The organism is Gemmatimonadota bacterium (assembly GCA_021295815.1).
Taxonomy (GTDB): domain Bacteria; phylum Gemmatimonadota; class Gemmatimonadetes; order Longimicrobiales; family Gaopeijiaceae; genus JAGWBQ01.
The window spans coordinates 1-230,686 of record JAGWBQ010000007.1 but is presented as its reverse complement, the minus strand read 5'-3'; the positions used below and the strand labels follow the sequence as shown (position 1 = coordinate 230,686).

Annotated in this window: 181 protein-coding genes, 2 tRNA genes and 2 pseudogenes (1 of these 185 cut by a window edge); 53 read left to right on the top strand and 132 right to left on the bottom strand. The window is 66.7% G+C overall.

The features are described 5' to 3' along the window. From J4G12_04500 to J4G12_04445, 12 genes are all read left to right on the top strand, one after another. On the top strand, positions 1-51 hold the end of the coding sequence (locus J4G12_04500; protein ID MCE2455066.1) for a hypothetical protein. It extends 519 nt beyond the left edge of the window; 51 of the gene's 570 nt are visible here — the last part of the coding sequence; its start codon lies off the left edge, out of view; it ends in the stop codon at positions 49-51. A 432-nt stretch (positions 52-483) separates the two neighbouring features. Next, positions 484-3,609, top strand: coding sequence for a transcription-repair coupling factor (gene mfd / locus J4G12_04495; protein ID MCE2455065.1), 3,126 nt, complete (start codon positions 484-486; stop codon positions 3,607-3,609). Between the two features lie 107 nt (positions 3,610-3,716). Further along, complete coding sequence (locus J4G12_04490) at positions 3,717-5,141, top strand: peptidylprolyl isomerase (protein ID MCE2455064.1); 1,425 nt, start codon at positions 3,717-3,719, stop codon at positions 5,139-5,141. 46 nt (positions 5,142-5,187) lie between these two features. After that, the gene (locus J4G12_04485; protein ID MCE2455063.1) at positions 5,188-6,531 is read left to right on the top strand and encodes a peptidylprolyl isomerase; all 1,344 of its coding nucleotides are present in this window, start codon (positions 5,188-5,190) and stop codon (positions 6,529-6,531) included. 18 nt (positions 6,532-6,549) lie between these two features. Beyond that, complete coding sequence (pdxA, locus tag J4G12_04480; GenBank protein ID MCE2455062.1) at positions 6,550-7,548, top strand: 4-hydroxythreonine-4-phosphate dehydrogenase PdxA; 999 nt, start codon at positions 6,550-6,552, stop codon at positions 7,546-7,548. After that, on the top strand, positions 7,545-8,207 hold the full coding sequence (locus J4G12_04475) for an ATP-binding cassette domain-containing protein (protein MCE2455061.1): 663 nt from the start codon (positions 7,545-7,547) through the stop codon (positions 8,205-8,207). The genes pdxA and J4G12_04475 overlap by 4 nt, the downstream gene beginning before the upstream one ends. Next, positions 8,204-9,070, top strand: coding sequence for a permease-like cell division protein FtsX (locus J4G12_04470; protein ID MCE2455060.1), 867 nt, complete (start codon positions 8,204-8,206; stop codon positions 9,068-9,070). The genes J4G12_04475 and J4G12_04470 overlap by 4 nt, the downstream gene beginning before the upstream one ends. Further along, a complete protein-coding gene (locus tag J4G12_04465) occupies positions 9,067-10,437 on the top strand; it encodes a peptidoglycan DD-metalloendopeptidase family protein (protein ID MCE2455059.1) in 1,371 nt (456 codons plus the stop codon). The genes J4G12_04470 and J4G12_04465 overlap by 4 nt, the downstream gene beginning before the upstream one ends. 67 nt (positions 10,438-10,504) lie before the next feature. Further along, the gene (locus tag J4G12_04460) at positions 10,505-11,734 is read left to right on the top strand and encodes a hypothetical protein (protein MCE2455058.1); all 1,230 of its coding nucleotides are present in this window, start codon (positions 10,505-10,507) and stop codon (positions 11,732-11,734) included. A gap of 1 nt (position 11,735) precedes the next feature. Then, positions 11,736-12,209, top strand: a complete 474-nt coding sequence (gene moaC / locus J4G12_04455) for a cyclic pyranopterin monophosphate synthase MoaC (GenBank protein ID MCE2455057.1) — start codon at positions 11,736-11,738, stop codon at positions 12,207-12,209. 254 nt (positions 12,210-12,463) lie between these two features. Further along, complete coding sequence (locus tag J4G12_04450; GenBank protein ID MCE2455056.1) at positions 12,464-13,579, top strand: alanine--glyoxylate aminotransferase family protein; 1,116 nt, start codon at positions 12,464-12,466, stop codon at positions 13,577-13,579. Continuing rightward, positions 13,576-14,754, top strand: coding sequence for a transglycosylase SLT domain-containing protein (locus J4G12_04445; GenBank protein ID MCE2455055.1), 1,179 nt, complete (start codon positions 13,576-13,578; stop codon positions 14,752-14,754). Before J4G12_04450 ends, J4G12_04445 begins: the two co-directional genes overlap by 4 nt. A gap of 55 nt (positions 14,755-14,809) precedes the next feature. On the opposite strand, the gene J4G12_04440 is transcribed toward J4G12_04445, so the two are convergent. After that, entirely contained in the window at positions 14,810-16,852 is a 2,043-nt protein-coding gene (locus tag J4G12_04440) for a heavy metal translocating P-type ATPase (GenBank protein MCE2455054.1), read from the bottom strand. Between the two features lie 66 nt (positions 16,853-16,918). On the opposite strand from J4G12_04440, the gene acs reads away from it, so the two are divergent. The 3 genes from acs to guaB are packed head-to-tail and all read left to right on the top strand — an operon-like array spanning position 16,919 to position 20,725. Then, positions 16,919-18,868, top strand: a complete 1,950-nt coding sequence (gene acs / locus J4G12_04435) for an acetate--CoA ligase (GenBank protein MCE2455053.1) — start codon at positions 16,919-16,921, stop codon at positions 18,866-18,868. A gap of 16 nt (positions 18,869-18,884) precedes the next feature. Then, entirely contained in the window at positions 18,885-19,268 is a 384-nt protein-coding gene (locus tag J4G12_04430; GenBank protein MCE2455052.1) for a hypothetical protein, read from the top strand. 20 nt (positions 19,269-19,288) lie between these two features. Next, positions 19,289-20,725, top strand: a complete 1,437-nt coding sequence (gene guaB / locus J4G12_04425; protein MCE2455051.1) for an IMP dehydrogenase — start codon at positions 19,289-19,291, stop codon at positions 20,723-20,725. 121 nt (positions 20,726-20,846) lie between these two features. On the opposite strand, the gene J4G12_04420 is transcribed toward guaB, so the two are convergent. Genes J4G12_04420 through J4G12_04410 form a run of 3 tightly spaced genes read right to left on the bottom strand, consistent with a single transcriptional unit; the run spans position 20,847 to position 23,280 of the window. Further along, positions 20,847-21,314 carry a M23 family metallopeptidase gene (locus J4G12_04420; GenBank protein ID MCE2455050.1) on the bottom strand — a complete coding sequence of 156 codons (468 nt, stop codon included), beginning with the start codon at positions 21,312-21,314 and terminating at the stop codon, positions 20,847-20,849. Continuing rightward, on the bottom strand, positions 21,311-22,561 hold the full coding sequence (locus J4G12_04415) for a molybdopterin molybdotransferase MoeA (GenBank protein MCE2455049.1): 1,251 nt from the start codon (positions 22,559-22,561) through the stop codon (positions 21,311-21,313). Before J4G12_04415 ends, J4G12_04420 begins: the two co-directional genes overlap by 4 nt. Further along, positions 22,558-23,280, bottom strand: a complete 723-nt coding sequence (locus J4G12_04410) for a hypothetical protein (GenBank protein ID MCE2455048.1) — start codon at positions 23,278-23,280, stop codon at positions 22,558-22,560. Before J4G12_04410 ends, J4G12_04415 begins: the two co-directional genes overlap by 4 nt. A gap of 183 nt (positions 23,281-23,463) precedes the next feature. On the opposite strand from J4G12_04410, the gene J4G12_04405 reads away from it, so the two are divergent. From J4G12_04405 to J4G12_04395, 3 genes are read left to right on the top strand one after another with little or no spacing between them, the layout of a single operon-like run. Continuing rightward, the gene (locus J4G12_04405) at positions 23,464-24,270 is read left to right on the top strand and encodes a hypothetical protein (GenBank protein ID MCE2455047.1); all 807 of its coding nucleotides are present in this window, start codon (positions 23,464-23,466) and stop codon (positions 24,268-24,270) included. 9 nt (positions 24,271-24,279) lie between these two features. Further along, positions 24,280-24,798, top strand: a complete 519-nt coding sequence (locus J4G12_04400) for a hypothetical protein (GenBank protein MCE2455046.1) — start codon at positions 24,280-24,282, stop codon at positions 24,796-24,798. After that, positions 24,791-25,045 carry a hypothetical protein gene (locus tag J4G12_04395; protein MCE2455045.1) on the top strand — a complete coding sequence of 85 codons (255 nt, stop codon included), beginning with the start codon at positions 24,791-24,793 and terminating at the stop codon, positions 25,043-25,045. Before J4G12_04400 ends, J4G12_04395 begins: the two co-directional genes overlap by 8 nt. A gap of 31 nt (positions 25,046-25,076) precedes the next feature. Here the strand turns inward: J4G12_04395 and J4G12_04390 are convergent, their stop codons facing one another. The 7 genes from J4G12_04390 to J4G12_04360 form a co-directional block, all read right to left on the bottom strand. Then, positions 25,077-26,063, bottom strand: a complete 987-nt coding sequence (locus J4G12_04390) for an electron transfer flavoprotein subunit alpha/FixB family protein (GenBank protein ID MCE2455044.1) — start codon at positions 26,061-26,063, stop codon at positions 25,077-25,079. Then, a complete protein-coding gene (locus J4G12_04385) occupies positions 26,060-26,833 on the bottom strand; it encodes an electron transfer flavoprotein subunit beta/FixA family protein (GenBank protein MCE2455043.1) in 774 nt (257 codons plus the stop codon). The genes J4G12_04390 and J4G12_04385 overlap by 4 nt, the downstream gene beginning before the upstream one ends. Continuing rightward, on the bottom strand, positions 26,830-28,242 hold the full coding sequence (locus J4G12_04380; protein MCE2455042.1) for a C4-dicarboxylate ABC transporter: 1,413 nt from the start codon (positions 28,240-28,242) through the stop codon (positions 26,830-26,832). The genes J4G12_04385 and J4G12_04380 overlap by 4 nt, the downstream gene beginning before the upstream one ends. Beyond that, entirely contained in the window at positions 28,239-28,847 is a 609-nt protein-coding gene (locus tag J4G12_04375) for a DNA-3-methyladenine glycosylase (GenBank protein ID MCE2455041.1), read from the bottom strand. Before J4G12_04375 ends, J4G12_04380 begins: the two co-directional genes overlap by 4 nt. Continuing rightward, on the bottom strand, positions 28,837-30,672 hold the full coding sequence (locus tag J4G12_04370) for an NYN domain-containing protein (GenBank protein MCE2455040.1): 1,836 nt from the start codon (positions 30,670-30,672) through the stop codon (positions 28,837-28,839). Before J4G12_04370 ends, J4G12_04375 begins: the two co-directional genes overlap by 11 nt. A gap of 394 nt (positions 30,673-31,066) precedes the next feature. Next, positions 31,067-32,227, bottom strand: coding sequence for a 3-dehydroquinate synthase (gene aroB, locus J4G12_04365; protein ID MCE2455039.1), 1,161 nt, complete (start codon positions 32,225-32,227; stop codon positions 31,067-31,069). Then, the gene (locus J4G12_04360; protein ID MCE2455038.1) at positions 32,224-33,552 is read right to left on the bottom strand and encodes a hypothetical protein; all 1,329 of its coding nucleotides are present in this window, start codon (positions 33,550-33,552) and stop codon (positions 32,224-32,226) included. Before J4G12_04360 ends, aroB begins: the two co-directional genes overlap by 4 nt. A 130-nt stretch (positions 33,553-33,682) precedes the next feature. Between J4G12_04360 and J4G12_04355 the strand changes: the two genes are divergently transcribed. Both J4G12_04355 and J4G12_04350 read left to right on the top strand, forming a co-directional pair. Then, on the top strand, positions 33,683-34,441 hold the full coding sequence (locus tag J4G12_04355) for a hypothetical protein (GenBank protein ID MCE2455037.1): 759 nt from the start codon (positions 33,683-33,685) through the stop codon (positions 34,439-34,441). A gap of 31 nt (positions 34,442-34,472) precedes the next feature. Next, entirely contained in the window at positions 34,473-36,434 is a 1,962-nt protein-coding gene (locus tag J4G12_04350; GenBank protein MCE2455036.1) for a GWxTD domain-containing protein, read from the top strand. On the opposite strand, the gene J4G12_04345 is transcribed toward J4G12_04350, so the two are convergent. Further along, positions 36,435-36,968 carry a hypothetical protein gene (locus tag J4G12_04345; GenBank protein MCE2455035.1) on the bottom strand — a complete coding sequence of 178 codons (534 nt, stop codon included), beginning with the start codon at positions 36,966-36,968 and terminating at the stop codon, positions 36,435-36,437. A 283-nt stretch (positions 36,969-37,251) separates the two neighbouring features. On the opposite strand from J4G12_04345, the gene J4G12_04340 reads away from it, so the two are divergent. Genes J4G12_04340 through thiE form a run of 4 tightly spaced genes read left to right on the top strand, consistent with a single transcriptional unit; the run spans position 37,252 to position 41,783 of the window. Next, positions 37,252-39,588 (top strand): PBP1A family penicillin-binding protein, encoded by a 2,337-nt coding sequence (locus tag J4G12_04340; protein ID MCE2455034.1) that lies wholly within the window; start codon positions 37,252-37,254, stop codon positions 39,586-39,588. 32 nt (positions 39,589-39,620) lie between these two features. Then, positions 39,621-40,082: a Holliday junction resolvase RuvX gene (gene ruvX / locus J4G12_04335; protein ID MCE2455033.1), complete on the top strand. Its 462-nt coding sequence runs from the start codon at positions 39,621-39,623 to the stop codon at positions 40,080-40,082. Then, positions 40,079-41,152: an endolytic transglycosylase MltG gene (gene mltG / locus J4G12_04330; GenBank protein MCE2455032.1), complete on the top strand. Its 1,074-nt coding sequence runs from the start codon at positions 40,079-40,081 to the stop codon at positions 41,150-41,152. The genes ruvX and mltG overlap by 4 nt, the downstream gene beginning before the upstream one ends. 22 nt (positions 41,153-41,174) lie before the next feature. After that, positions 41,175-41,783, top strand: coding sequence for a thiamine phosphate synthase (gene thiE / locus J4G12_04325; GenBank protein ID MCE2455031.1), 609 nt, complete (start codon positions 41,175-41,177; stop codon positions 41,781-41,783). Positions 41,784-41,790: 7 nt separating this feature from the next. Here thiE and J4G12_04320 read toward each other — a convergent pair whose 3' ends face one another. Continuing rightward, on the bottom strand, positions 41,791-42,756 hold the full coding sequence (locus J4G12_04320; protein ID MCE2455030.1) for a hypothetical protein: 966 nt from the start codon (positions 42,754-42,756) through the stop codon (positions 41,791-41,793). A gap of 88 nt (positions 42,757-42,844) precedes the next feature. Between J4G12_04320 and J4G12_04315 the strand changes: the two genes are divergently transcribed. Beyond that, positions 42,845-46,762: a CRTAC1 family protein gene (locus J4G12_04315; protein MCE2455029.1), complete on the top strand. Its 3,918-nt coding sequence runs from the start codon at positions 42,845-42,847 to the stop codon at positions 46,760-46,762. 6 nt (positions 46,763-46,768) lie between these two features. Here J4G12_04315 and J4G12_04310 read toward each other — a convergent pair whose 3' ends face one another. Genes J4G12_04310 through hutI form a run of 3 tightly spaced genes read right to left on the bottom strand, consistent with a single transcriptional unit; the run spans position 46,769 to position 52,502 of the window. Then, on the bottom strand, positions 46,769-50,383 hold the full coding sequence (locus J4G12_04310; protein ID MCE2455028.1) for a VCBS repeat-containing protein: 3,615 nt from the start codon (positions 50,381-50,383) through the stop codon (positions 46,769-46,771). Continuing rightward, positions 50,380-51,252 (bottom strand): site-specific DNA-methyltransferase, encoded by an 873-nt coding sequence (locus tag J4G12_04305; GenBank protein ID MCE2455027.1) that lies wholly within the window; start codon positions 51,250-51,252, stop codon positions 50,380-50,382. Before J4G12_04305 ends, J4G12_04310 begins: the two co-directional genes overlap by 4 nt. Continuing rightward, a complete protein-coding gene (gene hutI / locus J4G12_04300) occupies positions 51,252-52,502 on the bottom strand; it encodes an imidazolonepropionase (GenBank protein MCE2455026.1) in 1,251 nt (416 codons plus the stop codon). The genes J4G12_04305 and hutI overlap by 1 nt, the downstream gene beginning before the upstream one ends. 271 nt (positions 52,503-52,773) lie before the next feature. Here hutI and J4G12_04295 point away from each other — a divergent pair, with 271 nt between their 5' ends. Continuing rightward, on the top strand, positions 52,774-54,258 hold the full coding sequence (locus tag J4G12_04295; GenBank protein ID MCE2455025.1) for a formimidoylglutamate deiminase: 1,485 nt from the start codon (positions 52,774-52,776) through the stop codon (positions 54,256-54,258). Between the two features lie 37 nt (positions 54,259-54,295). Here J4G12_04295 and hutU read toward each other — a convergent pair whose 3' ends face one another. The 4 genes from hutU to J4G12_04275 form a co-directional block, all read right to left on the bottom strand. After that, complete coding sequence (gene hutU / locus J4G12_04290) at positions 54,296-55,981, bottom strand: urocanate hydratase (protein MCE2455024.1); 1,686 nt, start codon at positions 55,979-55,981, stop codon at positions 54,296-54,298. A gap of 72 nt (positions 55,982-56,053) precedes the next feature. Beyond that, entirely contained in the window at positions 56,054-57,661 is a 1,608-nt protein-coding gene (gene hutH / locus J4G12_04285; protein MCE2455023.1) for a histidine ammonia-lyase, read from the bottom strand. Continuing rightward, positions 57,658-59,610, bottom strand: a complete 1,953-nt coding sequence (locus tag J4G12_04280; protein MCE2455022.1) for a CRTAC1 family protein — start codon at positions 59,608-59,610, stop codon at positions 57,658-57,660. Before J4G12_04280 ends, hutH begins: the two co-directional genes overlap by 4 nt. Beyond that, positions 59,607-62,579, bottom strand: coding sequence for a tetratricopeptide repeat protein (locus tag J4G12_04275; GenBank protein ID MCE2455021.1), 2,973 nt, complete (start codon positions 62,577-62,579; stop codon positions 59,607-59,609). Before J4G12_04275 ends, J4G12_04280 begins: the two co-directional genes overlap by 4 nt. 191 nt (positions 62,580-62,770) lie before the next feature. On the opposite strand from J4G12_04275, the gene J4G12_04270 reads away from it, so the two are divergent. Next, positions 62,771-66,046, top strand: coding sequence for a TonB-dependent receptor (locus J4G12_04270; protein MCE2455020.1), 3,276 nt, complete (start codon positions 62,771-62,773; stop codon positions 66,044-66,046). A gap of 104 nt (positions 66,047-66,150) precedes the next feature. Here the strand turns inward: J4G12_04270 and J4G12_04265 are convergent, their stop codons facing one another. From J4G12_04265 to J4G12_04205, 13 genes are all read right to left on the bottom strand, one after another. Beyond that, positions 66,151-66,732 (bottom strand): hypothetical protein, encoded by a 582-nt coding sequence (locus J4G12_04265; protein ID MCE2455019.1) that lies wholly within the window; start codon positions 66,730-66,732, stop codon positions 66,151-66,153. 13 nt (positions 66,733-66,745) lie between these two features. Continuing rightward, positions 66,746-68,656, bottom strand: coding sequence for a hypothetical protein (locus J4G12_04260; GenBank protein MCE2455018.1), 1,911 nt, complete (start codon positions 68,654-68,656; stop codon positions 66,746-66,748). 39 nt (positions 68,657-68,695) lie between these two features. Then, a complete protein-coding gene (locus J4G12_04255) occupies positions 68,696-69,514 on the bottom strand; it encodes a PHP domain-containing protein (GenBank protein MCE2455017.1) in 819 nt (272 codons plus the stop codon). Further along, positions 69,514-69,783, bottom strand: coding sequence for a F0F1 ATP synthase subunit epsilon (locus J4G12_04250; protein ID MCE2455016.1), 270 nt, complete (start codon positions 69,781-69,783; stop codon positions 69,514-69,516). Before J4G12_04250 ends, J4G12_04255 begins: the two co-directional genes overlap by 1 nt. A gap of 1 nt (position 69,784) precedes the next feature. Beyond that, complete coding sequence (atpD, locus tag J4G12_04245) at positions 69,785-71,302, bottom strand: F0F1 ATP synthase subunit beta (protein ID MCE2455015.1); 1,518 nt, start codon at positions 71,300-71,302, stop codon at positions 69,785-69,787. A 22-nt stretch (positions 71,303-71,324) separates the two neighbouring features. Beyond that, positions 71,325-72,158, bottom strand: a complete 834-nt coding sequence (gene atpG, locus J4G12_04240; protein MCE2455014.1) for an ATP synthase F1 subunit gamma — start codon at positions 72,156-72,158, stop codon at positions 71,325-71,327. Between the two features lie 43 nt (positions 72,159-72,201). Continuing rightward, complete coding sequence (gene atpA, locus J4G12_04235; GenBank protein MCE2455013.1) at positions 72,202-73,794, bottom strand: F0F1 ATP synthase subunit alpha; 1,593 nt, start codon at positions 73,792-73,794, stop codon at positions 72,202-72,204. A gap of 29 nt (positions 73,795-73,823) precedes the next feature. Next, positions 73,824-74,375 (bottom strand): ATP synthase F1 subunit delta, encoded by a 552-nt coding sequence (gene atpH / locus J4G12_04230; GenBank protein MCE2455012.1) that lies wholly within the window; start codon positions 74,373-74,375, stop codon positions 73,824-73,826. Beyond that, the gene (atpF, locus tag J4G12_04225) at positions 74,372-75,001 is read right to left on the bottom strand and encodes a F0F1 ATP synthase subunit B (GenBank protein MCE2455011.1); all 630 of its coding nucleotides are present in this window, start codon (positions 74,999-75,001) and stop codon (positions 74,372-74,374) included. The genes atpH and atpF overlap by 4 nt, the downstream gene beginning before the upstream one ends. A gap of 4 nt (positions 75,002-75,005) precedes the next feature. Continuing rightward, positions 75,006-75,281, bottom strand: a complete 276-nt coding sequence (locus J4G12_04220; protein ID MCE2455010.1) for an ATP synthase F0 subunit C — start codon at positions 75,279-75,281, stop codon at positions 75,006-75,008. Positions 75,282-75,369: 88 nt separating this feature from the next. Further along, positions 75,370-76,410 (bottom strand): F0F1 ATP synthase subunit A, encoded by a 1,041-nt coding sequence (atpB, locus tag J4G12_04215; GenBank protein ID MCE2455009.1) that lies wholly within the window; start codon positions 76,408-76,410, stop codon positions 75,370-75,372. Further along, the gene (locus J4G12_04210; protein ID MCE2455008.1) at positions 76,410-76,805 is read right to left on the bottom strand and encodes a hypothetical protein; all 396 of its coding nucleotides are present in this window, start codon (positions 76,803-76,805) and stop codon (positions 76,410-76,412) included. The genes atpB and J4G12_04210 overlap by 1 nt, the downstream gene beginning before the upstream one ends. Beyond that, entirely contained in the window at positions 76,802-77,062 is a 261-nt protein-coding gene (locus tag J4G12_04205; GenBank protein MCE2455007.1) for an AtpZ/AtpI family protein, read from the bottom strand. Before J4G12_04205 ends, J4G12_04210 begins: the two co-directional genes overlap by 4 nt. Before the next feature lie 466 nt (positions 77,063-77,528). Between J4G12_04205 and J4G12_04200 the strand changes: the two genes are divergently transcribed. From J4G12_04200 to J4G12_04190, 3 genes are read left to right on the top strand one after another with little or no spacing between them, the layout of a single operon-like run. Further along, a complete protein-coding gene (locus tag J4G12_04200) occupies positions 77,529-78,467 on the top strand; it encodes an AAA family ATPase (protein MCE2455006.1) in 939 nt (312 codons plus the stop codon). Between the two features lie 49 nt (positions 78,468-78,516). Beyond that, positions 78,517-79,758 carry an HlyC/CorC family transporter gene (locus J4G12_04195; GenBank protein MCE2455005.1) on the top strand — a complete coding sequence of 414 codons (1,242 nt, stop codon included), beginning with the start codon at positions 78,517-78,519 and terminating at the stop codon, positions 79,756-79,758. Between the two features lie 44 nt (positions 79,759-79,802). Next, positions 79,803-80,324 carry a gamma carbonic anhydrase family protein gene (locus J4G12_04190; protein ID MCE2455004.1) on the top strand — a complete coding sequence of 174 codons (522 nt, stop codon included), beginning with the start codon at positions 79,803-79,805 and terminating at the stop codon, positions 80,322-80,324. A gap of 43 nt (positions 80,325-80,367) precedes the next feature. On the opposite strand, the gene J4G12_04185 is transcribed toward J4G12_04190, so the two are convergent. From J4G12_04185 to J4G12_04155, 7 genes and pseudogenes are all read right to left on the bottom strand, one after another. Continuing rightward, positions 80,368-81,171, bottom strand: a complete 804-nt coding sequence (locus J4G12_04185; protein MCE2455003.1) for a sulfite exporter TauE/SafE family protein — start codon at positions 81,169-81,171, stop codon at positions 80,368-80,370. A gap of 94 nt (positions 81,172-81,265) precedes the next feature. Next, positions 81,266-84,091: a TonB-dependent receptor gene (locus J4G12_04180; protein MCE2455002.1), complete on the bottom strand. Its 2,826-nt coding sequence runs from the start codon at positions 84,089-84,091 to the stop codon at positions 81,266-81,268. 139 nt (positions 84,092-84,230) lie between these two features. Next, positions 84,231-85,298: a type II secretion system F family protein gene (locus tag J4G12_04175; protein ID MCE2455001.1), complete on the bottom strand. Its 1,068-nt coding sequence runs from the start codon at positions 85,296-85,298 to the stop codon at positions 84,231-84,233. Further along, entirely contained in the window at positions 85,289-86,425 is a 1,137-nt protein-coding gene (locus J4G12_04170; protein MCE2455000.1) for a PilT/PilU family type 4a pilus ATPase, read from the bottom strand. Before J4G12_04170 ends, J4G12_04175 begins: the two co-directional genes overlap by 10 nt. After that, on the bottom strand, positions 86,422-86,730 hold the full coding sequence (locus J4G12_04165) for a helix-hairpin-helix domain-containing protein (protein MCE2454999.1): 309 nt from the start codon (positions 86,728-86,730) through the stop codon (positions 86,422-86,424). The genes J4G12_04170 and J4G12_04165 overlap by 4 nt, the downstream gene beginning before the upstream one ends. A 6-nt stretch (positions 86,731-86,736) precedes the next feature. After that, positions 86,737-87,090 (bottom strand): annotated as a pseudogene (locus J4G12_04160) (helix-hairpin-helix domain-containing protein). Between the two features lie 97 nt (positions 87,091-87,187). Further along, positions 87,188-93,391, bottom strand: a complete 6,204-nt coding sequence (locus J4G12_04155) for a hypothetical protein (GenBank protein MCE2454998.1) — start codon at positions 93,389-93,391, stop codon at positions 87,188-87,190. Between J4G12_04155 and J4G12_04150 the strand changes: the two genes are divergently transcribed. Further along, positions 93,324-94,829, top strand: a complete 1,506-nt coding sequence (locus tag J4G12_04150; GenBank protein ID MCE2454997.1) for an LptF/LptG family permease — start codon at positions 93,324-93,326, stop codon at positions 94,827-94,829. The genes J4G12_04155 and J4G12_04150 overlap by 68 nt on opposite strands. Position 94,830: 1 nt before the next feature. Then, positions 94,831-95,898: an LptF/LptG family permease gene (locus J4G12_04145; protein MCE2454996.1), complete on the top strand. Its 1,068-nt coding sequence runs from the start codon at positions 94,831-94,833 to the stop codon at positions 95,896-95,898. Between the two features lie 54 nt (positions 95,899-95,952). Here the strand turns inward: J4G12_04145 and dapF are convergent, their stop codons facing one another. Next, positions 95,953-96,948 (bottom strand): diaminopimelate epimerase, encoded by a 996-nt coding sequence (dapF, locus tag J4G12_04140; protein MCE2454995.1) that lies wholly within the window; start codon positions 96,946-96,948, stop codon positions 95,953-95,955. Positions 96,949-97,390: 442 nt separating this feature from the next. Here dapF and J4G12_04135 point away from each other — a divergent pair, with 442 nt between their 5' ends. From J4G12_04135 to J4G12_04115, 5 genes are all read left to right on the top strand, one after another. Beyond that, entirely contained in the window at positions 97,391-100,057 is a 2,667-nt protein-coding gene (locus tag J4G12_04135) for a carbohydrate binding family 9 domain-containing protein (GenBank protein MCE2454994.1), read from the top strand. 256 nt (positions 100,058-100,313) lie between these two features. Beyond that, positions 100,314-104,111, top strand: coding sequence for a methionine synthase (gene metH, locus J4G12_04130; GenBank protein ID MCE2454993.1), 3,798 nt, complete (start codon positions 100,314-100,316; stop codon positions 104,109-104,111). Continuing rightward, a complete protein-coding gene (locus J4G12_04125) occupies positions 104,108-104,980 on the top strand; it encodes a homocysteine S-methyltransferase family protein (GenBank protein ID MCE2454992.1) in 873 nt (290 codons plus the stop codon). Before metH ends, J4G12_04125 begins: the two co-directional genes overlap by 4 nt. A 176-nt stretch (positions 104,981-105,156) precedes the next feature. Then, a complete protein-coding gene (locus tag J4G12_04120) occupies positions 105,157-106,104 on the top strand; it encodes an SDR family NAD(P)-dependent oxidoreductase (GenBank protein MCE2454991.1) in 948 nt (315 codons plus the stop codon). Between the two features lie 144 nt (positions 106,105-106,248). Then, complete coding sequence (locus tag J4G12_04115) at positions 106,249-107,202, top strand: aldo/keto reductase (protein MCE2454990.1); 954 nt, start codon at positions 106,249-106,251, stop codon at positions 107,200-107,202. A 70-nt stretch (positions 107,203-107,272) separates the two neighbouring features. On the opposite strand, the pseudogene J4G12_04110 reads toward J4G12_04115, so the two are convergent. From J4G12_04110 to J4G12_04100, 3 genes and pseudogenes are all read right to left on the bottom strand, one after another. Next, positions 107,273-109,110: pseudogene (locus tag J4G12_04110) on the bottom strand (von Willebrand factor type A domain-containing protein). A gap of 288 nt (positions 109,111-109,398) precedes the next feature. Further along, a complete protein-coding gene (locus tag J4G12_04105) occupies positions 109,399-110,847 on the bottom strand; it encodes a hypothetical protein (GenBank protein ID MCE2454989.1) in 1,449 nt (482 codons plus the stop codon). A 21-nt stretch (positions 110,848-110,868) separates the two neighbouring features. Next, on the bottom strand, positions 110,869-113,775 hold the full coding sequence (locus J4G12_04100) for a TonB-dependent receptor plug domain-containing protein (protein MCE2454988.1): 2,907 nt from the start codon (positions 113,773-113,775) through the stop codon (positions 110,869-110,871). A 261-nt stretch (positions 113,776-114,036) separates the two neighbouring features. On the opposite strand from J4G12_04100, the gene J4G12_04095 reads away from it, so the two are divergent. Together J4G12_04095 and J4G12_04090 are read left to right on the top strand one after the other, a co-directional pair. Then, complete coding sequence (locus tag J4G12_04095) at positions 114,037-114,516, top strand: hypothetical protein (protein ID MCE2454987.1); 480 nt, start codon at positions 114,037-114,039, stop codon at positions 114,514-114,516. A gap of 6 nt (positions 114,517-114,522) precedes the next feature. Then, positions 114,523-115,749: a hypothetical protein gene (locus tag J4G12_04090; GenBank protein ID MCE2454986.1), complete on the top strand. Its 1,227-nt coding sequence runs from the start codon at positions 114,523-114,525 to the stop codon at positions 115,747-115,749. A 48-nt stretch (positions 115,750-115,797) separates the two neighbouring features. Here J4G12_04090 and J4G12_04085 read toward each other — a convergent pair whose 3' ends face one another. The 15 genes from J4G12_04085 to J4G12_04015 form a co-directional block, all read right to left on the bottom strand. Next, on the bottom strand, positions 115,798-116,577 hold the full coding sequence (locus J4G12_04085) for a carboxypeptidase regulatory-like domain-containing protein (GenBank protein ID MCE2454985.1): 780 nt from the start codon (positions 116,575-116,577) through the stop codon (positions 115,798-115,800). Between the two features lie 95 nt (positions 116,578-116,672). Then, positions 116,673-117,974: a hypothetical protein gene (locus J4G12_04080; GenBank protein MCE2454984.1), complete on the bottom strand. Its 1,302-nt coding sequence runs from the start codon at positions 117,972-117,974 to the stop codon at positions 116,673-116,675. 12 nt (positions 117,975-117,986) lie between these two features. Beyond that, positions 117,987-120,950: a TonB-dependent receptor gene (locus J4G12_04075; GenBank protein ID MCE2454983.1), complete on the bottom strand. Its 2,964-nt coding sequence runs from the start codon at positions 120,948-120,950 to the stop codon at positions 117,987-117,989. A gap of 220 nt (positions 120,951-121,170) precedes the next feature. After that, positions 121,171-122,094: a DUF4340 domain-containing protein gene (locus tag J4G12_04070; protein MCE2454982.1), complete on the bottom strand. Its 924-nt coding sequence runs from the start codon at positions 122,092-122,094 to the stop codon at positions 121,171-121,173. A 135-nt stretch (positions 122,095-122,229) separates the two neighbouring features. Continuing rightward, on the bottom strand, positions 122,230-124,152 hold the full coding sequence (locus tag J4G12_04065) for a Gldg family protein (protein ID MCE2454981.1): 1,923 nt from the start codon (positions 124,150-124,152) through the stop codon (positions 122,230-122,232). Further along, positions 124,143-124,874, bottom strand: coding sequence for an ABC transporter permease subunit (locus tag J4G12_04060; GenBank protein ID MCE2454980.1), 732 nt, complete (start codon positions 124,872-124,874; stop codon positions 124,143-124,145). The genes J4G12_04065 and J4G12_04060 overlap by 10 nt, the downstream gene beginning before the upstream one ends. Then, positions 124,871-125,611, bottom strand: a complete 741-nt coding sequence (locus tag J4G12_04055) for an ABC transporter ATP-binding protein (protein MCE2454979.1) — start codon at positions 125,609-125,611, stop codon at positions 124,871-124,873. The genes J4G12_04060 and J4G12_04055 overlap by 4 nt, the downstream gene beginning before the upstream one ends. Continuing rightward, on the bottom strand, positions 125,608-128,070 hold the full coding sequence (locus tag J4G12_04050) for a peptidylprolyl isomerase (protein ID MCE2454978.1): 2,463 nt from the start codon (positions 128,068-128,070) through the stop codon (positions 125,608-125,610). The genes J4G12_04055 and J4G12_04050 overlap by 4 nt, the downstream gene beginning before the upstream one ends. A 10-nt stretch (positions 128,071-128,080) precedes the next feature. After that, complete coding sequence (locus tag J4G12_04045) at positions 128,081-130,264, bottom strand: M28 family peptidase (GenBank protein ID MCE2454977.1); 2,184 nt, start codon at positions 130,262-130,264, stop codon at positions 128,081-128,083. A gap of 6 nt (positions 130,265-130,270) precedes the next feature. Further along, positions 130,271-131,560: an aminotransferase class V-fold PLP-dependent enzyme gene (locus J4G12_04040; GenBank protein ID MCE2454976.1), complete on the bottom strand. Its 1,290-nt coding sequence runs from the start codon at positions 131,558-131,560 to the stop codon at positions 130,271-130,273. A gap of 150 nt (positions 131,561-131,710) precedes the next feature. Then, positions 131,711-132,274 (bottom strand): hypothetical protein, encoded by a 564-nt coding sequence (locus J4G12_04035; protein ID MCE2454975.1) that lies wholly within the window; start codon positions 132,272-132,274, stop codon positions 131,711-131,713. A 56-nt stretch (positions 132,275-132,330) separates the two neighbouring features. Then, positions 132,331-133,224, bottom strand: a complete 894-nt coding sequence (locus J4G12_04030; GenBank protein MCE2454974.1) for a hypothetical protein — start codon at positions 133,222-133,224, stop codon at positions 132,331-132,333. Between the two features lie 619 nt (positions 133,225-133,843). Next, the gene (locus J4G12_04025; protein ID MCE2454973.1) at positions 133,844-134,374 is read right to left on the bottom strand and encodes a hypothetical protein; all 531 of its coding nucleotides are present in this window, start codon (positions 134,372-134,374) and stop codon (positions 133,844-133,846) included. Positions 134,375-134,444: 70 nt separating this feature from the next. Then, positions 134,445-136,592, bottom strand: a complete 2,148-nt coding sequence (locus J4G12_04020; GenBank protein ID MCE2454972.1) for a carbohydrate binding family 9 domain-containing protein — start codon at positions 136,590-136,592, stop codon at positions 134,445-134,447. A 164-nt stretch (positions 136,593-136,756) separates the two neighbouring features. Further along, a complete protein-coding gene (locus J4G12_04015; protein MCE2454971.1) occupies positions 136,757-137,629 on the bottom strand; it encodes a deoxyribonuclease IV in 873 nt (290 codons plus the stop codon). Positions 137,630-137,803: 174 nt separating this feature from the next. On the opposite strand from J4G12_04015, the gene J4G12_04010 reads away from it, so the two are divergent. Next, on the top strand, positions 137,804-138,607 hold the full coding sequence (locus J4G12_04010; protein MCE2454970.1) for a carboxypeptidase-like regulatory domain-containing protein: 804 nt from the start codon (positions 137,804-137,806) through the stop codon (positions 138,605-138,607). A 211-nt stretch (positions 138,608-138,818) separates the two neighbouring features. Here the strand turns inward: J4G12_04010 and J4G12_04005 are convergent, their stop codons facing one another. The 8 genes from J4G12_04005 to J4G12_03970 form a co-directional block, all read right to left on the bottom strand. Beyond that, on the bottom strand, positions 138,819-139,694 hold the full coding sequence (locus J4G12_04005) for a hypothetical protein (protein MCE2454969.1): 876 nt from the start codon (positions 139,692-139,694) through the stop codon (positions 138,819-138,821). Positions 139,695-140,092: 398 nt separating this feature from the next. Further along, positions 140,093-141,505 carry a class II fumarate hydratase gene (locus J4G12_04000; GenBank protein ID MCE2454968.1) on the bottom strand — a complete coding sequence of 471 codons (1,413 nt, stop codon included), beginning with the start codon at positions 141,503-141,505 and terminating at the stop codon, positions 140,093-140,095. A gap of 253 nt (positions 141,506-141,758) precedes the next feature. After that, positions 141,759-142,478, bottom strand: coding sequence for an SDR family oxidoreductase (locus tag J4G12_03995; protein MCE2454967.1), 720 nt, complete (start codon positions 142,476-142,478; stop codon positions 141,759-141,761). After that, positions 142,475-143,269, bottom strand: coding sequence for a DUF1028 domain-containing protein (locus J4G12_03990; protein ID MCE2454966.1), 795 nt, complete (start codon positions 143,267-143,269; stop codon positions 142,475-142,477). Before J4G12_03990 ends, J4G12_03995 begins: the two co-directional genes overlap by 4 nt. Continuing rightward, positions 143,266-144,255 (bottom strand): thioredoxin-disulfide reductase, encoded by a 990-nt coding sequence (gene trxB / locus J4G12_03985; protein MCE2454965.1) that lies wholly within the window; start codon positions 144,253-144,255, stop codon positions 143,266-143,268. Before trxB ends, J4G12_03990 begins: the two co-directional genes overlap by 4 nt. A gap of 80 nt (positions 144,256-144,335) precedes the next feature. Next, on the bottom strand, positions 144,336-145,370 hold the full coding sequence (locus tag J4G12_03980; protein MCE2454964.1) for an NAD(P)/FAD-dependent oxidoreductase: 1,035 nt from the start codon (positions 145,368-145,370) through the stop codon (positions 144,336-144,338). Continuing rightward, positions 145,358-146,608, bottom strand: coding sequence for an AI-2E family transporter (locus tag J4G12_03975; GenBank protein MCE2454963.1), 1,251 nt, complete (start codon positions 146,606-146,608; stop codon positions 145,358-145,360). Before J4G12_03975 ends, J4G12_03980 begins: the two co-directional genes overlap by 13 nt. After that, entirely contained in the window at positions 146,605-146,949 is a 345-nt protein-coding gene (locus J4G12_03970) for a hypothetical protein (GenBank protein ID MCE2454962.1), read from the bottom strand. Before J4G12_03970 ends, J4G12_03975 begins: the two co-directional genes overlap by 4 nt. Before the next feature lie 114 nt (positions 146,950-147,063). Between J4G12_03970 and rho the strand changes: the two genes are divergently transcribed. Further along, complete coding sequence (gene rho / locus J4G12_03965; protein MCE2454961.1) at positions 147,064-148,335, top strand: transcription termination factor Rho; 1,272 nt, start codon at positions 147,064-147,066, stop codon at positions 148,333-148,335. A gap of 31 nt (positions 148,336-148,366) precedes the next feature. Continuing rightward, positions 148,367-148,831: a hypothetical protein gene (locus J4G12_03960; GenBank protein MCE2454960.1), complete on the top strand. Its 465-nt coding sequence runs from the start codon at positions 148,367-148,369 to the stop codon at positions 148,829-148,831. Between the two features lie 54 nt (positions 148,832-148,885). Here the strand turns inward: J4G12_03960 and J4G12_03955 are convergent, their stop codons facing one another. After that, positions 148,886-150,778, bottom strand: a complete 1,893-nt coding sequence (locus tag J4G12_03955; GenBank protein ID MCE2454959.1) for a DegV family EDD domain-containing protein — start codon at positions 150,776-150,778, stop codon at positions 148,886-148,888. Between the two features lie 196 nt (positions 150,779-150,974). On the opposite strand from J4G12_03955, the gene J4G12_03950 reads away from it, so the two are divergent. Beyond that, complete coding sequence (locus tag J4G12_03950; GenBank protein ID MCE2454958.1) at positions 150,975-153,065, top strand: hypothetical protein; 2,091 nt, start codon at positions 150,975-150,977, stop codon at positions 153,063-153,065. Then, positions 153,031-154,443, top strand: coding sequence for an NAD-dependent succinate-semialdehyde dehydrogenase (locus J4G12_03945; protein ID MCE2454957.1), 1,413 nt, complete (start codon positions 153,031-153,033; stop codon positions 154,441-154,443). Before J4G12_03950 ends, J4G12_03945 begins: the two co-directional genes overlap by 35 nt. Before the next feature lie 73 nt (positions 154,444-154,516). Here the strand turns inward: J4G12_03945 and J4G12_03940 are convergent, their stop codons facing one another. Next, positions 154,517-156,019, bottom strand: coding sequence for an adenosylhomocysteinase (locus tag J4G12_03940; protein MCE2454956.1), 1,503 nt, complete (start codon positions 156,017-156,019; stop codon positions 154,517-154,519). Positions 156,020-156,646: 627 nt separating this feature from the next. Here J4G12_03940 and J4G12_03935 point away from each other — a divergent pair. Further along, entirely contained in the window at positions 156,647-158,302 is a 1,656-nt protein-coding gene (locus tag J4G12_03935) for a sodium:alanine symporter family protein (GenBank protein MCE2454955.1), read from the top strand. A 936-nt stretch (positions 158,303-159,238) separates the two neighbouring features. On the opposite strand, the gene J4G12_03930 is transcribed toward J4G12_03935, so the two are convergent. The 48 genes from J4G12_03930 to J4G12_03695 form a co-directional block, all read right to left on the bottom strand. Next, the gene (locus J4G12_03930) at positions 159,239-160,819 is read right to left on the bottom strand and encodes an Ig-like domain-containing protein (protein ID MCE2454954.1); all 1,581 of its coding nucleotides are present in this window, start codon (positions 160,817-160,819) and stop codon (positions 159,239-159,241) included. A 98-nt stretch (positions 160,820-160,917) separates the two neighbouring features. Further along, entirely contained in the window at positions 160,918-161,697 is a 780-nt protein-coding gene (locus J4G12_03925) for a carbonic anhydrase family protein (protein ID MCE2454953.1), read from the bottom strand. A gap of 295 nt (positions 161,698-161,992) precedes the next feature. Next, entirely contained in the window at positions 161,993-163,282 is a 1,290-nt protein-coding gene (locus tag J4G12_03920; protein ID MCE2454952.1) for a hypothetical protein, read from the bottom strand. Positions 163,283-163,350: 68 nt separating this feature from the next. Continuing rightward, on the bottom strand, positions 163,351-164,604 hold the full coding sequence (locus tag J4G12_03915) for a hypothetical protein (GenBank protein ID MCE2454951.1): 1,254 nt from the start codon (positions 164,602-164,604) through the stop codon (positions 163,351-163,353). Between the two features lie 105 nt (positions 164,605-164,709). Next, positions 164,710-164,982 carry a hypothetical protein gene (locus J4G12_03910; protein ID MCE2454950.1) on the bottom strand — a complete coding sequence of 91 codons (273 nt, stop codon included), beginning with the start codon at positions 164,980-164,982 and terminating at the stop codon, positions 164,710-164,712. A 29-nt stretch (positions 164,983-165,011) separates the two neighbouring features. Next, positions 165,012-166,211 carry an aminotransferase class I/II-fold pyridoxal phosphate-dependent enzyme gene (locus J4G12_03905; GenBank protein MCE2454949.1) on the bottom strand — a complete coding sequence of 400 codons (1,200 nt, stop codon included), beginning with the start codon at positions 166,209-166,211 and terminating at the stop codon, positions 165,012-165,014. Between the two features lie 190 nt (positions 166,212-166,401). Next, positions 166,402-167,622: a hypothetical protein gene (locus tag J4G12_03900; protein MCE2454948.1), complete on the bottom strand. Its 1,221-nt coding sequence runs from the start codon at positions 167,620-167,622 to the stop codon at positions 166,402-166,404. Positions 167,623-168,013: 391 nt separating this feature from the next. Continuing rightward, positions 168,014-168,088 (bottom strand) — tRNA-Val (locus J4G12_03895). 95 nt (positions 168,089-168,183) lie between these two features. After that, positions 168,184-168,468: a hypothetical protein gene (locus J4G12_03890; GenBank protein MCE2454947.1), complete on the bottom strand. Its 285-nt coding sequence runs from the start codon at positions 168,466-168,468 to the stop codon at positions 168,184-168,186. Between the two features lie 30 nt (positions 168,469-168,498). Further along, entirely contained in the window at positions 168,499-169,446 is a 948-nt protein-coding gene (locus J4G12_03885) for an RluA family pseudouridine synthase (protein ID MCE2454946.1), read from the bottom strand. Continuing rightward, positions 169,428-172,622 carry an isoleucine--tRNA ligase gene (locus J4G12_03880; GenBank protein ID MCE2454945.1) on the bottom strand — a complete coding sequence of 1,065 codons (3,195 nt, stop codon included), beginning with the start codon at positions 172,620-172,622 and terminating at the stop codon, positions 169,428-169,430. Before J4G12_03880 ends, J4G12_03885 begins: the two co-directional genes overlap by 19 nt. Then, on the bottom strand, positions 172,619-173,233 hold the full coding sequence (locus tag J4G12_03875; GenBank protein MCE2454944.1) for a DivIVA domain-containing protein: 615 nt from the start codon (positions 173,231-173,233) through the stop codon (positions 172,619-172,621). The genes J4G12_03880 and J4G12_03875 overlap by 4 nt, the downstream gene beginning before the upstream one ends. Positions 173,234-173,235: 2 nt before the next feature. Next, positions 173,236-174,003, bottom strand: a complete 768-nt coding sequence (locus J4G12_03870) for a YggS family pyridoxal phosphate-dependent enzyme (GenBank protein ID MCE2454943.1) — start codon at positions 174,001-174,003, stop codon at positions 173,236-173,238. Between the two features lie 68 nt (positions 174,004-174,071). Further along, positions 174,072-174,755 (bottom strand): energy transducer TonB, encoded by a 684-nt coding sequence (locus J4G12_03865; protein MCE2454942.1) that lies wholly within the window; start codon positions 174,753-174,755, stop codon positions 174,072-174,074. Positions 174,756-174,978: 223 nt separating this feature from the next. Next, positions 174,979-175,662 (bottom strand): TonB family protein, encoded by a 684-nt coding sequence (locus J4G12_03860; GenBank protein ID MCE2454941.1) that lies wholly within the window; start codon positions 175,660-175,662, stop codon positions 174,979-174,981. Continuing rightward, positions 175,659-176,108 (bottom strand): biopolymer transporter ExbD, encoded by a 450-nt coding sequence (locus J4G12_03855; GenBank protein MCE2454940.1) that lies wholly within the window; start codon positions 176,106-176,108, stop codon positions 175,659-175,661. Before J4G12_03855 ends, J4G12_03860 begins: the two co-directional genes overlap by 4 nt. A gap of 1 nt (position 176,109) precedes the next feature. Continuing rightward, the gene (locus J4G12_03850) at positions 176,110-176,535 is read right to left on the bottom strand and encodes a biopolymer transporter ExbD (protein MCE2454939.1); all 426 of its coding nucleotides are present in this window, start codon (positions 176,533-176,535) and stop codon (positions 176,110-176,112) included. Between the two features lie 194 nt (positions 176,536-176,729). Beyond that, the gene (locus J4G12_03845) at positions 176,730-177,410 is read right to left on the bottom strand and encodes a MotA/TolQ/ExbB proton channel family protein (protein MCE2454938.1); all 681 of its coding nucleotides are present in this window, start codon (positions 177,408-177,410) and stop codon (positions 176,730-176,732) included. A 146-nt stretch (positions 177,411-177,556) separates the two neighbouring features. Further along, positions 177,557-178,312 carry a diadenylate cyclase gene (locus J4G12_03840; protein MCE2454937.1) on the bottom strand — a complete coding sequence of 252 codons (756 nt, stop codon included), beginning with the start codon at positions 178,310-178,312 and terminating at the stop codon, positions 177,557-177,559. A gap of 53 nt (positions 178,313-178,365) precedes the next feature. Next, positions 178,366-180,336, bottom strand: a complete 1,971-nt coding sequence (ftsH, locus tag J4G12_03835; protein MCE2454936.1) for an ATP-dependent zinc metalloprotease FtsH — start codon at positions 180,334-180,336, stop codon at positions 178,366-178,368. A gap of 44 nt (positions 180,337-180,380) precedes the next feature. Next, complete coding sequence (hpt, locus tag J4G12_03830) at positions 180,381-180,920, bottom strand: hypoxanthine phosphoribosyltransferase (protein MCE2454935.1); 540 nt, start codon at positions 180,918-180,920, stop codon at positions 180,381-180,383. Then, a complete protein-coding gene (gene tilS, locus J4G12_03825; protein MCE2454934.1) occupies positions 180,913-181,944 on the bottom strand; it encodes a tRNA lysidine(34) synthetase TilS in 1,032 nt (343 codons plus the stop codon). The genes hpt and tilS overlap by 8 nt, the downstream gene beginning before the upstream one ends. A gap of 6 nt (positions 181,945-181,950) precedes the next feature. Then, complete coding sequence (locus J4G12_03820; GenBank protein ID MCE2454933.1) at positions 181,951-182,736, bottom strand: glycerophosphodiester phosphodiesterase; 786 nt, start codon at positions 182,734-182,736, stop codon at positions 181,951-181,953. 77 nt (positions 182,737-182,813) lie between these two features. Further along, positions 182,814-182,887: transfer RNA gene (locus J4G12_03815), tRNA-Met, on the bottom strand. A 34-nt stretch (positions 182,888-182,921) separates the two neighbouring features. Continuing rightward, positions 182,922-183,293, bottom strand: coding sequence for a septum formation initiator family protein (locus tag J4G12_03810; protein MCE2454932.1), 372 nt, complete (start codon positions 183,291-183,293; stop codon positions 182,922-182,924). Then, positions 183,290-184,777, bottom strand: a complete 1,488-nt coding sequence (eno, locus tag J4G12_03805; protein MCE2454931.1) for a phosphopyruvate hydratase — start codon at positions 184,775-184,777, stop codon at positions 183,290-183,292. The genes J4G12_03810 and eno overlap by 4 nt, the downstream gene beginning before the upstream one ends. Beyond that, a complete protein-coding gene (locus J4G12_03800) occupies positions 184,774-185,340 on the bottom strand; it encodes a TM2 domain-containing protein (GenBank protein MCE2454930.1) in 567 nt (188 codons plus the stop codon). Before J4G12_03800 ends, eno begins: the two co-directional genes overlap by 4 nt. 128 nt (positions 185,341-185,468) lie before the next feature. Then, a complete protein-coding gene (locus tag J4G12_03795) occupies positions 185,469-186,191 on the bottom strand; it encodes a 1-acyl-sn-glycerol-3-phosphate acyltransferase (GenBank protein ID MCE2454929.1) in 723 nt (240 codons plus the stop codon). Continuing rightward, the gene (gene thiL / locus J4G12_03790) at positions 186,188-187,210 is read right to left on the bottom strand and encodes a thiamine-phosphate kinase (GenBank protein ID MCE2454928.1); all 1,023 of its coding nucleotides are present in this window, start codon (positions 187,208-187,210) and stop codon (positions 186,188-186,190) included. Before thiL ends, J4G12_03795 begins: the two co-directional genes overlap by 4 nt. Then, positions 187,207-188,787: an NAD(P)H-hydrate dehydratase gene (locus tag J4G12_03785; GenBank protein MCE2454927.1), complete on the bottom strand. Its 1,581-nt coding sequence runs from the start codon at positions 188,785-188,787 to the stop codon at positions 187,207-187,209. The genes thiL and J4G12_03785 overlap by 4 nt, the downstream gene beginning before the upstream one ends. A 17-nt stretch (positions 188,788-188,804) precedes the next feature. Then, entirely contained in the window at positions 188,805-188,999 is a 195-nt protein-coding gene (locus J4G12_03780; protein ID MCE2454926.1) for a hypothetical protein, read from the bottom strand. After that, entirely contained in the window at positions 188,962-189,393 is a 432-nt protein-coding gene (locus tag J4G12_03775; protein ID MCE2454925.1) for a hypothetical protein, read from the bottom strand. Before J4G12_03775 ends, J4G12_03780 begins: the two co-directional genes overlap by 38 nt. A 31-nt stretch (positions 189,394-189,424) precedes the next feature. Continuing rightward, positions 189,425-190,678 (bottom strand): serine hydroxymethyltransferase, encoded by a 1,254-nt coding sequence (locus J4G12_03770; GenBank protein ID MCE2454924.1) that lies wholly within the window; start codon positions 190,676-190,678, stop codon positions 189,425-189,427. Positions 190,679-190,734: 56 nt separating this feature from the next. Then, positions 190,735-191,796 (bottom strand): Glu/Leu/Phe/Val dehydrogenase, encoded by a 1,062-nt coding sequence (locus J4G12_03765; protein ID MCE2454923.1) that lies wholly within the window; start codon positions 191,794-191,796, stop codon positions 190,735-190,737. Further along, the gene (locus tag J4G12_03760) at positions 191,793-193,022 is read right to left on the bottom strand and encodes an acyl-CoA dehydrogenase family protein (GenBank protein ID MCE2454922.1); all 1,230 of its coding nucleotides are present in this window, start codon (positions 193,020-193,022) and stop codon (positions 191,793-191,795) included. The genes J4G12_03765 and J4G12_03760 overlap by 4 nt, the downstream gene beginning before the upstream one ends. Further along, entirely contained in the window at positions 193,019-193,846 is an 828-nt protein-coding gene (locus tag J4G12_03755; protein MCE2454921.1) for a 3-hydroxybutyryl-CoA dehydrogenase, read from the bottom strand. Before J4G12_03755 ends, J4G12_03760 begins: the two co-directional genes overlap by 4 nt. Before the next feature lie 45 nt (positions 193,847-193,891). After that, entirely contained in the window at positions 193,892-194,512 is a 621-nt protein-coding gene (locus J4G12_03750) for a biotin transporter BioY (protein ID MCE2454920.1), read from the bottom strand. 32 nt (positions 194,513-194,544) lie between these two features. Continuing rightward, positions 194,545-195,759, bottom strand: coding sequence for an acetyl-CoA C-acyltransferase (locus tag J4G12_03745; GenBank protein MCE2454919.1), 1,215 nt, complete (start codon positions 195,757-195,759; stop codon positions 194,545-194,547). Between the two features lie 184 nt (positions 195,760-195,943). Next, positions 195,944-196,864, bottom strand: coding sequence for a 3'-5' exonuclease (locus tag J4G12_03740; protein ID MCE2454918.1), 921 nt, complete (start codon positions 196,862-196,864; stop codon positions 195,944-195,946). Continuing rightward, positions 196,861-197,820, bottom strand: coding sequence for a ribosomal RNA small subunit methyltransferase A (gene rsmA / locus J4G12_03735; GenBank protein MCE2454917.1), 960 nt, complete (start codon positions 197,818-197,820; stop codon positions 196,861-196,863). Before rsmA ends, J4G12_03740 begins: the two co-directional genes overlap by 4 nt. Continuing rightward, complete coding sequence (locus J4G12_03730; protein MCE2454916.1) at positions 197,765-198,169, bottom strand: ATP-binding protein; 405 nt, start codon at positions 198,167-198,169, stop codon at positions 197,765-197,767. The genes rsmA and J4G12_03730 overlap by 56 nt, the downstream gene beginning before the upstream one ends. 69 nt (positions 198,170-198,238) lie before the next feature. Continuing rightward, entirely contained in the window at positions 198,239-198,571 is a 333-nt protein-coding gene (locus J4G12_03725; GenBank protein MCE2454915.1) for an STAS domain-containing protein, read from the bottom strand. Positions 198,572-198,738: 167 nt separating this feature from the next. Further along, positions 198,739-199,245: a pantetheine-phosphate adenylyltransferase gene (coaD, locus tag J4G12_03720; GenBank protein MCE2454914.1), complete on the bottom strand. Its 507-nt coding sequence runs from the start codon at positions 199,243-199,245 to the stop codon at positions 198,739-198,741. After that, the gene (locus J4G12_03715) at positions 199,245-199,808 is read right to left on the bottom strand and encodes an RsmD family RNA methyltransferase (protein ID MCE2454913.1); all 564 of its coding nucleotides are present in this window, start codon (positions 199,806-199,808) and stop codon (positions 199,245-199,247) included. Before J4G12_03715 ends, coaD begins: the two co-directional genes overlap by 1 nt. Before the next feature lie 8 nt (positions 199,809-199,816). Further along, positions 199,817-200,641 (bottom strand): hypothetical protein, encoded by an 825-nt coding sequence (locus tag J4G12_03710; GenBank protein ID MCE2454912.1) that lies wholly within the window; start codon positions 200,639-200,641, stop codon positions 199,817-199,819. Then, positions 200,575-202,350 carry a DNA primase gene (gene dnaG / locus J4G12_03705; protein ID MCE2454911.1) on the bottom strand — a complete coding sequence of 592 codons (1,776 nt, stop codon included), beginning with the start codon at positions 202,348-202,350 and terminating at the stop codon, positions 200,575-200,577. The genes J4G12_03710 and dnaG overlap by 67 nt, the downstream gene beginning before the upstream one ends. After that, the gene (locus J4G12_03700; protein ID MCE2454910.1) at positions 202,347-204,434 is read right to left on the bottom strand and encodes a hypothetical protein; all 2,088 of its coding nucleotides are present in this window, start codon (positions 204,432-204,434) and stop codon (positions 202,347-202,349) included. Before J4G12_03700 ends, dnaG begins: the two co-directional genes overlap by 4 nt. Positions 204,435-204,489: 55 nt before the next feature. Continuing rightward, the gene (locus tag J4G12_03695) at positions 204,490-204,960 is read right to left on the bottom strand and encodes a GatB/YqeY domain-containing protein (protein MCE2454909.1); all 471 of its coding nucleotides are present in this window, start codon (positions 204,958-204,960) and stop codon (positions 204,490-204,492) included. Between the two features lie 316 nt (positions 204,961-205,276). On the opposite strand from J4G12_03695, the gene J4G12_03690 reads away from it, so the two are divergent. From J4G12_03690 to J4G12_03670, 5 genes are all read left to right on the top strand, one after another. Continuing rightward, complete coding sequence (locus J4G12_03690; GenBank protein ID MCE2454908.1) at positions 205,277-205,888, top strand: hypothetical protein; 612 nt, start codon at positions 205,277-205,279, stop codon at positions 205,886-205,888. Beyond that, complete coding sequence (locus J4G12_03685; GenBank protein MCE2454907.1) at positions 205,882-206,325, top strand: PKD domain-containing protein; 444 nt, start codon at positions 205,882-205,884, stop codon at positions 206,323-206,325. Before J4G12_03690 ends, J4G12_03685 begins: the two co-directional genes overlap by 7 nt. Before the next feature lie 104 nt (positions 206,326-206,429). Continuing rightward, positions 206,430-209,402, top strand: coding sequence for a TonB-dependent receptor (locus tag J4G12_03680; protein ID MCE2454906.1), 2,973 nt, complete (start codon positions 206,430-206,432; stop codon positions 209,400-209,402). Between the two features lie 13 nt (positions 209,403-209,415). After that, complete coding sequence (locus J4G12_03675) at positions 209,416-210,702, top strand: RagB/SusD family nutrient uptake outer membrane protein (GenBank protein ID MCE2454905.1); 1,287 nt, start codon at positions 209,416-209,418, stop codon at positions 210,700-210,702. A 9-nt stretch (positions 210,703-210,711) separates the two neighbouring features. Next, the gene (locus tag J4G12_03670; GenBank protein ID MCE2454904.1) at positions 210,712-211,146 is read left to right on the top strand and encodes a hypothetical protein; all 435 of its coding nucleotides are present in this window, start codon (positions 210,712-210,714) and stop codon (positions 211,144-211,146) included. Here J4G12_03670 and J4G12_03665 read toward each other — a convergent pair. From J4G12_03665 to rpmE, 12 genes are all read right to left on the bottom strand, one after another. Then, positions 211,121-212,293: a J domain-containing protein gene (locus J4G12_03665; protein ID MCE2454903.1), complete on the bottom strand. Its 1,173-nt coding sequence runs from the start codon at positions 212,291-212,293 to the stop codon at positions 211,121-211,123. The two genes, J4G12_03670 and J4G12_03665, sit on opposite strands and share 26 nt — an antisense overlap. Continuing rightward, positions 212,293-213,366 carry a heat-inducible transcription repressor HrcA gene (gene hrcA, locus J4G12_03660; protein ID MCE2454902.1) on the bottom strand — a complete coding sequence of 358 codons (1,074 nt, stop codon included), beginning with the start codon at positions 213,364-213,366 and terminating at the stop codon, positions 212,293-212,295. The genes J4G12_03665 and hrcA overlap by 1 nt, the downstream gene beginning before the upstream one ends. A 50-nt stretch (positions 213,367-213,416) precedes the next feature. Then, entirely contained in the window at positions 213,417-214,682 is a 1,266-nt protein-coding gene (locus tag J4G12_03655; protein ID MCE2454901.1) for a coproporphyrinogen III oxidase family protein, read from the bottom strand. After that, positions 214,679-215,785, bottom strand: a complete 1,107-nt coding sequence (gene dprA / locus J4G12_03650; GenBank protein ID MCE2454900.1) for a DNA-processing protein DprA — start codon at positions 215,783-215,785, stop codon at positions 214,679-214,681. Before dprA ends, J4G12_03655 begins: the two co-directional genes overlap by 4 nt. Next, positions 215,782-216,795: a GTPase ObgE gene (gene obgE, locus J4G12_03645; GenBank protein MCE2454899.1), complete on the bottom strand. Its 1,014-nt coding sequence runs from the start codon at positions 216,793-216,795 to the stop codon at positions 215,782-215,784. Before obgE ends, dprA begins: the two co-directional genes overlap by 4 nt. Then, on the bottom strand, positions 216,788-217,819 hold the full coding sequence (locus tag J4G12_03640) for an asparaginase (GenBank protein MCE2454898.1): 1,032 nt from the start codon (positions 217,817-217,819) through the stop codon (positions 216,788-216,790). The genes obgE and J4G12_03640 overlap by 8 nt, the downstream gene beginning before the upstream one ends. Positions 217,820-217,911: 92 nt before the next feature. Then, positions 217,912-219,582 carry a S41 family peptidase gene (locus tag J4G12_03635; protein MCE2454897.1) on the bottom strand — a complete coding sequence of 557 codons (1,671 nt, stop codon included), beginning with the start codon at positions 219,580-219,582 and terminating at the stop codon, positions 217,912-217,914. A 1-nt stretch (position 219,583) separates the two neighbouring features. Beyond that, positions 219,584-220,261, bottom strand: coding sequence for a dTMP kinase (gene tmk, locus J4G12_03630; protein ID MCE2454896.1), 678 nt, complete (start codon positions 220,259-220,261; stop codon positions 219,584-219,586). A gap of 75 nt (positions 220,262-220,336) precedes the next feature. Further along, positions 220,337-221,656 carry an inositol-3-phosphate synthase gene (locus tag J4G12_03625; protein ID MCE2454895.1) on the bottom strand — a complete coding sequence of 440 codons (1,320 nt, stop codon included), beginning with the start codon at positions 221,654-221,656 and terminating at the stop codon, positions 220,337-220,339. A 7-nt stretch (positions 221,657-221,663) separates the two neighbouring features. Continuing rightward, positions 221,664-222,647: a peptide chain release factor N(5)-glutamine methyltransferase gene (gene prmC, locus J4G12_03620; GenBank protein MCE2454894.1), complete on the bottom strand. Its 984-nt coding sequence runs from the start codon at positions 222,645-222,647 to the stop codon at positions 221,664-221,666. Next, on the bottom strand, positions 222,644-223,741 hold the full coding sequence (prfA, locus tag J4G12_03615; protein MCE2454893.1) for a peptide chain release factor 1: 1,098 nt from the start codon (positions 223,739-223,741) through the stop codon (positions 222,644-222,646). Before prfA ends, prmC begins: the two co-directional genes overlap by 4 nt. A 22-nt stretch (positions 223,742-223,763) precedes the next feature. Further along, positions 223,764-223,973, bottom strand: coding sequence for a 50S ribosomal protein L31 (gene rpmE / locus J4G12_03610; GenBank protein MCE2454892.1), 210 nt, complete (start codon positions 223,971-223,973; stop codon positions 223,764-223,766). 239 nt (positions 223,974-224,212) lie between these two features. On the opposite strand from rpmE, the gene J4G12_03605 reads away from it, so the two are divergent. Further along, positions 224,213-224,641 (top strand): hypothetical protein, encoded by a 429-nt coding sequence (locus tag J4G12_03605; protein MCE2454891.1) that lies wholly within the window; start codon positions 224,213-224,215, stop codon positions 224,639-224,641. Between the two features lie 49 nt (positions 224,642-224,690). On the opposite strand, the gene J4G12_03600 is transcribed toward J4G12_03605, so the two are convergent. Further along, the gene (locus tag J4G12_03600; protein ID MCE2454890.1) at positions 224,691-224,972 is read right to left on the bottom strand and encodes a hypothetical protein; all 282 of its coding nucleotides are present in this window, start codon (positions 224,970-224,972) and stop codon (positions 224,691-224,693) included. Between the two features lie 195 nt (positions 224,973-225,167). On the opposite strand from J4G12_03600, the gene J4G12_03595 reads away from it, so the two are divergent. Then, the gene (locus J4G12_03595; GenBank protein ID MCE2454889.1) at positions 225,168-226,157 is read left to right on the top strand and encodes an NTP transferase domain-containing protein; all 990 of its coding nucleotides are present in this window, start codon (positions 225,168-225,170) and stop codon (positions 226,155-226,157) included. Next, positions 226,157-227,962: a Na+:solute symporter gene (locus tag J4G12_03590; protein ID MCE2454888.1), complete on the top strand. Its 1,806-nt coding sequence runs from the start codon at positions 226,157-226,159 to the stop codon at positions 227,960-227,962. Before J4G12_03595 ends, J4G12_03590 begins: the two co-directional genes overlap by 1 nt. 17 nt (positions 227,963-227,979) lie before the next feature. Here the strand turns inward: J4G12_03590 and J4G12_03585 are convergent, their stop codons facing one another. Beyond that, positions 227,980-230,178, bottom strand: coding sequence for a S9 family peptidase (locus tag J4G12_03585; GenBank protein MCE2454887.1), 2,199 nt, complete (start codon positions 230,176-230,178; stop codon positions 227,980-227,982). A 195-nt stretch (positions 230,179-230,373) separates the two neighbouring features. Then, positions 230,374-230,686, bottom strand: a 313-nt coding sequence (locus tag J4G12_03580; GenBank protein ID MCE2454886.1) for a hypothetical protein, incomplete at its 5' end; no start/stop codon positions are given.

The following is a 230,686-nucleotide window of genomic DNA, read 5'->3' as shown; positions in this document are numbered from 1 at the left end:
GCCACCGGCACCCTCTGCGGGCACCAGATCAGCCTGGATTCCACGCTCTAGGATCACACGCCCAAACCACCCGTGGACAGGACCTGCCACGGCAGTGCGACGCCACATCCGCGCCGGACCCTGCGCTCGGTTTCGCTCAGCGGGCGAACAGCGATGAAAATCACACCTCATCGTACCGGGCGCAGCTGCTGCGCGGCTCTCGGCGGTCGGGAGAGTTTCGCCATGGGCTCAGCCACGGGCTTCTAAGAGCTGCGGATCGGCGGAGACAGGCTACTGCTCGACTCCATCGCGCGCGGCGAGCCGGTACGCGAGCTCTCGGGTTCGCTTCCCGACCCCGGCGAGATCACGCCCGTTCGCGGAGCGGTCGGCTCTCTCGGCTCTCTCCTGCTCTTCGCGCTCCGGCGGGCCAATCCGGATCGGATCTTCGTAGGCGTCGCTCCGTCGCCTTCCGAGATATCCGGGATCGACGCCGATCTCGAGACCGTGTCGGAGACGGTCTTAGGAGACGACCGTCCCGAGTGGCGGCTCTACCCGCAACGCGAGTCCCTGCCCTACGAGATAGGCAGGGAGCAGGCGGAGATCAGCTCGCTTCGTGTGGAGGCGGTCGAAGCCGTCCTCTCGAACGAGTGCGGCATCCTCCTCGCCACACCTCGAGCCCTTCAGGAGAAGCTTACCGTACCGGAAGCGCTTGCGTCGCTCAAGCTCAGGCTCCGCGTCGGCGACGGATACGGCCATGCGCGACTCGTCGACGATCTCTCGAGTCGCGGCTACGAGAGAGCGCCGGTGGTCGAAGAGGTTGGCCAATTCGCCGTGCGCGGCGGCATCATCGACTTCTACACGGTGGCGTCCAACGATCCCGTCCGCGTGGAGTTCTGGGACGACGAGATCAGATCGATTCGCACCTTCGATCCCACCGACCAGCTCTCGCGCACGAACACTCAGGAAGCGCAGCTCCTCCCGGTCGACTTCCGGACCGGCACCGAAGCCGGAGAGGCTGTCGCCAAGTCCTCTTTGCCGGACCTTCTGCCTCCGAACGCCGTTTTCGCCCGACTCGGAGACTTCAGCGTCGAGAAGGCGGCGGTGAAGGCGTGGGAACGGGTTACCAAGCGCTACGCCGCGCTCGGCGGCGCCGCCGAGTCCGCGCCGGAACCGGGCGAACTCTTCCTCGATCCCCTGACCTTCCGGGAAATGGGTCGCCAGTACGGCTGGGTAACGGTTTCGGAAGAGCCGCTCGGCGCGGAATCCGGCAACGGCCGCCTCCGCGGCTGCCACAGCCCGATCGACCTCGAGGGCCGCCCGCCGCCGCGCATCCGGCGCAACATGCGGGACCTGGAGGACTACCTGCGCACCGGCGAGGACACCGGGAGTCGGACGCTCATCCTCTGCGACGGGCCCGGACAGCTCGACCGCCTCGAGGAGATCTTGGGCGAGAAACGCATTCCGGCCGGGACCACGCTCAGTCTGGGCGTGCTGGGTGGCGGCTTCGAGATCGACCTGCCGGAGGGCGGTCTTCGCGTCCTCAACGACCACGAGATCTTCGAGCGTCCGCGCCGGCGGCGCAGCTCGCGTCGATTCAGGGGAAAGGTATCGGTCGAGAGCCTCGCTCAGCTCAAGCCCGGCGAATACGTGGTGCACATGGATCACGGTGTGGGCCGGTTCGTGGGGCTCGAACAGGCGGAGATCGCCGGCACGACCATCGAGTCGCTCGTGATCGAATACGCGGGCGGCGACCGGCTCCAGCTTCCGGTGGACCGCGTCGATCGGATCGAACGCTGGGTAGGAGTGAACGAGGACTCCGCACCCCCCTCGCTCCACCGCATCGGCGGCAGGCGCTGGCGCAGCCAATGCGCTCGGACCGAAGCGCGCATCGCCGAGATGACCTCCGAGCTCCTCGACCTTCAAGCTCGGCGAGAGGCCGCCGTCGCCTTCGCCTTCTCGCCCGACTCCCGCTGGCAACGCGAGATGGAGTCGTCCTTCCCCTTCAAGGACACGCCGGACCAGCGCCAAGCGACGATCGAGGTGAAGCGCGACATGGAGCGGGCCCGGCCCATGGACCGTCTGATCTGCGGCGACGCGGGCTACGGCAAGACCGAGGTGGCGGTGCGGGCCGCGTTCAAGGCGGTTCAGGACAGCAAGCAGGTGGCGTTCCTCGCCCCGACCACAGTCCTCGCCGAACAGCATCGTCGCACGCTCGAAGAGCGGCTGGCCGGATATCCTGTCGCGATCGGCACGCTCTCACGCTTCCGCTCTCCAGCCGAGCGGCGGTCCGTTCTCGCGGGGCTCGCCGGTGGAGAGGTCGATATCGTCGTCGGCACCCACAGGCTCCTCTCCGGCGACGTGATCTTCAAGGACCTCGGACTGCTGATCATCGACGAGGAACAGCGCTTCGGCGTTCGCCAGAAGGAGAAGCTCAAGGCCCTGCGGAGCTCCCTGGACGTGCTGACGCTCTCGGCGACCCCTATCCCGCGCACGCTGCACATGGCGCTCTCGGGCCTCCGCGACCTCTCGCTCATTCGCACGCCGCCCCGCGACAGGCTGCCCATCTTCACGCACGTCATGCCCTGGATCGACGACATCGTCGCCGAAGCCGTCGGGCGGGAGCTGGATCGCGGCGGGCAGACCTATCTTCTTCACAACCGCATCGACTCCATCTTCACCGTCGCCGAGCGCGTCCGCGCACTGGCGCCCGGAGCCGAGGTGGCGGTCGCTCACGGACGGATGACGGTGGCCGAGCTCGACGAGGCCATGCACGGCTTCGTGACCGGATCAGCCGACGTGCTGGTCTGCTCTTCCATCATCGAGAACGGCCTCGACGTACCCAACGCAAACACCCTGATCGTGGATCGCGCCGACCGCTTCGGCCTCGCCCAGCTCTACCAGATCCGGGGGCGGGTGGGACGGTCGGACCGACGTGCGCACTGCTATCTGTTGATCCCCGACGAGGTGGAGCTCGAGGCGGAGCGCAGGCTGAGGGTGCTGGAACGGAACATCGAGCTCGGTGCAGGCTATACCATCGCACTCAAGGATCTGGAACTGAGAGGCGCGGGCAACGTCCTCGGCGCGGAGCAGTCCGGTTTCGCGGAACGTATCGGCCTCGACGCCTACATGCGACTTCTCAAGAAGGTCGTCGCCAGGGTGCGCGGCATCGAGAAGCCCAAGCTTTGGCCGGATCCGCTGGTCACCCTCGACGGGCCTGCCTTTCTGCCGGACGCATACACCGGCGAAGCGTCCCAGAAGCTCCACTTCTACCGTCGTCTCTCCGGCGCGGGCGCACGGCGGGAGATCGTCGAACTGCGGGCGGAGCTGCGCGACCGGTGCGGAAGGCCGCCTCGAGAGGTGGAACGCCTCTTCGATTCGGCGGAGCTGCGCGTGAGCGGGAAGGAGGTCGGCGCGGAGAGCGTGACGGTGACCGGAAACCGGGCGCGCATCAACTTCCACACCCGGGCCGACCCTCGGGTCGCGGCCTTCGGACCCGTCCTCAGGAAGCGCGACGCAACGGTCGAGATCGCACGCATCGATCCGCTCTCGATAGTAATCGTGGACGGCGGTCGGCGGTCGCCGGTCGAGACCGCCTGCCTCGCCCTGGAGGCGCAGGCCGCCGACGCGTGAGATTTAGCTAGCTTGAAGGGTCGGCGCCAGCACCCGCAAGCCCGACGAGGGAAGGCCGGCCGTACGGTCGGACCTGCGTCGCACACTCCAAGAACCCCCGAACCCGAGTGAAGAGAATTTCCTTCCCGAGCGCGACCCGACTCGCCCGCCTTCCGCTGACTTGGATTCTGGTCGCCGGCGGCTGCGCCGACGCACCGCCCGAATCCGCTGTCGGCAGCATCGGCGATTTCACGCTCACCGTGGACGAAGTGGTCGATATCGTAACCGCCATCGAGAGCGTCCCGGCCGATGTGAACGCCATCGCGAGCATCACCCTGGCATGGGCGGACTACGTAGTGTTGGCCGAGGTGATGGCGGACGATCCCGAACTCGCCGGTGTCGACTTCGATCCCGCCGTGGCCCCTTTGGTCGAGCAGGAGATGATCACGTCGCTCAGAGTGCGGAGCTATCCGGTGGACACTCTGGTCACCGAGGAGGAGATGCTGCGAGCCTACCGAGAGACCGATCCCCCGGTTCGTCTGAGCGCCAGCCACATTCTCCGCGCCTTTCCGCTCAACGCTGCGGACGAGGATCGCGAGCTGGTCCGGCAGAGCGCCGAGGAGCTTGTCGCCAGGATACGCGGCGGCGAGAACTTCACCCGACTCGCCCGCGCCTTCAGCGACGACCCCGGCACCGCGCAGTACGGCGGCAGCCTGGGCGAGTTCGGCCAGGGGGAGATGCTCCCCGAGATCGAGGCCGCGCTCGCCGATCTCGACCCGGGCCAGTTGGGAGGCCCGGTGGAAACCCGACTCGGCTGGCACGTGGTCAGGCTGGATCGACGCGTCGCCCTGGGTTTCGAGCAGGTCGAGAACGAGATCAGGAACATGATTCTCGTCAAACGGCGGCTGGCGGCCGACTCGACCATGGTCGAGGACGCCGAGGCCGGGGCCGAGGTGACGGTGCTCGAAGAGGCGCCGGCGCTCGTCCGCGAGCTGGCTCGCCTCCCCGGCCAGACCCTCTCCTCCCGCGCCGCGGACCGGATCGTCGCGACGCACGGCGACGCCAAACTCACCTTGGGCGAAGTGCGACTTGCGCTGGCACAGGAGAGCGTGGCCCTGGCCGAACAGGTCGCGGAAGCGGAAGAAGAAGAGGTGGCCGACTACCTGACCGGGCTGCTGCGCCGGAAGCTCCTGCTAGAGCTAGCCCGATCCGGAGAGCTGGAGCTCACTCGGGAACGAATCGACGAAATGAGGAACGCCGCTCGCAGCGAGCTCGTCAGAGCGGGGCGCGACCTTGGGCTCCACAGGCTCGACGCGGCGCCCGGCGAACCCCGGCACCAGGCTCTCTCCCGCGTGGCGCGGGAGGCGTTGGAGAGGGTGCTTCAAGGTGGAACCAACGGCGTCGAGCTTGGCAGAATGACGGAAGAGATCCGACGCGGACGGGCGCTCGTGCTCGACGAACGGGCGTTGGGCGAGACCGTGCTCGCCATCGCCTCGGCTCGGATGAATCGGAGCGCTTCTCCGCTCGAATTGTCGGACACCGTCGGCCGGTGAGCCGACCTGCGGAACGCCGGAACGGTCCGGCGGTGTAATGGTTACCATGACTCTTTCTCTACCCGGGACACCCGCCCGACTCATGCCGGTCGTCTGGGCCCTCGCCCTTCTCGCCCCGCCCGAGGCCGCAGCTCTTCAGCTCGGCCTTGGCGGTAGCGACGTCGTGGACCGAGTGGTCGCCTTCGTAGGAGACTCCGCCATCCTCCAAAGTCAGATCGACGAGGAGGTCGAACGCCTTCGGGTGATGGGCGCCGTCGAAGTCCCGGAGCCGGGTGCCGAGCTCGACGAGCTCAGAGGGCGGATTCTCGACAACCTGGTGAATCTCACGCTGATCCTGGTCGCAGCCGACCTCGACTCTCTCGTCCGGATACCGAGCGAGGTCATCGAGGAACGCACGACGGAGGAGATCGACGCCGTCATCCAACGCTTCGGCGGCCAGGCGAGCCTCCAGCAGGCTCTTGCCCAAGAGGGAATGACCCTCGCGGAATACAGAGACATGACCCGCTCGCAGATCGCCCAACAGCAGGTGAGGCAGGCCTTCCTCGGGGTTCGCCTTCGCAACGCCTCGCAGCCGGTGTTACGGGAGGCCGATCTTCTCGAGGCTTTCGAGACCATGCGCGGCTCGCTCGATCAGAGGCCCAAGCTCATAACCTTCAGGCAGGTGGTGATCTCGCCCGCGCCTTCCGACTCGGCAGTGGTCGCGGCCCGGGCGGAAGCGGTCGATCTCCGTCTGAGGGCGCTCCAGGGCGAACCCTTCGACTCGCTGGCGGTCGCTCATTCCCAGGACCCGGGCTCGGCGGCTTCGGGCGGTGACCTGGGGTGGTTCAGACGCGGAGGGATGGTGGCGGAGTTCGACGAAGCGGTCTTCGCTATGAACGAGGACGAGATAAGCGAGGTGATCGAAACCCAGTTCGGCTTTCACGTTATCCGGCTCGACCGCATCCGACCTGGCGAGAGGCGCGCCCGGCACATACTCATCCGCCCCGAGGTCAGCGCCGACGACATGACCGGTGCCGCCGAGACGGCCGACCTGGTGGCTGCCGAAGCCCGAGCCGGGACTCCGATCAACGAGCTCTTTGCACAGTACTCCGATCCTGAAGCGCCGGACTCGCTCACCGTCCCGGTTCCGCAGCTCTCCAGCCTTCCCCCCGGCTACGATGTGCTCCGGACAGCGGTCGAGGGGGACGTATTGGGACCCGTTACCTACCGAACGGCCCAGGGCGAGAACCGGATGGCGGTCGTCAAGGTCACGGGTGTGCGCGAAGCCGGTGCGTACACCTTCGACGATCTCCGCGCCCAGATCTCCGAACAGCTTACCCAGGAACGTCAGATCGAAGCGATTCTCGAAGACCTGCGCGCCCGAACCCACATCGAGATTCTGCGCCGGTAGAGTGCGCACATGGCTCCCGTGACTTCGTCGGCTCGGGTCGCGGTCACGCTCGGGGATCCACGAGGGATCGGACCCGAGGTCTCGTTCGCCGCAGTTCGGACCGGATCGTTCGCCCGCTCGGCGATCACCTTTTACGGGCCGAAGCCGTTCGCGGTGCAAGCACCTGAAGGCTGCGGCTTCATCCCGGTCTGCAACAGGGATTTAGACTACTCCCAAGACCGGGGGGCCGGCGCGGTCGCTGTGGAGGCGATCGTACGGGCGGTCTCCGACATCCTCGCCGGCAGGCAGGACGCCGTGGTCACGGCTCCGGTCCACAAGCCCTCCCTCAGGGCTGCCGGTCTTCGTCATCCCGGCCACACCGAGTTCCTGTGCGAGCTCTCGGGAGCGGGCGAGGTCGGAATGCTGATGGCCGCTGAAGAGATTCCGGGGCGCTCACCTCTTCGGGTGCTGCTCGCCACCACTCACCATCCGCTCGCCGACGTGCCCGGACTGGTCACGAGCGAACTCCTCGTCTCGCAGAGTCTTCTTCTGAGCCGTGAGCTCGGGGAACGCTGGAAGATCGACCGACCGCGGATCGCCCTCTGCTCACTGAACCCCCACGCTTCGGACGGCGGCATCTTCGGCAACGAAGAGGAGGATGTCTACGCTCCCGCCCTCGACCGACTCCGACACCTGGGGGCCGAGGTCCGCGGTCCGATCAGCGCGGACACCGTCTTTGTCCGAGCCCTGGCGGGCGAATTCGACGCGGTGGTGGCGCCCTATCACGACGTCGGGATGGCGGCCTTCAAGACCGCAGCCTTCGGCAAGGGCGTGAACGTCACCCTCGGGATACCCTTCGTCAGGACCTCTCCCGACCACGGGACCGCCTTCGACATCGCCGGGACGGGGCAGGCCGATCCGGGTTCTATGCGTGAGGCCCTGGAGCTGGCTGCGAGACTCGCCCGACCGCGTTCGGGCGCATCGCCCTCGGTCGCCCGGCCCCACGGGTCGGCACCTTCACCTGCCCTTTCGGCATGATCGAGCTTCGGCGGGTCCGCAAGGAGTACGGGGAGCGCAAGTGTGCACTCCGCGACGTGAGCTTCACGGTCGAGAAAGGCGAGTTCGCGTTTCTAACCGGCCACTCGGGCTCGGGCAAGTCGACGGCCATGAGACTGGTGCACATGGCCGAACGCCCGACTTCCGGCGAGGTCCTTGCGGCCGGATTCCACTCCGACCGGGTCACCAGGAAAAACCTCTGGCAAGTTCGGAGACGCATCGGGTTCGTATTCCAGGACTTTCGGCTGCTCCCGAACCGAAGCGCCATCGACAACATCGTCTTCGTGCTCCGGGTCATGGACGCCCCGCGTCGCGAGATCCGCCCGCGGGCCCAGCATATTCTGACCCAGGTCGGGCTGGCGCCAAAGGCGGGCGCACTCGTCCACGAGCTCTCCGGAGGGGAACGCCAGCGGGTCTGCATCGCCCGTGCCCTGGCAGGCGAACCTCACGTCCTCCTAGCCGACGAGCCCACGGGAAATCTCGACCGACGAGCGACCGACGGCATATTGGAGATCTTCTCCGATATCAACGCGGCGGGCACCACGGTGCTGATGGCGACGCATGACCTCGACATCATGGCCCGCATCGCCGAGGCCCGTCGTTTCGTCCTCAGTCACGGCGAGCTGGTGGAGGGGGAGTGATACGCGTTCTCGTCGAGGCGGTCGGCGGCATCAGGCGAGCCCCGCTGCTCTCCGGAACCGCCGCGCTGATGATCGGACTGGCCTTCTTCGTTCTCGGGATCTTCGGTCTTGCGGTTCACAACCTGAACGTCCAGCTCGGGGCGGTCGCGGAGGAGATGGAGGTCGTGCTCTTCCTGAGCGACGATGCGAGCACGGACGAAATCGATCGGATCCGAGACGAGATCGGCGCTCGGACCGAGGTGACCGGAGTTGATTTCGTCTCCAAGGAGGACGCTCGCCGGCGAGCGCTCGAGGACTTTCCAGGCTTCGAGGACGTCTTCGGATCGCTCGACGGAGCGAACCCGCTCCCCCGGTCGCTAGAGATATCGATTCGGCCGGGCGACGGAGCGGCGGCGGCAGCCGACCGGGTCCGAGCCGTCGCCCTCGCCTACCCCCTCGTGGAGGACGCCGATCAAGGTGACGACCTGATCGCCGCGCTCTCGGAGCTCCGGAGTCTCGCCGCGGTCGCGGCTGCGGCCCTCGGGGTCGTTTTATCCGTTGTCGCGGCACTGATCACGGCTTCCGCTCTTCGCGTCGTCATCTTCTCCCGCCGCGACGAGATCTACGTCATGCGGCTCGTGGGAGCTCGCGACAGATTCGTACGCAGCCCGTTCCTGGTGGAGGGGGCTCTGGTCGGGATCACGGGCGGCGGGCTGGCGTTTCTGCTCACCTGGGGCGCCTACCAGGCCACGTTGCGCCTCCTCTTTCCTTTGGAGTGGATGGCGGTGGAGTGGGCCGCAGGCGGGCTCGCCGCCTCCGCGGTCTTTGGAGTCGCGTCGAGTCTGATCGCGATCCGGGGCAGACTGGAGGAACCCGCCTCGTGACCGCGGCGCGGCGGTCGGCGGGCCGAGCGGCGCGGACTCGGAACCTGGCAAACCGCCGCGTCCCCAGGGTTACCGTAACGTTCGGCCTCGTCCTGGCGTCGTCCGGCATTGTGGGCGGATCGCTCGTCGCCCAGACCTCGCTGGCCGACGAGGTCGCCGCGTCGCAGCGCCGCCTGGCGAGCCTGCGAGCCGAACGGACACGACTGGAGGAGGAGGCCATCGGCCTGGGGGAGTCTCTCCGGGACGCCGCGACCGAACTTGCGAACGTCGAACGTCGCATATCGGCTTCGCGGGCCGTGTTGGCCGAGCTCCAGGACCAGGAGGAAGCGGCTGCGCTCGCCGTGAGCGAGAACGAGACCGAACTCACCCGCACCCGTGACAGACTCCTGGAGGCGCGCGACATCCTCGGGAACAGGCTGCGGTCCATCTACAAGGCCGGACCGTTCACCGCGCTCCGAGCCGTTGTCGGCGCGTCGTCCCCTTCCGACCTCGTCACCCGCTACCGGTACATGCGTCATATGGCGGAGAGCGACCGAGCCCTGGTAGACCGGGTGGAGGGGCTGGAGTACCGGCTGCGCTCGGACTCGGCGATGGCGGCCGCCGAGCTCGCTCAACTGCTCGAGCTCAAGGAGGAATTGCTCGCCGAGGAGGCCCGGCTAGTCGCCGAGGAAAGGGAACGCGAGCTGGTGGTCTCCGCCTACCGCAGCCGCGAGGGTGGAGCTCGCACGCGTATTGCGGAGCTCACTGCGGACGAAGAACGCATCGTGGCGCTGGTGGAAGATCTCGAGACCCGGCATCGGGCCCGCGAGCAGGCGGCCCAGCTTGCAGCGGCACGGACAGAGGAGGAGGCGCGGACAGAGAACGGAAGCGTCGGTTCCGGACCGGATTCCGCGGAATCCGCCGACGACTCGACCGCGGCCGACGTGACCGAGGCCGGTCCCTTCGTCACTCGGCGGGACGCGGGCACCCTTCCCTGGCCGCTCGAGGGCGAGATCATCTACGGGTTCGGGAGGGAGAGTCGCGAGGACGGCACGGTGCTGCGCCGCTCCGGAGTGGGAATCGGGGCCATCCTCGGAGCTCCGGTGCGGGCGGTCGCCGACGGTCGGATCGAGCTTGCGGGCCGCTTCGAGGGATACGGTCCCACCGTGGTCGTAAACCATGGCGGCGGCGTCTACTCCCTGTACCTCTACCTCCGCGACATAGACGCCTTCCAAGGCCGGAGCGTGAGCGCGGGCGAGCGAGTCGGCACGGTCGGAGGCGCCGAGACCCAGGAAGGACCGCACCTCGAATTTCAGCTCTGGGCATCCTCCAACGGCGGTGCGCCCATAGCCGAGGATCCCCTGCAGTGGCTGCGCGGCGGAGAATGACGGTGCGACGAGGCTCGACAACGGAGGCCGAGGCCGGTCGCCGCAAGTCTGGTGTGGAGATCGCGAGTTGAGCCTGCTCCCCCTCGAAGGGCACGAGGAGACTCGCCGGGCGGTCGTTCGGGCACTCGGCGACGGCGCCTTGCCCGCAGCGCTGCTGGTAAGCGGTCCGCCGGGAGTGGGCAAGCAGCGGCTCGCTCTCTGGGTCGGTCAACTGGTCCTCTGCGAAACCCCGGGGGACGCCGGACCTTGCGGAAGCTGCCCAGGCTGCTCGATGTCGGTATCTCTCCAGCATCCCGATATGCACTGGCACTTCCCGCTGCCCAGGCCGCGCGCCACAAGACCGGACCGTCTGGCCGACGCGTTGGAAGAGGCGCGCGCGGAGGTCCTCGCCGAAAGACGGTCCAAACCGCTCTACCCCACCGCTCCTCCGGCAGGAGCCATCTATCTGGCGGCGGTTCGGCGCATCCGCTCAGCGTCGACGCAACGGCCGGCGTTGGGGGGCGAGCACGTCTTCGTCATTGGCGAAGCGGAGCGACTGGTCCCGCAGGAGGCCGGCCAGGAAGCCGGAAACGCCTTGCTCAAGGTACTCGAGGAGCCGCCGGGTCCGTGCAGGTTCATCCTCACCTCGTCAGAACCGGCCGGACTGCTCCCTACCATCCGGTCCCGCACCGTTCCCATCACCCTCGCTCCGCTGCCGATCTCTTCGGTAGCCGACTTCCTCCGCGAGCGCTCCGACAGCTCGGCGGACGAGGTCGAAAAGGCCGCCGCGCTCTCGAGAGGCTCGATCGGGCGGGCGCTCGGTTTTCTGGAGAGGGACGGCGAGCCGGGCGAGCTGGAAACCGTGCGTCAGGAAGCCTTCGGACTGGTGGGTTCCGCCCTCGCCGGAGTCGTCGAGATGCGCCGGCTCGAAGCCGACGGATCCGGACGCCGGGACGGCTGCTTCCCACGACCGAATCTGGGCCGGGTCTACAAGTCCGTCCTCGGCTTCGGCCCCAGGCAGGGCACGAACCACGACCTCCTGCTCTCCTTCGTCGAGGAGTGGCTGCGCGACCTGGGAGCGGTCGGCACCGGTGCGCCGGAGCAGATCTGGAACCGGGACTCCCTGGACCGACTCGAACGGGTGGTCGAGCGTACCGGCATCCTGCCATCCGACGTGGCCGACGCCTGCGACCACGTCTCCCAAGCGCGAGAGCTGCTGAAGGGCAACGTCAACCCGCAGCTCGCCATCTACGGACTTCTTCTCGCCCTGACCCGCAGCGCGGCACGAACTCCCGCGCGTCCCCGAGCCGGAGCATGACATGAGAAAGCTCACCCACATCGAAAGCGGCGGTCGGGCGCGCATGGTCGATGTCTCGAAGAAGAGCGAGACCCGACGTACGGCGGTAGCAACCGGACGACTCAGGATGAACCCCGCGACGCTGGAACACATCCTCTCCGGAAAGAACACCAAGGGAAGCGTGACGACCACTGCGGAAATCGCCGGAGTGATGGCCGCGAAGCGGACGGCGGATCTGATTCCTCTCTGTCACGCGCTTCCTCAGGTGAACGCGCGCGTGGTCGTCGAGGCCGATCCCGCCCTTCCCGGGCTGCAGGCCAGGGCCGAGGTCACCGTCGCGGCCGCCACCGGCGTCGAAATGGAAGCCCTCGCCGCAGTCTCGGTCGCGTTGCTCACCGCCTACGACATGGCCAAGGCCGTGGATCGCGGCATGGAGATCGAGCGCGTGAGGCTGGAGAGGAAGCAGGGAGGGCGCTCCGGAGTGTGGGAGCGATGAAGCGCCCTTTTTCGTCGCACCGCCTTCCGCTTTCCCGGACGCGGGATCTCGGAACTCGGTGCGCGGCAGCGCACCTGCCGCGCCACCGCTGAAACTCGTCGCAAGGGGAGCAGATCCGAGCACGGCGGACGACCTCGCAGTCCAATGTGAGGATCCCAGGAGCTCAGCCCTTGGAATGCGGCGCCCTTCGTTAGATTAATCCGGTTCCCGGGCGAACCTCAGGCCCCGGTCGTCTTCCCTTCCAAACTCATCCCATGCGGAGCTCCGATTTCGAGGCCCGTCTTCTTCTGGGACCCGGCCCTTCTCCGGTTTCCAGCCGCATTCGCGAGGCGCTCTCGCGTCCGACCGTGGGTCATCTCGACCCGCAGTTTCTCGCCCTCATGGACGACGTCAACGTCCGGCTGCGTAAGCTCTTCGCGGCAGGGGAAGACGCTCTGGTCTTCCCGATCTCCGGGACCGGCTCGTGCGCCCAGGAAGCCTCGCTAGCCAACCTGCTCGAACCGGGAGACACCGCCGTCATCGGCGTCAACGGGGTCTTCGGCACCCGCCTCGCCGAAATGGCGAAGCGCATGGGTGCCCGGGTCGTCCCGGTGAAAGCGCCTTGGGGATCGATCATCGACCCCGAGGCGGTCCTAAGGGCGGTGAAGGCCGAACCCGACGCGCGTCTGGTCGCGCTCGTGCACGCCGAGACCTCGACCGGCGTCCATCAGCCTCTGCGCGAAGTGGGGGATTTCCTCGCGGGCACCGACACCCTCTTCGTGGCCGACACCGTCACCTCTCTCGGCGGCGTACCTGTCGATTTCGCGGCCAATCGCATCGACGTGGCGTATTCCGGGACGCAGAAGTGCCTGGGCGTCCCGCCCGGACTCGCCCCCATCGCATTCTCGGCCAAGGCGCTCGAGCGGGTACGCGGGCGCAACCGGCCGGCCCAGAGCTGGTACATGGACGCGGCGCTGCTCGCGGACTACGTGGGCGAGGGTTCGACCCGGCGCTACCACCACACCGCTCCCATCAATATGATGTACGCTCTCCACGAGAGCTTGCTCATGGTCGATGAGGAAGGGACAGAGGCGCGCTTCGCCCGACACAGTGAGGTCGGAGGGCTGCTGCAAGAAGAACTGACCGAACGCGGCTGGAAGCTCTTCGCCCAGGAGGGAGCGCGGCTGCCCCAGCTCACCTCCGCCGAGCTCCCCGACGGGCGTGCCGAGGGCCCCCTCCGGGAAGCCCTGCTTCGTGAGCACGGCATCGAGGTCGGAGGCGGTCTCGGACCTGCCGCAGGCAAGCTATGGCGGATAGGGACGATGGGATCGGGCGCCACCCGAAGGAACGTCGAACTCCTCCTGGTCGCTATCGACTCGCTCCTCGGATGACCGACGGAGACCGCCCGCAACGGTCGGCGCTGCTGATCGCAGTCTTGTTCGCGGCGGGCGCATGCTCCTCGCTTCCGGCCTTCCCTCCCCCGGTTCCGCCCCCGGCCGTCGACGTCGAACCGGTCGGGATCGCCTATCCCGTCGGGGGCACCTTTCTCTCCGAGCCGGAACCGGCGGTCGAAGACCCCCGCGACACCATCTTTCATTCTCCGCTCCTAGGCAACCCCGAGTTCTGGGCCGAAGTGGAGACCTACATCGACTTCTGGAAGGGACCTGCCAGCGAGTGGTTTCCCAGGTGCATCGAAGGGTTTCAGTGGTTCGGGGCGATGGTCGACTCCGCACTCGTCGCCAACGGTCTCCCCAGGTCCTTGCGTTACCTTCCGGTCCTGGAGAGCTGCTACCTGCCCGACGCGGTCAGTCCGGCGAGCGCGGTGGGGCTCTGGCAGTTCATGGAGCCGACGGCCCGAGCGCTCGGTCTGGAGGTGAACCGCCTCGTCGACGAACGCCGCGACCCTTACGCCGCAACCCACGCGGCCATGCGCTTTCTCTCCGATCTCCACCGTCGCTTCGACTCCTGGGCGCTGGCTCTCGCGGCGTACAACGGCGGCCCCACCAGAGTAGCCCGCCTGCTGCGCACCCACGCTCCTTTGCACCCCCGTTCCGACGAGCTCTACTGGGTGATCCGACCTCACCTGCCCCGCGAGACCCGGTCCTTCGTCGCCAAGTTCTACTCGGGCATGATCGTCGCCGGCAGCCCGACTTCGCACGGTTATCAGCGAACGGGAAACGGGCGCTTCGAGTTCGACGAGGTCGAGGTGCCGGACGCCACCTCGTTCGACGTGATCGCCCGCGCCGCCGGCACCACGGAAGAAGAGATCGCCCGCCTCAATCCCAAGTACGTACGCGACGTGACGCCCCCGAGAAGGAACAGCTCGGTCCGAGTGCCCAAGGGAAGCGGCGCGGATTTCCGGGAGGCCTACCGGGCCATCCCTCCCGAGGAGCGCGTCACCTTCACCGAGCATGAGATCCGCCCCGGCGACACCTTGAGCGAGATAGCCGAGAAGTACGGAGTTTCGGTCACCGACCTCCAGGACGCCAACCCGGGCATCCGGGCCCGTTACCTGCGGGTGGGTGCCCGCCTCGTCGTGCCCGTCGTCTCCGGGAGGAAGCGGTAGCGGCGGTCGCCGCAGGTTGCTGGAGCCGGCCTCCGGAGTCGGCTTTCCTCTCGAATCAGCCTCGTCCCGCTCCGCGGTTTAGCAGCAGGCGCAGTCCGTTGAAGACGACGACGACGGTGCTGCCCTCGTGTCCGATGATGCCCTCGGTCAGACCGATCCGGCCCCAGAGCGCGAGCGAAACGAGCACTATCATCATCGCCACCGCGAACGCCAGATTCTGTCGCACGATGGTGCGCGCACGCCGGCTGAGGCGGACGGCATAGGCCAGGCTGTCCAAGCTCTCGCCCATCACCACCACGCCTGCGGTCTCGAGCGCCACGTCGGAGCCCACCGCACCCATCGCGATGCCTACGTCGGCTCGCGCCAGCGCGGGTGCGTCGTTGACGCCGTCACCGACCATCGCCACCGATCCGTGACGGTCCCTCATCCCCTCGATGATGCCCGATTTGTCCTCCGGGCGGAGTTCGGCGTGGATCTCGTCGACCCCCAGGGCGCCGCCCACCGCGTCCGCGGCCTCGCGAGCGTCGCCGGTGAGCAGCGCGATCCGCCCCACCCCGTTCGTCCGCAGACTTCGCAGAGCCGTCGCCGCTCCCGGACGCGGCGTGTCGGCGACCGCGATCGCTCCAACCACCCGGGAGCCGCACGCGACATAGACCGGCGTGCTGCCGGTGGGGCGCGCACCGTCGAAGGACTCCACCAGCGCCTTCGGCAGCGCGCCCACGTGCTCGGCGATCCAGACCGGCCTCCCCACGCGGACGGTCTCGCCGTCCACCTTCGCGAGCATACCCTGCCCCACCACCGCCCTGAAGCCCGTCACCTCGGCCAGATCGAGCTCCCGCTCGTTCGCCGCTCTCACTATCGCGCCGGCGACGGGGTGCTCCGAGCGCGCACCGACCGAAGCTGCCAGGGACAGGCACGACCGGAGACGGGACCCGGAACCGGCCGCAGCAGTGGTGTCAGTCTCGGTCACGAGGGTCACTCCGGGACGACCCATGGTCAGCGTGCCGGTCTTGTCGAAGGCGACCGTGGAGACATCGGCGAGCGCATCCAGATGGGCGCCGCCCTTGAAGAGAATGCCCCGCCGGGCGCCGTTGCTCACGGCCGACACTATCGTCGCCGGAATGGAGATCACCAGCGCGCACGGCGACGCCACGACGAGAAGGGTCATCGCTCGATAGAACGCGTCGTCGAAGGCCGCACCCATCAGCAGCACGGGTACCGCCACGGCCAGGCCCGCAGCACCGATCACGGTCGTCGCGTAACGGCCCTCCATCCGCTCGATCCATCCCTGGGTCGGCGCCCTGGCCTCCTGGGCATCCTCCACCAGTCGGATCACCCGAGCGAGGGTCGTCTCGTCCGAGAGCCGTTCCACGACCACGTCGAGCGAACCGCTCTCGTTCAGCGTACCCGCGAAAACCGGCACGCCCTCGTTCTTGAACGCCGGCTCGGGCTCCCCGGTCAAGGTGGACTCGTTGACGTACGACTCTCCCGAGACCACGCGCCCGTCTACCGGAACCCTTTCGCCCGGACCCACGCGCGCGATCTCTCCCCTGACCAGCAACTCGACTGCGACCGATTCCGTTCGACCGTCCGGTGCCACCCTCGTGGCCGAATCGGGCCGGAGCGCGACCAGAGCCCGGATCGAGCGCCTCGTCCTCTGGAAGGCGTAGGCCTCGAGCGAATGGCCGGCCGAAAAGAGGAAGAGCAGGACCGCCCCTTCCAGCCAGTGCCCAACGACCGCCGCGCCCACGGCCGCGAGCACCATGAGCACGTCCACGTCGACCTTCGCTCGCGCAAGCGCCTTGAACGAGTGCGTCGCCGGCTGGTATCCCCCCGCCGCGTAAGCCGCGACGAAGGCGAGGAGCGCACCGGACTCCCGCCAGCCCGGGATCTCCGCTCCCGAACCCGGAACGCCGTCCCCGCCCAGGAACGGGATCCGACCGAGCAGCGACAGTAGCGTCCGGCTCACGTCGTGCGCGTCCCCGGCCTGTTGCAGCCACCATCCCAGGAGCGCGGCCAACCCGCATCCCAGGGTCGCCAGCGCAGACCCCTTCCAGGCCTGATCGTCGGCTGAAACGTCGCAACAGTGGGAGCTCATATGGGCCCCAGTGGCCGCCCCCCCCCCCCCCGTCCAACTGCGGGTCCGCAACCAACCGACTGTCGGATGACCGAAATCGCGCTTGACTCGCTTCTGGACGAACGTCGCCTCTTCCCTCCTCCGTCCGATTTCGCCCACCGCGCCGTCGTCAACGATCCCGCCATCTACGAGCGGGCCTCGGAAGACATCGAGGCGTTCTGGGCCGATTGGGCGTCCAGGCTCGACTGGTTCCGCCCTTGGGACAGCGTGCTCGAATGGAATCCGCCGCAGGCGCGCTGGTTCCTCGGCGGCAAACTCAACGCCGCGTGGAACTGCCTCGACCGCCATCTCTCCGGCCCGGTCGCCGACCGACCCGCCATCCACTGGGAGGGCGAACCCGGAGATCGACGCGTCCTGACCTACCGGGAGCTGCACCGCGAAGTCTCCATTTTCGCGAACGTCCTGAAGAGGCTCGACGTGGGCAAGGGCGACCGCGTCACCATCTACCTGCCCATGATACCCGAGGCCGCCGTCGCCATGCTGGCCTGCGCCCGTATCGGGGCGATCCACTCTGTCGTGTTCGGCGGCTTCTCGGCCAGATCGCTCGCCGACCGGAACAACGATGCCGGGGCTCGGCTGCTCGTCACCGCCGACGGCGGCTGGCGCCGGGGCTCGATCGTCCCGCTCAAGCGAAACGCCGACGAAGCTCTGGCTCGGTCGTCCACCCTCGAAAACGTGCTGGTCGTGCGAAGAGGCGGCGAACTCTCCGAGCGGGTGAACGCCGAAATGGTAGCGGGACGGGATCACTGGTACCACGAGCTTCGCGACACTGTGTCCGACGACTGTCCCGCCGAGCCCATGGACGCGGAAGACACTCTCTTCATCCTCTACACTTCCGGCACCACTGGTAAGCCCAAGGGAGTGGTTCACACCACCGGCGGCTACATGACCCAGCTCGTCGCCACGACGACCTCGGTCTTCGGTCCCAAGGAAGAGGACGTCTACTGGTGCACGGCCGACGTGGGCTGGATCACCGGCCACTCGTACATCGTCTACGGACCGCTCGCGTGCGGAGCGCAGGTCCTGATTTACGAAGGTGCGCCCGACGCTCCCGACCGCTCTCGCTTCTGGCGCATCTGCGAGGAGTACGAGGTCACCGTCTTCTATACCGCGCCCACCGCGATCAGAGCCTTCATGCGCTGGGGCGAGTCCCATCCGGCGGCTCACGACCTTTCTCGATTGCGGCTCCTGGGAACCGTCGGAGAACCTATCAATCCGGAGGCCTGGAGCTGGTACCATAGGGTCATCGGCGGCGAGCGCTGCCCGATCGTCGACACCTGGTGGCAGACCGAGACCGGTGCGATGATGATCACGCCTCTGCCCGCGATCACGGCCGCCCGGCCCGGCTCCGCCGCCCGCGCCTTTCCCGGCATCGAGGTGAAGATCCTGGACGACGCCGGCGAGGAGTGCGACGCCGGCTATTTGGCGATCACCGCGCCTTGGCCCTCCATGCTGCGCACGGTCTGGGGCGACGACGAACGCTACCGGGACACCTACTGGTCGAAGTGGCCCGACATCTACTTCACCGGCGACGGCGCCCGCAGGGACGAGGACGGCTACCTGTGGATACTCGGGCGGGTCGACGACGTGCTCAATGTCGCCGGCCATCGCATCGGCACCATGGAGGTGGAGAGCGCGCTCGTCGATCACGAGACCGTGGCCGAAGCCGCCGTGGTCGGCAAGAGCCACGATGTCAAGGGAGAGTCGATCGCCGCCTTCGTCACGCTCAAGGAAGGCGTGCCGGCCACGCCCGATCTCAACGCCGAACTCAGGGTCCACGTTGGAGAACAGATCGGACCGATCGCCCGCCCCGAGCTCGTGGTCTTCGCGGCCGACCTGCCCAAGACCCGCTCAGGCAAGATCATGCGCCGCCTGCTCCGCGACGTGGCGGAAGGCAGAGCCTTGGGCGACACGAGCACGCTTGCCGACCCCTCGGTCGTCGCGCGCCTCAAGGAAGTCTACGAAGACGAGGAATAGCCGTTAGCTTTTCGCCATGACCCACGACATCCTGCGGCGGCGGTTGATGCGCGCCATCGACGCGCTCCCCGAGGAGAGGATATACCAGGTTCTCGACTACATCGAGTTTCTGGAAGGTAAGTACGGGAACGACGAAGCTCCCCCCGCGAGCCGGCTCCAGCAGATCGCCGAAGGCATCGAGGACCGGCTCCGCAAGAGATCGGTGAGTCCGGGCGCTCTGCGCGAGGCCTTCCAGTTCATTTCTGCGGCCGACCGCGTGCTCTCCGGGGTATCCGAGGCCGGCAAGCGCGTCCTCTCCGACATCGGACAGGTGGTCGACGAACGTGACGACCCGAGTTCGCCCACCCGCAAGGAAGGGGGCGGGTCGACCGCCGATCGCAACGCCGAATCCGAAACGTGACGACCGGCCGGAGAGCGCCCATCCGGGAAGCGCTCACCTTCGACGACGTTCTACTCACGCCGGCGCACTCGCTCGTCCATCCCGGCGACACCGACGTCTCCACCCGGCTCACTTCCGGCATCTCGCTCAACATCCCGATCGTCTCGGCGGCCATGGACACCGTCACCGAGTCAGCCATGGCGATCCAGATGGCGCGCGAGGGAGGAATGGGGGTCATACATCGGAACCTCCCACCGGGCGAACAGGCCCGGCAGGTGGACAGAGTCAAGCGCTCCGAGAGCGGCATGATTCTCGACCCGATCACGCTCGGCCCCGAGGCCACTCTGGAAAACGCGCACGAGCTCATGGCTCGCTTCTCGATATCCGGCGTGCCCATCGTGGACGAAGACCGGCGGCTGCTCGGCATCGTCACCAATCGCGACCTCCAATTCGAGTCGGACATCTCGCAGCGGGTAGGCCGGGTCATGACCTCGAGCGGTCTGGTCACCGCCCCGGTGGGCACCACTCTCGACGAAGCCCAGAAGGTGCTCCACCGCCATCGGATCGAGAAGCTGCCCGTTGTGGATGCGGAGGGTCGGCTGAGAGGGCTGATCACCGTCAAGGACATCTTCAAACGGCTCAGGTACCCGAACGCCTGCAAGGACGCCCACGGCAGGTTACGGGTCGCTGCGGCGATCGGCACGTCCGGCGGTGAGATCGAACGAGCCGAAGGGCTGGTCGACGCCAAGGTCGATCTGCTGGTGATCGATACCGCCCACGGCCATTCCCAGGGCGTGCTGAACGCAGTGGCCAAGGTGCGCAAGGCTTTCCCCAACACCCAGCTTCTCGCCGGCAACGTCGGTACCGTCGGAGGAGCGCGGGCGCTCGTGGACGCGGGCGTGGACGGAGTCAAGGTGGGCGTCGGCCCCGGCTCCATCTGCACGACCCGGGTGGTCACCGGAGTCGGGCTGCCGCAGCTCACCGCGATCATGGACGCCGTCGAGGGGGCGGGTGGAGCCCCTGTCGTCGCCGACGGCGGAGTCCGCTACTCCGGCGATCTCGTGAAAGCCCTGGCCGGCGGAGCCGGTTCGGTCATGCTCGGTTCGATGCTGGCGGGAACCGACGAATCCCCGGGCGAGAGCTTCCTCCTGGAGGGACGCCGGTTCAAGACCGTGCGGGGCATGGGATCGCTCTCGGCGATGCAGGAAGGCTCTGCGGACCGCTACTTCCAGGATACCGCCGAAAGCAAGCTGGTTCCCGAGGGTATCGAGGCGCGGGTGCCCTACAAGGGTCCGGTGTCGGACACCATCTTCCAGCTCATCGGCGGGTTGCGCAGCGGGATGGGCTACTGCGGCGCTGAGACGATAACCGCGCTGCACGAGCGGGCAAGCTTCGTGCGCGTCACCTCGGGCGGCTTGCGCGAGTCGCATCCGCACGACGTGACCATCACCCGGGAAGCGCCCAACTACCAGTTGTAGCACCTCCTCGGTCGGGCGCGACTCTGTCGCGATCCGACATGATGCGCAGGCCGAATTCCTCCAAGCCGTTCGGGAGCAGTCGAACAACTGGGCACGGGTGGGCGCCGGCTCGGGAACGAGGTCACCGACTTTCGCCGGGCGGCCCCCCGAAGAAGCGAACCGGGTCCACCGGTCGGCCTCCCATCCAAACCTCGAAGTGAAGGTGCGCTCCGTCCGCATTGCCGGAGCTGCCGCTCAGCCCGATCACCGCTCCGTCGCGGATCGACTCGCCCGTTTGCACGCGGATCTCCGACAGGTGGGCGTAAAGGCTCTCGAGGCCATCGCCGTGATCGAGCATGACCGCCAGTCCGTAACCTTGGAGAGAACCGGCGAGCTTCACCCGCCCCCGGTACATGGCTCGGACCTCCGTGCCTGCGGGAACGAGAAGATCGACTCCGCGGTGGACGTCGGCGGTTCCGCCAAGAACTCGCGCCGCGAAAGGCGACGACAGCGGCGCGTCGACGGGCCAGCGCGGGAGAGCGCAGGAGAGCATGGAGACCGTGCCGGCGGCCAGAACGAGGCGGACAGCTGCGCCACGGCGACCCGTCACAGACCGTACATGCCGCATCCGGTCGCGATCACCTCGACCCGCTCGCCACACGGCACCTCCTTCACGCCCTCGGGCAAGACCGCGAGTCCGTCTGCCGATCCCAGGGAGCGCACCAGCCCGGATCCCTGCCGGCCCGACAGCGTCGCGACCGGCTCCTCCCCGTTCAGACGCACACGCTGGAAAACGGTCATCCGCGCAGTAGAGCCGAGCTCCTCGCCGGCCACCGCTCTTATTCTGAAAGGCACGGGAGGGTCGAACCCGGCGAGCCCTCGAATAAAGGGACGCACGAGGGTCTCGAAGGTCACGAAGGCCGAAGCCGGGTTGCCGGGTAGCGAAAAGACCGGAAGATCGTCGAGGAAGCCGAATCCCACCGGGCTTCCCGGGCGCATCCGCACCCGCCAGAAGTCGAGCTCGAAGCCGAATTCGCCGAGGACGCCCTTCACCAGATCGCGGTCCCCCATGGAGGCTCCCCCGGAGACGACCAGCGCGTCCGCGCAGCGCGCCGCGTCGATCACCCGTCGGAGTTCGTCCGGGTCGTCGCCGACCAGAGCGTGTCCCTCCGCCGCGGCACCCGAGCTTCGAGCCTGTGCGACCAGCATGGGACCGTTGGAATCGGGAACCGCGATACCCTCGATAACCTCCCGGTAACGCTCGTTCGGAGCGAGTTCGTCGCCTGTCACCAGGACCCGCACATGCGGAGCGCGCACGACCTTCAAGGAGTCGTGCCCGAATGCGGTCGCGACCGCGACGGCCCCCGGCGTCACGACCGTTCCCGCCGACAGGACCGTCTCTCCGGCGCGGGCGTCTCCTCCGGCGAGCCGAATGTTGCGTCCGGCGTCGCTCCCGGCGGTCACCGACACCACTTCCCCTTCCTGCCTCCACCCGGAGGTGTGTTCGACCCGGATCACCGAGTCCGCGCCTTCGGGCACGGGAGCTCCAGTCATGATCGCCACGGCCTCGCCCGCTCCCACCCGCACGCCGGCCGCGCTCATCCCGGCTGCGATCCGACCCTTCACCTCCAGCCGCGCCGGGTTCTCAGGGGTCGCGCCGAGCACGCTATCGGACCGAGCGGCGTAGCCGTCCATCGCCGAGTTTGCGGAAGCGGGGATGGTCGCACGTGCGCTTAACGGCTCCGCGAGAACCCTTCCCAGTGCGGAGTCGATCCCGCTTTCGACCGTCTCAAGGACCGAAGCTCCGTTCAGAACTCGCTCCAGGGCCTCGTCGAACGAGAGCCAGTCGGCCTTCACCAGCGATACATGAACGACAGGGAGAGCGTGACCCCTTCGCTCCACTCGTCCTCCTCGACCGCCTCGAACCCCCTCTCGGGATCGCTGAAGCCGGGCGGCGTGTCGAGCTTCCACAGGGAAAGGACGCCGTCGATCCTGAAAGCGACGCTCTCGGTTAGAAATACGCGGGTGCCGGCTCCCACCGTGCCGAAAAATCCCGTGCCGAAATCGAAACGGTCGGCTGCGAGCAGGCTCTCGTCGATCGCGGCCGCGCCCGCCAGATCGATCGCCGCACCTCCGCCGAAAACCAGGAACGGACTGAGTCCGCGCCAGTGCCGCCGTCCGACGAGGGAGAACTTCAGTCGGGCGTCGACGGTGGAAATGAGCACGGGCGCCTGTCCGATGACGCGGTCACCCTCGTCGCGGCCGGGGTCGATCACGTCGCGCTCGCCCATCAGGAGTCCGGCCACACCTTCGAGCGACGCCGGGCCGCCCAGCTCGAAGCCCCAGCGGCCTCCCGCGTGGACGCCGCCCTTCGGGCCGTATCCGAAGCGTCCCGAGTTCGCCCACATGTACCCGGCGAACGGTCCCGATTCCTGTCTGCGCTCGAGGAAGGTGTACGGGGACGGGATGGTCTGGGCCGCAAGGGCCGGAGCCGCTCCGGTCAGCAGAACGAAGAAACCGAAGAGAGGAGCGAGCCGGGCCGCCTGGAGCGTGTGTGCCGTTGGGAGATCCGACATGCAGATCCTTATTGAGGGTGTTAGCGAACGGTGGGATGGATCGACTGCTTCGCCTGTAACCCGACACCCTCAGATCGTTTCCGGGACGCGCATAGGAACCGCAAGCGACCCCTGATCGTATTTGCACCTATGCGATGCCACACCTGCCATGCCTCGGTCGAACCCGACCACGACCGATGTCCGATGTGCGGGAGTTTCGTCCGCGCGCAGCCCGACGACGGTTTTAGTGAAGACGACCGCGCCGCCGAACCTCCGCCCCCGGATCTCGTCGAGCACGCAGCGCCGGACGTGCATTTCGTTCCGGGTCGGGGCAGCGTCTGCAGGAACTGCGGACTGCGGGAGTTTCGGCCTTATTTCCGCGATCCCCGGCGCTTGGGCGGGCTGATTGCCGCATCTTTCTTCACCTTCGGACTCGGCGGCCTCGTCTACCGGGGACTGCGGAGAACCCACGTCATCTGCTCCCAATGCGGAACCGTCGCCAAGGCGGGCGCCCCGGTCCTCGCAGCGGGAATGGACGGACGCGACCTGCCTTCCACCGGTCTGGTGCGGCGCGTGGTCGGGGGCTCGATGATGGCGATGACGCCTCTCCTCATATTCGCGGCCTTCATGGAACAGGAACCCCCCGGTCTGGTGTTCGCCCTGCTCTCCGGGACCGGCGGCATGGGGCTCTACCAGTGGGGCAAGAACAGGCTGGAGGCTCGCAAGCGCGCCGTGCGCAACAGGACGGAATCCAAGATACTCCGGCTCGCCCGTCTCGTCGGCGGCAAGGTCACGGTGACCGACATGGCGGCCCAACTCAATTGCTCGGTCGCGGAGGCCGAAGCCCTGCTCGCGACCATGGAGGACGGCATTAGAGTCCATTCGCGGATCAGTCCGGCCGGTATCGTATATTACGAGTTCTCGGAGATCGTCCACGGAGCCGATCTGACTCCCGTACCCGGCCTGGAGCCGGAGCCTGCGAGGCTGGATCTCGACATCGACCGCCCATGAGCCAATCCCATGTCTAAGACCGCAATCACTCGAACCGAAAAGAAGACCGACTGGGCGGTGACGGTGGACCGGACGGTGGGCAGGGAGTTCCGAGGCCTTCCCTCCAAGGGGCTCAAGCGCCGCATCCTGGGTGGAATCATAATGGCCTTCAACGCCGTCTCGTTGGCGGCGGGGTTTCTAACGGGAGGCGGCGTGTTCTGGTTGCTGGCCGGAGCGGGACTCTTCTGGTGGGGCCACACAAGCCTGCGCAACCGACGCGAGACCATCCGGCAGCGGGTCGTTTCCGCCATCCTCCATCTGGCCCGTGCGACCGGCGGTCGGCTCACCGTGACCGATGTCGCATCCCAGCTCAGCATTTCCTTCAAAGCCGCCGAAACCACGCTCAACGCGATGGAAGACGGGGTGAGGATCGTTTCGGAGGTGAGTACCGAAGGGGTCATCTACTACGAATTTCCGGAGATCCTGCACCGGGACCAGATGGTTCCCGCGTTTGGAAACCCCACTTCAGGAACCAACGATCGTGCATAAGAACATCACCAGCTTCAGAGACGAGGAAGGGCGCGACTGGTCGATCGGCGTCCTCCGGCGGGACGGACCCGACTACAAGGGTCGTTACTGCCTCGCCTTCCACCGCGAGGACGAAGCCGCCCGGCTCACCGACGTCCGCTGGAACAGCGTGGACTCCGCCGAACGCACCATCCTAACCATGTCCGAAGGCGAGATGCGACGCAGGCTGAAGGGCGCGCTGGGCAGGGCGGCGCCGGCTCCCGTCTGATCGAAAACCGGCGCTGGAGCCGGGGGACCCGCTAGTCGCCCGCCTTCAGCTCGGCGATAGCCCGGGAGAGCGCCGGAAGCACTTCGAATGCGTCTCCCACAATCCCGTAGTCGGCGACCTTGAAGATTGGTGCGTCGGGGTCGCGATTGACGGCGACGATGGTGGAGGCCGAGCGCATCCCGGCAAGATGCTGGATCGCCCCGGAAATACCTACGGCGATGTACAGTTTCGGGGAAACGGTCTTGCCGGTCTGTCCCACCTGTTCGGTGTGAGGACGCCAGCCGGCGTCCACCACGGCCCTCGACGCCCCCAGCGTCGCCGCGCCGCCGAGGGCGTCCCGCAGAGCCTCCAGCAGGTGCCAGTGCTCAGGCCCCTTCATCCCGCGCCCGCCCGACACGACCGTGGACGCCTCGGTAACATCGAGTTCACCCCCGCCCGCCCGTCTCTCGATCGTGCGCATCCTCGGCTGCGAAAGAGAGGGCGTCACCACGATCACCTTCGCCGGGCCGGCGCCCGTCCTTTCCGCGCTGAAGACGTTCGGGCGAAGGGTGATCACGGCCGGACGTGCGTCGATCCGCACTTCGGCCAAGGCTTTGCCAGCGAACACCGGTCTGGTGGCAATCAAGGCGCCGTTCCGGACTTCGATCCGGGTCACGTCGCCGATCAGCGGCACGCCCAAGGTAGCCGCCACCCTCGGGGCCAAGTCCTTGCCCAGGGCGGTAGCCGGGAGCAGCACCACCGATGGTTCGTCCAACCTCAGCAGTTCGACGAATCCGGCGGTCCACTGCTCGGGGTTGTAGCTCGCAAATGCGTCGTGGCTGCCGTGCAGCACCTCGGCGACGCCGTACTCTCCCAAGGTCTCCAGCCCTCCGGGGCCCTCCGGGGCCAGAACCGACGCCCGTGCTTCGCGGTCGAGCTCCCCTGCCAGCCTGACGGCGGTTGAAGCTACCTCCCCTGCCGCTCCGGTCAGCGTACCGTCCCGAGTCTCCGCGAAGGCCGCCACATGTGATCCGCTCATATGGCGTGCGCCTCCTCCCTCAGCAGGCGTACCAGTTCGGGTACCGCCTCGCTTCCGGTCCCCACCACGCGCCCCGGCGGTCGCGCGGGCGGCGCGATCAGACGCTCGACGACGGCACCGGACGGTGCGCTCTCGGCTTCACCGGTAAGGAGGGGCTTGCGCCGCGCTGCCATGATGCCGCGGAGAGAGACGAAGCGCGGCTCGTACTCCCCCTTGGTGACGGTCAGAACCGCCGGAAGCTCGACCTCGACGACCTCCACCCCGGTCTCGGTCTCACGCTCGCATCTTACCGCACCGTCGCGAAGCTCGACTTCGACGACGCCGGTCACGCAGGGTCGATCCAGGAGCACGCCCAGCATGGGGCCCACCTGCTGCTGGTCGTAATCCGCCGCCTTGACTCCCAGCAGAATCAGTCCAGAAGCGCCGCCCTGCTCTTCCAGCGACGAGAACCAACCGGCGAGGACGCGGGCAGTCGCCAGCGCGTCGACATCGGAATCGCCGGCAAGCAGGGTCGCGGAGTCGGCGCCCATTGCCAGTCCCGTACGCAACTGCTCCTGCGCCGCTGCCGCGCCGAAGGAGACCAGCGATACCCTGCCACCCCCGGCCGCGTCCCGGAGGCGCAAAGCCCCTTCGATGGCGAACTCGTCGTAGGGGCTCAGAATGTACTTCACGCCGGCGGTCTCTATGCCGGCACCTGAGCCGGCAATACGAATCCGGGTGTCCGTGGCCGGTACGCGCTTGACGCATACGGCGATGTCGAGCTCGCTCACAAGGTCGCCCCCAGAGCGGCGAAGAGAGCTGCGGCCGCAGTCCCGCCGGCGAGCGCGTAGGGAAGCTGGGTGCGGACGTGATCGATGTGATCCGTCGCGGAAGCCATTGATGAGATGATGGTGGTGTCGCTGATGGGTGAGCAGTGGTCGCCGAAGATCCCGCCGGAGAGCGACGCGGCTACGAAAGGCGCAAGAGGAAGATCGAGCGCGGCCGCCGCAGGTACCGCGATGGGAAGCATGATCGCGAAGGTTCCCCAGCTCGTGCCGGTCGAGAACGCGATCCCGCCGGCGACGATGAAGACGAGCGGGAGGTAGACGAAGTTGGGCATCGTCCCAGCCGTGACCTGAGCGACGTAGACGCCAGTCCCCAGCTCTTTCACGACGGCTCCCAGCGCGAGCGCCAACAGCAGGATGAGGGCCAGAGGAACGAGCCCGCCCGCGCCCTTGAGCGCCACCTTGACGAGGCCCTGGAGATCGAAGCCCCGTTGGACCAGCATCAGCGCCCAAGCGACGACGAGCCCCGCCAGCGACGCCCAGAGCACGCTGGTGCTGCCCGACCCTTCGGTCATGCGGCCGTCGCCGGTTATGAGGAGACCGACAGGCATCATGCCCACCATGGTCAGGATGGGCAGAACCATGTTGACGGCTCGCGGCGGTATTCGGTCGTTCGCGGCGGGCGAGAGGATCTCCTCGTCCACCATGGGCGTGCTGCCTGGCCAGAGCTGCCTTCCAGCGGCCGCACGTTCCTCGGCGCGCCTCATGGGACCGATGTCTATCCCGAACCAGACGACCGCCAGCACGAAAATGATCGCAACAATGGCGTAGAAGTTGATGAGGATGGTGTCGAGGAAAACTGCGAAGGGGTTTTCGACGCCGAGGCCGTCGAGTTGCGAGACGACGTAGGCGAACCAGGCGTTCGCCGGAACCAGGATGCAGACCGGAGCTGAGGTCGAGTCGATGATGTAGGCGAGCTTCTCGCGGGAGCTCCGGTAACGATCGAAGAGCGGGCGAGCGATGGATCCGGCGACGAGCACGGTGATGTTCGACTCGATGAAAATGACGCAACCGGTGATCCAGGCGAGAAAGTGCGAGCGTCTGGCGTTGTTGACCCAGCGCCGCCTCTCCAGGAAGCCTACGAAGCCCTTTACCCCTCCCGACGCCTCGACCGTCGCGATGAGCGCCCCCATCACAAGGGTGAACATGATGACGCTGGCGTTTCCGCTGTCGCCGAAGACCGCGACGGCGCCGTCGACGGCGCCCGAGAGCCCCGAAAGCGGATTCCAACCCGAGAGCATGGTGAAGCCGAGCCAGAGACCGGCCGCCAGGGAGACGTAGACCTGCCGAGTCCAGATCGCCAGTCCGATGGCGAGCAGCGGAGGCAGGAGCGAAGTCCAGTTCGGATCGGTCATGGTGTAACTCCGGTGGAGCCCCTGAGGTAGAAGCGATACTGCCGGTCCGTCGCCCGGCTGAGGCCGATACGGCCGGAACGTCCGACCGACCTTTCGTCCACGTCCATACCCGGGATCAGGCGCAACGGCGGCCGGGAGAGGTCGTGTCCGTCGAGCTCGCCCGTGACCCCCAGCGCCTGGGTGAGGCGGCCGGGTCCGGCGGCGAGGGGAGCACGGCCCCGGCGACGCTCCGCCATGGTCTCCGCTCCAGACACTGGCTCGATTCCGCGGATGAGGACGGCGCCCGGTTCGCCCACTCCACCGGTCACGACGTTGAGGCACCAGTGCAGGCCGTAGCTCCGGTAGACGTAGACGCGGCCCGGCGGCCCGAACATGGAGGCGTTCCGGGAGGTGATCCCGGCGTGAACCGCCGCGTGGGAGGCGGGATCTTCGGGGCCGCCGTAAGCTTCGGTCTCGACGACGGTTCCGCTGACGACGGTGTCGACCTCGGAGATCAGCAGGGCTCCCAGGAGATCGCGCGCGACCTCAGGTACGGGTCGGAGAAAAAATGCCTTGGAAAAGGAAGGCTCCTCGAGAACCGCCGAACGCACCCGCTCAGCCGGCAGCTCGGCGAGTGTCGTAATCCTTGTTCCAGGCCGTCAGCAACTGCTCTGCTCGCTTAGGCGGGATCACGCCTTTCAGCCTGCCGGGCTCCTCGGCCAGTATGCGGAAGAGTTCGGGCCCGAAGTTCTCGATGAGGGTCGCGGCCGTCTTCTCGCCGACGCCGCGGTAGCGGTTGGCGAGGTAGCGGCGGACAGCGGCCGGATCGGTGGGAAGCCTGAGCGCCTTCGGGTCGAAGTCGGCGGCGGCCCCGCCGCTGGGCTTCTCGCCGTTCGTCGGGTCCTGCCCGGAAGCCGCCGTCTTCGCAGCCGGCGTCCGCCCGGCGGCCTTGGCGTTTCTTCCAGCCGGGGTCCGCCTTCCAGCGGCAGGTCCGGGCCGGTCGGTAGGTCCCTTCTTCGCGGTCGACCGCCGTCCGCCGGTCGGTTTCCGTTCGTCGGTCGGCCTCTTCCCGACAGTCGGGCTCTTGCCGCCGTCCGGCCTCTCTTCGGGTCCCGTACCGCGACCGGAGGCGGCGGAAGCGGCGAAAATGTCGGTCAACGCGTTCCCCCCGCGCCTGCGCGTGCCACCGCCCCTGAGGCCTTTTCCGCCGTTCCGGCCGCGCGAGCGGTCGGGCCCGGCATCCGGCTCCGGTCCGATTTCATCGACGACGAGCTCGGGCTCGGCCGGTTGGTCGGACGGTTTCACCCGCTCGCTCCCGGAGGCGGCCATGGGCTCAGGCTTGCGGGGCGGCTTCCGACGCGATCTCGACGGCCGGGTGGATCCGGTGGCGGATGCGGTCGCCTGCTTGGCCGTTCCGGTCTCCCGCGACGCTGCCCCAGTGACTGCGGGCCCGGCGCTGTCCGATGAGCGATCTGACTCCGCCGGCCTGTCCGTCTGCTTCGGTTCCTCGGCCCTCGTCGGCGGTTCGGGGTCGGGACGTGCCGCCGTCGCGGGACGAGTCGTGGCCTTCTCCGGACGGGCAGCAGCCGGCTTGCCTTGAGCCTGAGGCGTTCGCCGCCTCGAAGGCCGGCTTCGCCGCCCGCCCGAGCCGCTCGGCGGCCGGGCCGCGTTGGCGTTGGGACCAGCGGAACTCCGCCCCACCGAGTGTCCGCCGGATCGGGAATGGGCGATCTCGTACTGACCGGCTTCGACCTTGCTCAGATCGACCACCCCGCGCTTCTGCGCCTCCAGCAGGAACTTGCTGAACTTCCCGAAGCCCAAATCGCTCTCGTCGAAGCCGGGGTCGATCTCGCGCATCACCTGCTTCAGCCTGTCGGAGCGCATGACGTCGCCGCGCTGCACCATCTTGTCGAGGGCGACGGTTACGAGATTCCATGGATCTCGCTTCACTCGCTGGAGCTCGGAGGTCTTCTGAAGTCCGGTGAGACTCGTGTAGGAGTAGTACTCGTCGCAGTTCTGTACCAGGATGTCGGAGCTCGACTCCTGCATCCCCACGCCGATGACGTACTTGCCGTACTCCTTGAGCTTCAGTACCAGCGAGGAGAAATCGGAATCGCCGGTCAGCAGGATGTACGTGCCGATCTCGGGGCGCACGAAGACGAGCTCGATGCCGTCGATCGCCATCCGGATGTCGGTGGCGTTCTTCTTGTTGCTCCCGTAGGCCGGGGCGAAGATGAGATCTACCGAGGCCTCGGAGAGAGGCACGATGTACTGAGGGTACCTGCGCCAGTCGGCGTAGGCGCGCCGGACGCTGACCTTCCCCTTGATGATGTCCGACTCAAGAAGGGCTTTGAGGTCCTTCGACAGGTCGCTGCGCATTCCCAGCGTGACGTTGTCGAAGTCGATGAGGAGGGCTGCGTGCGGAGACTCCACGTACGGGGAGCCGGGCACGCTCTGATGAGGTGCTCTTGTGTATGGCAGGACCATTCCGTCCCTTGGGTTCTCGCGATATGTGAGTTCCGCGGGACCTCCCCACCCTAGGCGGCCGCCTTGGGTCGCGTGCGGGCAGGGGAAGTCCGAACGGGGTGCCGGAGCGGCACCTTTGGCCGGGGAGGTGAGCGCCGCCGGGGGTGCGGTCGGCCTCTCAGCTCTCGGGCGAAAATAAAAATAACGGGTAACGAGCTCTTGAGCAAGGGCCGGGCGTCAGGCCGCGGACCACGGGTACCGGTCGTCGGCCGCGCGTACCGACGACTCGCGGTCGGTATGGGACATTCGAATGGCTCGATGGGACATCGTTCGCCGTCCGGGGGAAGGGAAAGGGAATAGGAACAAGGAATCCGCGACCTCACCCGATCGGACCGGCGACGGCCTCGAGCGCCCTCCGCACCTCCTCTTCCGGCACGGTCCGACTCCACCGACCGTCCTCGACGCGGGCCACTTCGCCGATCCGTCGAAGGAAAACGAAACGGGCGCTGCCCTTCCTCGCCTTCTTGTCGGCGTCCAGCCGTCGCACGATCTCGTCGGAGTCGACCTCCCCGCCGACAGCCGGATCGACGCCCAGCTCAACCACGCTCGTCCGGATCCGGTCCGCCGTTCCCGGCTCCGTGACGCCCAAGCGCTCGCCGAGCACTGACTCCACCATCATGCCCCACGCCACGGCCCGACCGTGGCTGACCCGATAGTCGGTCGCGGCCTCGACGGCATGCGCGATGGTGTGGCCGAAATTCAGGATCTCGCGGTAACTCCCTTCCAGCTCGTCGCGTCCGACCACGTCCGCCTTGATGGCGACCGAATCCGCCACGACGGCGGCGGCGGCCGAGGGCTCGCATTCGAGGAGCGGGGCGGCGAGCCCGCGAATCGCACCCAGGTGAGACGGTGAGAGGACGGCTCCGTGCTTGACCGCCTCCACAAGGCCGTGGGCGCGTTCTTCCGAAGGGAGCGTGGCAAGGAGCGCCGGATCGGACCACACAAGTCGCGGCGAGTGGAACGCGCCGATCAGGTTCTTCCCCCAGGGCGCATCGACGCCCACCTTCCCGCCCACCGACGCGTCGACCATGGCGAGGTAGCTCGTCGGAATCTGAACGAGGGAGATCCCGCGCATGAAAGTCGCCGCGACGAAGCCGGCGAGATCGCCGGTCACGCCACCGCCGACGCCGACCACGCAGGTGTCGCGCCCCATCCCCGCCTCCAGCATGGCATCGGTCAGGGACGCCCAGGTCTCTCGGTTCTTGTGCGCCTCTCCTGCCGGGAAGGTGAACAGCTTAGCGACGAGGCCGGAGCCCTCGAGCAGACCCGCGATCTTATCGGCATGGAGCCGGGCCACGTTGGAGTCTGAGATTACCGCGTAGCGATGGGCAGGCGCACGCTCGATCAGCGCGGCGGGAAGATCGGAGAGGCTGTCGGCCGAGACGATCACCGGGTAGGATCCGAAGCGCGACGAGACCCGTATCTCCCGGGCCGGCAGGACGGCTTCCGACCCGCCCGACTCCCGCCTGCGGTCGCTCATCGCGCCGACCCTGCCCCCGCCGCGCCGCCCTCACCTTCCTCGTTTTTCCGCACCGAGGCCCCGACTTCGATCCCGCCGAACTCGCCGATGCGAAGCTCCAGCCCCGGATGTCCGTCGATCTCCCGGACGGTAACTTCGGCCGGACCGCCCAGTTCGGACGCTCCGTCGCCGATCGCTTCGAAGATTGCGTCCCGGTCGTCGGGGGTGTCCGCGACCAGGAACCAGACCAGGCCTCGTCCCCCCTTCCCGTCCACCAGCGCGAAACGGTCGCCTCCCCAACCCGCGGCGAGTCCGTCCCATCCCTCGCCCAAGAGTTCATCGATGAGGATTGCGAGCTCCCTTCGTCCAAGTTGGCTTTCGTACAGGGTTTCGCCGCCGTCGATTTCGAGCTCGAGCTCCACCGGCCGATCCGAGAGCGGCGCTCCGAGAAGTTGATCGGTGGAGGCCGGAATCAGCCGGTCGAATTCCACGTCCCTTCCGAACTCCCGCCACATCCGCAGCACATGGATCCCTCCGTCGACATAACTCGAAACCAGAGGTTCGCGGACGACCCGGGGCGCCCGAGCCAGTTCGGGCGAGGTCGAGACAACCATCGCCTCCATCGACGAACGCATCCTGCCGAAGACGGTCTCGATCATGCCGAGGTTCGACGCCATGGCGGGCGCGCCCGAGATAACGGTGACCACCATCGCGTGTCCCTCGATCGCCGCGTGCGCGGCCGCGGCCCGATCCGTTCCGGTCTCTTCCGAGTCGATGAGCGCGGCCAGGTCGATCCGCTGGTCTTGCAGCGCGTGCACCAGTTCGTGGACGAGAACCTGTTTCATCATCGGCTCTTCCTGGTCGGCGATCAGGAAGAGGGCGGCGGAGTCGGGTTCGTAGAAACCGGCCACTTGTTCCCGGTAGACGGCCAGGAGCGTGGAGCGCAGGTCGAAATCGGCGGGGACAAGTCCGAACAATCGGTACGCTTCGGCGACCGCCGCCGCTCGCTCCGGAGGCATGTCGGTATCGAGCTTGCTCAGAAGGTAATCGGTGAGCTGCCTTCGTGATCTGGTCTCGACCCTCACCGGTGAGATCGCCTCGAGCCCGCTCCAGGCCTCGACGTCCGCGAGGATGGCCGATGCCCTGGCGGCCAGTTCCGGGTCCGAGGAGTTGACGACGGCGTCGGAAACGCTCCCGGCGGCCGCCTCCTGTCCCAGGCTTCCACCGGGGGTGAGCGATGTCAGGAACGCGGCTAGGAAGAGAGGGCGGAAAGCGCCTCTAAGAAGGGTGGGACGGACCGAAACGACCGGTAAGTCGTCGGTAGGGCCTTGCTTGGTGGGACACATTGTCGAGTTTGCTCCGTATCGGGTATGGTGCCGAGACTGCCGATTGACGCACAAAGAGTAACGCCGGGTGTACCCCGATAGGCGTATCTTGACCGGCGATCCACCTCCCAGAGAACGAGAGAGTGTCCTCATGACCGTCAATTCTATCCTCGGACTCCGCGGAGTCCGCTCACGCGGCAGCTTGCTCGCGGTCACTTTCGCCCTGGGCTTTCTCTCCCTTCCCGGCTCGGTCCGGGCCCAGTCCTGGGGCTTTCATGGATTCGCGGAGGGAGGAGCCCTCCTCGGCGTGCGCGACCTCGGCCAGGTCGTCGGATCGGTCGGCAACTTCCTTTCCATCCAGGCTGCGGCCAGTATCCAGCCGTCGGCGGCCAGCGGTTACGGTTTCCAGGCCACGATGCCCTCAGGAGACACCTGGTTCCGGCTCATGGCCCGCACCACTCACGGCGCTCGGGCCGAAGCCCTCATCGGCCTATGCACGCTGGCGAGCGGCCACATCTGCGACCCTCTGGTGGTGGACGCCAGGGTGACGTCCCTGCACGGACAGGCCGGCTTCAAGCAGGGCGATGCCGGAGATCGCGCCCGCGCGGCCTTCTTCGTCGGGCTGGGGCTGCGCAGTTACGAGTTCAGCGACCCCGACTGCTCGCCGTTCCGAGACCGCCCGGACATGCACACCGTGTGCGGCTTCATGGCGGGGGTCTACGCCAACCCGCCGTCACTGGCGCCCTCGGTGGAATTCGGTTTCGAGGTGGAGATGGACGCGGACCCGGTAACTTTCCATTTCAGAGGCAGCGACGTCACCACTCCTTATGACGGCGGAGACGATCGGACCGAAGGTATCATGCAGAACGATGTCTACCTGACATTCGGGATCGGCATCAAGGTGCGCTAGGGCTCGAAGGATGTTGGCGGCCCGGCCCTCCGTGTCAGTGATCGCGGCGCTTCTGGCAGCTCCGTGCTCGGCCGACGCCGAGCTGCTCTCGAACGCTGCGGAGCAGACTGCGGATCCCGAGCCTGCGGTCGCCGTCACGGACCTTTACGAGCGCGGAAAAGAGCTGGCCTCGGAAGAGCGATGGCAGGAGGCCCTGGATCTCTGGTCGAGCGCGACCGACTCTCTGCCTGTCGGAGTCTCGGATCCCCGAATCGGACCCGCCTTCATCGCGGCCGCGATCAGGAGCGGTGCGGAGGACCGGTTGGGAGAGGCTTCCTCTCTCTACCTCTGGTCCTTCACCGGCGACGTACCCGGGTCGCTCTCGTCCTTCATACTGGAGGAGGCCCGCCGGATCGTCCCCATCCTGCCGCGCCGGGACTCCATCTCCTGGCAGGATCATATCCCGGAGAACTCGGACGACGATCCCGAACGCTACCGTGGGCTGGCGCACAGGATCGCCCGATTCTGGATCGAGCGCGATCCCACCCCGGACACGCCCCTGAACGAGAGGCTCGTCGAGCATTGGCGGCGGATCGTGGAAGCCCGCTCGCGCTTCGTGCGCCACAACCGCAGCCCTTACCGCACCGACGACCGCGGCACCGTCTTCGTCAAGTTCGGACCTCCTGACGATGCCATCGGAGGCACTCTAGGCGGAAGCGAGGCCGAGCTGCGCATCCGGGTCACCGACCGCGAATGGATGGCAAGGATGCGGCGTCTCGATCCGCACCCGGACTTCGCACTCTGGAGATACCGGGACCTGAACCCCTTCGAGATGACCTATTTCCTCTTCGGGAACGTGCGGGGATCCGGTCCGTTCGAGCTCGTCCGCGGGCCGCTCGACCTCGTGAGCGACCAGGCAAGGGCGCGGGGCTCGCGCAACCTCACTCCCGGCGGCGTGAGAGGACAATACTATCTGGAACTTTTCTACTACCACGACCTCGCGGTCCTAGGGGGCCATTACAGCAAGCGCTTCGGAGAGCTCTCGGATCTGTGGGACGGCTACACCCTCAGGCGAAACGTCTTCGGCGCGAACGGCAGGCCCTCACCCACCGGACCGACCCTCGAAACGTATTCGATCCGTTACGAACAGGAGGATCGCTACCATCCGCCCGGGGCACCGGTCGTTCGTGCCAAGTCCGACTTCGAGGGCAGCTCGCGGGCGACGGAGCTCGTCCTACAGGCAGTTCGCGTGCTCGACGCCGAAAACCGCCCGAACGTCGTCTTCCAGTCGCTCGCCGCACCCCGCCTTGTCCTGGACGGTCACGGCGACCGCCGGAGAGCCTTCATGACGCCGATAAGGGACACCCGGCACGTGCTGTTGCTCCGCGACCGCACCCTGCGCGAAGCCGGCAGAACCTCGCGCGACGCGCCTGCGGCCTCGGGCGGGATCGCGGTCTTCCGGCTCTTCCATCCGGACCAGCCCATGCACGTGAGCGTCTACGCCGAAGCGATCGGCGAGCCGGTGGCCGCTTTCGACACTCTGTCGCTTGTCGGAGCCGACCACGTCTATCTTGAAAATCCGCTCTCGACCGATCGGTTCGAGATGAGCGACATCGCCGTCGGGAGACCCCTCGGGCTCGGAGGGCGCGACGACATCTTCGCCGAGAGTTCGACGCTCCCGTTTCCGCTTCTGCCCGCGCGGCACATGTGGCCCGGCGACCTGATGCGCGTCTACGTAGAGCTCTACGGCCTGCGGGCCGATTCGCTGGAGTCCGGTTACGAGCTTGGATTCCGCCTCACCCAACTCGACCTGGACGGCCGCCCCGTATCCGGCGATCCGGTCACCATTGGAATTCCGATGGAAGGCACCACCACTCGGGTGGCACGATGGATCGACGTGAACCTCGACGACTTCGAAGCCGGCAGCTACCTGCTGGAGGTGGAGGCGACCGATCTCCTCGGGGGGGAGTCGATCGTCCGGAGAGCCGCGATAGAAATAATGGAGCGGCGCTGACTAATTCCGGGTGATCCCGGTCCTGACCTCGAGATACATGTCGTTGTAGACGAGATCCCACAGCTCGACCACATCTTCCGGGGGCGGTACGGGACGCCACGTCTCGCCATCGATGCCCCCGATCACCTGGTACTCGCCATGGAGCGTGATCCGGTAGATTCCGCCCTCGGCATCGGACGAGACCCGGTTCGATCCGAGCTGCTCCTGCACCCGCCGCCCGCGGATGATCAGCCTCGCCCGCCCTCTTTCCGGGCCGGTCGCGGTGCCACCGCTCTCGGGCACGAGCCCTCGCCAGTCGGACTCCCAGTACAGGTTCTGGTACTCCGACTGGCGCCTGACCTGATTCCAACCGTGCCGGTTCCAGATCTTCAGCCTCGCCTCCTCCAAAGTGAGCTCGAGCTGGCGTCCGAGGTCCTTTCGGTACGAGGAAATCGAATCTCCGCCGCCCGACGACGCACACGCTCCGGCTGCGGCCAGGGCGGCCGAGAAGAGGATGACGATCAGAGGACGGATGTTCGCGAGAGTGTCTTTCATGATCCGGAGGGCAGGTGGGCGGAGAGAGGAGCCGGCGCATGGAGGCGCTACACCGGTGTTGCAACATCGACGTGGCGGCTGCGCATGGGACTGCGGGCCTTTGCGGTCGGATGGAATTTACGCAGAGATCGGGAATGTGCAAGGTGGGCTCGCGGCTCAAGTCGCCTCGACGCCGACGAGTCGATACAAGCCCTCTCATCGAACGCCCCGCGAGCGATGATGCGGTGACCTGGGGTCGCGCCTTTTTCGGGAAACCTCCCCGGCCCCCGGTGTAGGACGGTTCATGCCTCTCTCCAGATCCCGTTCGGCACCGGGCAGGCCCTCTTCCAAGAGCGAGCGCAAACCTACGGCGAAACGCTCCGACGGACCGAAGGATTCGCGGATTCGCATCCTCCTCGCCAAGCTGCCCTGGCGACAACTGGCCGCTGCGGGCGTCGTCTTGGGCTGCATGGGACTCGGGCTGGCCTACGGAGTCTGGCGCAACCTCTGCGAGGCCGAGAGCTGCCCGTCCGTCGCCCAGGTGCGCACCTTCGAACACGAACAGACCAGCAAGATCCTGGACCGCACCGGTCGCCAGTTCGCCGAAATCGGCTTCCGACCCCGCGACCCGGTTTCGCTCGGCGCCCTCCCGCCCTCGTCGGCCGGCGCCACCATCCCGGCTATCCCGGCATCCTCGACGACCCGGGAGTCCGGCTGCGCGAACGCGATGAGGTCGTACGTCACGCAGGCGGTCATCGCCGTCGAGGACAAGCGCTTCTGCAACCACGGCGGCTTCGACCTTCGGGGTATCGCGAGAGCCGCCATCGGCCAGCTCACCGGACGGAACCTGGGCGGAGGAAGCACCATCACCCAGCAGCTCGCCCGCAATCTCTTCGACGAGATCGGATTCGAGCGGATCTACATCCGCAAGCTCAAGGAGATTCAGATTTCTCTGGAGCTCGAACAGGCGTATTCCAAGGACGAGATCGTCGAGGCGTATCTCAACGAGATCTACATGGGGCGAGGCTTCGGATTCCAGAACGCGTCCAGGAGCTACTTCGGCAAGAACATCGCCGACGTGAACGTCGCCGAGGCGGCCCTACTCGCGGCAATCCTCAACCGCCCCGGTCACTACGACCCCTTCCGCTATCCGGAACGCGCGAAGAGCCGCCGCGACATGGTGCTCGACCTGATGGCCCGCCAGGGCTTTCTGTCGAGAGACGAGGCCGAGACCTGGAAGGCCTTCCCGTTGCCCGAGATCGAATCCGAGGGACCTCCGCGCTCGATGGCGCCCTACTTCGAGGAGTGGGTGCGCGACATCATTCAGGACCGCTTCGGCAGCGACATCTACCGGGTCGGAATGAGGGTCTACACCACGCTCGACTTCGACATGCAGCGCGCCGCGCGCGAGGCCTTGGACGAAGGGCTGCTGCGGGTCGAATCGGATTCTTCCGCCTTCCAGCACCCCCGGTACGCCGAATTCGACTCGGTGGAGAGCTTCACGGGCTCGTCCACGCCATACCTGCAGGGTGCTTTCGTCGCTCTCGACCCCGAGACCGGCCACGTTCTGGCGATGGTTGGCGGACGTGACTTCGAGCAGTCCAAGTTCGACCGAGTCAGGCTCGCGCGCAGACAGGCGGGCTCCTCCTTCAAACCGTTCGTATACACGGCGGCCTTGGCGAGCGGCATTCCCGCCTCGAGGATCGTGGTGGACGCGCCGGTGGTCTACCCGCAGGTGAGCGGCGAGGATTGGCGTCCTTCCAACTTCGGCGGCAAGTTCAAGGGGCCGATCACCTTACGCGAAGGACTTTACACCTCCACCAACATGATCGCCATCAAGCTGGGCTGGGAGGAGGTCGGCATCGAAACGGTCGCACAGATCACCCGCAGTATGGGGATCCGGACCGAGATCGAGCGCTTCCCGTCCACGACGATCGGGGCGGCGGAGGTCATCCCGCTCCAGATGGCCGAGGCCTACTCGGCATTCCCCAACATGGGAAGCAAGGTGCGTCCTTTCCCCATTCTGAAGGTCGAGGATTCCGAAGGCAACGTGCTCTGGCAGCCGGAACCCGAACGCACGCAGGTGCTGGATTCGCTGGTGGCCCGGGCGATGGTCTCGATGCTCGAGGACGTGGTCGCGCTTGGCACCGCCCATACCGGGATCCGGATCATCGCCGGACTTCCGGCCACGATAACCGCAGCCGGCAAGACCGGAACCACCAACGACGGCACCGACGTCTGGTTCATGGGCTTCACCCCCAATCTTCTCGCCGGGGTCTGGCTGGGTATGGACAATCCCGTTCCCATCTTCCAATTGGGGTCGGATGTGAGACAGGCGACCGGTGGAGGGCTGGCCGCGCCGATCTGGGGGTCTTTCATGAAGCGCGTCTACCAGGGTCGGCCTGCGGATCCGGATGAAGGCATCCCTGCCGTCGCACCCCTGCTCGACATTCCGGGCACCTGGCCCATGCCCGAGGGGTTGCAACCCATCAGGGTGGATCGGACGACCGGGTTGCTGGCCTCGAAGTGGTGCGATGCCGAAAATTCTTACGTGGAACTTTTCATTCCGGGCACGGAACCGACCGAGTTCTGTGATCAGACCGCGCGACGTTTCCGAGTACCAGGCAGACCGTCCCGGTAGCCGGGCAGTTTCTACCTTCTGACAGTGCGCATTTGAACAAGGAAGCCGACGGGATCAAGGGCGGTATGCGCGCGCTGGGTCTGGATTACGGTCTCAAGAGGATCGGCGTGGCCCTCTCCGACCCCACCGGCACGATCGCCACGCCCATGCCTGCCGTCAGGCGCAGAACGGGTAGGCGTCCGCCGGTTGCGAGTCTCGCCCGGATCGGCAAGGAACACGGAGTCAGCCACGTGGTCGCCGGCCTGCCGCTGACGCTCGCCGGTGAGGAAAACGATTGGTGCGCGGAGGTCAGAAGGGTCGCGGGTGCAGTGGCCGACCGCATCGGAGCCGAGGTGGCCTACGTCGACGAGCGTCTCAGCTCGGTTCGAGCTCAGGCGGCGGTTCGGGCGGTGGGGCTCCCCCGAAAGAAGCGCAAGAGCCGTGAGCGCGTGGACACCGCGGCGGCGCAGCTCATCCTTCAAGCGTGGCTGGACCGGAGGACCCTGGAGCGTTGATCCGAAATTCGCGGGGACCGTGGCCGGGCGGGTTCGTGCCAGCCAAAGGCACGGTGGCGGTCTTCGCGGCGGGTGCGTCGCTGCTCGTGCTCGGACTCCACTGGATGACCGGAGGCCCTTCGAGTTCCCGCGACGATGGAGCTTTCGCCCCGGACCTTGAAACGGAGATCGAATTCGTTATCCCGAAAGGCGCGACTCCGCGTGAAGTGGTCGATACGCTGACCGCTCGAGGTCTGGTCGGGTGGAGGTGGGGATTCCGGGCGCTGGCAAGACTCCGCGGGGACGATCTCAACATGAAGTACGGCCGCTACAGCGTCGAGAAGGGGGCGAGCTGGGGTACGATTCTCGACCGCATCACCCGCGGCGCGGTGGTCACCGTCGCCGTCACAGTCCACGAGGGAGCGACCTTGGAGGAAATGGCCGGCGCACTCTCCGCCGTGACCCCGGAAGATTCGGCCCAGGTCGCCCGAGTGCTGACGGACTCCGCGCTCGCGGTCAGCTTGGGTTCACCGATTCCGAGCTTGGAAGGCTACCTCTTTCCGGACACCTATCGATTCGCTTCGGGAACGCGGATCGAGCGGGTGATCAGCGAGCTTTGGAAGCGGCAGAACCGTGTCTGGGACGACTCCCTTCGCGCTGTCCGTCTTGATTCGCTGGAAATGTCGAAGCACGAGGTGCTGACCCTGGCTTCCATCGTTCAGGCCGAGGCAGCGAGGACCGAGGAGATGCCCCGCATCGCTTCGGTCTATCGCAACCGGCTCGAGCAGGACTGGCCCTTGGAGGCCGATCCGACCGTGCTCTACGCCCTGGGCGGCTGGCGTCCCCGGCTGCTCTACGCAGCCATGGATTCGGTCGCGGGCCACTCGTACAACACATACACCCGCAGCGGGCTCCCGCCGGGCCCGATCGGGGCTCCGGGCGAATACGCCATCGACGCCGTGCTCTGGCCGGCCGACGAGTCGTTCATGTTCTTCGTGGCCGGGAGGAACGGCTACCACGAGTTCAGTCGCACCCTCGCCGAACACAACCGGGCCATCGCCCGTATCCGCAACACCGAACGTGAGAAGTGACCTTGGGCAGGCGCTGAAGCTGATGGTGATCGTCGAGCGCACCCTCTCCGCCCATCGATCTCCGGTGGAGACGGCGGCGGCGGCGCTTCGGGGAGGCGCGACGGCGATCCAGCTCCGCAACAAGGACGATTCGGCGCGTGAACTCCTGCTAGCTGCGAAGGAACTCCTTCCGTTGCGCGAGGCGACGGGTGCGCTTCTCATAGTCAACGACAGGCTCGACGTGGCGCTGGCTTCCGGGGCCGACGGCGTGCATCTGGGCCAGTTCGACCTTCCTGTGGCGGCAGCCCGCCGGGTCGCGCCCCCAGGCTTCGCGATAGGGTACTCGACCGACGATCCCTCCGCCGCGCGCAGGTCGGTCGCCGACGGAGCTTCCTATATCGGCTGCGGAACAGTCTTTCCCACCTCGACCAAGCCGGACGCCGGGCGAGCGATCGGTCCCGAGGGCGTGCTCGCCGTTTCGGCCGGATGCGATGCGCCGGTGGTGGCGATCGGCGGGATCACGCCTGCGAACGTGGCGAAGCTTGCCGGCACCTGCACCGGCGTCGCCGCGGTCGGCGCACTCATGGCGGCCGAGGATCCCGAGGCGGTCGCGGTCAGCCTCAGAACGGGATTCGACGGCGGCGTTCGTTAGACGCGCACTACGTTCCTCCTCGATACCAGGGCTCGCGCCGCAGGCGATAATGGATCTGCCAGCTCATCTTGCCCCGGCCTTTGGGCGAGAGCGAGTAACCGTTCACCGCGTAGTCGTCCCTGAAATAGCATATCTCCTGCCCGTTCGTCACCCCGGCTCCGCAGTCCGGCGCCCACTGATACGCGCCCCAGCCGAACCAGATGCCGTTCCGTTCCGGGTTCTCGGCGATCCAGGAGTTGACGGCGTGGCCTTCTTCGTAGCTGTTGGGCTCCACGGGAGCGGACGCGGATCCGGCGGCGAATCCGCCGTAGGTGCGCGACGAGAGATAGACGGCCTGCAGGTCGGGGAAGAAGTTCGGGAGTCTGGCCGTGAAGGCGGTGAGGTGGGATTTCATCCTCCAGTATCCCGACTCGGGGTCGGGGTAGGCGGGGAGTCGGTCTCCGTCGTCGCCGGTAAGCCGCTCCAGGGCAACGTCGGCGTAGACGACCCTGACGTGGTGGGGAAGGAGGCCGAACCACTCGCGGACGAGGAGCATGCACGGCTCCCAGAGTCGGGCGTCCTTCTCCGGATCGGCCCACGACTCGATTCCGAACCCGTCCTGCCCGCAATTGACGACGACGACGTTGCGCGCCCGCTCGTTCAGCCAATGACTCGTGATGCGGGCGACGAAATCTCCGCACCCGGCGGCCGATTCCATCATGCCGAAGCAGACCACGGTCACGATGGAGTCCACCTGCGTGACCGCAACCTGCGTGACCTCAGGTTGGCCGGTGTCCGCCAGCCGGAGCCACAGACCCTTGTACTTGCCCGGCGTCCCGACACCCTCGTCTCCGCGATCGATAGGATACGGTTCCTCAACGTCCAGCCCCGGCGGCGATCCGTCATTGGGCACGGGATCGAGTCCGGACTCGCACGCCACGCTTGACGAAGCGAGTGCGAAAACCGTTCCGATAAAGAGGGGTGAACGGCGCATGGCTCCCTGAAGGCTAGATGGGCACGGGCGATGGGATCGGGGTACAATTGACGCTGCAAGCCCCAGTAACTACGCCCACAAGGTTGAAATGGGTCCGATCCTCACCCCGACACCGAGCAGCACGTCCCGCCAAGGCGACAAAGAGGCGGTCCCCGGCGGTGCCGTAAAACGAACCGCCCTCGTTGCGGCCTGGCTTCTGGCGGCAGGCTGCGGTGGCCCGCCGGAAGTCGTCTGGGTAGAGGAGGACGGCGTCCGCTGGCGTGTGCTCGAGGTGGACCGCGCACAAGGTGAAGGCTTCACGGCGCTGACGGCGCGGGCGAGCGGACTCGACTTCCGAAACGACCCGGAGCCGGACCTGCTGGTGGCGAATCAGCACCTCGCCAACGGGGCGGGAACGGCGCTGGGCGACGTGGACGGTGACGGCTTAACGGACATCTTCCTGACCCACACCGGCGGCGCCAACGCCCTCTACCTCAATCGCGGGGGTCTTCGCTTCGAGCGGGCCGACGAATCCGCCGGAACGTCGATGCCCGGGCTTCACCCGAGCGGAGCGGCGTTCGCCGACGTGGACGGCGACGGCGATCAGGACCTGCTCGTCTCGTCCATGGGTTCGCACGTGCGTCTTCTGGTGAACGACGGCACGGGTCACTTCTCCGACGGTTCGGCGGAGGCCGGTTTCGACATCGCCCGCGCCGGAAGCACGCTCGCGCTCGCGGACATCGACCTGGACGGCGACCTCGATCTGTACGCGACCAACTACAAGCTGTGGAGGGCGGCGGACGTTTTCCCGCCCGAAGTGCGACGCGAGCATCCGGTGCTGATCGACATGCCCGACGGGTCGGTCGAGGTCGCCGAACGGTATCGGGACCACTACGAGATCGTCCGCGGCTCCAACGGCGAGGTCATGTCGTGGGAGTTCGGCGAGGAGGACGACCTCTGGCTGAACGACGGCACGGGTCACTTCGACCGCACAGGAGTGACGGCGCCGAGGTTCGGACTTCTCGGTGCCGAGGCCGGTTCGTCGGAAGGGGTCGGGAGAGATGCCGATCGGGAACCGAGGGACTGGGGGCTGAGCGCCCGTTTTCACGACGTGGACGGCGACGGCGATCCCGATCTCTACGTCGCCAACGACTTCGAAAGCCCGGACCGCTTCTGGTTGAACGACGGCACGGGACACTTCGCCGAGGTCGGTGCGCCCGCGCTGCCCAAGACGAGCCACGCCTCCATGTCGATCGCGTTCGGTGACGTGGACGCGGACGGTCTGACGGATATCTTCGTCGCCGACATGCTACCGCTCTCGACGCGCCGCCGGAAGACGCAGGTCCCCATGCTGATCGAGCGCAGGCCGCCGGCCGGAGACACCCTTTCGATCATGCAGGTGAACCGGAACACACTTCAGCTCCGCCGACCCGACGGCAGTTTCGCCGAGGCGGCGCGCTGGGCCGAGGTGGACGCCTCCGACTGGACCTGGGGCAGCGAACTCTTCGACGGCGATCTCGACGGCGATCTCGATCTCGTCGCCGTCAACGGCCATCGCTGGGATCCGCTCGACGGCGACACCGGAGTCCGAATGCGTGAGACGGCCGCGCCGGCCGGCACCGGCGAGGACTGGCGCAAAGTCATCGACGCCTTCCCGGAACTCAGGGTCTCGAACGTCGCATTTCGGAACCACGGACGCGGTCAGTTCGATCTCGCCGACGACTGGGGTCTCGATCTTGGACCCGACATCTCACATGGCCTGGCGACCGGCGATCTGGACGGCGACGGCGACCTCGACCTGGTGATCAACCGGCTGGGGGACGTGGCGGTCGTCCTTCGCAACGACGCCTCGGCCCACCGGGTGGCGGTGAGACTCGTCGGCTTGCCGCCCAATACCGACGCCGTAGGAGCGCGCGTGCGTATCGAGAAGGGACGGAACGCCGACGGAGAGGTGGTGGATCTCGCTCCGAATCCGACTGCAAACGGCATAGGAGGGCCGGGGGACGGACGAGAGGGACGACCGAGCCTCGAAGCCGAGGTGGGTGCCGGGGGGCTTTACCTCTCTCACGCGGACGGCCAGCTCGTTTTCGCCACCCTGGACGCTGATTCCTTCGTCATCGCGGTTCGCTGGCCCGACGGCCGCAAGAGTCGCACGCCGGCCCGGACCGGCCGACTCTACGAGATCACGGAGGCTTCGGCAGACTCGCAGGCGCCCCAGGAGGGAACGCAGGAGACCGACCCGCCCGCCCCTTCACGGCAGGAGTCCGCCGCCGACCCGGGTCCCGCCTCCGGGTCCCCTTCGCCGCTCTTCGCGGACGTCTCCGCCCGGGTCACCCATCTCCACCGCGACGACCCATACGACGCGCAGGCGCAGCCCCTCCTCCCCCGCAGCCTCGACCGCCTGGGACCGGGGATCGCTTGGGTGGACATCGATGACGACGGCGACCCGGATCTCGTCTCGGGAGGCGGAGCCGGAGGCAGGCTGACGGTCGCGGAAAACCGCTCGGGCTTCGTCGCCGCCAAGGTGCGCGTCTCTTCCGTCCTCGAATGGGACGTGAGCGGGTTGGTGCCCGAACCCGACGGATCGGTCCTCGCAGGCGTGGCGAACTGGGAGGCGCGAAACGCGGAGACGGCCCGTTCGCTGCCACCGGTATGGCAGGTCGCCACCGCCGCCGACCCTCCCTCGCTACGGCCCGCCCTGGAGTCCGACGGCGCGTCCACGGGACCGCTGGCTTCGGCCGACATCGACGGCGACGGCGACCTGGATCTGTTCATCGGGGGACGAGCCTACCAGCACGCGTATCCCCTTACTCCCCGCTCGAGAATATTTCTGCGTCGGGAAGGTCGGCTCGAACACGATCCCGAGGCGTCGAAACCGGTGGACCAGGCGGGGCTGGTTTCGGGAGCCACCTTCTCCGACCTGGACGGCGACGGCGACCCGGATCTCGCGCTCGCGCTGGACTGGGGCTCGCCTCGGGTCTACATCAACGAATCGGGCCGGCTCACGGACCGAAGCGCGGCACTCGGTCTGGGCTCGCATCTCGGTTGGTGGAACGGAGTCGCCGCAGGAGACGTGAACGGCGACGGCCTGATGGATCTCGTTCTCACCTCCTGGGGGACGAACACCGGCCTGCGACCGACTCCGACCGCACCCGTGTTCGGGCACTGGGGGGATTTCGACCGGGGCGGCTCGCTCGACCTTCTCCTCGCCCAGCACGACCCGCGCATCGGCGACATCGCACCGCGAATCTCCTATCCGGAGCTCCGCCGTGCGCTGCCCTATGTACGCTCCCGCACGGTTCCCTCCTTCTCCGCATACGCCGACGCGTCGCTCGAAGAGGTCCTCGGACCTTCGGCCCAGACCGCTCAGGTAGTGAGGATCACGACCTTGGAGCACACCGTCTTCCTGAATCGGGGTGATCGCTTCGAGGCCGCACCCTTGCCGCAGGCCGCGCAGCTCGCTCCGGCGCACGGCGTCACAGTAGCGGACTTCAACCACGACGGCGCAGAGGACATTGCCCTCGCCCAGAACTTCTTTCCCGATCGCACCGGAGCCGAGCGCCACGACTCGGGCCGAGGCCTGATCCTGCTGGGGAACGGTCGGGGCGATTTCGCGGCGCTCAGCACCCTGGAGTCGGGAGTGTCGATAGCGGGAGACCAGCGCGGCCTAGCCGCCGCCGACTTCGACGGCGACGCCCGCACCGATCTCGCCTTCGGCGTCAACGCCGGTCCGCCGGCGCTCTACCGCAACGCAGGCGGCGATCCCGGCATACGGGTCCGGCTCGTCGGGCGTCCGGGGAACCCGTCGGGCGTAGGAGCCCGGGTCCGCCTTCGCTACCGGGACGGCGAGGGTCCCGTGCGGGAGGTCCGGGCCGGATCCGGCTTCTGGTCGAGCGACGGAGCCGTGCAGGTGCTGGGAGTCGACAGGCTGCGTTCCGGCTCGGTGGCGGTCGAGGTCAGGTGGCCGGACGGTCGCACGGAGCGGACGACCTGGCGGGGCGAGCGGGAGATCGTCTTCAGACGCTGACGACCGTCACCGCCTCTCCGAAGCCAATGCCGGATAGTCGGCGGGCGGCCGGGTGTGGAGGGTGTCGGCCAACGCGGGATAGGGGTAGCTCTCGTCAGCTCCGTAGGGGTACGAGCTCATCCCGTGGAAGGGCAGCGGACCCACCTGCCACCCGGCGGCGGTGGAGAGGTCGGCGTCCTTCAGCCAGCCCGTCGTGTAGATCAGGAAATCCCGGGTCCAGCCCCCCGGCAGCTCGGGAAGCTCGTCGGCGTCGAAGCTCAGGACGATCTCGTCGCCGGGTCCCATGACGGGATAGCGGGAGTCGTCGTGGAGAAGCAGTTCGCGAACATCGCCGTACCGGGTCCGATTTCCCAGAATCGGTCGCCAGGGCGCCACCTCCTGCGCTTCATAGTAAGAGGCCCAGTGAGGTCCGTCGGGTCCGCCTCTCCGGAAGCGGTCGGCCACGCCGTGGTAGCGGAGTTCCGCGCCGACGGGCTCCAGACGAGCGATCTCCGTCGGTCCCGCACCCGCGCCGATCGAGACGAAGGCCTCGTCCCAGTAGATGTTCATCGTGGTCGAGATGCGCACCCGAGGATCCCCCGGCGCGAGGAGACCGGTGAGATCCTGGATGACCGTCTTGTCCTTCCCTGCGGGAAACGAGAAGTCGGTCACCACCGTGCGCCAGCCGCCTCCGTCGGGCACCTCCACATAAGGCATGATCGCGGCGAGTTCGTCGGACTGCGAGAGGGCCATGTTGATCGATGCGTCGGTCGGGAAGATCCAGCCGCGCATGAAAAGCTTGACCTGTTCGCCTTCGGCCGCCGGTCCCAGGTCGAGCTCCAGAGAGTGAAGTCGGCTCACGCCCTGGTAACGTTCGGGGACGAATCCCGCGACGTAGCGGTCGTCGGCCCGCTCGAGCAGGTCCCGTACGTCCCTACCCCGGTGGTCGACGGCGGCGGCTAAGGGGCGGCGCTCCCTCACCCGGTGCAGCTCGAGCGGCACCTCCCCGGTCACGAAAGCGAAGCGTTCGTCCACGTACACGTCGAAGGAATCGGGATGGTCGACGGCAATGAGTTCGACCTCGTCCATATAGATGATCTCCCAGAGCTCGCCGGTCACCCTGAGCTCGTAGGTGCCGTCGCGCTCCTCGAGCGCCCCGCTCGGCAGACGAAGGTATTCCTGCGAAGCTCCCGGCGGCGCGAACTCGGCGTGCCCCTGCGCCATCAGCCCCAGCGGCATACCCAAGGCGCTCTTCCACATGAGGTCGGTGACCATGGCGAAGCGCTCGCCGTCCCAGGCGTAGAGGAACGGACACGACCCCTTGAGGATCTGCTCCTCCACCACCGACTGGTTGGCGCGCGGGTAGAAAAGGTTCTGCGGCACCCCGTTCGTCCACCGCACCCTGACCACGTCCGCCGCGGAGTGACCGCCTAGGCCGACATGGAGCTCGGGTTCGGTCACGGTCCGGGTCTGGTAGAGCCCGCCCGCGCGGATCTCCACCTTGGCGCCGATGCCGTGGTGATTGTTCTTGCCGCTTCCGGTCGAGAGGCCGACGAGCGCGATCTTCAGGTAGTGGTTCGCGTTGCCGCCTTCGTTGCGGAGAAGACGGACGGAGTTGTCGGCGAGCGACACGAAGAGGTCCAGGTCGCCGTCGGCTTCGAAATCCCGCGCGGCTATGCGACGTACCGGAGCGGGCAGATCGGGAACGATCCCGATCATGGGGTCGAAGCGCCCTGCGGCCGCGTTGCGGAAGAGCAGCGCCCTGCCCGTCGATGCGCCGTCGGCCTCGCCGCCCAGGACGATGTCGAGCCAGCCGTCGTTGTCGAAGTCCACAAACGAGAGGTCGGTTACCGAGATGGCTTCGGCGCCTTCCCGGAGGGCGGTTGGACGGGTGTCCTCGGTGAACGTGCCGTCTCCCCGGTTGCGGAGGAGAACCACGCCCGGTCCGCCGCTCCGGCCTCCCAGAAGGTCGGGCCGACCGTCGTTGTCGTAGTCGCCGGCAGCCACCAGGTCGAGTCCTGCGGTCCCCTCCCCCGCCTCCGCCAGGCCGCGCTCGGCGGCCACTTCGGCGAACAGTCCCAGCCTGCGGTTGTCGTGCAGCCTCAGGCCGCCGGCAGGATCGGGGAGCACGAAGTCGAGGTCGTCGTCGTCGTCAAGGTCGGCAAACGCGGCGCGTATCGTCCGCGCCCCATCCGCGGCCGGGACGTCCGGGGCGGTCGTCGTCGTGAAACCCGCCCGTTCTCCCAGATCGGTGAAGGTGCCGTCGAGGTCGTTTCTGAACAGCGTTCCGCCACCGGCCCAGGCCACGACCAGGTCGAGGTCGCCGTCGTGGTCGAAGTCGCCGAAAAGGGGTTCCCCGGCCGGGAGTTCGACCTCGAGCGACTCCGTGACGTCGGTGAAGGAGCCGATCCCTTCGTTGCGAAACAGGTGTCCTCCGTCGGCTGTCGCCACGTAGAGGTCGAGATGGCCGTCGTTGTCCCAGTCGGCGAAGCGCACACCGGTCGGATCTTCGAAGCTCGGGAGCCCCGCCTCGGCCGTGACGTCGACATAGCCGGTCGGCCGGTCTTCGAGCAGCCGTCCGCCCACATGGATGTCCGTGTCGCCGTCGCCGTCGAAATCACCTAGGGCGAGAGCCCCGTTCCCGCCGCCGTTCGCACTCTCCTCTCCACCGACACTCCCGCCGTCGTCCTCCGTGTCGAGTCCCAAGGCCGCACTCGCGTCGGTGAAGCGGAGGGCGGCCAGGATCGCCTCCTGCGAGCGGACCTCGCCCAGGTTCTCGCTGAAGGTGAGGACGGGAAATCCCACCAGTACTCCGCCGGGCCCCGTCAGCTCGGTGAGCCCGCGCTGATACGCCGGGGTGGTGCGCATGGCGTTCCCGAAGCTTAGGGCGGCGTTCAGGGCGGAGCCGGCATCGCCTTCTTCGGCCGCCAGCAGCGCCTCGTCGAACGGGTCGAGCGCCTCCACCGGAAACTCCGGTACCAGTTGCCGAACCGCTTCCAGTTCCGCGCCGCCCTCCTCCACCCGTCCTGCGGCGAAGAGCGCCGAGACGAACTCGATCCGCACGGCGGCGTTGCCGGGCGCGACCGCTCCCAACCGGCTCAGGCGTTCGGCCCGCCGTGCGGAGGCGGCCGGGTCGCCGGACTCGGCGTCGAGGTTGGCGAGGGCGTAGAGGACGCGCAGGTGGAGCGAATCCGCGTCGAGAGCGTCGGTCAGCGTCGCCCTGGCGTCGTCCGGACGCTCGTCCGCCAGCAGCACCTCCGCCAGGATCATCGACACCTCGGCGTCGGCCTCCAGTTCGAGCGCCCTGCTCACGTGCTCCTCGGCGTCCGCGAGCCTGCCCAGGCGCAGGTAGGCCAGCCCCAGGTTCGCGTGACCGAGCGGTTCGGAAGGCGCCATCTCGATCAGACGCTGGAACTCGACGACGGCCTCCTCGAGCCGGTTCTCCTCGAGATAGGCGAGACCCAGGGCGCGGGCGGACTGGAGCTCGGCCGGATCGGCTGGCGGCTCGGAGCAGGCGGTGGCGACGAGCGCCGGAAGAGAGGTGAGGATCAGTGAAGAGACGATGCGGACGAGCCGAGTCATGTTCGGGGAGTGGAAGCGCGGATGCAGCGGCGGTTGAATGCCGTGGGAGGCGTTGTTCATGGGCTGCAATCTGTTACCGAAGAAGAGTGGACGGGGGCTTCGACGAGCTCAGGGCCGTACCGGCTCAAGCGCTCGGCCATGACGCGCGCGGCCTCCGGATTCGAGTCGACCAGCACGTAACGCCGCCCGTGGCGCGCCGCCGCCTCTCCCGTGGTCCCGCTCCCGGCGAAGAAGTCGAGCACGGTGTCGCCCGGATTCGAGTGGACCTTGACGATGCGTTCCAGGACGCCGAGCGGCTTCTGGGTCGGGTAACCGGTTTTTTCTGCGCCCGTGGGGCTGACGATGGTGTGCCACCACACGTCGGTCGGCGTTTTGCCTCGGGCGGCCTTCTCCTTGCCGACGAGCCCGGGGGCCATGTACGGTATGCGGTCCATCTCGTCGTAGTTGAAGGTGTACGAACGGGGATCCTTGGTGTACCAAAAGATAGTGTCGTGCTTGGTCGGCCACTTCTTCTTCGAACGCGCTCCGTAGTCGTAGGCCCAGATGATCTCGTTGATGAACGAGGCCCGCCCGAAGATCTGGTCGAGCAGAACCTTGCAGTAGTGGGCTTCGCGGTAGTCGATATGAAGGAAGAAGGACCCGGTCGGAGCCAGGACGCGGTGCGCCTCTCCGAGTCGCGGCGCCAGGAAGCCGAGATAGTCGTCGACCTGATCGGGGTAGCTGCTTCGACGGACGACCGAGGTGCGATAGCGTCGGCCTTGAAAACCGCGGCGGTCGCCGTCACGATCCCGTTCCACTCTGACGTTGGTCCGGGTCTGGGGCCGGCCGGTGTTGAAAGGCGGGTCGATGTAAACGAGCTCGGCAGAGCCGTTCTCCATGCGCTTCAGCACGGGAAGGTTGTCCGAAAGGATGATCCGCCCGCCAGGCATCAGAGCGGATCGCCGTCCTTGACCAGCGCCGAGAGCGGCCGTCCGCCCACCCAGTAGCAGAGCTCGGCCGGATCGTCCACGTCCCAGATTGCCAGATCGGCCCGTTTGCCCGGTTCGAGGGTGCCGCGATCCGCCTCGAGACCGAGCACCCGAGCCGCGACTTCCGTGTAGCCGCGCAGAGCCTCCTCCGGGGTGAGTCCGAAGAGTACGCAGGCGAGGTTGAGGATCACGCCGACGTTGGTGATGGGAGACGACCCCGGGTTGGCGTCGCTGGCAACCGCGATGGGGACGCCCGCACGTCTGAGGGCTCCTACGGGCGGACGGGCGGTCTCACCGAGGAAATGAGCGGCGCCGGGGAGCAGGACGGCGGCGACCCCGGCCCCGGCCATGGAACGCGCGCCTTCCGGCGAGAGCTGCTCCAGGTGGTCGGCGGAACGCGCCCCGACCGCTGCCGCCAGCTCGGCTCCGCCCGACGCTGAAAGCTGGTCCGCATGCACCCGTCCGGCGAGCCCTCCATCCATCCCCGCCTCCAGGACCCGCCTAGCCTCGTCCGGGCTGAAGGCGATCTCCTCGCAGAACACGTCCACCGCCCGAGCAAGTCCCTGGTCGAGCGCGGCGGGTACGATTTCCTCCACCACGAGATCGACGTACGACTTGCGTCGGCCGCGGTACTCCGGCGGAAACGCATGAGCCGCCAGCAGCGTGGGCGAGACGTCCGCGGCTGCGATCACGGAGAGCGAGCTCGCCACCTCGAGCATGCGCAATTCGGTCTCGAGGTCCAGGCCGTAGCCGGATTTGACCTCGACGGTCGTGACTCCCCACTCCTGGAGCTCTCGAACTCGTCGCAGCCCACTGCGGGTCAGCTCCTCCGCCGAAGCCCCCCGGGTCGCTCGCACCGTCGAAGCTATCCCGCCTCCGCCTCTCGCAATTTCGACATAGGATTCGCCGGCGAGGCGTCTGCGAAAGTCGTCGAGTCGATCTCCGCCGAACACGATGTGGGTGTGGCAGTCGATCAGCCCCGGCGTCATCCACGCCCCGTCGCAGGGAACGACCTGGCGAGCGTCGTTCTTCTCGGGAGCGGGCAGGTCGGCCTCGCGTCCCACCCAGGCGATCCGACCCCTGGACGAGGCGAGAGCGCCGTCGCGAACGACGCCGATACCGGACGCGGGCCCGGTCATGGTCGCCAGGTGAATTCCCGTCCAGAGGCGATCCCAAGGATGGGCGCGTACTGCACCGGACGTGTCGATCATCGAGTCAGCCTAGCGGTTCGTGGCAACACTCGCGCGAGCGCCGAGAGCGAACGTCGAGGCGGCAAGGCGCGATGAGGGGCGAATGGCGACGCCATTCGCCCGAAGAGCAACACCGAGCGCGCAGCCTCCGGCGCGGATGCAGCGGGGCTCGAACGCCGTGGGAGGCTTCGTCCACGGGCTGCCGGGGGCAAGATATGTGAAGAGGGCGGACTAGGCAATCCGAGCGGAAGGGCCAAGGTTGACGAATGGCGGCACGCCCCGAGATTACGGGATGACGGCCACCGCTCCTATTCGCCGGCCACCGGCTCCCGCTTCCGACAGAAGGCGCCTTCGGTTCGAGCGTCTCCTGATCGACGGTGATTGGGCGGATGACGTCCGAGTCGGGATCACGGCTTCGGGCGAAATCGACGCCATCGAACCGGAGAGCGCCGACACCTCCGTGCAGCAGGTCCGGGGTCGGACGGTGCCCGGTGCCGTCAACCTGCACAGCCACGCCTTCCAGCGCGCTCTCGCCGGAACGGCGGAGTCCGCCGGGCCCGAGTTCTGGGGCTGGCGTCGCGCCATGTACCGCCTCGCCGATCGCCTCACGCCGGAACTCGCGGGCGCGGTGGCTCTCCAACTCTACCTGGAACTGCTCAAATCGGGCTTCACCTGCGTGGGGGAGTTCCACTACCTCCACCACCAGTCCGGTGGCGAGCCCTACGAAGATCCGGCGGAGATGAGCGGAAGGGTCGTCGATGCCGCGGAAGCGGCGGGCATCGGACTCGTGCACATGCCGGCGGTCTACGAGACCGGCGGCTTCGACGACGAACCTCTGGCCGGCGCTCAACTGCGCTTCCGGCTCGGACTCGAAGAAGCGATGGAGATCGCGGCTTCCCTTCCGAGGGGGCCGAACCTCTCGACCGGTCTGGCGCTCCACAGCCTCCGCGCCGTGCACCCGTCGACTCTGACGGCTCTGGAGCAGCTGCACGCCCCCGACGCGGCCTCGGGTGCGGGAACCTTCCCCGTCCACATCCACGTCGCCGAACCCGAGCGAGAGGTCGAGGAGTGCCTGGCGAAGAGGGGAGCGCGTCCGGTGGAATGGCTCCTCGCCAACGCGCCCGTCGATGGCGGCTGGTGTCTGATCCACGCGACCCACCTCTCGCCGGCGGAGGCTGCGGAGACAGCCGGCCGGGAAGCGGTCGTCGGTCTCTGCCCCACGACCGAAGCCAACCTGGGCGACGGCGTCTTTCCGCTGACGCTGTTCTCGAGACTGGGCGGCCGATTTGGAATCGGCACCGACAGTCACGTCTCGCGGAGTCCGGCCGAGGAGCTTCGCACCTTGGAATACGGCAGAAGGCTGACCACGAAGTCGCGAACCTGGGCTGGTTCCCCGCCGGTCCGTGGTTCCAGGCGGGGAGATCGTTCGGACGGTTCCGCGGGTGAGCGCGACGCCTTCCGGTCAGCCTTGGCCGGTCCCGGCGGACGGCTCCTGCACCACGCGTGGAAGGACGGCTGCCGGGCGCTCGGATGGAACGGCGGCGAAGTGGCCGTGGGCCGCAGGGCCGATCTGGTGGTGCTGGACGCAGGTCACCCGGTCTTGGTCGAAAGAGATGGAAGCGCCGTGCTGGATTCGTGGATATTCTCCGGCCCGGAGAACCCGGTCCGCCACGTGATGGTCGGTGGCGAATGGGTTGTGAAAGACGGACGCCACGCCCTCGACGAGGAGGCTTGCCTTGCCTACGCCCGGGCGGTGAAGACCCTGTCGGAAAGCTGAAGTCGGCAGGTCCGGTTCGGGTCGCCCTCCACCCCGCTCACCCCCCCATCGGAATCGCAAGCCCGTGTCTGCGCGCTGTCTCGACGGCGTCCTCGTAACCGGCGTCGGCGTGCCGCACCACGCCGAGACCGGGATCGTTGGTCAGTACGCGCTCGATGCGGTCGCGCATGGCGGGCGTGCCGTCAGCCACCAGCACCTGACCGGCATGGAGAGAGTCTCCCATCCCCACGCCGCCGCCGTGATGGAACGAGACCCAGCTCGCTCCCGAGGCGGTGTTGAGCAGCGCGTTGAGGATGGGCCAGTCGGCCACCGCGTCCGATCCGTCCAGCATCGACTCGGTTTCACGAAACGGGGAGGCTACGGAACCCGTGTCGAGGTGATCGCGTCCGATCACCACTGGCGCCGAGATCTCGCCGCTCGCCACCAAGTCGTTGAGCGCGACCCCGAAACGGGCGCGTTCGCCCTGCCCCAGCCAGCAGATGCGGGCGGGCAGCCCCTGAAAGGCCACGCGCTCGCGAGCGAGGCGTATCCAGCGGCAGAGGTGTCGGTCCTGGGGGAACATTCCTAAGACGAGTTCGTCGGTGCGGCGAATGTCGGACGGATCGCCCGAAAGAGCCGCCCAGCGGAAAGGTCCCTTCCCGTCGCAGAACAGAGGGCGCACGTACGCGGGTACGAAGCCCGGGTAGCTGAAGGCGTCCTCGAACCCGGCCTCGCGGGCGTAACCCCGGAGGTTGTTGCCGTAATCGACCGCCACCGCCCCCTTCTCCATCATCCCCACGATCGCCTCGCAGTGTACGCGGATCGACGCCAACGACCGCCGTCGGTACTCGCCGGGATCGCTTCCGCGCAGATCGGCCGCGGCTGCCGGCGAGAGGCCTGCGGGCACGTAGCCGTGCAGAGGGTCGTGCGCCGAGGTCTGGTCCGTGACTATGTCGGGAATCGCGCCGCGGCGGAGGAGCTCGGGCAGCACCTCGGCACAGTTGCCTTCGAGCCCCACCGAGAGGGCCTCGCGGGCTGCGGTCGCCTCCGTCACCAACTCGAGAGCTTCTTCGAGGTCGGCGGTCGAGCGGTCGCAGTAGCGGGTTTCGATCCTGCGTCGGATGCGGGCGCCGTCCACCTCCACCACGAGCGCAGCGGCACCGTTCATGGTCGCCGCGAGCGGCTGGGCCCCTCCCATGCCTCCCAGTCCGCCAGTCAGGATCCACCGCCCGGCCAGCGAGCCGCCGAAGTGCGTTCGCGCCATCGCGCCGAAGGTCTCGTAGGTGCCCTGGAGGATGCCCTGGGTGCCGATGTAGATCCACGAACCCGCCGTCATCTGGCCGTACATCGTAAGACCGCGTCGCTCGAGTTCGTCGAAATGCTCCCAGGTCGCCCAACGTCCCACGAGATTGGAGTTGGCGATCAGCACCCGGGGCGCGCCCGGCGCGGTCCGGAAGACGCCGACCGGTTTCCCCGACTGGACCAGGAGCGTCTCGTCGTTCTCCAGATTCGTCAGGCATTTGACGATCGCGTCGAAGGACGCCCAGTCGCGGGCGGCCCGTCCCCTGCCTCCGTAGACGACGAGCTCGTCCGGATTCTCGGCGACCTCCGGGTCGAGGTTGTTCATCAGCATCCGCAGCGCGGCTTCCTGGGTCCACCCCTTGCAGCGGATCTTCGCACCTCCAGGCGCCCGAATCGGGTGTCGGCCCGCAGATCGCCTCTCGAGGTCTTCGGTTCCCGTCATCTCGTGGTCGGCCGTCCCGCCCATGGCTACCGCCCTCCATTCGGTTCGTGGAATCGATGCCGTATTTTTTCGTCAATCCTCATGGCCGTCGCCCTGCCCCGACGGCTCGAGCAGGGCGTCCGAGGCCAGCTCGCCCGCAGCCACTATCTCGATCACGGCGTCGAGATCTTCGGACAGGGGGCGGTCGTCCCGATACGGACCTATCCGGCCCCGTATCCGAGCGAAGGCCCGCTCGACCCCCCTTCCCGCCTTCAGCGGTCGTTGAAATTCGATGGCTTGCGTCGCGCAAAGCACCTCGGCGGCCAGAACGACTTCGAGCAGGTGGACGCTGCGGCGGATCTTGCGCGCGGCCGCCATGCCCATCGATACGTGATCCTCCTGCGCGGCGCTCGTCGAAACGGAATCGACGCTTGCGGGAGCGGCCAGGACCCGCATCTCGGAGAGCGCGTCGGCCGCGGCGATCTGCGCCACCATCATCCCCGAACATATGCCCGGATCGTACGCCAGGAATGCCGGCAGCCCGGAGAGGTCGGGGTTGAGCAGACGCTCGATCCGGCGTTCCGAGATCGAAGCCAGGTCCGCGGCCGCTATCGCGACGAGATCGAGACACTGGGCGACGATTTGCGCATGGAAGTTGCCGCCGCTCACCACCTCGCCTTCCTCCGCGAAGACGAGCGGGTTGTCCGTCGTCGAGTTGGCCTCGGTGGCGAGGATCCGTTCGGCGTAGTCGTACGCTTCGCGGGCCGCTCCGTGGACCTGGGGCATGCAGCGGAGCGAGTAGGCGTCCTGGACCCTGGCATCACCGGCGCGGTGCGACTCGCGGATCTCGGAATCGACGAGCAGAGCCCGCAGACGACGGGCGGAGGTGATCTGGCCGGGATGAGGTCTGGCGGCGTGGATCCGGCTACGGAACGGGCTGGGCGTGCCCCTGAGCCCTTCGAGCGACATGGCTCCGGCGACGTCGGCGGTGTCGAGGGCCCGACCGAAGCGGGCGACCGCGAGTATGCCGATGCCCGTGGTCGCCTGAGTCCCGTTCACCAGTGCGAGTCCCTCCTTTTCGACGAGATCGAGCGGTTCCAGACCAGCTGCGCGCATCGCTGCGCGGGACGGTTCGATCCGGTCCCCCGCTTCCGTCCGTTCCGCAGTCTCCACGCTTCCCTCTCCGATCAGCGCCAGAGCCATATGCGCGAGCGGAGCCAGGTCGCCGCTCGCGCCCACCGAGCCCACCTCGGGGATCACGGGATGGATCCGGTTGTTGAGCAGGTCGAGGATACGTTCGACCACCGCGAGCCTGCATCCGGATTCGCCGCGGGCCAGCGCGTTGGCCCTCAGGAGCAGCATGGCCCGCACCTGGGCCGTCGGCAGGGGCGTTCCGGTCCCGGCCGCGTGGCTGCGCACCAGGTTGACCTGCAGGATCCGCTGTCTCTCTCGGGGAATGCGTACGTTCGCGAGGCGTCCGAAGCCGGTGCTCACGCCGTAGATGGGTTCCTCCCGGTCGAGCATCCGTTCGAGCGCGGCCCGCGAGGCCTTCACGCTGAGAGCGGCCTCGGCGGCGAGCGTAACCGGCGCTCCTGCGCGGGCGACCGCCTCCACCTGGCTGGGAGTGAGGGTGCGTCCGTCCACAACCACCGCCCGGGGCTCTCTCGACCCGGCCCCGCCGCCCTCCGCGCCAACCTTCACGGCACCGAGACGCCCGGTGGGGCGGCGGCGTTGCCAAGCGGTCCGCGCACTTCTCTCGGCGAGCCTGCCCTGGGGGGCTGAGTCACGTCGATCTCCGAGCCCGCCCTCACTTCCCGAAGCACGGTGACCGCTCGCTCTCCTTCCCGTCCGTACTGCGGCCAGATCACCACCACGCTGTCGGCGAACTCGCCGGCCCCGAGCCCGAAGAGCGCAGGATTCGGGCGTGAGTGCGAGAGGTACGACGTGCGGGCGGCAACGTACCTGCGCTGGATCCTTCCGCCGGCATGGACCTCGAGCAGCGTCCCCAGGGCGTCGAGGTTCGGGTGGAGCCCGCGCAGACGAAGGGAGATCCGGTTGCCGCTCGGTGAATCGTTGCGCAGAACCCGGGGGCGTCCGCCGTTCGCGGTGAAGACCACGTCAAGGTCCCCGTCTCGGTCGAGATCGTTGGCCACCAGGCCTCTGGCGACCATCGGGGCGGCGAAGTCGGGCCCCAAAGTCGAACCGATCTCGGCGAACACGCCCTTCCCGTCGCCTAGGAAGAGCTGCGGCGACTGCTCGAAGCTCTGACCCCGGCGCACGGCCGCCACGGTCGGTTCGATGTGGCCGTTCGCAACCAGCAGATCGAGGTCGGCGTCGAGGTCGAGATCGGCGAAGAGCACGCCGAAGGTCAGCGGGATCAGGCTGGCCCTCGTCAGGCGAGCCCGGCCGGCCCGGTCCTGGTAGAGGCCGTCGCCGATCCGGGTGAATAGCGAGAGAGGTTCCTCTGCGAAATTGCCGATCACGATCGCCCAGCGGCCCCTGCCCCCGATCTCGGCCACGTCGATCCCCATGCCGGCTCGCGCCCGGCCGATCTCGTCGTAGGCGACCCCGGCCCGCACCGCGATGTCGGTGAAGGTCCCTCGGTCGTTCATGTAGAGGAAGTTGCGCTGGGTGTCGTTGGCGACGAAGATATCCGGCCATCCGTCCTCGTCGGGATCGGCGATCGCCACACCCAGACTCTTGCCTTCCGGGTTCCGGACACCGGTCCGGGCGGTCACATCGGCGAAGGTGCCGTCGCCTCGGTTGCGGTAGAGTCGGCAAGTGTCGCCGGCGTACTGCTCCGGGGTCGAATAGGACTTGTTCACTCCGTCGATGGTCGTGTAGATGTCGGTCTCGGGCGTCCACCGGACATAGCCGCACTGGAAGAGGTCGATCCACCCGTCGAGGTCGTAATCGAGCCAGGCCGCGGCGGTCGACCACGAACGACCGTCTTCGGCGCTTCCCGCAACTCCCGCCTCCCGGGCTCGCTCGGTAAAGACACCATCGTCGTTGCGGAGGAGGAGGTTCGGGCCGATCGCGGTTACGTAGATATCGGGGTCGCCGTCGGCGTCGTAGTCCGCCACCGTCGCGCCCATGCCGTAGACGGATATCTGAAGTCCCGCTGCCGCGGTCACGTCCTCCCACGTCCACTCGGGGGAGGTCGTCCCCGGTTCGGCAGCCCCGCCGGGTCCGGTCGTCCCGGCGGATCCCGGCGTACGGTCGGTCGCGCCGATCCGGTTCCGATAGAGGCGCATGGTGGGTGGGGGCCCGCCCGTTTCCCGTCCCGGCCAGTCGGCCGAGTTTACGAAGAGCAGATCCGGGGCCGCGTCGGCGTCGTAGTCGAGGACCGCCACGCCGGAACCGACCGTTTCGGGCATGAGCTTGTCGCCGTAGGCGCCCGTGTAGTGGACGAAATCGATGCCGCTCTCGACCGTCACGTCGGTGAACACCGGCATTGACGCCGCGTCGACCCGGGACCGTTCGGCGTAGGGCGGGCGCACGTAGCCTCGGGCGTCTTCACCGGCCTCGTCGGCTCCGCATCCGAACGCGACGAGGGTCAGCGTGAGGGGAAGGGCCCTCGACGGCGGGCGCGCCACCGTTGAACGCCCGATCCGGCGGCAGTCCCGCACCGGGCGGCGGAGGCGGTTCATCTCCGCCTCACCGCGAGCTCATGGGTCCGAATCGCCTGCGCCATGTTGTTGCTCCCCCGGTCGCGAGACCTGAAAGCGGTGGTGATTTCAAGCGCCGATTCGTCGATGGCGTAGCGTTCGTAGGCGGCCTGAGCAAGCGTCGCCTCCGCCTCTCGACCCAAGGCCCGCAGGGAGAGCATGCGGTGGTAGTGCGCGACCCGGTCCTCCGGATCGATCGCGAGCACCTCATCGAAAGCTTCCAGGGCTTCTTCGAACTCTCCACCCAGGTAGAGCGAACGGCCCAGCTCCCGCCAGCTCGCACGGTCTCGAGGGAAGTCCTCGATCACCCTGCGGTAGGCTGCCGCGGCACCTACGTACTCGCCGTCCTCCTGGAGGGCGCCGCCCCACACCCACGCCACGCGGGCATTGCCGGGGTCGAGCTCCTCGGCCCTTTCCAGCGCGTCGTAGGCGGCTTCGAGTTCGCCGGCCGCGAGAGCGGAGCGCGCCAGGTTCGTCGCCCCGTCCACACGGTCGGGCGCGAGCCTTTCCACCTCGGAGAAGATCGTCGAAGCCCTGCGGGTGTCGCCTTCGAGTAGGAGAGCGATTCCGTAGTCGTTGAATCGCTCCCAAGGAGCTGCGGAACCAGGGAGCCCGACGGCCCCGGTGCCGGGAGTCGTCCGCGCATCGACCGTCTCCGCCCGCGCACCCTCCCCCGTGACGGCGAATCGGACGGTATCCGCTGCGATCTCGGTGACCGGCAGTTCAGGGGGAAACGGTCGATCGACGAATCCCGACGGGTTGGCGGCATGGGCGAACTCGGTGAAGTCACGGTCGAACTTGCGCCAAAGGAGCCTGACGGTGACCAGCACGTCCGTGCCGACGAGCTCCTCCGGCACGGTCAGGCGGTAGTGGGCCAAGCGGGCGCTTCCGGGTCCGACGAGATTCGAGTAGACGACGGCGCGGATGTCCTGCGGATTACGACGAGAGATGCGCTCGCCCAGCGAGTCCACCGCGACGATACGGAAGAAGTGGGCGAGCGAGTCCACCCGGCCGTCACCCCTGATCGTTCCGCTCTCCGCCAGGCGGGTGCCGGTCGAGTCGGCGACGACCACCTCCAGCCACGCCTCGTTGGAGTCGTTCGTGCCCCCTGGGAAGGTATGGCCGACTCCCAGATTGCGCACCACGACCTCCAGAGTCGCCGTCGACCCCGCCGGCAGCTCGGCCGATGAGCCCAGTCCGAGCGAGACGCCCTCCGCATCCTCCTCCCCCCGGCGAACCCCGAAGAGATCGACCCGCATCTTACCGGTCCTCAGGTATTTCTCGGTCAGACGCAGCATCGCCGTGTCGCCGCGGACGAAGGGAAGCGCTGTGTTGGCCGCCAGGAAGCGGTGAGACCTGACCATGCCGTCCCGATCAGCCGCACGGTCTCCGAGCGAAGCGGGCTCGGGAGGCATGTGGCAGTCGCGGCAACCGCGCACCGACCCCGGCAGATAAAAGGTTCGGGCCGCATTGCCGGCCACACCGCTGTCGTGCCAGGCGTCGAACTCGTTCTGACCACGCAGCCAGCGGTACTCGTTCACCGGCTCGTCCAGGCTCACCTTGTGACAGCTTGCGCAGAACTCGGCCTCCCTGAAGAAGGGCTTCAGCAACGCCCGCCGGTGCGGGGCCGGGCGAGCCTTGAGGGTCCAGTCGTGGAGCTGGCGGAGCGCGCTTCCAGGAGGGGATTTCGAGAAGAGGTAGGGCGATTCCATCTCGGCCAGCTGGTAGTTGCCGTTGCCGGTCAGGTCCTTGACCGAATGGACGGTGTGGCATGCCAGACATGTGAGGCCGGCCTGGGCTTCGACCGAACCTCGGTCGATTTCCGCGTCCATCATCCCGGTGAAGAGAAGAGCCGGGTCGTGGCAGCTCGCGCACCACCTGCTCTTGACGACGCCCGCCTTCAACTCTTCCTTTCCCGCCACTTCGAGATGTCTCGCGATCCAGGGGTTCGTTCTTTCGGAACTTCTGAGCTCGTCGATGCTCGCGACGTAGAAAGGGTTGTTGAAAGATGAGAAGCGATGAGCCGAGGCCGCCCACTGAGCGGACACGTCGGGATGGCAGGTCACGCACGCGCCCGCGCCGATAATCGACCGCGCGAAGCCCTGCTCCTCCACTTCGCGTCGGACGGTCTCCACGTCCGGTCCCCATCCCGAGGCCGTGAGGAAGCCCCGGGCGAGCAAGGAGCCCGAGGCGACGCTTGCAGGCGAAGGGAAGAAGTCACTGTCCACCGACGGGAGCGCCGGGATAGGTGGTCCCCCGGTACCGGGTCCGGGCTGCACCCCTCTCGCGGGCTCGGGCGGCGATCCGCCGGATCGAGGGTTCGGTTCGGTCGCCGGTTCCGCAAGGACCGAAGACGCCGGGCTCGCGTTCGTTCCTCCTGAAAGGCCGTGGACGAGAAAGCCGACCAGGGCGATTCCCGCCGAGCTGGCCGCGAAACGTACCGCGAACGACCCGCTGAACTTCACCGTGCCGGCAGCTCGGTGCATGAGATAGGCGGCGATCAGCGCCCCGGCTCCCAGTACGTGTACCCACCACGCCCAGGCGTTCGCCCGGCTCGCCGCTTCCGTGAGGATGAAGAGTCCGCTTGCCACCACCAGGACGGCCAAGGTCACCGCGAGGGCGCCGCTCAGCGCCACGTTTCGACGCAGTCGTCTCCAAACCCTAGGCAGATGAGCCACGACGAAGACCAGTGTCAAAGCGGCCAGCGCAAACCCGACCCCGGTATGTCCCAGCAACATCACCTGGTAGATCGTGGGCAGGTGCTCTTCGCCGAGAGCGAAAGGCGCGAGATCGGCCCAATCGGCGATTCGCACCAGCGTGAGGTAGAGCGAATTCGCGACCATGAAGGCGGTGACCCCGAGAACGACCGCCAACCAAATCCTCAGCCACCCCGAGAGCAGAGAGGGCCGGCTCCGCTCTCTATCTTCCTCTGCCGTTCTTCCGGGTGTCATGTCGTCTCATTGAAGTATCTTTAACCCTGCGGAAAGAGTCGCCGCTCGGCGGCCCGGTTCCAAGATAACCCAACCACCCGAAAATGCCCTCCAATTCAAGCAGATCCAGCCGCTGCGGAAACCTACGGCGTTCCACCCGACCCGAAGCCGTCCGGAATCGGATCCGGGACCTGTTCTCGACAGGTGTTCTCATGGCGCTCGTGGCGTTCGCTCCGGCCATGGTCGGCGAGCTCGTCGCACAGTCCCAGACCACCTCGGCCATCCGCGGAACCGTCCTATCGGAGGGCGATGTTCCCATGGGCGAAGCTGCGGTCACGGCGCGCCACACCGGAACCGGGGTGGAGAAAACGGTACTGACCGACTCGCGCGGGCGGTTCCTGATCCTGCTGCTCCAGCCCGGCGGCCCCTACGAACTCACCGTCAGCTACATCGGCTACGCCGAGCTCCGGCTTGAAGGTATACGGCTCCAAGTGGGCGCGACCGAGGATCTCACGCTTTACCTCAGCCAGCGAGCGATCACCTTGGAGGGGATCAGCGTCGAAGCCGATCGCGCCAACATCTTCAATCCGAGCCAGGTGGGTCCCTCCACCTTGTTGAACGAGCGTCTCGTGGAGTCGGTCCCCATCCTGTCGCGCGACGTCATGGAGCTCGCCAACCTCTCGCCGCTGGTGAAGACGACCGAGGACGGCGGCTTTTCCATCGGCGGCCAAAACGACCGCTACAACCAGGTACTCATCGACGGTGTGGCCAACAAGGACCTCTTCGGGCTGACATCCGCAGGCGTACCGGGGGGTCAGGCCGGCGCTAAGATGCTCCCCATCGACGCCGTCGCGCAGTACGAGGTGCTGGTCGCTCCCTACGACGTGCGCCTCTCCGGCTTCGCGGGCGGGGTCATGAACGCGGTGACCAAGGTGGGAACCAACGAATGGGAGTTCAGCGGCTTCGCGGTCGGGCGCCACGAGGCCGTAATGGGCGACCTCTTCCTTCCCACCGGACCGGTCGCGGCCTCGGGCGTCGACCGGCAGCTCGTCGGGTTCAGCGCCGGCGGTCCCATCGTCGAGAACAGGGCTCACTTCTTCGTCTCGACGGAATTCGAGGCTCGCGATCAGCCGCCCACCGGCTTCAACGTCGGTCGGGACGCGGCCGCCCTCACCCAATTGACGGGCACGGCCATCGGCGATTTCAGCAACTACTTCAACGCCAGCCACGGAGTCGATGTCGGCGACCCGGGTCCGTACCTCCTCGGCCAGGAGCTCGGCAACGTCTTCGGCAGGGTCGATGCCGCGCTCAGCGACCGGCACCGGCTTCTGGTGCGCAACGTCTTTGCGGTGGCGGGCAACGACGAAACCCCCAACCGTACCGCGTTCGAGGCTTACGAACTCTCCTCGAACTCGGTTCGCCGGACCGCTCTCAACAACGTCTTCACCGCTCAGCTCATCAGCCAGGTGGGCGCGAACGCCGGAAACGAGCTCGAGTTCAGCTATCAGTTCACCAGAGACGGAACCGATCCGGTTTCGGACTTCCCCCAATTGGAGGTCAACCTCCGCTCCCCGGCGGGCGACGGCAACACGTACAGTCGGGCACTTAGGGCCGGTTCGCAGTTCTTCGCGCATAAGAACGACCTGCGTCAGGCCAGCTACCGCCTGCGGAACACCTTCACCATCCCCAACTCCAGGGGAAGCCGATACACGATCGGCATCACCGCGGCGCTCAACACCATAAACCACCTCTACCTGCCCGGAGCCTCCGGGGACTACTACTTCGCCAGCATGGACGATGTGCGCAACAACGCTCCACAGCGGTATCAGCGCACCATTCTTCGACCAGGCCAATCCGAGGACATCGCCTTCTCCGTTCTCGAAACCGGCGCCTACGTGCAGAACGAGATAGATGCGGGCAAGGGGCTCACCCTGCATTTCGGCCTGCGGGCCGACGTTCCTTTGCTCCTCGACGTACCGGAACGCAATGTTCCCTTCGACGAGCAGCTCGGACGTACCACCACGTTCGTCATCGTACCGGAAGGTCGCTACGACACCTCGAAGAGGCCGAGCGTCGCGGTCATGCTCTCTCCGCGCTTCGGCTTCAACTGGCAGAGCGAGGGCGAGCTCACGACCCAGGTTCGTGGAGGGGCCGGATATTTCACAGGTCAGCTCCCCTACGTCTGGCTCTCCAACGCTTTCCACTACAACGGTCTGCGCACGACCACCATGGTCTGCAACGGGCGTTGGAACGACGATCCGCTCTCAGGCAACACCTCTCCACGCTTCGATCCGACGACTCTCCATGACACCTGCCTGAACGGGAACCCGGAGTTCGTGAGTCCCATCGTGGTGTTCCACGAGGACTTCGTATATCCGCGCTACTACAAGTTCTCGGCGATGGTGGATCACGAGTTCACGAGCAGGCTGAGCGGATCGCTGGGCTTCCTCTTCAGCCACGCACGCAACCAGGTGACCGTGGAGGAGAAAAATCTCGGCTCCCCCACGAGAGATCTCGGGCCCCTCGAGGGCTACGGAGGGCTCGAGCGGCCGCACTACGGCAACGCCACCAATCTGGGCTTCGAGCCGAACCGCGACTTCGACGACTTCGATCATGTGCTGATGGTGAAGAACGAGGGCCGGGACTGGACATATTCGTTCACCGCCGAGGCACGCGGGGCGATCACCGACGCCCTCGCCTTTCAGGCCGGATACTCGTACGCGCGCTCCTTCGACAAGCAGAGCCTGACCGAGGTCGACATGATCTCCAATTTCGGGTTCAACGCCACCGGCGGCAACGTCAACGACCCGCTCCTGCGCACTTCGAATTTCGACCGTCCGCACAAGTTCGTGGCGGCCTTGTACGGTCGGCCCCTACCGGGCGTTCCGACCGAGTTGGGCATCTTCTACAACGCCCAGTCAGGGCTTCCGTTCACCTATGTGTACCGCGGCGATCTGAACGGCGACGGCTATCCCTCGGTGGGGCCGGCTTTCGACCGTTTCAACGACGCCCTCTACGTACCGAACGAAGCCGGCGAGGTCCCGGCCTCCTTCCTGACCACGGCTCTTCTGGCGCACGCGCTCGATGCGGATCCCTGTCTGGCCGCCAACCGCGGTGACATTCTCGACCGGAACGCCTGCAGGGCGCCCTGGCAGCAAAACCTCGACCTGCGTGTCGCCCATCCCATCCGGGCGGGAGGAGCCGACGTCAGGATCGAATTGGACATGATCAACCTTCTTTCCTTCTTCGATCCCTCCTGGGGGCGGGTGCAGTCCATCCGCAGCGTGGTTCCCCTGCTCGAGCCCGTCGGCCGGGCCGCCTCGTTCGGGGGGCCGGGAGAGCTCTTCTCAAGATGGTCCGGAGGCGCCCTGCCCGCCCAGAACGCCGAAGGCAATCTGGAGGCCGCCGCGCCGTGGTCGGTGCTGACCCCGGATTCCCAGTGGCAGGCCCAGCTCGGGGTCAAGGTGAGCCTGGGAGGACGCAGGTAATTTCGGGCGGGCGGTCTAACGACCTCTGCAGGTCGCGACCTCTCGTGGATCGCGACCTCTCCGCGGGTTGTGACCTCTCGTGGATTGCGGTCTCGGACGGGACTCTATAAGCGCCGGATGCAGTTTCTGACCGCCCATCCTTCCCTGCCACGCTCGATCGAGCACCCGTAGCTGTAACTCACATTTGCGCTTTCGCGCACCACGACCTGCAATCGCGCAAGGTTCGCGGTCACCCAGAAAGGGTAACCCACGCCCACCACCACCGCCCGGTCGTCGCCGTCGACCAATCGCTCCACGAGCTCGTCGTCTCTCCTACATCGGGAGATCGGCAGAACCCCCGGGTCCCTGGAACGCAAGCGGCCCATCAGCCTTGCGGGAGGATCGTAATCGGTGGGCCGCGTGACCATGGAGAGCGCAATCAACTGATTGCCGCCCAGATCGGCGGCCACGACGCAGAACGCCTTCGCCGTCCCGAGAGACTCCGATGGCTGGTAGTTCCGGACCAGCCAGCTCACCACCTGCGCTTGAACGTTGAAGGTCTCCTGCACGCCTCCTCGTCCGCCGAAGACGGGCCTGTTGGAGAAACAGGCCGTTACCGCCATCAGCAAGGCGAGCGAGAGCGCCCGCATGGCGGTTCCGGCGCCTGGAGCGGCGCTCGGCCGGCTGCGCGGTGGACGATGGGTCATGAGCCCTCCTGCGTTATGGGTACGTCCCGGTCCGGGGGGTTGTGCGGACAAGTCGGACCGACTCGATCAAGTCAAGGTATTCGAGCCGGTCCAGCACCGCGAGTCCTTCCACTGCGGAACCGATCACGGTCACCGGAGTTGGCAAGTCAACCACCTCGGAACGGACCATGACGAGCCCGGGAGAGACCTCGACTCCGAGCTGATCGCGAGTCTCCGCCGGCCAGGGGACGAGAACCAGCGTTCCCCGCCCAGGACGGGAACGGGTTATTTCCGCAGGCAGGTCCGCGAGCGACAAGTCGGTTCCGCCGAACGGCACCTCGCCGTCACCGTTCCAGTCGGCGGGGCGCAAGCGCACGCTTTCTCCGATGACCTCCGGTTCGAGCCATCTGCAATCCAGCCGACCGGCGCTTGCGAGCTCGATGATCGCCTGGACCGAGAGCGGCGCCTCTTCGGCGAAGAGTTCGAAGGTGACCGTGCCGCGTGTGGTCCGGAACTCGAGCCCGTGCTCGCCGTCGGACGGCAGAGTTCGTGCGAGCCCCGCCCAGTCCACCGTCCCTCCCGAATCGGAGAGCGCCGGCCCGCTGGTGGACGCAGGACAGGCCGGTCGAGGGCGATCCAAAGCGTCCCGGAGGCGAGCGAGCAACCCGGCAGCCTTCTCGTCGGCCACGTACGCCAGCGCTTCGGCCGCGACCGCCCGCTCGGCCTGCGTCCCGGACTGCAGTGCCTTCGTGGCCCAATCGACGACGGGCTCGCTGTCCCGAGAGGAGGCTCGGTTGATGAGCAGCGCTCTCTTCGCTCCCAATCGTCCCTCGGTCGATTCCAACCACTCGTTGAGCGATTCGCCGGTCTCGTTTCCGAGTCTCACATGCCGGAGCCTGGAACCGGCGGCCCCGGCTACCGCCGCGGACGGATCGTCGAGCGCGTCGACGAGGCTGAAGAGGCTGATCGTCTCCGGGTTCAGGCCGCGCACCGCGGCGGCGCGCGCGCGCCAGTCGGACGCCGAGTCCGCCCACTCCCTTAAGCGTGCCGCGTCCATCGCGTCCATCAGAGGCGCCAGACCCTTGAGTACGTGAATCGCCGCAGGATCGTCCCGCGCGTACTTGTCGAGCGCGTGGCGAAGGAAGAGATTGCGTCCGCCCCATGAGCGGATGGAAGGCACAGCTGAGAAAAAGGTCGCGGCAGCGAGCCGGACTTTGGCGTCGGGACTCAGGAGCTCCGCGGTCAGCGTGTCGCGGACCTCCCTCGGCACCGGGAGGACGCCGTTTCCCATCTTGGCGAGCGCGGCCAGCCAGAGATGGAGTTCGTCCGCGCGAACTTCCTCCTTCATACCGACGAGAGCTTCGACCGCAGCGGGCTCCCGCGAGACGAGATCGCCGAGAGTCCGGTAGGCGAGCTCACGCGCTCCAGGATCGTTCTCGGTCGTCAGATACCCGGCTAGCGCGCCGACCACGAGCGAACCTGTCGTCCCGGAGCCCGCATCCGTCGCGCCAGAGGCCGTTTCCATCCCTTGTGCGTCCGTCCCCCGCACCGTGTCCTCCCTGGTCCAATCCAGTTTTCCCAACGCGAAGACGACATCGCTTCTGACCAAGGGCGCCGGATCGTCCATCAGCTCGACCAGCGCCTCGGCGAGTCCGCGCTCCGGGCTTGCACCGGCTCGGTCGACCGCAGTCGGCAGTGAGAACACCGCTCGTGCCCGAATGTCGGGCCGAACCTCGGTCAGAAGCCCGACGAGCCCGGACACGTCGCCCGCGAGCGCCAGGTCCGTGACACGCTGGAGTTCGGGATCGTCGAACAATCGGTCGGCCGGACGCCTTCCCAGGACATCGGCCGGAGGCACGGTTTCGGCGCTCGGCCCACAGCCGGCGACACCCGCGACGAGAGCGCCCAGCACGAGCGTTCGTACCTGCTGCCCGGCGGCTGTCACGGGCGACCGTGCAATGGGGGCTTCATTCGACAACCCCTCCTAAATTCCCCCGGCCTCGAGCAAGGGCTCGATCTCGAAGGCGTCCACGAAGAAATCTCCGAGCGCTTTGCCGGAATCCGGATTGTGCCAGTCCGAGCCTCCGCTCATGAGCAGACCGTGGGTTCGGCAAAGCTCTTCCAGGCGGAGAACGTCGCCGGGACCGTGCGAGGGACGGTAGACCTCGAGTCCGCCCAGACCGGCCCGCACCAGCGAAGGGAGCATGGGGTCGAGAAGCCGGAAGGGAGGATGAGCCCAGACCGCGATTCCGCCCGCTTCCCGGATCACCTGAACCGCGCGCCTGGGCGACATGACGTCCACCGGTAGATAGAAGGGCGACCCGTCGGCGATGTAGCGGTCGAAGGCGTCCTGGACGTTCCTCGCGGCGCCGCGCCTCACCAGCGCCTTGGCCAGGTGGGGACGTGCCAAGGAGCCCCGGTCGGGCCCGGCGACCTCGATCACGTCTTCGTAGGTGATGGCGATCCCGACGCTCCTCAGTCTCCCGACCATCTCCTTCATGCGTCGGACGCGGGTGTCGCCGGTGGCGCTCGTCTGCGCCAGCAGCCCCGGCGAGTCGGAATCCACGAAATAGCCCAGGATGTGAATGTCGGTCTTGTCGTGGGTCGCGCTCACTTCTACGGCCGGGACCACCTGGACGCGAACCTCGCGCCCGGTCCGTTCGGCGGTGGAGTAGCCCGAGGTCGTGTCGTGATCGGCGATCGCGATCAGGTCGAGCCCTCCTTCCCTGGCTCCACGAACCACCCGCTCAGGCGACCAGGCGCCGTCCGAGGCGGTGGTGTGGATATGGAGGTCGACCCTCATCAGTCGTCAATTCGAGCATGCTCGGTGAGCACCGTGACCCTGCCTTGGTCGACCTTCAGCACCCCGTCCGCGACGGTGAACGTCTCGGTTCCGCCTGCGGGCCGCTCCGCCCTGAGCTCGCCTTCGCCCAGCAGGGCGAGCATGGGCGCGTGGCCGGGCAGAATGCCGACGAAACCGTCCCAGGCGGGCGCCACGACCGCCGAAGCCTGGCCTTCGAAAACCACCTTTTCGGGCGACACCACCCTCACTTCCAGCGGCGGACGGGGCATCTCAGGAGGCTTCCTGCTCGAGCCGCTCCGCTGCGGCGACCACGCCCTCGATGCCGCCCCGCATGTAGAATGCCTGTTCGGGCAGGTGATCGAACTCTCCCGAAGCGAGCCGCTCGAACGAGTCGACGGTGTCGTCAAGTCTGACGTAGGTGCCGGGAATGCCGGTGAACTGTTCGGCCACGTGGAAGGGCTGCGAGAGGAAGCGCGCGATCCGGCGCGCCCGCCCGACGATCACCTTGTCCTCCTCGGTGAGCTCGTCCATGCCGAGGATGGCGATGATGTCCTGGAGGTCCTTGTAACGCTGGAGGATGGCCTGCACGTCGGTCGCGACCTTGTAGTGACGCGCACCTACGAACTGCGGGTCCATGATCCGGGAGTTCGAGTCGAGCGGATCGACCGCCGGATAGATGCCCTGTTCGGCGATCGACCGCGAAAGCACCGTAGTGGCGTCGAGGTGGGTGAAGGCGGCCGCCGGAGCCGGATCGGTCAGGTCGTCGGCAGGGACGTAGATCGCCTGCACCGAGGTGATCGATCCCGCCTCGGTGGACGTGATGCGCTCCTGGAGTTCGCCCATCTCGGTTCCCAGCGTCGGCTGGTATCCGACTGCGGAGGGCATGCGCCCAAGCAGAGCCGACACCTCGGAACCTGCCTGGGTGAAGCGGAAGATGTTGTCGACGAAGAGCAGGACATCCTGCCCCTCGACGTCGCGAAAGTACTCAGCCATGGTCAGCCCGCTGAGACCGACGCGCAGCCGCGCGCCCGGAGGTTCGTTCATCTGACCGTAGCAGAGCGCGGTCGATTCCAGCACCCCCGACTCCTTCATTTCGAGCCAGAGGTCGTTGCCCTCGCGAGTGCGCTCGCCCACGCCGCAGAACACCGACCGACCGCCATGCTCCATGGCGATGTTGTTGATGAGCTCCATGATGATGACCGTCTTGCCGACGCCCGCGCCGCCGAACAGACCGGTCTTCCCGCCCTTGACGTAGGGCGCGAGGAGATCGACGACCTTGATGCCGGTCTCGAAGATCTCGGTCCTGGGCTCGAGATTGGCGAACTTGGGCGCGGCCCGGTGGATTGGCCAGCGCTCGGGAGCGTCCTCGCCCACCCCACCCACCGGACCGAGCTCGTCGACCGGCTCGCCCAGGACGTTCAGGATCCGACCCAGAGACGGCTCGCCGACCGGTACCGAGATCGAGTCGCCGGTGTCGACCACCTCCATGCCCCGCGTCACGCCGTCGGTCGAAGACATCGAGACCGCCCGCACCTGACCCCGGCCGATATGCTGCTGGACTTCGGCCACTAGCTCCAGTTCGCCGCCGTCCTCGCTCGTCGCCGAGAGGCGGAGAGCGTTGTAGATCTCGGGGAGGGACTCGGGGGGAAACTGGACATCGAGAACCGGGCCGATGACCTGCACCACCCTGCCGACGCCATTGGCGGTCGCCGTCTCCTGCGACCCCGGGGCGCCGAGCTGCGCAAGCCCCTTGGAAAGGTGATTGTCGACGCTGTTGTTGTCTGCCATTCCTTTGTGATCTCCTGACGCCCTAGGCGGCCGAACCGCCGACGATCTCGGCGATCTCCTGGGTGATCTGGGCCTGCCTGGCCCGGTTGTAGGTTCTGGTGAGGTGCTCAAGCACCTCGCCGGCGTTGTCGGTAGCGTTCTTCATCGCGGTGCGTCGCGATCCCTGCTCGGCTGCGGCGTTCTCGACGAGCGCCGAGTAGACGGCGTTGCGCACGTACGCGGGGAGTGTGCGCTCGAGTATGGCCCCTGCCGACGGCGACAGAATGAAATTGTCGGCCGAGGCCCCGTCGTCGGATCCTTCGCCGAACTGAATCGGCAAGAGCTCCCGCGCATGCGGAGGGGTGGACATCGCGGACCGGAAAATGGAGCTGACGACCCAGACCGAGTCGAGCTCACCCGTCTCGAACCTTTCCCGAAGCGGGCCGACCAGGGACTCGGCGTCCTCAAGGCTCGGTGCGTCGCTTATGTCGGTCCGGCTCGTTCCCATCTCTTCTCCGCGAAACCGGAAATAGGCGATGCCCTTCTTGCCGGCAACGTGGAGCTCGGTATCGACACCGGAGCTCCTAAGCTCGTCGAGCTGGATCCGCGCGCGTTTCACCAGGTTGGCGTTGAAGCTCCCGGCCAGCCCCCGATTGGCGGTAAGCAGGAGGACCGCCGCCCGACGGGTCGAATCGGGCCGGCGCAGCAGCGGGTAGTCCTGTGCGAGCCCCGGCGAGTAGAGGCCCCCCACCAGTTCCGCCATCGCTTCCGCATAGGGCCTGGCCGCCCGCACGCGGTCGGTGGCGCGCTTCAGTTTCGAGGTGGCCACCAGCTCCATCGTTCGTGTGATCTGTCGAGTGTTCTCGACGGATTTCATCCGGCGCTGGACGTCGCGGGCTCCTGCCATGGTCGTCCGCCCCTCAAACCCCGGCCGCCACCGGAGAGCCGGCGGTGGCCGAGCTCTCGGAAGCGCGGCGGGCCGCGAACTCCTCCGAGTGTTCCCCAATAACCTTGTCGAGCGCCTCGCGCAGCTCGTCGGTGAGTTTGCCGGTGTCCCGGATCGAGCTCAGCACGCCCGAATCGTCGGCCGCCAGACGCTCGTGGAAACCAAGCTCCCAGGCTCTGACGTCCTCGACGGGAATCTTGTCGAGGAAACCGTTGGTCACCGCGTAGATGGCCGCCACCTGCGACTCGACCGCCATGGGCGCGTACTGAGGCTGCTTGAGGAGTTCGACCGTGCGGGCGCCCCGCGCGAGCTGACGCTGAGTGGTGGCGTCGAGGTCGGAGCCGAACTGCGCGAAGGCCTCGAGCTCGCGGTACTGGGCGAGGTCGAGACGAAGACGACCAGCTACCGAGCGCATCGCCTTGATCTGCGCCGATCCGCCCACGCGCGACACCGAAATGCCGACGTTCACCGCAGGCCGGACGCCCGAGTAGAAGAGGTCGGGCTCCAGGAAGATCTGGCCGTCGGTGATCGAGATCACGTTGGTCGGGATGTACGCCGATACGTCTCCGCCCTGGGTTTCGATGATCGGGAGGGCGGTCAGCGATCCGCCGCCCATGTCGTCCGAGAGCTTGGCGGCGCGTTCCAGCAGACGCGAGTGGAGGTAGAAGACATCGCCGGGATACGCCTCGCGGCCCGGCGGTCTCCTGAGCACCAGCGAGAGTTGCCGATAGGCCTGGGCCTGCTTGGAGAGGTCGTCGTAGACCAGGAGGGTGTGCTTGCCCTGCCACATGAAGTGCTCGGCGATCGTGCACGCCGCATATGGGGCTATGTACTGGAGTGGCGCGGGATCCGAGGCGTTGGCGACCACCACCACGGTGTAGTCCATCGCGCCGTGCTCGCGCAGAGTCTCGACCACTCCCCTGACCTTGCCCGCCCTCTGACCGATCGCGCAGTAGACGCAGATGACGTCGCCGCCCTTCTGGTTGATGATGGTGTCGACGCCGATGGCGGTCTTGCCGGTGCCGCGGTCTCCGATTATGAGTTCGCGCTGGCCGCGGCCGATCGGGATCATCGAGTCGATGGCCTTGAGGCCGGTCTGCAGTGGTTCCTTCACGGGCTGGCGCTTGACGATGCCCGGGGCGACGACGTCGATCTGCCGGGAGCCCTCGATGCCGTCGATGGGTCCCATGCCGTCGATGGGCTCGCCGATGGGGTTCACGCACCTGCCCAGGTAACCGCCACCCACCGCCAGCTCGAGCACTCGTCCGGTGCGACGGACCTGATCGCCTTCGTGCAGGCTCGTCCAGTCACCCATGATGACCGCGCCAATGTTGTCCTCCTCGAGGTTGAGGGCCAGCGCGGTCACCGTCCGCCCCGAATCCGCCGAGGCGATCTCGAGCATCTCGGACGCCATGGCGCTGGTGAGGCCGTAGATGCGGGCGATCCCGTCCTTGACCTCGAGGACTTCCCCTACTTCTTCAGCGCGCAACTCCTCCTCGTAGCCTTCGATCTCTCGGATGAGGACATCCTTGATCTCGGCGGAGCGCAACTGCGTTGAGTCTGACATTCTGAACCTGGTCTTGTATTTGCGAGTGTTTAGTGTGCGAGGCGCACGCCGAGCAGACGATGCCGCAGTCGCTTGAGCCTGCCGCGTACCGATCCGTCGTAGATGGCGTCTCCGGCCCGGACCACGATGCCGCCCAGTATCTCCGGGCGAACCTCGACGTGCGGGATCGCCTCCCGTCCAAGAAGCGTCGTCAGCCGCTCCGCGATTACGGCGCGCATGGCGTCATCGGCCGGGCGGGCGAGCGTGACCTGCACGTGCTCCCGACCGAGATGCTCGTCGAGCATGGCCTGATAGGAACTCGAGATCGCGATCAGCAGCCGCTGCCTGCCGCGATCGACGACGACGAAGAGGAAGTTGAGCACGAGCCCGGGCAGTCGGTCGCCGAAGACCCTGCGCATGAGGTCTTTTCTGGAGGAATCGTCGATGCGCGGCGTCTCGAGGAAGGTGCGGAAGTCTTTCTCCTGCTCGACGAGTTCCGCCACCGCCGCAAGGCCGTCGCCGAATTCGGCCAGGGCATCGTGCCTGCGCCCCAGCTCGAAGAGGGTCGCCGCGTAGTTGGCGGCTACGGTTTCACCCCTCACGACGCGCTGCCGATCCCGCTCAGGTAGCGCTCCACGACCTCGCGGTCGCTCTCTCCGTCGAGCCGCTGTGAAACCAGGTGCGAGGCCGCCTTGAGCGCGATGTCGACCGACTCCCTGCGGATCTCCTCTATGGCGGCGTCCCGCTCCCTGGCGATCTCGGCGCGGGCTCTCTCCACGAGCGCCCCGGCTTCGGCCCGGGCCTTGGCTTCGATCTGGGCCCTGACCTTCTCGGCCGCCTCCCGACCTTCGGCCACGATTTCGCCGGATCGCCTACGAGCTTCGGCGAGGTGCTCGCGTTGCTCGGCGAGGAGCGTCGCAGCCTCGTCCCGGCTCTGGTCGGCACCGTCGAGCGCCGAGCGTATCCTCTCTTCACGCGCGTTGACCGCAGCTAGGATCGGGCCCCATGCGTAACGCCTGAGGATGAGCAGCAAGATGCCGAAGACGAGCAGGACCCAGACCATGAGCCCCGCGTTGATGTCGAAGAGGTCGCCTTCGGCGCCCAGCGCCGGTTGGGGAACCAGCGCCAAGCCGGCGAGCGCGAGCGCCGACGCGTACGACCCGTTCCGGAGCACGGCCAGGCGGCGGACCGGGGGCCCGGTCTTCCGAGCTGCGGCTTGGTGCTTCACAGCCTCAGATGAACTTGAAGAGGGCGGCGACGACGATCGCGAAGAGCGCCGCTCCCTCGATCAGAGCAGCCAGAGTGATGGCCGCGCTCTGGATCGTGGCAGCCTCCTCGGGCTGTCTGGCCATGGCCTGGGTGGAGCCGTTGCCGACGAGGCCGATGCCTATGCCCGCGCCGATGGCGGCGAGTCCGGCGCCGATCCCGGCGCCTACTAGGGCGTAGGTGTTCTTGGCTACGTCGACGGCGTCAGGCTCTTGGACGATCGTCAGGAGTCCATACAGCATGTTGGTGGTGTCCTAAGTTGGTGTGGCGTCGGGGTCGGGCCGGGTCGGCCCGGGGGTGGAGTGCCCCGGAGGCTGGACGCGACCGGGATCAGTGCGCGTGCCGGATCGATCCTATGAAGACGGAGGTCAGCATCGCGAAGATATATGCCTGCAGAAGGGCTATGAAGAGCTCGAGGACCATGAGCAGCGACACCATGGCGACCGAGACCCCGGCGATGGCCCAGCGGGCAGGCCCGATCGTGGCGAAGACGAAGATGAGGCCGAGCAGCGAGAGGATCAGGGTGTGGCCGGCGAACATGTTGGCGAAGAGTCGGATCATGAGGGCGAAGGGCTTGGCGACCTTGCCGATGGCCTCCACCGGCACCAGGATCGCCATGACCAATACGAGCATGGGACCCTTGAGCCCCGGCGGCGCATGGAAGATGGTGCGCATGTAGCCTTGGAAGCCGAGCGCGCGCATCCCGGAGCATTCGACGACCGCGAGCGTCACGAGAGCCAGTGCGCCGGTGACCATGATGTTGCCCGTGGCCGTCGACCCGAAGGGGACGAGGCCGAGCAGATTCATGAAGAGGATGAAGAAGAAGAGGGTGAGGATGTATCCCGTGTAACCGTCGGCGCCGCGACCGATGTTTCGGCGCACCACCTCGTTCCGGAAGTAGAGGATCAGCCCCTCGACGGCGTTCGACAGCCCTGTGGGCGTACCTTCGTCGTACCCGGCCCTCGCCCTGCGCGCAACCGGCACCAGAAGAACCAGGCAGAGGAATGCCGCCAGCAGGAGAAAGATCGTGTGCTTGGTCGGCGCGAGATTCAGGGAAACGCCCGCTACGGTGACCTGCCAGTTCTCCGGAAGGGTGATCGTCTCGTGGATGCCCAGGATGTGGAAGTCGATCGTCCTGCCGTCCGCCAGATGGTGGAAAAGCATCCCCTGGAGGTCGGGATCCTCGCCCGTTTCGTCAGCGGCGTGCTCGTCGGCGGTTTCCTGATCCTGAACGAACGAGGCGCCCTGATCGGGAAATGCGCCTTGGGCGTGGGCCGGGTAGGAGTCTTCGGCCGCCTCGAGAGGTGCGGCGAATCCGTTCTCCCACACCGGGAGCGCAAGCGCCAGAGCGGTGCAGATAGAAGTAAGCATCAGGTGGAGGTGCGCGCCTTCCTGAAATAGCGCGACTCGACGAGGAGCATGATGAAGAAGAGCGTGGCGAGACCCAGCAGCAGGGTGGCCCCGCCCTCGGTCAGCTCCTGAGCTACCACTGCGATGGCCGCGATGACGACGACCGCACGGGCCGCGAGCCCGATCAGCCAGGCCCGCACGAACTTTCCGGGCTCGGCGCCCCGGTTCCGGATCAGAACCACGAAGCTTCCGGCCTGGACCAGCCACGCCACGGCCGCCGCGAGTGCGAGTCCGAGCCGCTCCGGGGCCTCCAGGAAGGGCCACGAAAAGAGAACGGCCCCGGCGGCGATCGCCGCGCAGACGAGGGCGTAGCGCGCCTCCGCCCGGCGGCGCGGTGAATGATCTTCTTTCGTCACCTTCGGTCGGTGTCTCTCCGTGGTGGGATTCGGGCTTGTCGGACGATCCTGTAGATTGCCGCCGCCGCTCCGACGCCCGCCCCCAGAAGGCTGAGGATCGGCGAAGTTCCGAGCTTGTGATCCACCCAAGCTCCCGCGGCCAGGAAGAGCAGAACCGTGAGCACGAGCGTGAATCCCGCCGTGAACGCGTCTCGGATCCCCGGTGGACGGTTCCGCTCACCGGTGGGGCGGGGTGCACGTTTGTCGGGCTGTTTCACCGTCGCTCCTCCTCGCCCCCGGGAGCGTATCCCGGAGAGCGGTCAAAGGTAACGCTCGGCCGCGGTTCAGGTCAAGAGCGGGTAGTCTGCGACGGAGAAAGGCCCTGCACGGTTCCGACCGGCACGCGGGATCTTCCGGGGCCGGTCCCCGAGCCGATCCTTGGTATCCGGCCGTGTTTCCCGTATCTTCTCATCGACCTGCAGAGACTCGATCCGTCGACCTGCCGTCCAGCCCCGGCCCCGGGCAAGCCTCCACCGACCCCACACGAATTGTCTTAGATTGCTGAGGAACGGAGATGCCCCCCGACCCACCCCGGGAATCGCCATGACACCCGGGAGACTGGCGTTGAGCGGCGTTCGACCCTACACACCGAGACCCTAACCCTTGTCTTCAGCGACGCAATCCCTTGCGGCTCCGGACCGCGACGTGCGCCTTCTGGAGCGGGTCTCCGAGGTCTCGGAGGCGATGCGCCGCGAGGTCGGGCGCACGGTCGTCGGACAGAGGGAGGTTGTCGACGAGCTGCTGACCGCCCTGCTCGCCAACGGACATGCGCTTCTGGTGGGGGTACCCGGGCTGGCGAAGACGCTTCTTGTGCGCACGGTCGCCTCCACCCTCGAGCTAGACTTCTCGCGCATTCAGTTCACCCCCGATCTCATGCCCACCGACATTACGGGCACGGAGGTGATCGAGGAGGACCGAACCACGGGCGGCCGGGTCTTCCGCTTCGTGCGCGGGCCGGTGTTTTCGAACATAGTCCTGGCAGACGAGATCAACCGGACTCCGCCCAAGACCCAGGCGGCGCTCCTCGAAGCCATGCAGGAACGGGCGGTTACCGCCGCAGGCCGGAGTTACGAGCTCGGACGTCCCTTTTTCGTCCTCGCCACGCAAAACCCCATCGAGCAGGAGGGTACCTATCCCCTGCCCGAGGCGCAACTCGACCGGTTCATGCTCGAGCTCCCTGTGCACTATCCTTCCCGCGAGGAGGAGGAGGAGATCGCGACCCTGACCACCGCCGGCCCTTTGCCCGAGGTGCGGAAAGTGTCGACGGCCGGGGAGATGGTCGAGCTTCAAGGGCTGGTTCGCCGCGTGCCTGCGCCTCCCTCGCTCATAAGATTCGCGGTTAAGCTGGCGCGGGCCACCCGTCCCGGAAACGATGCCGCCAAGGTGTGTTCGCGCTACGTGTCCTGGGGGGCCGGTCCCCGCGCTTCCCAATATCTCGTGCTGGGCGCGAAGGCCAGGGCGGCTTCTCGGGGATCGGCGATTCCTTCGTTCGACGATGTCCGCTACGTCGCTCCCGCGGTTCTCGCACACCGGCTAATTCTCAACTTCGAGGCCGAAGCCGCGAGGCGGCGGACGCGCGACGTTATCGCCGAGCTGCTCGAGGAGAGCCGGGACTGGAGGTGAACGCCGAGATCGTCGACCACCCTCCAAGTAGAATGGGCCCGGGACGCCGATGGTAGGTTCCGACCTCTCCCTGGTGGTTGCGCTTCTGGCGGCGTCGGGCACAGTCACCACCGCCCATCTGGCCGCTCTGGGGATCCGAGGGTCGAGGCTGCGCACTCTCCAGGAGGAGGGCTTCCGCCGGGCGGACACCCTCGCCCGGGTCCAAGAGAACGCCGGCGCGGTCAGCCTGACCGCTCACCTGCTCGCCGATGCGCTGGCGCTGGCTGCGGTCGGAGTCGGTTTTCTTTACCGCACCTTCACGCTTGGCGACGGGCCGGGCTGGCTCGACCTGGTCATCGGCGGCGCACTAGTGATCGTCGTACGGAACCTGCTCGCTCCCCTGACGGCTGCCCGCCATCCCGTCCGCCTGGGACTGATCGCCGCTCCCGCCCTGATGATGCTTGGTCGCCTAGGTGCGCCGCTCGACAGGCTGGCCTCGAAGGCCGTGCCGGCCCCCGGAAACAATGGCGGCGAGAAGTCGGGCGAGCGCGAGCTGAACGAAATCCGGGAGCTGGGCCGCGAGGAAGGGGTGATCGAGGAGGCCGAGAGCCGGCTTGTGGAAAGGGCCTTCAGGCTCGACGAGCTGAGCGCCAGAGACGTGATGGTGCCCAGAGTGGACATCTTCGCGTGGCCGGAGTCGCTCACCACGCGGGAGGTGCACGAGGAGCTCGCCGAGGTACCGTACTCCAGGGTTCCGGTCTACGGGGAATCGATCGACGACGTGACCGGGGTCGTACATGTTCGCGACATCTACAGACGGTTGGCGGCCGGCGATTCCACCGACCGCCTTGGCAAGCTGGCGCGTCGTCCGTTGTTCGTCGCTCCCTCCCGTTCCTGCTCCGAACTGGTGGCGGACTTCCGCTCCCACCGCGTGCACCTCGGCATCGTCGCCGACGAGTTCGGGGGCACCGACGGCCTCGTCACCCTCGAAGACGTGATCGAGGAACTGGTGGGGGAGATTCAGGACGAGACCGACCTGGAAGCCGCCGAACCGATCCGGACCGGCTCCGACGAACTCCTCTGCGGCGGCGGCACCGACCTGCGAGAGATAGCCGAGGCCCTCGGGGTCACTTTCCCCAGAAGTGAGCACCGTTCCCTCAATGGTCTGATTCTCGAAGGGCGAGGCGGCATTCCCGAACGCGGGGAGCAGTTGGATCTCGGAGAAGTGAGAGTGGAGATAACCGGCCGCACCGACTCGCGGGTGACCCGGGCGCGGGTGATCCGTCTCGGTGCGCCGTCGGGGGAAGCGTGACGAACGGGATCGGAAGCCACCGACCTGGAGGGACGAGGGGAGGGATCGTCATTCCATTCCGAGGCAGGACTCCTCGGATCGCCCCCACCGCCTTTATCGCGCCCACTGCCGTAATCATCGGCGACGTGACCGTCGGCGAGGAGGCCAGCGTCTGGTTCGGAGCCGTCCTCCGGGGCGACCACCCGGACAAAGGGATCACCGTGGGCGCCCGGAGTTCGATCCAGGACAACGCGGTGGTGCATGTCGGGGAGTGGAATCCGACGGTGATAGGCACGGACGTGACCTTCGGCCACGGCGCGATGTGCGAGAGCTGCCGGATCGGCGACGGCACGATCGTCGGCATGGGAGCGGTGGTGCTCCAGAATGCGAAGGTCGGAAGGCAGTGCGTCCTGGGTGCCGGAACCGTCGTGTTGGAAGGGGCGGACATACCCGAGCGCAGCCTCGTCGCCGGCGTGCCCGGCCGGGTGAGGAAACAGCTTTCCGGCGCTTCCGCATCCTGGGTGGCTCGCGGGAGCTCCCACTACGTCGCACTCTCCCGCCGGTACCGAACCGAGCTCTACCGCTAGCGGCCTTGGGCGCGTCGCACGCGCATCGCCCCGAACGGAGGGCTCAGTCCAACAGCCGAAGAAGGTCCTCCAACACGAGACGAACGGCGAAGCCGATGACGGCGACGGTCACGAAACCCGCCACCCACCGGTTGCCCTTCAGGACCTGGAGGCGAACGCCTATGAGGCCACCCGCGAAGTTCCCCAGCGCTAAAGCCGCGCCGAAGCCCCAGTCCACCGAGCCGTCCATCCAGAAGATGACGAGCGTGAGGGGTGTGAAGACGAGGATCGTGGCCACCTTGAGGGCATTGGCTCGAATGAGCCCGACCCCGAGCGTCGAGAAGACCGCCAAGGCCAGAAAGCCGATTCCGGCCTGGATCAGCCCGCCGTAGAAACCTATCGCAAAGAAGCCCGCGATCACCCCCGCCAGCGCCGGACCGCGCCCGGGTGGGACGCCGGCGGAGCCCATCGGGTCGCCGCTGCGGCCGTCCTTGTCCGAAGAAGCGCGCAGATAGGCGGGTCGACGAATAGTGAAGAGGGCCGCCACGACCATCACCACGGCCAGAATCCGCCGCAGGGCGAGGTCTCCCACGCTGATCGCCGTCCAGGTGCCGAACCCGGCCCCGACGAGGCTCGCCGGGGCGGCGATCCGCATCCACACCCAGGGCACGAGCTCCCGCCTGTGAAAGCTCGCGGTCGCCCCCACGTTCTGAACCAGTATCGCCACCCGGTTGGTGCCGTTGGCGACGGTCGCTGGCAGGCCGAAGAAGATCAGAAGCGGAATGGTGAGCAGCGAACCGCCTCCCGCGACCACGTTGACGACCCCGGCGACCGTACCGGCGGCCGCGAGCAGCACCATTTCCAGCACGCCGTTCAGTCCGTGCGGTTCCTTTCAAACACGGGAGCCCCGCCGCCCGCGCAGGGCGACGAGGCTCCCTCCGGAGGTCATGCCCGATTACGGATCAGAAGCTGACCTGCACGCCGAGGTTGAAGTTCCTTGGATAACCGAGGAAGATCTCGGCGTCGTCGGCGTCGTGGTCGTAGTCGAACGCGTTGAACCGCGAGTTGTCGACGGCGTCCTGGACGTAGAGCGCGTCGAAGACGTTGTAGACGTTGGCGAAGAAGCGCATGTCGCCTTGCCAGCGCATGCGGAAGAGGTCGTTCACGCGGTAGGACCAGTTGAAATCGAAGACCCGGTAGCCCGGGGGCTGCCAGGCCTGGGCGCGATCGGTGCTGTCAGTCCTGTTGACCGGATTGAAGGAGGCGTAGTGGTTGCCGTACGCCCGCATCACCGCCGCCAGGTACATCCCGGAGGCCGGGAAGACCGACGCGCTCAGCGCGAGCTGGGTCTGCGGTGCGTCGGCCACCTTGAGTCCGGCGAGGTAGAGGTTGTAGTCCCAGGTCTGGTCCGTACCCGGAATGGCGCCCTGCGCCGCCACGTCGCTCAGGTACTCCCAGTTGCCGAGCGAGAGAGCCGCGTCGAATCGAACGAACGCATCGGGCTGGTAGGCGAACTCGGCCTCGATGCCCTGGTGGCGAGCGTCGAGTCCGAAGATGTTCACGATCTGGTCGTTCCCCGCCTCCGACTGATCCGCGATGAAGCGGCTCGTGGTCCGGTCGCGCCAGGTGGTGTGGTAGAAGTTGATATCCGCGGAAACGGCGCGGTCGAGCGAGCGGTAGGTCAGACCACCTTCGAAGGAAAGGAATTTCTCGTTCTGAGGGTCGGTGAACTTCTGCCCGCGATTGTCGTCGATCACGCCGTCGAAGATCGGCACCTTCGACACATAGCCTGCGTTCGTGAAGATCGACCACTCCCGGTTCAGGTTGCGCACCGCTCCGCCCTTGGCCTGGAAACCGGTCAGGGTGCCGCTCGAAATCTTGAGGGTCTGGCTGCGGTCGTTGGGATCGGCGTTGAAGAAATCCTCGAAGTCGTAGGAGTTCTGCGCGATCCCGCCCATGGCGTAGACCGAGCCGCCTTCCGTGGAGTACTCCGCCTGGGCGTGGGCGCCCAGCCAGTTCACGGCGTTCTCGTTGTGGTAGGCGACCTTGTCACCAAGGCCGCGACGCCGCTCGTCCTCGCTCCAGAAATCCGATGCGCACCACGACGGGCAGTAGTAGAACGTGCCGCCCAGCAGGTCGCGGACCTCTCGGTAGTGCTCGATCCTGGCGGTCCGCCAGTCGACTCCGACCTCGGCGGTGAGTCCGCTGGCGAAGTCCTTGCGGAGCTTGGAGATGGCACCGAGGGTCCGTTGATTGTTCACCGAGTTGCGCAGGATGCCGCGCGAACCGTTGTCGTTGGCCCGGTTGCGCTCGATCGTGGCGTCCCAGTCCACGAAGCGCTGGGTGTACTGGTAGTCCCACGCCATGGATCCGTAGGTGCCGGCGCCGCCGCCCGCGCCGCCGGAGTAGTAGGCGACGGTGCTGAGCGTGAGGCCGCCTCCGAAGTACGAGTACCAGTTCAGGTTCACCTGAGGCTTGTGGAAGTAGTTCTCGCGCTCGTTGAGGTACGAGCAGTCGCGACGGTCCCGTAACGAACCGCCGCCCGGACCCGTGCTCGAGTACTGCTGGCCCAGGTAGTTGCAGCTGACGCTGGCCACGTTGGGACTCCACTGACGCCCCGCTTCCGAGAACTTCTCCAAGGCGGCCGCGTCGTAACCTTCCAGCGACGAGGCGAACGAGTGGCTGAGGGTGCCGGCGTTCAGCTTCCAGAGGTTCTGGCCGTGACGTTGCGGTGCGCCCACGGCGAAGAGATCGATCCGGTTGCGGGCGTTGAGCTGGTACGAGAGTGCGCCGTAATATGCCCAGGCGTCCGCCCAGGTCGCGTCGGAGGGACCGGCGCCTCCGTCGGTCTGCACGCCGTGATATACGCCCTCGCCGACCTTCCTCACCAGAGAACCGGTGAAAGCGAATCCGTTGACCTCGCCGGTGTTCAGGATGAAGGTCTGCTTGAAGAGATTCGTGCCCAATCCCCAGTCGCCGTCGCCGTCGAGCGCTCCCACCCCCAATTCGGACTTGTAGGAGAAGCTGGCCTCCTGGCCTGCCGGATCGGTGATCACGTTGAGCGTGCCGCCGATGGAGGGGGTGGCCAGGTTGACCGCCGAGAGGCCGCGTTGGAGCTGGATGCTTGTGGAAGCGTCTCCGAGGCCGTCCCAGTTCGACCAGTAGACCCAGCCGTTCTCCATGTCGTTCACCGGAACGCCGTTGATCATGACTGCCGTGTTGCGCTGGCTGAAGCCGCGCACGTTGATGCGGGCGTCCCCCGCGCCGCCGCCCTGCGCCGTCGCGTAGACGCTGGGCGTCAGGTTGAGCACGAGGGGCAGGTCCCGCGATCCGAGCTGGTTCTGGATCTGGACCTTGGGCACGTTGGAGAACGCCACCGGCGTCCGCCGATCGACGGCCCTTGTGGCGAAGATCTCGATCGCGTCGACGGCGATCGCTTCCGTGGTAAGTTCGAAGTCGAGCGTCAAGGAGCCGCCCGCCTCCACCATCAGCCCTTCCACCGTCTGCCGGCCGTACCCCAGCATGAACACGTCCACCCTGTACGGTCCTCCTGCGCGCACGTCGGGGATGCTGAAACGTCCGTCGGTGCCGGAGAGCCCGCCGGTGGTCGCCCCGGTAGCCTGATCCGTCACCAGGATCTGGGCTCCGCTGACCGGAGCGCCCCCCTCGCCGGTCACCGTCCCGGCCAGCGTGGTCTGCGAATCCTGAGCTTCCGCGTCGATCGTGCCGAGAGCCAGCAGCGCGACAGTCGCGATCACCACGGTCCCTCTCTTCCTTCCGATTGCCATCGGTTCTCACTCCCTGGATGGAACTGACCGAGCATCGTGCCCGATCCTAGTGCCGAGTCCGCGACTCTACACAAGTCGAAGCTAATCGCGGAGCGGGCGTATGTCGAGTAAACCGGCTTTGTAACATGTCGTTACATCGTCACCTCCCTAATGTCGCCGCCATGTCGAACACCGGCAGATACATGGAGACGATAATGCCGCCCACCACGAGTCCCAGCGCCACGGTCAGGACCGGTTCGGCGGCGGCCAGAAACGTGGTGAGGGCTCCCTGAGCCTCTTCTTCGCAGAGGTCCGAGACCCGGTCGAGCATCTCGTCGAGCGCGCCCGACTCCTCGCCGGCCGCGATCATCTGGGTCGCGATTTTCGGAAACGCATCCGTCTCTTCGAGCGAGCCCGCCACTGTACCGCCGAAGACAACGCCCTTGCGGGCATCCATCAGCGCCTCCTCCACGAAACGGTTGCCGGCCATCGTCGCCGCCATGCGCATGCCCTCGACTACGGGTACGCCGGAGCCGGTCAGAGTACCGAGAGTGCGCAGCGTCCGCACCACCGTGATCTTTCGCCAGAGGTCGCCCGCCAGGGGAATCCGCAGCGCCAGCCTGTCGACGGTCCGGCGGCCCGACGAGGTCCGGTACCAGCGCCGCCCCGCCCCCGCCAGGCAAAGCGTCGCGATCGCGAGCTGCCACCATCGCTCTCGTAGGAAGTCGGCGAGAGAGATCACCGTGCGGGTCGGGAGCGGCAGCGCGACGCCCGCCCCCTCGAACATCGACTCGAAAGTCGGTATGACGACGGTCATGAGCACGGCGATGGCGGCCGCCGCCACGGCCGTGATCGCCGCCGGATACACGAGCGCGGCGGTCGCTTTGCGCGACAGGGCTCGGTTGGCCTCGAGCAGGTCGGCCAGCCGGACCAGCATGGTGTCGAGAGCGCCCGACGCCTCGCCGGCCTCGACCATGTTGCCGAAGAGGGCGGAAAAGACGCGCGGATGGTGCCGGACGGCCTGCGCCAGCGGCGTTCCTCCTTCCACGTCCCTTCGGGTCTCGGAGACGGCCTGCCCGAGCTCCTTGTGACCGGAATGGTCGGCAAGCAGCTCGAGAGAACGGGTCAGAGGCAGGCCGGCGCGGGTCAGGACCGCTAGTTGACGCGCGAAGATCGCCACCTCGCGGCTCGAAGCCCTCAGCCGGGTCTTGGCGGCGGCTACCCCCATGGATCGCCGAGCGTCCGCATGAACGCCCCCTGGTCGTCCACGTGCCGCAGGGCCTCCTCAGGTGCCAGATCGCCGCGTAGGCAGAGCGCGCGAAGCGATTCCGCCATCGTGCGCATCCCGGATCCGCGGCTCGTCTGGATGAGCGACTGCGCCTGGTGAAGCTTGTCGTCCCGAATGACGGTGCGGATTGCCGAGGTGCAGATCATGAGTTCGACGGCGCACACCCTCCCCTTCCCGTTCGCTCGGGGGAGGAGCCGCTGAGTGAGCACCCCTTCGAGCACGTGCGCGAGCTGCGACCTGGTCCGATCACGCTGGTCTCCCGGAAACGCGTCGACCATCCGGCTCACCGACTCTACGGCGGAGTTGGTGTGCAGGGTCGCGAGCACGAGGTGACCGGTCTCAGCCATTGTCAGGGCTGCCCCGATCGTGTCGGGATCCCTCAGCTCGCCGATGAGGACCACGTCCGGATCCTGCCTGAGCGCGTACTTGAGGGCGCCGCAGAAGTCGTGGGCGTGGCGACCGATCTCGCGCTGCGTGATGAGCGACCGCCTCGCGGCGTGGACGAACTCGATCGGGTCCTCCAGCGTCACTATGTGAAGCGCCTTTTCGCGGTTCAGTCGATCGACGAGCGCCGCCATGGTAGTCGACTTGCCGCAGCCGGTAGGCCCCGTGACAAGCACCAGCCCATGGGGCTTCAGCGCGAGCTTCTCGAGCGCCGGCGGGAGACCGAGCGCTGCCAGAGGCGGTATCTCGAGCGGAATGCGGCGGATCGCCGCAGCCAACCCGCCCAGGCGATGGAAGATGTTGGCCCGGTAGCGCGCCTCTCCCTCCACCCGGAAGGCGGCGTCGACGTGACAGGCGCGTTCGAGGATCTTCCGTTGGGTTTCGGAGAGCAGGGAGAGGAGGATCCGGTCGCTCCCCGGAAAGAGTCCGTCGCCGTCCGCACCCGCCCCCCCGCTCGCACCGTCCCTCTTCAGACGCCCGTCGACCCTGAACACCGGCGGAGCCCCGCAGCCGAGATGAAGATCGGATGCGCCGAGTTCGCCCATGCGGACGAGGAGACGCCTCAGGTCGGGATCGGGCTCCGCGGCGATCCCAGCTCGGCCACCGACCCGTGGCGCGCTCATCGGACGCTCACCAGCGGGCGCAGCTTGGTCAGAATCGCGGGGCCGATGCCGCGCACCCGCAGGAGGTCCTCCACCCGTTCGAAGCGAGCTTCGTTTCTCGCCTCGACGATGCGCTCCGCCAACGCCGGTCCGATCCCCGGCAGGCTCTGGAGCTCTACTACGCCGGCGACGTTGACGTCCACAAGCCGGGCGGATCCGCTCACCGGCGGGCCGACCGCACCCTCGGTCGGCGACGGAGCCTGCGGTCGCGCTTTTCCGCCGCCTGCACCGGACGGTGCGCCGACCACCTCGAGGAAGGGTGTCATCCTGGCAAGTGTCGCGGGGCCGATGCCGCGCACCCGCGTAAGATCGGTCACCGACGAGAACGGCCCGTTGGCCTCCCGGTCGGCCACGATGTTCTTCGCGGTCGAAGGACCGACCCCCGGCAGCCGGTCGAGAGCGATGTCGTCGGCGGTGTTCGGGTCGATCTTCTCGCCTTCCGATAGAGGAGCCTTGCGCGCCTGGGCCTCGTCGAGCTCGGCGCGGCTGGAGTCGAGAAGTTCGCGTGTTCCGACGGGCGGCCCGCCGCCGACCTCCGCAGGAGGAGGTGCGAGGAGCCAGCGGCCTGCGGCGAGAGCCAGAAGTACGACGACGGTGATCTTGAGCGCCTTTATTTCCCTGTCCATGCTGTAAGATGCATGTTCGGACGGGGCATTTCGATGGCGTTTTGGGACCTCGTCCGCTTCTCGACCGCTGCCAGTCCGAGCTCGCCGGGCCTCCTTCTCAGCGAACCGACGAAACCCGCATCTCGCCGAAGAGCAGAACCCTGAAGTTGGTCGCGCCCGGCCGCTGGCCCACGTAGGAGCGCCGGTCGTCGTAGCTGAATTGCATTCCGAGCTCGAACTCGTTCACCGCCGCCTCCAGGGAAAGGGAGAGCGACCGGGTCTCGCGGTCGAGAAAGGCCACGCATTCCTCCACCGTCGCGGTAAGCCGGCAGTTGCTCTCCGAGAAGAGCAGTCCGAGGAGGGAGATGTCGATGGGACGATCCAGGAGCTCCGCCAAACCCCAGGGAGGCAGGAAGCGTGACGAAAACGAGACGCGGTGGCTGCGCCGATCGGGCCTGAGTTCGCCGGTCGGGTCGGTCGCCGAGCCGGCGCTGATGCTCGTCTGGTAGCTCGTCGTGACCGATCCCCGCCAGGCCACGGTCACCGAGGCCGGGATGTCGGTCGTCTCCTGGTACCTCCGCTGCAGTCCGCCTCCGAAGGTGCTCTCGACCGTTCTGCGCGCGATCCCGCCCGAGAGCGCGAGTCGGCGCATGCCGCTCCAACCGGGCATGGCGATGGAAGGCAGCGACATCCGCAGGTCCGGCCAGCGACGTTCACGACCCTGTCGGTCGCTCCTCGCGTCCAGCGTGGAGAAATCGGTGTCGCGGAAGACGGAGGTGAGACTGAGTCCGCCGGGCAAGGCGAGCCCGCCGGTAACCGCCCAACCTCTCGTCTCGGTGAGGGCGGCGGCGGTGTCCGCGTCGAGGAAGCGAAGATCCTCCGCCGAACCCCACCCGAACTGATACGAAATCCCGGGCGAGACCGGATCTCTGTCGAAGCGCGAGTTGACCCCGGCGTCGTAGGTGACGTTCACCGGCTGAAACGAGCTCAGCAGCCGCCGGATCGCGTTCCAAGCCGATGCGCCCGAGCCCGACCCGGGCAGCGCGTCGCCGAACCCGACCGGATCGAAGACCAAATCGGTGCGCAGATCGCGCCTCGCGCTGGCGTCACGGGTGCCGGTCAGGAGAGTTGCGTTTCGAGGTCCGGCACTGCTTTCCTTGAAGAATTGGGGGCTGCGGTCGGTCAGAAATCTCGTGTTCAGCCGCAGGGAGCCTCCGAGCCATTCGGTGAACTCCGGTGAATAGGCCAGGCTGGTAATGATCGACCGGTGGGTCTCCCAGCCGAGGTTCAATCCGAGCGGAAGCAGCCGTTCTCTCTCGAGAAGCCGTTGGACCAGGCGGTCGGGCGAAGCCTCCTTGGGCGGCAGCAGATCCCGCGAAGCTACGAAGGCGATGTCGGCGGAAAGCGATCCGAGCGGCTGGAGGCGCAGGTCGGCCACGGTCTCCAGCACCTCGAGCGCGACCGGCGTCCTGGTGGCGAATTCGTCGTCGGGATGGTCTATAATGCGCGGATAGCGCTCCACGAACCCGTCGTGACGGGCGTAGCCTACTCCCACCGACATGCGCACCGGGCTCACCCGCAGGCGAGTGTCGAGCACCCTGTCCTCCAGGGCCCCGGGCAGAAGCGCCGCCAGAACGCCACGAACGAAGGAAGGCACCAGCCGGAGAAAGCGCCCCTCGGGGTGCAACGCCCACTCCACCCCGGCGTCGAGGTTGGAGGATTCGTGGCTGGTGGCGATGGTGGCGCCGTCCGCCGCCAGGTACGAGACGCGCGCGACCACGCCATCGAATAGGCCGTCGGCCACGGGACCGGTGGAGGTGGAGCTCTTGCGGAAGGAGAGTCCGATCCGGGTCGTGTTCGAATGCGGCACCCGCAGCCCTTGAATTCGATCAGCGCGCACGTCGGATTCGGCGAGCAGGAGCGGCTCCCGTCTGCTGCTCCTTCGCTCGAAGACCAAGGGCAGCTCGATCCCCCAGGCGGCAGGCGCGAAACGGTCGAGGGCGAGGGTCGATACGAGGTTGACCGAGCGGTCGTCCTGGTACGTGGGTTCGTCGCGGAGCTGTCTGAAATAGGCCCCGCGCCCGGTCACGCTCGCCGACGCTTCAAACACCCCGCCCCCGTCTATCCTCAAGTCGAGAGAACTGGCTGCTCCAAAGTCGCGCAGCGGGCTTCCCAGGCGGAGTTCGTTGACCCAGACCTCGCCCGATACGGGCGCCGCCTCCTCGTTCCAAACTCCGATCGCCACCTCTCTCACCGCGGCGAGACTGGGTGCGCGTCCGCGGTCGCTGAGCACGACGGCGTAGGTCGAGTCCGCGGACCAGAGTTCGATGGGCGCCTCCCGCGTGCCGAGCGGTCGGCGGATCAGCATCTCTTCGGCGGCCTGTCGGAGGTCGAGCCATTCCTCGAAGTCGATGCGCAGCTCGGGCAACCAGTCGTCGGCCACGACCATCTCCGAACCGCCCGGCTCCGGAAGGCGCGCGCGGAAGAGGTAGAAGTTCTCCGGGTCGGTTCCGGCCTTCAGGAAGAACCCGTGGGCTGCGGAGTGCCCGAAGTCGCCGTTTCTCGCGGTCACCCACAATCGCGCTTCGCGATAGTCGAGGAAGTTGCGGGATCGCTGCGTGAAGCGATGGTAAACCTCGGCCCGCGAGTCGGACGCAAGACCGTCGAAGGAGATGGCGAGCGCCCGCTCGTTGAACTCGATCCCCTCACCCGCGAAGGCCAGATTCGGATCGGCCAGCGCCTCGAGAACACCCGGAGGCGGCGAGTACAGCTCGCCCTCGGTCAACCGCGACACCTCGCCGACCTCGACCCGCCCGAATGCCCTTTCGTCGCCCGCTATTCCGGCCAGAACGCCGGTCGCGGCGCGTTTCACCCAACGTGATCCCACCAGCCGCATGCGCGCCAGTCTCACCGAGTTCCGCCCGGTCCCGACAACGGTGATGCGCATGTGGCGCACGGCGCGCAGATGGGCGTCGGTGAAGCTCCCACCCACTTCGAACGCGCCCGCGCCGCCGATAGGTACGCGGTAGAGCTCGAACGGAGTCTCGGTCTCCGCCGACGAGCGCGCCAGGAATTCCGAGGAGCCGTCGAGCCGCAGGACGAAACGCAGATGACGCTCGGACGTGTCGAGATTGCCGTCGTTGTCGAGGTCTTCGCTGTCAGCGCGTCCGTTGCCCTTCGTGCAGACGGCGTTCGGATCGCTGATCCGGTATACTCTGCCCCTCTCGGCTGCGCAGGACTCGTTCCAAACCCCGCGAGCGTCGGCATCGTCGCCCCATATCTCGCCGCGTCCGGGATCGGCCTCCTGGTCGAGTTCGCCCTCTCCCCATCTCCGTCCGTCCGAACTCCTCGTTCCCGAGAGCCGTCCGGCGTCGTCGAACACGAAGGCGTCCTCGCTCACCGTCCCGATGTCGATGACGAGGGTCACGCCGTCGTCCCCGTCGGCGTAGAATTCGAGAAACTCGGTGCGGGTCAGGTCGAGGCCGCTGGTGGCGAGCACCGTCGTCAGCGAGCGCCAGGAGCTCTCCGACGCACCACCCGCCGATGGCCGTCCGCGGAAGGAGAGCAGGAGTCCCGGCTCTCTGCGCTCCGAGCCGGCCACGCGGATCCGACGATCGATGTCGAGATGCGGGAAGTATCCTTCATGGAGTCCGAGGGAGTCGCCGGAGGGCGAGCTCAGCGTCCAGGTGTGCTGCCAGACCAGCGCCGCCGCGTTGGCGACCTCGTAGGTCCGAGGCAGAACGTCCTCCGCCCCGGTCCGCCGCGTGGGAGCGCTCCCGTGCTGCCATTCCTGAGCGAAGAGGGATACGGCGGAGTGCGCCGAACCGTCGAAGTCGTCGAGGAAGGCGAAACGGGCGGTGTTCGGGTTCGGAAGCGAGGCCGCCATCTCGCCCTCGAAGACGAATCCGCCCGATCCGCTCGTGCGGACGCCCGGAAGACCGCCGATGAGTCTGTCGAGCCAGAGGGCCGATCCCTCGTAGCGGAGGCCTAAGCCGCCCAGTAAAGCCGCGCGCGGCTCGGTCCCCAGGGTCGGCCTCTGGAATGGAGACCGTTCGGAGCGGTAGAGAGTCAGCAGGTTGATCTCGCCGCCGCCGCCCAGCCCGGCTCGGGTCCTGAGCCCGAGAACCTGCGTGGGAGACAGCCGAAAGAGAGATTGCTGCTCCCAGCTCACCCTCACCTCGGCGTCGGGGGCTGCGGTGAAGAGGCGTTCAGGGTCCAGCAGAGTCACTTGGCCGAGGTCGTAGTCGATATCGTAGTCTTCGCCGGCAACGAGGATACGGTCACCCAGATGGACGCGCTCGCTTCCGGGCCGGACCCCGAGAGCCCCTAGCGAGAAGGAGGAGATGACGCCCTCGCTGCGCAGACGATACGAGATGCGCAGCCGGAAGCGCCCCGCGTTGGCGCGCTCGAAGGGGTCCTCCTCCTCGTAGATGCGGAAGTTGGCGTCGTCGCCGAGCAACCGGGCCGCTTCTTCGGTGTCGAGCCGGAGCACGGGGCTGGGTGGCGGGCGGGCGAAGGGTTTCTGGGCCGGGAAGAAGATGTAGCTGCCGCGGACGGGGGCGATCGCCCCGAATTCGTCGTCGCTGAGCGAGAAGACCGCCGCCGGGTCGAGTTCGTCGGACGGGGCTTCCTCGTCGAGCCCGAAAAGACTGAGGAAGGTGACGTCCTCCCCGGCCGTCGATCGCTTGAAGGTCCTGCCGGCCGACAACTCTCCCAACGAGACGGTGAGTCCGACCGAGCCCGGTTCCACGTCGTCGCTCCCCGAGACTCGATAGACGCTGTGCATCTCGTGACGCCATGACGGACTGCCGGGCTGGTGCGAGACCTCGGGAGCCCTGAGCAGGCGGAGCTGCGGTCGCCCGCCCGCGTTGTGGACGGCCTCCGGGTCGAAGCTCCCGACCGTGTCGCCGGTCGCGGTCACGAAGGTCGTCGCCAGCATCTCGTCGCTCGCCAGGGGAGCCCGGAGGGCGAGCCAGAGACCGCTGGGGTGAAGGAAGTAGTCGATTCCGGGAAGGAGGAGACGGAACCAGCCCGACTCCACGATCCGCTCTCCGTCGGCCTCGACGACGGCGTCGGCCTGGATGTAGCCCTCCACCTGCTGGAGGAGCGCCGGATCGTCTTCGAGACGGTAGATCTGGACGGGGTCGATTCCAGGCGAGACCGAGGACGGTGCGGAGGCCGTGTGAAGCTGAAGCGGGTCGAAGTGGGGATAGTCCGTGATTTGGACGGGATCGACGATGTAGAAAAACTGGCCTCGCGCGTAGTCGGCGTCGTCGATGTCCACAGTGTCCTCCTGAACGAAGGATCTGCGGTCTCCGATGCCGGAGAGGCGAAAGACCCGAGTGTTCAGGTCGCCGCGTTGCTGGGCCCACACGCTCTGAAACTCGAGCGGACCGAGCTGGCCGTCCGCGCGGAAGCCGAAGTTGCCCGCCGGCACCGCGTCGGTGAGGAAGCGCGAGCGTGGAAAATCGAAGGTGACGTCGCCCACGTTGAGCGAACTCAGAATGTCGTCTTCGGCTCCCTCGTATGCGATGTTGATGCGGTTCTCGCCCCCGAATTCGCGCGCCTGATCGAAGTCGACATCGATCATCACACGGTCGAGAACGCTCCCGTCCAGTCGGACGCCGAATCGAGTGTCGGGGCTGAGCCGGGGGACCAGGTTGGGGGTGCAGCTTTCACGCAGAGCGTCGTCGCAGGGCGTGAAGCGGTTCCACTCGCCGCCCAGTTCGAGTCGGCTGCGCAGATCGAGGGAGAGATCCACGTAACGGTTGCTGAAACGCGTGATCGCCTCCCGGCCCAGCTCCGGCGGCTCGCCGGCCAGCCGGATGGGACGCTCGGGCGGCAGCAGCGCCTCGACCCCGGTGACGGGCGTCCTCAGCGGGTCCGCGGCTCGGAGGCGAAGGGCGGTGACCGCGAACGGCGGAAGCCCGGTTCCGGCCGGGAAGAGCGACGGACGACGCAGGGTGGGCGGGTCGAAGGAGAGTCCGCGCATGGGAATGCGGCGGAGCCCCAGATCGAGCCCGGGAGCTTCCGGCGCGGCCGTGATGCCGTAAACGACGGTGGCCGGAGGCAGCGAGAGATCGCTGCGCAGAACGGTATCCGCGACCGGTGGGCGGGCTACCGCGGCGGGCGCGAGCCCATCCGAGGCTGCCGCAGCCCCGAAGCCTGCGGCCATCCCGGCCGACGCGAACGCCAGCGCCGCCGCCGGTCCGGCGAGTCGGGACCGGGCCGTTACGAACGGTGTAAGGCCCGCCATGACCGTGCTTACCAGGTATCTGATCCGCGCCCAGATCGGACCGTTCCTATTCGCGCTGATAGCCATGACGGCGCTGGTGTTCCTCAACGCCGTGGCCCGCCAGATCGATTCGCTGGTCGGCAGAGGGCTGCCGTGGACGGTGATCGCCGAGTTCCTCGTGCTCTCGCTGCCGCACACCGTGGCTCTCTCACTGCCCATCGCGGTTCTGGCCGCCGTGCTCTACTGCTTCAGCGACATGACCTCGAACAACGAGATCACGGCGCTCTCGGCCAACGGCGTGAGTCCGGCGCGCGTCCTCGCCCCGGTATTGGTTCTGGGCGCGGTGGCGACGGTGGTCATGCTCGGATTCCACGATCGCGTCCTCCCTGAAGCAAATCACCGACTGAAAAACCTAACCTTCAACATTGGCCGCAAGAGCCCTACCCTCGAATTGAAGGAACAGGTCGTCAACCGCATCCAGACCGAGATTACCGGTACTGGCCGGGGAGCGGTCTTTTTCCTCACCGCCGACCGTATCGATCCCGAAACCAACCAGCTCGAGTCGGTAGGCATACTCGACGCCAACAACCCCTCGCGAAAGCGCGTCACCTGGGCCGAGCGCGGCGAGATGGCGTTCAACGCCGCCGAGACCGATCTATACCTCACCCTCGAAGACGGCGTGGTGAACGAGATGCTGGCCGACCGCCTAGGGGGATTTCGGCGCATCTATTTCGATCGGGAGGTGATCCCTCTGCGGAACGTGGGCACGATGTTCGAAGAGCAGTACGGCAGCTCCCGCTCGGATCGGGAGATGGGTTTCGGTCTCCTGCGCGAGAGCGCCGACGAGAAGAAGGCGGAGCTCGACTCCATCCAGGCTGAGAACCGGGAGACATCGCTGCGCGCGGTCCGTCTGGCGCTGGCTCGGGGGACGCCCACCGACATTCTAGTGCGCGACCGGGAGCTGGAGCGCGGCACGAGAGGACTGGCCTCCCGACTCGGCGATCCCTCCTCGCTTCTGGCGGACGACGCCTTTGCCTCAACCACCATTCTGGGGACCCGTCAGCGCGCCGTCACGGGTCGGATGCTCTCCCAGTCGCAGGCTCGTTACGAGCTCGAGATTCACAAGAAGTCGGCCCTCGCCGTGGCCTGCATCATCTTCACTCTGATCGGACCGCCGCTCGCCATCCGTTTCCCGAGCGGCGGGATCGGCATGGTGGTCGCCATGGCGGGGGGAATCGCCTCGATATACTGGGCCGGTCTGATAGGTGGGGAAAATCTCGCGGACGGAGGCGCCGCCGACCCCGCCATCACGATGTGGGCCGCCAACGTCATCTTCCTGGGCGTGGGACTCTGGCTGGCGATCACCATGGGCGGCACGCGCATAGCCCTTAGGTCGAGCTGGTTCGAGGAGCTCGGAAGCCGGCTCTTTCCGGGATCGCGCTCGCGTCCAGGTATCTCCGGGCAACCCGCCCCCCCGGCGCACGCGAGGCCGGAGCGCTTCCCGACCTCGAAGCCGGAAGGCTGAGATGCGCTTGCTCGACCGACTCGCCGCCCTGACCTTCCTGCGGATATTCGGGATCTGCCTCGCAGTGTGCCCGGTGCTCTTCATCATTGGCGACGTCGCGGCCGAACTCGACACCTACATGGCTCGCGGTCTGACCGGAGGCGAGGTGGCGCGCGCCTATCTCTACCAGATACCGCGATTCGTGAGCTGGGCGCTGCCTATCGCCGCCCTTCTCGCCAGCGTCTTCACCGTGCACGGCATGAGCGCCCACCGGGAGCTCGTCGCGATGAAGTCGGGCGGGATCTCGTTCCGGCGTTCGGTTCTGCCCATAGTCGCATCCGGGGTCCTGCTGGTGATCTTCGCACTCGGCCTCGCCGAGGTCGTACCGCGCGCCAACAAGGCGGCCGGACTCATTCTGCGAGCCCAGACCTTCACTTCCACCTTCCGTTCCGACTTCGCCTTCCGCTCGGACGACGGACTCTCCTGGCAGATCGGCAGGCTCAATTCCGTCGACAGCTCCCTCTATTCGGTGGTGACCGCGCGCCCGGCGGACGAAGAGAGGCCCGGCCTCTACATGGCGTCCGAGCAGGGCGACTGGAACGCCGACCTGGGCTGGCACTTTCGCAGAGGCTACATCCGCTTCCTGAACCCGGATTCGACCGAACGATCCTTCCAGTTCGAGGGGCTGCGCATGTCTCAGGCCCGGGATCGCCCCAGCGCGCTCATGGAGCCACCGTTGGAACCCGAGGAGATGACGAACCGGGAGCTCGTCCGCACCGCCGAGATTCTGACGCGCTCGGGAGGCGACCCCACCGCCCTTATGGTGCAGAAGGAGCAGAACACCTCGCTGGCTCTGGCCACCCTCATTGTGCTGCTCTTCGGTGCGCCGCTGGCCACGAGCAACAGGAGAGGCGGAGCCCCCTTCGGCATAGGCCTCTCGCTCGCCACGGTGGTGCTCTACCTCCTCGTCTACCGCTTCTCGGGTTCGCTGGGGCTCGCCGGCGCCATCTCGCCCGCGGCCGCCGCCTGGGCGCCCAACGCCCTTTTTCTCGTGGCGGGAGCGATACTGTTGTCAAGGGTGCGGACGTAGCAGCCACCACACCGGCCGGTTCCCTGCCGACTCGGCCAGGCGGATGCCACGAACTCAGCCCAGCCGAGTCAGGAAGCCCCGGTCGAGCCTCCCCTCCGCCACCATCTCCACCGGCCCTCGGAGACGCGCGTCGAGATCCTCGTTCACCGAAACGAAGAGCGATCCGCCCGGCATCTCGACCCGGATTTCGCCAGGAACTTGCAGTCCGCGAGCGACCGCCGCGACCGCGACCGCGACCGCGCTCGTCCCCGACGCCGCAGTGCGCCCAACGCCGCGCTCCCAGATCAAAGCCCGCATCACCCCGGCGCCGACGACCCGAGCGAGCTGGACGTTGCTTCCGGCCGCGAGGCGCCGGTGCGCGGCCAGCCACGGGCCGATCCTCGCCAGAACGTCCTCGGAGAGCTTCTCGCCGAAGACGACCATGTGGGGATTGCCGATCGACACCGGCGACACGGAGAGAAAGCCGCCGGTCGGCTCTTCCAGTTCGATCGCGGCGTCGCGGGCACCGACGGTCGGATCGGAGCCGCCTGTGCGCCGGACCGGACCGCGATCGAACGCCACGACCTCGGGCCCCAGACCGGCTCGTCCCATCTCCACCTCGACGTCCCATTGACCCGACTCCGCCGGAGCGGCGCGGAGCCCGACGCTACCGCCTCCGACCTCGGCGTCGAACGGCCTTCCCTGCGCCGCGAACCCGGAACCTGCCAACCAGGCGGCGACGATGCGCAGTCCGTTGCCGCTCCGCTCGAACTCGCTCCCGTCGGGGTTGAACATGCGCAACCGGATGGCGGGCTCGGTGGAAAGGACCGCAACGATTCCGTCGGCGCCGAGACCGCGATGCCGGTCGCAGACCCGGCGCACCGCCTCGGGAGAAGCCGTCCAGCCGTTCCGGTTCTCGGCGGCGGTGAAGACCAGGTAGTCGTTGCCGAGGCCGTGGCCGAGAACGAAACGGTTCCCGAGCCGAGGGCGGACGGCACTCCCGTACGCGTACTCAACCTCGCGGGCCGCTGCGGACGGCGAGGAAGGCTGCTCGGGGTCGGTAGTCGGCATCGGCACGGGACGGCGGTATTGGCGGATCGTCAGGGTGCCGGCGGCGGTCCGAAGCGGCACCAAAGAAAGCTAGCGCGGTCTGCGCCCGATCTCTCCACGAGCGGCGAGGCCGAGGTAGCGCCGTACCGTTGCCGATTGGACAGGCTGCGGACGACCTTCGGGCGGGCGTCGGGACGCGCCGGCGCAGAGCAGGAGAAATGCCGTTCCCGGCCGAGGGGTTCGCCTCCTACCGGCCGACCGAAACCCGTCGGACAAACACTCGTAGTTGGGCGCGAAGGCAACCAAGGGGCGGGCTGGGCCTTCGAATCTCCAGAAATCCACCTATCAGGACCGTGACCGACAGGGAGTGAGGATGATGATGACGACGATGATGAAGTGCGTGCGGCGGGGAAACCGCGGATGTAGCGGACGGGAGACTCCTTCGGGAGCGTCGTCACGGTCCTTGATCCCAGCGGCGCTGGCGGTGGCGCTTACCGCATCCGCCGCGGCTCCGGCGATCTCGCAGGAGAAGGGTTCGACACCTCAGGGCTCGGCGGCCGCCAGGATCGCGAACGGTCGAACCGCCGCCGAGCGCCCCTTCATCACGGCGACGCGAGTGAACGGGAGCGAGGTCTCGGTGGACGGCGTGATCGACGAGGCGGTTTGGGCGAGGGCGCAGGTAGCCACCGGCTTTTCCCAGATCGAACCGGACGAGGGTGCGATGGCCTCCGAGCGCACCGAGGCTCGGGTGCTCTACGGCGACAACGCCCTTTACGTGGCCATGCGGGCCTTCGACTCCGAACCCGACGAGATCGTGGGACAGTTGACCAGGCGCGATCAGGACTCCTACTCGGATCTCCTCGGCCTTGCCGTCGACTCGTACTTCGATCGACGCACCGCCTTCCAGTTCATGGTGAACCCGAAGGGCGTCAAGTCCGACGTGTACCGTTTCGACGACTTGAACGAGGACTCGGGCTGGGACGCCGTCTGGGACGTGGCCACGTCGCGGGATTCGGAAGGATGGAGCGCGGAGTTCCGCATCCCATACTCCCAGCTCCGTTTCCGCAATGCGGACGTGCAGACCTGGGGGATCAACTTCATCCGCGTTATCGCCCGGCGCGAGGAGGCCTCCGTCTGGGCGCCGATAACCAGGGCCGACGGAGGACTGGTGAGCATGTTCGGAGAGCTCCGCGATCTGCGCGACATCGAAGCTCCCGGAAGGCTCGAAGTCCTGCCCTATTCGCTCGCTCGCCTGGAGAGGGTGCAGGGAGACGAAGCCGACCCCTTCCACAAGCCGAACGGAACCTTCGGCACCCTCGGGGCCGACGTCAAGTACGGGGTCACCTCCGATCTCACGCTCGACATGACCATCAACCCCGACTTCGGTCAGGTGGAGGCCGACCCGGCCCAGGTGAACCTGACGGCGTTCGAGACCTTCTATCCCGAGCGACGCCCCTTCTTCCTGGAGGGTTCTTCGATCTTCTCGTTCCCCATCGCCTTGGGCGACGGCGACGAGGCGAACGAATCGCTCTTCTACCCGCGCCGGGTGGGACGCTCGCCGCAGGGCCGGGCCGATCCCAGTGGCGGCTACGTCGACCGACCCGACCGGACGACGATTCTCGGCGCCTGGAAGCTCTCGGGCAAGACCGCCGCCGGCTGGTCGATCGGGGCCATGCACGCCCTGACCTCGAGAGAGAACGCCAAGGTGCAGCCGGCGACGGGAGCGCTTACCGAGACTCCGGTCGAGCCCCTCTCCAACTACGGCGTGCTCAGGCTCCAGAAGGACTTGCGGGAAGGCAGGTCGGCGATAGGCTTCATAGGAACCGCGCTTAGGAGGGACGGCGCGGTCGCCGAAGAGCTCGATCTCCGCTCCGGCGCCTACACCGGCGGTCTCGACTTCCGACACCGCTTCAGGGGCGACGCCTGGCAGGTCTCAGGATACGCGCTCGGATCGGTCGTCACCGGCTCGGCGGACGCCATCGCACGCACGCAGCGTTCATCCGCCCGCTACTTCCATCGTCCGGACGCGGAACACCTCGACTACGACCCGACCCGCACGAGCCTCTCCGGGAGCTCGTTGAACGTCGACATCATGAAGTTCGCCGGGAGCCCGTGGCGGATCGGCGGGGGGGTCCAGGCGAGAACGCCCGGCTTCGAAACCAACGACGCCGGCTATCTCCGCAGTACCGACTACATCGTCGGCTGGGGTTGGGGAGGCTACCAGCGGAGCACCCCGCAGGGACCGTTCCGGAGCTGGAGCACGAACGTGAACGCGTGGTCGGTCCGCACCTTCGGGAACGAAGTCACCGAGGTCGGCGGCAACGTGAACGCCAACCTCCAGTTCAAGAGCTTCTGGAACGCCTGGTTCGGAGTGAACCACTCGGCTTCCGCGCTCTCCGACGGCATCCTCAGAGGCGGCCCCCTCTTCCGCACCGAATCCGGCACCAACTTCTGGAGCGGAGCTTCCACCGATTCGCGCAAGCGGGTCAGCGCGAGCGCCACCGTGTTCGGCAACAGACGCCCCGAGAGCGACTCCTGGTCTCTCGGCACCTCGCCGAACCTGCGCTTCAGGCCTTCGGGACGAACGAGCCTCCAGATCGGAGGGCACGTCAGGCGGGAGGTCAACGACCGGCAGTGGGTTCGCAGCCTCTACGTGAACCAGCAGTCGGAGTACGTCTTCGGACGGATCGATCAGGCCACGGTCGGACTCACCGCCCGCGTGGACCACGCCTTCACGCCCACGCTCTCGCTCCAGGTCTACGCGCAGCCCTTCGTGAGCAGCGGGAGCTACACCGACTTCAAACGGGTCGCGGACCCGCAGGCCGCAGTGTACGAGGACCGCTTCGAGCCGCTGAACGCGAGGCTCGAGGGCGGACGCCACCACTTCGACCTCTCAGGAGTCGACACCTCGATCGACGATCCGGACTTCAACTTCAAGCAGTTTCGTTCCAACGCCGTTCTCCGCTGGGAATACGTGCCCGGCTCGCTGCTCTACGTTGTTTGGTCGCAGGGCCGGGACCATTTCGCCGGCAACGGAGACTTCGATTTCGGCTCCGACATGAACGCGCTCTTCGGCGCGCCCTCGGACAACGTGTTCATGATCAAGCTCAGCTATTGGCTCTCTAGGTAGAAGTACCATGAACGTCCGTGCCATGACCTTCACGCTCGCTGCGGAATACCGGACAACCCGGTGAACACGACCGCCCCCTCCCCACCTTGACCGGACGCGCCAAACAGTACAGATTATCTTCAGCAAGGGTGATTTGCGGTGTATTGCGGCCCTGCGCGGAGCCGCCCCGACCACGGGGCTCCGCCGAACCAGCTAAAAAACCCGAGCTCCGGTCAAGTGCGCACCGCTCCGGAGCTCCCAGCATGGAGGCGGCTCCTTGCCTGCCCAAGATCGAACCGGCCTGCTTCGCCAGGCTCTCTCCGAGCGCATTCTCGTCCTCGACGGGGCGATGGGGACCGCGCTTCAAGCGTACGACCTGACGGAATCGGACTTCCGGTCGACGCGCTTCGCCGAGTCGGAGACGGCTCTCTTCGGGCAGAACGACCTTCTAACGCTCACCCAGCCCGAGATCGTCCGCGAGATACACGCTTCCTATCTCGCCGCCGGCGCCGACATTATCGAGACCAACACCTTCGGCGCGACCTCGATCGCACTCGCGGACTACGGTCTCGAGTCCATTGCGCGGGAGCTCAATCGGAAAGCCGCCCTCCTGGCTCGGGGCGCGGCCGACGAAGCCGAACGACGTGACTCCGGCCGACCCCGCTGGGTTGCGGGCGCCATAGGACCCACCAACCGCACCGCATCCATCTCCGCCGACGTTTCGGATCCGGGTGCGCGCACAATCACCTTCGACGACCTGCGCCACGCCTACGCCGAGCAGGCCCTCGCTCTGATCGATGGCGGCGCCGATCTCCTCCTTGTCGAGACGGCCTTCGACACCCTGAACGCCAAGGCGGCGCTCTTCGCCATTTCGGAGGTGCTCGCCGAACGCGGCACCGACCTCCCTGTGGCGGTCTCCGGTACCATTACCGACCTTAGCGGTCGCACCCTCTCCGGCCAGACTGCGGAAGCCTTCTACCACTCGGTCTCCCACGGCGTCCAGCCGGGTCCGGGCCGGAGCTCCGGGCTCCTCGCGGTCGGTTTCAACTGCGCTTTGGGCGTGACCGAGCTTCGTCCCCACGTGCGCGCGCTGGCCGAGGTGGCTTCAGTTCCCGTACTCTGCTATCCGAACGCCGGCCTGCCCGACGAGCTGGGGGAGTACAACGACACGCCGGAGTTGATGGCGGAGGCGATGGCCGAACTCGCTGCGGAGGGGGTCCTCAACATCGTGGGAGGCTGTTGCGGAACGACCGCCGAGCATGTGGCGGCGATGGCGGAGGCGGTAAGGGGCGTGCCGCCGCGCAGGATCGCCCATCCGCCCCGACTCACCCGCCTCTCCGGCCTCGAACCGTTCGTGGTCAACCCGGGCGGGGCGTTCTTCGTCAACGTCGGCGAGCGCACCAACGTCACCGGGTCGCGGAAATTCGCCCGCCTCGTGCGGGAGGAAAGCCCGGAGGTCGTCGCCGTGGCCCGAGAGCAGGTGGAGGGCGGCGCCCAGGTGGTCGACGTGAACATGGACGACGCGCTTCTCGACTCCGCGACCGAGATGACGCGCTTCCTCAACCTCGTCGCCGCGGAGCCCGACGTGGCGCGGGTGCCGGTCATGGTGGATTCCTCCGAGTGGGACGTGATCGAGGCCGGCCTCAAGTGCCTCCAGGGAAAGGGAGTGATCAACTCCATCTCCCTCAAGGACGGGGAGGAGCTGTTTCGGGAACGCGCACGCCTCGCCCGGCGCTACGGGGCGGCGGTCGTGGTGATGGCCTTCGACGAGGAAGGCCAAGCGGACAGCGTCGACCGCAGGGTCGCGATCTGCGAACGCGCATACGCGCTACTCATGGAGGAGGACTTTCCGCCCGAAGACGTCATCTTCGACCCGAACGTCTTCGCGGTCGCGACGGGGATCCCGGAGCACGACCGCTACGCCGTCGACTTTTTCGAAGCCACCCGTCGCATAAAGGCGAGCTGTCCGCACGCGCTGGTAAGCGGCGGAGTGAGCAACGTCTCATTCTCGTTCCGAGGTTCGCCGGCTCTGCGCGAGGCGATGCACTCGGCCTTTCTCCGCCACGGGATCGAGGCAGGGATGGACATGGCGATCGTCAATGCCGGTGCGCTGCCCATCTACGACGAACTGCCGACGGAGCTTCTGGAACCCGTGGAGGACGTCTTGCTCGCGCGCCGTCCCGCTGCGACCGAACAGTTGGTCGAGATCGCCCAGGAGCTGCGCGGCGCCGTCCGCGCCGACGACGGGCGAACGCCCAAGTGGAGAGGCCTTCCGCTCGAGGAGCGCATCTCCCATGCGCTCGTTCACGGTATCGACGGGTTCATCGAGAGCGACGTCGAGGAGGCCAGGCAGCTGCTGGGCGTTGCGCTGGCGGTCATAGAAGGGCCGCTCATGGCCGGCATGGACCGCGTGGGCGAACTCTTCGGTTCGGGGCGCATCTTTCTTCCGCAGGTGGTGAAGAGCGCCCGGATCATGAAGAAGGCGGTCGCAGAACTCACACCCCATCTCGAACGCGAGCGGCGGGAGAGCCTCGACGGCGGCGACGCCGGCAGAGCCGACGAAGACGCGGAAGGCGGCGGCGATCTCGGACGAGGCCGCGGCGGGTTCGGACACAAGGGACGCATTCTGCTGGCGACGGTGAAGGGCGACGTTCACGACATCGGCAAGAACATCCTCGCAGTCGTTCTCCGCTGCAACGGCTACGAGGTGATCGATCTGGGCGTCATGGTGCCCGCCGAGCGCATCCTGGAGACCGCGCGCCAACGGGAGGTCGACATCATCGGTCTCTCCGGCCTCATCACACCCTCCCTGCGTCAGATGATGCTTTTCGCCCGCGAAATGGAAAGGCAGGAGCTGAACCTGCCGCTCCTCATCGGGGGCGCCACCACATCGCGAACCCATACGGCGCTCCGCATCGAGCCCGAGTACACCCTGGGCCCGGCGGTCCATGTCGCCGACGCCTCCCGCGCCGTCGGCGTCGTCGGCGCGCTCTTCGATCCCAAGCGCAGGCGGGACTACGTTTCGAACGTCCGAGACGAGTACGACGCCCTCCGTCGCCGGCCCGGACGAAAAGGAAGGCGCCCCGCCCTTCTCTCCATCGCTGACGCCCGGGCCTCGGGACCGAAACTCGACTGGACAGGCTACGAGCCGCCCGTTCCCCCACTCCCGGGGGTGCACACGTTCTCGCCGAGCATCGCCGAGCTATCCCCGTATATCGACTGGGGGCCTTTCTTCGCGACGTGGGAGCTGCGCGGCAGCTTTCCTGGGATCCTGGACGATCCCGAACTCGGGGGCCAGGCGCGCGAGCTGCTGGAAGAGGCGGAGCTCCTGCTGGAAACCCTGGAGAAGGACCGGCGGGTGCGGCCGCGCGGGGTCGCCGGACTCTTCCCCGCGTTCAGCGAAGGGGACGACGTGCTTCTCGATGCGTCCGGCGTCGATGGGCCGGTGCGGGTCCCGTTCCTCAGGCAGCAATTCCGCAAGCAGGGACGGGCCGCATCGTGCCTCGCCGACTTCGTCGCCCCGGCCAATGCGGGAAGAGACGACTGGATCGGGGCCTTCGCAGTCACTTCCGGTCGTGAGATCGAGAATCTCGCCGCCGAGGCGTCTGCGGCAGGAGACGATTTCCGTTCCATTCTGGTCAAGGCGATCGGCGACCGTCTAGCCGAAGCCTTCGCCGAACATATGCACGAGCGGGTGCGCACGGAGCTTTGGGGCTATGCCGCGAACGAGGAACTGTCGGCCGACGACCTCGTGGCCGAACGCTACCGGGGCATACGTCCGGCGCCCGGTTATCCGGCCTGCCCCGACCACACTCAGAAGGAACTCATTTTCGAGCTGCTCGACGCCGGCAACCTGGGGCTTCGGCTTACGGAGAGCTGCGCGATGTCGCCCGCCTCGTCGGTCGCGGGCTGGTACTTCTCCCATCCCGAGGCCAGGTACTTCGGAATCGGACGCGTCGGACGCGACCAGGTGCGGGACTACGCCTGCCGCTGGGATCGCCCCCTCGCCGAGGTCGAAGAATGGCTGGCGCCTAACCTGGGTTACGAACCGACAGCGCCGGAGGCGGTCCGATGAATGTGGTCCGCTCCTGGATCGCCGACGGCCGACCGCACCTCTTCGACGGGGGCATGGGAACGGCCCTCTACGAACGCGGCGTCTTCGTGAACGTGTGCTACGACGAACTCAACCTATCCGCGCCTGAGCTCATCACCGAGATCCACCGCGGATACGTTGCCGCCGGTACCGAGATCGTGGAGACGAACACCTTCGGGGCGAACCCGGTCCGGCTCTCCGCCTACGGCCTGGACAAGCGCACCCGGGAGATCAATCGAGGAGCGGCCGGACTGGCGCGTACGGCCGGCGCCCCCGCCGTTGCCGGGGCCATCGGACCGCTCGGGGTCAGGGTCGAGCCTGCCGGTGCGGTAACGCACGAAGAGGCGAAGGGGCGCTTCCTGCCTCAGCTCGAGGGGCTGCTCGAGGGCGGCGTCGACTGCCTGGTCCTCGAAACCTTTTCCGACCTGAGCGAGATCGCCACCGCCCTGGCGGCGGCACGGGAGGCGACCCGGCTCCCCGTTTTCGCGCAGATGACCGTGAACGGGGACGGACGGACCGCCTGCGGCGCGAGCCCCGGACGAATCGCGGCAACGCTCGCAGACGGGGGCGCCGACGTGGTCGGACTCAACTGTTCGGTCGGACCGGCGGTCACCCTCGACGCCATCGAGGAAATGGCCGAGGAGGTCGAGCTCCCGCTCTCCGCCCAGCCCAACACCGGCATGCCGAGGAACGTCAGCGACCGCAAGATCTACATGGCGAGCCCGGAGTACATGGCCCGTTACGCCCGCAGGCTCGTGAACGCCGGCGCCCGCTTCATCGGAGGCTGCTGCGGGACCACCCCCGTGCACATCCGGGCGATGGCGGACGCGTTCAACGGAATGCGGAGGTGAGGCGGGTGGCTACGTTCAAGCATTGTCGTGAGCCAACCCCAACGCCTCTTCAACCTCCGGCGGTGGCGATCCGAGCCGAAACCGGATAGACTTCGCGGGGCGGACGTCGTCCGCAGCAGCACCGGACGCCACCGCCGACCGCGCCATCTTCGCGAGGATCCGTTTCCATGTCCGACATGTCTGCCCCGCCCCTTGCCCGCCGCGTCGAGGTTCGGCCCCGCCACACGGCCACCCTCACAGCCGCCCTGCTCCTCGTTCCGCTCGGCTTCGCAACCGACTCCGTTGGGGCCCAGGTCACCCGAGAGCCCTCTCCGGGCCAGCGGGTCGCGCTTGTGACCGGATCGACCTCCGGACTGGGGAGGGAGCTGGCCATCCGTCTCGGCGCTCGCGGCGATCACGTCATCGTGCACGGTCGCAACGAGGAACGGGGTGCCGAGGTGGTGGACGCGATCAACGCGGCGGGACCGGGAAGCGCTCGCTTCTACCGGGCCGACTTCGCTTCGCTAGCTGCGGTGAGGCGGTTCGCGGGGAGGTTGCTGGCCGACTACGACCGAATGGACATCCTCATCAACAACGCGGGATTCGGCTCCGCTCCCGACGAGCGACTCCTCACCGACGACGGGCACGAATACCGTTATCAGGTCAACTACCTCTCCCCCTTCCTGTTGACACGGATGCTCTTGCCGAGGCTCCGTTCTAGCGCTCCGTCGCGCATCGTCAACGTGTCGTCGGGAGCCCAGACGCCGATCGATTTCGACGACGTGATGATCGAGCGAAACTTCAGCGGTCGCCGCGCCTACGCCCAGAGCAAGCTCGCCCAAGTCATGTTCACGCACGATCTGGCGGAGGAACTGGCGGAAACCGGCATCGTCGTAGGCTCGTTGCATCCGGCCACCTACATGCCTACCGGGATGGTGCGTCGGCTCGGAGTGACCCCGCGGTCCACAATCGCCGAGGGCGCCGACGCCGTGATGCAGGTCGTGGACTCCGACGACTTCGAGAGTGGTCAGTACTTCAGCGGCCTTCGACCGGCCCGCGCGAACGACCAGACCTACGACCCGGAGGCCCGAGCCAGGTTGAGACGGTTGAGCGAAGAACTGACGGGAGTGGGGGCGGGAAGGTAGCGAACTGCCGGTCGGGCGGTGTCTCTTGTGATCCGGGACGGTCCGGGCCATCTTTTGTTTAGCGGTGGGAACCGCAGACCCGACGCAGGAGACGGGTTCGTGCCGCCCGCCCTTCGTAAACCATGGCCCGAGAAACAAGGAACGATGAAGCTCACACGACGCGATTGGCTCAAGCTCACCGCCGGAAGCGGCGCGGGATTCGCCCTCACCCCTACCCTGCTCCAGGCGCTGACGCGTCAGGAAATCATGACCCGGGCCGTCCCCGGTACGAGCGAAATGCTCCCGGTCGTCGGTCTGGGCAGCTCGGCCACCTTCTCGCGGGTGGCTCGAAGCGACGATGTGAGCGCGATCCGGGCCGTGCTCCAGACCTTCGTGGACAACGGCGGCTCGGTGTTCGACACCGCACCGTCCTACGGGGCTTCCGAGGAGGTGGCGGGCGAAGTGGCCAACGACCTCGGCATTCAGGATCGCATTTTCTGGGCGACCAAGGTGAACGTGGCGGGTCGCGGCGGCGGAAGCGCCGATCCGGACGAGGCCCGTGCTCAGGTCCGCCGCTCCTTCGACCGTTTCCGGCTCCCGGTCGTCGACCTCATCCAGGTACACAACCTGGGCGATCCTCCGACCCAGCTCGGCATCCTCAAGGAGGAAAAAGAGGCCGCTCGGGTTCGGTACATCGGCATCACAAGCACGAGCGAGCGACGCTATCCCGATCTCGCGGCGGTGATGCGCAACGAGCCCATCGACTTCATCGGCGTCGACTACGCCGTCGACAACCGAGCTTCCGCCGAGGAGATCCTGCCCTTGGCCAGGGAGCGCGGCATCGGTGTGCTGATCTATGCCCCATTCGGACGCACCCGGTTGTGGAATCGGGTAAGCGGACGCGACGTTCCCGAATGGGCCGGGGAGTTCGACGCGCACAGCTGGGCTCAGTTCTTTCTCAAGTTCGTCCTGGCGAACGAGGCCGTGACCGTGGTCACGCCCGCGACCAGCCGACCCGAGCACATGGTCGACAACCTCGGTGCGGGGATGGGCGGGCTTCCCGACGAGGACCAGGTCGAGCGCATGGTCCGGTTGGTGGAGGATCTGCCGCCGGCGTAAGGCGGAGGGTCAGTCGGAGGCGGAACCGGGCCGGGGGAACCTGATCACCTGGCCAACCTTTTCGTACGTGCTAGTGTCGCCCGTCCGTTTCCTCCGCCTCCTTGAGCAGCCCCAGGTCTCGCGTCGTTTCCACCAGCCGGATGAACTCGCCCCGGTAGCCGCGCGGGTCATCCCCCTTGCCTCTCTCGGCCAGCTTCACGACATCGTCGAGTGAGAAGGTCCCGGCATAGGGTGAGTCGCGCAGCAGCATGCCGAAGCCCGCCACCGCGGTCGCGAAGCGAAAGTCGGTGGAAGGCATCCCGCTCCGGTCGGCGACAGCGTGTTCGAGAAGCCTGCTCTTCTCCCCGTCGGGATCCTTGTAGCGGATCTTGACGTACAGCATCTCGCCTTCGAACTCGCTGAGCGGCGGGTGGTCCGCCTGCGGCTGGTAGCGCAGATCGTCGACTTCACTCTCGCGCGGCACCTCGACGCCCGCAGGCACCACCTCGTAGAGCGCGGTCACGGTGTGTCCGGCCCCGAGGTCGCCCGCGTCCTTGGTGTCGTCGTTGAAATCCTCGTCGGCCAGCAGCCGGTTCTCGTACCCTATCAGGCGATAGCCCTCCACCCGCGCCGGATTGAACTCGATCTGCAGCTTCACGTCCTTGGCCAGGGTGAGGAGCGTTTGCGGGCCTCGAGCAGGCCGTCGACGTAGTGGAAGTTGCCGTTCCCGTGGTCGGCGATCTGCTCCATCTTGGAGTCCTTGAGGTTGCCGGTGCCGAATCCAAGCACGGTCAGGAAGACGCCGCTTTCGCGCTCTCTCTCGATGAGCCGCACCATCTCGCCGTCGCTGGAGGCGCCCACGTTGAAGTCGCCGTCGGTGGCCAGGATGACGCGGTTATTGCCGCCGTCGATGAAATACTCGCGGGCCGTCTCGTAGGCGAGCTTGAGACCTTCGCCTCCGGCGGTGCTGCCGCCGGCCTGCAGCCGTTCGAGCGCGGCCAGGATCTTGTCCTGCCGGTTGCCGGGGGTGGAATGAAGCACAAGCCCGGCAGCGCCCGCGTATACCACGATCGCGACCCGGTCCTGCGGCCTCAGCTGGTCGACAAGCAAAGAGAACGCCTTCTTGAGGAGCGGCAGCTTGTTGCTCGGTTCCATCGATCCGGACACGTCCAGCAGGAAGACCAGGTTGCTGGGCGGGAGATCCTCGGTGTCGATCGACTGCGCGTGCAGCCCGATGCGAACCAGCCGATGCTCCCGCTTCCAGGGCGCCTGGGTCACCTCGGTGGTCACGGCGAACGGGTGCTCGCCAGACACGTCGTCCCACTCGTAGGGGAAGTAGTTGACCATCTCCTCGATGCGGACCGCGTCGATGGGCGGGCGCTCGCCGTCCTGGATGAAACGGCGCACGTTGGCGTAGGAGGTCGAGAAGGTGGAGAGCGGGGACGCGCTGACGAGCTTGAAGTCGTTCTCGTCGATGTGGGCGTAGGATTCGGTGTTGAAATCGGCCACGCTCACCAAGGGCCACGGTCCGCCCTTCGTCCTGAAATACACTTCGCCCACCGCTCCGGAGACTAGCATCTCGTCAAGGCTGACGGTCGAAATCTCGAGCGCGAAGTCGGCCACCGTGGTCTGGCCCGCCGTGACGGTGACCTGCTTCTCCTGAGTCACGTAGCCGATGACCACCACCCTCACGGTGTGGTCTCCGGCGGGTACGTTGGTCAGAAAGTAGCGGCCCGTCGTCAGGTTGGTCAGTGCGCTGAGCTCGGTTCCCTCCACCACGACCGAGACCTGGTGCAGCGGCTGGCCCGTGGTCGCGTCGGTGATCGTGCCTTCGATCGCCCCTGTCGGCGTCTGGGCGGTTACCGGGCCGGGAGCCGCCAACGCGAGCAGCATGAGCATACCGGCAGTTCGAACGACGTAGGTTCCCATAGTCCCCTCCCGGGTTCTGGGATGGATGAGGGCAACGCCCGGATGGCGGCCGCCATGGCTTCAAGCCATACCGATTGATACCTGCCGGGATCGGGAAGGTTGCCGATCCGGGGAGATTCGGCGGTTCGCACGGCTGGTACCCAGTCGAAGGTCGCGAAGGGCTTCAGGGTCCACGCCCAAGCCCCTCCGGCCCAAGCCGTTCAGGTCTGCAAGAGGGCGACCCGCCGACACCGATTCCTGCGATGCCGGCGGGTCCGCACCACACCTGGCGGTGCGTGGACAAGGCTCCTAGTTCAGGAAGGGCGACACCCCGTTCGCGACGAGCACCTTGTTCATGTCGACGTTTACGGTGACCACGTCGGTAAGAAGCGTACCGTCGGGCCCGTAGGGCGAGGCGGGTGTGAAGAAGTCCATGGTCTCTCCCGCAGGGATGTAGCCGGGAACCACCGGCTCCGTTCCCGGGCCGCCCGGATTGATGTTCGGATTCGCGTCGATCTCGCGCTGCATCATCGGCAGCCGGATCCCAAGGTCCGACATCCTCCGCCCTTCCAGGAAGAGTATCTCCTGTCGCGCGAGGTGGAGGGCGTGCCAGAGCGCGTCGGTGTCGCCGACCGGAATCGCCGCGACCGAGTCGGGGTCGAGCGAGGTCGACGAGAGTTCGGGCACCGCCACCTCGCTCCCGTTGCGGTTGAGCACCAGCCCTGACCGGATCGGGCTCTCGTCGTCCGCCCGAACCTTGATCGCCGCGTCGCGTGGCCGGATGGAGAGATCGGCGTTCAGGCGCTGGTCGTTGTCGATGAACGAAGTGGTCCCTCGGCTCAGCGCGAGTCGCAGCCCCCGCGCCAGTTCGGCCCGGCCGGCGACGAAGTCGCCACCGGCGAATGCCGCTTCAGCCTTGATCAGGTACATCTCCTCGCCCTTGGCGTAAGCGATGCCGGCTGCTCGGGAGAGGAACTTGGGATCGAGGAAGTCGAGCCGGGGCAGCGGCTGCATCTCCTGCAGCGCGCGAGTGACTAGGAAGGCGTGCGGCGTGTTGGTCAGGGTCGCCGCATCATACTCCTGCAAGTTGTAGAATCCGTCTCCCAGCGCGAGGGCGGAGTTGGCGCTGGAGACGGCGTTGGCCGCATCGCCCAGAAGCCGGTAAGCCCGAGCGAGCGTCGCGTGGGCGAGGCTTCCGGAACCCGTGGCTCCCTGGAGTTCGGTGACCGCCAGAGTGAGCAGCTCCCGACCCGAGAGGGCTGCGCCGTCGAGCTCGACCGGCGCCGCGCTGAAGTTCTCCGCGAGCATGACCAGAGCGACGCCGCGATAATAGCGCGCCTCGGCTATCTGACTCTGGGTGGCAGTCGCGTCTCCGGTGGCGATTTCGAGAACGAAATCCGCCAAGGCACGGAGCTCCTGGATGTTCCAGTACGCCCCGCCCCCACCGGTGCCGGTGCCGTTGGCCACCTGCGAGGTGACCGCGCGCGGGTTGTCGAAGTCCTTGTTGATGCCCGTGCCGTGGATGCTGTAGTTGTCGCTGACGTTCTCCGTGGTCGAAACCACGGCGGAGATCGCACGGGCGAACTGGGCTCGCAGTCCCGGGAGCAGCGCGGCCGTCGGCTCTTCGGCGTTGGCCAGGTCGTCCGTGGTGGTCAGCGGGTTCTGCACGTTGGTCGGGTCGAGAAAATCACAGCCCTGGAAGCCGACGAGGACGGCGATCGCCATGGGCAGGAACGGTCTCTTTCTTGTCTGGTTCATTGTTGTGGTTCTCCTTGTGGCCTAAAACACGAACTCGAGGCCGAACCGGAACGCCCGGTTCGGCGAGGCGGTGATGCTCGATTCTCCACCGAGCTCCAGACCGCCGCCGGTGACGCCGCTGAGTTCGGGATCGACCATGGCCGTGGACGACCAGATGGCCAGATTGCGGACGCTCGCATAGATGCTCGCCCTCTCGGCCCGGTCTCCGACCAGGCTCTCGGGCAGCTCGTAACGCGCGCTCACCTCTCTGAGCTTCAGCCAGTCGCCCTCGTAGAGGAACGCCCGGCGCGCCGCGCTCTGCGAGTACTTGCCGATTCCCGTCCCGGAGGTGTCGTAGCGATCCGGGAAGGTCACGCCCTCGATCTCCTCGCGGCGGTAGATGGCGTTGAAAGTCGCCCACACCGACCCGTAGTCGAAGACGTAGGCGCCGGTGGCCCAGTCCGCCAACGCCGAGAGCGAGAGCCTGTTCCAGAGGGTGAGCTGAGTGGAGAAGGCCCCGAACTGATCCGGTTGCGGGCTGGCGTAGCTGCCGTCCTCCTTGGTGACGAACTGCGTCTCCGAGCCGTCGGCGAGACCGTCGCCGTTGGTGTCGACGGGATGGGTCATCCACCACGTTCCCACCGGCTTGCCCTCGCTGACTCTCTTCTGGGCCTCGATGTTGAAGTCGGCTGCGGAACCCATGTCGGTCACTTCGTTGGTGACCGTGTTGAAGGTACCGCTCAGGCTCCACACGTAGTCCTCGATGTTGAGCACGGTGGCGCTAAGCGCGACCTCGATACCAGTGTTGGCGATCTCTCCGACGTTGCGAAGCTGGTTGCCCAGGCCCGTGGAAGGCTGCTCCGGGACCAGGAAGAGCGCGTCGCTCGTGACTGCGTCGAAGTAGGTGAAGCCCACCCCGATGCGGTTGTCAAGAAGCGCCGCGTCGAAGCCGTACTCGATGGTCGAGGTGACCTCGGGCTTGAGTTCGTCGTTTCCCGGATTGGCGAAGGAAGGCGCACTCTCGCCCCGGAACGGAATGGCGGAAAAGGTGCGGTCGCGGAGGAAGGGACCAGGGAACTTTCCGGTGCGCCCGTACGCGCCGCGCAGCTTCAGTTCGTTCAGGATATCGCCGCCCGGCATGAAGGACTCCTCCGAGATCACGTAGGAAAGCGTGCCCTTCGGATAGGCCTGGTAGGCGATCTCGTCTCCGAACGAGGAGCCGGCGTCGATGCGCACGCCGCCGCCGATGAAGAGCTTGTCCTGAAAGGCGAGCTGCTCGTCGACGAACACTCCGCCGTTGAAGAGCTCCGAGTTGCCTTCACCAGCCGAGACCTCTGCGGCGGACCCGAAGTCCTCGGAGCCGGGGAGGGCGAAGCCGGTGCCGTTCGCGTTGAAGACGGACTCGTCGTCGCGGAAGCCCTGGGCGCCGAAGGTCAGAGCCGAGCTTAGTCCGTCGTTCAACCGAGTCCGCCAGGTGGTGGCCAGGTTGAGTGAGACCGAGGTGAACTCCCTGTTGAACCGCGTCAGCGATCCCGTGGGTTCTCCCGGAGTGAACCCGATCGGCTGCAGGACCCGCTGGTGGTTGGTGCGCGCGTCCACGCCCACCGTGAAGCGGGTCTCCACATCGTCGTTCCAATTGAAGTGTCCTCCGCCGCTCACCAGGAAGCGGTTGACCTCTTCGGTGATGTCGGGGCGCAAGAACATTTCGAGCGCGCCCTGGAGGGTCGATTCACCCGAGAAGAAGAGCGCGTCGCCCACCTCGAAAGTGGTGATAGGGTCGGCGATGGCGGTTCCATTGAAGAGACGGTCGAAGCTGGAGCGAGTGTAGGCGCCGGAGAACTCCACCCGCAGGCGGTCGGAGATCGTCGCCTGCATCCCGCCGGAGAGGTTGTACTGGACCGAGCCGTTCTTGGGCTGGGTTCCATCCGTCTGGTTGATCCGTCCGCTCAGACGGTAGGTGACGGCGGCGGTGCCCCCGTTGACACCCACGTAGTAGGTCTGGGCCTGGCCGTTTCGCCAGTACTGGTCGGCGAGAAGGGTGGCCGGAGCCTCCCCCGCCGCGACCAGGTCCGGGAAGGTGAGCCCCACGTCGAACATGTACTTGAGCTCCGGCACTTCGTAGGCGCGTTCGATCCGCGCCGTCACCTTGGGAGCCCCCGGCGTGCCCCGCTTGGTGAAGATCTGGATGACGCCCGTGGCGGCGTCCGAGCCGTAGAGGGTGCTCGCCGCACCGCCCTTGGTGATCTCGATGCGCTCGATGTCCGAGGCCATGAGGTCGGCCAGTGCGCTTGACTGCTCGCCGCCCGTCCCGGCCGCAGTGGACTGGTCGTTGTCCACGCGCACGCCATCGATATAGATGACCGGAGTCTGTGCGCCGACCACCGAGGAGACGCCCCGGAAGTTGATGAGGCTGCCGGTGCCGGGCTGGGAGGAGGTGGCGTTGACGGTCGCCCCCGCGACTCGGCCCTGGAGGAGCTGAGCCACGTTCTGAACCGGTGCCTGATCTATCTCCGCTGCGGAGATCACGTCCACGGTCGTGCCGAGCGCGCGCCGCTCGGTGGCTTGGCCGACGCCGGTGACCACGATTTCACCGAGCGAGATGGCCGTCTGGCTCATCCGAAACTCGACCGAGACGCCGGCGGGAGCGACGGTGACGGTCTGTGTCGTGCGCTGATACCCGATCAGACTGACGGAGATCTCCGCTGAACCCACGGGAACCGCTCCTAGCCTGAAGAAGCCGGCGGCGTTGGTGAGCCCTCCGATCCCGGTACCGGTCACCAGAACCTGAGCGTCGGCGAGACGTCTTCCGGAGGCCTCGTCGACCACCGTACCGACGACGGAACCGACCTCCTGCGCAGCGGCGGGAGGCGCGTTGGGTGTGAACAGAAACGCCGCGATCAGGGTGATCCCTGAGAGCAGCGCCTTTCGATTTAACGATGTTGGTGACATAGCTTTCCCTTTTGAGTGGGGTGGATGGAGCCCCCGCTCGGCGTCCAACCCGGACACCGGGGGGCACGGCAGTTTCTCGGTACTGATCCGAGCACCGTGCATACGCGAACCGAGCGACATAGTTTCCCGGACCGCACGGTCCGGGCCGTTAAGGCACGGGTCCCCGAACCAGGGATAGGAAGCTGGGCAGCGGTGTATGAGAACGCGTAACCGGTACCATGCCGGTACCGACACCCATCCCCTCCCATTCAGATAGCGACAATGCTCCTTCCGTCGTCTTCCGTCCTGCCTCGGATTCTCCCGCTCTCGCTCGTCCCCGTCCTGATCTCCGGCTGTGACTGGCTCACCGGTCCAGGTGAACCTGAAGAGGTTACCGTGACCGTCACTAGCCAGCAGGTCTCGTCGGCAGTGTTGATCACGTCGCAGGATTTCCTCCTCGTCGAGGACCCGGAGTGCGTCGGTCAGGAGGGCTGCCCTCTGATCACGCACATCAACTCGTCCGACACGACCACCGTCACCCTGCCGTACGAGCGGACCTACCGCCTGAACGATCGCCTGCAGTTCCATTCGCGCATCTTTCCCACGGAAGAGGTCGTCGCCACTATCGCCGTGAACGTGAAGATCGACGGGCGGGACTGGTACAACGACTTCAGGGAACTCCAGGTGTGGGAATCCGTGGGAGTCCGCCAGGCCCTCACCTTCTCCTACCAATTCCAGGCGGCGACTCTCGGGATTCCCTAGCAACCCGTGGCCAAGGCCTCCCAGGGCACCGCGACGCTGGAGCGGGCAAGCTCGTGGCGCAGTGTTCCGCTCCTGCTCTTCGCAGTCGGCTCCCCCTCCTGCACCGCTACTGCGGAGTTCGTCGAAGAGCAGCCTGGTGATCCACTTCCCGGACTGACCGAGACCGAACTGGGCGCATTCCGCCTTGGACGAGCGCTCTTCCAACGCGAGTTCACGGAATCGGAGGGGCTAGGTCCCCTCTTCAACCAGCGACGCTGCGTCTCCTGCCACGACTTGCCCGCAAGCGGCGGTTTCGGGGCGGAGCCGGTCACTAAGGCCAGCCGCTTCGATCCCGCCACGGGTTGCGATCCCCTGAACGCAGCCGGCGGCGATCTCCTCCAGTTTCTGGTGACCGAGCCGCTGCGCGCGGCCGGCGGCGCTCCCGAACGGCGTCCGCCGGATGCCACTCACATGGCCGACATCTTCCCACTTCCGCTTTTCGGCATGGGCATGGTGGAGGCCGTAGCGGAAGAGACCATCCTCGCTCTCGCCGATCCCGAGGACAGCGATGGAGACGGCATCTCGGGGCGTCCGGGGTTCGACGGCGCGGGAGCCCTCGCCCGCTTCGGCTTCAAAGCCACTCACGCGAGGGTGCGGGATTTCGCCGAGGACGCCTTTCGACTCGAGATGGGACTCACGACATCGGGACACCCGTACGAGGAACTCCCGAACGGAATGCCCTTGCCCGCAGGAACGGACCCGACCGCCGAGCCCGAGCTCGCCGACTCGGTCCTTGAGGCGGTTGCCGCCTACGTTCGCTTTTTGGCGCCCCCCGCCCGGCGAACCGAGAGCGATGCGGACCGGACGGCGGAGGGCGAACGCCTCTTCACCGAAATCGGATGCACGAGCTGTCACGTTCCGGTCATGATGACATCGGCCCCCGGCCGGGACAGTGCAACGGACCGTCTCGCCTTCGCCGAAAAGGCCTTCCGTCCCTATTCCGACTTCCTGCTGCACGACATGGGCCCCGAGCTCGCCGGACCGTGTGCGGGCGGAGCCGCTCCCTCCGAGTGGCGAACCACCCCGCTTATGGGCCTCGGATACCGTTTTCAGTACCTGCACGACGGGCGCGTACAGCGAGTGGAGGACGCGGTCCTGTTGCACGGCGGCGAAGCTAGTGCGGCGCGCGACCGTTTCCAGGAACTGAACCGGCTCGGGCGCGACCTGGTTCTTGCGTTCCTGGCCTCACTCTGAGGAACCGTTCTCTCCTCCGCGAATGCCGCGAAGCCTTGTCACCTCTTGCTAGCGGATGACTCTCTTGGTCCAAATCGCGATCGTACCGCAAGGGTCGTTGAACTTGCCCGGAGCACCTCCGCGATAGACCTCGATCCCTTCCAGCTCCTCGACCCGCATTATGTCGAGCGACTCGATGGTCGAGCGAATGCCGTCGAGCCAGACTTCGGGCCGACAGCCCGGATGACCGCTGGTCAAGCTGCTCCGCTGGTTCATGAAGACCTGTGAACCATAGACCCCGCCCCAGACGACGGTCACTCCGCGCACGTTTTGAAAGAGCTCGGTAACCGAGGCCGGCTGCTCTTCTTCGATCTCGGAGCGTTCAATGAAGGTTCCGCGGAATCCCTGGCGTTTTCGGTCGTAGAATCCCTGACGAGCCAGCACCACCGACCCTACCGTCACCGAAATCTCGTCGAGCTCGATGGCCTCTATCCCCAAGCTGACTGAAATGTCGAGAAAGGTGCCCTCATCGATTTCGAGGCTGTCGCTTCGGTCTCCGTACCCCAAGAGTTCGACCCGCAGATCGTAGGCACCGCCGGCCACCTCGGAAAGGAGGAATCTGCCGTCCTGATTCGTGACGGCGGTCCTTCCAAAGACCTCCCGGCCCTCCCCGTAGGGAACGAGAACGAGCCGCACGTCAGCAAGCGGTTCTACCGACTCCTGATCGATCACCACACCTGTGATGACGCCGGCTTCGGTCCTGCGCTGTGCCTCGAGCTCGGTAAGCGGACCCATAGCTGCGAGAACCAGAACTGCGGCTGCCACTGCTTTGCGGTCCAGCGTTACCACCTCAGGCCTCCCTCGTTTGATTTAGCGTCAACCGTGGGGCGGCTCGGTAGCACCGCCCCACGGCGTTCCAACGTTTTTCCTCTTCCTGCCGTCGCTTACCCGGCCCTAGGCAGGCAGCGCTGCGCCAGGTCGTCGACGATGTTGGGGTTGTAGAGCGCTTCGGTGTCGCTCATGGGGAACTGTGTCGGACGGTTCGTGCCGACCCGCTCGTCGTCGTTGAGCAAGTCGAAGATGTCCTTGGTGATTCCCAGACGATGGAGATCGATCTGACGCCGGCCCTCCATGAAATGCTCGGCGAAACGCTCGTTGAGCAACAGGAATCCCGCCTCCTCGATGGTGGTGGGCACAGGCAGGGGTTGGAGATTCACCGACGCCCGCAGACCATTGACTATCTGCATGGCGCTGGCGAAGTCACCTCCGAACATGGCGGCCTCGGCCTGGATCATCCGCATCCCTCTGGAGTGAAGAATGGGGATCGGCGCGGTCTCCGAGTCGTATTTCCACTGCGACCGGTGACCCGTCTCGTTGTCGGTGGCGATCTCCCCGTCGTAGTAGACCGGAAGCCGCATGTCGGGAGCGCCGGTCGCCCAGTCGGCCATGTATCCCGCATCATCGCTCAGCGCGATCCGGTTCCAGTATCCGTGCTGGATGCCGGCGGCCTCGTTCCAGGTCTTCGTGGTCAGAAGGACCACCGAGTTCCGGGACTGAGCGTTGAAGATGGCATCGTAGGAGAAACCGTCGGGAATCGACGCCGCGTCCGCCGCCGCCGCCGCGTAGTTGCCCAGCAAGTGGTTGGCGGTGGCGCGGCCCGCTCGTGCTGCGGTGGCGTAGTAGGTTTCGCCCGCCGCCATCGCGGTGCTCTCCCCCCGATCGAGCTTGGAAACCGCCTGCGTCAGAATCTGCGCTGCCGACACCGCGTCGCCGGTGGGATCTGCGGGCGACTCGCAGAAGGTCATGCCGATCATGAGATCGACCAGCCCCTCGGAGACGTGGACCTGCGCCATGAGATCGGTGCTCGCAGCCTCCCCCGCACCCAACACGCGCTCGAAGCGCTCCGCAGAGGCCCTGGCGAACCAGCGAGCCCGCAACCAAGCGTTGTTGATCCCGTCCATCGCCGAGGTCCCGTACTGGAACCTGCCGTGGTCGGTCTCGTCGTAGCCGCTCCAGGTGCCGGTGTGCTGATACTCGTCACCGAGAAGCGCCTGGTAAATGACCCAACTGTCCACAACCTCGTGGAGCGCCCCCTCGACGCCGTCGGCGACGGCGTCGAGGGCGTTGTCGAGATCTTCGTCCGTGTACCGCTGGGGATCGGGCACGGTGAGCAGGTCACCGCACGCTCCCAGCCCGAGCATCAGGGCGACCGCGGTCAGCGGCCACCTAATCCTTGAAGTGTTCATGTAGGTTCCTCCTTAGAATCTCGTTCGAACCGTAAGTACCATGCGCCTCGGTTGCGGTAGTCCGAGGAAGGGCGACTGGCTGAAATCGTCACCTCCCCTGTACTGCTGGTTGGGATCGGGGCAGTTGCAGTTGTCCCACCAGTGCAGATTGTAACCCGTGAGCGAGAGCGTCGTCGTGGAGAGTCCCATGCTCGAACTGATCGCCGAAGGTACGGTGAACTGAAGCGACGCCTCCTGAAGTCTGATGTGGTCTCTGGAATCCACGGGCGTGGCCAGACGGTGGAAGTTCAGCACCGAATCCGCCGCTGCGGTGGGATCGCCGTTCGAGTCCAGGTGCATGACGTACTCGTCGTAGGCGAGCTGGCGAACGCCGTAGCCGCGATCGGAGTTCCACATGCTGGCACCCATCTCGCCGCGGAATTGGACATGAAGTCGCAGGTTTCGGCCGAGACTGAAGGTGTTCCACACGGAGCCCATGAGGTCGGGCTCGCCCTTTCCTCGATAATAGCCGTAGGTGGAGCGTACGTGCTCGCCCGTCGCCGGATCCCAACCCAGAATGCCCCTGCCGATCATCTCGAAGATCGGGTAGCCCTCGTATAGGCCGCCGACGCGGTTCACGTGCTCCCAGCTCACGGGCACGTTGGAGATGTCGCCCTCGGCGTAGATGGGCAGCGAGTCGAGCTCGGCCGTTTCACCCAGATCGAGGATCTTGTTCTGGGTCTTCTCGAAGGAGAATCCGGTGTTCCAGCGGAAGCCGGACCGATCGACAAGGGAGGCGTTGATTGTCGCCTCGATGCCGCGGTTCATGATCTGGCCGACGTTGCGAAGCTGTGAGCTTCCGAAGCCTTCGCTCGGCGGCAGCGCTATACCCAGAAGCGCGTTCTCGATCAACTGATGGTAACCCGTGAAGTCGACCGCGATCCTGTTGTCGACCAGACCGATGTCGAAGCCGGCTTCGATTTCGCGCTTGATCTCGGGCTCCAGGTCGGCGTTACCCGGGTTGCTGGGCGATACGCCGGGCCGGTCGTCGAGGACTGTGTTCGGCAGGTAGGTCTGGAACTGGGAGAATGCTCCGGGGGCCTTGCCGGCGTACCCGAGCGCACCCCTCAGCTTCACGCTCGATAGCGTCGAACCCATCATGCTCTGAGGCAGGTTGTAGGCCACGTCGACCTTGGGGTAGACCTGGAAGCCGTAGTTCACGCCGAAGGCGGAGTTGCCGTCGATGCGGACCGCGGCGGTCATGAAGAGGTCCTCGGTGAACTCGAAGCGGTTCTGAGCAAAGCCGCCGACCTGGATGGACTCGAGCGAAGTCTCGCCACCGAAGGTTTCCGCCGCACCACCGACGGTCGTGACTCCCTCGCCCGCGAATCCGCGGCCGGTCGCCATCGAAGTGCTCGTCAGGTCCCATCCTCCCTGGGCACCGAACGCGATCTCGCCGGTGAGGCCGAAGACGTTCTCGTAGTTGAGCGTGCCGATGTAATTTCCGGTGAACTTGCGAGCGTTGCGGTAGCCGATGTTCCGCTCGCCGACGGTGCCGATGTAGGTGTAGTGCTTCCCAAAGGGAAGGTTGCGCGTTTTTTGGTCGTTGACCGCGTCCAGCCCGATCGTCGCCTGGTGGCGGAAGTTCGGACTAGGCACCCAGTCGACCTGGACGCTGCCGGTCCATCGGTCGGTGTCGGAGTAGGTCGAGATCGCCTTGGCATCGGCCACGTTGACATCGAGCCCGCCGCCGTAGGGCTCCTCGGCGGTGGCGTTGGTCGGCCGCGAAAGCAGCGCGTTGGTGTAGATGCCGAGCCAGTTGTTGCCCGACTGGAGCGACCAGATGCGGTTGCGCACGTAACCGGACCGGACCTGGACGGTGACGTCCTCGGCGGCGGTCCAGTTGAGGTTGAGACGCAGGTTGCCGCGGGTCTGATCGTTGGGCTTGACCGATCCTTCCTCGTAGCCGATACCGGCGTTCACGAAGTAGGTCACATCCTCTCCACCGCCGTCCACCGTCAGGTTGTACGTGTTGACGAGACCGTTTTCGATCAGGGTCTCGTTCGGGTCCCACGGAACCGTGCCGTCGATTCCGACCAGAGTGCCGCGCAGAGACGTGGGGAAGTTCGCGCGGTGGCGGTTGAAGCCGAGCTGCGTGGTCAGGGCGAAGTTCGCCGAGCTGTTGTTCCGGCCTCTCTTCGTGAAGACCTGAATGACGCCTCCCGAAGCCTCGGATCCGTAGAGCGTGGCCGCCGCCGGCCCCTTGAGAACCTCGACGCGCTCGATCTCGTCGGGGTTCAGGTCCGAGAGTCGGTCCTCACCGGCGCCGCCGGAGAAAGCGCAGCAGGTCGTGCTTCCGCCGGCGGAGCTTCCCCATTCCACCTGACGGGAGTCGACCCGAACGCCGTCGATGTAGATCACGGGGCGCTGGCCCAGCGAGAAGGAGTCGGTTCCGCGAATGCGAAGTTCGCGGCCGGCGCCGACGCCTCCCACCGTCCCGATGGAACGCACTCCGGGAATGCGGCCTTCCAGCGCCGAGCCGAAACCGGCCTGGGGAGAGACGTCGTTGATGCTGGAGATGTCGAGGGTAGCCGGAGCCGATCCCAGCTTGCGTCTTTCCACCTCTCCGGCGGTACCCGTGACCACGATCTGGTCGAGTCGGATGGCGGACTGGCGAAGGCGGAAGTTCTCGACGGTCGCCTCACCTGAGGTGACCGTGACCTCCCGGGTCTCGGTGGCGTAACCCACGAACACCACCTGGACCGTGTAGTTGCCGGGCGTCAACCTCGTCATGAGGTACTGACCGGTAACGTTGGAGAGCACACCGTCCCGCTGGTCCACAAGCGAGATCTGCGCTCCATTGAGTGGTTGCCCGTTGGTGTCGTCGATCACCGATCCGGTGATGCTGCCGACCTGGGCGTTCAGAGAGGTCGAGGCGACCACGAGCGCGAGCGCAGCAGCCGCGACGCCTCCCCCCGTACGGTAGCGGATTGACATATCGTCACTCCTTCCTTTGGGTCTTCGGCCCGTCCCGCCCTCGCGGCGGGGCGGCCTGGCAATGTGCACCTCCCCGCTTTGCGCGCCGGAGAGATCGCCACTGTTGCCAAGGAAGGTACATCGACCTTCACGTAATGGCAACCGGTGGCTCCCGGCCCCGGCGGCGACTCTCGGAGACGTAGTGCGAACCAGATCGGCCCGGAGAGGCGTCGAAACCCGCCTAAAAGACTCCGAAGAGAGACTCTTCCACCCGGCGGGCGAGGGTGGCATCGGCGAGCGCCGGGAACACGGTGCGTTCGCTCGTCACCCAGTAAGTGTCGGTCTCAAGATCCTTCATGAGCTCGACCCAACCCAGCTCGTTCCCTTCGGCGTCGCGGTAGCCCAGGTTCACCAGAGTACCGAGCCGTTCGGCCATCGGAGGCGGCTCGAAACCGAGAACCGCCAACTGCCAGGATCGCTCCGCGAGCCTGACGGCCGCCTGCGAAACGCCCTCCGCAACGGTCCAGCCTCCACCCGTCTCTCTGGTGAGCGCGCCGGATCTTCCGTCGACACTCAGGGTGATGCCCCGGACCGAGCTCCACGGGAATTCGTGCAGGCGCCGAACCCTGAGGGCGCCCTGGCCGAGCTCAAAGGGGGTGATAAGGTCTCCCGCGAGCGCGACAAGTCTGGGACCGAGCAGCGCGAAGCGTTCCTCGCCGGCGGGCACCTCCCTGCCGACGAAGATTTCCATAAGCTCGTCGCCGAAGTCGAGGGTCAGTCGAGCTGAACCCCCGCCGAGGCCGTAAACCGCCGGGTCCCCGTCCAAGGGACCGAGGTCGCGCACGGGACGAAAGACGGCTAGCTCGGCGACGGCCTCCCGACCGAAATCTCCCAGCGGGTAACGCAGGGTCCGGCCGGCACCGTTCTCGACCGCGATCAGATGCTCGCCTCCGTCCGCGCTCAGTGGTCGAATATCCAATTGGAGGGTGGAGGACGAATAGGTGACCGCGGCCAGTTCCGAGAGCTTGTGCTCCCAAAGAGCCGTGCGGCCCGCATCGGCAGCACCCGGATCGGCCGTGACACGCAGAACAGCGGCCGCCACCAGCGCGATGACCAGGGCTGCCGCGTAGCCGCGCGCGCCAGCGGTCCTTGGCGAAACTAGCACGAGCACCGGGAACGCCGTAGCGGCCGTCCACAGCGCGACGAGAAACGAACAGAACCGCTATTCGCCCGAAGCGGGACGCCGAGCGCGGCGTCCGGCCGGCAGCTGCGTCGCTCGGCCGTGGGTGTCGACGGGCTGCTAGCCTTCACTCTTCCTCCTTCCGACGGTCAGGGCGATCCCGACGGTCAGCAAGGTGAGGGGCACGCCGAAGATGACGAGCTGGAACCAGACCAGATCTTCGGCGTGGGCATGCAGCACCGGCACGTCCTCCTCGGAAACGATGAGGCCCGCGAGCTCCTCTTCTCGCCCGAGCCAGCTCAGGTTGTTCGTGACCATGGCTGCGTTCGGGGCGAGCGATCTAAGCACTTCGTCGGTAAAGGGGGCCGCGTCGGCGTACACGATCGCCCGGAAGGTGTCGTCGGTCTTCGCTGCCGTCGCCGCATCGGAGTTGTCCGTCGGGGCGTAGGCGGCCTCGGTCGCGGCGACGAGAGTGATGCCTTCACGCGCTTCCGCTTCGCCGTCGAAGTCGAGGTCCCGGTCGAGATCGACGAAGGAGGACGAGAGAGCGTGGACCGTGGCGAACACCTGCGGGGCAACGGTCCGGTCGTCTGTGCGTGACGTGCTCGTCATGTCGAGGTGGCCGCTCCCGTCGAAGAGAACGCCCGTGCCGATGCCGCTTCGAAAGAGGACGTTCACCGACGGATGAGCCAGAATGCGGTCGGTGACGAGGATGCTTCGGTCGGCTCTGCCCCCCCGCCGCCTACCGTGGGTTTCCTCGTCCGCGACGGTCCCGGAGGCGACGTCCACGCCCAGGAGCGCGGCAAAGGGAGCCAGCTCGAAGTCGGAGTCGGGTTCGACCGCGAAGAGCGCCGAACCACCCCGCGCCAGATATTCGCGTACGGATGCCGCTTCCTCGTCCAGGAAGGGACGCTCGGGACCGATGACCAGCAGAATCGCCGCATCTGCGGGCACCCCTTCGGCGAGCCCCTGGCGAACGCCGAGATCCCTGGTTTCGTAGTTGAGCGCTGCGAGCAGCCGGCGCAGCTCGGCGAGCGGCAGTTCCGATTCGGGGTCGGTCTCAACGAAGCTCTCCGGCCCCGTAGCGAGGTCACGGCCCTCGGCGGACCCGTCGCTAAGCTCGCCATGACCTGCGGTGAGATAGGCGACCCTTTCCCGACGAGTCAACTTGGAAAGCGCTTCGTGCACGAAGCCGTCGAAAATCCTCAGGTTGCCTCTGGCCTCATCCAACGTCTCCGGAAGACCGATCCGCTCGTGGCGTCCGAGTTCGGCATCGGCATCGGTCGCGCCATCGACTCCGTCCGACGTCGAGGTCGGTGCGAGGACGATCATCCAGTCCCTGGCGATCCGGTACCGTTCAGCCGCGCGGGGATCGGCGAACCGGTCGATCACCTGAATCTCGAGACTCGGGACCTCGCGCTGGAGCTCCCGGAAATATCTAAGAACCTCGTCCTTGACGGGATCGACCTCCGGGAAAAAGAGAGTCGCTTCGAGCGGTTCGTCCATCGCCTCCGCCAGGTTGACGACGGCTTCACCGGGCATCGCGGTCTTGAAGTAGGAAAAATCGATCACGATGTCCTTTTCGGACGCTAGATACCCGACCAAGGTGAGGGTGGACCCAGCGAGGGCGGTCGCCAGAGCGGCGGTCGCCACCTGGACGACCCCCTCGGCCTGAGTGCGGGCGCGAGCCCAGCGGGTTGCGAGAGCCGGAAGCAGGCCGATGGCCATCGCCATCGTCGAGAGGGTGAGCAGAGTGCGACTGTATCTTCCGAAGGCGGCCTCGCTTTCGAAGTCAAGCCCGATGAGATCGGATCCGTTCTCGGTCGCCGCGAGGAAACCCGCGAGCGCGAGCCCACACCCGGCGGAGGTGGCGGCGAGGATCGTCGAGACCCGTCCGCGGTCGCGTCGCCAAGCCAGGAAATCGCGGGCTGCGGCCGCCAGCACGAGGGCGACACCGATCCCGGTGAACGCCGCCCTGAACGTGGAGTCGCCAAGGGCGTTCTCGCTCAACAGGACGAGAACCAGCCCTGCCGTCAGGACCATCTGCGGGCCTCCAGCGCCTTGACGGCGGCGATCAGGAAGAACGCGGTCACTGCGAGATAGTGCGTGACGTCGCGAAGGTGGAGTATGCCTGCCTGGAAGGTCGCAAAGTGGCGGCCGTGTATCGCCAAGGCGGCAAAGGCCCGCGAAAGCGGCGGATCGACAGCCTGGGAGAGCGGCCAAAGGAGGAACAGCATCGCCGTGATGCCGCCACCGACCGCGGCGGCGAGGATGGGTCGGGAAGTGAGCGACGACGCGAAAAGTCCGATGGCGGTGACCGCAGCTCCGAGCAAGAGGAGGCCCAGGACGCCGATCGCGATGTGCCCGAACGAAATGCGCCCGTTCACGAAGACGAGAAGGGGCAGGTAGAGGCTCACGAACGTGATCGCCGACACGAAACCGTACGCCGCCCAGAACTTGCCCGCAACAATGTGGAAATCGGTAATAGGCGAGGTGTCGAGAAGGACCTGGGTGCCGGTCACCCGTTCTTCGGCGATGAGACGCGCCGAGAGGACGGCTGCGGCCACGGCCGTAAGCCCGCTCGCGGAGTAGAAGAAGCTCCCGAGAGCCTCTCCTGAGAGCCGTTCTCCGGCCCCCGGGCCTAACGCCAAGGCGTAGAAGAGGACACCGTCAAGAAGGAGGACAGCGCTCGCTACCACGTAGCCCGTCGTCGATCGGAAGTAACTGGTCAGATCGCGGAGGGCGATGGCGCGGATCGTTCTCATTCGACCAGTTCCACGAGGAGACGCTCAAGCTCTCCACCGGCGACTCCGAAGTCGTCGGCGCTCCGGTCGGCGACCAACCTGCCCCGGTGGATCACGATCACGCGGTCGCAGGTCTTCGAGACCTCCCCGAGAACATGGGAGGAGACGACTATCGCGCTCTCCCGCCCGAGCTCCCTTATGAGCTCCCTCATGGCGACGATCTGGACCGGGTCGAGTCCGTTCGTCGGTTCGTCGAGGATTGTCAGAGAAGGCGAGTGCACGATAGCCTGGGCCAGACCGACTCGCTGCCGGTATCCGTGCGATAGCTGGCCGATCGGCCTCTCCGCGACCTCTCCGATGCCGGCCCTCTCGACCGCGGTTTCGACCGCCGCGCTCATATCTTCCTTTGCCACCCCTTTTATTGTTGCGACGAAGCGCAGGAAGGAGCGCACCCCCATGTCCCGGTAGAGCGGCGGACTCTCGGGCAGATAGCCGATGCGCCGTTTGGGCGTGAAAGCATCCCTCGCCAGATCCAGACCGTCGATGCGCGCAACACCCGAGGTGGGTCGAAGATCCCCCGCCATAATGCGGAGGAGCGTGGTTTTCCCCGCCCCGTTCAGCCCAAGGATTCCGACGATGCCTTTGCGGGCGATGGAAAAGCTGACCGGGCCGAGCGCCCGTTTGGCCCCGAACCGGCGTTCGACCTCTTCGACCTCCACTACCGGAAGGTCTCGTGCGGTCTCGGGCGTCCACTTCATAGCGAAAGGAGAAAACGGACTAAATCGGCTCGGTCGCGCTCGATCAAGTCGTGGAACGCCGCTCGCGCTCGGGCGGCTTCACCCCCGTGCGCGAGAACGGCCTCTTCGACGCTGGCCGCCCGGCCGTCGTGGAGGAAGCGCGAGCGGTGGCGCAACCCCCAGAGAGGCGCCGTGCGGTACTCGCCCGGCAGGGCGTCGTACCCGCACAGGTCCTCTCTCGCTCCACCGATGTCTCCTGCTCCGAGATCATGGAGCAGGAGATCGGTGTAGGCCGGCACCCGCAAGTTCGCAAGCGGTGGTTCCGCAACTTGCGAAGCTCGCAGTTCGGCCACGTGGCAGGCCGCACAGCCCGTCCGGTCGAAAATCACTCGGCCCCGCTCCACCGAGTCGCGCACCACCCCGGCAGGAAGGAGCTCGGGAGCGGGCGGGGCGAGGTACCGCACGTATTCGGTCAGCAGGTCCATGCCCCGCTCGTCCATCTCCGGTTCCTCCGCAGGGTCGGCGGAGCCGGGAATTGGCGAGCCGCCGGCGCGCTCCTCGGTGGGACGCTCGGGAGTGGTCAGTCCGAGTTCGGTTCTGAGCGCCTGCTCGACGAAGCCGCGCACGTCCGCAGCGTCTCCCTTGCGCCCGAAACGGGCGATCCGACCGTCCGCGAGTCTGGGGGCGCGACCGGAGACGCCGTCGCCGTCTAGATCTTCCGGGTCCTCCAAGGCCAGAACGGTCTCGTCGGGCACGGCCTCGAGCAGGCCCAGACCGAAGAGCGGAGGCGCGACCACCTGGGCGAACGCGGTGGCATCGTCGGGCCGGGTCTCGGGGGCGAGGCCGGCGGCGAGCGCCATCGGTGTGGCGCGGGCCTGGAGGTTGTCGCCCCCGTGAGCGGGCAGCAGGTCACAGCGCCCCGCGATGAAGGCGGTGGCCTTGCGGACCGGTATGGAGAGCCCGCCCCCCCCGACCACCGGATCATCATGGCAGCTCACACAGCGATCGGCGTTGAAGAGCGGTCCGAGACCCTCGTCGGGAGTGGCGACCCTCTCGAAGAGAGCCCGGCCGAGGAGGAAGCGACCGCGGCCGCCGTCGCCGATGCCGGGGAGCGGCCGGCCGAGCGCGGTTTCGGTAACGGCAGCGACAGGGACGGACCCTGTCCGCTCGGCTCCATCCATGGCGGCGACAATGAGTGTGCGAGCCCGATCGACCGCAGCCGCAGCAGCGTCCCTTCCCAATCTGGCGGTCGAGAGCAGCTCGGCGGCCAGGACCGGACCCAGCGACGGTCTTGCCGTCCGCCTGGCCGCCACTTCGCGCAGATGGACGCCAAGAGCGCCTTGGCCGGTCACGGCTTCGCGCCACGCCTCCAGGTCGGAGCGGTGTCGCTCGGCGAGCTCCTGGGCCGTCACGCTGTCGAGTGCAAGTCCGCGAGCCGCCGCCTCCGCCATCCGGAGCTCCCGATAGCCGAGCTCGTTGAGGAGCGCGGTTGTGGAGCGGTCGTCGGCGGAAGCCAAGCCTTGCCGTTCACCCGCCTCCAGGGCCGCGAGGTAGCGAGCGAAGGTCGCAGCCCGGAGGGCGCCGGCGGTCCAGGTGGCAAGCGCGGCTTCCCGGTCGAACCAGTCCGCAGGAGCGGCGGCGACGCGGCGGACGACCGCCCCCGCGCCCTCCACGACCCGGAAGCCGGCCGCCGCGAGCGCGGCTTCGGCCGAGGCCGCGTCGGCCTCGGCGAGCATGCGCGAGCCCAGGCGGTCGGCGTAGATGGCGCCCACCTCGGCGAAAGTGGGGCGGTACAGGAGGTGAAACCCGTCGACGGTCTCGATCACCGACGATACCGAACCCGGCTCCAGCCGGACTCCGGCCCGGTCAAGCTCGCCGGGAAGCTCGCCGGGGCCGAAGAGACCGAGAACCCCGCCCAGCGCTCGCGTCTCGTCGGCCTGGCTTTGGGCGACGGCCGCCGCCCATCCGCCTCCGGCCACGAGGTCCGCGAGGATACGCTCCGCCGTCCGCCTCTGAAGCGCACGTTCCGCCGGCGGCGTCTCGGGACCGACCCGCCGGAGGACGTGAGCGAAAAGGCGGAGTTCGCCGCGGTCGAAGACCTCGCGGGCGAGCTCGGGATCGTCCACCGTAGGCGGCGGACCGAGGCGGTCCTCGCGCTCGAGAGCAAGAACCGCCTCGCGGCGGGCGATCCAGGTGGCCGCGTCGACCGCGGTCTTACCGTTCAGACTGTCTCCGGCAGCGAAGGCGGTCGCGACCGCGGCGGAGAGCGCCCAGTGCCGAACGAGCTCCAGCGCCGGATCGACCTCCAAGGGGAACGGCTGGGCAAGAACCAGAACCTCCGCCAGCTGCTCCACCGTGAGAACATGGTCGCCTACGGAGGCCGCCATGCCCGGCGCCGGCTCCGCTTCCCCGGAACAGGCGATCAGCACCAGCAGCCCGACGATCGCCCTGACCGGGTACCTCCCGAACGCCGCGATCACCGCTGCGGCGCTATCCCTCTTCGGCGAGCGCCAGCGTGACTGCGCGCATGCGCTCCGAGAGGTCGTTCACGGCATTGACGTAGACTCGCTCCCAGCCGGGAAGGTCGCCGCGATCGTCGGTCTCGATCTCGTAGCGCAGTCCCGGAAGCATCCAGGAGGCGTAGCCGCTGAACGGGTCGGGCGAGACGTAGAGGGAGCGCGACCAAGGCCGGTCCTGAAGACCGCGATCGTTCAACCAAGCCTTCTCCAGTCCGATCAGCATCCGGTTCACCCCCTCGGCCAGAGCCGGATCGACCCGGTCGGCCGCTACCACGCGAGCGCGGGCGCCGTCGAGCTCGCGAGCGGCCGCCTCCAGTCCGACGGTGGCCGCCAGCAGATCGTCGAAGCCGACCGAGAGCCGACGCGCTTCGGCCACGGCGTACAGGGTCTCGACGTGGGTGCGCACGTCGTCGGCGTAGCGGACCACGTCGTACGGAAGGATGTCGGCGTTGGCAAAACGCAGAGCGAGCACGCCGTCGGCCCTCGCCACCATGGGGCCGAAGACGAAATCGACGTCCCCGAAGCGTTCGTACCAGGCGAAGTTGTCGTAGTTGGAGTGGTAGACCCCGCTCGGCGCTCCTGAACTGAGCCCGGCGGAAGGCACTCCGGCGTGAGTGTAGAAGGCGACGTGATCGGAACCGCCCCCCAGATTCCCAAGGTTGGGCTCCACCGAACCCTCGGGCGCCCTCTCCATCCACCAGTCGTATAGCGAGCGACCTTCGCCCGGGCGTTCCACGACCTTCGTCGCTTCGAGGATCGGTCCTTTCAAGGAAGGAGACGAGGACGCTCCGAAGTTGCCCCCGGAGACGGCGGCATCGGCGTTGACGTAGGCGACGGCGTTCGCCTCCAGCTCTTCCAGGAACTCCTCCACCCACTCGGTCGAGCCCAGGATGCCTGCCTCTTCGGCGTCCCAGTGAGCGATCATGATCGACCGCCGAGGCTCGCAGCCCCGCTCCCGGAGTTCGCCCAGAGCTTCGGCGAGGACGAGGAGCATCGCCGTGCCTCCGTTGGGGTCGATCGCCCCGAAGCCCCACGGATCGTAATGGGAGCCGAGCACGAACCACTCGTCGGGATACTCCGACCCGCGTACCGTGCCTACGACGTTTACCGCCCGGGTGAGCCGCTTGGGTTGGTTGACTCGGACGCGCACGGTGAGGTCGGTGCCGCCGGTCAGCCGGTAGGGGGCGTCGATGCCGCCCGCCCATCCCGGCGGAACCGTCTCGCCCTCCATTCTGCGCAGTATCTCTCCGGCGGCGTTCGAACCGAGAGGTAACACGGGAATTGTGTGCAGGGCGATCTCGGATGGATCGAGCCGCTCCACCTGACGGTCGCCGTCCACAGGCAGCGCGGGCACGAACGGGGTAAGCGGGTCCCCGGTCCAGGGCAGGGTCAGCACCGAACCCCTCTGGATGGTCTCGCCGTTCATCATCGGCCCCTGGGGGTAGATGTCGCCTGTAGCGCCGAAGCCGGGATCGTTGAACATGATGACGCCTGCGGCTCCTCGCTCCTCGGCGAACTTCACCTTGTAGCCTCGGAAGTTGCCGCCGTAGCGCGCGATGACGATGCGACCTTCCACCGAAACGCCCATCGAGTCGAGCGCGAGGTAGTCCTCCCTGCGTCCGAAGTTGGCGTAGACCACCTCTCCGGTCACGTCGCCGGTACCCGAAAAGGCGTTCCAACCGTTCAGCAGATCGGGGTGGCCGCTGAAACGGTCCTCGGGGAGCGCGGGCTCGCGGTTGGAGAGGCGCAGGGCCGTCGGCGTGACGATGTGCGCCTCCACGTCGTCGGTGAGCTCCGGCAGGTAAATGTCGTAAGGATGCGACCTGACCTCGAGCCCAGACCGCTCCATGACGGCGGCCAGGTACTCGCCGACCCTCTTCTGGGCCTCGGATCCGGCCGGATGCGGCTCCGACGTGATGGTGCGCAGGTGTTCGCGGAACGAGTCGCTCGAAGGCAGACCGAGGAACTCCGCTTCGCAGAACGCTTGCCGTTCGGCGCGGTCGGCGGTGAAACCGACCAGTCCGGTCGTCGCGGCTTCCTGCGCCGCGGTTACAGCGGGTGCCGCCGCCCCCGGGACGAATCCCCCGAGGACGGTGACGATGAGCACGACGTTTTTCGGATGCAGCGCCGTGATGCCGTGGGAGGCATTGTCCACGGGCTGCTAGGCCGCCCGGGTCACGGCGCTCCTGGCGAGTCCGTGGTCGAGGTCGGCCAGAATGTCGTCGATGTCCTCGATGCCGACCGAAAGACGAATGAGGTTCGGGGTCACCCCGGCGCTCGTCTGTTCCTCAGCGGTGAGCTGACGGTGGGTGGTCGATGCGGGGTGGGTCGCCAGCGACTTGGCGTCGCCGATGTTCACCAGCCGCTTGAAGAGCGCCAGGGAGTCGTAGAACCGGACCGCTGAATCGAAGTCGCCGTCGACACCGAAGCTCACGAGAGCGGACGGGCGTCCGCCGGTGTACTTCCGCGCCAGTTCGTAGTACTCGGAGTCCGGAAGTCCGGGGTAGCGAACCCAGGAGACCCGCTCGTGCGCGCTAAGGTAGTCGGCGACCTTGCGGGCGTTCTCGACGTGGCGCTCCATTCTGATGGGTAGAGTCTCCAAACCCTGAAGGATGTGGAAGGCGTTGTGGGGTGAGAGCGCCGACCCGGTATTGCGCAGCGGAACCGTCCGGGCGCGGGCGATATAGGCGGCCTCGCCCATGGCCTCGGTGTAGACTACGCCATGGTAGGAAGGCTCGGGCTGCGTCAGCCCCGGGAAGCGCTCGGCGTGTTCGGTCCAGGGGAAGCGTCCGCTGTCGACGATCACGCCCCCCAGCGCGATCCCGTGGCCGCCGATGTACTTGGTCAGCGAGTGCACCACCACGTCGGCGCCGTACTCGATCGGCTTGAGGAGCACGGGAGTCGCGACCGTGTTGTCCACGATCAGCGGCACGCCGCGTTCGTGCGCCACCCGGGCCAGAGCCTCGATGTCGACGATGTTGCCCGCCGGGTTGCCGATGGACTCGGTGTAGACCGCGACCGTGTTATCGTCGATCAGGGCCGCCACTGCGGCGGCGGAGTCGTCGGCCGCGAACCGAACGTCGATCCCCAGCTCGGGCAGCATGTGAGCGAAGAGGGTGTAGGTGCCTCCGTAAAGCTGAGGCGTGGTCACGACATTGTTGCCGGCCTTGGCGATTGTGAGGACGGCGTAGTTGATCGCCGCGCTCCCCGAGCTGACGCCGAGCGCACCGATCCCGCCCTCCAGCGCCGCCAGGCGACGTTCGAGCACGTCCACGGTCGGATTCATGATCCGGGTGTAAATGTTCCCGGGCACCACGAGGTCGAAGAGATCGGCGCCGTGCTGGGCGTTGTCGAACTCGTAGGCGACCGTCTGGTAGATCGGCACCGCCACGCTCTTGGTTGTGGGCTCGGTCTCGTAACCCCCGTGGATTACTGTGGTTTGGTCCTTCATGGGTTGTTCGTCATCTCTGCAGGTGATTTGCGCTTTCGGAGGCGGAGCGCCGCCGAAACGAGAGCGCGTACTACGGATCGCTCGAATGAATATTACACCCTGGTCTCGGCTTGGAGCCGATGCGAGGCGATGGGCTGCCTCGCCATCCGTTCATCCGATCTCGGGGTGACGCAGGGTTCCGCCCAGGTAACCGCTCCAGAAGAGAAGGGCGCAAGCCAACGCGAGCCCCACCGTCACGGCCAACCGGAAACGGTCTGACGGGGCCGGGTCGCCGGTTCCGTTAGAGCGCCGGCTGCGACCCTCCCTTGCCAGGCGGACAGTCGAGCGGGTCGAGTTCGGCTTGCCGGCGGTCTCGCGCCCGACCTCCTCCGGCACCGTGAACCAGCGCCGGACGCGTTGCGGAGGACTCCATCCGCTCGCCCTGACCAGGCGCTGCGCCGAACCGACCGCGACGAGCGCCAGCAGGAAGAAAGCCGCTCGTCCGAAAGCGGCGTGGAGATCGGCGATCTCCGGCCGGGTCAGCTCGTCCTTCACGATCTCCAGCGCTCCCGGTCCCGAGAAGAACGAGATCGCGCCGGCCGCCGCCGCCGCGACGACCAACCAGTGGGCGATCCTCTCCATCTCGTCCGCGCCGGGGTCGGGACCGGCTCCGCGCCTGCGACGGGACGCCGCGAGCAGAAATACCAGAGCGAGCGGCGAGAGTACGATCGGCACATGAACCGTTAACAGGTGGAGGTGCGCCGAGTTCAAACGCCCAGCCTCGCCACCTCTCAGTTCCGACCCGTGCCCACCGCCTCGCCGGGAGGCGTGCCCGCGTCCACCTCGGCGTATTTCAGTTCGCTCCCCCTCATCGAGTGCGGAATGAGGTAGACCGCCATCATGGTGGCGGCCGCGAAAAGAACGGCCGTGCGTCCGGCCGGCGAAAGCCCCCTCGGCACTGCTCCCGATCGACGGGGCATGCCCACCAGAAGGCAGCCGATCAGCCAGACCAGCCACATGACCAGCAGCTTGTTGTCGGTTAGGTCGTATCCCCAGGGGAAGCCAGTCCAGTAGGCTCCGAAGGCGTACTTCTGAACGAAGGGGCCGAACACGAGTCCGCCGACGGTCATGCCGGTGAGAGTGATCCACGACATCAGCCGCGCACTTGCAGGCGCGAAAACGGCTCCGAGACCCGCGCGCATGCCCACAAGCACGGTGAAGAACATGGCGACCACGTGTGAAATCAGCAGAGCGTCCGGTACCGGATCCTTGTAGCGGAGGATGATCGTCTCCGCATCGGACTCCGAAGGAATGGCGATCCGGTCTCCGTCGGCCACCAGTTCCAAACGATATTCGATCTTGCCGGCGGCGGGCTGTAACGGGAGGAAGGCGACCATTTCCGGTCCGTCCTCGCCCATCTCCTCAACGAGCGGAACGACCGTGAACTCGTCTTCGGTCGGATAGCGCCGGTATATGAGAGAACCCTCGGCGCCGGCGGCGGGGCCGGGCAGCGCCACCCGTGCTTTCGCCGTGGTCTCCTGGCTTCGCACCAGGCGGTAGTCGTAGCTCTCGCCCGCTACGGTGAAGTCGCCCCGCTTGGGATAGGTGGGGCCGGTCGTTCGCTGGTAGACGGAAGCGCCGGCCATGAAGATCACGGCGACGGTCCATAGTACGAAGGAGCGCATTCCTGGTCGGTTAGAGGTTGCTTAAGCCTGCTGAGAAATCTAAACCCGCTCGCGGTACCTCGCCGATGTCCGCGCCATGTTGTCGACGGCTTCGGCTTCGGAGGTCGCGGGCCGGTCGTGTTCGCGGACGGCGGCCGTCCGGTAGTTGTAGGCCGTCGGGCTCGGGGGGGAGGTCGGCCAAGGCCTTCTCGAAGCGGGCGGTATCGAGGGCGGCGGTCAGCGGGGTCATTGGGCGGCGTCGGCCTCGGCGGCGCCCTAGTCCACGGCGAGGGGCGGTACGAGCGGATCGCCCACCCTACCAACGGCTCGCGGGCGGCAGTCGCATGACATAGCAGGCTGACCGAGCACGCCATTCATCCGAACCGTGCGCCGCATTGGTCACATGGTGAAGAGCCTCATGGAGGTGTACCGACGCGACCCCCAGCCGTAAGTTCACCCCAAATTGTGCCCCTGGCCAGGGGTCATCACCATGCTGACACCCATACGGGTCGAGTTGCAGAGGTCCCCGTCGGACCATTGAAGATTGGCGATACGGTCTTTCCAGCTTGCCATCTCGACCTCACTCGCGACACGCCCCGTGGTCCGCCAGCGGTACCTGTTTTCGAAGTAGTCTTCTTGTTCAGCTGTTTGGGGCACAGCACCGAGAGCGACCAACGCCAAGATGAAACCACAGATCCAATGGCGGGTCCCGAACGTGCCCTTCGTAAAAGTAGGCACCGGAATAAACCGCGTCTTCGTCACACGGCACGCCGGGCGGAAGATTCACAGCGTAGAGCAACACGCCCTGGACCCGGTGCCCGATGTCGTCATGTATACCGTTCTTGCCCATCAACAGAGGCTCGTCCACGCAGAAGTACTTTTCTCCCGGAGCATCGATGGGTGACGGTGCGAGCTCGTATCTGAACTGCGGATGTCCATGTTCCCCTCCACTCGGGAACCGGAGTTCCACATCCCGGCGAGCAGCAGGGTCAACCACGTCACCTACCTTGAGAGGCCAACCTGGGGGAGGGGAAAGCCACTTAGAGGACGTGTCCGGGATCGGATCCGCAACTTCGGTACCTGCGGAGCAGGCCACGAACACCGTCGCGGCGATCGGAAGCAGGAGCGCCGTCAGGACGGTACGGTGGGGGAGCTTCAGGGTCGCTGTCATCTTTCTCGGTCCCTTCAGGGGGATGGGGTCACCGGGAAATATGGGGACGTTTCGCGGAAGCGCATGTTTGTCAGAACACGAGCGCCCGCGTGTACTTGATCATGAAGGAGCGTCCTGCCGAGAGCGGCAGGCGAGGATCGAGTCCGTTGGCGCGCTCCATGTTCAATCCTTCGTTCCAGACCAGCCAGAGATCGGTGCCTTCGCTGAAATGGTAGCGAAGCCGGGCGTTCACGCTCGTCAGCTCCGCGACGTTCGAGTATTGGCCGAACAGGGTGAGGGAGAGGCGGGCGTCGTAGGCGAACTGGGTCTTGAGCCGCCAGACCTGGGTGGTCACGCCGGTCGAGCGCTCCGGGAAGGAGACCCGGTTCACCTCGTAGCCGCCGCCGAGCTCGAAGTGGCGAGAGAAGGTGAAAGTCGGATTGCCTGAGACGCCGATGCGCGCGCCGTCGTAGAAGGTGCCGGCCGTGACGGAGTAGTTCCCCCGAAATCTCTTCGCCCGGGGAAAACGCAAGTCGGCCTTGCCCTCGGTGAAGCCGTACTCGCCCTCAGGCACTTCCACGCCTGCGATCACGAACGGATCTCCGAGCATCTCGAAGGATCGGGTCGCGGTGAAGTCGAGATTGTGGCCGGTGCGGAACTCCAGATTGAAGACCGGAGCCAGGGTAGCGGACTCCAGCTCGCGTCCTTCGATCAGGTGGAAGCGCTCGCCCGTCAGATTGAAGCCGACGGACTGGAGGGAGGATTCGTCCGACATCAGATGACGATAGCGCAGCTCCCCGCCGTAGCTGAAAAAATCCCTGCGCGACTGAAAGCCGAGCCCCGGGCGGAAGTCGACTCCGACCCGCCTGCCCTCGAAGACGTATGAGAAGCCGTCGTCCCGGCGGCGTTCCCAGCGGGCCAGAAAGAGAGCCGTGGCCAGGCCGTCCGCCTCTTCGATCGCCTCGTCGAAGGTGCGAGCCCATTTGGCGCTGACGTACTCGTCGCCGAGGGGTCGGACCGAGAGATCGAGAGCCACCGCCACGTTGTCGCGACCCGAATTCCCTAGTCGAGAGGTGATCATGCCGCCGACCGAGGAGTAGTCGTTGAAGATCCTCTGGTTCAACCTCAGCACGCCGAGGTTCTCGCCGGACTCCCCGTCGCTTCCGGCAAGCTGCATGTCGAGGAAACCGAAATCCATTCCGCCGAGCCGCCCCACCGCCCGCGCGCCCCCGAAGATGCGCACGATCTCACCGCCCTCGAGTCCGATGCGCCTGCTGTGGAAGAGCCGGTCGGTGAATCCCCCCGTGCTGAACTGGAAGGTCGAGGCTCGCTCCTGGAAGAACTGGCGCTTTTCCGGAAAGAAGAGCGGAAAGCGGGTGAGGTTCACCTGCTGATCGTCGGCCTCCACCTGCGCGAAGTCGGTGTTGACGGTGAGATCCACGGTAAGGTTGGAGGTCGGCGACCACCTCAGATCCATGCCCAGTTCGCGGGTGAGGTCGCGATCCGATTCCCACGCGTCGGCGCCGTCGGGGAGGGCGGGAAGGTATCCGGCGCCACCCAGCGCGAAGGGCGTCAGGTACACCGGCTTTCCCTGTTTCACACCTTCAAGGGTCACCCGGCGAGCGCGCGACGGCTTCGCGAAGCCCAGGCCTCCCCAACGAGGTTCGATCGCAGGGAAGGTGTGGCGTTCGTTCTTGCGCGGGATGAATCGATAGGCGATGACTCCCATGGTTACCACGTCGTCTTCGACCTGGAATCCCAAGGTCGAAAAGGGGATGCGGAACTCCGCATGCCAACCGTGGTCACCGATGCTGGTGCGCACATCCCAGTGCGCGTTCCAGTCGGAGTTCATGGGCATGCCCTGGGTGAACTCGGCGTCGTTGGCGACGGTGCGGTCGTTTCGCACCCCTGCCGGGCTTGAGACGAACCAGACGGCGGTCTCGTAGTCGTTGTAGCTGTCGATGACCACCGCCAGAATGTCGTCGCCGCTGTAGAGATCCCGGTAGAGGGTGTTGATCTCGATCCCGGCGGGATCGGAGTCGTGAAGGCGACCGGCGACGTAGAGATATTCGTCGTCGTAGGCCAGTCGGATTTCGGTCTCCTCCGTGAGCGGACCGTCGAATACCGGCGAGTACATGGTCATGGCCAGAGGATCGATCAGCTCCCAGCCCCCTTCGTCAACCACTCCGTCGAACTCTATGACGAAGTCGAGCCGCGCCAGCGGGAGAGGTTCGAGCACGCCAGAGCTCTGGGCGAGGGCGAGCGCAGGTGCGAGCAGCGCCGGGATCGAGGCGAGGGTCGCAGGCAGCAGCGGGAAGCCGGGGAGGATTCCCGTGGCAGCCCGTGGGCAAGGCCTCCACCGGACCACGCGGGTGGCAAAGCGAACCTCACCCCGCCGCGCCCTCAAGCCCTGAAGCTCCGCAGGCGGGCGAGATTCCTGCGATCGGCCTCCACGGCGTCGTCCCCCTTCGGCGTCTCCAGTATCTTCGGCACTCTGGCGAGTCGCTCGTCGAGCATGATCTTCCTGAAGGGCGCATCGCCCAACGTGCCCTTCCCGATGTGTTCGTGCTGATCGCGATGCGAGCGGAAGGGATGCTTGGAGTCGTTCATGTGCAGGAGCTCGAGCAGGTCGAGACCGAGCACGTCGTCGAACTCCGCCCAGACGCCCTCGTAGTCACCCACGAGATCGTAACCCGCCGAGTAGGCGTGACAGGTGTCGAAGCAGACGCCGACCCTACGGGCCGCCGCCGCGGGAAGATGGTCGATGATGGCCCGCAGGTTCTCAAAGCTGCCGCCCACGCTGTTGCCCGAGCCTGCGGTGAGCTCGAGGAGCACCCTGGTCTCGCCTGGAACATCCTCAAGGCATTCGGCTATTCCGCGGGCGTTCTTCTCAATGCCTCGGAGGTGATCGCCTTCGGTCTCGTTGCCGGGGTGAGTGACTATGAACTCCACGCCCAGAAGCCTGCAGCGTTCGAGCTCGGCCTTGAACGACACCATGGACTTCGCCCACTGGTCGGGCTTGGGAGAGGCGAGGTTGATCAGGTAGGAGTCGTGAGAGACCGCAGCGGTGACGCCATGCTCCGCGCGAGCCGCTCTGAAGGCGTCGGGAACGCCCGGTTTCAGCTTCGGTTCCCTCCAGAAGCGCGGAACCTTGGTGAAGAGCTGGAGGACGCCACCGCCGATCTCCGCCGAACGGCCCGGGCATTTGTCGACCCCGCCCGAGGACGAGACGTGCGCACCGAGTTCGTCGCCGTCGACAGGTCTGGAATCGTTCATGGCTGCAATCTGCCCTAAGGGTCGCGATCGGTCAACGCGGATCCCACTCCGCCCACCCGGAATCCCGTCTCCATGACCCCCGACGACCCGAGTTTGTTGTCCGCTCGGAACCGGACCCGACCCGCGGGTTAGGTCCTTGATATGGAGCGGATCGAAACACCCGGAAACGGGACGGTGAAGCGGCCGGTCCGGAACCTCGCCAAGGGCGGCCTGAGGACGACGGCCCTCGTTTCGCCGGCACGAAAGCTCGCAGCCTTCGTCTTGGCATGCGTGCCCTTCCTCGCCCTCGGGGCGGTCGGGGCGCTCTCCGCGCAGGATCCTCCCCAGCCGGAGACGGGATTCGTCGCCGTGGGAAGAGTTGTGGACGAATCCGACGGGACGCCCCTCGTCGCGGCTCTCGTGACGCTCAACGGTGCCAAGTGGGGCGTCCTCACCGACGAGCGCGGCAACTTTCCGATCGAGCTCGCGGACTCGGGCACGGTCAGATTCGAGGTCTCGCTTATCGGCTACGCCGATCTCGTCTGGGAGGGCGAGATCGAGCCTGGGGTGAACGTCACGATCGAGCTCAAGCCGCAACCCATCCTGCTCGAAGGGTTGGAGATCGTGGTGGACCGCTTCCGGTCACGCCGCAAGGCGACCGCGACGACCGTGCGGGCCTTCGAGCGCGAGGATCTGGCCTTCGCGCATCAAGGAACCGTCCTGGAACTGATCGAGAGCCGCGTCCTGACCTTCCCGACACCCTGTCCGGGCTCGTTCATTAACTCGACCTGCCTCCGGATTCGCGGAAGGGCGGTCGAGCCGACGGTCTATCTGGACGAGATGCCCTTGCCGGGCGGTCTGGACTATCTCTCCGTGGTCGCGCCCCAGGAGCTCGAGATGCTCGAGATCTTCGGAAGGGGCCGCCACATCAGAGCCTATACTGCTCGCTACATGGAGCGAGCGGCGAAGATCCGCCTCTTTCCGATACCGATCTTCTAGCGGCACTCGGCGAAGGCGAAACCCTCACGAGCACCGAGAGCGGCGTCTCGCTCGAGGGGCATGGACATGAGGATCCACGCTCGGGAGGACCCGCGCGGATTGCTCCGGGAATCAAGGACGGAGCCGTCATCGACGGGCTCGATTGCTGGAAGAGATCTGCTGAAATGACCGATAAAGCCTCTTGGAATGGCGGAAATCAAGGCTTCAAGCCCTATGGCACCCCGATCTCGTATACCTCCACGAACTCCGCCCCCGAGTCATCCTTGCGCAGCAAAGCGATTCGGTCGACTGCGATGTCCAGCAACTCATGCAGCGGGCTCGGGATGGTGACTTCAAAATCCACGGGGACTCGTCCCGTAAAAGTGCCATTGTTGAAGGTAAACCATTCCGGATGAAAGACCGGGAGACGAACGGAACCGATGGGCGTGCCGTCCACCCCGATGACCGACCACAACCGCCTCTCACCTGACAGCTTCGCATAGTCACCGACCCAGATCCGGCCGCCGGCATCGACCTTGACAGCCCCAACAGCCGGATAGGTATCCCGCACCTCGGTTTGCGATCGGTAGCCAGTTCGAGCCACCTCCGGGATCGAGCTCAGGAACAGATTCGTCCACTCCTCGCGTTCCTGCGGGGTGACGATACGGGTGATAGGAACACCGCCACGGATCTGGGTATGCACCGCCGATCCCCGGAAGCGTGTCAAATTCAAGGAGTCGTTGGTGCCGACGATGGAATGGACTCCCCTCCCGTCGTACAATGCTGTCCGGCCAAACCCTACCGCGACCCAGTTCTGCTGGGTCGAAGTTACGTATCGCTCCTTGCCATGCCACTCCCCCAAGGTGTCGAAAGATCCGTCGGTGCCGCTGCACGCGATCAGGAACAGGGGACCGCGCTGCACACCTGGCGGGAGGACCGGTCGCGTCTCGAGAACGCCGATGAATCCCTCATTGTTCACTTGGGCGAGGGGAACGACTTCTCCCATGCAACCGGTCCGCCGCTCGTTGACGACGTTTCCCGTCCAATCCAGAAACGTGAGGCGTCGCAATGCCCTGTCGTACACGAACAGCGAGTGATCGGTGGCCACCCCGATCCGTGCGATATCGGAGTAGTCGCCCGGACCCTCTCCTTCCCTGCCGACCTGAGATCGAAGCTCCCCGTCCGGACCTAGGAAGGTCAGGTTGGGAGCGACCCGATCAGCGACAACCAGCGACGAATCAGGCAATAGTACCGCCCCGACGACTTCGACCAGGTCAAGGTAGCCGAGTGTGGAATAGAGCAGTGTCAGTTCGAATTCCGGGAGCTCCAGGGAATTCAGGTCCGCGATCCGAGCGTTTCTCACCCCGTCGGACTCGGTGACTACCACCGCCTCAGCGTCCACATCGACGCCCGGGTGCGCACCGTTCTCCGATGCATCCTGGCAGCCGGAAGCTGAAACCGCCCACCAGAGACCCATCGCGGGAGCCGTGCGCGATCGCCGCGTCATTAGGGCACCGACCCGGAATCCGGGGTCCCTAACTCCGGCAGCCCCGGCTCGGTCATCGCCCGCACGTCGAGCGCGTCGTCAACCTGATCGGGCGGGACGAGTCCGCGTTCCAGAACCACCTCGCGCACGCTGACGCCGCGAGCCGCCGCTTCCTTCGCGACCGTCGCCGCCGCGTCGTATCCGATGTAGGGATTGAGGGCGGTCGCCACGGCCGGATTGCGCTCGAGCAGCTGTCGGATGCGGGCCTCGTCGGCGCGAATCCCGTCGATGCACCGAGTCCGGAAGGCGGAGGCCGCGTTCCCCAGTACGGTGACGGATTCGAGAAGCGCATGCGCCAGCACCGGCATCATGACGTTGAGCTCGAAATTGCCGCGGCTGCCGGCGATCGTGATCGTATGGTGATTCCCCATGACCCGCGCGCACACCATCATCAGCGCCTCGCTCATCACCGGGTTCACCTTGCCGGGCATGATCGACGATCCGGGCTGCACCGCGGGCAGCACGATCTCCGCCAGTCCCGAAGTCGGACCGGATCCGAGCCAGCGAAGGTCGTCGGCGATCTTGATAAGACTCGTGGCCAGGGTGTTCAGCGAACCTGAGACGTTCACGGCGGCGTCCTTGGCTCCCTGGGCCTCGAAATGGTCGTCGGCTTCGCGCCACTCCGTCCCGGTACGGCTCGCGAGCCGCTTCAGGGCGGTGCGGGCGAACCGGGGATGGGTATTGATGCCGGTTCCCGTCGCAGTTCCTCCGAGAGCGAGTTCGTCGAGCTCCTCGGCGGCCCGCTTCACACGAGTCAGGCCCTTGGTAACCTGGGCCGCGTATCCGCCGAACTGCTGGCCCAGCCGAACAGGTGTCGCATCCATGAGATGCGTGCGTCCCGACTTGACGATCCCGTCGAACTCCTCGGCCTTCGCCGCGAGGCTTCTACCCAGGAGATCGAGCTCGGGAACGAGAAGCCCGTCGATCTCCAGTCGGACGGCCACGTGCATGGCCGTGGGGATCACATCGTTGGAAGACTGTCCGAAGTTGACGTGATCGTTGGGGTGGATCGCCTTCCCGGCCGCCCGCGAGGCGAGGCGGGCGATCACCTCGTTCGCGTTCATGTTCGACGAGGTCCCGGAACCCGTCTGGTAGATGTCGAGAACGAACTCCTTGTCGTGGGCACCTTCCGCCACCGCCAGGGCGGCCTCGGCGATCGCCCGCGCCACGCCTTCCTCGATGAGACCCAGCTCGGCGTTCGCTTCTGCGGCCGCCCACTTGACGAACCCGAGAGCCTCGATGAACCTTCGCCCGAAGCGCCGCCCGCTGATGGGGAAGTTCTCGACCGCCCGTTGGGTCTGCGAGCCGTAGAGGGCGTCGGCCGGGACCCTCATCTCCCCCAAGGAGTCGCGTTCGATCCTGTAGTCGGTCATCTTTCGATTGGTGGTGCCGGTCAGGCGTTCGAGGGATCTTCCGGTCCCCGGCGGTCGCGGGCGCGGCTAGGCGGATGGTCGCCGGCTGCCGCGGCGGTAGCGGCCGCAGGTCGCCCTTGATGGCGGTACGGGGGTGGAAGGATACCCCGTCGGCGGGTGTCGCGGTCCCCGAGTTCGGATAATCAGAGGCCCTCGACCGCGATCTGGAAGAGGGAAGCGACAGCGTCCTGAATCGCAATCGTCATGGCCGCCCCTACCTCCGTCTCGGCGCGCTCGGCCGCAGCTCGATCCGGCTGGCGTGCGCCTGATGCGGGTAGCCGACGATGTGGAGCACGGCGTCCGCGCAGTCGGCGGCGGTGAGGCGCCAGTCGGCACCCGCTCCGGGCGGGCGTCCTCCGAACTCGGTCGCTACGCTCCCGGGCATGACGATGCTGACGCGCACGCCGTCGTAGCGCACGTCCATCATCATCGCCTCGGTGAGCCCCGTCAGGCCGAACTTGCTGGCGTTGTAGGCGGTTCCGCCCGCGAACGCGTGCCGGCCCGCGAGCGAGCCGATGTTGACGATGTGTCCGTCGCCGCTTGCGCCGAGGTGAGGAAGGGCGGCCTTGGAGGTGTGGAAGACACCGCTCAGGTTGAGGTCGATCTGGGCGTTCCACTCCTCGGCGGAGAGCTCGCTCACCGGTTTGAAGTGGCCCACGCCGGCGTTGTTCACCAGAATGTCGAGTCGGCCCAAAGCGTCCGCCGCTTCTTCCACGAGCCGGTCGCACTCAGCCGCCCGGGCGAGGTCGGCGACCAGCGCCACCGTCCCCCGCCCCATACGCTCGGCCGCCGAGCGGGCCGTTCCAGGGCTGCGTCCGCCCACCGCCACCCGGGCCCCCGCCTCCGCGAGTTTGTCGGCGATGGCGTAGCCGATGCCACGAGTTCCTCCGGTGACCAGCGCGGCCTTGCCGGCAAGGGAGGGGACGGCGCTCACCGACCCCGCCTCCGTTCCCGCTGCGCCGCCGCCATTTCGACGAGTCTGCGCAGCTCGGCGATGGGTGCTTCGTGGTCGTCGACCTGAAGCCTGAGCACCACGTCGTTGTTGAGCCAGACGCCGCCGTCCTCCTTGACGACGAGCATCGCGGCTGACTGCATGCCGCGGGTGTCGCCACCGGCCGCCTGCCCGGCCTCGAGAGCGGCCTGGAGACGGAGCGAGAGATGACCCTCGGTTTCCTCGAAAGCCGCGACCATGTCGTCTACCACGGCGGAACCCGTCAGAATGTTACCTTGAGCCGAGCAGTGTCTGCCGATGCGGTGGCCCGCCCATGAGCTCGCGCGCGGCCCGGTGTGGGTGGCGACGTCGCCGTCGGCGCTCATGATCGAGAACTGGCGACCCTCCTTGGTCCAGCGAACCGGATCCGGGTCCGGATCGTCGGCGAGTATTCGTTCGACGGCCTCGGCGGGGGTCATTCCCGACCGGAGCAGCTCCAAGGCCTGGGGACCGTAGCTGACGTCGACGATCGCCTGGGTTGCCACGACTCCCACGCCCGCCTCGCCCCAGATGACGCCGTTCCCGACCGAGAATACCCGGGACTGGACGGCCACACCCGCTTCCCCGGTGGCAGGGTCGTAGCCGACGATGGAGAAGGTGGCCACGGGCGGCCAGGCCGCGACGTCGTTTTCGACGACCTCCTGCGCCCGACTCTGTCGGGGTGCGACGATCGTCGCCAGAAGAAAGAAGAGGGCGAAGGTGGGCGCAGGTCCGCGCCGGTCGGGGTTGTTCATAGTTTCCTCGATTGGGGTTCCCTCGCGGCCAGCCAGCGTTCGGCCTCGAGCGCCGCCATGCAGCCGGTCCCTGCGGCGGTGACCGCTTGGCGGAAATGGTCGTCCATGACGTCGCCGGCGGCGAATACGCCCGGCACCGAGGTCGCGGTTCGCCACGGCTCCGGCGTTTCGACGTACCCGTTCTCCCGTAGAGCGAGCGCGCCCTCGAGGAATCCGGTGTTCGGCGTGTGGCCGATCGCGACGAAGAGTCCGCCGACCGCAAGCTCGCGCTCCTCTTCGCTCTCGGTGTCGCGCAGGCGCAGCCCGGCAATGGTCTCCTCGCCCAGAACATCGGTCACCACGGTGTTCCATTCGAATCGAATCAGATCGTGCGCCAGAGCTCTTTCGGCCATGATCCTGGAGGCCCGAAGCTCGTCCCGGCGATGAACGATGACGACCTCCCTGGCGAATTTTGTCAGGTAGAGCGCATCCTCCATCGCGGAATCACCTCCTCCCACCACTGCCACCACCTGATCCCGGAAGGCGGGCAGCGCACCGTCGCACACCGCGCACGCGCTGACCCCGCCGCCCGACTGCGCAAGCCGTTCCTCGTTGGCGAGTCCGATCCACCTGGCGTTGGCCCCGGTCGCGACGATCGCCGAGTCGGCCAGCACCTCGCCGCCCCCGCTCGTACGGAGCCTGAAGGGCCATTCCGCGAAGTCCACTCCTACCACGTCCTCCCACTCGGCGCGGGTTCCGAAACGCAGAGCCTGCTCGCGCATCTCCCCCATGAGCTCCGGGCCGGTCACGCCCTCCTTGAAGCCGGGGTAGTTCTCGACCTCGGTGGTGAACATGAGCTGCCCACCGGGGATCATGGTCCGGCTGCCGGCGCCTTCGAGCACGAAGGGCTCCAGCATCGCCCTGGCCGCATAGATGGCGGCGGTCCAGGCGGCAGGGCCCGATCCGATGATCACGACCTTCTCCCTCTTCGCACCGTTTTCACTCATCGCTTCGTATACCCTTCGCGGGTTCATCGGCTCGTGGCCGCGGCTGTTGCGGAGCTGCCGCCCCGCGTGGTGATCTCGCTCTATTTGTCCTTGAAAACCTTCAGATGGGTGGAGTGCCCCGCCTTCGACGGCGCCTTGGGGTCGAGATGCCGGACCGCGCCGTTCACCGCGATCGCTACCTCCGAAAAACCCGCGACTATCAGGTCCACCTTGCCGGGATAGCCGACCAGGTCGCCGGCCGCGAAGACCCCGGCACGGTTCGTCTTCATGAGCTGGTCCACCACGATCCGGTTTTTCTTCACCTCGAGACCCCACTCCTTGATCGGTCCCAAGTCCGGCTTGAAGCCCAGGCAGGAGAGCATCGCGTCGGCTTCAAGCACTATGTCCGGACCTTCCCTGCCCTTGCGGTTGTCGAAGATCGTGATTCTCTCCAGACTTCCGTTTCCCTCGATGGAGCGGAGTTCGTGGAAGGTCCTCACCTCGATTTCGCCTCTTGCCTCGGCTTCCTCCATCTCCCGCACCGAGGCGGAGAAGCCGCGCCAGCCGTCACGGCGATGGACGAGGGTGAGCGACGCGGCCACGTCCTTGAGCATGAGAACGAAATCCATGGCGGTGTCGCCGCCGCCGACGACCACCACCTTGCGGTCCCGGTACACCTCCTTGTCGCGTACGCCGAAGGCTATGCCCCGCCCTTCGAACTCGTCGTAGCCCGGGCACTTCAGACGGGTGGGAATGAACGCGCCCTTGCCGCCGGCGACGATCACCGCCCTTCCGGGGAAGGCCCGGTCTTCGGTGCGCACGGTGAGCGTTCCGTCCTCGCCCAGCTCCAGCGCTTCCAGGCGGCTGTCGAGCACGACCTCGGCCCCGAACTGAAGGCCCTGTTCGATGAGCGCGGAGGCCAGGTCCTTGGCCAGAATCTTCGTGAAACCGCCCACATCGAAGATGTACTTCTCGGGATAGAGAGCGGTCAGCTGCCCGCCCAGCTCCGGAAGCGAGTCGATTATCCTGCAGGAGACGCCGCGCATCCCGGCGTAGAAGGCGCCGAAGAGACCGGTGGGGCCTCCTCCGACGATGGTGATGTCCCGCAGCTCTTCCGTCAACCCTAATCCCCGGATGCGCCCTGGTAGAGCCTGGTCCCCTGGTAACGTTGAAGAGCCCTGACCAGCACCAGTCTCGTCACGGCTGCCGCGGGCACCGCCAGAAGCAGACCCGCGAAGCCGAAAAAGAACCCGCCGACGGATAGGGCCAGCACGACCCAGACCGGGTGCAGCCCTACCGACTCGCTCGCGATGCGAGGCCCTATTACCGCGCTTTCCAGCAGCTGGGTTCCCCCGTAGACGCCGGCCACGATCAGAAGCGAGGTTCCCGCCGAATCGGTCGTGAGCGCGATGATGACCGCCGGCAGCAGGCCCAGGATCATTCCAAGGTACGGAACCAGCGAAAATACACCGACCACCAGACCTAGGGTCGCCGCGTAAGGGAAGCCGAACACTGCGAGCAGCCCCCCGGTGAGCGTTCCCATGATGGTCGCCACTAGTATCTGCGCCCTCATGTAGCGCGAGATTATGCGGTCGCAGTCCTTGGCGAACTCTAGCGCCGGACCGCGGCGGTCGGCCGGGAAGAGGTTGGCCGCAGCCTCGGTGATCCGATCCCAGTCCCGCAGGGTGTAGTAGGTGAGGACCGGGGTCAGAGCTGCGAAACCGACGAGGGTGAACAACGTGCCCAGGCCGCGTCCCAGACCGAGAACGCCGGTCCACAGCCACCGGAGCAGATCCTCCTGCCGCTCCGAGAGGAAGGCGGTGACCGCGTCGCCGTCGACGGCTTCCAGCCGGGCGAGGAGGGCGCTTTCGTCGATCAGGGGCAGATCGCGGGCGAGGAGGGCGGCAGCTCCCGTCCTCAGGTGGTCGATCAGCGCCGGTATGTCCTGCAGCACTCCCCCGAGCTGACGGATGGCGGAGGGCAGCAACACCGCCAGCACCAGAGCCAGCAGGCCGGTGGCGGGCAGCATCAGCACCACTATGGCGACCGAGCGCGGCACGCGACGATCCTCGAGCCGGTCCACCAGCGGATCGAGCACGTAGGCCAGCACCAGAGCCAGCACGAACGGGGTGAGCAACGTGCCGGTGGTGGCCAGCAGGGTGACGAACGTGATGACGCCGGCGACGCCGAGCAGCCACGAGTGCCCTTTTTCGCCGCGGAAGGGGTGCATGGTGGCGGCGAGCGCAAGGAAGAGCGGCACGGGGTGCAGGATCGACGGGACCGCAGCCGGGATGAAGACGCTCGTCAGAAAGAGGGCGTAGGTGACGATCGCGGAGCCGGTCTGAACGACCCTCCACGCCGAGGATTTCGTCATCGGCCCTTCGCCCCTCCGCCCGCGCATTCCACCACGTACTCCACCTCCTCGTCTCCGTCAGGCAGCCTGCAGGTCAGCCGGATGCTTCGCACCGTCGCAGCCGGATCCTTCAGCCAGAGTTCGATAGGCGGGGCATCGCCCGCCTGAATCAGCGTGCGCACCCTTTCCGGCGGAGGAGTCTTCGGGGACTCCCGGTTCACCAGGAGGGTCCTGAGCGACCTGCGCCCCGAAGCGACGCGACGCGCTATCTTTATCTTTCGGAGCCAGTCGGGATGGTATCCTACCAAGTGTCTGACGCCACGCTGATCGGTCCCCGCGCCGGTACGGATGTGCCTGGCCATTCCTGGGTCGTCCCCCTTCCGGAGTTAGCCTGCCCGGGCCTGCTACGCCGCCCTGGGGCGCCGGTTCCCGGAAGATACGGACCCAACCTTGTCCAACCCTTGCAATCACAAGCATTGGAACGGGCCGAACTGATACGCAAGTCGGTCGGAGAACTGCACCGGATCGCTGAGAAGCTCGGGGTACGGGGTGCGGTCGGGCTGTCCAAGCCCGCCCTCGTCGATCAAATCCGTCGCGCATCCGCCACCGCCGCATCGTCGGGCGTCACCGATATCGGTCCCTTGCGACGGGGGGTGCTGGAGATTCTGCCCGAAGGGTATGGATTTCTGCGAGATCCGGAACTGAGCTACGCCTCGGGCAACGACGACATCTACGTCAGCAGGGGGCTGATCCGGAGCCACGCGCTCAGACGCGGCGACACGCTCGTCGGCACCGTCGCCCGGCGCACCTCGGGCAATCGCGATCGGCGCCTGTCCAGCATCGTCACGGTCAACGGGCGACCGGCGGGAAGCGCTGACGATCGCCCCCACTTCGAGAGCCTGCGCGCCCGCTACCCCGATCGCCGGATCGACCTCGAGGTGCCGGGCGGAAGCGTCGCCATGCGCATGGTCAACCTGCTCGCTCCGGTAGGACGGGGTCAGCGCGGTCTCATCGTCTCGCCGCCGAAGGCCGGAAAGACCACGATTCTGCGCGGGATGGCCCAGGCCGTGGCTCACAACCATCCCGGCGTGCACCTCATCGTGATGCTCATCGACGAGCGGCCCGAGGAGGTGACCGAGATGAAGGAGAAGGTGAAGGGCGAGGTGATCGCCTCCACTTTCGACAGCCCCCCGCTGCGTCACGTTCAGGTTGCCGACGTCGTCTACAACAAGGCCTGCCGCCTCGCCGAGGCCAGGCGGGACGTGGTGATCCTGCTCGACTCGCTTACCCGTCTGGCCAGAGCCCACAACGCCATCCTTCCCCAGTCGGGCCGCATCATGAGCGGCGGGATGGACGCCAGGGCGCTCGAGCGCCCGAAACGCTTCTTCGGCGCCGCGCGCGACCTGGAGGACGGCGGCTCGATCACCATAGTGGCCACCGCGCTCGTGGACACAGGCAGCCGAATGGACGACCTGATCTTCGAAGAGTTCAAGGGAACCGGCAACATGGAGCTCGTCCTCGACCGGTCCTCGGCCGATCGCCGGATATTCCCGGCCATCGATCTCGCCAAGAGCGGAACCCGCCGCGAGGAGCTGCTTCTTAGCGGAACCGAGCTCGACCGAGTGCACATTCTGCGCAACTTCCTGGCGACCATGCCCAACGAGGAAGCGATCCCGTTCCTCACCGAGCACATGTCGAATACCGCGACCAACGCGGAATTCCTCGACGTCATGGCGCGAGGTTACTGACGGTGCGCCGGGCGGCGGGAGACACCTGACCGTGACGACGGACGAAGCGTCCTCCGCCGTTCCGGCCGATCCCGCGGCCGAAGCCACCCGCCTGCTCGAGGCGCGGCTCGAGGAGACCGGAGCCCCCGACCCCAGACCTCTCCAGCGCGAGAACCTGCGCACGCTCAAGACCGCGAATCCCGACGGGTACCGGAAGGCGTCGGTCAGTTACCGGGAAAAGCTCCTGCCCCGCATCGCCACCGAAGGAACGGACCCTCTCGAGGCATGGGCGGAGTACGGTAGGATGGTGACCGGCCTCACGCTCCCCGGCGAAGCCGTTTGCGTATTGGAGGACGGCACCGCCGTGACCTTCGCCGAACCGGTGGGAACCGACAAGCTGGCGCTCCACCTGCCCTCGTCGGGAGAGCCGGCGCTGGTGATCGCCGAGCCGATCCGGGCGAGCGCGGCGCAGAAGGCCGCTCGCGCCTTGTTGGTGGAAAGACGGCTGCGGCTTTAGCGCCGACGGCGGAGGTGGCGCCATCCGAATGCCGCGACGGGCGGTCCGGGACCGTCAAACCGCGTCGCGGAGCGGTGGCGGACCGTCGTCCACCGACCAGGCGATGCCCCAGGCCCCGAGACCGACATGTGTCGAGAGCGTAGGCGTAGCCGGCGACGCCAGAACCTCGGTGTCCTCGCCGTACCGTTCGCGGATCTCGCGGGTCACCTCGGAGATCACTTCCGGCACCCCCACGTGGACCACGCCGAACCGGACCCGCTTCTGGCCCCTGCCTGCCAGCCGCTTCGACAGGATCCTGAACATCTGCGAACGGGCGTGGCGTCTCCCGATGCCCCGGCCGGCCGACGCGACCTTGCCGTCCCGGTCGATCTCGACTATCGGCTTCAGACCCAGCAGGCCGGCGATACGCGCCTGGTGAGGGCTGACCCGACCCGACGCCACCAGCCGCCTGAGCGTCTCGACGTAGAGAATTATCCCGGAGCTGGTGCGCACCTCCTCGACCTCGCGCACGATCTCGCGAGGCTTCCACCCGGCTTCGGCGCACTCGCATGCGCGCAGCACCATCAACCCCTCCAGCAGGCTCGCGCCGAGCGAATCGGCCACCAGAACCGGCGTGTCCAGGAGATCGGCGGCCGCTAAGGCCGACTGCATCGTTCCCGAGAGCGTCGAGCCGAGCAAGACCGCGATGACGGTCTCGCCGTCCTCGGCCGCCTGTGCGAGGATGGTTCTGAAGTCTCCCGGGGTGGGCTGGCTGGTGGTCGGGAGCCTTCCGGTCTCTTCCGCCAGTCGCAGGTGGAACTCTTCCGAGGTGAGGTCGATGCCGTCCCGGTAGGTCCTGTCGGAACCGATGAGCAGCAGCGGCGTCACATGGATGCCGTGCGCCGAGATCACCTCGGGCGGCAGATCGGCGGCGGTGTCGGTCACCACCGCCACAGGGCGGCGGGCGAGCCCCGTCCCGTGCCCGCCGGCGGCGCGGACGGTGGCGTGCTGAAGGTGCATGTCCTCCGCCTTGCGGGTGACGAGGTCGCCCAGCTTGCCGAGGTAACCGAAGATTCCTTCAGGGTCGTCGGAGTGTATGTGAACCTTGAGCACCGAGCCCGCGCGGATCACCATAATCGAGTCGCCCATGGCACGCAGAACATCCCGGACATCGCGCTCGGAAGGCAACCCGGCGCCGCGCACCATCCCTTCCGTGCAGTACCGGTAACGCTCGCTGTCGGACGGATACTCGACGGCCGCCGCGCCGGTCTGTTCCGGAAGCGCATCCGCGACCGCGGCGCTCTCCTCTTCCGGCCCGAACGCCCGGCCGGCGCCCGAACCGACGGCGGCCTCCACGCTTCCGTCGATGAACCCGACCGCTCCTTCGAGGAGCCTGACCAGGCCCGTGGCTCCGGCGTCCACGACACCGGCCTTCTTAAGCACCGGCAGGAGATCGGGAGTCCTTGCCAGAGACGCCCTCGCCTCGGCGAGCACCTCCTCCATAAGGTCGGCGATATCCTCCGCCCGCGAAGCGACCGCGACCTCCGCAGCCTCGCGCACCACGGTGAGCATGGTGCCTTCGACCGGTTTGTCGAGCGCCGCGTAGAGGTTGGCCGACCCTCGCTTGAGAGCGTGCGCTACCTTGAGGGCCTGCGCCCGTTCGTCGCCCTCGAGGGAAGCGGCGAAGCCGTTGAGGAAGTGCGCGAGCATCATCCCGCAGTTGCCGCGGGCGCCGATGACCGCTCCCTCGGCCGCCCGGCGAGCCACATCCGACACCGACGGGGATGCGAAGCGGCGCAGATGAGCCTCGACCGAACGAAGGGTGAGGGCGAGGTTGGTGCCGGTGTCGCCGTCGGGTACCGGGAAGACGTTGATCCGATTGAGCTCGCGGCGGCTCTCCTGAGCGTGAGCGCTGGCAGCCAGGAGGGTGCGACGCAGCCTCGGGCCATCCAGATAGCTGATTCTCATGGCCACAACCTACATCGAACCGGGCTTCGCGGCACCGCCCACGGATTTCAGCATTGGCAGGTCCCAAGTGTCTGGAGGATGACCATCCGGCGGCAAGGACCGAGCTTGGGCGCAGCTTCCGCGCCTGGCCGCGCCGTTACTGGCGGACGCGCCCCGGTTGGACGAAATTGAGCAAGCCTCCAATCGGAGAAAGCATGTGAACGACCGGGAACGACCCAGAGCCAGAGACGCGCATCCGGGGGCCTTCGCAACCTTCCTCGCCGAGCTTCGGCGCAGGAGACTGGGCCCGTTCTTGATAGCGTACGTGGCCGTCGCGTGGGTCCTCCTCCAGCTCGGCGAAATCGTCCTGCCCGCCTTCGGTCTGGGCGACGGTGCGCTCAGGATCCTCGTCATCGCGGTGGCGCTCGCCTTCCCTCCCGCCGCAGCCCTCTCATGGCTCTTCGACCTCACCCGCGGCGGCTTCAAGCGCACCGCTACCCTGGCACACGACTCCGCACTTCCGCGCCTGGCGCTGCTCGTCGGCAGCGTGCTGGTGGCGGGAGGAGCGGCGCTCTGGCTCCAAAGCAACGACATGCTGACCCTATCGGAGGACGGAAACGGAGGCGCGGTCGCTCCCACGGCGTATGACCCCGCCGAACCCGTCACCTCCCTAGCGGTACTGCCCATCCGGGACAATTCGCCTGACGCGAGCCTCGCCTACCTCGGGTCGGGGATGCACGACGAGCTTTCCATGCACATGGGACAGGTGGACGGGCTCAGGGTGGTGTCGCGGATGTCGGTCGCGCGCTACGACACCGTTCTCGCCTCCGCGCCCAGCATAGGACGGGACCTGGGCGTGGACGCGCTGGTCGAAGGATCGGTGAACCGCTCCGACTCCGTCCTCAGAGCGACCGTTCGCATCATCCACGCAGCGAGCGACACCCAGATCGACGGCTTCACCATCGATACCGCCGGCATGGACCCGCTCTCCTTTCAGAGCTTGGTGGCGGCGCAGGCCGCGCATCGCATGGACGCGGTTCTCAACGGGACCCCGCCCGCCCAACCGGCTCTCGCCGCAGTCGAACCTCCCACCGAAAGGAACGGACCCCGTTGGCTGGCCGCGAATCGCGAGCAAATCGATCCCGGCTCCGCGGAGCACTATCTCCGAGGCGTAAGCGCATACCGCAGGGGCGACGACGAATCCCTGGCTACGGCGACCCGGCACTTCGAAGAGTCGATCCGCCGCGATTCCTCGTTCGCGCCGGCGTTCGCGGGTCGGGCCGCGTCGCTCCTGCTGAGCGCTTTGGAGGACGGCGAGATCGATCACGTGGAGGGTTTGGAGATCATGGGCGACGCCGGGCGGGCCTTCAGCACGGCTCCATGGATTCCGGAAGTCCGCGAAGTTCACTCCCTGGTCGCTCGAACGCTCGGTGAAGATGCCCGTACCGCCGTCGCCGAAGGTGCGGTCGATTTCCGGTACGCCGACGAGCCGGCGGGCATGGATCCCGAGGTGGTGACCATCGACGTATCGGCGTTCGACACCGTTCTCTTCGAGGGCGTGACCGGACTGGGTCGCCCGCTCGCGGATCGGCTCGCGGCCTTCGTCGGCGCCGGGTATGGGGACCCATCCCGACCCGATGCCGAAGGCTCCTCCGGCGAAGGCCCGCCCAGCCGGCCTCCTACCCGCGACCGACGCGTGCGGGAAGCCATCTGGCTGACGCGGACCGGGGAGTTCCGCGAAGCGGCCGACCGTCTGCGCGAAGTGACGGAGTCGGGCGACGGGGCTGCCGGAGATGCGTGGAAATTGCTGGTCGCCAACGTGGCATCCTCGTTTGTGGAAGTGGGCGAGCTCGGCGAAGTGCTCGTCGAATGGAGCGCGAGCGGTGTGGACGGAGCGCCGAGCGCCGAAGAGGTCGACGCGATGTTCGTCGATGTGGACGAACGCGGCGACGACGCCTACTGGGAATGGGAGGTCGAGCGGCTGCTGGAGGTCGAGGCCGACGCTCCCGGTGCGGTTAGAAGGATCGAGCTGGCCCGGGCGTATGCGGGTGCGGGAGATCGGGAAAGGGCCGTCGAATACCTCCGGCAGAGTCTCGACCGAGGCGAACCGGAGCTCTTCAGCGTCTTCAACGATCCGGTCTGGGACGGATTCAGGAGGGACGGAGAATTCGTCGAGATCACCCGGACGCTTCGCCGACTCCGCACTTGGCCAGATCCGAGGCGGTATCCGATTGGCGACGGACGGGCACGGACCGAGGTCGAGCGTGGACCGGATGCCGCGTCCTCCTGGTCTCGATCACCGTCCTGAGAGCTTCGATCTCGTGTTCAGGGCGGTAGACCCAAGCACGGGCAGGACGATTTCGGAACATCCGCTTGCTAGCCCGACCGAGGTCGAGCGGCGCATCGCTCGGGCGCAACGGGCCTATGAGGACTGGAGCCGGGGTGGGTTCGCCTATCGCGCGAGGTTTCTCGGCGAGCTCGCACGCCTTCTGCGGAGGGAGCGCGGCCGGCTCTCGCGACTCATGGCGGTCGAGATGGGAAAACCGGTGACTCAGGGCGTAGGTGAGATCGACAAGTGCGCCGACTGCTGCGACTACTACGCCGACAACGCAGCGGCGATGCTCAATGCCGTCGAAGCGCCGACCGCAGCGACAAGGAGCTATTGGTGCTACCGTCCCATCGGTCCCGTCCTCGGCATCATGCCTTGGAACTTCCCGTTCTGGCAGGTGGTGCGCTTTGCGGCGCCGACCCTCGCCCTCGGCAACTCCGTGGTCGTCAAGCACGCTCCGTCCGTGCCCGGCTGCGCCCTCGCGCTTGCTCGTCTTTTTCAGGAAGCGGACTTTCCCGAGGGCGTCTACACCAACCTCTTCTGCGACGACGAGACGACCGGTTCGCTCATCGCGGACCCCAGAATCAGAGCCGTGAGTCTGACGGGCAGCGTACGGGCCGGCCGGGCCGTCGCCGCCAAGGCCGGGCGGGCGGTGAAGAAGTGCGTGCTGGAGCTGGGCGGGAGCGATCCCGCCATCGTGCTCGAGGACGCCGACCTGGGCCACGCGGTGGAAGCTGTGACCTGGGGACGAATGCGCAACGCCGGGCAGAGCTGCATCGCTGTCAAGCGGATCATCGTGCTCGACAAGGTGCGCGACAGCTTCGAGGCCGCGCTGGCGTCCCGCCTTCGTGAGATGCGCCTGGGCGATCCGCTCGAGCCGACCACCGATATCGGACCCATGGCGCGGATCGATCTGCGAGACGAGCTGCACAAGCAGGTGTCGGATTCGGTCGCGAAGGGCGCCCGTCCGCGGTTGGGCGGTGGACCGCCGGACCCGCGCGGCGCCTGGTATCCGACCACGCTCCTCGCCGAGGTCGGGCCGGGCATGGCCGCCTACGAGGAGGAGCTCTTCGGACCGGTCGCGGTCACCATCGGCGCGCGAGACGAGGAAGACGCCGTCAGCATCGCTAACGACACCGATTTCGGTCTGGGGGCGTCGGTATTCACCAGCGACCTGGAGCGCGGCGAGCGCATCGCCCGCGAACGGCTCGAAGCCGGCAATTGCTTCGTCAACCGGGCTGTGGAATCGGTTGTGAACCTTCCCTTCGGCGGCATCAAGGAGAGCGGCTACGGAAGAGAGCTCTCGCCGCTGGGGATCACCGAGTTCGCCAACGTGAAGACGGTCTACGTGGAGTAGGTCGCGGCTCGCGTAGCCTGCGGGGACGTCCGCAGAGGCTTCACGAGCGAACCTTCGGTTCCGCGTCGGGCCGTCAGTACCTGTACCAGTCGGGCTTGAAGGGTCCTTCCCTGGGAACGGCGAGGTATCGGGCCTGCTCGTCGGTGAGCTCGGTGAGGCGAGCGCCCACCTTGTCGAGATGCAGACGCGCAACCTCCTCGTCGAGGTGCTTGGGCAGGACGTAGACCTCCGGGCGCGGATAGGCCGCCGGGTTGGTGGCCAGCTCGATCTGCGCGAGCACCTGGTTGGTGAAGCTGGCCGACATGACGAAGCTGGGGTGACCGGTCGCGCAACCCAGGTTCATCAGACGCCCTTCCGCCAGAATCAGTACCGAGTGGCCGTCGGGGAAGCTCCATTCGTGGTACTCGGGTTTGATCTCGGTCTTGACGACGCCGTCGATCGCCGCGAGTCCGGCCATGTCGATTTCGTTGTCGAAGTGGCCGATGTTCGCGATCACGGCCTGGTCCTTCATCCGCGCCATGTGTTCGGCGGTGATCACGTCGCGGTTGCCGGTGGCGGTGATGAAGATATCGCCCTCGTCGAGCACTTCCGCCAGGCGGACCACCCGGTAGCCCTCCATCGCAGCCTGGAGCGCGCAGATGGGATCGATTTCGGTAACGGCGACCCTGGCGCCCTGCCCTCTGAGCGCCTGTGCGCATCCCTTCCCCACATCACCGTAACCGCAGACGACCGCGAGCTTGCCGGAGAGCATGACGTCGGTGGCGCGGTTGAGGCCGTCCACGAGCGAGTGCCGGCAGCCGTAGAGGTTGTCGAACTTCGACTTCGTAACCGAGTCGTTGACGTTGATCGCGGGAAAGAGAAGCTCTCCGGTCTCGGCCATCGCGTAAAGGCGGTGGACCCCGGTGGTGGTCTCCTCGCTGACTCCGCGCACGGAGCCTGCGACGCGCCTCCACTTGCCCGGATCGCTGATAAGTGTGCGCGCCAGCAGACGGGCGACCACGCCGAGTTCCGTTTCGCTGTCGAGATCTTCCACAGGCGGCTCGCCCTCGAGCTCGCTCTTCACGCCCGCGTGTAGGAGAAGGGTGGCGTCGCCGCCGTCGTCCACGAGGAGATCGGGACCTGAGCCGTCCGGCCAGGTCAGCATCTCTTCCGTGCAGCTCCAGTACTCCTCCAGGGTCTCGCCCTTCCAGGCGAAGACGGGGACGCCTGCCGGGGCGGTCTCGCTGCCGCGCAGCCCGACCACCGCCGCCGCCGCCGCGTGGTCCTGGGTCGAGAAGATGTTGCAGGACGCCCAACGCACATCGGCCCCGAGCTCGACCAGAGTCTCGATGAGCACGGCGGTCTGCACGGTCATGTGGAGCGAGCCGCCCACCTTGAAACCCGCCAGCGGCTTCGAAGGCGCGTAGCGTTCGCGGGCGGCCACGAGCCCGGGCATCTCCTTTTCCGCCAGCCTGATCTCGTGGCGGCCCCACTCCGCCAGGGAGAGATCCGCGACCCGGTAGGAGGAGGGGGCCTCCTCAGGCGTGGGACCCCGACCTCTGCGGCGGGGCGCGGCCAAAGTCGCTCTCTCGCTCATTCGTGTCTTACCCTCGCTCGCGTGTGCGTTCTTTCGTTCCTCGGTTCGTACGCCGGGCGGGCGGAGCACATGAAGCCTGAGTCACGTAGCTGATCATCTAAAGTTATACAGGACTGCACGATCTGCGTTTCCTGCCGACCTGCCGACCGCCACGCCGGGGTGTTCAGGGCCGTCCTTCCCCCAGACAGAACTCGGCCGGTCCGGCGTGAAGCGAACCTGCAGCGCCGGGGCGGCCGAAGCCCTCTGGGCTTCTCCGGCCTGCTCGCTTCGTCGGGGTAGCTCGTTACCCCTCTCCACCGTTGGAGGGAAGAGAAAGGAAACCATATCAGACACCATCAACCCAAAAACCAACCGCCCGTGAAAGCGGGGCAGGTCCAGGAGTCTTGCGCGCTGGTCATGATGTGTTCCCGGTGCCGGAGGCAACTTCCTGCGTTACACCGGGTGTACAGCCCGCGTGCAGTTGCATGTCCGTGCCACCTCTTCCTCAGCAGGCCCTGCACACCGAACCCGCTCCACCCTTGCACTCCCACCTGTCGGAGGCGAAGATTAGCCTCCGTCCTTCCCCTCGAAACAGCAAATTTCATGGATGCCTCCTTCTCCGAGATTCTGACCGGCGCCTTTTCTTCGATGGTCGCATGGGCGGACCGCTGGATCGTGCAGATCGGCCCGTCGATAAACGGCGAGACCGTGCCGCTGATGGTGATCCTCCTGCTCGGTGTCGGCTTCTACCTGACCGTACGTACCGGCTTCGTCCAGATCTCCCGCCTCGGTCACGGCTTCGGCGTCACGACCGGGAGGTACGACGACCCCGACGATCCCGGAGACGTCTCTCACTTCCAGGCCCTGACCACGGCGCTTTCGGCGACGGTCGGCATCGGCAACATCGCCGGCGTGGCGCTCGCCATCCACTACGGGGGACCGGGAGCCCTCTTCTGGATGTGGGTCACGGCGGTCCTCGGCATGGCGACCAAGTATTCGGAGGTAACGCTGGCCCAGAAGTACAGGATCACCGACGAGAACGGGACGGTCGCCGGCGGTCCCATGTACTACATCGAGCGCGGTCTGGGATCGAGGTGGAAGCCGGTGGCGATATTCTTCGCGGTGATGCTCGGACTGACCGCCTTCCTCACCGGCAACGCGGTCCAGGCTAACACGGTCGCCGACCAGATCAACACCACCTTCGGAACTCCCGTGGAACTCGTCGGCCTCCTCACCGCCACTGTCGTAGGTTTGGTGATCCTGGGCGGCATCTCGCGCATCGGTCGGGTGACGTCCATTCTCGCTCCGGTCATGGCCGCGATCTACGTCGCCGGGGCTCTGCTCATCATCCTCTTCAATCTCGGCGCGGTGCCGGGCGCGTTCGCTTCCATCTTCGCCGAGGCCTTCAACCCGAAGGCGGGCATCGCGGGCGTGGGCACCGGCGTCTTCCTCGTCACCCTCATGTGGGGCGTGCGGCGCGGCCTCTTCTCGAACGAAGCCGGCCAGGGCTCGGCGCCCATCGCGCACGCGGCCGCCAAGACCGACGAGCCCGTCTCGGAGGGCGTGGTGGCGTTGCTGGAGCCGTTCATCGACACTATCGTCATCTGCACGCTCACCGGGTTGGTGATCGTCATGACCGGGTCGCACACCGCTCGCTTCCCGACCGAGATCACCCTGGGCGGCGGCGATGTCTCCTACGTGGTCGAGAGCGACGGCGGCCGCGTCACGGCCGGCGAGGCGCCCGCTCAGATCGGCTTCGCGAACGGAGCGCAGGTGGAGGGAGTCGGAGCGAGCCTGGCCTGGCACGAGGTCGCCGTCGAGACGATCTACGTCGACGAGGACCAGACCATGCCTTTCACCGGCATCTTCTACCCGGATCGCGGCGAGGCGGTCTCCGCGAACGGAACCGTCCACACCTCCCTCTACGGAGACGCCGTGGAGAGCGGGGCCCCGCTTACCGCACAGGCGTTCAGAAACGGACTGAGTCCGCTGGGCGACTGGGGGCACTACATCGTCCTCGTGGGCGTCCTACTCTTCGGCGTCTCGACAGCCGTCGCGTGGAGCTACTACGGCGACCGCTGCGCATACTACCTGCTGGGCGCGAAGGCGGTCGTGCCGTACAAATGGCTCTTCCTCATCGCCCATTTCGGAGGCGCAGCGGGTACCCTGGCGGTGGTCTGGGCGCTCGGCGATCTCATGCTGGCCATCGTCATCTGGCCCAACCTGATAGCGCTCTTCATGCTGGCGCCGGTGGTTGTTAAGGAGACGAAGAGCTACTTCGAGAGGAGACCCTGGGCAAGGTAGCCGCGCCCTATCCGGAGAAGAGGAATCCGCAGGCTGAACGTTCGCGCCCGCGGAGTGCGGCGCCGACGAGAACGAACGGGACCGCAGCCCTTCACGGCCCCGCCCGGACTGGGTAATCCGCACGTCCAGACCGTCGGAGCCAAGCTGCTGCGCTCCCGGCGCCGACCTAGCTACGAGCGTGTCCGGCTGGACACGCCGGACGGCGACTTCGTGGACCTCGATCTATGGTGCGGACCCTGCGAGCCGTCCGGCGCCTGCCTGCTCCTCCACGGCTTGGAAGGGAGCGCCGGCTCCGGCTACATGGTATCGACGAGCGAGGCGCTCTCGGCCATCGGCGTGCAGGCCGTTGCCCTGAATTTTCGTTCGTGCAGCGGCGAACCCAACCGTCTTCCCTCGTCCTATCACTCCGGACATACGGAGGACATCGAACTCGTGCTGGACTGGATGGCGGATCGCTACCCCGACCTCCCTCTCGCGGCGGTCGGATTCTCGCTGGGAGGCAACGCCCTGCTCAACCTGCTCGGACGGGCCGAAAGGAGAACGGCCGACGGTCTGGAAGCGGCGGTGGCCGTCTCCGTGCCCTACGACCTCGCCAGAAGCGCCGAGGTGCTCGATCAGGGCTCCATCCGTTTCTATGGGCGAAGATTCCTCCGCAGCCTCAAGGCCAAGGCTCTGGAAAAGGCGACGAGATTCCCGGAGCTCGTGCCGACTGCCGTGCTCCGCGCGCGCACCTTGCGCGAATTCGACGACCTCCTGACTGCGCCGCTCCACGGTTTCCGCGACGCCGCGGACTACTATGCGCGTTGCAGCGCCGCCCGGTTCCTGGACTCGGTCGCGGTTCCCGTTCTCATCGTCCATGCCGAGGACGACCCGATCGTTCCCGGAGCCGCGCTACCGCTGGCCGCCATGCGCCGACGTGCGAACCTGACGCTGCTGTTAACGAAACAGGGCGGACACATCGGGTTTCTTGATCGCCGCCTGCGGCCCGGGCCAGGAGGCTGGCTCGAGCAGTCGATAGCCGGATACGTCGCGGCTAGGCTTCGCGACGGGCCGCCTGGGAGAGTGGCGCGCGTGTCTTAGGGAGCCCGCCACCACCGACCCCAGTCCTCGCGTCAAAAACTCCGCGGCGCGTGGGATCGCGTCCCGCAACGACAGGAAGTCGTGGCCTCCCCCCTCGTAGATGTGGAGCTCGAAGTCCGGGCGAACCCGACCGATGGACTCCATCGCGCGCCTCATCGATTCGGCCTGCGAGACGGATACGACCTCGTCGATCGTGCCGTGGTGGACCTGGAGAGGCGGAATGTCAGCGACGAACAGGACCGAAGACCGGCGCGCCAGCTCCATTCGAGCCTGGGCGAGGGAGATCTCTCCACGAACGTAGGGCTGCACCACGGTCGAGTCGAAGTGGGCGACGCCGGTCAGGTCTCGGGGCATGCGCAGCGCAGCTTCACGGACGATATCGCGCACCCAGTCGTCGAAGAAGTCGGTCGGTCCGAAGAAGCTGACGATACGTTCGACTCGCGGGTCCCGGATCCCCGTGAGCTTCGCCACCGCGCCCCCGCGGCTGCCGCCGATGATGCGGTATGCGTCGGGCTTCGCCTCCGGCGTGGTCGCCAGGGCGACGTTGACCAGCGCGATCACGTCGTCCGCATCGTAATCCCACGGGCTCGCGGGCCCTTCGGATACCCATCGGGCCTCGCCGTGGTGGAGCGTCTCGCTGCGGTAGGACGGCAGCACGTAGACGAACCCGCCCACGAGCTCTTCCCCGAGTCCGAACGCGAAGATCCGCGCTTCGTCGGTGGACACGCCGTTCTCGCCCCCGTGGAGGTAGACCAGGATCGGCAGGCTCTCCGTTTCGGCCCCGTCCGGAGTGATGATCGCACCGTAGTGGCGGAAGCCGGTGACCTTGTGGGACACAATTCGCAGTCGCGCGTCGGTCCGGCCCAGAGGGAAGTCCTCCTCGTGCTCCACCCGGACCTCTTCGACCGGGGCTTCGCGTCCAGCCCAATCCCAACGAACTGCGTCAATTTCGGCCCGGGTGGCCGCCCTGAACAAGGCATCGAGCTCCGCTTCCAGGTCGAGCGCTTCGGCCGAGACGCGAATGCCGGCCGGGTCTGCCGCGACCACGAGCTCCTGAAGGCCCGCGTCCGGACCCAGGACCCATACGGCGGAGGCGCGCCCGTCGGCATCGGTAACCGTGGAGGCCGAGTCGGCGCGTCCGGCGTGCGAGGCCTCAAACTCGACCGAGGCTCCCGGAACGGGACGGTTCGCGGTGTCCAGCACACGTACGACGATGCGCTCTTCGAGCGAAAGCCCTTGAACGGCACGCTGAGCTCCGCCGGCCACGATCTCGATAGCGGCGGGGGTGCCGCCGGAGGGTGTGGTGGGCCCGGCGTCGCCGCAGGCGGCGAACGAGAGGGCGAACAGGAGGTCGAGCGGTGCGAGAGGTCGGCGAGGGTGCGTCCGCCTGGACCGTGGGTAGGTAGGGCTGGACACCGGTGAGCGCACCTTCGTCATATGCCGTGGTCCGTTGTTCCCGGACAAGTTCAGGATGTCTCCTCCTTGACCCACATGAAAATCATTCGATCCTACAGCGCACCGGGGTTGGGGATCAACTACCGTCGCAACAGAATGAATCGTCGGTTAAGCGCCTGAACGGGGCGAGCGTTCATGGGATGCCGGGCCGCGAAGGCGTCGGCCTGAGCCGGGGAGACTGAAATCGGCTCGGTCATCACCACCCAACTTACCACTTCGGAACAGGGAGGAGTGGTCAGGGAACCGGCGTAGCGGAAATAGCCCGATTCCTCGGGCAAGAGGGTGCGCGGGTCCAGTTCCGGGAGGGTCGCGGACGGCTCGCCGGATCCAGGGGCCGCGCCCCATATTCTCTCGATGGCCGGATGGCTCTCGCCGGTGTCCATGAATACCCCGACCACCGCGAGATCCCCCTCCTCGGCCTGATGCACGAAATGCACCTCCATGGGAAAACCGCCTCCGTCGACCGCATGCTCGCTGGGAAGATGGAAGTGGAACTGCAGGAGCGAGAACTGCCGGCCTTCCAAGGTGATCGAACTCCCTGCGGCCATGTCGACCTGGACGGTATGCCCGTTGTCCGCCACGCGCGCCTCGGAGGGCTGCCATCGGATGTCCATGTCTTCTGCGCCTGCCGGGATCGGACTCGCCAGATCCACCGGAGACTGCTGCGCACCTTCGGCACAAACGGCAAAGGACGAGTCCAGCCCGCCCCATCGCCCGGCACCCGTCTCACCGTCATATGTCCAGTGAATCTGGCCGCTTCCGGCCTCGGACGCGTGCTCTGCGACCGGCTCTTCCCGTAAGTCCGCGTGCTCCGGAGGGCTCGGTTGGCAGGCATTCTGCACACCAGCGAGGCAGACCATCGCCAAGCTGCCAACCAGCCTCCGGGGGAATGAGTGTTGCTGCCGCACTTGTGCCCTTTTGAACCGGGGATACTCCACTCGCGGGAGTCTTTAATCCTAAAGGTAACACCGTTCCAGGTCCCGCGCCCGCCGCCAGCCGGACATCGGTGTTCCTCGAACGCAACGGGACCGGTCTGACCACGCTCGGCTGGAAGCTGCTTCAGCAGGATCTACCTGCGGATGGCGGAACGGCGGTGGCCGGTTGCCAGCTTGGAGCGTCCGCTACTCGACTCGGTGAGCCCCGAGGTACGGAATCCTACCCTTGCGTCTCCAGCGCAACCAGCCTGACAACGCGGACGGTCGGCACGTCCATCTCGTCCAACTCGATGTAGGCCATGAGCCCGCCGGGGCCGAAGGCATCCGGCGTCCTAAGGCCTTCCGACGGCAGGGTGCCGACGTAGTCCCCGTCGGGCTTCACGATGTCGATGGGGCCGTCTTCGGCGCCCGTGGGACCCCGGCGCTCGATCCAGATTTGGTCCTCCCAGTCCACCTTCAAGCCATACAGCACTGGCACCTCGTCGGTGAAGGTGAGCCCCTCCACCTCCTCCATCTCGATCTCGATGGGCAAGTTGGTACTCGTCGCGTCCTCGCGCGCCATGCGTTCTCGGTAACGCTCGCGTTCGGCTTCCCTGATCGCGTCGTCGACCGCAAGCGGTGCAATGGGTCGCTCGATGGTTCCGGCTACGTTTCCGTCGAGTCCGATCAGCTTGACCCGGTACCCAATCGAGTCGATCAACGCGAGACGGCCATCGGTCAGGACGTCATAGCTGAGGGGGGGCTCGAAGGCGCGGCCCGCTGCCCAAACTAAACGCTCGCCGCTCTCCCCCGACCCGCTCACGATGACTTTGCGCCACTCGAGGACGCCGAATCTGATTCCGGTATCCTCTTCGTCCTCTTCGGGTAGCCTCCAAGCGGTGTAAAGCAGCTCCGGCTCGGTGCCGTCGAGCGGGAAGATATGAATGGGGTGGCCCCCTTCGGCCTCCCCGTCGTCATCGCCCAAGCTCATAGTCACGCCAGTTAACAGGCGGCCGTCGGGAAGCGCCTGGTCGGCTATGACTCCTCCCGTCCTCATCGGATCTCGGTCGATGCGCCGCGCGAATTCGCCGGTGGGTTCGAAAAGGTCGATCTGTGAGAATCCCATCACCGTGTAGGAGCCGTCGCGCGCGACGATCGCCGTGTAGACGTCGTTGAATTCTCCGGGTCCCTCTCCCCGCCCTCCGACCGTGCGGATCGGCGACCCATCCGGCCCGACCACCAGGATGCGTTGGGCCTGATCGTCGAAGATGTGCAGGTTGGCCTGATCGTCGAAGTGCACCGATTGAACGCTGCCGAAGATCTCCCAGTCGTCGCCCGAAACGGACCCGACGGTGAAGACGTCCTCGGTGACGGCGTTCACGATCACGTCCGGGCCGTCCGATGTTCCGCCGACGCCGATGGTCGATCCGTCCCCGGCATCGCCGCAGGCCGACAGGAGCAGCAGGGGAATGACCGGCGGAAAGCCGCTCGGGCGAGCTGTCGTTTTTCCCGTTCTCGTCAGCTGCCTCATATTCGATCCGTCCCTCACGTCAAGGGGATCGGTGGCAAGCATCCCGTCCGGCTCTGATCCCATCCCCCCTACCGAATCCCGTCCGGCACTCGTCGCACTACCACGGTCGGCACGTCGAACTCATCGAGCCCGACGTAGGCCACGAGCCCGTCGGGACCAAAGGCGTTGGGCATGCGCGTGTCGGGAATCGTGCCAAGGTACTCGCCCGCAGGCGTGACAACATCGATCGGACCCGGCCCGGCCGCCGTCAACCCGGTCGGTGTCGAGAGCAGGGCCGTCTCGAACATTCCGAGGTGGTCGACATCGATGAAGCCTCGAGCGGGAGTGCGCAGCACCCAGATGTTCCCGCCCCAGGTCGTCTCCAGGCCGGCGACGTGGGGAATCGCGCCCTCCGGTTCCCAAGCGTCCGCTCGTTGCCGGAAAAACGAAGGTCCCCCGAAACTGCCGATCAATTCGGCGCGGCTACCTCCTACGGCGACGGCCTCATCGACGCTGGTCCGGAGGTATTCGCGCTGGGCCCTGATGGTGCGGTCGTCCCAGTCTCGCGGAGGGAAGGAGCGGGTCAGGACCTTATCGACGTTCCCTGCGGGATCCGTCACCTTGATCAGGTAGGCGGTCGTGTCCGAGTATGCGACCCTACGGCCGGGGAGTGCCGAGAAATGAAACTCTCCTTCGACATCCGGGCGCGAGGCGCGCGCGACCTCCGATTCGCTCGCTTCGTCTCCGTCAAGCCGCACGCGCAGCACGGTACGAGGACCCGAACCGGTTTGCATTTTGAACTTCCTAGTCGCCGAGTCGGCCTCCAACCTGCGCGCGACGGTCACCCGGGCGAGGATGCTGCCGTCCCACCGGTCCACCTTCCGAACCCGCGGATCCGCACTTCTGACGTTCCAGAGAGGCGGCGTCTCGCCGCCGGAGACCCCCGAATAACGCACCCAGCGTTCGAGGGCTCCCCGGGCATCGAACAGCTGATAGGCCAAGTGCCCGTCGTCGGCGACCACCGTGTGCCCATCGGGCAGGGCGAAGGCGTGGGTCGCGTCGCGAAAGTCCCCCGGACCTTCGCCAGGCTGGCCGAAACGCACCACCAGCTCGCCGCGCGGGTCCACCACCACCACCGAGAGATTCCCGCCGGACCAGTCGCCGATGTGCAGGTTGCCCTGGCCGTCGAATCCGATCGAGGTGACGCGGGTCAGCAGTTCCCAATCGCGCACGCCGTCCCCGATTCGGTAGACCTCGGGGAAATCGGAGTTGAGCAGGCGGTCTTCCAGCGGGAGTTCGACGACTTGCTGGGCGGTGGCCGGGCCGCCGGCGACGGCGAGCACGGCAAGGACAACCCCGGCCGGGCAGGTTGACCGGTGCAGCAATGGTAGCCTCATCTCATCGGGTGGCTTGGCGAACCGGAAGAATCCGGCGAGGCGCGCGGTGCTTTAACCTTCTTCTCCATTTCCTCGTTCCGGATGACGAAGTCTAAGAAACGCGTCCTGCCCGAAGCGCTCGGCGGCCGACAGCGTCTCCCTCACATCGTCCCAGGTCGTATTGTGGTTGACGATGCAGAGCCTCAGCGAAAACCTTCCGCCCGGCATGGCCGAGGAGATGAACGCCGGGTCCTCCCAGAACAGTCGAACCAGCACCTCGCGATTGACTTCGTCCAGGTCGTGGTCCGCGATGTCTTGGCCGGCTGGATCGACGCGGAAACACACGACGCTCAGTGAAGCCGGGCTCGTGCACCTCAGCACGGGACTGTCGTCGATGTATTCCTGCGCACGTTCGGCGAATTCCATCCCGTTGGAGATGGCCTCCCGAACGTCTGCACCGACATCCAGATCTTGAGCGCGCGCGCGGAGCGGCTCATCTGGAGGCCGCGGTCCCAGAAGTTTGGGTGACCTGAGCCCCACAGCGCGTCTTGCAGGAAATCGGGCCGAACCGCGAAAGGCTTCTCGAGCGTCGAGATGTCCCTGACCATGAGACAGCCCGCTTCGTAAGGCTGGTAGAACCACTTGTGGGCGTCGAGCCCGACCGAGTCGGCGCGATCGATGCCACGCAGGACGCGCTTACCTCGTTCGGTCAGGACCGCGAACCCTCCGTAAGCGGCGTCGACATGCAGCCAGATGTCCTCCGACGCGGAAAAGTCAGCCAGTTCCTCCATCGGATCGACCGCTCCGGTCGCGGTAGCTCCGGCATTGGCGCACACCGCGATGGGCTCCAGTCCGGCGGCGCGGTCCTCCGCCACCATTGAGGCCAACTCGCCCATGTCGATGCGAAAGCGGTCGTCGCTCGGCACGATCCGGGCGTGTTCCGGGCGGATGCCGACGATCTTCACGGCCCTTTGTTGCGCACTGTGGCTCTGGTCACTCATGTACACGCTGGCGCTCTCCGGGTATCCGGCGGCTTCCCTCGCGGCCACGAGCGCGTTCACGCTCGCGGCGGAGCCACCGCTCGTCAGCAGCCCTCCGGCAGTGTCCGGGTAGCCGAGCCATTGGCGAAACCAGTCGACGACCACGCATTCGAGCTGGCTGGTGCCGCTCGCCACGAGCCAATTGCAGGAGTTGATGTTGTAGCCTGCGGCGAGGAAGTCCGCGATGACTCCTGGCCAGGTGGGGGAGGACGGCACGAAGCCGAAGCAACGGGGATGGTCGAGGCTAAGGGCCAGTGGAAGGAAGTCGGCCAGGACCTGCTCCAAAACCACCTCGGGCGCCTGGCCGTCTTCCGGCGGATCCCCCATGAGGTTTTCGACATGCTCGTCACGAAACTCGCCATCCCACGCCTCTTGCCGGCCCAACTGCTCGCTGCGCCGTACGAGGGCCTCGGATGCCCTGGCGGCCAAGTCGAGCATGACCCGGCTGGGCATCCGGAGACCGTTCGCGAGCGCGGGGGCCGACGTATCCCGCATCTGGTTCTCCGTTGGAGAGTCCTTTGTCTGTCTACGCATCCTCCACTCTGCTCCCGGTCCCGACGGGATCCAACGGCTGCCGGTCTTCGACGCCGCTGTGGCACGAGAACACACGGTGCGGCCCGTTTGTTCCTAGGGGATTCCCCACCATTTGTCAGCGTTGTTGTTATTCCAGAAGGGGCGGCGAGGGGGTCCGCCTCTTGGATCCCCCGTCGGGTCGCACCTTCAATCAACCTTCTAACCGCTCCAGCCCCCACATCTGCATGTACTCGATGTTGAGTTCGTCCCAGGCCGTCCCTATGATATAGTCTTCCCCAATCTCGTGAATCCACAGCCCTTCCGGCGTCTCCACAAAGCCCAACACCCGGCCTTCGGGATCGAAAACGGTCCAGAGGCTAGGGGACCCCTCTTCCCCTGTGAGCTCCGCAACCCAGAGGTGGCTTACAGCGTCGGACATTACCGACGCGAACGCCGGAAAGTGCTCCGCTACCGGCACTGATTCGTACCCCCGACGCCACCGCTCCTTCATGCTCTCGGGTCGGCCGGAGGTCCAAGCGAGTTGTCCGTCGATGTACTCCTCGACATCATCGGCTGTCGGGGAACGCGGCATGTGGTCGCGCCTGACGATCCGAGCCAGCGAACCGTCCTCCGCGAACGCTCTCAGTTCGTAACGGCCGGTGTGGCCGATGACGACCAGGTCTCCCCACGACGTCCAGACCGGCTTGCGCCCGAAGATCTTCCAGAACAGCATGGACTGGTCGGTTCCCTCGGCATGGATATACGGTTCCGAGCCCGCGTGCGTCCCGAACGAGGTCCGCACCCTCCCCTCTCCGTCCCTAAGCTGGACGACCACCGTGTCCGCAACCTCGGGCCTGTGAACGGCAAGGATCTTTCCGGAACGGGTAGCTTGTTGGGGCCAGAAGCCTTGCATTACAGGGGTGGCCTGATCGTACACGAGTTCAAGGATGCGACCGTGGTTCCCCTGCGCGTCAAAGATCGAAACCCCCCGGCGCGGTGCGTACCAGGCGACGATCGAATCGCCCCGCCACGGCTCGACTCGCTCGAGCGCCATGAATTCGCCCGGACCCTCTCCTGGGCCGCCCCAGGTTGTGAGGTGGATTCCGGTTGAGTCGAACACGCGCAGTTCGTTCGTCCCGCCATTCGCGACGACGATCCTGCCGTCGCTCAGCCTGGTGGCGTCGCTGGCCCTGTAGAGCAGATAGGGCTCCTCGCCCTCTAATGCACCTATGGAGACGATGGGCTCCGGACTGATCCGCCAGGGGAGGCGCGAGCCGGCCGGCGGTTGAGCGTTCTCGACGATCCGGATTCCGGCACTGTCATGTGTTTGGTTGGGGAGGAAGGGTGTCGATGGCTGGCCCTGCTCGCAAGCGAGCGCGGCCAGAGACATCAGTGCCAGAGACATCAGTGCAGGGAGTTGATTCAGGTTCATGAGTAGCTCCCGGAGGACGGTGGGCGGAACGGTCACGAAGTCAATATGGGCGCTGGAGGTATGGTTGTCGAGCCCGTCGAGTCACTCGAAGTCACCCCACCCCCGGAGGACCTCGGCCCGGCGCTCCAGCAGGTCGGAGTGCTGCTACGTCCGAAGGACCCGGCTGTCCGGGACGTGGGCGAGGCAGGCCTCTACCCGCCTTTCAAGGTGTTCTGCGATCTGGGCGGTGGAAGACGGCCCAGACGGTCCTCCAGTGCTACCAGAGGCCCGATGAGGACCGGCTCAGGAAGGCTCTCGAAGCGTACCGGGAGGTGGGCTCGGCGTCCAACTAGCGCTCCAATTGGAGAGCATAATTGGAGAGCATCTATACCCCCGGATTCCGCAAGTCGAGTGGGCGCTGCTGGACTCGAACCAGCGACCTCCTGCTTGTAAGGCAGGCGCTCTAACCAGGCTGAGCTAAGCGCCCCTTCGGCGCAGGATGTCATTCGGCTGTGGACGAAGACCTCCTTCGGCTTCGAACGCGCAAACTGTCTCCCAACCCGGTTAGCCTTTCCGGCCCGTCTATCGGATGATCGCCAGCGGCAGCAGAACCACGTATCCGAGGACGAGGAGAAGCGGCGCAGCGGTTATGTCGCCCCGAGAAAGCAGCCAGTACCCGAGCGTGAGCGAAGCCACCCCGCACGCCAGCAGGATCGCGCTGGTCCTGGTGAAGGCGATCGCCTTCGCACCCGTCGTCGCCCGTCTGCCGGCGGCCCTTCGTCTCGATCCGGTTCGCTTCGCGACCCCGGCCCTACCTTTCGCCGCGTTCCGCGTGACGCCCCTGCGCGTGTTCTTTCTCTTAGCCATGTCAAAGGATAACCTCTTCCGAAAATGCGGTCAATATTCGAGAGCCCATCGACGTACGCGAGCCAGATCGTCAGGGAGGGGAGAGTCAAATTCCATGACCTCTCCAGTTTCGGGATGACTGAAGCTCAAGCTCCGAGCGTGGAGAAACTGGCGAGGGGTCCTCCGAGCTAGTTCCGCCGCCCAGGCACGTGCCGGTCCGCCGAAGCCGCGTTCGCGCCCGGCGCCGTAGACGGGATCGCCGACCACCGGATGGCCGAGGTGCGCCAAGTGTACCCGGATCTGGTGCGTTCTGCCGGTTCCGAGCTCGACCTCGAGCAGTTCGCAGCATCTGAATTCTTCCACCACCCGGACCCTGGTCAGCGCCGGTCTGCCCGATTCGAGGACCGTCATGCGCTTGCGGTCCTTGGGATGCCTGCCGATGGGCGCATCGATCTCCAGCTCGGACGTCGACAACCGTCCCCATGAGGCTGCCGTGTAAATGCGGGAAATCTCTCGGCGAATCAGCGCCGCCTGCAGAGCCCTGTGGGCCGCGTCGCTCTTTGCGACCACGAGCAGACCCGAGGTATCCTTGTCGAGGCGGTGTACGATACCGGGCCGGAGTCGACCACCGACGTCCGACAGCTCGCCCACCGCATGCATGAGCGCATTCACCATTGTCCCGGTTCGGTTGCCGGGTGCAGGGTGGGTGACCATGCCGGCGGGCTTGTCGACCACGCACAGAGAGGCGTCCTCGTGTATGATCGGCAGTTCGAGCTGCTCCGGTTCAATCCCGACCGGCTCCGGCGGGGGTACCCTTACCTCCACCCGCGCGCCCGCTGGAAGGATCTCCGACTTGCGCACCGCCCGACCCTCGGCGGTGACGAGTCCTTCGGCGATGAGCGCCTGCACCCGGGTGCGCGAGAGGGCGAGCTCGCCTGCGACGACCGTGTCTATGCGCGCGTCCCCGGTGTCGGGAACGGTCAGGACGCGACGCTCCACCTGCTCAGCGCCAGCTCGACCGCAAGCCCGTCGATGGCGAGTTCGCGACGCCGGGACTCCGGCGGATCCACACCGGGCGTGCCCACGACGAGCTCGAGCGCGAGCGTCTCGCCCGATATGAAGGCCTCGTGGCTTCGCGCAACCTCCTCCACCTGCGCGTCCCCGGCGATCCGCAACCGTATGCGATCGGTAACCTCCAGGTCGGACTCGCGGCGCAACCGCTGGATCCGGTTCACCAGCTCGCGGGCCAGACCTTCGCTGCGGAGCTCTTCGTCCACCTCGGGATCTATCGCCACCGTTACCCCGGCCTCGGCCTTGACGACGAGATTTCCTGCGCTGACCTCTCGAACCTCCAACCACTCGTCGAGAACCTCGATCTCCTCGTCGCCTAAGCTGATCCTGACCCCGGCACCGGCCCTGAAAGCGGCCAGCTCTTCCTGACTCAGGTCGCGCAGAGCCTGAGCCGCGCCCTTGGTCGTCTTGCCGAAGCGAGGCCCAAGCGCCCTGAAGCTGGGCCGGGCCTCCAACCTTACCACGCCCGTCGCATCAGCCAGGAATTCGACGCCCTTCACGTTCAACTCGTCACGAACCACGTCGATTATCTCCGAGGAGAGCTCGCCTCCGCCGGGCAGCACCGCGCCGATCCGGCGGAGCGGTTGTCTAACCCTGACCCCCGCTTCCTCGCGGGCCGCGCGGCCCAACGAGGCGATCCTGCGCGCGAGGGCCATTTCCTCCTCCAGACGCTCGTCTCTTGCGCCACCTGTGGGAAAATCGCTCATGTGAACGCTCTCGCCGGTGACGGCCCGATGTATCCAGTCGGAGACCATCGGGGCGACGGGCGCGAGCAGGCGCGACACGGTACGGAGGGCGATCCACATGGTCGAGAACGCGGCCCGGGCGTCGGCAGACATGCTCGAACCGCCGTCCGTCCCGTCCTCCCGAGTGCGCCAGTAGCGGGGCCTGCCGCGGCGCACGTACCAGTTCGAGAGATCGTCGACCACGAACTCCGCCAGCGCACGGTACGCCCCGGTGATCCGATAACCGCGCAGTTCGCCGTCGACGATGCCGGCGGTGGCGGCGAGTCTGGAGAGGAGCCAGCGGTCGAGAACTGAGAGCTCGCCCTCGACGGGAACACCGAACCGCTCATCCTCGGATGCGTCGGTGGAAGTTCCGCCGGGCGGTGGCGTCCAGTTTTCCACATTCGCGTAGAGGGCGAAGAACTGATACGTGTTCAGGAGAGTCCCGAAGAAGCGTCGGCTCGCCTCGTTCACCGCATCGGAATCGTAGCGCATCGGGTTCCACGGATTGGATGCGGTGACGAAGTACCAGCGGAGCGGGTCGGAGCCGTGCTCGGAAATGGCGTCCCAGGGATCGACCACGTTACCCTTGGACTTCGACATCTTGCGCCCCTGCGCGTCGAGAACGAGGTCGTTCACCACCACGGAACGAAAGGGCGGACCTTTGTCCAGCAGGGTGGAGACGGCCATCAGCGAGTAGAACCAGCCGCGCGTCTGATCGAGCCCTTCGCAGATGAAATCCGCCGGGAAGTGCTCCTCGAACTCCTCGGCGTTCTCGAAAGGATAGTGCCATTGAGCGAACGGCATGGCCCCCGAATCGAACCAGACGTCGATGACCGAGGGCGATCTCCGCATCGCTCCGTCGCACTCCTCGCACGGCCAGACGAGCTCGTCGATAAAGGGGCGATGCGGATCGAAGTCATCGGGGAGTCCGCCCACGAGCTCGTCGAGCTCGTCGAGCGAACCCACCCAGCGCACGTGATCCGCGTCGGCGTCGCAGATCCAGACCGGAAGCGGCGTCCCCCAGTAGCGGTCTCGCGAGAGCGCCCAGTCCATGTTGCCCCTCAGCCAATCGCCGAACCGATTCGCGCCGATCTCCGAAGGGTGCCAGGCGACGGAATCGTTGTTGGCGAGCAGATCGTCCTTGCGGCGGGAGGTGGCGATGAACCAGGAATCTCGCGCCATGTAGATGAGCGGGGATCCGCAGCGCCAGCAGTGCGGATAGGAGTGCTCCACCTTTTCCAGGCTGAATAGCCCCCGCCGTGCCCTGAGCGCATTCACGATCAGCTCGTCGGCCTCCTTTACGAACCTGCCGCCGACAAGAGGAATGTCGTCTCGAAAGCGGCCGGTGTCGTCGACGGGGTTCAGGAAGGGCAGCCCGTGCTCCAGGCCGAGCGCGTGGTCGTCGGCCCCGAAGGCCGGCGCAATGTGGACGATGCCGGTCCCGTCGTCCGCGTTGGTCCAGTCCGCGGCGTACACGCGCCAGCCCGACTCCGAGTCGGATGCGGCCACCAGGTCGAGCGGGCGACGGTAGCGCAGGCCGACCAGCGACCTTCCCGGGCAGCGGTCGACGATCTCCACGTCCTCCCCAAAGACCGCCTCCACGCGGGATTCGGCCACGACGTAGCGGGTTCCGCGCCTACGTACCGTGGCGTAGACGATCTCGGGGTGCACGGCGAGCGCTGCGTTGGAGGGCACCGTCCAGGGCGTCGTCGTCCACGCCAGCAGGATCCGCGCCTCCTCGTCGTCCTCGACGCGCGCGCCGAAAGTGAGAGAGGGATCGACGACATCCCGATACCCCTGGGCAACTTCGTGCGACGAGAGGGCCGTGCCGCAACGCGGACAGTAGGGCACGCTCTTGTGCCCCGGGTAAAGGAGGCCGGAATCGGCGAAACGCTTGAGGATCCACCAGACCGATTCCACGTACTCCGGAGAGAAGGTGACGTAGGGTCGCCAGTACTCGAGCCAGTAGCCGATGCGCTCGCTGAGCTCCTCCCATTCCCGCTTGTAGGTGAAGACCGATTCCCGGCACACGCGATTGAAGTCGGCGATCCCGTAGGCTTCGATCTCGGGTTTGCCGCTGATGCCGAGCTTCTTCTCGGCTTCGATCTCGACGGGAAGCCCGTGGGTGTCCCATCCTGCGATCCGGGTGACGCTGCGACCGCTCAGCGCCCGATGACGACAGACCAGATCCTTGATGGTCCGCGAGATGATGTGGTGCAGACCGGGCCGGCCGTTCGCGGTGGGCGGTCCCTCGTAAAAGACGAAAGGCTCGCCGCCTCGCTCGAGCGTCCGCCTGAAGAGATCCTCGTCGCGCCACCGTTCGAGAACGGCCTCCTCGATGGCGATCACGCCACCGGGAAGCTCGGGATAGATCACGGCCGGAAGTCGGATTCCCGGTCGTTTGCCTCCGCGCCCCGCCGCCCCGAGCCTCCGTCCGGGTCCCCGCCGTCGATGATCGCGGCGATCCGCCCCTCGGAGAACTGCGGCCCGATCTCGCGCCGCTCCTCCTCGGCGATCAGGTTCGCACCTTCGTTCATGAAGCGGTTCATGGTCCGCAGCAGACGGGTGCGCTGGTAGCAGAGATCCTCGATGGCCGTCCGGGCCCGTTCGGCCTCTTCGAGAGCCACGCTCCGGATCCGGCGGGCGGTCGCCCGCGCATCTTCCTCGATGCGCTCGGCGCGCTCGGCAGCGTCGCGCTCCATGAGTTCGACCCGGTTCTGCGCGGCATCGATCATCTCCTTGCCGAACTTCTGGGCCGATACCACGGCGTCCTTTATCGATTCCTCCCGTTCGACACCCACATCGAGCTGCTTCCGCATCGATTCGTTTTCACGCTGGAGCTCCCTGTGTGCGCGAGTGAGTTCCTCGAGGCGGTCGGCGACGCTCTTCATGAAGCTGTCCACCTCGTCGCGATCGTATCCTCGGAAGCGTCTCGAGAAATCTCCTCTCTTGCTCCGTACGTCGAGTGCGGTCAGATCAATCGCCATGGTCAGGTCTCCAGATTAGTTGCCCCGGGCCTCGGTCTGGGCCCGAAGAGCGCAGTTCCGATACGCACCATAGTACTCCCTTCCGCGATGGCGACATCCAGATCGCCCGTCATCCCCATCGAGAGTTCAGGGCCTACCCGCGAGGTGGCCTTCCGTGTCTCTTCGCTCGTTCGTCGGAGTCCGCCGAAGGTACGGCGAAGCGTACCGACATCGGCGCCGAACGGCGCCATCGTCATCAGACCCGCCAACTTTAGGCCCGGCAGTTCGGCCATCTCGAGCAGGGTATCGACGGCTCCGTCCGCGTCGAGCCCGCTCTTGGACGCCTCTCCCGAGACGTTGACCTGCACGAGGATGTCGAGCCCTGAACCGGGTTCGCAACCCCTTGCACCTTCGACGACCGCGCGACTCAGCTTGCGAGCGAGCTTGAGATTGTCGACGGAGTGAACTAGGTCGGCGCACGCCGCCGCTCTCTTCGCCTTGCGGCTCTGAACGTGGCCGATGAGGTGCCAGGTCGGCTCGCGGCCGATGATCCGGGTCTTCGCCTCCAGCTCCTCGACTCGGTTCTCGCCCAGGTGGGTCAATCCGGCCGCAAGCGCCGCCTCCACAGCCTCGACCGGATGGGCCTTGGTAACCGCGATCAGCCGGACGGACCTAGGAGACCTTCCGGCGTCCAGCTCCGCCCGGGCGATGCGATCACGCACCTCCGGTAGATTTCGGTCAAGCAGTTCGGCGTACACGTAGCGGGATCGGGTCCATCTCGTAGCGGCCATGGCCGTCGCCGGTCAGACCCGAATGTCCTGGGCTTGTGAACTTCGGTCGGCTAGCGAACCGCGCCGCTCTAGTTGACCTTGAAGATGATGGGTATCGCCACTCGGACCTTGACGGGTTTGTCGCGGTTCAGCGCCGGCGAGAACCTGTAGACGGCCGCGACCCTCAGAGCCGCCTCGTCGAGAGCCCGGTAATCGGAGCTATCATGGACATAGGATCCAATGACCTTCCCTTCCTCGTCGATTTCGAAGTGGACCACGACCGTGCCGCCTATGCCGGCGTCCTTCAGGAAGGCGGGGTACTCCCGCTCCAAGGCTGCCTGGACCTCGTCGCGGTTGTGGACCTCCGGGTTGACCTCGGCCACCGAGAATATGCTGCGGCCGCCCGGAGTGTTCTCCCTCTCGGCGAAGGGGGGCGGCGAAAGCAACGCTGACGGGTTCGCCTCGAAAGTGGTCTCGGTGATCGTGATCTCGGCGCTCACCGTGGTCGACACGACCGGAACCGCCGGGTGCGAAATGGCCTGCGGGGGCGGCGGGACCTCGATCTGGTCCGGCACGTCGAGCACTTCGATTTCGTCGGCCTCGAAGGAGACGTCCTCGGCCTCGATATTGGGCGATGCGACGAAGAGCACGACGTGCAGCGCCACCGCGAGGATGAGTCCGGCCCAGATCATTTCCGGGGATCGGTGCTTGAAACTGTCGTTTCTGGTCTCGATCGGGTCCGCTTGGAGGTCGGGTTGGGTTGGGTCGGTCATCTCCGTTCCCTCTGGAATTTGGTTTCGCGTTGCGCGGCGAAGACCACCCGCAGCACACCGCCCCGGATGAGCGCCTGTTGCAGTTGGTCCGGTAGATTTCGGGCAAGCAGTTCGGCGTACACGTAGCGGGATCGGGTTCGCCCCGCAGCGGCCATGGCCGTCGCCGGTCGGACCCGGATGTTCCTGGCTTGTGAACCTCGGTCGGCTAGCTAGTCGCGCCGCTCTAGTTGACCTTGAAGCTGACGGGTATCGCCACCCGGACCTTGACGGGCTTGTCGCGGTTCAGCGCCGGCGAGAACTCATAAATGTTCGCGACCCTCAGAGCCGCCTCGTCGAGAGCCTCGAATCCGGTGCTCTCGTGGATATAGGCTCTGATGACCTTCCCTTCCTCGTCGATTTCGAAGTGGACCACGGCCGTGCCGCCCAGGCCGGCGTCCTTCAGGAAGCGGGGCCACTCCCGCTCCAAGGCCCGCGTGATTTCGGGGACGTTTTGCACCACGGGGTTGACCTCGAACACCGAGAAGCCGCCGCGATCTCCCGGATTGCTCTCCACCGCCATGACGGGGGGCGGTGGAAGGTCCTCAGGCGGGTTCGCCTCCAACGTGGTCTCGGTGATCGTGATCTCGGCGCTCACCGTGGCCGACACGACCGGCACCGCCGGGCGCATTATGGCCTGCGGGGGCGGCGGGATCTCGATCTGGTCCGGCACATCGAGGACTTCGATCTCGTCGGCCTCGAAGGAGACATCCTCGGCCTCGATGTTGGGCGATACGACGAAGATCACGACGTGCAGCGCCACCGCGAGGATGAGTCCGGCCCAGATCGCTTCCGCGGATCGGCGCTTGAAACTTTCGTTTCTGGTCTCGATCGGGTCCGCTCGGAGGTCGGGTTGGGTTGGATCGGTCATCTGCGTTCCCTCTGGATGTTGGTTTCGAGTTCTGCGGCGAAGGTCACTCGCAGCACACCGCCCCGGATGAGCGCCTGCTGCAGTTGGTCCATGTACTGATACGGGACGTCCCGATCACCGCGGATCGAGATCTGAAGCTTCTGATCGGAAGCGACATAGAGCGGGGTGACCACCGCCGTGACCTGATCCATGGTGAGCTCGGCGTCGTTGACATAGACCTTGCCGTCCTGCTCCATCCAGATGTTCAGGATGTTCTTCTGCTTCTCGTCCATCTTCTGGGCGGCTTCCGCCTCGGGCCAGTCTATCGGCCGTTCCTTGTCCTGCTGGAAGACCGTGGTGACCATGAAGAAGATGAGGAGCAGGAAGGCGATGTCTGCCAGAGACGAGGAGGGAATCTCCTCGGATGCCTTCGAACTCTTCTGGAACTTTCCTCCGCTGATGGCCATGTCAGACCTCCAGGAGCTGGAGTGAGATGCGGCTCGCGTTGGCCGACTGAAGGGCGTCGAGCACGTCCATCATATAGCCGTACTCGGCCTCGGGATGGGTCTTGACCGCAGCGATGAGTCTGTCGTTGGAAGCGAATTCCTGCCTCCAGATGCCCTCGACGTCGGCCGCCCGCACCGTCTGGACGGATTCGCTCTCACCGCGCTTGACCTCGACCGTACCGTCGACCTGAACGAGCAGGTGGAGGACGTTCTCCTGCGCGACCTCGACCTCCTCGTTCGCTTCCGGAAGCACCAGGGCAAGCCCCTTGTCCTTGGGGAAGGTGGTGGTGACCAGGAAGAAGATGAGAAGCAGGAAGGCGATGTCGGCGGTGGAGGACATCGGGATGCCTTCGCCGGCTCTCTTCTTTTTCTTTCCGAGAACGGACATTACTCGACCTCGCGGTTGGGGGTGCGGGGGATCCGGCAGGGAGAGCCGGCTCTGTGGAAAACGGTCGTCAACCGCGCCGTACGTTCATACTCGAACGCGTCGCAAGAGGTCCGCGCGATACGGTGCGACGCGCGTGGCGATGGAGACGGGAAACACGGGCTTCCGGATGCAGTGAGAGATTCTTCCACGGGCTGTCAGGCTGCCGAAACGATCTCGAGACGGTGCTCGCGCTCGAGATCCCAAGCCAGATTGATCACTTGCTGGGTTCCTTCCTCCATGTCGACGATGAGGCGATCGATCCGGGTGACGAAGTAGTTGTAGCCGATGTTGACCGGGATCGCGATCGTCAGGCCGGCGGCGGTGGTGAGCAGAGCTACCTTGATACCTCCGGCGACCAGCGAGGGATCGACCGTCCCTGCCTCGGCGATGGAATCGAAAGCGAGGATCATTCCGGCCACGGTACCTAGGAAACCCATCAGGGGGGCGACGTTGGCGACGGTCGCCAAGACCACCAGGCCGCGCTCGAGAAACCCGAGCTCGATGACGCCGGTCGTGGAGACGGCACGTTCGATCTCGCCTTCGGTGACCCTCCCGGTACGGATGCGCCGCAGTCCGGTGTGGAGGATGGCGGCCGCCGGACCGTTGGTCGAGCCGGCGATGCCGAGAGCGCCGTCGATGTCTCCCTCGAGCGTCGCGTCCTTCACCGAGGCAAGGAGCTTCCTGGTGTCACGGTGAGCGAGCCAGAGGGTCCACGTCTTGCCCACGATTACTCCCACTGCGAGCAGGGAGCAGAAGACGAGCGGATACATCATCCACCCGCCGTCCTCGAAGAGGGTGATTAGCCTGTACTGGTTGTCCACGTGGGCGATCTCCAAATGGGGCTGTCCGACGGACGCGCCGTCGATTGCTGGGAGGTTCCGCCGGAGGGGGTTCGCTCGGCCGGCGGTCATGCGTGTCAAACGTCGTGCGGCTCATCGTAAGGTACTTGGCCGTAAGATAAAATGTCAACACCGTAACGCAACTATTCGCGTCCGGTCGTCTCCCGCTCCGCCCTGGGCAACAGACTCTCCCGCACCTCCTCCTCCCCAGCCATCCGTTTCAGCTTCCCCAGCCTGGCGATGGAGATCCGACCTGTCTCCTCGCTTACCACGATGACGGTCGCGTCGGTCTCCATGCTGAGCCCGACGGCAGCCAGGTGGCGAGTACCGAGGCCGGAGATCTCGGCGCTGTCGCCGACGGGAAGAATGGCGCGAACGAACTTGATCGAATCGTCCGAGATGATCACCGCTCCGTCGTGAATGGGAGAAACGGGCGTGAAGATCCAGCGAAGCATGCTCTCCGAGACCCGGGTCTCCAGCCGCTCCCCGGTCTCCCCCCAGCGCTCCAGCCCGTCTCTGTTCTCGACGGCGATCAGCGCTCCGTGTCGTGCCTCGGCCAGCCTGACCACCGCCTTGGTGACCTCTTCGGCAGTGCGCGACTTGAGAGGCGCGATGGCTCCCAGCAGGGGCACGCCCCCGCCGATGCGGGAGAGAGCGTAGCGGAGTTCGGGCTGAAAGACCACCAGCACGGCGATCGTCCCGAAACTGAGGATCTGTGTCGCGATGCCCGGGATCACCTCCCAGCCGGCTCGCTCCAGACCCTCCGTCAGCATCAGCAGGAAGACCACCCCCAGGAAGACGGGCAGCCCCCTGGTGCGGCTGAGGAGGCGCATCACCCAATAGACGAGCACCGCGAGAACCAGTATCTCGAGGGCGTCCGACCAGTCGGGAACCCTCAAAACGCCGGGTGCGTCGGTGACCGCGCCGGCGTCTTCCTGCGGGCTCTGGAAGTTCAGCGGCTGTCGTGGAAACCGGGAGCCGCTCCCGGAAGCGGGCCACCAGCGATAGGTATCTGGAGCTGGGTGCGATCCGGCACCGCGTCCTTCTTCGCCTCGTCGTCCAGGGCGGACGGCTCATCCAGCTCCTGAAGCGGCGGCAAGGTACCGCCCTTGTCAAGGATCGCGATCTCGTCGCCGTCGAGCGTCTCGCGTTCAAGCAGGCTCTGTGCGATTACCTCCAGGAGGTCGCGATTCGCCGCCAGGATGTCGCGTGCGCGATCTTGGGCGACGTCGAGTATGCGCTTCACTTCCTCGTCGACGAGCCGGGCGGTGTGTTCGGAGACTGCCCGTCGCTGGACGATCTCACGCCCGAGGAAAACCTCCTGTTCGGAGTCCCCGATCGCGACCAGTCCTATGGCGTCACTCATGCCGAAGGTGGTGACCATGCGCCTCGCCATGGCGGTGGCGCGTTCGATGTCGTTGCCGGCGCCCGTGGTCACGTCGGCAGGACCGAAGATCAGCTCCTCGGCCACCCTTCCGCCGAAGAGCATGGCGAGCTGGCCTTCGAGCCAATCCTTCGTGTACGAGTGCCGATCCTCCTCCGGCAGAGAAGCCGTGATCCCGAGCGCCCGGCCCCTCGGAACGATGGTGACCTTGTGCACCGGATCGAGCCCGGGAATCTTTATGCCCAGCACCGCGTGACCCGCCTCGTGGTAGGCGGTGAGCTTCTTCTCGTTCTCGGTGAGCACGAGCGAGCGACGCTCCGCTCCGAGCATGACCTTGTCCTTGGCGCGGTCGAAGTCGACCATGTGAACCCGGCGGGCGTCCCGGCGGGCGGCCAGGAGAGCGGCTTCGTTGCAGATGTTCTCCAGATCCGCACCGCTCATGCCGGGGGTGCCCCGAGCGATCACGGAGAGCTCCACGTCCTCCGCAAGGGGAAGCTTGCGGGCGTGGACCCTGAGAATGCCCTCGCGACCGCGCAGGTCGGGAGCGTCGACCACAACCTGGCGGTCGAAGCGGCCCGGACGAAGCAGGGCCGGATCGAGAACGTCCGGACGGTTGGTCGCCGCCAGGAGGATGACTCCGCCGTTCGACTCGAAACCGTCCATCTCGACGAGCAAGGCGTTCAAGGTCTGCTCCCGTTCGTCGTGCCCGCCCCCGAGGCCGGCGCCTCGATGCCTGCCGACGGCGTCGATCTCGTCCACGAAGATGATGCAGGGAGCGTGGGTCTTGCCCTGTTCGAAGAGGTCGCGCACACGGGAGGCTCCCACGCCCACGAACATCTCCACGAAATCCGATCCCGACATCTGGAAGAAGGGCCTGCCCGCCTCGCCCGCCACAGCACGCGCGAGAAGGGTCTTGCCGGTCCCCGGCGGTCCCACGAGGAGCACCCCCTTGGGCAGCCGCCCTCCCAGCCGCGAAAACTTGGCGGGATCCTTGAGGAATTCGATGATTTCCTGGAGCTCTTCCTTCGCCTCCTCGGCGCCGGCGACGTCCTGGAAGGTCACCTGGGGATTGTGGGGTGAGATGAGCTTGGCCCGCGAGCGCCCGAACTGGAAGGCTCGGTTGCCTCCGGCCTGCATCGCTCTCACGATCCAGAACAGGATGATGATGAGCAGCAGGAAGGGCAGAAGGGAGGTCAGTATCCTGAGCGCACCGCCGTCGGCGGGAAGAGCGTCGACCGCCACGTCGCGTTCTATGAGGCCTGCCGTGAATTCGGGTGTGGGGTCGAACGGGAGCAGCGAACGGAAGGTGTGAACTTCCTCATCGTTCCCGGGCAGCGCGACGGGCTGGTTGAACTCGCCTTCCATACGTCGTCCGCGGATGGTGACTTCGAGGATGTTGTCGGCCCTGAGCTGACTGTCGAACTCGGTGAAGTCGATCTCACCCGCGTTCCGCCCTCCCCCGTAGAACATCTCGACCACGAAGACCGTGCCCAGCAGCAGGACCGCCATGAGTGCGAGGCCGCGGGAGGCGCGACCCATCTTGCCTTTCTGCCTTCGGGGAGGTTCTTGTGCCATTTCGCCCGCTAGATAGCTGCGATGAAGGGTAGTTGACGGTACTGCTCGGCCAGATCGAGTCCATACCCCACCAGGAAGTCATTGGGTGCGTCGAAACCGACCCAGCGCACAGGCTCCGCGATTCCGGAGTTGCCAGGCTTGCGGAGTAGGGCGCACACCTCGAGCGTCCGGGGCTCCCGGGCCCTGAGTTGGGGCAACAGACGGTTGAGCGTGGTGCCCGAATCGACGATATCTTCGACAAGGAGCACGTCCCTGTCCTTGAGGGGAGTCCGGACATCGAGATGGATCTGCACCTCGCCGGACGTCTTATTGTTCGCGCCGTAGCTGGAGACCGCCATGAAATCCATCTGGGCCGGCACGTTCAGTGCGCGTGTGAGATCTGCCATGAATATGAAGCTTCCCTTGAGCAGACCGATGACGAGAAGGGCGCCGCGATCCCGGTAGTGGTCCGAGATTTCCCGGCCGAGCTGAGCGATCCGTTCGCGGACCTGCGATTCCGGGTAGAGCACCCGATGATCCCGAGGTGGTCCGAGCGCGCTTTCAGCCATGAATTCCCTGATCGGATCTCGGTGCCTCGGCCGTCGGTTTACGACGCGGCGGCAGCATGATCAAGCGTTCGTGGCCTCTCCAAAGACGGAGTCCGCCCGTAAGCGAGACCTCCCGGCCGTGACCACGGGCTATGCTAAACCGAGCCGCTATCTCCGTTCCGGTGCGGTCGAGCGGGAAGCCGAGTTCGGCGGCGAGTCTGCGAAGCATGACGGCGCGCAGCTCCTGCGGCAGCCGCTCGAACGGGGCGGCGGCGAGCGACACGCTCCTGCGCGGGGGTGGACGCCGGCACAGGTCGAGCCCGCTCTCGACGCAGGCCAGCGCCGACTCCCAGGCCTCGGCCTCCTCGGCGGCGAGCTCGGCGAGTCGCGTGAGCGAACGTCGCGCCGTGCTCGAAACGCCTTCCTCCAGAGCGGGGATGACGCGGTGCCGGATGACGTTGCGGGGGCGCGTAGGATCTCGATTGGAGGGATCGGTTCGCCAAGTGAGGCCGACGTCGGCGGCGTAGCTCCGCAGCTCGGCGCGCCAGAAGCCGAGGAGCGGACGCCAGATGCCGGGCTCCCGCCACTCTCTCATGGCAGCAAGCCCGGCGGGACCGGTGCCTCGCGCCACCCGGTGGAGCACCGTTTCGGCCTGGTCGTCGGCGTGGTGGGCTAGGGCGACGCGATCCGCCCTCAGTCCGAGTCTCGCCGACTCGAGGATCCGGTGGCGCAGCTCCCGGGCCCGCGTCTCCGAGCGCTGGTCGACAGGCGGTCTGGGCAGTCTCTCCACGCGGAGTCCCACTCCCCAGGCTCGGCACAGCCCCTTCAACCACCGGGCGTCGTTCCCCGATTCGCGCCGCCAGCCGTGGTCGACGTGGACGGCCAGCAGATCGAGCGGCGGCAGACCCGGGGTGAAGCGCAGCAGATGGAGGAGAACCACCGAATCGGCACCGCCCGAAACCCCTACCAGAACCCGCGTGTCAAGCGGCGGTGTGCGGGGGGAGCCGAGAAGCCGGGTTCGGAAGCGGTCGGCCAGGTCGTTCACCGCAGGTCAGTCTCCGTGGGGCGGCGGCCGGCCGGCCGCTTCCTCTAGGACACGTGCCAGGAGGTCAGGTCGGTCGCTCTGGATACCGTCGACACCCAGGTCGAGGAGGCGACGCATTTCGTCCGGATCGTTCACGGTCCACACCTGGACCGGGATGTTGCAGGCGTGGGCGGCTCGGATGAAGCCCGGGGTGACCACCGCGAGGCCGCGCCACCTCGTCGGCACCTGGAAGATGTCCACCGGAGGAGGGGAGCGGCGGAAGGCGGCCCGTCTGCCGAGGCGAAGGCGAGCGGCGAGCCAGAACTTCAAGACGGTCTTTCGTCCCGCGCTCAAGGCTCCTTCGTACTCGCTTCGCTCGGGAAGATGGCGGGAGTCGGAGCTTGCCAGGACGACACGGTGCACCGCGCCGCGAGCTCGGATGGCGGCGACGGCCGCCGGCCATGCGCCTTCGGCCTTCAATTCCACGGTGAGGCGGGTCCAGGGCAGCCTCTCCAGAACCTCGTCCAAGGTGGGAATCCTCACACCCCGTCCCCTTTGGGAGCGACGACCGTCCGGATCCCGGAAGCGGTAGCCGGCATCGAGGCTTCGGAGTTCGGCGAGCGTCAGCTCGCTGACCGCTCCGCTGCCTTCGGTGGTTCGATCGACCGTGGGATCGTGGATCACGACCGGTCGTCCGTCGCGGCTCAGACGGACGTCGAGCTCGATCATGTCGGCGGCCCACCGCTCCGCAGCGCAGGTAAAGGCCTCCAAGGTATTCTCGGGGGCCAACGCCGCTCCACCCCGGTGCGCCACCAGAAGCGGTCGGCCAGCTAGTACCGGGAAGCCCGGTCGCACGCTCCGTGACAAGGCTGGCCTCCATCTTCAACGGATGCCGGAGGAGGGACTCGAACCCCCGACACGCGGATTATGATTCCGCTGCTCTAACCGACTGAGCTACTCCGGCGCGACGCGCAAGGTCGCCTGAAAGGACCCTCCTGTCAAGGACGGTGCCTTATGGCGTCGCCGGAACGCCGGCGGTCGTCCGCTGTGGGATCGGAGGCCGAGGGTTCGGCGGCATGGGAGTCCGAGGCGGAATCGGGCGGCTCGACGAACCTGTATAGAATCTCGCCCTCGCGGATAAGACCGAACCGTTCTCTCGCAACGCGCTCCAGCGCTTTCGGGTCGCTCATGAGGGCATCCCTGGCGGATTCCAGCGAGTCGAGTCGTTCGACCAACGCGTCCTGCCTCTTCTCCTCCGCGGACACCTCTTCCTCCGCTCTCCGCAGGTCGAACCACGAATACTCGCCGCCGAAAACCAGCAGGTAGAGAGCTCCGAGCACGAGTCCCGTCGCCAGCAGGCCGCGGATCAACGCCATAGCTCCATCCCCGGAAAACGGGCCGTCCCTTCGAGCTCCGACTCGATCTCGAGCAGCCGGTTGTACTTGGCCGTTCTCTCGCTGCGGCTGGCGCCGCCCGTCTTTATCTGGCCTGCGCCGGTCGCGACGACCAGATCCGCGATGAAGGTGTCCTCCGTCTCGCCCGAGCGATGCGACACGATCCTTCCGAGGCCGGCGGCCTCGGCGTCGCGCATGGTTTCGAACGTGCGCGTCAGTGTGCCGATCTGGTTGAGCTTGACGAGCACCGCAGTGGCGGCCCGGGTGTCGATTCCCCTCTTCAGCCGCTTCGGGTTGGTCACGAAAAGGTCGTCGCCCACAACCTGGACGCTGCCGCCCAGCCGCTGGGTAAGGGCCACCCATCCGCTCCAGTCGTCCTCGCCGAGCGGGTCCTCGATCGAGCGGATCGGATATTCGGACGCCCAGCGCTCCCAGTAGTCGACCATCTCCTCGGACGATCGTGTTCCGCCGTCCGACCAACGCAGCTCGTAAGCCCACTCGTCCTGCTCGACGGCATCCGCTGGTTCCGTTTCCAAAAGCTCCGTCGCGGCGACATCGAGTGCGATCGCCACCTCGCGTCCCGGCGTGTAGCCCGCTCGTTCCACGGCGGCGAGCACCGTCTCTATCCCTTCCTCGTTGCTCGCCAGATCGGGAGCGAAGCCGCCCTCGTCACCGACGGTCGTGGCGAGGCCGCGTTCCCTCAGAATCCGCTTCAGGTTGTGCGAGATCTCCACACCCGTGCGCAGCGCCCGCCCGAAGCTCTCGACGCCGGCGGGCATGACCATGAACTCCTGCACGTCCACGTTGTTGGAAGCGTGCGCCCCGCCGTTGAGGATGTTCATCATCGGGACGGGGAGCGTCGGTTCGCTAACTCCGCCGAGGCCCAGCCACAGCTCGCGCAGGTGACGCCACAGGGGCAGGCCGCGTTCGCGGGCCGCGGCTCGAGCGGTGGCCAGAGATGTCGCGAGCACGGCGTTCGCACCCAAGTGGGCGAGGTTGGGCGTGCCGTCGAGATCGGTGAGAGTCCGGTCCAAGCTCTTCTGTTCGCTCGGATCGAGACCGGTGATCGCGCGGGCGATGGGGCCGTTCACGTTCGCGACGGCGCGGAGAACTCCCTTGCCGAAGTAGCGAGGGTCGCCGTCGCGCAGTTCGATCGCCTCGTGCGTGCCGGTCGAGGCGCCCGAAGGGACCGCCGCGCGTCCCTTCGCTCCCGAGTCGAGCGTCACCAGCGCTTCCAGGGTGGGTAGGCCGCGGGAGTCGAGGATCTCCCGAGCGCGAACGCTCGTGATCGTCGTACAGCCCGGCAGGTGGATGATTTCGCGCGAGCGCGGATAGCGATGAAGCGCCGCTCCGCCGTGAGCGATCGTTCCACGAGCTGCCGACGGCGGGGTCCTGACCGTTCCGTTCGCGCGCACGGAGGCCCGTAGGACCTGCCGCGACGGGCCCCCGGTGGAGCTCATCCCCCGATCAGGTCCGGGAAACGGTAGATGACGACCCCGCTCTCCGGTGCGTTGTCGACATCGACGTACCCCTTGTCGACCATCGCGTTGAGCGCTCGCTCCACCTCTTCGAAGGCGCGCCCCGAGGCGATGACTCCCTGGGTGACCGTGAGAACGCCGCCGTTACGGCGGGCCGCGTTCAGGAGTGCGACCCTCAGATCGGCCACCTTGTTGCCGGGAGCCTGCCCGGCAAGGCTTGCGACCTGCTTTTGCGGCTCGAGCTGGAACCTTCGGGGCGCAATGTAGCCGTCGCGTCGATTGGCGTCCCGGACCATGGACTTCAAGCTGAACAGGTCGACGAGGGTGCCGATCCCCAGGAACCCCAATGTCAGCAGGAAGAAGAGTCCCGACCATACCTTGCCGAGGTAGAAGCGGTGCAGTCCGCTGAGCCCGAACACCGACATCGCCAGGAGCAGGTAGGACGTGCCGAGACTGTAAGGCTTCTCGGACACGGTGATGTTGATGTTGCTGACGTCTTTCGAGTCCCCGCCTTGGGAGGTGGGGTAGCGGGGATCGTAGTTCATCTTTGCGTCTACGCGGACCGGTGGCGGTAGGTTCCGAAACGGCGGACGATCAGCGAGACGGCGATGGCCCGCGGACCGTCTCGCTCGAGCAGCGGGGGCGGCAAGCGCCGTACCGGGCCCGAAGCGTGCTAGCTCCGGTCCGGTGCCACCAGCAGCGCGGCCACCTCCTCCCGCACCCGGGTGGTGATCCTGCCCCGGTCCTTAGCCTCGAGGCCGGCGGTCGGGATGGGTTCGCCGATGCGGATGCTTACGGTACCGGGCGCGATGCGCCCGACACCCTTGGGTTTGATCTCGAACGTGCCGCGTATCGCCGCCGGGAGGATCTCGGCCTCGGCCCGGATCGCGAGCATGAAGGCCCCTCGTCGGAAGCGACCCAGCGCGCCCGTCCGGGAGCGGGTGCCCTCGGGAAACATGATGACGGTCAGGGGTTCGGTGGCGAGTCGTTCGGTCATGCGGTCGAGTGAGCGCACGGCTTTCTCGGTGTTGCTCCGGTCGAGCATGATGTGGCCCGCCGACCTGACCGCCGACCCGAAGAAAAAGATCCGGCCCAGCTCCTCCTTCATCACCCAACTGTAGGGCACCCTGAGAACCGACGCGAGGACGAGGATGTCGAAGAGCGAAGAGTGGTTGGCCACGAGCACCCGGGAACGGGCCTCCGTCAACAGGTCCTCGTTCTCGATCTCGACCCGCACGCCGGCGCCCCCGAGCACCGCCCGCGCCCAGGCCCGCTGGATTCCGGCGTGGCGGTAGCCGGCCCTGTCCCCTCCCAGACAGGTGACGACGATGACCGCGATGCCGAAGACCAGGGTAGCGATCAGAGCCGCCAGCGCCGTCGCGAGGACACGGATCATGACAGGGTCGAGGGTGGTCGGACGGACGTGTCGAAGTGGTCGTGCCCGACCTCCAACGGAGTGGCGGGTGCGCCGTCCTGGAGCAGGACCAGCCCCTGCCCCGCGGCGATGCGGCCTATGCGGACGGCTCCGTCGCAGCGGAACTCCGCGGAGTTGAAGCCCGGCTGCGCGGTGAAGAGCAGTTCGTAGTCCTCGCCGCCCGAGAGGGCTGTCTTAAGGGACTCGACCTCGCCCAGGCAGGAACGAGCCTCTTCCGACACCGGAACCGCGTCCCGATCGATCACGACCTGAACTCCGGAAGCTGCGGCGACGTGGGCGGCGTCGGCGAGCAGCCCGTCGGAGATGTCTATCGCCGCCCGCCGCTCGCCGCTCTTCGCCAGCCGCTGGGAGAACCCGGAAAGATCAGGCGGCCGGGCGAACCTGGAGCGCAGGGCCGGCGGCGGCGCTCGCCCCTCCAGCCAGAGCTTCACGGCGGCGGCGGCCGCTCCAAGCGGACCCGAGACCCAGAGCTCGTCGCCGACGACCGCCGCGGAGCGGAGCAACGGCTCACCCACCCGGCCTATGACCGTCACGTCCAGAACGAGCGGGCCCGGGGACCTCGACAGGTCGCCGCCGATCACCACCGCCCCGACTCGCGCGGCCGCCTCGTCCACACCCCGGCTTATCTCCTCCCATCCGAGCTCGTCCGAGGGAAGCGCGGTCGACACGAGCAGGAAGGCTGGCCCGGCTCCGACGGCGGCCAGGTCCGAGAGCGCGGCGGCGGCGGCGCGGAAGCCGATCTCGCGGGCCGAGAGCCAGGAACGTCGGAAGTGGACATCCTCCACCGAAATGTCGGTACTGACGGCGAGGCCGGCGGGCAGGATGGCGGCGTCGTCACCCGGGCCGATGACGCCCGCGCGGTCCGCCGGTGGGGCGGGCAGGTCGCCAGTGGCGTGCAAGCGGCTCAAGTTGCTGCCGGTCCGTGCCTCGAGAGCCCGTCTGATGAGATCGAACTCCCGTCCCGGCCCGAGTCCGGTCATACGCACGGCACAGCCGGAACGTCGAAGTTCGCGAAGGGAAAGAGCGGCGGCGGCGGCGCGGAAGCCGTCTCCCGGAGCGCCGCCGGCAGGTATTCGACCACGTCGGACGGAATCACGCCGATCCCCTTTGCCGAGTGCGCGGCCGCCCTCGCCGTCAGATGCAGCCCGAGCGCCGCCGCCTCGGCCGAAGAGGCGGAGCCCGGCGTCAGAGCGGCGACGACTCCGGCAAGGGCGTCTCCCATGCCCGCCACCGCCAGCGCGGAAGAGTCGCGGGAGTCCACGAGCATCGCTTCACCGGGTTCGAGCACCAGCGAGGGAGCCCCCTTGAGCAGGACGGCGGCGCTGAACCGGTCCACCAGTTCCCTAAGCGCGGCGGGGCGGTCCGCGAGAATCCGTTCCTTGGTCCATCCGAGCAGACGCGCAGCCTCTCCGGCGTGGGGGGTTAACACGGCGCGTCCTGCGAGCGGCGACGGATCGACGCGCCCGGCGGCAACGAGGTTGAGCGCGTCGGCGTCCACGACCGCCGGCACCTCCGGCGGAAGCGCCTTCAAGGTCAGCTCCATCACCCGCCGGGCCCCCTCGTCCAGCCCCAGGCCGGGCCCGAGGGCGACCGCATCGCTCCCTCGAAGCGCCTCCGAGAGCTCCGCTTCGTCGTCCCAAGGCACGAAGACTGCCTCCGGAAGGTTCTTCATGAGCACGGCGCGGTTGCGCTCGTGGCTGCAGATCCGGACGTAGCCGGCCCCGACGCGGAAGGCTGAACGGACTACGAGAACCGCCGCGCCCGCCAGTGCCGGACCGCCTGCGACCACGACCATTCGGCCCACGGCGTTCTTGTGAGTGTCGGGCGAACGGAGCGGCAGCCGCCGCCGTGCCCATGCCGGCGTCAGAACCCTTGCCAGACCCCTCCCGGACCAGGGCGGAAAACCGATCTCGACGGCGACGATCCTGCCAGCCCGAGCCCGGGCCGGATGCAGAAGCGTGCCAAGCTTGGGGCCGCCGAAGGCGACGGTCACATCGGCGTCGACCGTCGCACCCGGCGTCGCTCCGGTTTCGGCCGAGCTCCCCGAAGGGAGGTCGATCGAGAGCACCGGCGCCGGCGCCGCGTTCACTCGTCGGATGGCGTCGGCCTGACGCGCGCGCGGCGCCCCCCGGACACCGGTTCCGAGTATCCCGTCCACGATCACCCCAGCCCCGGAGAAGATCCGTTCCCAGCCGGTCGCGCCGAGCTCGCGGTCGGAGAGCCGCTCGACCGGCCATCCATGAAGCAGCTCGCGCTCGTCCCGTCCGCGGTCGCGGTCGGCCACCAGCACCGCCTTCACCGATCGTCCCCAGGCCGCCAGGGTGCGGAGGAGAACGAGCGCGTCACCGCCGTTGTTCCCCGAACCCACCACGCCCACGACGTCCCCCTCGGGATGGAGCTTCGCGAGCACCTCTGCGGCGCTCCGCCCGGCGGCCTCCATGAGAGCGCTGCCCGGGACGCCTCCCTGCTGGATCGCATCTCGGTCGAGAGCCGCAGCCTGAACCCCTGTCGGGGCAAGTACCGCGGCGCTTCCCCTGATGGGGTCCGGAGCCGCCATCGGCGAGGCGGTTCCCGCTACTTGAAACTCTCGGCGATCTTCCGGCCGAAGCTGATGTCGCCGTTGTCTATGCGCAGGTGGAAGCCGCAGTCGGGATCCGAGCAGACCCACGCCTTGTAGCGGATGGCTGCCCCGTCCCGGCCGTAGTCGGAGAGAGGCAGCAGCAGGCTCGCGTCACACTTGCGGCAGGTCGGGAACTTCGGGTGGTTCATCTCTTACCTCCTGTCCGAGAGACATTTGCCAAGGGTAGTTCGTCTCGAACGCCTCGACGAAATCGAAGCCGTTCGCGAAGTCTTCACTTCTGTCGTCCTCCGTCTTCACGAGCACACCCTGGTCGACGAGGCCGAATACGATCTCTCCGATGTCCTCGGTGGCGGTCACGCCCCAGTGTTCGAGCACCATCCGGGCGGTAAGCCCGTAGCGCTCGATCGCCAGGACCCGCACGCCCTCGAGAAGTTCGTGCGCGGAGATGTGCCGGCGTTTGGGCAGCCTCCGTCCCACCTCGCGCAGAGCGCCCAGGACGAAGTAGTAGGCGCGGAGGTCGATGCACGGCGCTCGCCTGCGCAATTCCTCGATCTGCTCCTCCATGCGGGTCTGCACTGTCATGCGGTTGAATCTACGGCGTTCGGCTGCCGTATCAAGACGCCACGACGATCTCCGGAGCGTGAACGGGAAAGTTCTTGCAGAGCTCGTGAACCTCGCCGCGTATCCGGCGGGTGACGGATTCGTCCTCGGGTCCGGCCAGAGCTTCGGTGATCCAGGCCGCGATCTGACGCATCTCGGTTCCGTTCATACCCCGCGTCGTCGCAGCCGCCGTACCGATGCGCAGGCCGGAGGCCACGAAGGGCGAACGCGTCTCGTTCGGCACCGTGTTCTTGTTCGCGGTGATCCCGGCCGCCTCCAACACGCGTTCCGCCCGGCTGCCGGTCAGATCGGGATGGGACGGGCGGAGATCGACGAGGAGCAGATGAGTGTCGGTTCCGCCGCTCACCGGATGGAATCCCGCCTCCGCGAGCGATCCGGCCAAGGTGCGGGCGTTCTCCACCACTTCGTGCGCGTATCTCCCGAAGGCGGGTGCGAGAGCCTCGCCGAAGGCCACGGCTTTTGCGGCGATCACATGCATGAGCGGTCCTCCCTGCGCGTAGGGAAATACCGTCTTGTCGACGGACTTCGCCCGCTCCTGCGTGCAGAGGATAAAGCCGCCTCGAGGACCGCGGAGCGTCTTGTGGGTCGTGCTCGCCACGATGTCGGCGTGCGGCACGGGAGACGGATGCGCACCGCCGGCGACGAGTCCGGCGACGTGGGCCATGTCCACCAGGAGAACCGCGTCGACTTCGCGTGCGATCTCGGCGAAGGCCGAGTAGTCGATGACGCGGGGATAGGCGCTCGCGCCGCAGACGATCATCCGAGGTCTGCTGGCGAGCGCGGCGTCCCGCACCGAATCGTGGTCGATAAGCGCGTCGTCGTCGCGCACTCCGTAAGACGCGACCTCGAAGAACTGCCCGGAGAAGTTGACCCGCGCGCCGTGCGTCAGATGGCCGCCGTGGCTGAGATTCATGCCGAGGATGCGATCGCCCGGTTTCAGGCACGAGAGATAGGCGGCGAAATTGGCGGAGGCGCCCGAGTGGGGCTGCACGTTGGCGTGATCGGCCCCGAAGAGCTCGCAGGCGCGGCTCCGGGCCGTCTCCTCCACTCCGTCCACGAACTCGCAGCCGCCGTAGTAGCGCCTGCCCGGCAGCCCTTCGGCATATTTGTTGGTCAGGACCGAACCCATGGTCTCCATGACCGCGCGGGAGACGTGATTCTCGGATGCGATGAGCTCGACGCCGTCGGTTTGGCGGCGCTCTTCGGCCTGCAACGCTCGCCAGATCTCCGGATCCGCGTTCCGCAGGTTCGGGTGCTGTGAAGAGAGGGGGTTGGCGGGCGCGACCCCAGGATCTTTACCATTCACGCCAGGAAGGTCCTCTCGAGGTGTCTGGTGCGGCGGATACGCTCCTCGACGACGCGGTTGGCGGCTGCGTTGGGCGAGATGCCCTCCCGGGCGGCGACCTCGAATATGCCGAGCAAGGTCATGCGGATCTCGCTCACCTTGCGCCGAACCTGGGCGTCTCCCCAGTGCCGCAGTTCGCCGTAGACGTGGATGAGGCCCCCGGCGTTCGCCACATAGTCGGGCGCATAGAGGATCCCCGCCTCGCGCAGCACGGTCGCGTGCTTGGCGCTCCGTTGGAGCTGATTGTTCGCAGCTCCGGCAACGACCGAGACCTGGAGTTCGGAGATTGTGTCGTCGTTTAGAACGCCGCCCAAGGCGCACGGGGCGAAGACGTCGGCTTCGACGGCATGGATGCGTTCCGGCGCCTCGGACCCGGCTCCGAATTCCCTTCCCGCCTCGGCCACCCTCTCCGGCACGATGTCGGCCACCGTCAGGCGCGCTCCGGCCTCCGCCAGGAAGCGACAGAGCGAGTAACCCACGTTGCCGAGCCCCTGGACCGCGACGTGCCGACCTTCCAGGTCGTCGCCGCCGAACTTGAAGGCGATCGCCGCCCGTATTCCCTGGAAGACCCCGAAGGCCGTCACCGGCGAGGGATCGCCGGACGCAGTCGGCAGTCCGACGACATGCTCGGTCTCCATGCGCATGTACTCCATGTCTTCGGAGGAGGTGCCCACGTCCACCGCGGTTATGTACCGACCACCGAGAGATTCGACCGCCCTGCCGTGGGCGCGCAGGACCATCTCTCTGTCCTCGGTGCGGTTGTCGCCCCAGATGACCGACTTGCCGCCGCCGAGATCGAGTCCGGTCACGGCGGCTTTCTGGGTCATGCCCTTGGATAGCCGGAGCGCGTCGAGCAGAGCTTCGTCGCCCGATGCGTAGTTCCAGAAACGCGTACCGCCGAGGGCCGGTCCGAGGGTCGTGTCGTGGATTGCGATTATGCCGCGGTAGCCGAGCTCGGGTTCGCTCCAGAACACAATCTGTTCGTGCTTGCCCTCTGTCATAAGGTCGAAGATCTTCATCCCCATCCGGTTGGAGTCAAGGTGGAGCCCGCCGCGCGCCTTTGGGGCGCACCTGCAGGCACGGTCTCGCGAGCGATCACATGTCTCAGTATCTCGCTGGACCCTCCCAAAAGCTCCGTGCCGCGAGCATCGCGGAGCCGCCTTTCGACCGGGTAGTGGCGCATGTACCCGTACCCGCCGTAGATCTGCACTGCGGCATCGGCCACCCAGGTGGCCGTCTCCGACGCCGCCAGCTTGGCCATCGCCGCCTTCAGCGTCACTTCCGACCGGGCCCCGCCGACGCCCGGCGTGCCGGCAGGGGCGACGCCGACGCCCGTCGATTCGGCTCTTCCGAACGCCTGAGCGGCATCGCGCACGAGCAGTTCCGCCGCTCGCAGCCGGGTGGCCATCTCCGCGAATTTAGCCTGTGTCGCGCCGAACTCGGCGATCCGTCGTCCGAACTGCTCCCTCTCCACGGCGTAGCCCCGCGCGTGCTCGGCGGCCGCGCGCCCGATCCCGAGCGCTATCGCCGCGATGCCCGACCTCCCGATGTCGATAGCACCCAGGGCCAGCGAGATTCCGCGTCCGAGCTCTCCCAGAAGGGCTTCGGAGCGGAGGCGGAGCTCGGAAAACTCGAGTTCGACCACTTCCAACGCCCTTAGCCCGAGCGTGACCTCGCGTCGGGCGACCGAGAACCCTTCGGAGCGGGTGTCGACGAGAAAGGCGGAGACGCCTTCGGCGGGTGTCCGCGCAAAGACGACGACCAGCCCCGCCCGCGCGCCGTTCGTCACCCAGCGCTTGCGGCCCGTTAGCGCCCAGCCGTCGTCGGTGGGGACAGCCGTGCACCGCAGAGAGGCGGCGTCGCTTCCGGCTTCCGGCTCCGCGAGAGCGAAGGCGCCCAGAACTTCGCCGGTGGCGAGTCGGGGCAGCCACCGCTCGCGCTGTTCGGGGCTGGCGCTGCGCCGCAGCAGGCCGCAAACCGGTCCGTTATGAGCGCCGACGGCGACCGCGATCGAGGCGTCCTCCCTGGCGAATTCCTCCAGCACCAGCAGGTAGTCCGTCATGTCGAGATCCAGACCGAACGCATCCTCCGAAACGAGCATGCCCAGAAAGCCGGAGGCTGCGAGCTCGTCCATGGCCTCGGGCGCGACCGTCCGCCGGGAATCCGACTCGGACGCCTGCGGCTTCAAAAAGCGCTGTGCGAAGTCTCCGGCGAGATCCCTGATCTCCGACGACGCGAGCCTCACCTACCCGAGGCCGGGTATGCATGGAACCCTCGTCCGCTCTTGCGGCCCAGCCAACCGGCCTCCACATGCTTGCGCAGCAGCGGGCACGGGCGATAACGATCGTCGCCCAGTTGGTCGTGGAGAACGCCGAGGATGTCGAGGCAGACGTCGAGACCGATCAGATCGGCGAGGGCCAGCGGGCCGAGCGGATGATTCATGCCCAGCCGCATCACGTCGTCGATGGAGTCTGCGTCGGCCACCCCTTCCATGAGTGCGAAGACCGCCTCGTTGATCATCGGCATCAGGATCCGGTTGGAGACGAAGCCGGGAAAATCCGAGACCTCGACCGGAGTCTTTGCCAGACGCCTTGTCAGTCCGACCACGGCGTCGACGGTGTCGTCATCGGTGGCCAGGCCTCTGACAACCTCGACGAGCTTCATCACCGGAACCGGGTTCATGAAGTGCATCCCGATCACGGAACCGGGTCGGGAGGTGAACGCGCCCAGGGAGGTGATGGATATGGACGAGGTGTTGCTCGCCAGAATGGCCCCGGGAGGGGCGCGGCGGTCGGCGAGTTCGAAGATCTCGCGCTTCGTCTCCATCTTCTCCGGCACGGCCTCGATCATCATGTCGGCGGACTCGAGGGCCGGCGCGAACTCCGTGGTGGTCTCGATGCGGGCGAGGACGTCCGGCTCCGTCCCCATCTCTATGACGCCCTTCTTCGCCTGTCGGCTCAGGTTGGTGTCGATGACGGCCAGCGCGCGATCCAGACACGCTTCGTTCACATCGATGAGCACGGTCGGAAAGCCGTGCTGGGCCGTTGCGTGGGCGATGCCCGCTCCCATGGTGCCGGCGCCCGCGACGACGATACGTTCCACTCGCCGGTCCGGTCAGTCGAGCGCGACCCGGGCGAATAGTGCCGGACGCGCCAGGCGCAGGATCGCGTAGAGAAGAGCGATTTCGATGAGGTCGCCGACCAGAAAGGGCGTGAAGGAGACCGCGAGCGTGTCGGCGAACCCGTTTCCGGTCCAGGCCAGCAACCAGCCCAGGCCGCCGACGTGCACGGCGAGAATGCCGGCGACGAGTCCGCCGAGAACCCTGAGCGTGCCCGCTCCCGGCCTGGCGAGAGCGCCTGTCGCCAACGCGGCGAGCGGGAAGGCCACGAGGTAACCGCCGGTAGGCCCCAGCAGGTATGGGAGTCCGCCGCCCGCCACGAAGACCGGGGCTCCCGCGACTCCGAGCGCCAGGTAGGCGAAGGCGGCCGAGAAACCGCCGACCGGACCGAGGACGGCGCCGGCCAGCAGGACCGCCGGGACCTGGAGGCTCATCGGAACGGGCGTTCCGGGAATAGGCACGGCTACTTTCGCCCCTGCGGTGATCGCCGCCACACCTAGGGCGACGCCCAGAGCGAAGACCAGCGGACGGCTCGCACCGGCCGCCCGAGCGAAATCGGGGGAGGTAGGGACGGATGAAGCGCCGGTATGCGCCTTGAGTCGGTCGGTTATCGACATTTCGGGTTCGCTTTGAGAAAAGTTGGGGGAGTTCACGCTCTCGACACCGAAAGGGCGACCGCGCCGCCGCCGCCGAGACAGAGGGCCGCGATCCCGGTCTCTTCGCCCCTCCTCTCGAGAGCGTGGAGAAGGGTGACCAGTATGCGGGCTCCGGAAGCGCCGATGGGATGGCCCAGGGCGACGGCGCCGCCGTGAACGTTGAGTCGGTCGGGCGACACGCCCAAGGCGCGGGCGTTGGCCACCGCCTGCACCGCGAAGGCTTCGTTGATCTCGAAGAGACCGTAGCCGTCAGTCGATCTCCCGTCCCGTTCCATGACGCGCCGGACGGCGGCTTCGGGTGCGAAAAAGAGGTCGCGGGGAGCCCGCGCCGCCGCCGCGTAGGAGTCGATGGTGGCGGCTATCTCGAGGCCGTGAGCCTGGGCGAACTCGAGCGAACTCACCAGGACCGCGGCGGCGCCGTCGTTCAACCCGGGTGCGTTCCCGGCGGTGACCACGTGCTCTTCGACCTCGGGAGGCGCGTCGCGCTCAAAGGCCGGGCGCAGGCTGGAGAGCGCCTCGAGGGACGCGTTCGGGCGGGGGGATTCGTCTCGGGCGACTACGGTCGCTCCACCGCGGGTCGCTACCTCCATGGGTACGATCTCGTCGTCGAACGCCCCCTCCCGGGAGGCCCTTACCGCCTTCCGATGGGACGAGAGCGCGAATGCGTCGGCGTCGGCCCGGCCTATTCCCGCGCTTGATGCCGTGTATTCGGCGTGACCACCCATGTGGCGCTCGTCGAAGCTGCACCAGAGCCCATCTCCCATGAGGCCGTCCTCGAGCTTGCAGTCCCCGAACTTCACGCCGGATCTTAGGCCGCGCAGGTAGTGAGGCGCGTTCGACATCGACTCCATTCCGCCTGCCAGGACCAGCCCCGCGTCTCCGGCGCGGATAGCCCGGGCGGCCAGCATCACCGCCATCAGACCCGAACCGCAGACCTTGTTCACGGTGCACGCGGGGACGCCGGCGGGCACGCCTCCGCCAATGGCCGCCTGCCTGGCGGGAGCCTGGCCGACGCCGGCCTGGAGCACGTTGCCCATGAAGGTTTCCTCGATGGCGGTCGGATCGACGCCGCCGCGATCGATGGCGCCGCGGATCGCTGCCGCTCCCAGCTCGGGGGCCGAAAACGACGAAAGAGCCCCGAGATAGCGACCGACCGGGGTACGGGAACCGCCCTTCAGGATTACGGGGACACGCGCTGGGTCGGACAATTCGGATTGAGTTCCTGTTAGGGGTGCGGCGGGCGAGCGCTCCTCGCGGACGACGATTCCGCAAGCACGGGGACCGACGCCGCCGTTGTCCGCGCTCCGTCGCGTTGAGCCGGACGCGGCTGGATCGATGCCCGGTCGGTGGTCCTCTACCCCGGAGCGCAATGTCGTTTCCGCGCAGCTCCGGTCAGGATCCGTCGTCTTCGAGAGCCAGGCTGCGCTGACCCGGATCGCGCATCCGTCGCCGCTTGTGGCCGCGCTTGAGGTACCAGAGTAGCGTTCCCACGTCGCTCAGACCGCGACCCGCCGCCTCGTCGAGCAGGCGGATGAGGACTCGGGCGGCGGCGAGGGCGTCGGGGTAGGCTCGGTGGCGGCCCGCCATGTAGATACCGAAGTGGTGAGCGAGGGCGTCGAGGTTGCGGCGGCGAAGCGAGGGAAAGAGGCTGCGGGTCGCTGCGGCGGTGCAGAGTCTCGGCACGTCCGGGGGTTCGCGGTTCGCGGCCAGGAGCTCAGCGCTCACGAAACCCCAGTCGAAGTCGACGTTCTGCGCGACGAAAACCCTTCCGTCGAGTCGTTCGCCGATCTCGTCCGCCACGTGCTCGAAGGCCGGAGCGCCGCCGAGCATCTCGTTGGTGATCCCGGTGAGCGACGTGATTGGGCGCGGCAAGCGTCTCCCCGGATCGATCAAGGTCTCGTACTCGGCGACCACGGCCCCATCCAGGACCTCGCAGATCGCGACCTCGACCACGGAACCGCCCGCCCTCTCCCGGCTGCCGGTGGTCTCGACGTCGACGACCGCGAAGGGCTGGCGGGCTATCTCTTTCCTAAGGATCGCCATCCGCGTCGCGCTCGTTTCGCGCCGCCGGAATGGGGGCGACCCGTGCAGACTCCATACGCCTTCGTCATCGACGCTGAAGCACGGGTTGGCTCCCAGAAGTTGGTAGACCGCCGACGCCGACGCCCCTTCGTTTCCGGAAAGACCGATCGCCTCACGCGCTACTGCGAGGGTGTGGGCCGGCCCGGCAGCGAGCAGTTCGGCGACGCGAACCACCAACGAACCCGCGCCGGGCGCCGCCGCGCCGCCGTTGCTCTCGGTGGCGTCGCTCACCGGTTCGGGGACCGACGGACGGGTGCGGGGAGTGGTCCGACGGCAGCGTCGATCTGATCGGCGAGGGCGATGAACTGTGGCGGGGAGAGGGTCTCGGGACGTGCGTCCGGCGCTATGCCCAGCCTGCCGAGGAGCTCGGCTGCGGATGATCGCCCCAGCGCGAGATCCGGGTGGCGGGCCAGCGTGCGTCCGAGCTGCTTGCGCCTCCAGGAGAAGGACGCGCGCACTACCTTGCGCAGGGATCGCTCGCGGTATTCCGAGAGTGGCGGCGGCTTGATGGGCGAAACCCGCACGACGGCCGAACGAACCTTGGGCCGGGGATGGAACGCCCCAGGCGGCAGGCGAAAAAGAAGACGACAATCGGCGACCGCCTGCACCCCGACGGAGAGGGCGCCGTACGGGCCGGCGCCCGGATGCGCCGTGAGCCGCTCGGCGACCTCGGCCTGTACCGTCAACACCGCGGCCCTGGGACGCGGGCGTTCGAGAAGGCGGAAAATCACGGGAGAGGTGATGTTGTACGGGAGGTTTCCGATGACGAACGCCGCCTCCGGCTCCGGGAAGGCGTGGTGGAGGTCTTTTTCCAGCATGTCGCCCTCCACGACGGTGACGGTCGAGCCGTCCCGGTCCGCCAGCACCCGCCGCCACTCCGCAGCCAACCGCCTGTCGAGCTCGACGAGCCGTAGACGTCGGACGCGGCCGATAAGGTGCTGGGTCAGGGCGCCCCTTCCCGGACCGAGCTCGACCACGTCGTCTTCGGCGCCGGCCCCGAGGGCACGGACGATGCGCTCCTGCGCGCGCCGGTCGACCAGAAAATTCTGCCCCAGGAAGCGTTTGGGGCGGAAGAGATCCCCGGTCGGCGGGCTCCCCTCCTGCCGGTTCGGGCGGTCGCGCCGAAAGGGATCAGGCAGGAGCGAGGAAGGTGAGCGTGACTTCGTTTCCCACTTCGTTGTAGGCAACCTCGTCGGAGAGCTTTCGCATCAGGAAGACACCCCGGCCCTGAGCCATCTCCAAACGGTCCGGATCGGTGGGGTCGGGAACCGTCGACACGTCGAAGCCGGGGCCCTGGTCTCTGACCGTCACCGCGACCTTGGCGTCGGAAACGGCCAGCTGGATATGCACGCACGTCTCGGGGTCGAGTCGGTTGCCGTGCTTCTTGGCGTTGGCGATCGCCTCGTTGACGACGAGACGGAAGTTGAAGCCCTTGCGTCCACCCCATTGGTCCACGCCGCCCTTGGCCGCCAGCTCCTCAACCATCTCGCCGACCGTTTCGAGGCCGGTCGGCACTTTCAGCTCGAACTCGTTCACTGCGCTTTCCACCTCCGACCGCGCGCGTCGTGACCCGAGCGCCCGCAACCGGACCTGGTTCACCAGCCCTCAGAAATCTTCGAGGGCCTCTTCCAGCGTACCGGTGATCTTGAAGAGAGTGACGAGCCTGGTAAGCTCGAAGAGCATCCTGAGCTCGTCGCCCAGCCCCGACAGCCGTAGCTCGCCCCCGAATTCCTTCAGCTTCTTGGACAGGCTGACGAGGACGCCGAGGCCGGAAGAGTCGATGTAACCTGTGTTCGTGAAATCGATGACGAACTTGCGGTCACCGATGTCGACGTGTTCCTCCACCTTCCGCTTGAGCTCGTGGCGGTTACCCACGATCAGTCGGCCTTCGACCTCCACCACTGTAACACTGCCGCGGCGAGAAATCTGAAATCCCATGTCACACCCTGTTGAAAATGAAGTTGAGGAAGAAAAGAGGACCGGGCCCAAAGCTAGCGTTGCCAAAGACGTTCGGCAAGGTGGAACATCCCCTGGCAGTCAGCGGCGAAGCTCCCCCGAGCGGCGAAGCGCCGCGCTGCGGGACGAGGGACGAACAGAACCGTCCTTCACGATCCGCCGAGCCCCAGACGGGAGCGTACCCGCTCCAGGACCACCGGGGCCAGGAACGGGCTCACGTCGCCTCCGAGGGCGGCCACTTCGCGAACCAGCGACGACGAAAGGAAGGAATGGCTCACGTCCGGGACCAGAAACACGGTCTCGATCTCGGGCGAGAGGCCCCTGTTCATCTGGGCCATCTGCATCTCGTACTCGAAGTCCGAGATGGCTCTCAGCCCACGCACCACGAAGCGGGCTCTCCGCTCGAGCGCGAAGTCCACGAGGAGTCCGCTGAAGGTTCCTCCGACGATCCGCTCATCGTCGGCGAACACTTCGTTGACGAGCTCGACCCGTTCCTCGACGTCGAAGAGCTGTCGCTTGGGCTTGGTCGCGGTGCGGGCGACCGCCACGACAACCCGATCGGCCATCCCCAGGGTGCGACGGGCGATTTCTTCGTGCCCTTTGGTGATGGGGTCGAACGAGCCCGGGAAGATCGCGACGGTCTCTTTGGTCGGCATCAGTCCATTCCCTCCGCCACGATCACCGAGAGCGCGCTCTCGCCGTACGTCCTGGTTCTGGCTTTTCGAGGCAGTTGAAGCGGGGATCTTTGTTCGTGCTCGATCCAGAGTTCGCTCGCGAAGGGGCGTTCGAGATAGCGAGCGACCACCAGTTGGGCCTCGCGCCCACCGTACGGAGGATCGGCGAAAGCGAAATCGAAGGGGCCGGGGCTCGACGACAACCTGACGTCGAAGGGACCTCGGGCACCGGCCAGGTACTTGAAGACGTCGTCCCTGACCACCACAGCCTGGTCGCGGGCTCCCAGGAGGGCGATGTTCGACTCCAGAATCTTGAGCACGCGTCGGGAGCGCTCGACGAAGACCGCAAATTCGGCGCCTCGGCTCAGGGCCTCCAGACCGAGTGCGCCGGAGCCCGAGAAGAGATCGAGCACCATGGCGCCGTCCAGAGATCCCATTGCGGACATCCACGCCTCGCGCAGGCGGTCGGTGGTCGGCCTCATGACACCGCTCCTGCCCGGGCCCCTCAACCGCCGTCCCTTCCAGAGACCTGAGATGATGCGCATGCGGGCCGCTAGTTCGCCGTGGCTACGATGATGATGCCGCAGGCCTCGCACCGGATATGTCCACCGGCGCGAACTCGGCAGAGCTGCTGTAGGGGAACCAGCGCGTAACAGTCACCGCAGGCCTCGTCGTCGAGGACGGTCACGGCCTCGCGCCTGCCTCCTCTGCTCACACCCTCGTAAAGCCTTCGCAGCCGGGGGTCAAGCGACTGCACGATCACGGCCCGCCGGTCCCGGAGCGCGGCGAGCTCGCTCTCCGCCTCTCTCTGCTTTTCTCGCAGGGCGGTTTCCTCGGGTTCGACGGCGGCCCGAGTTAGCCCCGCCTCCTCGGTCAGCCCCGCTACCGTGTCCTCGAGGCGTCTCACCTGGTCCATGACCGAGAGCGATTCGGACTCGCCGTTGGCGAGCGCCCGGCGAACCATCTCCATCTCGGCGCTCACCGCCGCTTCTTCGCGGAGGTTACGTACAATCTTGGCCCTCTCGGTCAGCCGCTCGCGGCGCTCGTGATTCTGCTCAAGCATCCGGGCCAGGCGCCGCTCCTCCTTCTGCAGCTCGTCCAGTCTCTTCCGGGTCTCCCCGAGTTCTGCCTCGAGCTTCAGAGCCGGAAGCTCTACTTCCTCGATCTCGTTTTCGTAGGAGAGAACGCGTTTTCTGTTCCGTGCGATCACGTCGTCGAGTTCCCGGAGTTCCCGGAGCGCAGCAACTTGTTGGGTCATGTCAGTCCGATGTGTTGTGTAGGTGCGGGGCGGGGCCGCGCCGGCGAGTCGTGTCAAAACCCTTGCGCCGGCATTTCCGTCCGTTTCCTCTGGGCCTGCTTTTTCCTCGCGAGCTCCCATTTCTCCTCTTCGCTGAGGGCCGTCTCGATCGCCCTGGTATATCTCGCCTGTCGTCTCTGTTCGGCGGCGCCCTCGATTCGTTCAAGGCAGTCGGTCATCAAGTCCTGATAGTCCTCTTCGGCGAAGATCGGAGCCCTCGGGTCCTCGATGATCGCCTGGAAGAGCTCCGTCGCGCGGGAGCTGAGACGGTCGGGCGGCACCCGAGACCCGGGATTATCCAGTAGCACTTGGAAAATGGCTTTGTGGGCGTCGTCCGCAAGATCCGAAGCGCATACCTTCGCGGCGAGATCGTCGGCCAGATGCGGACGATGCGACATGACGAAGAGCAGGTTCATCACGACCCCCATCCGGCCTGCGGGGTCACCCTCGGTCAGGGAGCGAACCTTGGTGGTCTCTTGCTGGGGCTGAACCGGACTGGCCCGAAACTCGGCCACCGCCTCTTCCAAGGTGCTCCTCCGCACGCGCGTATGCTCGGCGGCCTGCGAGAAGTAGACGTCACGGAGAGACTGGTCGCCTGCGGCGACGGCTCTCAGGGTGGGCAGGAGCCGGTCCTTCGCCTTGATGCGCCCGTCGATGCTCTCGAGAAAACCCTTTTCCTGGAGAATCTGCAGCTTCCGGTCGAGAACGTCCACGGCGTCGCCGACGCACTTCGAGAGCTCCTCCGAGCCCTGAGCGCGGACGAGCGAATCGGGGTCCTCGCCGGCGGGCAGGGTCGCGACCAACGGGTGTGCGCCTGCCTCAAGCAGAGTGTCCGCCGCTCGGAAGGTGGCCCGCAGCCCCGCCGTGTCGGAGTCGAAGAGGACGATCACTTGCGGCGAGTAGCGGACGAGCAATATCGCCTGCTCGTGAGTCAAGGCCGTGCCGAGCGGCGCGACCACGTTTTCAAACCCGTGCGCGGCGAGCGAGACCACGTCCATGTACCCCTCGACGAGCAGCGTGCTCTTCGCTTTCCGGATGGCGTTTCTGGCCCCGACCAGCCCGTAGAGCACCTCGCTCTTTCGGAAGATCGGCGTCTCCGGCGAGTTGAGGTACTTGGCCGCCTTGGTCGCGGTCGACAGTATGCGTCCCCCGAAGCCGACGGTCCTGTTGCCAAAGACCTCGATGGGGAACATCACCCGGTCGCGGAACCGGTCGTAGGGCTCGCCGCCGTCCGCGCTCTCACCCAAGAGTCCGCCCTCGATCAGGCGGTCGTCGCCGTAGTCGTGAACAGCAGCGGCGCGACGGAGGTTCTGCCCGCCCGCCGGCGCCAGCCCCAGCGAAAATCGTTCCGAGACATCGTCGTCGACACCGCGCTCCTTCAGGTACGCGCGTGCTGCGGCACCTTCGTCCGACAGGAGGTTCCTGCGGAACCATTCCCGAGCGAAATCGTTCATTTCCCAGAAAATCCGGTAAATTTCCTCCTTGGGATCGTCGCGCCTCACCTCTCGAACCTCGATCCCCGACAGGCTGCCGACGTGTTTCACCGCAGCTGGAAAATCGTGGCCGACGTGATCCATGAGGAAGCGGAACACGTCGCCCGACTTGCCGCAACCGAAGCAATGAAACAAGTCCTTCTCGGGAACCACGTAGAAGCTGGGAGTGCGTTCCTCGTGGAACGGGCACTTCGCCTTGTACTCCTTGCCGGCCCGGACGAGCTGGACGAACTCGCCGATGACCCCGACGATGTCGGCGGCCGCGCGCACCTCCTCGACTTTCGAATCCGGAATCACGACCGCCTTCCTCCGGCTCTCTTCTCGCCGGCGCCTGCGGGATTCCCTTTCGGTAGCGCGATATCGCGAGGTCCGAGGTCGAAGCGGAGCCCGCCCAGCGCCACGACCACCCGATCATCCCGGACCGAAGCCACCCGTGCGCGACGCCCGTTGGCCCGGAGCACCACCTCGTCCCCCGGCGCCAGCTTGGAGAGATCGGCGGCGCGGAGCAGCACGGTCCCGGGCGGGAGCAAATCCGACTCCGAAATCTCGGGCCTCCCTGCGTGACGGCCGGCGGCGGCCTCGACCCGCGCCCGGGCTCTGCGGGCGGCGGCCTCGAGGTCGGTTTTCGCCTTCGCTTGACGCCTGAGCTCGCGAATGGTCGCCTCGACCTCGGTCCGGGCCGCCATCAGCAGGTCTCGAGCCTCCTTTCTGGCGACCCTCGCGGCAAGCCTTTCACGAGATCGCAGCGTCACCTCCCGTCGTTCGAGCTCTTCGTCCTTCCGCCTAGCCGCCGCTTCTCTCGCGTCGAGTTCGTCACCCTGGGAAGCGGCTTCGCGTTCCCTTCTCTCCAGCCTAGCGATCAGATCTTCGAGCCTGGTCCGATCATCGCCCAAATGGTCCCGGGCCTTTTCGAGCACCCTCCGCGGCAACCCGGCGGTCCTGGCCAGAGAAAGGGCATAGCTGCGTCCGGGTCGGCCCTTGGTCAACCGATAGGTCGGACGCATGCGCCCTTCGTCGAATTCGAGCGAGGCGTTGACGATGCCCGCCTCCGATGTCGCAAGCTCCTTGAGCGCGCTCAGATGCGAGGTGACGATGACGGAGGCCCCCCTTCCGACCAGCTCTTCGATCACCGCGCGGGCGAGTGCGGCCCCTTCGGCAGGATCGGTGCCGGTGCCGAGTTCGTCGAGCAGGATGAGCGAGCGAGCGTCGGCGAAAGCGAGCAGGCGGGCGATGTTGGAGAGATGGGCGGAAAAGGTGGAGAGCGAATGGGCGATCGACTGTTCGTCGCCGATGTCCGCGAAGAACGCTCCAAACGCCGGCAGGCGGGTGCCGGGGCCCACCGGAGGCGCGACGCCGCTCTGGGCCAGAGCGCAGATGAGTCCGGACGCCTTGAGGAAGACGCTCTTCCCTCCCGCGTTCGGCCCGGAGACGATTACCACCCGTTCCCCCTCGTCGAAGGAGAAGTCGAACGGTACGACGGGTTCCGAACCCTCGACGAGAAGCGGATGACGACCCGAGGAGATGCGGAGGGGCTCACCATCCGTGAGCTCGGGCACCGCGGCCCGCCAGGCCTTTGCCGCGAGAGCCCGCGCTGTGAGCGAATCCAACTCGGCCAGTGCCTCGAGGGCTCCTAGGATCTCGTCGACATGGGGAGCGACGGCGGCGCTCAGAGCCAGCAGCACCTCGCGCACCTCCCTGGCCTCCGCACGTTCCAGAGCCCTGAGTTCGTTGGTGAGCGAAATGGCCGCCGGAGGTTCGACGAAGAGGGTGCCGCCGCTGCGCGATTCGTCGTGGACGATCCCTCCCACCTCGCCCTTGCCTTCGCGGCGGATGGGGATGACGTAACGTCCGTCGCGAAGGGAGAGGGACGCGCCCGGAACCGCCAGCCGGGGCGGGAGCCGCTCCACGAAGTCGGTCATCCAGCGAACTATGCGGGTTCGGGCGCCCCGCACACTCGAACGGAGCCTCGCCAGCTCGGTCGAGGCTGCGTCCAGCACCTCGCCGTCAGGAGAGATGGCCCGGTCGATCGCCGCCTCCAGCTCCGGCAGCGACACCAGCCGGTCGATCACGAGTGCGAGCGCCGAGCCTCGCTCCCACGACCGGAAAACAGTTCCCAGCGCACGTGACATAGCCAAGGCCGCCCCGATGCCGGTCAGGGCCTTGGGTTCCAGGGCGGCGCCCTCGACGCGGGCGTCCTCGACCCGGTCGGCGACCGACGGGACCGTCGGCATGCACCAGCCGGGGCGCTCTTCGAGGAAGACCATGAGGGCGGAGATCCGGGCGAGTTCGCGCCGGGCGGAATCGCGGCCGCGCGGACGAAGACCGAGGACGATCCGGCGTCCGGCTGCGCTCGCGGCCCTGGCCGCAACTGTGTGCAGCACGCGATCGAACTCGAGCACCCGCAGAGCGTGCGCGTACCGCCCGTTCCGGGTTTCGCTAGCGTTCAGACGCATCCCCCCGGGAGGCGGCCGCCAGCTCCTCGCGCACTACGCGGCTCGCATCCCGACCGTCGAAACGGCCCCTGATCTTCGGCATGACCTTCCCCATCACGGCCCCCATGTGCGTGGTACCGGTCGAGATCGCCTCGCGTACGAACTCACGCACCTCGGCCTCGGTCAGGGCCGCAGGAAGGTAGGCGCCGAGCACCTCCGCCTGCGACCCTTCCACGGCGACCAGATCTTCTCTACCCGCCTTGTGCGCAAGTTCCGCAGCTTCCCGACGCCTCTTGATGCCCCGCGCGATGACACCGAGCACATCGTCGTCACCGAGCGTCACGCCTCGGTCGATCTCGCTGTTCCGCACCTCGGCTATCGTGGTCGAGAGCACGAGAATCCGCTCGCGGTCCCGGGCCCGACGGGCGGTGGCGAGGTCCGCGCGAAGTCGTGCCATCAGCGTTTTGGTGGTCATGGATCTTTCTTCCGTTCCTCTGGGTGCCTCGGACACGGCGTGGAGCGCGCCGGAATCCGATCTTGTTCGCCCGGCTGCCGACCGGCTCCGAGCCAGGCCCGGTCATGTCGAGACCGCCACCTTCAATGCGGACGGCGAGACGGCCTCGTTTTCCCGTGGGTCCTCGACCCGCCCTCCAAGCACCCGGCGGCGGCGTGCCGGGAAACCGTCGGGCGACGGGCTCCCGATGCGAAGGGGGCGGGCACCGCATCGGCGGCGGCCTACGGACCCGAAGGAACAGGCCGCAGCAAATACCGATGTTGCTTACATTTCAGAGATGAGCATGTTTCATTCTTCGAGCGCCCGAGCCAGAGAGCTTGGTGGGAGGTCCCGGAATTCCCGGCCCTCGCCGCGCACGGGGAGCGATCTTCCGGGCTCGCGGGTCGCGGCGAGCCTCGTCGCACTTGCGCTGCCGCTATGCGCCTGCCATACTTTCGCGCCGGTTTCGCCGGGTGAGCTCAGCGCGGGCGTCGGCATGCGAGCTCGCCTGAGCGCTTCGGTCGCCGATTCTCTGGAAACGGCGAGCTCGGGCGAATTCCGAGGCGCCAGAACGATCGAAGGCACGGTCGTCGGCCTTGACGCCGCCGAGATCGTAGTCGAAATCCCGGTCACCCGCGACTTCGTGGGCATGCGCCCGGTGGACCTCAATCAGCGTGTCCGGCTTCCGGTCGAAGAGTTGGAACTGGTGGAAATCAGACGGCTCAACGTCTTCAGAACCGGCATTCTCGTCGGCGGAGTCGGGGCCGGACTCGGCACAGTCGTGGCCAGCGGGCTGTTCGGATCCTTCGGAGGCTCGTCCCTCCCCGGCACCGGCCAGCCGGTCGAAGACGGGCGGGGCTTGATCCCCTTCCGGATCCGGATCCCCCTCGGGATCGGAGCCGGATGGTGAAGCCCGGATACGTCCCCGGCCGGCTCCGCGGACCGAGGCCCTCCCGAATCCCGATCAGCGGATCCGGACCGAGCCGGACGCTCACCGGGACGATCGTCGGACTGGGAGCGCTGACCCTTGCGATTCTGGCCGGGTGCTCCGAGTCGACCCTGTCCGTGGGTCACGAGCTCCGGTTCGGCCTGAGCTCCAACTCACCGGTCCCCGTCGGAGATTCCGTCATCTTCAGGTACGATGTCGCCGGCACCTCGCTCTCGGGAATGGTCATCGATTTCGGCGACTCTTCGGCCGATTCGCTCTCCTTCCACGGAGCCCAGACCGCCACCGGCCGCGTCGCCCATCGGTACGGCCGGAGCGGATCCTTCCCGGTTTCGGCAACCGTCACCGACGCGATTCAGGGTGCCCGAACCGAGACGCTTTCGGTCCAGGTCGACCCGTGATCCTTGCGCGTATTAGCACCGTCCTACAGTATTGTCCGCAGTCTGCCGTAATTTACGCAGTTCGGCTCGGCACGAGCCTTCATCCATCCGCTAGCGAGGGTACCATGAAACCACCTGTTCGGCCTGCATCGGCCTCCCCAATCTTCGGCCTCGCGACGGCCCTGGTCCTGCTCCTCGCCCAGCCGGCGGTCTCGCAGACCGGGTCGGTCACCGGTCGGATCACCGACGCCGCCTCGGGCGCCGCGCTGACGCAGGTCCAGACCTATCTCGAGGGCACGGGTCTGGGCACGCTCTCGCGCACGGACGGCCGCTTCGTCATCCTTAACGTGCCCACCGGCGACTACGTCCTGCTGGCTGAGAGGATCGGCTATGCGGGATACCGGAGCGAGATCACGATCACCGACGGCGGTACGGTCGAACTCGACTTCGTCATGGTTTCCGAGGCTCTCGGTCTCGACGAGATCGTGGTCACCGGCACGGCCGGGGCGGCCCGGAGGAGGGAAATCGGCAACACGATCGCCCAGGTGACGACTGCCGACGTGCTCGAGTCGCCGCAGAACGTGGACGCGCTCCTTCAAGGCAGGGTCGCCGGGATGCAGGTCTTCACCGCCTCCGGAAACGCCGGCAGCGGCGCCCGTATCCGTCTGCGTGGAAACGTGAGCGTGGCGATGAGCAACCAGCCCATCATCTACGTGGACGGCGTGCGTATCCGTTCCGACGGCTTCCACAAGAACGTGCCGCCCACCGGCTACCCGGGAAGAAGCGGCAACGACGTGTCGAGCCCACTCAACTCAATCAACCCCAGCGACATCGAGCGCATCGAGGTGATCAAGGGTGCGGCGGCGACCACGCTCTACGGTACCGAGGCTGCGGCCGGCGTAATCCAGATCTTCACGAAGCGAGGACATCGCGGCGGAGCCCAGTGGACCGTCTCGGTCGAGCAGGGCGTCGCCCGGCTCCAGCCCTTCGGCTTCCCGTCGAGCGAACGTCCCTCCTGGGAGGACGCGACGAGCGCGGCGGGCGGCACCTCCGACTTCATGTTCATCGACCCTTGGCTCCGCAACGCTCACCAGCAGCGTTACGCGGTATCGGTGGGGGGCGGCGGAGAGTCGCTCCAGTACTTCGTCTCCGGCGCCCTCGAGGACGACCTCGGCGTCCTTCCGAACGACAGCCAGCGGAAGTCAAACATCCGGGGCAACTTCACCTTCTCTCCGGCGACCAACCTCCAGGTCCAGTGGAACACCTCGTTTACAAACGATCAGTTCTCGAACACGGCGGCCGGCAACAACGCCCATGGATTGACCCTTAACGTCTACCGCAGGAGCCGCAACTACTTCGGCAACGAGGAGAAGGAGAATCTGGACAAGCTGCTCGGCCAGGAGATCACCACCCAGGTCGATCACTTCATCACCGGGGGAACGGCCACATACTCCCCCACGAGCAACTTCTCCAATCGCTTGAGCGTCGGCTACGATCTGGCGCAGCAGAACAACCGCAACCTGCGTCCGTTCGGCTTCGTCCGCGCTCCCACCGGCATCCTCGCCGACAACCGCTCCGAGTTCGAGACTCTCACTTTCGACTACGTGGGAACGCTCTCCTTCGATCTCACCGACGCCGTCGGCTCGGCCCTCTCCTTTGGAGGTCAGAGCGTCACCAGCGAGGTGTCGCAGACCGTGGCCTACGGCGAGAACTTCCCGGGGCCGGGTTCTCCCACGGTGACCACAGCCGGCACCAAGCTCGGATTCGAGGTGCGGGAGCGGGTGGTGAACGCCGGATTCTTCGCGCAGAACGTCTTCGACTACCGGGATCGCTACTTCCTCACGGCCGGAATGCGCGTCGACGGCAACTCGGCGTTCGGAAGGGACTTCGGACTCCAGGCCTACCCCAAGGTCAGTGGAAGCTGGGTGGTTTCGGACGAAGAGTTCTGGAGCTTCGACGGCCAGCTCAAGCTGCGGGCGGCCTGGGGACAGTCGGGACGGGCTCCGGGCGCCTTCGACGCGGTCCAGACCTACGACGGCGTGGGCTGGGGCACTCAGCCCGCCTTCTATCCGCGCGTGCTGGGGAATGCCGAACTCGGCCCGGAACGCACGGCCGAGCTGGAGGTCGGATTTGACGCTACGCTCTTCAGCGACAGGCTGGCGCTCGAGCTCACATACTACGACCAGCATACGACCGACGCGCTCTTCGCGGTGCGTCAGATACCATCCCTCGGCTTCATCGACTCGAACGGCGGCTCGTCGCAGCTCGAAAACGTGGGCGAGATCTTCAACAGCGGCATCGAGGCCGTGGTTTACGGAACCCTCTTCGAGAACGAGGCGTGGAGCTTCGATCTCGGCGCCACCGCTTACACGAACAGCAGTTCGGCCGGACTGCCGGAGGCATTCGCGCCCATCGCGGTCGGAGGCAACGGCTGGGTGGTCGACTCCCTGCCCGCGCCCATCATTCGAGGCGAGTGCGTGGAGAACCCCGACGAGATCGCCGAGCCGATCATCGTCGACGACTGCGACTACGGCCCCAACGCCCCCACTCACATCTTCGGGATTAACACCAACATCTCCATGCCGGGCGGTCTGCGGTTCAGCGCCCGCGGCGAATACCAGGGAGGTCACTACGTCACCGCCGGCGTGGCGAACAGCGCGGTGTCGCGCTCGGTTATCTGGGCGGGGTGCTACGACGCCTACAGCAAGCTGAGCTCGTTCGAGGACATCGCCAACGGCAACCTGTCGAATTGGACGGCGCTCGAGCGCGCCCGCTGCGACAGGCGCAACACCGACTCCAACTTCTGGGCCGAGAAGGCCGACTTCTTCAAGATCCGGGAGGTCGCGCTCATGATTCCGGTTCCCGAGTCCCTTCTGGGCGACGCCGCCAGCAGCGCCTCGATCACCGTATCGGGGCGGAACATCTTCCGCTGGACCAACCCGGACTGGACGCACTTCGATCCCGAGATGGGCGGCAACAACGACAACAACCCGGTGACCCGAGACGGAGCCGACCCCGGAGACTTCCTGGTCGCCAGCATCAGCGAACACATACCGGCGCCCGCGGTCTGGACCGTGGCGCTGCGGATGGTCTTCTAGGAGGAGCCGAGCAATGACATCGATCACGAACATCAAGCGGCTGTTCGCCGCCTCCCTCGCTGCGGTCGCGGTCTCGTCGTGCGACACCGAGGTCGTCAACCCCGGACCCATCGACTCCAGCTTCCTCGACGATCCGGCCTCGCAACTCGCCATCGCCAACGGCGCCGGGCGGGCCCTCGCCGACGCGCTCAACTGGATCTCCTATACCAGCGCGGCGATCGCTCGCGAAGTTCACCCCTCCGGCTCGACGGGGTCCTTCGGGATCTCGCCGAACCAGCAGGACGGCCGTCTGGAGGAGGACGAGGTGGGCGCCCACTGGTCGTTCTCGCACCGGGCGCGCTTCCTCGCCACCAACGGCCTGGAGCGCATCGACGGACTCGACCCTGCGGATCAGGACCAGGAACAACTCGCCCAGCTCTATCTCTGGGCCGGATTCACCCACCGTCTGCTCGGCGAGAGCATGTGCCAAGCGGTCATCGACGGCGGAGCGCAGCAATCCCACAGGGTACACCTGAACGACGCCCTGGCGGCCTTCAATCAAGCAGCGAGCTTTGGCGACTCCGAAGTTCAGAACGCGGCGATCGCGGGCAGGGCTTCGGTGCATGTCCAGCTCGGCGACTGGGACTCCGCAGTGGCGGACGCGACTCGGATCCAACCTGGGATGAGCTTCGTGATGCCCTACTTCAGCATCGGCGACGACGCCCAGGCCAACCGCATTCATCGCGCCTCGCGGGCCCAGCCCTACAAGGCGCACACCACCAGGTTCACCTGGGTCGAGGGCTACGGCCAGGAACCGACCGGATCTCCCTACGGCGATCCGCGCATTCCGTACGTAGTCACGGGCACCTACGGCGACGCCGCCACGGGCTGTTGCGGATCGGTGGATTTCAACCCGCAGCAGAAGCACGGCGACGACGACTCGCCCATCGAGCTCGCCTCCTACGAGGAGATGCAGCTCATCATCGCCGAAGACCTGATCCTGCACAGGGACGACATCCAGGGCGGCATGGCCATCATCAACTCGCTGCGCACTGCGGCAGGCATGAACGCGGAGAGCGCGGGCACGTTGACCGAAGCCATGACCTTCCTGAAGCGCGAGCACGCGATCGAGATGTGGCTTGAGGGGAGGCGGCTGGCGGCGCTGCGCCGCTGGAACGCCACACAGACTCCCGGCGATCTCCACCCGCTCGAACAGGTAGGTGACGGAAACAACACGACGGGTTCTCATCTCGAGACCCGGGACTTCTGCTTCCCGATTTCGGAAGCGGAGTGGGACACCAACCCGAACCTGACGCGCTGAACGAACACCTTGGACCGGATAGCCGCAGCAGCCCTGCAGGCTCTGGCGGAGCATCCGTTCCCCGCCGTCAAGCTTAGCGAGGTTACCAGGCTCGTCGGCGGCGGCGTGGATCGCTCCTTGGACGCGAGGCGCCTGCGCAGCCACCTGGAGCGCTATCCGGACTCCTTCACCGTGCTCGACCCCATGCGCGGACCGTGGCGCTGGCTGCTACCGAAATCTCGTGTCGGCGTTCGGACGGCCGATCCGTGGGTGCTCGGGCAGTCGAGCGCGAGCCCCGGGGCGGTAGGTGATCGGTGCGCTCTGATAATGCGCGATTCCATTCGCTGGCTTGCGAGGCACCTCGATCCCGACTCGCCGACCCAGGTCGCCCACTGGTGTTCGGTACTGCTGAGCGAAAGGGATGCGCGGAGAACCCTGGTCAGTTCCCGCTCAAGGCGCCCTTGACCCGCTCCCAGAACCCCTTGATAACCCGGGGACCGGCTCCGGGGACGGGCGGAGATCCTTCCAGCTCGCTCAACTCCCGGAAGAGACGCTCCTGTTCCGGACTCAACTGCTCCGGAGTCCAGACCCTGACCTTGAGGAGCTGATCACCTCGGTTTCGGCCTTGCAACTCGGGCAGCCCCAGTCCCTTCAAGCGCAGGGTGTCGCCGCTCTGGACCCCGGCCGGGACGGTGACCTTCGCGGGACCGTCGAGCGTAGGGACTTCCATCTCTCTCCCGAGGGCAGCTGTCGAGAAGGTGACGGCCACCTCGTGGATCAGCATGGTGCCGTCTCGCTCGAAGCGGGGATCGTCCTCGACGTGGAGCATCACGACGATGTCGCCTCTCGGGCCTCCGCCCCGTCCCACGCTGCCGCGTTCCTTGAGGGTCAGGAAATTCTCCGAGCCGACCCCGGGCGGAACCTCCACCTCCAGGGTCCGCGACTCGCGTTTGCGGCCCTCCCCCGAACATTCGCGGCAAGGATCCGAAACGACGCGGCCTTCGCCGCCGCAGCTCCGGCAGGGCTGGACGGTCACCATCTGACCGACGATCGAACGCTGCAGGCGCCGGATCTCTCCCCTGCCCTCGCAAACGGTGCATACCGACCGAGCCCCGGTCGAGGAGCCCGAACCTGAGCAGGTCCGGCAACGCTCCAGCAGAGCCAGCCTCAACTGCCTGGTAACCCCGGTGACCACGTCGGCGAGCTTGAGCCTGAGACGAATGCGCATGGTTTCGCCCCGCTCCACGCCGCTCCGGTCGCGTCGGTAGGAACCGCCGGGATCGAAAATGTCACCGAAGCCGCCCATTCCGGCTCCGCCGAAATCGCGCAGAAAGACCTCGAGGGCCGCGTTCATGTCGAAACCGAACCCACGTTGGCCGGTCGCTCCCCCGCCGCTCACGCCGGCCTCCCCGAAGCGGTCGTAGCGGGCGCGCTGGTCCGGGTCCTTGAGAGTTTCGTATGCGCGGGTGGCCTCCTTGAAAAGCTCCTCGGCTTCCCCGGACCCCTGGTTGCGATCGGGGTGGTACTTGAGCGCCTGCTTGCGATAGGCTCTCTTTATCTGCTCGGCGCTCGCGTCCTTGGGTACCCCGAGCAGGTCGTAGTAGTCGGCCATCAGCTCTCCAGCATCGTCGTCATCACGGTTGAGGTGTAGTCCACTATCGTCACGACCTTTTCGTACGCCATGCGGGTCGGGCCGATCACTCCGATCACTCCTTTGAGACCGCCGGCCCGATACTCGGAGGTCACCAAGGTGAAGTTCGAGAGCTCCTCGGAGTCGTTCTCGCCTCCGATGGTGACCACCAGACCGCCTCGCCGCCGATGGCCGCCCATAGCCCGGGCGAGAACATCTCTCCGTTCGGTCAAGCTTATGAGACCCTTGAGCTGCTCGCTGCGCGCGAACTCCGGCTGGTTGGCGAGAACGCTCGCTTGGCCGAGCATGACCGTGGAGCCGGTCAGAGGAGGGGACTCGAAGAGGTCGGGCCCCGACTGCACGAAGATGTTGACCAGCTCCTCCGCTCCCGGATCGCCGAGGTGCGTGTCCCTCATCCGGTCGTGGAGAGTCAGCCCGAGCTCGCGGAGAGTCAGGCCCGAGAGACGTTCGTTCATGGCCTGGGCTATGCGCGCCAGCGCTTGCGACCCGATCTCGACGGAGAGGTGAGCGTAAAGGGTCCTAGCTATGCCACCGGTTACCGTGCTCACGAGCATCACCTTGTCGCTCGACACCCGTATCAGATCGACGCGTTCGAGCACGGCGTCCCGGAGTGTGGGCGAGACCGCCACGCCGAGTTCGTCTGAAAAGAGCGAGATGGCGCGAACCGCCTGGCGGATGAGACGCTCGATGGCCGAGGCGCCCGCCACGTCGAGCTCGCTCCTGATGAATCTCTTCGCCTCGCCGCTCATCCTCCGAGGAGACATCACCGAATCCACGAAGAAGCGATAGGCCAGATCGGTCGGCACCCTGCCTGCGGATGTGTGCGGGTGAGACAGGTAGCCCTTCTCTTCGAGGTCGGCCATGGTGTTGCGGATGGTCGCAGCCGAAACCCCCAGATCGTAAGCCCTGGCCAACGTTCGGCTACCCGCAGGCTCGGCCGTGTCCACATATCGGCGTACCACCGCCTCGAGGACGTCGCGCTCGCGGTCACTGAGCTCGGAGCTGGAAATGGGTAGTGGGTTCAAGGCGGTCACCTTGCAAATCTACTCTATATGGCTCTGCGGCACGCGGCTGTCCGCTCGACCTACCGCAGGAGTTCGGCGAGTTCGACAGCGAGCGAATCCAGCAGGAGCCAGCCCTTGGGAGTCAGCCGCACGCGTCCCGCCCCTACAACCGCCCGGTCGTGTCGCTGCCAGCGCCGGATCAGTTGCCGGGCGCTCTCTCGGGCCGCACCGTCCCCTGCCCGTTCCAGTTCGAGCCCGCGCCGGGTACGAAGAGCAAGCCAGACCCGCTCCAACCTCTCCGCATCCGGAGTCAGAAGCTCGCGTCCCGCCTCCGGGAGATCCCCTCCGATCGCTCGGCGGTGGTATTCCTCCCAGTCCGGTTCGTTCCAGCGCCGCAGCGGATGGGCGTAGGAGTGGGCGCCGTTGCCGATGCCGAGGTAAGGGCTTCCCAGCCAGCAGGCCGAGTTGTGACGACTCTGCCGTCCCTCGAGCGCGAAGTTGGAGAGTTCGTAGTGATCGTAGCCGGCCCTAGCCAGCGTCTCCGCCGCCTCCAGATACTCCTCCCGATAGCGCTCTTCGTCAGCTACGGCCTCCTTTCCTTCAGCTACCGCGCGTCCGAGCGGAGTTCGCTCCTCCACAGTAAGTCCGTAGAGGCTGACGTGCTCGGGTTCGAGCGCCAGCGCCTTGTCGAGGTCTCGGGTCCAGTCGCGCCCGAGCCTTCGGGGCAGCCCGAACATGAGGTCGATGCTCACGTTGTCGAAGCCCGCATCACGAGCGGCGGAGAGAGCCCGAGCGCCGCCCTCCGATCCGTGGAGCCGTCCCATCCAGCGCAGCGTCGGTTCGTGGAAGGACTGCTGCCCCAGCGATAGACGGTTGACCCCCGCTCGTCGCCAGGCTTCCGCCAACTCCAGGTCGAAGCTCTCCGGATTCGCCTCGCCGGTCCACTCCAGATCGGGGTCTTCGAACCGAGTCTCGCCCAGCAAGCTCCTGAGGGCGTTCATGGACTCGGGGCCCAGGAGCGATGGTGTGCCGCCGCCGACGTAGAGCGTTCTCAACCGAGGCGCGAGCGCGAAGACGCCCTCGCGTCGGGTGGAGGCGAGCTCACCCGCGAGAGCTGCCAGCCAAGCCCGAGTCCCGCCGCCCGGACCGGGAGTCGCGGAATCGTCTCCGGACCTCGGTCCGGCGCCGGACGGCTCCGGATCGACGTGAACCGCGAAGTCGCAGTAGAAGCAGCGGCGTGCGCAAAAAGGGGCGTGAACGTAGAGGTGGCGGACGGGCGGTCCGTGGATGGCGTGAGAGGCTCGACCACGGGTCTCCTGGGTGGCGGCGACCGCCGGCTCCGTCACCTGCTGCGGCGGAATTGCGCCCCCGGGCAGCTCTCCACCAACCCATCCACCTCGAGCGTCGCCAGCACGCACAGGGTCCGGGGCACGTCCTCGGGACCGGAGGCGAGCTCGTCCACCGAAACCGGCTCGGAACCGAGTCGGGCGAAGAGCGCCGCCTCTTCGGGCGGAAGCGCCGGCTCCTCGGGACGCGCGGGCCCGCCGCAGGTTCGGGTGATGAACTCGTCGATCGACTCGAGCCGGGTAGCGCCCTCGGCGATCAGCGCCCGGCCGCCCAGCCACCCCGAAGCCCCGGCCGGACCTGGCGCCACCCAGACGTCCTTGCCCTGCCGGAGCGCATGCTCCACCGTGATCATGGCCCCGCTCTTCCGCCCCGCCTCAACCACCACCACGACCTCGGAAAGGGCCGCGATTATGCGATTGCGACGGGGAAAGTGGTGGGGTGCGGCTCCTTCTCCGGGAGCGAACTCGGACACAAGGGCTCCCTCCTTCGCGATCTTCCTGAAGATGCGCAGGTTCATCCGCGGATACGCGACATCCACGCCGCATCCGAGCACGGCTACGGTCGGACCGCCCGCAGCGAGCGCACCTCGGTGGGCGGCCGCGTCGATTCCACGAGCAAGTCCGCTGACCACCGGCCGGCCGCAGGCGGCGATCGCCCCGGCAAGCCGACGGGAGAGGTCGCGCCCGGTTTCGGTCGCGAGTCTCGAGCCCACGATGGCTATGCCCGGTCGTTCGACGATTTCCGGACGGCCCCTGAGAAAGATCGCCGCCGGCGGCGTATCCGCCGCCTCGAGGCCAGGCGGGAAGCCCGGCGAACCTCGGAGTCGTACCGTCGCTCCGGACCGCCTTATCCTCGTCAAACCCTCCTCGGCGCGGGCAAGGTTCTCCGAACTGGTGCGCAGGTCGCGACCGGAGAAGCGAGGACCGGCGACGCGGTGGAAGCTTCGCCAGTCGGCGGCCAGGGCCGCTCCGGCCGACCCGAAACGCCGGATCAGCCTGTTCAAGACGACCGGACCGACCTTGGGGAGCCCCATGAGTATCAGCAGCGCCCGTATCTCGCCGGCGTCGAGGTCATGGGAGCCGGCTTCGGTACCCTGGGTCACCGGGTATCTCCCTGGTCGGTGGAGTTGGAGCATCGCCACAGCGCTTCCAGCGTCTCGTCGAGACCTTTCCGGGTCACGGCGGAGACGACGAGCACGTGCTTGGCGCCCCGACCGGCGAGCTCCGGCGCGACCCGGTCTCCAAGGAGGTCGGACTTGGTAAGGAGCACCACGAAGGGGACCTCGAGGAGTTCAGGCAGATGCGCACCCAGCTCCGCCCTCAGCCTATCCAGCTCGGACTGCGGGTCCTCCGCGTCCACCGGCACTGTGAGCGCCAGTGCGCGGGTCCGCTCGATATGGCGCAGGAACTGGTGACCGAGGCCGCGTCCTTCGTGCGCGCCTTCGATTATGCCCGGCACGTCGGCGATCACGAGGGAGCGAAAGCCGGGAAGGGCCGCGACTCCCAGATTCGGCTCCAGGGTGGTGAACGGATAGTCGGCCACCTTGGGGCGGGCGTCGGAGACCGCGGAAAGGAGCGTGGACTTGCCGGCGTTGGGTGGGCCGACGAGTCCCACGTCCGCCATGAGCGAGAGTTCGATGCGCAGACGGCGGCTCTCGCCTTCCTCACCGGGCTCCCAGCGCCGGGGAGCCTGGCGGGACGGTGTGACGAAATGGGTGTTTCCGCGTCCCCCCCGGCCGCCGCGCGCCACCACCAGTTCCTCGCCCTCCGTCAGGAGCTCGCCGAGCTGCTCGCCGGTGTCGGCATCGAAGATCGCCGAGCCAAGCGGCACGCGCACCACGCAGTCGGCTCCGCTCCGGCCCGTTCGGTTCTTGCCCTCCCCATGGCCGCCTCTGCCGGCGCGATAGTGGCGCCGGTATGTGCAGTCGAGAAGCGTCGAGAGCTGGACGTCGCCCTGGAAGACGACATCGCCGCCGCGTCCGCCGTCTCCTCCGGCCGGTCCGCCCCGGGGCACACCTTTCTCTCGCCGGAAGGCATCCGACCCCGATCCGCCGGTTCCGGCGATCACCTCGACGACCGCGCGATCGACGAAGGCGGCGGCAGGCTTACGCACGACGGGCCGGTGCTCCGAGTTTCGCGGTCAGGCACGGTCCGCGCATCCGTAGGAAGCCTACCTCCTCACCCCTCGAGTTCGACACCCGCGGCCGGGCATGGTCCGCCAGAGCCGCGAGCATCTGCTCGTCGAGCGCTCCCAATTCGGCGAGCAGGGCGACCACGGCGACGTTGGCTGCGCGCCAGGCCCCGTCGGCCACCTTGAGGGCGAAGCCGACGCCTTCTTCGGGCAGGCCTCCCACGAAGACGCCTTCAGCTCCGACTTTCACGAAGGTCAGCCCGCCCGCGCGGGCCATCACGTCGGTGCAGGTTCGCCCGCTTCCTCCGACCATGAAGGGGTGGTCGATCATGGCGTGGATGACCCGAGCGGCGGCTTCGCCTTTCCGTGCGGCGTCTCCGAGCCGAGCCATGGCGGTGGCCAAAGCGCGCAGGGGGCCGCCGAAGCACTGAACTCCGCAGCCGTCCACGGCTGTCACCAGATCCTGGGGATCCAGACCCGTCCAGCGGGCGACCTCCCTGTGCATCCGCCTCTGAACCGGATGCGCGGGCCGGTGATAGGCTTCCGTTTGCCAGCCCATCGCGCTCGCCAGCGCAAGCATGCCGGCGTGCTTGCCGGAGCAATTGTGATGGATGGGAAGCGGACCGCCTTCGGGAGACATGCTTGCACAGCCGGTTCCGCTCGCCGGGCGGAGCGGGCGTTCGGCGCCGCAGCGGAGTGCCTCCTCCCCCACGCCGGCGCGGCGCAGTATCGAGCGCACGGCCTCGAGGTGGGCCGGTTCGGCGCCGTGCGAGGCGCAGCAGACGGCCAGCTCCTCATCGGTCAGACCGAGATCGTCGACGACTCCATCCTCGACGAGCGGAAGAGCCTGGATAGGTTTGGCTGCGGAACGAAAGTGAGTGGGCCGGTCGGGATCTCCCGCGCTCGCCACGAGACCTCCGCGCACATCGACGACGGCTGCATGAACGGCGTGGCTCGACTCCACGAGCCCGCCCCGAACCATCTCCACGAAAGCTGCAGCGGTCATGACTGAACGTTAACGGTTCGGATGGGGCGTTTGGATGGCGAAACGGGACTTCGACTATCCGAATCCCATCGGAGAAGCGGCCCAAACAGGCGTCAGCCGCTTTCCGCGAGGATGTCGAGGGCGGCGGCGAGCTGCCTGTCGAATTCCATGACCTGGAGCAGGGCGCCCTTGTCGCCGAAGGCCTGCTGGGCGATCTCGCGCTCCAGTCCGTAGCGGAAGAACCGACGCGCGCCCGAGACGGTTACGAGATCGATGGTCTCATCCAGCTCCACCAGGCGGGCGACGAATTCATCGAGATCTTCCTCGCTCAGGTCGAAGCCGACCTCGAGGCCGGGGTTGTCGCGCACGTACGTCACCGCGAAATCGAAGCTCTCCGCAGCGTACCTCCCTCCCAGCAGCGCTATCTCGCGCAGGCCTTTCTCCTCGTCGGGAAGGAGCAGCTCCGGGAGGACGAAGCGATCGGGCACAACTCCGCCGCCACCGTAGAGCATCCTCCCGGACGTCGACTCGAACCGTGGACGTCCGGCCGTATCCACCGGGGCGACCCGGCGTCCACCGATGGTAAGCCGCTCCGTCCATCCGCCGTCGTCCTCGGCGACCTGGTCCTCGGGTGCGTCACCTATCTCCGTCTCCGCCGCGTCCCCACCTGCGGTCTCGGCTTCGTCGAAGAAACGGGAGATGGAGCGGCCAGCCGGAGTATACCAGCTCGCCGTCGTCAGCCTGAGCGCGTCTCCCTGCGGAAACGAGTAGTAGGTCTGGACGGATCCCTTGCCGAAAGTGGTCTCGCCGAGAACGAGCGCCCGGTCGTGATCCTGCAGGGCCCCGGCGAGAATCTCCGAAGCCGACGCGCTCGACCCGTTCACGAGTACGACCATGGGAAGCTCCGGGTACCGGTCTCGGGAAGTGGCGGCGTAAGTCACGTTCCCGCGCCCGTTCCTCGCCCGAGTCTCCACCACGCCCAGCCCTTCGTCCAGGAAGAGGTCCGTGGCCTTCACCCCTTCGTTCAGGAGTCCGCCGGGGTTGTCGCGCAGGTCGAGCACCAGCCCTTTCAGGCCGGGAAGTCCGCTGTCCCGGGCGGCTGCGGCGAGGGAGTCGATCGCCTCTCCGATTTCCCTGGTTGCGGTCTCGCGGAAGGTCTCGAGAGGGACGTAGGCGATTCCGTCGAGGAGCAGACCGAAAGGCACCGCCCTGAGCCTGATGGTCGCGCGTTCGATTTCGAAGTCGATCGGATGTTCGATGCCCGGACGAAGCATTCTCACGTGCACGCTCGAACCCGGCCTGCCGCGCAGCAGAATAGCGGTCTGTTCCGTTCTCAACGTATCGGCCCGGATGCCGTCGATCTCGAAAAAGGAATCGCCCTCCCTGATTCCGGCGCGATGCCCGGGAGTGCCCGGGATGGTGTGGACGACCGTGACGCCGGCCGCGCGGTTCACGATCTCCAGCCCGAGTCCGCCGTAGTCCCCTTCGGTCTGGATGCGCATGTTCTCGTAAGCGCGCGCCGGGACATAGGAGGAGTACGGGTCGTCCAGCTCGCCGAGCAGGGCCTCGATCGCCGCCCGGTAGAGGAGCTCGGTGTCCACCTCGCCGACGAAATCCTCCTCGACACGCTCCACCACCGCCCGGAAGAGCTGTTCGCCCGGGTTCCGTTCTTCGGCCCTGCCGATCCCCATTTGGAGAAGCCAGGTACCTACGAGCACCGCGAGAGCGATGGCGAGGTAGACCCTCACGCGGAGGACGAGACCGAGGATTCCGTTCTTTGCCATCTTAAAACCTACCCCCCTTGCGGCTTGGTGTGTACCCGTTCGGCCGTCCGGGAGCTCGGGGATCTCGCGTGCCGCCGCGCAATCGCGCATCGACCAGCCTCCTGACGGCATCGTGAACCTCGGCCTCGGTGCCCGACCCGTCCACCATGGCGACGTGAGGCGCGGAACGGACGAGCCTCCGGTATCCGTCGCTCACGGCAGCCATGAATTCCTCACCGGCTCTTTCGATGCGGTCCCGCCCTCCGCCGGCTCGTTCCATACGGCTGCGGGCGACCTCTCGGGGCAGGTCGATGACGACGTAGAGATCGGGTTCCAGTCCGCCGGTCGCGATCTCCAACCCCGCTCGAACCACGCCGAGATCGATCCCGCGCCCGTATCCCTGGTAGGCTAGGGTCGAAAGCGAGAAGCGGTCGGCGATGAGCGCCATGCCCGACTCGAGCGTGGGGCGGGCGATCCGGGTCACGAACTCGGATCGCGAGGCCAGAATCATGAAGAGCTCGGTGAGTCGATCCATGTCGAGCCCGCTGAGAACGAGCTCGCGGACGGCCTCACCAGTCTTCGTTCCCCCGGGCTCCCTGGCGAGCACGTGCTCGATCCCTTGCGCGTCCATCCATTCCGAGAGCAGCCGGGCCTGAGTGCTCTTGCCGCAGCCCTCGCCCCCCTCGATAGCTATGAACACGAGCCGGGCCCTACATCCGAACGCATATCCGCATGCGCCGCCGCGTTCGCGTCTTCGCGGTGTGTCACGGCCCGGTTACTCGTCGTAGTACTCGCGCCCGAGGTGCGTGATCATCTCCTCGCCCATCATCCAGCGCAGAGTGTTCTTGAGCTTGCGATGCTGGATGAAGATGTCGTGCTCCGGATAGAGACCGGGAGCGGTCTGGGGGCTCTTGAAGTAGAAGGAGAGCCACTCCTGGATTCCCGAGAGACCGGCGCGGCTCGCAAGGTCGAGGAAGAGCGCGAGGTCGAGAACGATGGGCGCGGCCAGGATCGAATCCCGGCATAGGAAATCGACCTTGATCTGCATGGGATAGCCCATCCATCCGAAAATGTCGATGTTGTCCCAACCTTCCTTGTTGTCGCCGCGCGGCGGATAGTAGTTGATCCGCACCTTGTGGTACATCTCGCCGTAGAGCTCCGGATAATGGTCCGGCTGGAGAATGTGCTCGAGCACGCCGAGCTTGGAGACCTCCTTGGTCTTGAAGGACTCGGGGTCGTCGAGGACCTCGCCGTCGCGATTTCCGAGGATGTTGGTGCTGAACCAGCCCGAGAGCCCGAGCATGCGGGCCTTGAAGCCCGGAGCCAGGATCGTCTTCATCAGTGTCTGGCCGGTCTTGAAGTCCTTGCCGGCGATCGGCACGGCCCGTTCTCTCGCCAGATCCTCCAATGCGGAGAAGTCCGCCGACAGATTGGGCGCCCCGTTGGCGTAGGGAACGCCCTCCTTGAGCGCCGCCCAAGCGTAGAGCTGGCTCGGCGCGATTCCGGGATCACCGTCTTCCATTCCCTTTTCGAAGCTCTCGACGGTCTCGTGCACCGGCCCGGGACGCACGTAGACCTCAGTGGACCCGCACCAGATCATGACTAGGCGATCGGCCCCGCTCTCCCGCTTGAAACGTCGAATGTCGGCGCGCAGCTCTTCTGCGAGCTCGCGCTTGTTGGTCGGCTTCTTGGTGTTTTCGCCTTCCAGCTTCTTGACGTAGGCCGGGTCGAAGGCCGCCGGCATCGGCCTGATCGAGCTCAGGAATTCCCGGATCGGATCGAGATGTCTCTCCGCATGGAGAACTCCGGCGTTCAGGGCGCTGGCGTAACCGTCGTCGGCGATGGGATCCCATGCCCCGAAGACAAGGTCTTCGAGCCCCGAGAGCGGAACGAAATCGCGAATGAGCGGGGAATGATCGGCGGTGCGCCTGCCTAACCTGATCGTGTTCAGTTGCGTCAGGCTGCCGATGGGAGACGCGAGCCCTCTCCGAGCGGCTTCCACGCCTGCGACGAAGGTGGTGGCCACGGCGCCGAATCCCGGCAGGAGCACGCCGAGCCTGCCGGTGGCGGGGGTGATGTCTCTGGGTTGATACACGGTCGTCTCAGGTAGGCTGTTGGGTGAAGCTCCCGGCGGGCCGCGCCCGGCCGAGAACGAAGCGTTCCCGTCTGGTCAGGTCGGGACAGACGCGGGCTGCGGCGAAGGTCGGGTCGGACTCGATCAGGTCGCGCACGGCGCCGGCCTGACCGTAACCGACTTCCAAGGCGAGAAGACCGCCCGGCGCGAGCCAGCCGGAGGCCTCCGAAACGATCTCCCGGATCTGGCGAAGTCCGTCCGCACCTCCGTCGAGGGCGCGTCGAGGCTCCCAGTCCCTCACCTCCGGTGCCAGGTCTTCGATTTCCGCTGACGGAATATAGGGAGGATTGGACACGATGACGTCGAAACGCTCTCCCGGACGCAGCGGTTCGTAGCTCCGTCCGCACCGGAATTCGATCACGGGCGCGTCGGTCGTCTCCTCGAGTCCGCAGAGGCGGGCGTTCGCCGCCGCAACCGAAACGGCCTCGGGAGATATGTCGGTTCCCAGAACTCTGCGGAAGGGTCCTTCGCGTGCGAGAGCAATGGCCATCGCCCCCGACCCGGTCCCTATTTCCAGGAGGTCGAGCCCGGCGTCGTCGACGGACTCGGCTCCGGTCCCACCGGCTGATGCGGTGGGAGGGTGCTGCGGTCCGTAGCGACGTTCGGACCAGTCCAGCACCTCGCCCGCGAGGATCTCGGTCTCCGGTCTGGGGATGAATACGCGTCGATCCACCGGAACCTCGAACTCTCGAAACGCGGCGCTCCCGGTGATGTACTGGAGCGGCTCGCGCCGGGCCCGCCTGCGAACGCACTCGCGAAAGCCGGAGAGCTCCGCAGGGGTGACCGGACGGTCGAACTGGAGGTAGAGATCGAGACGGTTTATCCCGAGAACGCTCGCAAGGAGCAGTTCGGCATCCAAGACGCCCCTTTCCACTCCCTGCTCCTCCAGGTAGGAGCCGGCTCGCCTGGCCAGGTCCATCCCGCTCCATGCCTGGCGAGATGCCACGGTCACGATCGCTCGTCGTTCAGCAGTTCCCGCTGTCGGGTGACCCAGAGGGCCGAGACGAGCTCGTCCAAATCACCCGCGAGTATCTCGGTGAGCCGATAGAGGGTGAGTCCGATGCGGTGGTCGGTCACCCTTCCTTGCGGGAAATTGTAGGTGCGTATCTTGGCGGACCGATCTCCCGTGCCGACCTGGAGCTGCCTCTCGCGGGAGCGTTTCGCCTCTCGCTCGGCGATGGCGCGGTCGAGGAGGCGCGAGCGCAGAACCTTCATGGCGCTCGCACGGTTCTTGTGCTGGGACTTCTCGTCCTGGCAGGTGACCACGAGCCCTGACGGGACGTGGGTGATGCGCACCGCCGAGTCGGTGGTGTTCACCGACTGCCCACCCGGACCGGACGAACGGAAGACGTCGATGCGGAGATCTCCCGGGGCGATCTCAAGATCGATCTCCTCGGCTTCGGGCAGGACCGCCACTGTCGCTGCGGAGGTGTGGATGCGTCCTTGGCTCTCGGTGGAGGGCACGCGCTGCACCCTGTGCACTCCCGACTCCGAACGGAGGCGTCCGAACGCGCCCTTGCCCCTGACCGCGAAGACGGCTTCCCTGACAGACCCAGGCACGCCCTCCGAGAGCGACATGAGTTCCAATCTCCAGGCCATCCGTTCGGCGTACTGCCGATACATGCGCATGAGATCTCCGGCGAAGAGGCCGGCCTCGTCGCCGCCCGTGCCCGCCCTGAGCTCCACGACGGCGTCGCGGGCGTCCAACGGGTCAGGCGGAGCTATGCGCTCCCGGGCGGTCTCGGCCAGCTCGTCGAGCAACGCTTCCAGCCGGACCGTCTCCTCGGTCGCGAGCTCCCGCATGTCGGCATCGTCGCTTTCGACCTTGAGCGACCGGGCCTCGACAAGCTCTTCGCACGCCGCTTCCATCTCCCGTCCCACAGAGACGATTCCCTCCAAGCGGGCGCGCTCCCTCCCAAGCTCGCGCAATCGGCTGGGTTCGGCGAGGACGGCGCCGCTTGCCAGCTCCTGGTCGACGAGCGAGAGGCGTTCGGCGGCTTCGGTCAGGCGGGCTACCAGTCCAGGTTCGACATCGGGCAGCCTCATGCAACCGATTTGTCCAGCCTTCTCAACCTCCGCCGGCTCCGGCGTACCTCTTGTGGAACCGATCGATGCGGCCGGCCGTGTCCACGAGCCGCTGCTTGCCGGTGTAAAACGGGTGGCAAGCCGAACAAATGTCGAGCCTGATCTCCGGCACGGTCGCCATGGTGGTGAAGCTGACGCCGCAGCCGCAGGATACCTTGGCTTCCATGTACTTGGGATGAATGCCGGTTTTCATGTCAAAGCGCTCCGGATACCGCAGCCGTGGCGGGTCGCGGGTGTGTCGGTTTTTTTGTCTTTACAGCCGTTAAAAATAACGTGGATGGCTGACGGGCGGGCGGTGTCGGCATCCGGGCAGGACGCTGCGCTCGGGGTCGCGCCGAGAAAGACAGGCTTCGCCTTTACTTTCTTCGCCTTAGGGCGTATCTTATCCACCGCTCAGCATCGTTCCCCAACCACCGTACGGGAGTCGGCCGCATGTCGGAGAACCCAACCAACGTTCGCGTCATTCTACGCTGGATCCAGATCAAGGACAACAAGGAGGCCCCTTGGGACGAGGAGGGCGAATTCCGCTTCCGCTCCCGGGTCACGACGATGGGGAACATCGAAGAAGAGACCTTCCCCGAAAAGGGTCACTGGGTGATCTCCGACCATCCGCGGCGTAACAAGATCGAGAAGCTGGATCGGGTGCTTTTCGACGGCCCCGTGGGCGACACTCTCTCGGTGGAGCTCTTCGGAATCGAGATCGACCGTTTCAGCAAGGACGACCACCTGGAGCACTACCATCGGGAGTACTCGGGTCCGGCTTCGAGCTGGATCGGTCGTCACCAGCCCAGCGACGAGGGAAGCGACGACCCCGAAAACATGTCAGACTGGCGGATCTGCTACGACATCGAGGCGGTCTGACGAGACCTCGAGGCAGGTGATCGGCCTGAACGGACCGATCCGCGGCCTGCTAGATGGAGTGTGACGACCTTCGGCCGGCTGATGGCAGATGATTCTGGTCGGCTGGTTCCGGTTCCGCGATCTGGTCGGTCGGACACCTGCGGAGGTCGCGGCCGATTTCGACGTACTCGCCCTCCGGGCTGCGGGCGTCGATCTTCTCGGCGGGGAGCTCGCCGGAGTAAAGATGGGTAGTGAAGGCAAGCGCCGCCACCATCAGCGGAACCCCCATCGCCGGTGCCAAGAGAGCTATCCACCAAGGTCCTTCCGTGTTCTTGCCGCTGGTCCTGACCATTTCCCGCTCCCGTTCTGAGCTCTGATTCGTGTTTCCGGTTGACGCTCGTTCGACCTCTTTGAGCGACCCGGGCGTGTTTCGGTTGCCCGGCTCTCTGTATAGCAATCTTCGTGCCACCTTGAACGCGCCGGGTTCGGCACACCTCAAGGCCGCTCCCGGGCAGGCCGCGCTCACGCTCGCATCTCCATCCCGCCAATGACTCCATCCGCCCCCGTCTCGATGGTGGTGCTAGCCGCCGGCCTCTCGACCCGTTACGGACGCCTCAAGCAGCTCGACCCGCTGGGTCCCGGCGGTGAGTCGATCATGGACTACAACGTCTTCGACGCGGTTCGCGCCGGCTTCAGCCACATCGTCTACGTGATCCGGCCCGAGATCGATGAAGCGATCCGCCGACATGTCCACGAGGTCGTGGGCGACGCGGCGACGGTGGACTTCGTTCACCAGGGTCTCGACGATCTCCCGCAGGGTTACGCGGCGCCGGCGGACCGTTCCCGACCGTGGGGTACCGCGCACGCGACGCTCTGCGCCGCCGAGGTGATCGACGGGTCCTTCGGGGTATGCAACGCCGACGACCTCTACGGCCCGCAGGCCATGCGGACCCTCCACGACCAGCTCGTCCGCGACGACGGAACCGACGCTTCCCTGGTAGGCTATACGCTGGCCGAGACGCTCTCCGGAGTCGGGGGCGTGAGCCGAGGCGTCTGCGTGCTCGGGGCCGACGGGCTGCTGGCCACGGTATCGGAGATGGCCAAGGTGCGTCGGGTGGAGGCGTCGATCATGGCCGTCGCCATGGACGGGACTCCCATGGAGCTTTCCGGTCGCGAGATGGCTTCCATGAACCTCTGGGGCTTCACGGCCCAGGTCGTGGGGCGCTTCAGGCGGCAATTCCGCACCTTCCTGGAATTCTGGGGGAGCGACGTCGAACGCGAGTTCTACCTATCGACGGAAATCAACAGCCAGATCCAGGTGGGCGCGTCCAAGGTTCGGGTGCTGAGCACGGCGGACCGCTGGCTCGGCGTGACGCACCCGGAGGACAGGGAGCGGGCACGGACGGACCTGCTGGGGCGGGTCGAGGCCGGCCAGTATCCCGAAAGTCTGCGCGGAGCGTTCGCCACCATCCACGCGTGCGACACCGACCGCTACGCCGCCAGCACCGAGGACGACGGCAGCAAGGGGGCGCCCTGATGCTGCTCTCGAGTCTCGACTGGATCGTCGTCACCGCTTACGGCACCCTTGCGCTCGCGGCCGGTCTCTATTTCGCGCGCAGGGCAGGCACCGGACGGGGCGAATATTTCCTGGGCGGTCGCTCCATGCCCTGGTGGCTTCTCGGCACTTCCATGGTCGCCACCACCTTCTCCACCGACACCCCCAACCTCGTCACCGACCTGGTCCGTTCGGGCGGGGTGAGCGGAAACTGGGTGTGGTGGGCATTCCTGCTCACCGGCATGTGCACCGTCTTCTTTTACGCTCGGCTTTGGAGGCGGAGCAAGGTCCTGACCGACCTCGGCTTCTACGAGCTCCGCTATTCCGGCCCCCCGGCCGCCTTCCTCCGAGGCTTCCGCGCCGTCTACCTGGGGCTCTTCTTCAACGTCATGATCATGGCGACCGTCACTCTGGCCGCCATCAAGATCGGGGGCGTGCTGCTGGGCGCGTCCAAGCTCGAGGTAGTGCTGATCGCAGGCGCGGTCACGGCGGCGTACGCCGCCGTCTCGGGACTCTGGGGCGTGGTGGTGACCGACCTGCTGCTCTTCGTGGTGGCGATGGCGGGATCGCTCGCGGCCGCCTGGTTCGCTCTCGACGCCGCCCATCTGACGCTGGGCCGGCCCGAAGATGGTGCGCTCACCAGCCTTCTCGCCGCACCGGAGCTCGCCGGCAAGCTCTCGCTCCTGCCCGACTTCTCGGACCTGGGCACCGCCACGGCCATCTTCATCATTCCGATAGCCGTCCAGTGGTGGAGCACCTGGTATCCCGGAGCGGAACCGGGGGGAGGAGGCTACGTCGCCCAGCGCATGCTCGCGGCCCGCGACGAAGGCCACGCCCTCAAGGCGACTCTCTGGTTCAACATCGCCCACTACGCTCTGCGTCCGTGGCCGTGGATCCTCGTCGCGCTCGCCTCCCTGGTGGTCTACCCCAATCTGGAATCGATCCAGGCCGCGTTCCCGGGCGTCGACCCGTCGATCGTCCAGAACGACCTCGCCTACCCCGCCATGCTGGTCTTCCTGCCGGCGGGATTGCTAGGTCTGGTGGTAGCTTCGCTCGCAGCGGCTTACATGTCCACGATCAGCACCCATCTCAACTGGGGTGCGTCCTATTTGGTGGACGACGTTTATCGCCGCTTCATCGCGAAAGACCTGAGCGAACGCTCCTACGTGCTCGCCGCCCGCCTCGCCACCGTTCTCCTGATCGTGCTCGCCGGCGTGATCGCTCTCTGGTTCGAGAGCGCGAGTCAGTCCTTCAGCATCCTGTTGCAGATCGGCGCAGGTACCGGACTCGTCTTCCTATTGCGCTGGTTCTGGTGGCGGATCAACGCATGGAGCGAGATAGCCGCGATGGTCTCCTCTTTCCTGGTCGCACTCTACTTCCAGTTCGTGCAGCCCATGCACGACCTACCTCCCGAGCATTGGCTCCAGGCCGACCACTGGCAGCTCGTGGTTGGCGTGCTCGTCACCTCGCTCTGTTGGGTGACGGTGACCTTCTTCACGCGACCGGCGGACCGGGAGACCCTCAGAAACTTCTACCGGCTCATTCGACCGATGGGCCCTGGGTGGAGAGGAAGCGGAGCCACCGACGGCCTGGGGACGGCACCGCGGGGCGGACCCGCCCGAGCTCTCCTCTCGTGGTTCGTCGCGTGCGTCGTCGTCTACGCCGCGCTCTTCGGGACCGGCAACCTGCTGTACGGCGAGACCCTTGCCGCCGCAGCCTGCTTCGGGGTCGGCGCGCCTGCGGCGTTCCTGCTCTTCCGCATAATGAGGAAGGGCGACCTGGTCTGAGCGACGTGGAGGCCGGCCTACCCGCCCTCCGTCATCCCGAGCATGGTCATGAGGAAGGTGAGCTCCATCGCAGTGTCGGAAATGGCCTTTGGGCGCGATCGCCCGCCGGCGTGGCCTCGGCGCTCGTCGTAGTGGAGGATGACCGGCAGCCCCGACGAGCTGGCGTCCTGCAGCCGCGCCGCCATCTTGCGCGCCTGGAGAGGCGGAACCCGGGTGTCCAGGTCTCCCTGGGTCAGCATCACCGCCGGGTACTCCACCCCGTCCTCGACCGCCTGATACGGCGAATACTCGTGGAGGAAGGCGAACTGTTCGGGATCGGCGGCGTCCCCGTATTCGAGAAGGGCCGGCATGTTGTTGGTCTCGGTGAACGTGTTGAAACGCACCATGTCGAGATCGGGGAGTCCGCAGAGAACTGCCTTGAAGAGATCGGGACGCTGGGTCAGCGCAGCGGCCACGAGGAGTCCGCCGTTGCTGGTGCCGGTGATCGCGAGTCGCTCCGGGTTGGTGTAGCCTTCGGCGATCAGCCACTCGGCGGCGGCGATGAAGTCGTCGAAGACGTTCTGCTTGTTTCCGAGCATGCCGCCCCGGTGCCATCCCTCACCGTATTCGCTTCCGCCGCGCAGCGTCGCCACGGCGAAGACGCCTCCCCGCTCCATCCACGCCGCGGCCCAGGGCCGGAAGCTGGGGGTGATCGCGACATTGAAGCCTCCGTAGCCGTGGAGCAGGACCGGAAGATCGCCGTTCGGCTCGAGGTCGGAGCGACGGGCTATGAACATCGTGGAACGTGTCCCGTCGGCCGAAGGAAAGAAGACCTGTTCGACCAGGTAGTCGCGGCTCTCGAAGGACACCGACGGCTCCTCGACGAGTTCTTCGACCAGCGTGGCGAGATCTACCTCGTACTCGGTGGGAGGCACGTCGAAGCTCTGCAACGTGAGCAGGGCCTTCCCGTCGCCGGACCCGCGGATGGCGGCGCTGTGGTACTGGGGCGTTCGAACCCGACCTACTCGTTGCCAGGGCGCTCCAGGCAAGGGTTCTTCGTAGACGTGAATCTGCGAATTGACATCGGCCAGGTAGGTGACGAAGTAGCGACCTTCGATGTGGGTGTAGGAGCGGAGGAAATTGGTGCCCTCGCCTAGGAGCTCCCGCCAGCGCGACCGATCCGACCATTGCTCCGGGGCGAGATCCATGGGGACGGCCAGTATTCGGTAGTTGCGAGCGCCTAGGTCGGTCCTGAGCAGGAGGCGGCCTTCTTCATGACGCGCGGCGAAGTGCGCCTCCTCGCCTTCGACGACGGTGTGGACCTCTCCCGTCCGCCGGTCCATGACGAAGACGTCGTTGCTCGCCCAGCCGTGCTGGGCGCCGAGCAGGAAGTAGCGTCCGTCCGCGATCTCGCTGACGCTCAGGAAGGTCGTGGGACCGTAGCCATCTCCCCAGATCTCCTCATCGTCGGCGACCGGTGAACCGAGTGCGTGTCGGCGTAGCCGAGGACCGATGCTTCGCGAGCGGTGGATGTAGCGGAAGCCGTCGCCCGCGCGATCGAAGCGCACGCCGGAGTAGAGGGCGCGCGGGAGCGAATCGGGCAGCTCCCTGCGCTCGGCGATGTGGTAGAGGCGAACCGAAACCTCGTCGGCTCCGCCGTCGCGGACGGAGAAGAGCATGTGGCGACCGTCTTTGGACAGGTCGACGATCGATACGCTCACGGCCTCGTCCCCGAAGTCGGCGGGGTCGACGAGCACCTCGTACTCCTGCTCCGGATCGGGCTCTTCGACGTCATCGTCATCGGGCGGAGCGCTGCCGTCGGCCACCACCCCGGACGCCGGTCTGACGTAGATGCGAGCCTGCCCCTCGCCTTTCCGGCGCATGGTGAAGACCTCCTCGTCGCCCGCCCGTCTCGGGGCCCCGATGTCGGGCGTGTCCATGAGCTCGGTCAGTCGTTCGCGGAGCTCTCTTTCGACGGCGGTGTCGGAGACGACGCGGCGAGCATGGGCGTTCTGCTCGGCAATCCAGTCCCGGACCTCGGGGGCGTCCTGGTCTTCCAGCCAGCGGTAGGGGTCGGCGATCTCCACGCCGTGGATGGTGTCGACCACCACATCCCGGTTCGTGCGCGGCGGCGACGGCCATTCCGAGCACCCCAGTCCGAGGGGTACCAGGACGAGGATCGACGCCCATGCCAGCGGGACGGCGGTGCGGCGGTGGGAAATTTCGCTCTCTCTCATTGCCGGATGCGGGCTTGTGTGTGCGGGCTCGTGTCTGCTCCCGGATCGCGGACGGTTAGACGATTTCGTGAGCGACCCGTGGCCAGAACGCCCATTCTCCTAGGTCAATCTCGCGCCCTTCGGCGAGATCGACGGTGATTTCGGCAGTCGCGCCTGAAAAGAGGTCGGCGGGATCGCTTCGCGAATGCGCGAGCTTCAACCCGGCCTGCTACCCTCCCGGCGCTTCGAGGGTGCCGCAATCTGCGCAGACGAGGTGTGGGGGTCAACCGGGCTGGGGGTCCTGACCAGCCTGGGCTCGAGCAGGTGGATGTACGGCACCCCGTCCTCCGTCTCGTCGTAGACGATCACGTAGTTCGAGCCAGGCGCGAACTTTCTCAGGGCCGCGTCCCCGCGATAGCGAGCAACTGTCGCTCCTGTGTCCGGATCCACCAGGTCGATCCAACCGTCCTTGAATTCGTGGTTCGGTCCCCATGGAATCGAAGCCCCCGGCTCTCTCTTCGGGGCTTCC

What these genes read in the sequence shown, in the direction of transcription:
- J4G12_04485 (MCE2455063.1), top strand. Translation starts at nt 5,188, where the DNA reads ATGACTCTTTCTCTACCCGGGACACCCGCCCGACTCATGCCGGTCGTC.
- J4G12_04475 (MCE2455061.1), top strand. Translation starts at nt 7,545, where the DNA reads ATGATCGAGCTTCGGCGGGTCCGCAAGGAGTACGGGGAGCGCAAGTGT.
- moaC (MCE2455057.1), top strand. Translation starts at nt 11,736, where the DNA reads ATGAGAAAGCTCACCCACATCGAAAGCGGCGGTCGGGCGCGCATGGTC.
- J4G12_04450 (MCE2455056.1), top strand. Translation starts at nt 12,464, where the DNA reads ATGCGGAGCTCCGATTTCGAGGCCCGTCTTCTTCTGGGACCCGGCCCT.
- J4G12_04445 (MCE2455055.1), top strand. Translation starts at nt 13,576, where the DNA reads ATGACCGACGGAGACCGCCCGCAACGGTCGGCGCTGCTGATCGCAGTC.
- J4G12_04440 (MCE2455054.1), bottom strand. Translation starts at nt 16,852, where the DNA reads ATGAGCTCCCACTGTTGCGACGTTTCAGCCGACGATCAGGCCTGGAAG.
- acs (MCE2455053.1), top strand. Translation starts at nt 16,919, where the DNA reads ATGACCGAAATCGCGCTTGACTCGCTTCTGGACGAACGTCGCCTCTTC.
- J4G12_04430 (MCE2455052.1), top strand. Translation starts at nt 18,885, where the DNA reads ATGACCCACGACATCCTGCGGCGGCGGTTGATGCGCGCCATCGACGCG.
- J4G12_04410 (MCE2455048.1), bottom strand. Translation starts at nt 23,280, where the DNA reads ATGTCGGATCTCCCAACGGCACACACGCTCCAGGCGGCCCGGCTCGCT.
- J4G12_04405 (MCE2455047.1), top strand. Translation starts at nt 23,464, where the DNA reads ATGTGCGGGAGTTTCGTCCGCGCGCAGCCCGACGACGGTTTTAGTGAA.
- J4G12_04400 (MCE2455046.1), top strand. Translation starts at nt 24,280, where the DNA reads ATGTCTAAGACCGCAATCACTCGAACCGAAAAGAAGACCGACTGGGCG.
- J4G12_04390 (MCE2455044.1), bottom strand. Translation starts at nt 26,063, where the DNA reads ATGAGCGGATCACATGTGGCGGCCTTCGCGGAGACTCGGGACGGTACG.
- J4G12_04380 (MCE2455042.1), bottom strand. Translation starts at nt 28,242, where the DNA reads ATGACCGATCCGAACTGGACTTCGCTCCTGCCTCCGCTGCTCGCCATC.
- aroB (MCE2455039.1), bottom strand. Translation starts at nt 32,227, where the DNA reads ATGAGCGACCGCAGGCGGGAGTCGGGCGGGTCGGAAGCCGTCCTGCCG.
- J4G12_04360 (MCE2455038.1), bottom strand. Translation starts at nt 33,552, where the DNA reads ATGTGTCCCACCAAGCAAGGCCCTACCGACGACTTACCGGTCGTTTCG.
- J4G12_04355 (MCE2455037.1), top strand. Translation starts at nt 33,683, where the DNA reads ATGACCGTCAATTCTATCCTCGGACTCCGCGGAGTCCGCTCACGCGGC.
- J4G12_04345 (MCE2455035.1), bottom strand. Translation starts at nt 36,968, where the DNA reads ATGAAAGACACTCTCGCGAACATCCGTCCTCTGATCGTCATCCTCTTC.
- J4G12_04340 (MCE2455034.1), top strand. Translation starts at nt 37,252, where the DNA reads ATGCCTCTCTCCAGATCCCGTTCGGCACCGGGCAGGCCCTCTTCCAAG.
- thiE (MCE2455031.1), top strand. Translation starts at nt 41,175, where the DNA reads ATGGTGATCGTCGAGCGCACCCTCTCCGCCCATCGATCTCCGGTGGAG.
- J4G12_04320 (MCE2455030.1), bottom strand. Translation starts at nt 42,756, where the DNA reads ATGCGCCGTTCACCCCTCTTTATCGGAACGGTTTTCGCACTCGCTTCG.
- J4G12_04315 (MCE2455029.1), top strand. Translation starts at nt 42,845, where the DNA reads ATGGGTCCGATCCTCACCCCGACACCGAGCAGCACGTCCCGCCAAGGC.
- J4G12_04310 (MCE2455028.1), bottom strand. Translation starts at nt 50,383, where the DNA reads ATGAACAACGCCTCCCACGGCATTCAACCGCCGCTGCATCCGCGCTTC.
- J4G12_04305 (MCE2455027.1), bottom strand. Translation starts at nt 51,252, where the DNA reads ATGCCTGGCGGGCGGATCATCCTTTCGGACAACCTTCCCGTGCTGAAG.
- hutI (MCE2455026.1), bottom strand. Translation starts at nt 52,502, where the DNA reads ATGATCGACACGTCCGGTGCAGTACGCGCCCATCCTTGGGATCGCCTC.
- J4G12_04295 (MCE2455025.1), top strand. Translation starts at nt 52,774, where the DNA reads ATGACGGCCACCGCTCCTATTCGCCGGCCACCGGCTCCCGCTTCCGAC.
- hutU (MCE2455024.1), bottom strand. Translation starts at nt 55,981, where the DNA reads ATGACGGGAACCGAAGACCTCGAGAGGCGATCTGCGGGCCGACACCCG.
- J4G12_04280 (MCE2455022.1), bottom strand. Translation starts at nt 59,610, where the DNA reads ATGAACCGCCTCCGCCGCCCGGTGCGGGACTGCCGCCGGATCGGGCGT.
- J4G12_04275 (MCE2455021.1), bottom strand. Translation starts at nt 62,579, where the DNA reads ATGACACCCGGAAGAACGGCAGAGGAAGATAGAGAGCGGAGCCGGCCC.
- J4G12_04270 (MCE2455020.1), top strand. Translation starts at nt 62,771, where the DNA reads ATGGCGCTCGTGGCGTTCGCTCCGGCCATGGTCGGCGAGCTCGTCGCA.
- J4G12_04265 (MCE2455019.1), bottom strand. Translation starts at nt 66,732, where the DNA reads ATGACCCATCGTCCACCGCGCAGCCGGCCGAGCGCCGCTCCAGGCGCC.
- J4G12_04255 (MCE2455017.1), bottom strand. Translation starts at nt 69,514, where the DNA reads ATGAGGGTCGACCTCCATATCCACACCACCGCCTCGGACGGCGCCTGG.
- J4G12_04250 (MCE2455016.1), bottom strand. Translation starts at nt 69,783, where the DNA reads ATGCCCCGTCCGCCGCTGGAAGTGAGGGTGGTGTCGCCCGAAAAGGTG.
- atpD (MCE2455015.1), bottom strand. Translation starts at nt 71,302, where the DNA reads ATGGCAGACAACAACAGCGTCGACAATCACCTTTCCAAGGGGCTTGCG.
- atpG (MCE2455014.1), bottom strand. Translation starts at nt 72,158, where the DNA reads ATGAAATCCGTCGAGAACACTCGACAGATCACACGAACGATGGAGCTG.
- atpA (MCE2455013.1), bottom strand. Translation starts at nt 73,794, where the DNA reads ATGTCAGACTCAACGCAGTTGCGCTCCGCCGAGATCAAGGATGTCCTC.
- J4G12_04220 (MCE2455010.1), bottom strand. Translation starts at nt 75,281, where the DNA reads ATGCTGTATGGACTCCTGACGATCGTCCAAGAGCCTGACGCCGTCGAC.
- atpB (MCE2455009.1), bottom strand. Translation starts at nt 76,410, where the DNA reads ATGCTTACTTCTATCTGCACCGCTCTGGCGCTTGCGCTCCCGGTGTGG.
- J4G12_04200 (MCE2455006.1), top strand. Translation starts at nt 77,529, where the DNA reads ATGCGCCGCGAGGTCGGGCGCACGGTCGTCGGACAGAGGGAGGTTGTC.
- J4G12_04195 (MCE2455005.1), top strand. Translation starts at nt 78,517, where the DNA reads ATGGTAGGTTCCGACCTCTCCCTGGTGGTTGCGCTTCTGGCGGCGTCG.
- J4G12_04180 (MCE2455002.1), bottom strand. Translation starts at nt 84,091, where the DNA reads ATGGCAATCGGAAGGAAGAGAGGGACCGTGGTGATCGCGACTGTCGCG.
- J4G12_04175 (MCE2455001.1), bottom strand. Translation starts at nt 85,298, where the DNA reads ATGGGGGTAGCCGCCGCCAAGACCCGGCTGAGGGCTTCGAGCCGCGAG.
- J4G12_04170 (MCE2455000.1), bottom strand. Translation starts at nt 86,425, where the DNA reads ATGAGCGCGCCACGGGTCGGTGGCCGAGCTGGGATCGCCGCGGAGCCC.
- J4G12_04165 (MCE2454999.1), bottom strand. Translation starts at nt 86,730, where the DNA reads ATGACACCCTTCCTCGAGGTGGTCGGCGCACCGTCCGGTGCAGGCGGC.
- J4G12_04150 (MCE2454997.1), top strand. Translation starts at nt 93,324, where the DNA reads ATGACCGTGCTTACCAGGTATCTGATCCGCGCCCAGATCGGACCGTTC.
- J4G12_04155 (MCE2454998.1), bottom strand. Translation starts at nt 93,391, where the DNA reads ATGGCTATCAGCGCGAATAGGAACGGTCCGATCTGGGCGCGGATCAGA.
- J4G12_04145 (MCE2454996.1), top strand. Translation starts at nt 94,831, where the DNA reads ATGCGCTTGCTCGACCGACTCGCCGCCCTGACCTTCCTGCGGATATTC.
- dapF (MCE2454995.1), bottom strand. Translation starts at nt 96,948, where the DNA reads ATGCCGACTACCGACCCCGAGCAGCCTTCCTCGCCGTCCGCAGCGGCC.
- J4G12_04125 (MCE2454992.1), top strand. Translation starts at nt 104,108, where the DNA reads ATGAATGTGGTCCGCTCCTGGATCGCCGACGGCCGACCGCACCTCTTC.
- J4G12_04120 (MCE2454991.1), top strand. Translation starts at nt 105,157, where the DNA reads ATGTCTGCCCCGCCCCTTGCCCGCCGCGTCGAGGTTCGGCCCCGCCAC.
- J4G12_04115 (MCE2454990.1), top strand. Translation starts at nt 106,249, where the DNA reads ATGAAGCTCACACGACGCGATTGGCTCAAGCTCACCGCCGGAAGCGGC.
- J4G12_04105 (MCE2454989.1), bottom strand. Translation starts at nt 110,847, where the DNA reads ATGAACCAGACAAGAAAGAGACCGTTCCTGCCCATGGCGATCGCCGTC.
- J4G12_04100 (MCE2454988.1), bottom strand. Translation starts at nt 113,775, where the DNA reads ATGTCACCAACATCGTTAAATCGAAAGGCGCTGCTCTCAGGGATCACC.
- J4G12_04095 (MCE2454987.1), top strand. Translation starts at nt 114,037, where the DNA reads ATGCTCCTTCCGTCGTCTTCCGTCCTGCCTCGGATTCTCCCGCTCTCG.
- J4G12_04080 (MCE2454984.1), bottom strand. Translation starts at nt 117,974, where the DNA reads ATGAACACTTCAAGGATTAGGTGGCCGCTGACCGCGGTCGCCCTGATG.
- J4G12_04075 (MCE2454983.1), bottom strand. Translation starts at nt 120,950, where the DNA reads ATGTCAATCCGCTACCGTACGGGGGGAGGCGTCGCGGCTGCTGCGCTC.
- J4G12_04065 (MCE2454981.1), bottom strand. Translation starts at nt 124,152, where the DNA reads ATGGTCCTGACGGCAGGGCTGGTTCTCGTCCTGTTGAGCGAGAACGCC.
- J4G12_04060 (MCE2454980.1), bottom strand. Translation starts at nt 124,874, where the DNA reads ATGAGAACGATCCGCGCCATCGCCCTCCGCGATCTGACCAGTTACTTC.
- J4G12_04055 (MCE2454979.1), bottom strand. Translation starts at nt 125,611, where the DNA reads ATGAAGTGGACGCCCGAGACCGCACGAGACCTTCCGGTAGTGGAGGTC.
- J4G12_04040 (MCE2454976.1), bottom strand. Translation starts at nt 131,560, where the DNA reads ATGAAGGACCAAACCACAGTAATCCACGGGGGTTACGAGACCGAGCCC.
- J4G12_04030 (MCE2454974.1), bottom strand. Translation starts at nt 133,224, where the DNA reads ATGCGCTCCTTCGTACTATGGACCGTCGCCGTGATCTTCATGGCCGGC.
- J4G12_04025 (MCE2454973.1), bottom strand. Translation starts at nt 134,374, where the DNA reads ATGACAGCGACCCTGAAGCTCCCCCACCGTACCGTCCTGACGGCGCTC.
- J4G12_04015 (MCE2454971.1), bottom strand. Translation starts at nt 137,629, where the DNA reads ATGAACGATTCCAGACCTGTCGACGGCGACGAACTCGGTGCGCACGTC.
- J4G12_04000 (MCE2454968.1), bottom strand. Translation starts at nt 141,505, where the DNA reads ATGACCGACTACAGGATCGAACGCGACTCCTTGGGGGAGATGAGGGTC.
- J4G12_03990 (MCE2454966.1), bottom strand. Translation starts at nt 143,269, where the DNA reads ATGAACAACCCCGACCGGCGCGGACCTGCGCCCACCTTCGCCCTCTTC.
- trxB (MCE2454965.1), bottom strand. Translation starts at nt 144,255, where the DNA reads ATGAGTGAAAACGGTGCGAAGAGGGAGAAGGTCGTGATCATCGGATCG.
- J4G12_03975 (MCE2454963.1), bottom strand. Translation starts at nt 146,608, where the DNA reads ATGACGAAATCCTCGGCGTGGAGGGTCGTTCAGACCGGCTCCGCGATC.
- J4G12_03970 (MCE2454962.1), bottom strand. Translation starts at nt 146,949, where the DNA reads ATGGCCAGGCACATCCGTACCGGCGCGGGGACCGATCAGCGTGGCGTC.
- J4G12_03955 (MCE2454959.1), bottom strand. Translation starts at nt 150,778, where the DNA reads ATGAGAATCAGCTATCTGGATGGCCCGAGGCTGCGTCGCACCCTCCTG.
- J4G12_03945 (MCE2454957.1), top strand. Translation starts at nt 153,031, where the DNA reads ATGCCGCGTCCTCCTGGTCTCGATCACCGTCCTGAGAGCTTCGATCTC.
- J4G12_03940 (MCE2454956.1), bottom strand. Translation starts at nt 156,019, where the DNA reads ATGAGCGAGAGAGCGACTTTGGCCGCGCCCCGCCGCAGAGGTCGGGGT.
- J4G12_03935 (MCE2454955.1), top strand. Translation starts at nt 156,647, where the DNA reads ATGGTCGCATGGGCGGACCGCTGGATCGTGCAGATCGGCCCGTCGATA.
- J4G12_03930 (MCE2454954.1), bottom strand. Translation starts at nt 160,819, where the DNA reads ATGACGAAGGTGCGCTCACCGGTGTCCAGCCCTACCTACCCACGGTCC.
- J4G12_03925 (MCE2454953.1), bottom strand. Translation starts at nt 161,697, where the DNA reads ATGGTCTGCCTCGCTGGTGTGCAGAATGCCTGCCAACCGAGCCCTCCG.
- J4G12_03920 (MCE2454952.1), bottom strand. Translation starts at nt 163,282, where the DNA reads ATGAGGCAGCTGACGAGAACGGGAAAAACGACAGCTCGCCCGAGCGGC.
- J4G12_03905 (MCE2454949.1), bottom strand. Translation starts at nt 166,211, where the DNA reads ATGCGTAGACAGACAAAGGACTCTCCAACGGAGAACCAGATGCGGGAT.
- J4G12_03900 (MCE2454948.1), bottom strand. Translation starts at nt 167,622, where the DNA reads ATGAACCTGAATCAACTCCCTGCACTGATGTCTCTGGCACTGATGTCT.
- J4G12_03890 (MCE2454947.1), bottom strand. Translation starts at nt 168,468, where the DNA reads ATGGCTAAGAGAAAGAACACGCGCAGGGGCGTCACGCGGAACGCGGCG.
- J4G12_03875 (MCE2454944.1), bottom strand. Translation starts at nt 173,233, where the DNA reads ATGGCGATTGATCTGACCGCACTCGACGTACGGAGCAAGAGAGGAGAT.
- J4G12_03870 (MCE2454943.1), bottom strand. Translation starts at nt 174,003, where the DNA reads ATGGCCGCTACGAGATGGACCCGATCCCGCTACGTGTACGCCGAACTG.
- J4G12_03865 (MCE2454942.1), bottom strand. Translation starts at nt 174,755, where the DNA reads ATGACCGACCCAACCCAACCCGACCTCCAAGCGGACCCGATCGAGACC.
- J4G12_03860 (MCE2454941.1), bottom strand. Translation starts at nt 175,662, where the DNA reads ATGACCGATCCAACCCAACCCGACCTCCGAGCGGACCCGATCGAGACC.
- J4G12_03855 (MCE2454940.1), bottom strand. Translation starts at nt 176,108, where the DNA reads ATGGCCATCAGCGGAGGAAAGTTCCAGAAGAGTTCGAAGGCATCCGAG.
- J4G12_03850 (MCE2454939.1), bottom strand. Translation starts at nt 176,535, where the DNA reads ATGTCCGTTCTCGGAAAGAAAAAGAAGAGAGCCGGCGAAGGCATCCCG.
- ftsH (MCE2454936.1), bottom strand. Translation starts at nt 180,336, where the DNA reads ATGGGTCGCGCCTCCCGCGGCCTCGCACTCATGGCGGTCCTGCTGCTG.
- hpt (MCE2454935.1), bottom strand. Translation starts at nt 180,920, where the DNA reads ATGGCTGAAAGCGCGCTCGGACCACCTCGGGATCATCGGGTGCTCTAC.
- eno (MCE2454931.1), bottom strand. Translation starts at nt 184,777, where the DNA reads ATGAGCTCCACCGGGGGCCCGTCGCGGCAGGTCCTACGGGCCTCCGTG.
- J4G12_03800 (MCE2454930.1), bottom strand. Translation starts at nt 185,340, where the DNA reads ATGAACTACGATCCCCGCTACCCCACCTCCCAAGGCGGGGACTCGAAA.
- J4G12_03795 (MCE2454929.1), bottom strand. Translation starts at nt 186,191, where the DNA reads ATGATCCGTGTCCTCGCGACGGCGCTGGCGGCTCTGATCGCTACCCTG.
- thiL (MCE2454928.1), bottom strand. Translation starts at nt 187,210, where the DNA reads ATGACCGGACTCGGGCCGGGACGGGAGTTCGATCTCATCAGACGGGCT.
- J4G12_03785 (MCE2454927.1), bottom strand. Translation starts at nt 188,787, where the DNA reads ATGGCGGCTCCGGACCCCATCAGGGGAAGCGCCGCGGTACTTGCCCCG.
- J4G12_03780 (MCE2454926.1), bottom strand. Translation starts at nt 188,999, where the DNA reads ATGAACCACCCGAAGTTCCCGACCTGCCGCAAGTGTGACGCGAGCCTG.
- J4G12_03775 (MCE2454925.1), bottom strand. Translation starts at nt 189,393, where the DNA reads ATGACAGTGCAGACCCGCATGGAGGAGCAGATCGAGGAATTGCGCAGG.
- J4G12_03765 (MCE2454923.1), bottom strand. Translation starts at nt 191,796, where the DNA reads ATGAAGATCTTCGACCTTATGACAGAGGGCAAGCACGAACAGATTGTG.
- J4G12_03755 (MCE2454921.1), bottom strand. Translation starts at nt 193,846, where the DNA reads ATGGGAGCGGGCATCGCCCACGCAACGGCCCAGCACGGCTTTCCGACC.
- J4G12_03750 (MCE2454920.1), bottom strand. Translation starts at nt 194,512, where the DNA reads ATGTCGATAACCGACCGACTCAAGGCGCATACCGGCGCTTCATCCGTC.
- J4G12_03725 (MCE2454915.1), bottom strand. Translation starts at nt 198,571, where the DNA reads ATGGGATTTCAGATTTCTCGCCGCGGCAGTGTTACAGTGGTGGAGGTC.
- coaD (MCE2454914.1), bottom strand. Translation starts at nt 199,245, where the DNA reads ATGCCGACCAAAGAGACCGTCGCGATCTTCCCGGGCTCGTTCGACCCC.
- J4G12_03715 (MCE2454913.1), bottom strand. Translation starts at nt 199,808, where the DNA reads ATGCGCATCATCTCAGGTCTCTGGAAGGGACGGCGGTTGAGGGGCCCG.
- J4G12_03710 (MCE2454912.1), bottom strand. Translation starts at nt 200,641, where the DNA reads ATGGGAGCTCGCGAGGAAAAAGCAGGCCCAGAGGAAACGGACGGAAAT.
- J4G12_03695 (MCE2454909.1), bottom strand. Translation starts at nt 204,960, where the DNA reads ATGACCACCAAAACGCTGATGGCACGACTTCGCGCGGACCTCGCCACC.
- J4G12_03690 (MCE2454908.1), top strand. Translation starts at nt 205,277, where the DNA reads ATGAGCATGTTTCATTCTTCGAGCGCCCGAGCCAGAGAGCTTGGTGGG.
- J4G12_03685 (MCE2454907.1), top strand. Translation starts at nt 205,882, where the DNA reads ATGGTGAAGCCCGGATACGTCCCCGGCCGGCTCCGCGGACCGAGGCCC.
- J4G12_03680 (MCE2454906.1), top strand. Translation starts at nt 206,430, where the DNA reads ATGAAACCACCTGTTCGGCCTGCATCGGCCTCCCCAATCTTCGGCCTC.
- J4G12_03675 (MCE2454905.1), top strand. Translation starts at nt 209,416, where the DNA reads ATGACATCGATCACGAACATCAAGCGGCTGTTCGCCGCCTCCCTCGCT.
- J4G12_03665 (MCE2454903.1), bottom strand. Translation starts at nt 212,293, where the DNA reads ATGGCCGACTACTACGACCTGCTCGGGGTACCCAAGGACGCGAGCGCC.
- J4G12_03640 (MCE2454898.1), bottom strand. Translation starts at nt 217,819, where the DNA reads ATGACCGCTGCAGCTTTCGTGGAGATGGTTCGGGGCGGGCTCGTGGAG.
- J4G12_03635 (MCE2454897.1), bottom strand. Translation starts at nt 219,582, where the DNA reads ATGGCAAAGAACGGAATCCTCGGTCTCGTCCTCCGCGTGAGGGTCTAC.
- prfA (MCE2454893.1), bottom strand. Translation starts at nt 223,741, where the DNA reads ATGAGGCTGCCCGATGTCGAACCTGGACTGGTAGCCCGCCTGACCGAA.
- rpmE (MCE2454892.1), bottom strand. Translation starts at nt 223,973, where the DNA reads ATGAAAACCGGCATTCATCCCAAGTACATGGAAGCCAAGGTATCCTGC.
- J4G12_03605 (MCE2454891.1), top strand. Translation starts at nt 224,213, where the DNA reads ATGTCGGAGAACCCAACCAACGTTCGCGTCATTCTACGCTGGATCCAG.
- J4G12_03600 (MCE2454890.1), bottom strand. Translation starts at nt 224,972, where the DNA reads ATGGTCAGGACCAGCGGCAAGAACACGGAAGGACCTTGGTGGATAGCT.
- J4G12_03595 (MCE2454889.1), top strand. Translation starts at nt 225,168, where the DNA reads ATGACTCCATCCGCCCCCGTCTCGATGGTGGTGCTAGCCGCCGGCCTC.
- J4G12_03590 (MCE2454888.1), top strand. Translation starts at nt 226,157, where the DNA reads ATGCTGCTCTCGAGTCTCGACTGGATCGTCGTCACCGCTTACGGCACC.
- J4G12_03585 (MCE2454887.1), bottom strand. Translation starts at nt 230,178, where the DNA reads ATGAGAGAGAGCGAAATTTCCCACCGCCGCACCGCCGTCCCGCTGGCA.